Origin of the sequence: Cytobacillus solani, assembly GCF_001420595.1 — a bacterium.
GTDB classification, from domain to species: domain Bacteria; phylum Bacillota; class Bacilli; order Bacillales; family Cytobacillaceae; genus Cytobacillus; species Cytobacillus solani.
The window spans coordinates 2,071,211-2,278,203 of the sequence record NZ_LJIX01000006.1 but is presented as its reverse complement, the minus strand read 5'-3'; the positions used below and the strand labels follow the sequence as shown (position 1 = coordinate 2,278,203).

Annotated in this window: 219 protein-coding genes, 1 tRNA gene, 6 pseudogenes and 2 riboswitches; of the genes and pseudogenes, 55 read left to right on the top strand and 171 right to left on the bottom strand. The window is 36.8% G+C overall.

The features are described from left to right. A partial coding sequence (locus tag AN957_RS13245) for a transposase (RefSeq protein WP_218970982.1) occupies positions 1-270 on the top strand: 270 nt, incomplete at its 5' end. 109 nt (positions 271-379) lie between these two features. On the opposite strand, the gene parC is transcribed toward AN957_RS13245, so the two are convergent. The 20 genes from parC to AN957_RS13145 all read right to left on the bottom strand — a co-directional run bounded on the left by parC (position 380) and on the right by AN957_RS13145 (position 21,222). Then, a complete protein-coding gene (gene parC, locus AN957_RS13240) occupies positions 380-2,827 on the bottom strand; it encodes a DNA topoisomerase IV subunit A (protein ID WP_056684559.1) in 2,448 nt (815 codons plus the stop codon). Then, a complete protein-coding gene (gene parE, locus AN957_RS13235) occupies positions 2,827-4,803 on the bottom strand; it encodes a DNA topoisomerase IV subunit B (RefSeq protein ID WP_056684555.1) in 1,977 nt (658 codons plus the stop codon). The genes parC and parE overlap by 1 nt, the downstream gene beginning before the upstream one ends. A 461-nt stretch (positions 4,804-5,264) precedes the next feature. Continuing rightward, positions 5,265-5,678, bottom strand: coding sequence for a CoA-binding protein (locus tag AN957_RS13230; protein WP_056684552.1), 414 nt, complete (start codon positions 5,676-5,678; stop codon positions 5,265-5,267). Between the two features lie 216 nt (positions 5,679-5,894). After that, positions 5,895-7,232: a 5'-deoxyadenosine deaminase gene (locus tag AN957_RS13225; RefSeq protein ID WP_056684549.1), complete on the bottom strand. Its 1,338-nt coding sequence runs from the start codon at positions 7,230-7,232 to the stop codon at positions 5,895-5,897. Continuing rightward, positions 7,229-8,398, bottom strand: coding sequence for a M20 family metallopeptidase (locus AN957_RS13220; protein WP_056684546.1), 1,170 nt, complete (start codon positions 8,396-8,398; stop codon positions 7,229-7,231). Before AN957_RS13220 ends, AN957_RS13225 begins: the two co-directional genes overlap by 4 nt. Continuing rightward, positions 8,398-9,012: a DUF1989 domain-containing protein gene (locus AN957_RS13215; protein WP_075209305.1), complete on the bottom strand. Its 615-nt coding sequence runs from the start codon at positions 9,010-9,012 to the stop codon at positions 8,398-8,400. Before AN957_RS13215 ends, AN957_RS13220 begins: the two co-directional genes overlap by 1 nt. Positions 9,013-9,149: 137 nt before the next feature. After that, positions 9,150-9,833: a cyclase family protein gene (locus AN957_RS13210; protein ID WP_053475959.1), complete on the bottom strand. Its 684-nt coding sequence runs from the start codon at positions 9,831-9,833 to the stop codon at positions 9,150-9,152. A 170-nt stretch (positions 9,834-10,003) separates the two neighbouring features. Beyond that, positions 10,004-11,812 (bottom strand): adenine deaminase, encoded by a 1,809-nt coding sequence (ade, locus tag AN957_RS13205; RefSeq protein ID WP_056684540.1) that lies wholly within the window; start codon positions 11,810-11,812, stop codon positions 10,004-10,006. A gap of 5 nt (positions 11,813-11,817) precedes the next feature. After that, a complete protein-coding gene (locus AN957_RS13200; RefSeq protein WP_053475957.1) occupies positions 11,818-12,096 on the bottom strand; it encodes a EutN/CcmL family microcompartment protein in 279 nt (92 codons plus the stop codon). A 13-nt stretch (positions 12,097-12,109) separates the two neighbouring features. Beyond that, entirely contained in the window at positions 12,110-12,835 is a 726-nt protein-coding gene (locus AN957_RS13195; protein ID WP_056684538.1) for a hypothetical protein, read from the bottom strand. A gap of 2 nt (positions 12,836-12,837) precedes the next feature. After that, positions 12,838-13,119 (bottom strand): BMC domain-containing protein, encoded by a 282-nt coding sequence (locus tag AN957_RS13190; RefSeq protein ID WP_053475955.1) that lies wholly within the window; start codon positions 13,117-13,119, stop codon positions 12,838-12,840. Positions 13,120-13,140: 21 nt separating this feature from the next. Continuing rightward, positions 13,141-13,470 carry a BMC domain-containing protein gene (locus tag AN957_RS13185; protein WP_053475954.1) on the bottom strand — a complete coding sequence of 110 codons (330 nt, stop codon included), beginning with the start codon at positions 13,468-13,470 and terminating at the stop codon, positions 13,141-13,143. A 27-nt stretch (positions 13,471-13,497) separates the two neighbouring features. Further along, positions 13,498-14,475 (bottom strand): hypothetical protein, encoded by a 978-nt coding sequence (locus AN957_RS13180; protein WP_056684535.1) that lies wholly within the window; start codon positions 14,473-14,475, stop codon positions 13,498-13,500. A gap of 16 nt (positions 14,476-14,491) precedes the next feature. Continuing rightward, entirely contained in the window at positions 14,492-14,755 is a 264-nt protein-coding gene (locus tag AN957_RS13175; protein WP_053475952.1) for a BMC domain-containing protein, read from the bottom strand. Positions 14,756-15,051: 296 nt separating this feature from the next. After that, positions 15,052-16,389 (bottom strand): UbiD family decarboxylase, encoded by a 1,338-nt coding sequence (locus AN957_RS13170; RefSeq protein ID WP_056684531.1) that lies wholly within the window; start codon positions 16,387-16,389, stop codon positions 15,052-15,054. Then, the gene (locus AN957_RS13165) at positions 16,386-16,976 is read right to left on the bottom strand and encodes a UbiX family flavin prenyltransferase (RefSeq protein ID WP_231690065.1); all 591 of its coding nucleotides are present in this window, start codon (positions 16,974-16,976) and stop codon (positions 16,386-16,388) included. The genes AN957_RS13170 and AN957_RS13165 overlap by 4 nt, the downstream gene beginning before the upstream one ends. Continuing rightward, positions 16,969-17,559, bottom strand: coding sequence for a cysteine hydrolase family protein (locus tag AN957_RS13160; protein WP_082446572.1), 591 nt, complete (start codon positions 17,557-17,559; stop codon positions 16,969-16,971). Before AN957_RS13160 ends, AN957_RS13165 begins: the two co-directional genes overlap by 8 nt. A 140-nt stretch (positions 17,560-17,699) precedes the next feature. Beyond that, positions 17,700-19,160, bottom strand: a complete 1,461-nt coding sequence (locus AN957_RS13155; protein WP_056684528.1) for a dihydroorotase — start codon at positions 19,158-19,160, stop codon at positions 17,700-17,702. 124 nt (positions 19,161-19,284) lie between these two features. After that, entirely contained in the window at positions 19,285-20,619 is a 1,335-nt protein-coding gene (locus AN957_RS13150) for a nucleobase:cation symporter-2 family protein (protein ID WP_053475949.1), read from the bottom strand. A 246-nt stretch (positions 20,620-20,865) separates the two neighbouring features. Next, entirely contained in the window at positions 20,866-21,222 is a 357-nt protein-coding gene (locus tag AN957_RS13145; protein WP_053475948.1) for a Na-translocating system protein MpsC family protein, read from the bottom strand. A gap of 257 nt (positions 21,223-21,479) precedes the next feature. On the opposite strand from AN957_RS13145, the gene AN957_RS13140 reads away from it, so the two are divergent. From AN957_RS13140 to ade (AN957_RS13110), 7 genes are read left to right on the top strand one after another with little or no spacing between them, the layout of a single operon-like run. Then, complete coding sequence (locus AN957_RS13140; RefSeq protein WP_053475947.1) at positions 21,480-21,974, top strand: (2Fe-2S)-binding protein; 495 nt, start codon at positions 21,480-21,482, stop codon at positions 21,972-21,974. After that, a complete protein-coding gene (locus AN957_RS13135; protein WP_053475946.1) occupies positions 21,971-22,615 on the top strand; it encodes a nucleotidyltransferase family protein in 645 nt (214 codons plus the stop codon). Before AN957_RS13140 ends, AN957_RS13135 begins: the two co-directional genes overlap by 4 nt. Continuing rightward, positions 22,569-23,444 carry an FAD binding domain-containing protein gene (locus AN957_RS13130; protein ID WP_053475945.1) on the top strand — a complete coding sequence of 292 codons (876 nt, stop codon included), beginning with the start codon at positions 22,569-22,571 and terminating at the stop codon, positions 23,442-23,444. Before AN957_RS13135 ends, AN957_RS13130 begins: the two co-directional genes overlap by 47 nt. Continuing rightward, the gene (locus AN957_RS13125) at positions 23,441-25,750 is read left to right on the top strand and encodes a xanthine dehydrogenase family protein molybdopterin-binding subunit (protein ID WP_053475944.1); all 2,310 of its coding nucleotides are present in this window, start codon (positions 23,441-23,443) and stop codon (positions 25,748-25,750) included. The genes AN957_RS13130 and AN957_RS13125 overlap by 4 nt, the downstream gene beginning before the upstream one ends. Beyond that, positions 25,743-26,570, top strand: a complete 828-nt coding sequence (locus tag AN957_RS13120) for an XdhC family protein (protein WP_056684526.1) — start codon at positions 25,743-25,745, stop codon at positions 26,568-26,570. Before AN957_RS13125 ends, AN957_RS13120 begins: the two co-directional genes overlap by 8 nt. Continuing rightward, complete coding sequence (locus AN957_RS13115; RefSeq protein ID WP_053475942.1) at positions 26,552-26,881, top strand: XdhC family protein; 330 nt, start codon at positions 26,552-26,554, stop codon at positions 26,879-26,881. Before AN957_RS13120 ends, AN957_RS13115 begins: the two co-directional genes overlap by 19 nt. After that, the gene (gene ade / locus AN957_RS13110) at positions 26,878-28,638 is read left to right on the top strand and encodes an adenine deaminase (RefSeq protein ID WP_053475941.1); all 1,761 of its coding nucleotides are present in this window, start codon (positions 26,878-26,880) and stop codon (positions 28,636-28,638) included. Before AN957_RS13115 ends, ade (AN957_RS13110) begins: the two co-directional genes overlap by 4 nt. A gap of 52 nt (positions 28,639-28,690) precedes the next feature. Here ade (AN957_RS13110) and AN957_RS13105 read toward each other — a convergent pair whose 3' ends face one another. Then, complete coding sequence (locus AN957_RS13105) at positions 28,691-30,418, bottom strand: glycosyl hydrolase family 18 protein (RefSeq protein WP_056684523.1); 1,728 nt, start codon at positions 30,416-30,418, stop codon at positions 28,691-28,693. A gap of 231 nt (positions 30,419-30,649) precedes the next feature. Between AN957_RS13105 and plsY the strand changes: the two genes are divergently transcribed. The 4 genes from plsY (at position 30,650) to AN957_RS28300 (ending at position 34,670) form a co-directional block, all read left to right on the top strand. After that, complete coding sequence (plsY, locus tag AN957_RS13100; RefSeq protein WP_053475939.1) at positions 30,650-31,237, top strand: glycerol-3-phosphate 1-O-acyltransferase PlsY; 588 nt, start codon at positions 30,650-30,652, stop codon at positions 31,235-31,237. Between the two features lie 323 nt (positions 31,238-31,560). Beyond that, a complete protein-coding gene (locus AN957_RS13095) occupies positions 31,561-32,328 on the top strand; it encodes an ATP-binding protein (protein WP_053475938.1) in 768 nt (255 codons plus the stop codon). Positions 32,329-32,446: 118 nt separating this feature from the next. Beyond that, positions 32,447-33,622, top strand: coding sequence for a CapA family protein (locus AN957_RS13090; RefSeq protein WP_056684520.1), 1,176 nt, complete (start codon positions 32,447-32,449; stop codon positions 33,620-33,622). Positions 33,623-34,358: 736 nt separating this feature from the next. Then, positions 34,359-34,670, top strand: a complete 312-nt coding sequence (locus tag AN957_RS28300) for a hypothetical protein (RefSeq protein ID WP_056684518.1) — start codon at positions 34,359-34,361, stop codon at positions 34,668-34,670. A 236-nt stretch (positions 34,671-34,906) separates the two neighbouring features. Here AN957_RS28300 and AN957_RS13075 read toward each other — a convergent pair whose 3' ends face one another. Continuing rightward, positions 34,907-35,323, bottom strand: coding sequence for an Lrp/AsnC family transcriptional regulator (locus AN957_RS13075; RefSeq protein WP_056684516.1), 417 nt, complete (start codon positions 35,321-35,323; stop codon positions 34,907-34,909). A 135-nt stretch (positions 35,324-35,458) separates the two neighbouring features. Between AN957_RS13075 and AN957_RS13070 the strand changes: the two genes are divergently transcribed. Further along, positions 35,459-36,055 (top strand): DJ-1/PfpI family protein, encoded by a 597-nt coding sequence (locus AN957_RS13070; protein WP_053475933.1) that lies wholly within the window; start codon positions 35,459-35,461, stop codon positions 36,053-36,055. A gap of 160 nt (positions 36,056-36,215) precedes the next feature. On the opposite strand, the gene AN957_RS13065 is transcribed toward AN957_RS13070, so the two are convergent. The 8 genes from AN957_RS13065 to AN957_RS13030 form a co-directional block, all read right to left on the bottom strand. Further along, positions 36,216-36,860 (bottom strand): hypothetical protein, encoded by a 645-nt coding sequence (locus AN957_RS13065; protein WP_053475932.1) that lies wholly within the window; start codon positions 36,858-36,860, stop codon positions 36,216-36,218. A gap of 355 nt (positions 36,861-37,215) precedes the next feature. After that, complete coding sequence (locus AN957_RS13060; RefSeq protein ID WP_056684513.1) at positions 37,216-37,836, bottom strand: DUF2238 domain-containing protein; 621 nt, start codon at positions 37,834-37,836, stop codon at positions 37,216-37,218. Positions 37,837-38,204: 368 nt separating this feature from the next. After that, on the bottom strand, positions 38,205-38,579 hold the full coding sequence (locus AN957_RS13055) for a hypothetical protein (protein WP_056684510.1): 375 nt from the start codon (positions 38,577-38,579) through the stop codon (positions 38,205-38,207). 134 nt (positions 38,580-38,713) lie between these two features. After that, positions 38,714-39,595, bottom strand: a complete 882-nt coding sequence (locus AN957_RS13050) for a CoB--CoM heterodisulfide reductase iron-sulfur subunit B family protein (RefSeq protein WP_053475929.1) — start codon at positions 39,593-39,595, stop codon at positions 38,714-38,716. Beyond that, on the bottom strand, positions 39,592-40,548 hold the full coding sequence (locus AN957_RS13045) for a succinate dehydrogenase/fumarate reductase iron-sulfur subunit (protein WP_053475928.1): 957 nt from the start codon (positions 40,546-40,548) through the stop codon (positions 39,592-39,594). Before AN957_RS13045 ends, AN957_RS13050 begins: the two co-directional genes overlap by 4 nt. Continuing rightward, on the bottom strand, positions 40,548-42,257 hold the full coding sequence (locus AN957_RS13040; RefSeq protein ID WP_053475927.1) for an FAD-dependent oxidoreductase: 1,710 nt from the start codon (positions 42,255-42,257) through the stop codon (positions 40,548-40,550). The genes AN957_RS13045 and AN957_RS13040 overlap by 1 nt, the downstream gene beginning before the upstream one ends. A gap of 330 nt (positions 42,258-42,587) precedes the next feature. Continuing rightward, a complete protein-coding gene (gene aspA, locus AN957_RS13035) occupies positions 42,588-44,051 on the bottom strand; it encodes an aspartate ammonia-lyase (protein WP_053475926.1) in 1,464 nt (487 codons plus the stop codon). A gap of 124 nt (positions 44,052-44,175) precedes the next feature. Next, a complete protein-coding gene (locus AN957_RS13030; protein ID WP_053475925.1) occupies positions 44,176-45,492 on the bottom strand; it encodes an anaerobic C4-dicarboxylate transporter family protein in 1,317 nt (438 codons plus the stop codon). Between the two features lie 362 nt (positions 45,493-45,854). On the opposite strand from AN957_RS13030, the gene AN957_RS13025 reads away from it, so the two are divergent. Beyond that, positions 45,855-47,123: an ATP-binding protein gene (locus AN957_RS13025; RefSeq protein WP_053475924.1), complete on the top strand. Its 1,269-nt coding sequence runs from the start codon at positions 45,855-45,857 to the stop codon at positions 47,121-47,123. Positions 47,124-47,127: 4 nt separating this feature from the next. Next, positions 47,128-48,063: a response regulator gene (locus AN957_RS13020; protein ID WP_056684508.1), complete on the top strand. Its 936-nt coding sequence runs from the start codon at positions 47,128-47,130 to the stop codon at positions 48,061-48,063. Between the two features lie 195 nt (positions 48,064-48,258). Here AN957_RS13020 and AN957_RS13015 read toward each other — a convergent pair whose 3' ends face one another. Both AN957_RS13015 and AN957_RS13010 read right to left on the bottom strand, forming a co-directional pair. Continuing rightward, positions 48,259-48,576 (bottom strand): hypothetical protein, encoded by a 318-nt coding sequence (locus AN957_RS13015; protein ID WP_053475922.1) that lies wholly within the window; start codon positions 48,574-48,576, stop codon positions 48,259-48,261. 174 nt (positions 48,577-48,750) lie between these two features. Then, the gene (locus tag AN957_RS13010; protein WP_053475921.1) at positions 48,751-49,374 is read right to left on the bottom strand and encodes a hypothetical protein; all 624 of its coding nucleotides are present in this window, start codon (positions 49,372-49,374) and stop codon (positions 48,751-48,753) included. A 191-nt stretch (positions 49,375-49,565) separates the two neighbouring features. On the opposite strand from AN957_RS13010, the gene AN957_RS13005 reads away from it, so the two are divergent. The 4 genes and pseudogenes from AN957_RS13005 (at position 49,566) to AN957_RS12990 (ending at position 51,898) form a co-directional block, all read left to right on the top strand. Beyond that, the gene (locus AN957_RS13005) at positions 49,566-49,934 is read left to right on the top strand and encodes a hypothetical protein (RefSeq protein ID WP_053475920.1); all 369 of its coding nucleotides are present in this window, start codon (positions 49,566-49,568) and stop codon (positions 49,932-49,934) included. A 94-nt stretch (positions 49,935-50,028) separates the two neighbouring features. Continuing rightward, a pseudogene (locus AN957_RS13000) lies at positions 50,029-50,571 on the top strand (methyl-accepting chemotaxis protein); the annotation flags it as partial. A gap of 140 nt (positions 50,572-50,711) precedes the next feature. Further along, on the top strand, positions 50,712-51,527 hold the full coding sequence (locus AN957_RS27750) for a CPBP family intramembrane glutamic endopeptidase (protein WP_075209143.1): 816 nt from the start codon (positions 50,712-50,714) through the stop codon (positions 51,525-51,527). Positions 51,528-51,607: 80 nt separating this feature from the next. Beyond that, complete coding sequence (locus AN957_RS12990) at positions 51,608-51,898, top strand: HesB/YadR/YfhF family protein (protein ID WP_053475918.1); 291 nt, start codon at positions 51,608-51,610, stop codon at positions 51,896-51,898. Positions 51,899-51,925: 27 nt separating this feature from the next. Here AN957_RS12990 and AN957_RS12985 read toward each other — a convergent pair whose 3' ends face one another. The 8 genes from AN957_RS12985 to acnA all read right to left on the bottom strand — a co-directional run bounded on the left by AN957_RS12985 (position 51,926) and on the right by acnA (position 59,484). Continuing rightward, positions 51,926-52,231 (bottom strand): hypothetical protein, encoded by a 306-nt coding sequence (locus AN957_RS12985; protein WP_053475917.1) that lies wholly within the window; start codon positions 52,229-52,231, stop codon positions 51,926-51,928. Positions 52,232-52,304: 73 nt separating this feature from the next. After that, positions 52,305-52,739, bottom strand: a complete 435-nt coding sequence (locus AN957_RS12980) for an acyl-CoA thioesterase (protein WP_053475916.1) — start codon at positions 52,737-52,739, stop codon at positions 52,305-52,307. 2 nt (positions 52,740-52,741) lie between these two features. Beyond that, the gene (locus AN957_RS12975) at positions 52,742-55,078 is read right to left on the bottom strand and encodes an AAA family ATPase (RefSeq protein WP_053475915.1); all 2,337 of its coding nucleotides are present in this window, start codon (positions 55,076-55,078) and stop codon (positions 52,742-52,744) included. A 101-nt stretch (positions 55,079-55,179) separates the two neighbouring features. Beyond that, positions 55,180-55,422 (bottom strand): small acid-soluble spore protein Tlp, encoded by a 243-nt coding sequence (gene tlp, locus AN957_RS12970; protein ID WP_053475914.1) that lies wholly within the window; start codon positions 55,420-55,422, stop codon positions 55,180-55,182. A gap of 183 nt (positions 55,423-55,605) precedes the next feature. Beyond that, positions 55,606-55,749: an acid-soluble spore protein N gene (locus AN957_RS12965; protein ID WP_053475913.1), complete on the bottom strand. Its 144-nt coding sequence runs from the start codon at positions 55,747-55,749 to the stop codon at positions 55,606-55,608. Positions 55,750-55,813: 64 nt separating this feature from the next. After that, complete coding sequence (locus tag AN957_RS12960; RefSeq protein WP_053475912.1) at positions 55,814-55,945, bottom strand: FbpB family small basic protein; 132 nt, start codon at positions 55,943-55,945, stop codon at positions 55,814-55,816. Between the two features lie 138 nt (positions 55,946-56,083). Next, on the bottom strand, positions 56,084-56,617 hold the full coding sequence (locus AN957_RS12955) for a peroxiredoxin family protein (RefSeq protein ID WP_053475911.1): 534 nt from the start codon (positions 56,615-56,617) through the stop codon (positions 56,084-56,086). 158 nt (positions 56,618-56,775) lie between these two features. Next, complete coding sequence (acnA, locus tag AN957_RS12950; protein ID WP_053475910.1) at positions 56,776-59,484, bottom strand: aconitate hydratase AcnA; 2,709 nt, start codon at positions 59,482-59,484, stop codon at positions 56,776-56,778. A gap of 350 nt (positions 59,485-59,834) precedes the next feature. Here acnA and sspO point away from each other — a divergent pair, with 350 nt between their 5' ends. Next, entirely contained in the window at positions 59,835-59,987 is a 153-nt protein-coding gene (gene sspO / locus AN957_RS12945; protein ID WP_053475909.1) for a small acid-soluble spore protein O, read from the top strand. A 287-nt stretch (positions 59,988-60,274) separates the two neighbouring features. Here the strand turns inward: sspO and AN957_RS12940 are convergent, their stop codons facing one another. Then, positions 60,275-60,535, bottom strand: coding sequence for a hypothetical protein (locus AN957_RS12940; RefSeq protein ID WP_053475908.1), 261 nt, complete (start codon positions 60,533-60,535; stop codon positions 60,275-60,277). A 113-nt stretch (positions 60,536-60,648) separates the two neighbouring features. Here AN957_RS12940 and AN957_RS26890 point away from each other — a divergent pair, with 113 nt between their 5' ends. Beyond that, the gene (locus AN957_RS26890; protein WP_075209142.1) at positions 60,649-60,792 is read left to right on the top strand and encodes a small acid-soluble spore protein P; all 144 of its coding nucleotides are present in this window, start codon (positions 60,649-60,651) and stop codon (positions 60,790-60,792) included. A 48-nt stretch (positions 60,793-60,840) separates the two neighbouring features. Here AN957_RS26890 and selA read toward each other — a convergent pair whose 3' ends face one another. Beyond that, complete coding sequence (selA, locus tag AN957_RS12935) at positions 60,841-62,244, bottom strand: L-seryl-tRNA(Sec) selenium transferase (protein ID WP_053475907.1); 1,404 nt, start codon at positions 62,242-62,244, stop codon at positions 60,841-60,843. Positions 62,245-62,385: 141 nt separating this feature from the next. Beyond that, positions 62,386-62,622: an Rdx family protein gene (locus tag AN957_RS28090; protein WP_342668482.1), complete on the bottom strand. Its 237-nt coding sequence runs from the start codon at positions 62,620-62,622 to the stop codon at positions 62,386-62,388. 148 nt (positions 62,623-62,770) lie between these two features. On the opposite strand from AN957_RS28090, the gene selD reads away from it, so the two are divergent. Together selD and AN957_RS12925 are read left to right on the top strand one after the other, a co-directional pair. Next, positions 62,771-63,823, top strand: a complete 1,053-nt coding sequence (gene selD / locus AN957_RS12930; RefSeq protein WP_082446566.1) for a selenide, water dikinase SelD — start codon at positions 62,771-62,773, stop codon at positions 63,821-63,823. 217 nt (positions 63,824-64,040) lie between these two features. Further along, entirely contained in the window at positions 64,041-64,700 is a 660-nt protein-coding gene (locus tag AN957_RS12925; protein ID WP_245637786.1) for an arylamine N-acetyltransferase family protein, read from the top strand. A 133-nt stretch (positions 64,701-64,833) separates the two neighbouring features. Here AN957_RS12925 and AN957_RS12920 read toward each other — a convergent pair whose 3' ends face one another. Beyond that, positions 64,834-65,703: a serine hydrolase gene (locus AN957_RS12920; protein ID WP_056684502.1), complete on the bottom strand. Its 870-nt coding sequence runs from the start codon at positions 65,701-65,703 to the stop codon at positions 64,834-64,836. Positions 65,704-66,254: 551 nt separating this feature from the next. Between AN957_RS12920 and AN957_RS28840 the strand changes: the two genes are divergently transcribed. Next, on the top strand, positions 66,255-67,322 hold the full coding sequence (locus AN957_RS28840) for an HYR domain-containing protein (protein ID WP_056684499.1): 1,068 nt from the start codon (positions 66,255-66,257) through the stop codon (positions 67,320-67,322). A 224-nt stretch (positions 67,323-67,546) separates the two neighbouring features. Here the strand turns inward: AN957_RS28840 and AN957_RS29180 are convergent. From AN957_RS29180 to AN957_RS12870, 11 genes and pseudogenes are all read right to left on the bottom strand, one after another. Next, positions 67,547-67,738 (bottom strand): annotated as a pseudogene (locus AN957_RS29180) (hypothetical protein); the annotation flags it as partial. Continuing rightward, entirely contained in the window at positions 67,739-67,822 is an 84-nt protein-coding gene (locus AN957_RS29175; protein WP_075209303.1) for an IS3 family transposase, read from the bottom strand. It abuts the pseudogene before it with no gap. A gap of 233 nt (positions 67,823-68,055) precedes the next feature. Next, positions 68,056-68,313: a hypothetical protein gene (locus AN957_RS12905; RefSeq protein ID WP_053475901.1), complete on the bottom strand. Its 258-nt coding sequence runs from the start codon at positions 68,311-68,313 to the stop codon at positions 68,056-68,058. Positions 68,314-68,503: 190 nt separating this feature from the next. Further along, positions 68,504-70,681 carry an HYR domain-containing protein gene (locus AN957_RS12900; RefSeq protein ID WP_056684496.1) on the bottom strand — a complete coding sequence of 726 codons (2,178 nt, stop codon included), beginning with the start codon at positions 70,679-70,681 and terminating at the stop codon, positions 68,504-68,506. A gap of 294 nt (positions 70,682-70,975) precedes the next feature. After that, positions 70,976-71,235, bottom strand: a pseudogene (gene uvrA / locus AN957_RS26875) (ABC-ATPase UvrA); the annotation flags it as partial. 177 nt (positions 71,236-71,412) lie between these two features. Beyond that, on the bottom strand, positions 71,413-72,168 hold the full coding sequence (locus tag AN957_RS12895; protein ID WP_056684494.1) for an SAM-dependent methyltransferase: 756 nt from the start codon (positions 72,166-72,168) through the stop codon (positions 71,413-71,415). Between the two features lie 109 nt (positions 72,169-72,277). Then, positions 72,278-72,811 (bottom strand): GNAT family N-acetyltransferase, encoded by a 534-nt coding sequence (locus AN957_RS12890; RefSeq protein WP_281176500.1) that lies wholly within the window; start codon positions 72,809-72,811, stop codon positions 72,278-72,280. A 47-nt stretch (positions 72,812-72,858) separates the two neighbouring features. Then, the gene (locus tag AN957_RS12885; RefSeq protein WP_053475900.1) at positions 72,859-73,452 is read right to left on the bottom strand and encodes a TetR/AcrR family transcriptional regulator; all 594 of its coding nucleotides are present in this window, start codon (positions 73,450-73,452) and stop codon (positions 72,859-72,861) included. 181 nt (positions 73,453-73,633) lie between these two features. Beyond that, positions 73,634-74,341, bottom strand: a complete 708-nt coding sequence (locus AN957_RS12880; protein WP_053477517.1) for a DNA alkylation repair protein — start codon at positions 74,339-74,341, stop codon at positions 73,634-73,636. 480 nt (positions 74,342-74,821) lie between these two features. Further along, positions 74,822-75,760 (bottom strand): L-threonine 3-dehydrogenase, encoded by a 939-nt coding sequence (locus tag AN957_RS12875; RefSeq protein WP_053475899.1) that lies wholly within the window; start codon positions 75,758-75,760, stop codon positions 74,822-74,824. A gap of 59 nt (positions 75,761-75,819) precedes the next feature. After that, complete coding sequence (locus AN957_RS12870) at positions 75,820-77,010, bottom strand: glycine C-acetyltransferase (RefSeq protein ID WP_056684491.1); 1,191 nt, start codon at positions 77,008-77,010, stop codon at positions 75,820-75,822. A 294-nt stretch (positions 77,011-77,304) separates the two neighbouring features. After that, positions 77,305-77,414, bottom strand: a riboswitch (SAM riboswitch). Positions 77,415-77,762: 348 nt separating this feature from the next. On the opposite strand from AN957_RS12870, the gene katA reads away from it, so the two are divergent. After that, complete coding sequence (gene katA, locus AN957_RS12865; protein WP_056684488.1) at positions 77,763-79,220, top strand: catalase KatA; 1,458 nt, start codon at positions 77,763-77,765, stop codon at positions 79,218-79,220. Positions 79,221-79,393: 173 nt separating this feature from the next. On the opposite strand, the gene AN957_RS27740 is transcribed toward katA, so the two are convergent. After that, positions 79,394-79,534, bottom strand: coding sequence for a hypothetical protein (locus AN957_RS27740; RefSeq protein WP_156319111.1), 141 nt, complete (start codon positions 79,532-79,534; stop codon positions 79,394-79,396). A gap of 99 nt (positions 79,535-79,633) precedes the next feature. Between AN957_RS27740 and AN957_RS12860 the strand changes: the two genes are divergently transcribed. Continuing rightward, the gene (locus AN957_RS12860) at positions 79,634-81,190 is read left to right on the top strand and encodes an ABC-F family ATP-binding cassette domain-containing protein (RefSeq protein ID WP_053475896.1); all 1,557 of its coding nucleotides are present in this window, start codon (positions 79,634-79,636) and stop codon (positions 81,188-81,190) included. A 226-nt stretch (positions 81,191-81,416) separates the two neighbouring features. Further along, positions 81,417-82,268, top strand: coding sequence for a DegV family protein (locus AN957_RS12855; RefSeq protein ID WP_053475895.1), 852 nt, complete (start codon positions 81,417-81,419; stop codon positions 82,266-82,268). Between the two features lie 57 nt (positions 82,269-82,325). Here AN957_RS12855 and AN957_RS12850 read toward each other — a convergent pair whose 3' ends face one another. The 31 genes and pseudogenes from AN957_RS12850 to AN957_RS12705 all read right to left on the bottom strand — a co-directional run bounded on the left by AN957_RS12850 (position 82,326) and on the right by AN957_RS12705 (position 114,148). After that, positions 82,326-83,477: a homogentisate 1,2-dioxygenase gene (locus AN957_RS12850; protein ID WP_053475894.1), complete on the bottom strand. Its 1,152-nt coding sequence runs from the start codon at positions 83,475-83,477 to the stop codon at positions 82,326-82,328. Between the two features lie 9 nt (positions 83,478-83,486). Continuing rightward, positions 83,487-84,410: a fumarylacetoacetate hydrolase family protein gene (locus AN957_RS12845; protein WP_056684486.1), complete on the bottom strand. Its 924-nt coding sequence runs from the start codon at positions 84,408-84,410 to the stop codon at positions 83,487-83,489. A 4-nt stretch (positions 84,411-84,414) separates the two neighbouring features. Continuing rightward, entirely contained in the window at positions 84,415-85,035 is a 621-nt protein-coding gene (locus tag AN957_RS12840; protein ID WP_056684483.1) for a flavin reductase family protein, read from the bottom strand. A 3-nt stretch (positions 85,036-85,038) separates the two neighbouring features. Then, positions 85,039-86,133 carry a histidinol-phosphate transaminase gene (gene hisC / locus AN957_RS12835; RefSeq protein ID WP_056684480.1) on the bottom strand — a complete coding sequence of 365 codons (1,095 nt, stop codon included), beginning with the start codon at positions 86,131-86,133 and terminating at the stop codon, positions 85,039-85,041. 238 nt (positions 86,134-86,371) lie between these two features. After that, entirely contained in the window at positions 86,372-87,487 is a 1,116-nt protein-coding gene (hppD, locus tag AN957_RS12830; protein WP_053475890.1) for a 4-hydroxyphenylpyruvate dioxygenase, read from the bottom strand. Between the two features lie 132 nt (positions 87,488-87,619). Further along, positions 87,620-89,041, bottom strand: coding sequence for a dihydrolipoyl dehydrogenase (gene lpdA / locus AN957_RS12825; protein ID WP_053475889.1), 1,422 nt, complete (start codon positions 89,039-89,041; stop codon positions 87,620-87,622). Continuing rightward, positions 89,042-90,256 carry a dihydrolipoamide acetyltransferase family protein gene (locus tag AN957_RS12820; RefSeq protein WP_053475888.1) on the bottom strand — a complete coding sequence of 405 codons (1,215 nt, stop codon included), beginning with the start codon at positions 90,254-90,256 and terminating at the stop codon, positions 89,042-89,044. Positions 90,257-90,268: 12 nt separating this feature from the next. Then, complete coding sequence (locus tag AN957_RS12815) at positions 90,269-91,264, bottom strand: alpha-ketoacid dehydrogenase subunit beta (RefSeq protein WP_053475887.1); 996 nt, start codon at positions 91,262-91,264, stop codon at positions 90,269-90,271. Beyond that, on the bottom strand, positions 91,261-92,331 hold the full coding sequence (gene pdhA / locus AN957_RS12810) for a pyruvate dehydrogenase (acetyl-transferring) E1 component subunit alpha (RefSeq protein ID WP_053475886.1): 1,071 nt from the start codon (positions 92,329-92,331) through the stop codon (positions 91,261-91,263). The genes AN957_RS12815 and pdhA overlap by 4 nt, the downstream gene beginning before the upstream one ends. A gap of 75 nt (positions 92,332-92,406) precedes the next feature. After that, complete coding sequence (locus AN957_RS12805) at positions 92,407-93,513, bottom strand: Leu/Phe/Val dehydrogenase (RefSeq protein ID WP_053475885.1); 1,107 nt, start codon at positions 93,511-93,513, stop codon at positions 92,407-92,409. Between the two features lie 69 nt (positions 93,514-93,582). Continuing rightward, positions 93,583-93,981 carry a thioesterase family protein gene (locus AN957_RS12800; RefSeq protein ID WP_053475884.1) on the bottom strand — a complete coding sequence of 133 codons (399 nt, stop codon included), beginning with the start codon at positions 93,979-93,981 and terminating at the stop codon, positions 93,583-93,585. Between the two features lie 219 nt (positions 93,982-94,200). Then, positions 94,201-94,995 carry an ABC transporter ATP-binding protein gene (locus AN957_RS12795; RefSeq protein WP_053475883.1) on the bottom strand — a complete coding sequence of 265 codons (795 nt, stop codon included), beginning with the start codon at positions 94,993-94,995 and terminating at the stop codon, positions 94,201-94,203. Beyond that, positions 94,970-96,001, bottom strand: a complete 1,032-nt coding sequence (locus AN957_RS12790; RefSeq protein WP_053475882.1) for an ABC transporter permease — start codon at positions 95,999-96,001, stop codon at positions 94,970-94,972. Before AN957_RS12790 ends, AN957_RS12795 begins: the two co-directional genes overlap by 26 nt. Positions 96,002-96,019: 18 nt before the next feature. After that, positions 96,020-97,045, bottom strand: coding sequence for an ABC transporter substrate-binding protein (locus AN957_RS12785; protein ID WP_053475881.1), 1,026 nt, complete (start codon positions 97,043-97,045; stop codon positions 96,020-96,022). A 279-nt stretch (positions 97,046-97,324) separates the two neighbouring features. Then, positions 97,325-98,275: an NAD(P)H-dependent flavin oxidoreductase gene (locus AN957_RS12780; protein WP_053475880.1), complete on the bottom strand. Its 951-nt coding sequence runs from the start codon at positions 98,273-98,275 to the stop codon at positions 97,325-97,327. A 79-nt stretch (positions 98,276-98,354) separates the two neighbouring features. After that, positions 98,355-99,230, bottom strand: a complete 876-nt coding sequence (gene paaX / locus AN957_RS12775) for a phenylacetic acid degradation operon negative regulatory protein PaaX (protein WP_053475879.1) — start codon at positions 99,228-99,230, stop codon at positions 98,355-98,357. 129 nt (positions 99,231-99,359) lie between these two features. After that, on the bottom strand, positions 99,360-99,521 hold the full coding sequence (locus tag AN957_RS27735) for a hypothetical protein (RefSeq protein ID WP_156319110.1): 162 nt from the start codon (positions 99,519-99,521) through the stop codon (positions 99,360-99,362). Between the two features lie 9 nt (positions 99,522-99,530). Next, positions 99,531-100,733, bottom strand: coding sequence for a thiolase family protein (locus AN957_RS12770; RefSeq protein WP_053475878.1), 1,203 nt, complete (start codon positions 100,731-100,733; stop codon positions 99,531-99,533). A gap of 2 nt (positions 100,734-100,735) precedes the next feature. After that, a complete protein-coding gene (locus AN957_RS12765) occupies positions 100,736-101,593 on the bottom strand; it encodes a 3-hydroxyacyl-CoA dehydrogenase (protein ID WP_075209140.1) in 858 nt (285 codons plus the stop codon). A 97-nt stretch (positions 101,594-101,690) separates the two neighbouring features. Beyond that, on the bottom strand, positions 101,691-102,464 hold the full coding sequence (locus AN957_RS12760) for an enoyl-CoA hydratase-related protein (protein ID WP_053475877.1): 774 nt from the start codon (positions 102,462-102,464) through the stop codon (positions 101,691-101,693). Between the two features lie 20 nt (positions 102,465-102,484). Then, positions 102,485-103,264 carry an enoyl-CoA hydratase-related protein gene (locus tag AN957_RS12755; protein ID WP_056684477.1) on the bottom strand — a complete coding sequence of 260 codons (780 nt, stop codon included), beginning with the start codon at positions 103,262-103,264 and terminating at the stop codon, positions 102,485-102,487. Continuing rightward, complete coding sequence (locus AN957_RS12750; protein ID WP_053475875.1) at positions 103,257-103,565, bottom strand: EthD family reductase; 309 nt, start codon at positions 103,563-103,565, stop codon at positions 103,257-103,259. Before AN957_RS12750 ends, AN957_RS12755 begins: the two co-directional genes overlap by 8 nt. Before the next feature lie 131 nt (positions 103,566-103,696). Continuing rightward, positions 103,697-104,188 carry a 1,2-phenylacetyl-CoA epoxidase subunit PaaD gene (gene paaD, locus AN957_RS12745; RefSeq protein WP_056684474.1) on the bottom strand — a complete coding sequence of 164 codons (492 nt, stop codon included), beginning with the start codon at positions 104,186-104,188 and terminating at the stop codon, positions 103,697-103,699. Positions 104,189-104,237: 49 nt separating this feature from the next. Next, positions 104,238-105,047: a 1,2-phenylacetyl-CoA epoxidase subunit PaaC gene (paaC, locus tag AN957_RS12740; protein ID WP_053477515.1), complete on the bottom strand. Its 810-nt coding sequence runs from the start codon at positions 105,045-105,047 to the stop codon at positions 104,238-104,240. Beyond that, complete coding sequence (gene paaB, locus AN957_RS12735) at positions 105,040-105,396, bottom strand: 1,2-phenylacetyl-CoA epoxidase subunit PaaB (protein WP_053475873.1); 357 nt, start codon at positions 105,394-105,396, stop codon at positions 105,040-105,042. The genes paaC and paaB overlap by 8 nt, the downstream gene beginning before the upstream one ends. 26 nt (positions 105,397-105,422) lie before the next feature. Beyond that, positions 105,423-106,382 carry a 1,2-phenylacetyl-CoA epoxidase subunit PaaA gene (gene paaA, locus AN957_RS12730; protein ID WP_053475872.1) on the bottom strand — a complete coding sequence of 320 codons (960 nt, stop codon included), beginning with the start codon at positions 106,380-106,382 and terminating at the stop codon, positions 105,423-105,425. Positions 106,383-106,677: 295 nt separating this feature from the next. Next, a complete protein-coding gene (locus tag AN957_RS12725) occupies positions 106,678-107,997 on the bottom strand; it encodes a UDP-glucose dehydrogenase family protein (protein ID WP_056684471.1) in 1,320 nt (439 codons plus the stop codon). A gap of 1 nt (position 107,998) precedes the next feature. Continuing rightward, positions 107,999-108,904: a UTP--glucose-1-phosphate uridylyltransferase GalU gene (gene galU, locus AN957_RS12720; RefSeq protein WP_056684468.1), complete on the bottom strand. Its 906-nt coding sequence runs from the start codon at positions 108,902-108,904 to the stop codon at positions 107,999-108,001. A gap of 1,393 nt (positions 108,905-110,297) precedes the next feature. Further along, positions 110,298-111,473, bottom strand: a pseudogene (locus AN957_RS27730) (glycosyltransferase family 4 protein); the annotation flags it as partial. A gap of 2 nt (positions 111,474-111,475) precedes the next feature. Then, positions 111,476-112,570 (bottom strand): CotS family spore coat protein, encoded by a 1,095-nt coding sequence (locus AN957_RS12710; protein WP_056684465.1) that lies wholly within the window; start codon positions 112,568-112,570, stop codon positions 111,476-111,478. A gap of 516 nt (positions 112,571-113,086) precedes the next feature. Beyond that, positions 113,087-114,148: a glycosyltransferase gene (locus AN957_RS12705; RefSeq protein WP_056684463.1), complete on the bottom strand. Its 1,062-nt coding sequence runs from the start codon at positions 114,146-114,148 to the stop codon at positions 113,087-113,089. A gap of 373 nt (positions 114,149-114,521) precedes the next feature. Between AN957_RS12705 and AN957_RS12700 the strand changes: the two genes are divergently transcribed. Next, entirely contained in the window at positions 114,522-115,526 is a 1,005-nt protein-coding gene (locus AN957_RS12700; protein WP_056684460.1) for an NAD-dependent epimerase, read from the top strand. Positions 115,527-115,673: 147 nt separating this feature from the next. Here the strand turns inward: AN957_RS12700 and AN957_RS12695 are convergent, their stop codons facing one another. From AN957_RS12695 to AN957_RS12675, 5 genes are all read right to left on the bottom strand, one after another. Beyond that, complete coding sequence (locus AN957_RS12695; RefSeq protein ID WP_053475866.1) at positions 115,674-116,045, bottom strand: hypothetical protein; 372 nt, start codon at positions 116,043-116,045, stop codon at positions 115,674-115,676. Positions 116,046-116,349: 304 nt separating this feature from the next. Continuing rightward, positions 116,350-117,228, bottom strand: a complete 879-nt coding sequence (gene sdaAA / locus AN957_RS12690; RefSeq protein WP_056684457.1) for an L-serine ammonia-lyase, iron-sulfur-dependent, subunit alpha — start codon at positions 117,226-117,228, stop codon at positions 116,350-116,352. 199 nt (positions 117,229-117,427) lie between these two features. After that, positions 117,428-118,090, bottom strand: a complete 663-nt coding sequence (sdaAB, locus tag AN957_RS12685) for an L-serine ammonia-lyase, iron-sulfur-dependent subunit beta (protein WP_056684454.1) — start codon at positions 118,088-118,090, stop codon at positions 117,428-117,430. A 38-nt stretch (positions 118,091-118,128) separates the two neighbouring features. Next, entirely contained in the window at positions 118,129-118,812 is a 684-nt protein-coding gene (locus AN957_RS12680) for a helix-turn-helix transcriptional regulator (RefSeq protein ID WP_231690063.1), read from the bottom strand. 459 nt (positions 118,813-119,271) lie between these two features. Beyond that, positions 119,272-119,895, bottom strand: a complete 624-nt coding sequence (locus AN957_RS12675) for a DedA family protein (RefSeq protein WP_056684451.1) — start codon at positions 119,893-119,895, stop codon at positions 119,272-119,274. A 242-nt stretch (positions 119,896-120,137) separates the two neighbouring features. Here AN957_RS12675 and AN957_RS12670 point away from each other — a divergent pair, with 242 nt between their 5' ends. Together AN957_RS12670 and AN957_RS12665 are read left to right on the top strand one after the other, a co-directional pair. Further along, positions 120,138-120,704 (top strand): YkoP family protein, encoded by a 567-nt coding sequence (locus AN957_RS12670; RefSeq protein WP_056684449.1) that lies wholly within the window; start codon positions 120,138-120,140, stop codon positions 120,702-120,704. Between the two features lie 232 nt (positions 120,705-120,936). After that, complete coding sequence (locus tag AN957_RS12665) at positions 120,937-121,230, top strand: hypothetical protein (protein WP_053475860.1); 294 nt, start codon at positions 120,937-120,939, stop codon at positions 121,228-121,230. A 93-nt stretch (positions 121,231-121,323) separates the two neighbouring features. On the opposite strand, the gene AN957_RS12660 is transcribed toward AN957_RS12665, so the two are convergent. The 7 genes from AN957_RS12660 to AN957_RS12630 all read right to left on the bottom strand — a co-directional run bounded on the left by AN957_RS12660 (position 121,324) and on the right by AN957_RS12630 (position 127,161). Continuing rightward, positions 121,324-121,719 carry a phosphatase PAP2 family protein gene (locus AN957_RS12660; RefSeq protein WP_082446561.1) on the bottom strand — a complete coding sequence of 132 codons (396 nt, stop codon included), beginning with the start codon at positions 121,717-121,719 and terminating at the stop codon, positions 121,324-121,326. 160 nt (positions 121,720-121,879) lie between these two features. Continuing rightward, positions 121,880-122,152: an FmdB family zinc ribbon protein gene (locus tag AN957_RS12655; RefSeq protein ID WP_053475859.1), complete on the bottom strand. Its 273-nt coding sequence runs from the start codon at positions 122,150-122,152 to the stop codon at positions 121,880-121,882. A gap of 21 nt (positions 122,153-122,173) precedes the next feature. Further along, a complete protein-coding gene (gene fmdA, locus AN957_RS12650) occupies positions 122,174-123,352 on the bottom strand; it encodes a formamidase (RefSeq protein WP_053475858.1) in 1,179 nt (392 codons plus the stop codon). Between the two features lie 283 nt (positions 123,353-123,635). Further along, positions 123,636-123,869 (bottom strand): hypothetical protein, encoded by a 234-nt coding sequence (locus AN957_RS12645; protein ID WP_053475857.1) that lies wholly within the window; start codon positions 123,867-123,869, stop codon positions 123,636-123,638. Between the two features lie 383 nt (positions 123,870-124,252). After that, positions 124,253-124,435: a hypothetical protein gene (locus AN957_RS12640; protein WP_053475856.1), complete on the bottom strand. Its 183-nt coding sequence runs from the start codon at positions 124,433-124,435 to the stop codon at positions 124,253-124,255. 154 nt (positions 124,436-124,589) lie between these two features. Continuing rightward, positions 124,590-125,099, bottom strand: a complete 510-nt coding sequence (locus tag AN957_RS12635) for a M67 family metallopeptidase (protein WP_082446559.1) — start codon at positions 125,097-125,099, stop codon at positions 124,590-124,592. Beyond that, entirely contained in the window at positions 125,020-127,161 is a 2,142-nt protein-coding gene (locus AN957_RS12630) for a coiled-coil domain-containing protein (protein ID WP_056684446.1), read from the bottom strand. Before AN957_RS12630 ends, AN957_RS12635 begins: the two co-directional genes overlap by 80 nt. A 361-nt stretch (positions 127,162-127,522) precedes the next feature. Between AN957_RS12630 and AN957_RS12625 the strand changes: the two genes are divergently transcribed. The 3 genes from AN957_RS12625 (at position 127,523) to AN957_RS12615 (ending at position 129,891) form a co-directional block, all read left to right on the top strand. Then, positions 127,523-128,281, top strand: coding sequence for a BMQ_0737 family morphogenetic spore coat protein (locus AN957_RS12625; RefSeq protein ID WP_053475853.1), 759 nt, complete (start codon positions 127,523-127,525; stop codon positions 128,279-128,281). A 137-nt stretch (positions 128,282-128,418) separates the two neighbouring features. Beyond that, complete coding sequence (locus AN957_RS12620; protein ID WP_053475852.1) at positions 128,419-128,910, top strand: hypothetical protein; 492 nt, start codon at positions 128,419-128,421, stop codon at positions 128,908-128,910. A 9-nt stretch (positions 128,911-128,919) separates the two neighbouring features. After that, positions 128,920-129,891 (top strand): CgeB family protein, encoded by a 972-nt coding sequence (locus AN957_RS12615; protein ID WP_056684444.1) that lies wholly within the window; start codon positions 128,920-128,922, stop codon positions 129,889-129,891. 325 nt (positions 129,892-130,216) lie between these two features. Here the strand turns inward: AN957_RS12615 and AN957_RS12610 are convergent, their stop codons facing one another. Further along, positions 130,217-130,882, bottom strand: a complete 666-nt coding sequence (locus AN957_RS12610; RefSeq protein ID WP_053475850.1) for a glycosyltransferase family protein — start codon at positions 130,880-130,882, stop codon at positions 130,217-130,219. Positions 130,883-131,106: 224 nt separating this feature from the next. On the opposite strand from AN957_RS12610, the gene AN957_RS27725 reads away from it, so the two are divergent. Continuing rightward, positions 131,107-131,280: a hypothetical protein gene (locus AN957_RS27725; protein WP_156319108.1), complete on the top strand. Its 174-nt coding sequence runs from the start codon at positions 131,107-131,109 to the stop codon at positions 131,278-131,280. A gap of 90 nt (positions 131,281-131,370) precedes the next feature. Here AN957_RS27725 and AN957_RS12605 read toward each other — a convergent pair whose 3' ends face one another. The 4 genes from AN957_RS12605 to AN957_RS12590 form a co-directional block, all read right to left on the bottom strand. Continuing rightward, positions 131,371-132,183, bottom strand: a complete 813-nt coding sequence (locus AN957_RS12605; protein WP_231690062.1) for a glycosyltransferase family 4 protein — start codon at positions 132,181-132,183, stop codon at positions 131,371-131,373. A gap of 196 nt (positions 132,184-132,379) precedes the next feature. Beyond that, positions 132,380-133,597 carry a glycosyltransferase family 2 protein gene (locus AN957_RS27720; protein WP_142108883.1) on the bottom strand — a complete coding sequence of 406 codons (1,218 nt, stop codon included), beginning with the start codon at positions 133,595-133,597 and terminating at the stop codon, positions 132,380-132,382. 100 nt (positions 133,598-133,697) lie between these two features. After that, positions 133,698-135,275 (bottom strand): DUF4214 domain-containing protein, encoded by a 1,578-nt coding sequence (locus tag AN957_RS12595; RefSeq protein ID WP_053475848.1) that lies wholly within the window; start codon positions 135,273-135,275, stop codon positions 133,698-133,700. A gap of 35 nt (positions 135,276-135,310) precedes the next feature. After that, positions 135,311-136,432, bottom strand: a complete 1,122-nt coding sequence (locus tag AN957_RS12590) for a glycosyltransferase family 4 protein (RefSeq protein ID WP_231690061.1) — start codon at positions 136,430-136,432, stop codon at positions 135,311-135,313. 322 nt (positions 136,433-136,754) lie between these two features. Here AN957_RS12590 and AN957_RS12585 point away from each other — a divergent pair, with 322 nt between their 5' ends. Further along, positions 136,755-137,357 (top strand): class I SAM-dependent methyltransferase, encoded by a 603-nt coding sequence (locus AN957_RS12585; protein ID WP_053475847.1) that lies wholly within the window; start codon positions 136,755-136,757, stop codon positions 137,355-137,357. A 114-nt stretch (positions 137,358-137,471) separates the two neighbouring features. Here AN957_RS12585 and gmd read toward each other — a convergent pair whose 3' ends face one another. The 7 genes from gmd to AN957_RS12550 all read right to left on the bottom strand — a co-directional run bounded on the left by gmd (position 137,472) and on the right by AN957_RS12550 (position 143,913). Next, the gene (gmd, locus tag AN957_RS12580; RefSeq protein WP_053475846.1) at positions 137,472-138,428 is read right to left on the bottom strand and encodes a GDP-mannose 4,6-dehydratase; all 957 of its coding nucleotides are present in this window, start codon (positions 138,426-138,428) and stop codon (positions 137,472-137,474) included. 52 nt (positions 138,429-138,480) lie between these two features. Beyond that, positions 138,481-139,521 carry a mannose-1-phosphate guanylyltransferase gene (locus AN957_RS12575; RefSeq protein WP_053475845.1) on the bottom strand — a complete coding sequence of 347 codons (1,041 nt, stop codon included), beginning with the start codon at positions 139,519-139,521 and terminating at the stop codon, positions 138,481-138,483. 52 nt (positions 139,522-139,573) lie between these two features. Continuing rightward, positions 139,574-140,521: a mannose-6-phosphate isomerase, class I gene (gene manA / locus AN957_RS12570; protein ID WP_053475844.1), complete on the bottom strand. Its 948-nt coding sequence runs from the start codon at positions 140,519-140,521 to the stop codon at positions 139,574-139,576. A 284-nt stretch (positions 140,522-140,805) separates the two neighbouring features. Continuing rightward, positions 140,806-141,471, bottom strand: a complete 666-nt coding sequence (locus AN957_RS12565; RefSeq protein WP_056684442.1) for a glycosyltransferase family protein — start codon at positions 141,469-141,471, stop codon at positions 140,806-140,808. Positions 141,472-141,693: 222 nt separating this feature from the next. Further along, positions 141,694-142,458: a TylF/MycF family methyltransferase gene (locus AN957_RS12560; RefSeq protein WP_053475842.1), complete on the bottom strand. Its 765-nt coding sequence runs from the start codon at positions 142,456-142,458 to the stop codon at positions 141,694-141,696. Between the two features lie 50 nt (positions 142,459-142,508). Then, the gene (locus AN957_RS12555) at positions 142,509-143,195 is read right to left on the bottom strand and encodes a class I SAM-dependent methyltransferase (RefSeq protein ID WP_053475841.1); all 687 of its coding nucleotides are present in this window, start codon (positions 143,193-143,195) and stop codon (positions 142,509-142,511) included. Between the two features lie 49 nt (positions 143,196-143,244). Further along, positions 143,245-143,913 carry a glycosyltransferase family protein gene (locus AN957_RS12550; protein WP_053475840.1) on the bottom strand — a complete coding sequence of 223 codons (669 nt, stop codon included), beginning with the start codon at positions 143,911-143,913 and terminating at the stop codon, positions 143,245-143,247. A gap of 481 nt (positions 143,914-144,394) precedes the next feature. On the opposite strand from AN957_RS12550, the gene AN957_RS12545 reads away from it, so the two are divergent. Continuing rightward, positions 144,395-145,216, top strand: coding sequence for a glycosyltransferase family 2 protein (locus AN957_RS12545; protein WP_056684439.1), 822 nt, complete (start codon positions 144,395-144,397; stop codon positions 145,214-145,216). Between the two features lie 126 nt (positions 145,217-145,342). Then, positions 145,343-145,996 (top strand): O-methyltransferase, encoded by a 654-nt coding sequence (locus AN957_RS12540; protein WP_053475838.1) that lies wholly within the window; start codon positions 145,343-145,345, stop codon positions 145,994-145,996. Between the two features lie 78 nt (positions 145,997-146,074). Here the strand turns inward: AN957_RS12540 and AN957_RS12535 are convergent, their stop codons facing one another. The 16 genes from AN957_RS12535 to ltaS form a co-directional block, all read right to left on the bottom strand. Further along, positions 146,075-147,811, bottom strand: a complete 1,737-nt coding sequence (locus AN957_RS12535) for a LamG-like jellyroll fold domain-containing protein (protein WP_056684436.1) — start codon at positions 147,809-147,811, stop codon at positions 146,075-146,077. Between the two features lie 68 nt (positions 147,812-147,879). Beyond that, positions 147,880-148,776, bottom strand: coding sequence for a methyltransferase domain-containing protein (locus AN957_RS12530; RefSeq protein ID WP_056684435.1), 897 nt, complete (start codon positions 148,774-148,776; stop codon positions 147,880-147,882). A 78-nt stretch (positions 148,777-148,854) separates the two neighbouring features. Then, positions 148,855-149,847 carry a hypothetical protein gene (locus tag AN957_RS12525; RefSeq protein WP_056684432.1) on the bottom strand — a complete coding sequence of 331 codons (993 nt, stop codon included), beginning with the start codon at positions 149,845-149,847 and terminating at the stop codon, positions 148,855-148,857. After that, positions 149,844-150,887: an N-acetylneuraminate synthase family protein gene (locus tag AN957_RS12520; protein ID WP_053475834.1), complete on the bottom strand. Its 1,044-nt coding sequence runs from the start codon at positions 150,885-150,887 to the stop codon at positions 149,844-149,846. Before AN957_RS12520 ends, AN957_RS12525 begins: the two co-directional genes overlap by 4 nt. Before the next feature lie 4 nt (positions 150,888-150,891). Continuing rightward, positions 150,892-151,569 carry a class I SAM-dependent methyltransferase gene (locus tag AN957_RS12515; protein WP_053475833.1) on the bottom strand — a complete coding sequence of 226 codons (678 nt, stop codon included), beginning with the start codon at positions 151,567-151,569 and terminating at the stop codon, positions 150,892-150,894. Positions 151,570-151,596: 27 nt separating this feature from the next. Continuing rightward, positions 151,597-152,793: an ATP-grasp domain-containing protein gene (locus AN957_RS12510; RefSeq protein WP_053475832.1), complete on the bottom strand. Its 1,197-nt coding sequence runs from the start codon at positions 152,791-152,793 to the stop codon at positions 151,597-151,599. Positions 152,794-152,809: 16 nt separating this feature from the next. After that, positions 152,810-153,538 (bottom strand): cytidylyltransferase domain-containing protein, encoded by a 729-nt coding sequence (locus AN957_RS12505; RefSeq protein WP_056684429.1) that lies wholly within the window; start codon positions 153,536-153,538, stop codon positions 152,810-152,812. Positions 153,539-153,731: 193 nt separating this feature from the next. Next, entirely contained in the window at positions 153,732-154,892 is a 1,161-nt protein-coding gene (gene pseC, locus AN957_RS12500) for a UDP-4-amino-4,6-dideoxy-N-acetyl-beta-L-altrosamine transaminase (RefSeq protein ID WP_056684426.1), read from the bottom strand. A gap of 70 nt (positions 154,893-154,962) precedes the next feature. After that, positions 154,963-155,928, bottom strand: coding sequence for a UDP-N-acetylglucosamine 4,6-dehydratase (inverting) (pseB, locus tag AN957_RS12495; RefSeq protein WP_053475829.1), 966 nt, complete (start codon positions 155,926-155,928; stop codon positions 154,963-154,965). A gap of 471 nt (positions 155,929-156,399) precedes the next feature. Beyond that, a complete protein-coding gene (locus tag AN957_RS12490) occupies positions 156,400-156,663 on the bottom strand; it encodes a hypothetical protein (RefSeq protein WP_053475828.1) in 264 nt (87 codons plus the stop codon). Between the two features lie 199 nt (positions 156,664-156,862). Next, positions 156,863-157,522 (bottom strand): exosporium glycoprotein BclB-related protein, encoded by a 660-nt coding sequence (locus tag AN957_RS27715; protein WP_245637785.1) that lies wholly within the window; start codon positions 157,520-157,522, stop codon positions 156,863-156,865. A gap of 237 nt (positions 157,523-157,759) precedes the next feature. After that, positions 157,760-158,218 (bottom strand): dTDP-4-dehydrorhamnose 3,5-epimerase family protein, encoded by a 459-nt coding sequence (locus tag AN957_RS12480; RefSeq protein WP_053475826.1) that lies wholly within the window; start codon positions 158,216-158,218, stop codon positions 157,760-157,762. Beyond that, complete coding sequence (gene rfbD / locus AN957_RS12475; RefSeq protein WP_053475825.1) at positions 158,215-159,057, bottom strand: dTDP-4-dehydrorhamnose reductase; 843 nt, start codon at positions 159,055-159,057, stop codon at positions 158,215-158,217. The genes AN957_RS12480 and rfbD overlap by 4 nt, the downstream gene beginning before the upstream one ends. 4 nt (positions 159,058-159,061) lie before the next feature. Next, positions 159,062-160,021, bottom strand: a complete 960-nt coding sequence (gene rfbB, locus AN957_RS12470; protein WP_056684420.1) for a dTDP-glucose 4,6-dehydratase — start codon at positions 160,019-160,021, stop codon at positions 159,062-159,064. After that, the gene (locus AN957_RS12465) at positions 160,018-160,758 is read right to left on the bottom strand and encodes a sugar phosphate nucleotidyltransferase (RefSeq protein WP_056684417.1); all 741 of its coding nucleotides are present in this window, start codon (positions 160,756-160,758) and stop codon (positions 160,018-160,020) included. Before AN957_RS12465 ends, rfbB begins: the two co-directional genes overlap by 4 nt. 233 nt (positions 160,759-160,991) lie before the next feature. Beyond that, positions 160,992-162,926: a lipoteichoic acid synthase gene (gene ltaS, locus AN957_RS12460; protein ID WP_425388943.1), complete on the bottom strand. Its 1,935-nt coding sequence runs from the start codon at positions 162,924-162,926 to the stop codon at positions 160,992-160,994. 321 nt (positions 162,927-163,247) lie between these two features. On the opposite strand from ltaS, the gene AN957_RS12455 reads away from it, so the two are divergent. Both AN957_RS12455 and AN957_RS12450 read left to right on the top strand, forming a co-directional pair. Further along, positions 163,248-163,433 (top strand): hypothetical protein, encoded by a 186-nt coding sequence (locus AN957_RS12455; RefSeq protein ID WP_053475821.1) that lies wholly within the window; start codon positions 163,248-163,250, stop codon positions 163,431-163,433. A 112-nt stretch (positions 163,434-163,545) separates the two neighbouring features. Further along, entirely contained in the window at positions 163,546-164,595 is a 1,050-nt protein-coding gene (locus tag AN957_RS12450) for a M42 family metallopeptidase (protein ID WP_053475820.1), read from the top strand. 45 nt (positions 164,596-164,640) lie between these two features. Here AN957_RS12450 and AN957_RS12445 read toward each other — a convergent pair whose 3' ends face one another. The 10 genes from AN957_RS12445 to AN957_RS12400 form a co-directional block, all read right to left on the bottom strand. Beyond that, the gene (locus AN957_RS12445; protein WP_056684411.1) at positions 164,641-164,940 is read right to left on the bottom strand and encodes a C40 family peptidase; all 300 of its coding nucleotides are present in this window, start codon (positions 164,938-164,940) and stop codon (positions 164,641-164,643) included. A gap of 120 nt (positions 164,941-165,060) precedes the next feature. Beyond that, positions 165,061-166,947, bottom strand: a complete 1,887-nt coding sequence (gene selB / locus AN957_RS12440) for a selenocysteine-specific translation elongation factor (protein WP_075209139.1) — start codon at positions 166,945-166,947, stop codon at positions 165,061-165,063. A gap of 74 nt (positions 166,948-167,021) precedes the next feature. Further along, positions 167,022-167,750 (bottom strand): YwaF family protein, encoded by a 729-nt coding sequence (locus AN957_RS12435; protein ID WP_053475819.1) that lies wholly within the window; start codon positions 167,748-167,750, stop codon positions 167,022-167,024. Between the two features lie 15 nt (positions 167,751-167,765). Beyond that, a complete protein-coding gene (locus AN957_RS12430; protein WP_053475818.1) occupies positions 167,766-168,446 on the bottom strand; it encodes a Dph6-related ATP pyrophosphatase in 681 nt (226 codons plus the stop codon). A 102-nt stretch (positions 168,447-168,548) separates the two neighbouring features. Further along, complete coding sequence (locus tag AN957_RS12425) at positions 168,549-171,683, bottom strand: SbcC/MukB-like Walker B domain-containing protein (RefSeq protein WP_056684409.1); 3,135 nt, start codon at positions 171,681-171,683, stop codon at positions 168,549-168,551. Continuing rightward, entirely contained in the window at positions 171,680-172,825 is a 1,146-nt protein-coding gene (locus AN957_RS12420; RefSeq protein WP_053475816.1) for an exonuclease SbcCD subunit D, read from the bottom strand. Before AN957_RS12420 ends, AN957_RS12425 begins: the two co-directional genes overlap by 4 nt. A 308-nt stretch (positions 172,826-173,133) precedes the next feature. Then, positions 173,134-173,334: a cold-shock protein gene (locus AN957_RS12415; protein ID WP_053475815.1), complete on the bottom strand. Its 201-nt coding sequence runs from the start codon at positions 173,332-173,334 to the stop codon at positions 173,134-173,136. 212 nt (positions 173,335-173,546) lie between these two features. Beyond that, a complete protein-coding gene (locus tag AN957_RS12410) occupies positions 173,547-173,684 on the bottom strand; it encodes a YvrJ family protein (protein ID WP_053475814.1) in 138 nt (45 codons plus the stop codon). 66 nt (positions 173,685-173,750) lie between these two features. Further along, positions 173,751-173,969 carry a DUF2922 domain-containing protein gene (locus AN957_RS12405; protein WP_056684406.1) on the bottom strand — a complete coding sequence of 73 codons (219 nt, stop codon included), beginning with the start codon at positions 173,967-173,969 and terminating at the stop codon, positions 173,751-173,753. A gap of 50 nt (positions 173,970-174,019) precedes the next feature. After that, complete coding sequence (locus AN957_RS12400) at positions 174,020-174,238, bottom strand: DUF1659 domain-containing protein (protein WP_056684403.1); 219 nt, start codon at positions 174,236-174,238, stop codon at positions 174,020-174,022. Positions 174,239-174,389: 151 nt separating this feature from the next. Between AN957_RS12400 and AN957_RS12395 the strand changes: the two genes are divergently transcribed. Continuing rightward, complete coding sequence (locus AN957_RS12395; RefSeq protein ID WP_321172054.1) at positions 174,390-174,668, top strand: phage holin family protein; 279 nt, start codon at positions 174,390-174,392, stop codon at positions 174,666-174,668. A gap of 86 nt (positions 174,669-174,754) precedes the next feature. On the opposite strand, the gene AN957_RS12390 is transcribed toward AN957_RS12395, so the two are convergent. Next, positions 174,755-175,459 (bottom strand): methyl-accepting chemotaxis protein, encoded by a 705-nt coding sequence (locus AN957_RS12390; protein WP_056684400.1) that lies wholly within the window; start codon positions 175,457-175,459, stop codon positions 174,755-174,757. A 792-nt stretch (positions 175,460-176,251) separates the two neighbouring features. On the opposite strand from AN957_RS12390, the gene AN957_RS12385 reads away from it, so the two are divergent. Beyond that, entirely contained in the window at positions 176,252-176,605 is a 354-nt protein-coding gene (locus AN957_RS12385) for a hypothetical protein (protein WP_053475810.1), read from the top strand. Positions 176,606-176,890: 285 nt separating this feature from the next. On the opposite strand, the gene AN957_RS12380 is transcribed toward AN957_RS12385, so the two are convergent. The 4 genes from AN957_RS12380 to AN957_RS28550 form a co-directional block, all read right to left on the bottom strand. Beyond that, the gene (locus AN957_RS12380; RefSeq protein WP_056684397.1) at positions 176,891-177,436 is read right to left on the bottom strand and encodes an NADPH-dependent FMN reductase; all 546 of its coding nucleotides are present in this window, start codon (positions 177,434-177,436) and stop codon (positions 176,891-176,893) included. A 68-nt stretch (positions 177,437-177,504) separates the two neighbouring features. Next, on the bottom strand, positions 177,505-177,936 hold the full coding sequence (locus AN957_RS12375) for a MarR family winged helix-turn-helix transcriptional regulator (protein ID WP_245637784.1): 432 nt from the start codon (positions 177,934-177,936) through the stop codon (positions 177,505-177,507). A gap of 113 nt (positions 177,937-178,049) precedes the next feature. Continuing rightward, positions 178,050-178,154 (bottom strand): hypothetical protein, encoded by a 105-nt coding sequence (locus tag AN957_RS28995; RefSeq protein WP_342668479.1) that lies wholly within the window; start codon positions 178,152-178,154, stop codon positions 178,050-178,052. Between the two features lies 1 nt (position 178,155). After that, positions 178,156-178,356: a hypothetical protein gene (locus AN957_RS28550; RefSeq protein ID WP_245637783.1), complete on the bottom strand. Its 201-nt coding sequence runs from the start codon at positions 178,354-178,356 to the stop codon at positions 178,156-178,158. Positions 178,357-178,587: 231 nt separating this feature from the next. Between AN957_RS28550 and AN957_RS12365 the strand changes: the two genes are divergently transcribed. Then, positions 178,588-178,941 (top strand): YxeA family protein, encoded by a 354-nt coding sequence (locus AN957_RS12365; RefSeq protein WP_053475807.1) that lies wholly within the window; start codon positions 178,588-178,590, stop codon positions 178,939-178,941. A gap of 285 nt (positions 178,942-179,226) precedes the next feature. After that, positions 179,227-179,418 (top strand): DUF1272 domain-containing protein, encoded by a 192-nt coding sequence (locus tag AN957_RS26860; protein ID WP_075209138.1) that lies wholly within the window; start codon positions 179,227-179,229, stop codon positions 179,416-179,418. A gap of 151 nt (positions 179,419-179,569) precedes the next feature. Here the strand turns inward: AN957_RS26860 and AN957_RS28835 are convergent, their stop codons facing one another. The 11 genes from AN957_RS28835 to AN957_RS27705 form a co-directional block, all read right to left on the bottom strand. Continuing rightward, positions 179,570-180,874: a globin-coupled sensor protein gene (locus AN957_RS28835; RefSeq protein WP_053475806.1), complete on the bottom strand. Its 1,305-nt coding sequence runs from the start codon at positions 180,872-180,874 to the stop codon at positions 179,570-179,572. 218 nt (positions 180,875-181,092) lie between these two features. Next, complete coding sequence (locus tag AN957_RS12355) at positions 181,093-182,061, bottom strand: carbohydrate kinase family protein (protein ID WP_053475805.1); 969 nt, start codon at positions 182,059-182,061, stop codon at positions 181,093-181,095. Between the two features lie 177 nt (positions 182,062-182,238). Continuing rightward, a complete protein-coding gene (locus AN957_RS12350; RefSeq protein ID WP_053477511.1) occupies positions 182,239-182,943 on the bottom strand; it encodes a LutC/YkgG family protein in 705 nt (234 codons plus the stop codon). Positions 182,944-182,945: 2 nt separating this feature from the next. Continuing rightward, a complete protein-coding gene (locus AN957_RS12345; RefSeq protein ID WP_056684391.1) occupies positions 182,946-184,370 on the bottom strand; it encodes a LutB/LldF family L-lactate oxidation iron-sulfur protein in 1,425 nt (474 codons plus the stop codon). A gap of 40 nt (positions 184,371-184,410) precedes the next feature. Beyond that, positions 184,411-185,127 carry a (Fe-S)-binding protein gene (locus AN957_RS12340; protein WP_053475803.1) on the bottom strand — a complete coding sequence of 239 codons (717 nt, stop codon included), beginning with the start codon at positions 185,125-185,127 and terminating at the stop codon, positions 184,411-184,413. A 667-nt stretch (positions 185,128-185,794) separates the two neighbouring features. Then, positions 185,795-185,935 (bottom strand): hypothetical protein, encoded by a 141-nt coding sequence (locus AN957_RS27710; RefSeq protein WP_156319107.1) that lies wholly within the window; start codon positions 185,933-185,935, stop codon positions 185,795-185,797. A 47-nt stretch (positions 185,936-185,982) separates the two neighbouring features. After that, the gene (locus tag AN957_RS12335) at positions 185,983-186,399 is read right to left on the bottom strand and encodes an ArpU family phage packaging/lysis transcriptional regulator (RefSeq protein WP_056684387.1); all 417 of its coding nucleotides are present in this window, start codon (positions 186,397-186,399) and stop codon (positions 185,983-185,985) included. A 156-nt stretch (positions 186,400-186,555) separates the two neighbouring features. Further along, on the bottom strand, positions 186,556-187,365 hold an 810-nt coding region (locus AN957_RS12330), incomplete at its 3' end, for a phosphotransferase family protein (protein ID WP_156341178.1). A gap of 188 nt (positions 187,366-187,553) precedes the next feature. Continuing rightward, positions 187,554-187,802, bottom strand: coding sequence for a group II intron maturase-specific domain-containing protein (locus AN957_RS28535; protein ID WP_231690019.1), 249 nt, complete (start codon positions 187,800-187,802; stop codon positions 187,554-187,556). Positions 187,803-187,896: 94 nt separating this feature from the next. Further along, positions 187,897-188,214: a hypothetical protein gene (locus AN957_RS28530; protein ID WP_053474570.1), complete on the bottom strand. Its 318-nt coding sequence runs from the start codon at positions 188,212-188,214 to the stop codon at positions 187,897-187,899. A gap of 12 nt (positions 188,215-188,226) precedes the next feature. Continuing rightward, positions 188,227-188,397, bottom strand: coding sequence for a hypothetical protein (locus tag AN957_RS27705; protein WP_156319079.1), 171 nt, complete (start codon positions 188,395-188,397; stop codon positions 188,227-188,229). A gap of 152 nt (positions 188,398-188,549) precedes the next feature. On the opposite strand from AN957_RS27705, the pseudogene AN957_RS28525 reads away from it, so the two are divergent. From AN957_RS28525 to AN957_RS12310, 3 genes and pseudogenes are all read left to right on the top strand, one after another. Beyond that, positions 188,550-188,722, top strand: a pseudogene (locus AN957_RS28525) (DUF3231 family protein); the annotation flags it as partial. Between the two features lies 1 nt (position 188,723). Then, the coding region (locus tag AN957_RS12315; RefSeq protein WP_245637782.1) for a DUF3231 family protein at positions 188,724-189,140 on the top strand (417 nt) is incomplete at its 5' end. A gap of 185 nt (positions 189,141-189,325) precedes the next feature. Then, a complete protein-coding gene (locus AN957_RS12310) occupies positions 189,326-189,865 on the top strand; it encodes a GNAT family N-acetyltransferase (RefSeq protein WP_053475801.1) in 540 nt (179 codons plus the stop codon). Between the two features lie 218 nt (positions 189,866-190,083). On the opposite strand, the gene AN957_RS12305 is transcribed toward AN957_RS12310, so the two are convergent. Both AN957_RS12305 and AN957_RS12300 read right to left on the bottom strand, forming a co-directional pair. Then, positions 190,084-191,907: a reverse transcriptase/maturase family protein gene (locus tag AN957_RS12305; RefSeq protein WP_053477617.1), complete on the bottom strand. Its 1,824-nt coding sequence runs from the start codon at positions 191,905-191,907 to the stop codon at positions 190,084-190,086. Positions 191,908-192,493: 586 nt separating this feature from the next. After that, positions 192,494-192,703, bottom strand: coding sequence for a hypothetical protein (locus tag AN957_RS12300; protein ID WP_053475800.1), 210 nt, complete (start codon positions 192,701-192,703; stop codon positions 192,494-192,496). 152 nt (positions 192,704-192,855) lie between these two features. On the opposite strand from AN957_RS12300, the gene AN957_RS28830 reads away from it, so the two are divergent. From AN957_RS28830 to AN957_RS12295, 3 genes are all read left to right on the top strand, one after another. Continuing rightward, positions 192,856-193,014, top strand: a complete 159-nt coding sequence (locus tag AN957_RS28830; RefSeq protein WP_075209137.1) for an aspartyl-phosphate phosphatase Spo0E family protein — start codon at positions 192,856-192,858, stop codon at positions 193,012-193,014. Between the two features lie 136 nt (positions 193,015-193,150). After that, positions 193,151-193,306, top strand: a complete 156-nt coding sequence (locus AN957_RS28085) for a hypothetical protein (protein WP_172797637.1) — start codon at positions 193,151-193,153, stop codon at positions 193,304-193,306. Positions 193,307-193,751: 445 nt separating this feature from the next. Then, positions 193,752-193,994 (top strand): hypothetical protein, encoded by a 243-nt coding sequence (locus tag AN957_RS12295; RefSeq protein WP_053475799.1) that lies wholly within the window; start codon positions 193,752-193,754, stop codon positions 193,992-193,994. Here the strand turns inward: AN957_RS12295 and AN957_RS12290 are convergent, their stop codons facing one another. The 3 genes from AN957_RS12290 to AN957_RS12285 form a co-directional block, all read right to left on the bottom strand. Next, positions 193,995-194,321 (bottom strand): hypothetical protein, encoded by a 327-nt coding sequence (locus tag AN957_RS12290; protein WP_075209136.1) that lies wholly within the window; start codon positions 194,319-194,321, stop codon positions 193,995-193,997. Beyond that, the gene (locus AN957_RS28520) at positions 194,285-194,464 is read right to left on the bottom strand and encodes a hypothetical protein (protein ID WP_245637781.1); all 180 of its coding nucleotides are present in this window, start codon (positions 194,462-194,464) and stop codon (positions 194,285-194,287) included. The genes AN957_RS12290 and AN957_RS28520 overlap by 37 nt, the downstream gene beginning before the upstream one ends. A gap of 121 nt (positions 194,465-194,585) precedes the next feature. Further along, a riboswitch (cyclic di-GMP riboswitch) is annotated at positions 194,586-194,671 on the top strand. Positions 194,672-194,971: 300 nt separating this feature from the next. Further along, complete coding sequence (locus tag AN957_RS12285; protein WP_075209135.1) at positions 194,972-195,397, bottom strand: YopX family protein; 426 nt, start codon at positions 195,395-195,397, stop codon at positions 194,972-194,974. A gap of 117 nt (positions 195,398-195,514) precedes the next feature. Here AN957_RS12285 and AN957_RS28825 point away from each other — a divergent pair, with 117 nt between their 5' ends. After that, positions 195,515-195,649: a hypothetical protein gene (locus AN957_RS28825; protein ID WP_256376274.1), complete on the top strand. Its 135-nt coding sequence runs from the start codon at positions 195,515-195,517 to the stop codon at positions 195,647-195,649. Positions 195,650-195,716: 67 nt separating this feature from the next. On the opposite strand, the gene AN957_RS12280 is transcribed toward AN957_RS28825, so the two are convergent. The 4 genes from AN957_RS12280 to AN957_RS27695 are packed head-to-tail and all read right to left on the bottom strand — an operon-like array spanning position 195,717 to position 196,557. Further along, positions 195,717-195,905, bottom strand: a complete 189-nt coding sequence (locus AN957_RS12280; protein ID WP_053475797.1) for a hypothetical protein — start codon at positions 195,903-195,905, stop codon at positions 195,717-195,719. Next, the gene (locus tag AN957_RS12275; protein WP_056684378.1) at positions 195,902-196,180 is read right to left on the bottom strand and encodes a hypothetical protein; all 279 of its coding nucleotides are present in this window, start codon (positions 196,178-196,180) and stop codon (positions 195,902-195,904) included. Before AN957_RS12275 ends, AN957_RS12280 begins: the two co-directional genes overlap by 4 nt. 12 nt (positions 196,181-196,192) lie before the next feature. After that, positions 196,193-196,339: a hypothetical protein gene (locus AN957_RS27700; RefSeq protein ID WP_156341142.1), complete on the bottom strand. Its 147-nt coding sequence runs from the start codon at positions 196,337-196,339 to the stop codon at positions 196,193-196,195. Continuing rightward, positions 196,336-196,557 (bottom strand): hypothetical protein, encoded by a 222-nt coding sequence (locus AN957_RS27695; protein ID WP_056684375.1) that lies wholly within the window; start codon positions 196,555-196,557, stop codon positions 196,336-196,338. Before AN957_RS27695 ends, AN957_RS27700 begins: the two co-directional genes overlap by 4 nt. Before the next feature lie 189 nt (positions 196,558-196,746). Between AN957_RS27695 and AN957_RS12265 the strand changes: the two are divergent. After that, positions 196,747-197,489: pseudogene (locus AN957_RS12265) on the top strand (site-specific integrase); the annotation flags it as partial. A 117-nt stretch (positions 197,490-197,606) separates the two neighbouring features. On the opposite strand, the gene AN957_RS27690 reads toward AN957_RS12265, so the two are convergent. Beyond that, positions 197,607-197,703 (bottom strand) — tRNA-Sec (locus tag AN957_RS27690). Positions 197,704-197,845: 142 nt separating this feature from the next. Here AN957_RS27690 and AN957_RS12260 point away from each other — a divergent pair. After that, the gene (locus AN957_RS12260) at positions 197,846-198,274 is read left to right on the top strand and encodes a DUF2621 domain-containing protein (protein ID WP_056684369.1); all 429 of its coding nucleotides are present in this window, start codon (positions 197,846-197,848) and stop codon (positions 198,272-198,274) included. A gap of 75 nt (positions 198,275-198,349) precedes the next feature. Here AN957_RS12260 and AN957_RS12255 read toward each other — a convergent pair whose 3' ends face one another. From AN957_RS12255 to AN957_RS12245, 3 genes are all read right to left on the bottom strand, one after another. After that, positions 198,350-198,826 (bottom strand): CcdC family protein, encoded by a 477-nt coding sequence (locus AN957_RS12255; protein ID WP_053475793.1) that lies wholly within the window; start codon positions 198,824-198,826, stop codon positions 198,350-198,352. 135 nt (positions 198,827-198,961) lie between these two features. Next, the gene (locus AN957_RS12250; RefSeq protein WP_053475792.1) at positions 198,962-199,321 is read right to left on the bottom strand and encodes a response regulator; all 360 of its coding nucleotides are present in this window, start codon (positions 199,319-199,321) and stop codon (positions 198,962-198,964) included. A 181-nt stretch (positions 199,322-199,502) separates the two neighbouring features. Next, positions 199,503-200,210 carry a cytochrome c biogenesis CcdA family protein gene (locus tag AN957_RS12245; protein ID WP_056684367.1) on the bottom strand — a complete coding sequence of 236 codons (708 nt, stop codon included), beginning with the start codon at positions 200,208-200,210 and terminating at the stop codon, positions 199,503-199,505. A 290-nt stretch (positions 200,211-200,500) separates the two neighbouring features. Between AN957_RS12245 and AN957_RS12240 the strand changes: the two genes are divergently transcribed. After that, positions 200,501-200,671 carry an aspartyl-phosphate phosphatase Spo0E family protein gene (locus tag AN957_RS12240; RefSeq protein WP_053475790.1) on the top strand — a complete coding sequence of 57 codons (171 nt, stop codon included), beginning with the start codon at positions 200,501-200,503 and terminating at the stop codon, positions 200,669-200,671. Between the two features lie 69 nt (positions 200,672-200,740). On the opposite strand, the gene AN957_RS12235 is transcribed toward AN957_RS12240, so the two are convergent. From AN957_RS12235 to AN957_RS12220, 5 genes are all read right to left on the bottom strand, one after another. Then, the gene (locus tag AN957_RS12235; RefSeq protein WP_056684364.1) at positions 200,741-202,534 is read right to left on the bottom strand and encodes an ABC transporter ATP-binding protein; all 1,794 of its coding nucleotides are present in this window, start codon (positions 202,532-202,534) and stop codon (positions 200,741-200,743) included. Between the two features lie 4 nt (positions 202,535-202,538). Then, the gene (locus AN957_RS12230) at positions 202,539-204,287 is read right to left on the bottom strand and encodes an ABC transporter transmembrane domain-containing protein (RefSeq protein WP_056684361.1); all 1,749 of its coding nucleotides are present in this window, start codon (positions 204,285-204,287) and stop codon (positions 202,539-202,541) included. A 409-nt stretch (positions 204,288-204,696) separates the two neighbouring features. After that, complete coding sequence (locus tag AN957_RS27685; protein WP_156319106.1) at positions 204,697-204,849, bottom strand: hypothetical protein; 153 nt, start codon at positions 204,847-204,849, stop codon at positions 204,697-204,699. 69 nt (positions 204,850-204,918) lie between these two features. Continuing rightward, positions 204,919-205,233 carry a hypothetical protein gene (locus AN957_RS12225; RefSeq protein WP_053475787.1) on the bottom strand — a complete coding sequence of 105 codons (315 nt, stop codon included), beginning with the start codon at positions 205,231-205,233 and terminating at the stop codon, positions 204,919-204,921. A gap of 176 nt (positions 205,234-205,409) precedes the next feature. Beyond that, positions 205,410-205,601, bottom strand: a complete 192-nt coding sequence (locus AN957_RS12220; RefSeq protein WP_053475786.1) for a helix-turn-helix domain-containing protein — start codon at positions 205,599-205,601, stop codon at positions 205,410-205,412. A gap of 135 nt (positions 205,602-205,736) precedes the next feature. Here AN957_RS12220 and AN957_RS12215 point away from each other — a divergent pair, with 135 nt between their 5' ends. Together AN957_RS12215 and AN957_RS12210 are read left to right on the top strand one after the other, a co-directional pair. Then, on the top strand, positions 205,737-206,357 hold the full coding sequence (locus tag AN957_RS12215; RefSeq protein WP_056684358.1) for a MarR family transcriptional regulator: 621 nt from the start codon (positions 205,737-205,739) through the stop codon (positions 206,355-206,357). Next, on the top strand, positions 206,357-206,632 hold the full coding sequence (locus AN957_RS12210) for a hypothetical protein (RefSeq protein WP_056684353.1): 276 nt from the start codon (positions 206,357-206,359) through the stop codon (positions 206,630-206,632). Before AN957_RS12215 ends, AN957_RS12210 begins: the two co-directional genes overlap by 1 nt. Positions 206,633-206,993 lie beyond the last annotated feature (361 nt).

Genomic DNA, 206,993 nt, shown 5'->3' with positions numbered 1-206,993 from the left:
TGTTGTTTTGGGGAAACAGCAAGTAAAAGAACGATTTCTCGACCAATTGCACATGAATTGTTGGAAGCAAATACTCAGAGGGCAAAAACTAGTGAATATAAAGCATTCCAAAAGCTCCGAAGAGTTTGGTGTGAAGGTTCCTTCGGAACATTGAAATCTAAGCATAACCTGTATAAAACATATAAGAGGGGCATTGAAAAAATTTCTGAACAATGCCTTTTTTCAGCGTTGGCATTAAATTTAAAAAGAATTATAAAGGTAATGAATTAAGACAAAAATTATAAAGAAAACTAATAAATATACTCTTAAAAAGAGAATGGGAAAGGAGCAAAGCTCTTTTCCCATTTTGTCAACAGCCCCCTTAGGCAGGGGATTTCATTTATTCACTAGATGTATTTTCTTCTTCCAATACAGTTACTTTCCAAACATCTGTCACTTGACCGAATTCTGATTCGTCAATCATAAATGAACCATTTGAATACCGGTCATTAAATCTAATGTTAACAGCTTTCGTTGATTCGATATGGCCTTTGTCCGTTTCAATAAAGACATCATCCTTACCCGATACAATAACAGATCCAATTACACGATGAGGATTTGATTTCAATTCTCTCAGCATGACAACACCGCGCTTCGCTCTGGAAGTTCGTTCAAATTCAGTTAATTTCATTTTTTTGATGGAACCTCGTTGGGTAACGATGACAACGGCTTGATTTTTTGATGGATCAATTAATTGACCACCAGTAACAAAGTCACCGTCTTTTAAATTTATCCCTTTGACTCCAGCAGCTCTTGTACCAACGATGTTCACCTCTTCTTCATGGAACCAGAGGCCGTAGCCATTATATGTTGATAGAAAGAGTTCCTTCGTCCCGTCTGTTTCATATACATCAATGACCTCGTCATCACCTTTAACATTGATCGCAACTAACGGTTTTGAATAGCGCTGAGCCTTATAATCCTTCAATTCCGTTTTCTTCGCCATCCCATTTTTTGTTACAAAAAGTAAAAATGAAGAAGTGTCAAAGTCCTTTATAGGCAGTGCCTTTATAATTGTTTCATCACTGTCGATCGGAATAATGTTGGCGATATGCTGACCAAGATCCTTCCAGCGAATATCTGGGAGTGTATGAACAGGGCAATATAAATAATTTCCCTTATTAGTGAATACAAGCAGGACATCTGTTGTATTCATCTCAAGCTGTGCAAGCAAACGATCCGAATCCTTCATTCCAAAATCCTGCCCATTTGAGGCCGCAAATGAACGCTGGCTCGTCCGCTTCACATATCCTTCCTTCGTAACAGTTACGATTACGTCCTCGCTTGCAACGAGGACTTCAAGATTAATTTTTATCTCTTCAATTTCCGCTTCAATCTTTGTTCGACGTTCATCTGCAAAACGCTTTTTCACATCTTTTAACTCTTTTTGAATAACAGCATAAAGCTTCTTTTCACTTTGTAAAATAGACGTCAGCTCAGCAATTTTCTTTGCTAGCTCCTCTGCCTCTGCACGCAAAGCTGTAATATCAGTATTCGTAAGTCGATAAAGCTGTAATGAAACGATTGCTTCAGCTTGTGGTTCTGTGAACGAAAATTTGGCAATCAAGTTATCTTTCGCATCTCGCTTATCCTTCGATGCACGAATTGCTGCAATTACTTCATCCAAGATAGAGAGGGCTTTCATTAAACCCTCAACAATATGCTGACGTGCCTGTGCCTTTTCTAATTCAAACTCAGACCTTCTTGTGATCACTTCTTTTCGATGACCAATATAGGCATCTAATAATTCTCTGAGGCCCATCAGCTTTGGATGACGGTTATGAATAGCAACCATATTAAAATTATAAGTTATTTGCAGATCACTATTTTTATAAAGATAATGAAGGACACCTTCCGGATCTGCATCTTTCTTTAACTCTATAACAATACGCAAACCTGTTCGATCCGTTTCATCACGGACCTCTGCTATTCCCTCAACTTTGCGATCTAAGCGAAACTCGTCAATTTTCTTAACGAGGTTTGCTTTATTCACCTCATAAGGAATTTCCGTAATAACAATCTGTTTTTTACCGCCGCGAATATCTTCAAACTCAGCTTTTCCGCGAACAATGATTTTTCCTTTTCCTGTTTCATATGCCTTCTTAATCCCTTCAATTCCTTGGATTATTCCGCCTGTAGGAAAATCTGGGCCTTTTACATGCTCCATAAGTTCATCAACTGTACAATTTGGATGGTCCATTCGGTGAATCACTCCATCAATCACTTCATTCAGGTGATGTGGGGGAATCTCTGTGGCATAACCTGCTGAAATCCCTGTTGAACCGTTGACGAGAAGATTCGGATACATGGCTGGAAGTACTGTTGGTTCCTCCGATGTATCATCGAAGTTTGGGATAAAATCGACTGTTCTTTTTTCAATATCCTTCAGTAATTCTGCCGAAATTGCTGACAATCTTGCTTCTGTATAACGCATCGCCGCAGGTGGGTCCCCGTCAATGCTGCCGTTATTCCCATGCATTTGAACGAGTACATTACGAACCTTCCAATCCTGGCTCATTCGAACCATTGCTTCATACACAGAAGAGTCGCCATGCGGGTGATAATTACCGATAACGTTACCAACCGTTTTCGCCGATTTTCTAAATCCTTTTTCATGCGTATTTCCTTCCACATGCATAGCATATAGGATTCTGCGCTGAACAGGCTTTAGCCCGTCACGTGCATCCGGTAATGCACGTTCTTGAATAATATATTTACTATATCTGCCAAAACGATCACCAAGTACGTCTTCAAGAGGGAGGTCACGAAATTTTTCTGATGCACTCATTATTCATTTTCCTCCTCTAATACAGAAATATTCTCATTTTCAAGAATACTAGCATCTTCTTCAAGGCCAAATGCCACATTTGATTCTATCCATTTACGCCGCGGCTCAACCTTGTCTCCCATAAGGGTTGTCACACGTCGCTCTGCTCTTGCAGCATCATCAATTCTCACTCGAATCAAAGTTCTTGTTTCTGGATCCATTGTCGTTTCCCAAAGCTGGTCCGCATTCATTTCTCCTAGCCCTTTGTACCGCTGCAGAATATATCCTTTGCCAACTTTTTTAATCGTATCCTGCAGGTCATCATCACTCCATGCATATTCAATGATTTCCTTTTTCCCTGTGCCTTTGCTTACTTTGTATAAAGGAGGTAAGGCGATGAAAATTTTTCCTGCGTCAATTAAAGGTCTCATATAACGATAAAAGAAGGTTAGAAGAAGCACTTGTATATGGGCTCCATCCGTATCTGCATCTGTCATGATAATAACTTTATCATAATTGATATCTTGAACGTTGAAATCCGCTCCTACTCCGCCGCCGACAGCATGAATAATTGTGTTAATCTCTTCGTTTTTGAAAATATCGGCAAGCTTGGCCTTCTCCGTATTAATTACTTTACCTCTCAGTGGCAGTACAGCCTGAAAGCGTCGATCTCTACCTTGCTTAGCGGAACCTCCCGCTGAATCACCCTCAACTAAATATAATTCATTCTTTTCAGGATTACGTGATTGTGCAGGCGTTAATTTACCTGAAAGGACAGCCTCTGATCGTTTCCTTTTCTTTCCGCTTCTTGCATCCTCTCGTGCTTTTCGAGCAGCTTCTCTCGCTTGATACGCTTTAATTGCCTTTTTTATCAACAACGAACTAATGTTCGGATTCTCTTCAAGGAAATAGGAAAGATGTTCAGATACAACAGAATCAACTGCTGACCTAGCTTCACTCGTCCCTAGCTTCCCTTTTGTTTGCCCTTCAAATTGAAGCTGGTCCTCAGGTACGCGCACAGATATGATCGAAGTGAACCCTTCGCGAATATCTGAACCGTCAAGATTTTTGTCTTTTTCTTTTAAGAGATTCACTTTTCTCGCATACTCATTAAAAATTCGAGTCATGGCTGTTTTTGATCCCGCTTCGTGTGTACCGCCATCTTTCGTCCGGACATTATTAACAAACGAAAGAACATTTTCTGAATAACCATCATTAAATTGAAAGGCAAACTCCACTTCAATTTCGTTATGCTGCCCTTCAAAGCTTATAACTGGATGAAGGACGTCTTTTTCCTCATTTAAATATTCCACAAATGCTTCTATCCCATTTTCATAATGGAAGATTTCCTGCACACTATTTCGATCATCAATGATTTCAATTTTCATCCCTTTTAATAGAAATGCCGATTCCCGCAAGCGCTCACAAAGGGTTTCATAATTATAAGTAGTTGTCGAAAAAATGGATGGATCTGGTTTAAAATGAATGGTTGTTCCTGATTGGTTTGTCTTTCCTACCTTTTCGAGGGTAGTAACCGGTTTTCCACCATCTTCAAACCGCTGTTCATACACAATTCCATCACGCTTAATCTTAACAACAAGCCATTCTGATAGTGCGTTCACAACCGAAGCTCCTACACCATGTAAGCCTCCGCTCGTTTTATAGCCGCCCTGTCCAAATTTACCGCCGGCATGAAGGACGGTTAAAATTACTTCTGGAGTTGGTTTTCCCATGCGGTGCATTCCAGTCGGCATTCCTCGGCCTTTATCAACTACACTTATAGAGTTATCTTTATGTATTTTGACAATAATATGGTCGCCAAATCCTGCCAACGCTTCATCCACCGCATTGTCGACAATTTCATAAACAAGATGATGAAGACCTCTTGCATCTGTGCTTCCAATGTACATCCCAGGGCGTTTTCTTACAGCTTCAAGCCCTTCGAGTACTTGTATGGCATCATCATTATAATCAAAAATTTCTTGATTCCTTGCCACAAACATACCCCTTTCATTTACCAAGAACGCAGGTTAACAACTTGCTTGTATATAGAAAACCTTTTGCGATTAGAAAAACTTGGCATTCACCAAGCCTTTCGGCGAATGCCTTAGTTTTTCTTATGCGTTCAGAATTTATGGATCTAATTCTGATTAGCTAAACAAAATTTTATTCTATGTATACAGTTAAACACTCGTTTATGTATTCGTTTAAAATAAAAAATATCCTTTATTTATATGGAAAAATCAGCATCGAGAACGAATGTTCCATTACTTTATTTTACCATAATTTTTATTGTTGCCTATTGTTTATTGTATCTATTTATTCAGTTTTGGCAAATGACGTATCTGTTAATTCTTTGTATCATCTACGCTTTTATCGCGTATAAAGCCCTTTGTTTCAACGTTTTTGAAGAATAATTAAAAAACATGAGACCTGAATCGATCTCATGCAAATTTGCTTATTTTGTTAAGGCATGCTCAACTTTAATACAGCGATCCATCACTACTGTATAACCCTTTTCCTTTAGAAAATGATAGGCTTCCTCATCGATACATCCTAACTGTGCCCAAAAGACTTCTGCATCAATGTCCGCAAATTCCTTAGCAACCTGAAGCAGGTGCTCTGAACGGCGAAAAACGTTGACGATATCAATATGGCCTTCAATTTCCTTTAATGATTTAACAGCTTTCACTCCTAGTACTTCATCCACCGTCGGATTAACGGGAATAATTTCATAGCCAGCATCCTGCATAGCCTTTGAAACCATATAAGAAGTTCTTTCAGGATTGCCGCTAAGACCTACGACAGCAATACGCTTTGCTTTTTTTAAAATGACACCGAGTTCATCCCGGCTAGGAATTTCAATCGTCAATTTTATGAACCTCCCTTGTTTAAAAGTGTAAGCGCCTTGCTCAGCCCCGACAAGCATAAGACAAGCCTTTCAGAAAGGTGTTCTTTACCTTTTTGGGAGGCTTGGCTTATGACCTCGAGGGGCTAGGCGCTGAAGCTAGATATTTTTAATCTATCTCTATTTTACCGAAAAGATGGTCCATTTTCTAATCATTGACATTAAATATTTTTGAATGTGCTAATTTGCCACATTTTCAAGCTTACTCAGCAGCCGTTTAATCGCCCGGTTAGATTCTTGTAAAATAATTTTTTTATCGATTGTTTTCAACTGCCGATTTTCCATTAACACTTTCCCATTTACAATTGTCGATTCTACATCAGCACGAGTCGCTGAATAGACAATACGTGAAATTGGATCAATATCATACGAAGGATACACATGAAAATCGTTTAAGTTTAAGATCGCTAAATCAGCTTTTTTCCCCGGCTCAATGCTGCCAATCTCTTTCTCCATTCCTACAGCTTTAGCTCCCCCAATTGTCGCCATCCTGAAAACTGTTCTTGCATTCATCGCTGTTGGTCCATGAATCGGCTTCTGAATAATGGCAGCTAACCTCATCTCATTAAACATATCTAAATTATTATTGCATGGGGCACCATCAGCACCTAAACTCACATGTGCATGCTGATCAAGTAGGCCAGGCAAATCAGCTACCCCTGAAGCAAGCTTTAGATTGGAGCCTGGACAATGACTCACCTTTACGCCACGCTCTTTAATAATTTTTTTCTCTTCCTCGTCCAGCCATACGCAATGAGCTAGAATCAAACGTTCATTCGCTAGGCCGAGATGGTCTAAATAGACGACATTGCGCATTCCATGTTCTTTTTCAACGAGTAAGATTTCATTCGCATTCTCTGAAGCATGTGTATGGACTCTTACATTGTATTTTGCGGAAAGGTCCCTTACATTTGTTAATAATTCCTCTGTACATGAGACAACAAATCTAGGGCAAAAAGCATATTGAATACGTCCGCTCTCATACCCATGCCATTTTTCAAGCAAATCAACACTTTCTTGAAGGGAGGATTTTGTATTTTCTCGTAAGCGGATAGGAACCTCATTTCCCTTATCCATCATGACCTTACCTGCTAAGGCACGAATGCCGCTCTCTGCCAGAGCCTGGAATGCATATTCAGTATGGTGGACAGTTTCCATATCAACGACCGTTGTCGTTCCACTCTGCAAAAGTTCACCAATGCCTAGCATGGCCGAATAATAAATAGATTCTTCATCATGTGATGCTTCAAGCGGCCAAATTCGTTGTTTTAGCCAATCCATCAGTTCAAGATCATCAGCTTGCCCTCGAAATAATGTTTGACAAAGGTGAATATGTGTTTGAACAAAGCCTGGTATAACTGTTCGGCCGGCAGCATCGATTATTTTATTTGCCGAATGAGAGAGAGAATGTCCAATTTCCACAATCCTGTCATCTACAATATAAATATCACCGGTGATAATTTCTTCGTTCGCATTCATCGTGATGATTTCAGCATTTTTAATCATGATGCTGCTCATTCTGTTCCTCCTTGCGCTAGGCTCTTATGCCCATTCATTGTGGTGTCAAAAGAGAGTGCAAGATTCTTATAAAATTCGATTGAACGTTTGAATGCATCAATTGCCACTGATTCATTTGGCTGATGGGCTAGTTTTTCATCGCCCGGCCCATAAATTAAAGTAGGGATTTCACTTCTCGGATTAAGTACTGCACCGTCAGTATAATAAGATACGCCGAAGCATTGAGCATCTGTTTCACCCTTAATGGCTAAGGCACATTGAATAAGGTCTGCGGATGATGACGTAATGATGGATGGCCGGTCTAATACTTTTGTTAATTTATATTCATAAAGCTTCTGTTTCTCGATAAGCTTATCTAATTTTCCCCTTAGTTCTTCGATTAGCTTTTCATGAGCTTGCGGAGGCACCGTGCGAATATCCACCCGGATGATACAACGATCAGGAATAACATTAGTCTGAATACCGCCCTCAATCATCGTCACAGCCAAACTGCTGCTGCCGAGTGGCTCTTTTGCTATTGTCCAGGTTAATTTCAATGATGTTAGTTCATTGATCACATGTACCATATGATCGACTGCATTAATTCCTTGATCTGGCATTGAACCATGAGCTGTTTTCCCAAAGGTTGTAATTTCTAGCCAAAGCGCACCTTTATGACCAACGACAACCTTCTCATTCGTCGGTTCACCGATTACGAGTGCATCAATCGTACGATTCTCGGTTTCTTCTAGGAATGCTCTAGCTCCACAGCTGTCTACCTCTTCACCAGTTGTAGCAAGGAACGTAATAGTTGGTATAGGAGTGATTTTTTCTAAATATATAGATTCAATAGCTAAAAACATCGCTGCTAATCCGCTCTTCATATCGGAAGCGCCTCTGCCATAAATCTTGTTATCAATAATCTCACCAGAAAAAGGAGGATACGTCCATTCCGTTTCCCCAGGGGATACCGTATCCATATGACCGCAAAAGAATAAATGTTTGTCTCCAGTGCCTTTCAGTGTTAGCTCAAAATTACTGCGGTTATTTCCAAGATTCGTTACTTTAAAAGGAAGCTCATTCATCTTACATCTTTCGATAAAGGCCTTTGTTACTTCATGCTCATTTCCTGGGGGATTAGAACTATTAATTCGGAGCAAGCTTTGGAGAAAGTGAACATCATCCATTATCTCGCCTCCACAATTTGCATTTTTAACGAAGTAACCTTCCATCCATTGACAGGAGCAAGGTCTTGGGAACATGTAGTGCATGCAATGACAGTATCATCCAACGCTTTCAGCCGCACATAATCACCTGGTTTCGAAAGCGGTTCAGCAATAAAATAATCTCCTAAATCATCTACAACATTATTCATAAATAGATTAATTGGATCCGGGATGACTGGAGGATGAATATTGTATTTTTTCAAAGCCATTTGCAGATTATCATGACAGTTCGGATGATCCTTTTGGTTAAAATCCATCTTATAGCGGTAATAATCACATGCTGGGAAGAAGAAGTCATGCTTACCTACCGTATCTTCAACAAGCTGCATAAGCGGGCGCCGTCTGTTGCTGTAAAGATAATCACCAATTTTCAGCCGAATGCTGCTTAAGGATGCCCTCATATGAACAGGAGAAACATATTCGCTCGGATCGGAGTGATTAAAGCAGACAAAATCCCCCACTTGCTTTCCATCCATATCGATAATAATGAGCTCTTCCCCTTTTCGTAAAAATGCACTTCTACCTTCATATGGAGGAATGATAATTTCCTCACGTATTCGTTCTTGATTATACATTTCATCACCTGCCATGCTATTTTATTTTGCGGGAACGCCTTATTTGGGAAGGAATTCATTATATTTGCAAAATACATAGTTTTATTTGCAAAATACATAGTTTTATTTGCAATCTAACATAATAATTTTGCAAATACTTATTCGATAAAGACTGCTACAGCTCTGATCGGAGAACCAGTTCCTTTTCTGATCCGAAGCGGCAAGCCAAAATAAAGGAAACGCATCCCTGCAATTTGATCAAGATTACATAAATTCTCTGTATTCGTTATTCCATATTCCCTGCATACAAGATGCCCTGAATAGCTAGGATCATCTGGATGATCAATTGCAGGCGCATCAATGCCAATATTGACTGCACCTTTATCAGCAATCCACTTGGCCGCTTGATAATCAAGTCCTGTATATGTTGTCAGCCACTCATCTGTTCCATAAGAGCGATTGTAGTGTCCTGTGTAGAGGAGAACAATATCTCCTTTTTCGATAAATTGGCCTGATTGTGCTAAGGCAGCTTCAAGATCACGGTTTGTAATGGAGCGATCAGCAGGAATATGAGAAAGATCCAAACATACAGCAGGTCCATAAAAATATTCAAGCGGCATTTCATCAATGTACTTTCCATTTGGGTCAAATTCATATGTAGCATCACTGTGGGTAGGACCGTGTTCATTGATGATTAGATTGTTAGTGGCAAAAGGGAAACCAATCTTTTCTATCGTTTCCTCATGTGTAATATTTGAAAAAATCATGGTGGTAGGATGAAGGGGGAAAACAGGCATGCCATGATAGATTTCTTGTGTCAGATCAACTAATTTGACGCCCATGATAATCTCCTTTCAAGTGTTTTTTACTAGTAAGCTACGAAATGCTCGATAAAAATTGAAAAGTGCTCAATAAATTGCGAAGTTTGCTAGATAATTTGCGATAAATGCTTGATAACATTCCTAAATTACTAGATAAATTGGATTCCCCAAATAGATATTTTCTATTTTCATCATAAAATCGTTGGAATAACCTCAAATTTATCCACATCAATCAAACCTTTATCAGTAATTTTCCATTTAGGACTTGTAACTAATGACCAGAAGGATAAATGCATAAATGGCACTTCCATTCCACAGCCAAGCACTTCTTTTGCAAGTCTTGACAATTCATCAACCTTCTCGCTCATTTCTTTTCCTGTTAATTCATCGGTCATTAGCCCGCCAATACGGAGCGGCAAGTCTCCTACGACCTTGCCATCCTTAATCATCGCAATTCCGCCGTCCATCGCAATTACTCGGTTAACAGCTGTCACCATATCCTCATAATTCGTTCCAGTCACAATAATATTATGTGTATCATGGGCAACACTTTCAGCAATAGCACCGCTTTTCAAATCGAAGCCCTGTAAAAAGGTTTTGCCGATTTTTCCAGTGCGTCCGTGGCGCTCGATAACGAGTAAAGGCAGCACATCCTGCTTCAAACAAGGCTGGACAATGCCATCCTTTACATTGAGGGTGAACTTACTTCCACCGGTTAAGTTCTGAAAAGGAATCGCTTCAATCGCACGCACCTTTGCCCGGCTTCCACTTGCTTTTACTGTAAGTTCATCTTTTTTAACAGGCTTACGCTTCACAGATTTCTTTACACTTTCAGGATAGATATAGGAAGGGATCTCAATCGTTAATTCTCCTTTTTCCGCGACTTTTTTTCCTGCTAAATACACTTGGTCAATCGTCATATTCATTAAATCGCTAATGACTGCTATGTCTGCACGTTTACCGGGTGCAATCACGCCGACATCCTTAAAGCCAAAATGTGTAGCAGGATTAATCGTTGCCATTTGTATTGCTTCAACAGGATCAATGCCCTCCGCAATCGTACGGCGAATAATGTCATTCATATGGCCGTATTTTAAAAGATCGGCTGGCACCATATCATCAGAAACGACAATTGCGCGTCTGGAATCAAGCCCCTCCTCTGTAATCGCACGGATACACTCAGCCATATTGCGCTGTGAGGAACCTTCACGCATGAAAACACTCACACCATACCTAAGCTTCTCTACAGTTTCTTCTTTAGTCGTTGTTTCATGGCAGGATACATGTGTACCGCCGCTAATAATATGCGCAGCAAGTTCCCGTCCAAACAGCCCTGGTGCGTTTCCTTCCACTGTTTTTCCGATGGCATTTGCATACGAAACAGCAGCTACCAGATCATCAATTAACTCTGGCGCATGCTCATATACAGGTTTAATATTACTGAAGCTTTGTATCTCTCCGATTCCCTGGACATATGGGTCTGTCAGTAAATTCTTCATATCCTTTGCTGTTACATCAAATCCTGAAGTTTCAAGTCCCGGTGCATCTGGAACTGCACATGGAACAGTAAAAAGGATTCGGTTCGGCAGTGTCTTCGCTTCTTCAATCATTTCCTTCATTCCTGCAACACCAAGCACATTGCCGATTTCATGCGGATCACCGATTAAAGTCGTTGTTCCAGTAGGAATCGAGAGCTTCGAAAACTCTGTACACGTAAGCATTGCACTTTCGAAATGCATATGCGAATCGATAAATCCCGGACTGACGAATTTCCCCCTGATTTCTTCAATCCTTGTTTTCGGACCAATTAAATCCTTCACATCGCCGACCATTAATACATGCTCACCCTTGATTGCTACATCTGCTTCATAAATTTCTCGCGTAATGACATTGATAAAATAACCGCCCTGAAGTACGATGTCTGCGAAGAGGTTCGAGTCAAGTAAAACATCGATTAATTTGCGATACTCCAATGCCTTCTTTATTTGTAGTGCTTCCACAAGCTTTAACCCCCCAACGTTGTTCCTTCTAAACTATCAATAATGCCAATGATTGCTGCATCAATTGGTGCTTCTTTATTTTTGATGGCTCTTCCCGCCATACTGCCTGATACAAATATCACTCGCTCACCTATTCCAGCACCTACTGTATCTACTGTAATAATGGGGTTCGATAACACATTGCCATCTATTCCAATCGGCTGAGTAATCAGCAGCTTTGTTCCTACTAAATTTTCATCCTTTTTTGTTGCTGTTACCCGACCGACTACTACGCCCATTTGCATTTTTACCGTCCCCTTATTCAAACTTAAGCGTTATATTTAGTTCCTTCGCTGTATCTTTAGCAAGTGGTGTAATAATCATTTCTTCTGACACGACAAAACTATGAATATTTTGCTGATGAAAATATCGAATAGCTTCCTTGTTTATGACTGTTTTTTTTTCTGAAAGATTAGGTAATTTTTCATTCTCACCTATTAAATTAATCCCCATATTCTTCAACTGGATCATTTGGTTATATAGATTTCTTTTTAACCCATTTGATCCTTTATCTATGCCTTTCAGACGCCAAAGCGGATGATATGGATCTGTTCCAGTTTTCAAGGCAATTACTGTTTTTCCTGTTAACAAGGCAGTTAAAACGAGGCGTACAAATGGCCGTTGTTCATTAAAAGAAAGGATATCTGACACAATTGAAAAAGAAAGAATGGGAATTAGAACAATATCTGCATGTGAGAGAGTCTTCTCTGTCAGCGAATGTTGAGGAATCCAGTTGTCCGATTGAGAGACCCTTACTAATTCTTCAATAGAAATATACGTTAATACATCTTCTTCAATAGAGAAACGAATGATCGCTTCCTCACCGCTTATCCTTCTTAAAAAAGAAAGTCCTGAATCCATTCCAATCAGATGAGTGGTAATTAGAGCCAGAACAGTTAGCTTCCGCCTTTTGATTCCAGAATTACGGTAAATAAGTTCTTGCAGAGTATGCTCCATTAAGACACTCTGCTTTTCAGATGCCATCGTTATTCACCTTTTTTGGATAATAATGCTCTTTCTACTTCACTATGCGGTCTTGGAATAACATGAACAGATACAAGTTCACCTACACGGCTTGCTGCTTCCGCACCAGCATCAGTTGCCGCCTTCACTGCACCCACATCCCCTCTAACCATGACAGTGACAAGTCCGAAACCAACCTTTTCGTAGCCGCAAATTTCTACATTTGCTGCCTTTACCATCGCGTCTGCCGCTTCAACAGCACCAACTAACCCTTTCGTTTCAACCAAGCCTAATGCTTCACCCATTTCGTTCCCTCCTAAAATTGATTATTGTTCAGTGTTATCCGGTATATTTACTGCCTTCTCTTTTAATTTAAAGTGTGGCAGCAGTTTTCCTGCTACTTCCTGATGTGCCCTAGGAATCACATGTGAGGAAATTACTTTCCCTACTCGTTCAGCTGCATCTTTTCCAGACTCAACTGCTGATTTTACAGCGGCAACATCTCCACTAAAATGAACGGTCACTCCAAGATAGCCGCTCACTCCAATAACTTTTTCAATTCCGACAATTTCTACATCTGCTGCTTTTACTGCGGCATCTGCAGCCGAAACAGCTGTTAAATAGCCAACCGTTTCAATCAAACCAAGTGCTTGCAATCTTTTTCCCGCCTTTCAAGTTGAAAATTAGCTTAAACGCTCTGCTTGCTTTAGCAATTCTCCTGAGACTTCTTTAACAGTTTCATAGTTTCCGTACATTAATAGATAATTTGTTTCAATTTGGTAATGGATGTTTTTATCCGCTGATCTTTTCAATAAACGATCTAACAGAAATACAGCTGTATAATACTCAATCCCTTCGAGCACAGCTACGCCTTCCACTTGTGTTTTTAAATCTAATTGCTTTGTTAGCCAAGGACTTGGCGAATGAGCCTGATACACTTGGATTTGCTTATATGAAGACTGTGAAAGGCGCTGGAACATAACCTTTAATCCCTGCTTTAGCAGCTCTGCATTGTCTTCATACAATTCAAGAACGAAGCTTTGCGTACTTTCTTTATCCCATAATAAAAAATACTTCATTGAAGGATATTCTCTTAATAGTTCATTTAATATAAAAAGCTGAGCCGGCTGACATTTTTGAGAGGTAATAACCCCTATTGCATTTGATTTAATGGAACGCTGAAAATTTTGCAGCAATTTTGGATGGGGACTTGAATATATCCAAGCTTTCATGCCGTCCCTTGTCTGTCCAATCAATTGACTTTCTTCCTCGACATTGTTTTTTCTCATAGGTGAGTGGTGCCATTGTTGATGAATCGGCTGATTTCCTTGAACGAGTGACAACGTTTGAAGCCTGGTAAGCGGATCCTTGTCATACCCATTTACTGGAGGAAGGGACTCTTTTTTAACAACTGATTCATTATTAGATCTACTCTCTGCACGATGATCAGCCAGCTCTTCTTTTATAAAAGATAAATTCTTCTGCCTGTTTTTTTGTTGATAGTTAGGCCGGTTAATTTTTGGAATCGTCTGTGGAGATTTATTTTCAACCGTTGATTTCGAATAGAGAAAACGAGTCTCACTGCCGAAAAGAGGATTCTCTTTCGGTTTCTGATTCGGTTTCATTACTTCCTGGACAATGCTTTTCATAAAATCAGACAATGTTTATTCACCTCCATTAAAGGATCTTGCTAAGCTCAGAATGCGGGCGAGGAATCACATTGAATGATACAAGCTCCCCGCCTGTTCTGCTGTGGGCTGTTTTGCCAATTTCAACGGCAGCTGAAACGGCTGCTACATCACCTTCCACGATAACGGTCACAAGACCAGAGCCTACTCTTTTTAAATCTACTAAACTGACATTCGCTGCCTTCGCCATAGAATCAAGCGCTTCAATGGCAGCAATTAATCCCCGGGTTTCAATCATGCCGATTGCCTTCATACGTTCTCACTCCCTACCAAGAAAAGCTCAAGCGCCTTGCTCAGCGCCGTATGGACTGGAGCGCCCCCGACGAGATAAAGGAAACACGAAGAGCGATAGCGATTCGATGTTGACTTATCGTAGGAGGGGAAGGGAAGTCCAATAGGCGCTAGGCGTTGGTGCTAGACAGTTCTCAAATTTGAAAAATGTTATACTTACTTAATCTGTAAAAAACGCAAATCCTCTAATATGTCCATCCTTCACGTACAAACACCCTAAAATGTCCACGAACGGTGCCAGGCACCGGTGAATGTTAGTTATAGATAGTCTGCTAGATTGATATCTATTGGAATGGAAGTTCTTCGGAAAAGTTCCTCTTTGCCAAGCGGATAGGTTGCATCAACCCCCATTTTGTCAGTAACCCCTCTTAAATTGTGGGAAGATTCAAGTGGCGAACCCTTTGCACCAGGAACAATGAAAATATCTTCAGATGCCTGTACTCTTGTAGCAACCGCCCATTCCACATCATCAGAATCAAAGATATTTACGTCATCATTTACAACAACTACATGTTTTAAATCTTTATCACTGGCAAATGCTGCAAGGGCTGCTTGCTTTCCATCACCCTCTGATTTCTTTTTAATCTGGATGACTGCATGGTAGCGGGCTACACCTCCCATTGGAATATGTACACCCGTAATATTCGGAACGACCTGCCGAACAGTACTAAGCAGAGTTGCTTCCCGAACAAGTGCCATCGGCAGTCTTTCTTCATAACTGGATGGGAAAATCGTTTGATTTATGGCCTGATTTCGATAGGTAACCGCTGATATCTCAACTACAGGCTGTGGAGATTGTGTGCCATAATATCCAGCCAGCTCTCCAAATGGACCTTCCATTTCTCTTTCATGTGGAAGCATATGTCCTTCGAAGACAATTTCAGCCTCGGCAAGAACATCCAAATCAACGGTTTTGCACCGGACCACATCTAAGGATTGTCCAAGCAAAGCACCTGCAACATTGAGCTTATCTGTATGATAGAGATGTGTGCTTATTTGGGAGCTTAATACGACAGCCGGAACAACGCCAAACATAACAGCTATTTCCATCGGCTGCCCTAATCTCTCAAAATAACTATATTGCTCCATTAATTCTGGAGAAGTAATTAAGATATTTGTCCGATTGCCTCCCAAATACTGCATTCTTCTAATTGATGTATACCTTTTTTGTCCAGTAATATCTTTAACAATTAAAATACCTGAAACATAATAGGCTCCCGAATCCTCTACATGGTAAGTAGGAATCGGAAATAGATCTGCTAGATCAAAATCTCCGGTTACTAAATTTTCTTGGACAGGACCTGACTCTTTTAAGGTTGTTGGAATCGGGTTCACGATTGAATCAATAATTTTTGGAATTAATTCTGAAGAAGGAATACCTATGCTATCCGCTAGCAGTTCTCTGTCTCCTCCAAGCCCCGCTGCCATTTGTGATTGATACCCTTTTACTTTTTCAAAGAGGAATGGCTGTTTCCCATTTTTCGTATTAATTATCGCTCCTAGTTCATAAAGGGGGTCCACTTCTTTCTTAATTCTGTACAATAGCCCTCTATTTTCCCAATCATCTAATAAAGCCCTCATCGTTACAGGATTCATGCCTTCTCACCCCATCTTTCAAGCAAACGATGATCGATCCCTAACATATCGAGAATGCGAGCCACCATGAAATTCGCAAGCTCCCAAATTTCCGTTGGTTTATGATAAAATCCCGGTGAAGCCGGCATGATGCAGGCGCCCGATTCAGCTAACCTGGTCATATTACGCAAATGAATAAGATTAAAAGGAGCTTCACGCGGAACGATGATGAAATTTCTCTTTTCCTTTAAAATAACACTAGCCGATCTGCTTAAAAGAGTGTCCCCAACCCCATTTGCAATTGATCCAAGCGTATTCATTGAACAAGGGACGATGACCATTCCATCTGTAAGATAAGAGCCGCTCGCTATGGATGCAAACAAGTTCTGGTTGCTATGAATCGTGGCATATTCCTTAAGCTCCTTCATCCCGATTCCGCACTCAAATTGCATGACTTTTTCTCCCATTTCCGTCGCAATGACATGCGTCTCAACACCTAATTGATGAAGGGCGCGGACCAATGTATATCCATAGATTGATCCGCTCGCTCCAGTAATTCCCACTAAAATCCGTATTTTTCTTTCACTTGTTTGCTTGAAATTAGACAACCTGTTCATCTTGGGAGAATTTACTTTTAACTGCCTCTTTATACTCCTCTGTTGAGAAAATATCACCAAAAATATCGATATCTCTTAAACCTGATACATGCATATCTTCATCCTGAGAAGTTGTTCCATCAGAAATACAGATGACATTATAGCCATGGTAAAGAGCATCTGATGCCGTGCTTCGTACACAAACATTTGTCCAAACCCCTGTTAATACAACAGTATCAATCTCTTCTTCTCTTAGAAATAAGTCAAAATCTGTAAAGCTGAAGGCACTATGTCTTCTTTTCTGAACGATATAATCGCCCTTCTCTTCTTCCGGCTTCAGCTCTGGGATGAAATCAGAACCCCACGTGCCTTTTACCGCATGCACCGGTCTCACCCGGAAATCGCGGTCATTTTTTCGATGTGCTTCTTGCACATGAACAACTTGAATATTATTGTCATGTGCAAAATCAACGAGTTCTCTAATTTTCGGGACAATTTTTACGCCATTTTTACAGCAAAGCGCGCCCTTTTCATCAATAAAATCGTTCAACATATCAATAACGACGATGCAATGCTTATTTCCTCTCAATTCCACTAAAGAATCATCCTTTCTAGTTTTATCTACGAAATGCACCTGTTTATCTACGAAATTTATAAAATATCTACGGAATCGGCTAATATATCTACGAAATTTCAGATATATCGATTAATCGACAAAACTCAATGAGTTTCTGATTAATTTTGCTTAACCGTTTCCTTTGCTTCCACCTTCACTGCTTCAAATTTCTCATACTTAAATGTTCTTTCAAGACGCTGAATACTTTGGCGAGGTACATATTGACCATATCCCGCTTGCCCTAGGACACCTTTTCCATCTTCATATACAACATTGCCGCGGATTATCGTTTGAACTGGCTTTCCTTTTAATTTCATTCCATGCAGCGGATTATATTTTGCCATTGATTCTGTTTTTTGTTCATCGATCACATATTCTTTTTCAAGGTCAATTACCGTAAAATCTGCATCACTGCCAATTTCCATGGAGCCTTTCTTCGGATAAATGCCATAGTGAATAGCCGCATTTCGGCTTGTCACCTCAACAAAGCGAGATAGAGATAGGCGTCCTTTATTTAATCCTTCACTTACGAGAATCGGAACCATCGTTTCAACCCCAGGAATACCTGGGAATGTATTCCAAATCGTTGCACCTGGAAAATCCTTTTCTGTAGCAATTTCGTATGGGGCATGGTCTGTTCCAACAAAGTCGATCGTCCCATCTGCTAATGCTTGCCAGTGTGCTTCATTGTCTTCTTTTCCGCGTAAAGGCGGAGCAATTTTAGCAAAAGAACCTCTTTCAGACATTGAATCCTTTGCATTTAACACTAAATAGTGCGGGCAAGTTTCAGCCGTTACTTTTACTCCTCGTTTTTTCGCTGCTTTAACGAGCTCGGCGCCTTCCTTAGTAGTCATATGCACTACATGAACACGGGCATCTGTTGCTTCGGCAAAGCTAATGATTAATTCAATGGCCACCTTTTCAGCAAGAGTAGAGCGCGCTTCTGCCCATGCAGGTCCATCAAAACGACCTTCTTTTTCTAATTTCTTAGAATTAAACGTGCAAATATCATAGTTCTCAGCGTGTACTCCAATCGGCAATCCAGTTTTAGAGACAGCCTTAAAAATCTCCAGCATTTCTGCATCTGAAACACGAGGGAAGGTTGGGACGGATGGTGTCATATATACCTTGAATGCAACAACACCTTCATCTATTTGCGGGTAAACGTTATCAAGCCAGCCTTCACGAGCATCCTCGCCTGTCATCCCGCCCCAAAAGCAATAATCTACATACGCTTGATCACGGATTGGCCCAATTTTCTTTTGGAAGCTTTCCCCGTCCCGGACAGATGGCTTGCTGCAGCAAGGCATATCAATAATCGTAGTCAATCCGCCAGCAACAGCCGAGCGGCTTCCAGTCGCAAACGTTTCCCGATGAGTAAAACCAGGATCCATGAAATGTGTATGTGGATCAATACAGCCAGGAACAACGAGCTTACCGCCGATATCTATCACTTTCTCTGCATTTAGAAAGCTAATATCATTTGAAAAACCTACAATCTTACCATCATTGATAAGAATATTTGTTAATACTTGACGATCCCCCTGTGGGATATTTGCATTTTTCAAAATTAATTCCATATAAAGACCTCCACTTATTAAAATATGATTGCTTCTTTGGATCGAAGAATCGGCAATTGGATTGAACTTGTTTCTCAGCCTCTAATCTATTAAAAAAGAAGCTTGCAGATCCAAACTCAAATTGTCAAATGACATCAATTGAATGATCATTTTTCAATTGTTCAAACTGCTCATTCTTACTACTATTAATTTCTTTATAATTAAATACCAGATTTAATAAAATTGCTGTTAAACTTCCGACAACAATCCCATTTTCAACTAGTAAACGGACGCTTTCTGGAAGATTTCCAAAAATAGCTGGTACAACGGCTGAACCAAGACCGATTCCAATCGAGCATGCCACAATAAGCAGATTTTCATTCTTACTGAAATCGACACTGGAAAGCATGCGAATCCCCGAAGAAATGACCATTCCAAACATCGGTATCATCGCTCCTCCCAATACAGCCATCGGAATAATCGTTGTTAAGGCAGCCACTTTTGGCAATAGTCCAAGAATCATGAGAATAACACCAGCAGCAATGACAACATTTCTTGTTTTTACCTTTGTGAGCGCAACAAGACCAACATTTTGTGAGAATGATGTATATGGAAAAGAATTAAATATTCCTCCAATTACAACCGCAAGACCTTCTGCCCGCAGCCCTTTTTTAATATCCTTTGAATCTAGCTTTCTTTCACAGACATCCCCTAATGCTAGAAACACTCCGGTTGATTCAATCATGCTCACAATGGCCACAAGGGTCATCGTAAGAATGGCTGATACATTAAAGGTCGGGAAGCCAAAGTAAAAAGGCTGAACTATATGAAACCAGGAAGCGTTGGACACTTCAGCAAAACTGACGATCCCCATAAAATAGGCAACAATTGTTCCTGCAATTAATGAAAGCAGAACCGAGATTGCCCGCATATACCCCTTAAAAAATCGATTCATCACAATAATCAAGACAAGAGTCAATGTTGCTAAAAATAAATTTTCTAAGCTTCCAAAGCTAGGAGCTCCCTGGCCTCCTGCTGCATTATTCATTGCAACAGGAATTAAAGACACCCCAATAATCGCTACAACAGAGCCAGTAACAATTGGCGGGAAAAATCGCATAATTTTACTCATAAACTGCGATAAAATCATAACGATAATTCCTGAGGCAATGATGGCTCCATAAATAGCTGTGATCCCTTGCATGTTCCCGATTGCAATCATTGGGCCAACTGCGGTAAACGTGCACCCTAGTATGACCGGCAGCCTAATCCCAAAATGCTTCCCGCCAATAACTTGCAGTAAGGTGGCAATCCCACAAGTAAATAAATCAATGGAGATTAAATAAGCTAGCTGTTCGGCATTTAATCCGATCGCAGGTCCAACAATTAGCGGTACGATTACAGCACCTGCATACATTGCAAGTACATGCTGGAATCCTAATGTACCCACTTTCCAAGAATTTAGCTTTTCCAAAGACATCCCCCCTGGTTTTTTCTTTGTTAAGCTTTTCCATGAAGACCATATACACGTATCAACTTTCACCTCCCTAATATGGAATAAAAGTTTATATAAAAAACCGCAGCAATAGAGCACATCCTTGAAGTAGAATGGTCTATTGCTGCGGTTTCAATTAACTTTCGATCAACAAAAGCTAGCGTAACCGCTTTCAATATAAGATTAAAGACAAATGCGCGCTGCACATCGATCTCTAAGTAAATCTTTCTCTTACATATATTCAGCAAGATAAATAATAGTACACGCTTCTTCCGTAATGGGGTCATAATCTTTTAAGATCGTTTTTACTTTCAAATGGAGAGTGCTTTCAATCTGACCTTTAAATAATGATTTAAATTCAGCAATCAATGCAGAATCAACCGAAATGGTCAGATGATGAAAATTTTTGCTAAGCATTTTCAGTGCCTGTACTCGTTTATGCTGGGCAAAAATAATTACACGGTCATCAAATATTTCAATTCGCTGTTTTTTCACACCCACACCATAAATTTCTTGATTTACCCGATTGTACAAAAAAGCGAGATCCTTTTTAAAGGTGTGCTGGAAATGTGTTGAAATAGTAGACATATTTGCCTCCTGTTCATCACTATATTAAATTAATCCACTTTTCATACCAATATAGTTATTGGGAATTTTGCATTACGTCGAAATAGATCTGAATAATAGGAACGAAACATTCTAGCATCTTACAATCTATTCTATCTAATTCTTTTTGGGAAAGATGTCAAAGGATGTCTACCATATCTTATTTCCGTTCGACGTCTTCTTACAATTTGCCCCCTGTTTTTCATGGTTTAATTATTTTTAGTCAAGGAGGAAAAAGGATGAAAGAACTAAATTTCACTGTAAATGGTTCCCTCCACTCTGTGTCATGCCATCCAGCGAAAACATTATTGGATGTATTGCGTGAGGATTTGGATATGACAGCAAGTAAAGAGTGCTGCGGGAAGGGCGAATGTGGATCATGCTCTGTCTTGCTAAATGGTGAGGTTGTCTGTTCATGTCTAGTACTCGTTGGTCAGTTAGAAAATGAAGAAATTACAACATGTGAAGGGATAGGCTTAACTGCCAATATGGATGTCATCCAAGAATCCTTTGTTGAAGAAGGAGCGACTCAATGCGGTTACTGTACCCCTGGAATCATTGTCGCATCAAAAGCGTTCCTTAAAAATATTGATCAAGTACCAACGATTGATGAAATTAAAACCGCTCTTGGAGGAAACCTCTGCCGCTGTACTGGTTACACAAAAATTATTAATGCTATCCAAATGGCAGCAAAAAAGGAGCTCCAAGAAAAAGGAGCAATGCCGGCCGTATGAAAGTTGCTGCTATTCTTCTTGCTGCAGGCAAATCTACTCGTATGGGCTGTCTGAAAGGTATCCTTCCCTGGCAAGGAACGACATTATTCGAGCATCAGCTTGAAATTTTGGAAGCTTCTAATCTATCACAAATCGTCATTGTAACTGGCTACAAGTCTGAACGTTTTTTGAAGTTAGCTGCAAATTACGATGTACAAACCGTTTTAAACACCAACTATTTGAAAGGAAAATGCTCCTCCATTTTGACAGGACTTCGGAATATTAACAATGAAGCTGAAGCTGTATTAATTGCTGCAGTTGATCAGCCGACAGACTCTCTCATTATTAAAAAGCTTATTAAAACGCTGCAAATGACTAATTCATCCATTGTGGTCCCAGTTTATGGCGGAAAAAGAGGACATCCTATTCTTTTTTCTACAAAAATTATGACAGACTTATTATCAATCCAGGAGGAAACAAAGGGACTTCGCTCCTTATTTAAAAAACACCAGGTATATGAGATTCCTATTAATCATTCGCTCGTAGAAATTAATATCAACACTCCATCCGATTATCAAAAAGCACTGAATTTGAACAACTTAAAGGAGGGACAAAATGCTAATTTCAGAAATGGATATTATCACACCACAAACAGTAAATGATTGCTTGCTCATTCTATCAAAAAAAGAAACTGAACATCGCATAATCGCTGGTGGCACAGACGCAGTTGTGCGTATGAAAGAAGGAAAATGGCTGCCTTCTACTTGGATTAACATTAAGGGATTAAAAGAATTGCGCTATATTAAAGAAATAAATGGAACGATACATATCGGTCCTTTAATAACCCATACAGATATTATCCACTCCTCCCTTTTACAAAAAAAAGCGAATATACTTGTTGAAGCTGCTCGTGAAGTTGGAGCAATACAAATGCAAAATATGGGTACTATAGGCGGGAATATTGGAACAGCTTCTCCTGCAGGTGATACCATTCCTGCTCTTTATGTACTGAATGCAGCTGTCGAGCTTCAATCACTGCATAACAAAAGGCTCATACCAATCAATCTTTTGTTTACTGGTCCTGGGCGAACAGTAATTAAACCAAATGAAATGATAACAAATATTATCATCCAGCCACAAACTGAAAACGAAATTGGGATATTCCAAAAATTAGGTCCGCGTAAGGCTCAATCAATTTCAATTGTGAATGTTGCAATCATGCTTAGCATGGCTAAGGATCGCGAGTGCTTAGGAGGAAAAATCGCCTTTGGCTCCGTCGCACCAACCATTATCCGCGCAAAAAAATGTGAAGCACTCCTACCCTTGAATCCATTAACAGATGACATCATTGAAAATATCGCAAAGATCGCTTGGAAGGAAGTTATGCCGATTACCGATGGGAGAGCAACGGCTGAATACCGGCGCGACATGGCAAGCGCACTGCTAGAGAGAGGTCTTTATCGCTTAATGAGGAGATGGGAAAGGAAATGAAACCATCATTGAATTGGGTAGGAAAGCGCGTGAAGCGTATTGACGGACCAGAAAAAGTAACCGGTGAATTAAAATATATGACAGATTATCATTTTGAAAATATGGTTTGGGGCAAAGTGCTTCGTGCGAAATACCCATACGCTAGAATCCATTCAATACAAACTGAAAAGGCCCGGCAGCTTCCAGGAGTCATTTGCGTTCTTACACACGAAGACATTCCCGGATTTAATGGCTTTGGCATCGTTATCCCCGATCAGCCTGTCCTTGCTTCAGATATTGTCAGGTGTACAGGTGATGCTGTTGCATTAGTGGCTGCCGAAACACAGGAAATTGCTGAACAAGCACTTAGATTAATCGAAGTTGATTATGAACTGCTCGAAGCCATTACAGATGCAGAGCTAGCAATGTCCTCTTCAGCACCCAAGCTCCATCCTGACGGTAATATTCATAGCCACGTAAAAATAATAAATGGCGACACCGATGCAGCTTTTAAAGAAGCGGATATCATCATTGAAAACACATTCTATTCACCTAGACAAATGCATGCCTTCATCGAAACGGAGGGCGGATGGGGTGTGATGGATGATGAAGGATTGATTACAATCCGCTGCCCTGGCCAATATGCATACAGAGATCGAATGCAAATCGCTCGTGCACTCGCCTATAATCCAGAGCTCATAAGAGTAATTTCTAGTCCAATTGGTGGTGCATTTGGCGGGAAGGATGAAATTACTGTCCAGATTTACCTTGCACTCCTTGCAATGTACACGAACGGACGACCAGTGAAAATCCACTTAAGCCGTGAAGAATCCGTTATTGCAGGCATCAAAAGGCATCCTTTCAAAGTACAAATGAGAACTGCTGCCAAAAAGGACGGAACCTTGCTTGCCAACGAAGTAAGGGCGGTTGCCGATACAGGTGCCTACGCTTCCCTTGGCGGTGCTGTGATTGCCCTAGCCATCGAACATTCCTGCGGTCCATACAAAATTCCAAATGTAAATCTTGAAGGTTTTTGCGTATATACAAATAACGGCATCTCTGGTGCATTCAGAGGTTTTGGCGTTAATCAAGTCTGCATAGGAATTGAAACCCATCTGGATATGATCGCTGAGCAGCTCGAATTAGACCCAGTCGAGATTCGTAAGAAAAATGTGTATCATCAAGGAGACATTTCAAGCATGGGGCATGTTGTGAAGACAAGTGTCGGCACCTTTAAAACGCTTGAAATCGCGGAAAATTGTGACCTTTGGAAGAATCGCAGTCAATTCAAAAAAGAGGTTAGCGAGCCTTGGAAAAAAAGAGGCGTTGCCTTAGCAACCTCCTTCCATGGGATCGGTATGGGAATCGGATTGCCAGACTATGGAGCAGCTTCTATTGAACTATTGCCAAATGGAAAATTTTTAGTCGCTGTTGGCTGTGAAGAAATTGGCGGTGGAAACGGAACCACCTATGCACAGATTGCTGCAGAAATACTAAATTGTGATATTAGTAAAATAAAAGTTGTTCAAGGTGACACTTCTAAAACGCTTGATGGCGGGACAGTAACCGCTTCCCGCTCCACTTATACAGGCGGAAGAGCCGTTGCAGCGGCCGCACCGAAAATGATCAAGCTTCTCACAAGTGCTGCTGCTGAAATTCTCCAAGTTCCTTTATCTGATATAATCGTTCAGCGTGACTGCTTAACTGCCAAGGAGGAAAGTCTCACATACAAAGCGATCTATGAATATCTTTATATCCACCATAAGCCAGCTAAAGTAGAAGGACATTTCCTCCTCCCAAAAGAAAAAGTAGAAATTAAAGGTTCCGGTGGAGCTCCCCACCACTTGTATGGCTATTTAACTCATGTGGTGATGGTTGAGGTTGATACATTAACGGGTGAAACAGACGTCCTTCGAGTTGTCTCTATCCCTGATGCTGGAAAAGTGATAAATCCTCAAGGATTAGAAGGCCAGGCTGAAGGCGGTGCAGTCATGGGGATTGGCTACACACTTTATGAGGACGTAATCATCGAGGAAGGCTTCCATAAGACAAAAAATTTTACTGATTATATCATTCCTACCATCCGAGAAACGCCCGTGATTGAAACCTTCCCTGTTGAGGATGCGGAGCAAACGGGACCATTCGGTGCAAAAGGAATTGGTGAAGTAGTGATGATTCCAATCATTCCAGCGATTATGTCTGCTATTTATGATGCAACTGGAGCAAGAATTTATCATCTGCCAGCAACTCCCGAAAGAATTTTCAATGCGTTAAAAGACGTAAAAAACAAAATGCCCAACATTCAAGGTGATAAAAATGATGAATGACAGCTTATACCTGAATCTTTCTGAATCAATAAAACAGCGCAAAGAAGTCTTTTTACTTACGATTACTGATTGTGACAATCACGAGCTAATAGGACGAAAAGTACTTTTAAACCCTATGGGGGAAATTTATTCAACTTCCCCCTTCCCTCCTTCTTTACAGCAAATGATCATAAATTATTCTGAAAAATTGATTAGGAAAAAACGCTCGGGCACATTTACTTTTTCTTGGAACGGTTCAATGGTTGAATGTTTTGCTGAACATTTTCCGGTGCCAATCCATTTAATTGTTGCAGGTGCTGGACATGTTTGTGAACCTGTTGCTATGATCGGGAAATCGCTTGGATTCTATGTAACCGTCATAGACGATCGAAAGGAATTTGCTAACAGGGATCGATTTCCTCATGTTGATGAAGTTGTCTGCCAATCCTTTCTTCATTTTTTCCAAAAGGCCGAGTTAACAGCGCAAACCTATATTCTTCTTCTGACAAGAGGACATAAATACGATGTTTTAAGCTTGCAGGAACTGTTAAACCGGAAAGAAAAGCCTGCCTATATCGGAATGATTGGCAGCAGACGACGAATTTCGGGTGTCTTTGAACAATTAAAGAATGACTTTCCTAACGAAAGCTTCGATCATTTTTTTACCCCAGTAGGACTAGATATTGGAGCACAAACGCCTGCAGAAATTGCTATAAGTATTATGGCGGAAATTTTGAAGGTGAAAAATCAAGCATCGGGTGTCTCACTAAGCACGAAGTTTCACAAATTTACGAGAATGGGGTTTCGTGAGGGGGCAATTTTATGGAACAACTTCACCTAATCAAACGGACTATGGAGATTAGAGCTGCTGGTGAGAATGCAGCACTAGCAACGATTATCCGAACAAAAGGCTCGACTCCCCGAAAAACTGGCAGCAAGATGATTATTTTTCCATCCGGAAGAATTGAAGGGACAATCGGTGGTGGCTGTGGAGAAGCGGAGGTGATTGAAAAGGCGATCGAAGTCATACAATCAAGTAATCCAGCTAAACATATCGTCGATCTCACAAAAGGACTTTTCTACGAAGATGGAGGAATTTGTGGCGGAATCATGGAAGTATATATAGAAATAGTTTTAGAAAGGGGGATATGAGATTGAAGCTCACAATGGATCGGCTAAAAAGAAGGATTGCTGTTGCGGCAAAAAGAGTTCCTGCTGATTTAGTTATCAAAAACGCAAAGATCATCAATGTTTTTACGAGAGAAATTTTAGAAGATAATATCGCAGTAGTAGATGGTTTTATTGCTGGGATTGGCCAGTTTGAAGGATACGAAACGATTGATGCGAGTGGAAAATACATCGTCCCTGGTTTTATTGATGGTCATGTGCATATTGAATCAGCGATGGTTACCCCAGCTGAATTTTCTAATGTTGTCGTTCCCCATGGAGTAACAACAATCATTGCAGATCCTCACGAAATTGCCAATGTAAGTGGAACGAACGGCATTGAATATATGCTGAATGCATCGGAAGGTATCCCATTGGAAGTTTTGATAAAGCTGCCATCCTGTGTTCCTGCTACTCCATTCGAAAACGCAGGAGCCACGCTTGACTATGCAGATCTAACCCCTTTTTATAACCATCCTCGAGTGATCGGACTTGGGGAAGTAATGGATTACCCATCTGTTATGCAAAATGCTGAAAACATGCTCCATAAGCTGATCGATGCCCATTCAAAAGACAAACATATTGATGGCCACGCGGCTGGTTTAAATGGAGATGGGATTAATGTTTATATGGCTGCCGGCATTCGAACAGACCATGAATGTGTTACTTCTGATGAGGCATTGGAACGCCTCCGGAAAGGGATGTACGTCATGCTCCGAGAAGGATCTGCTGCTAAAGACTTAATCACTCTCCTCAAAGCAGTGAATGAAAACAATGCAAGACGTTGTTTATTCGTAACGGATGACAAGCATTTAGATGAACTAATTAATCAAGGAAGTATCGACTACAATATTAAGCTTGCAATTAATCAAGGGCTAGATCCCCTTCTGGCCATTCAAATGGCCACATTAAATGCGGCAGAATGCTTTGGCCTGAAAAGCAAAGGGGCGATTGCTCCTGGGTATGAAGCTGACTTTTTAATAGTAAACGATCTCCATTTAATCGAAATTGATCAAGTTTATAAATCTGGTAAACTCGTTGCCAAAAACGGAAAAGTAACAAATTCTCCGGTTTTAAAAATTGAACCCGATCCTTCAATCGTTAATAGTGTGAAAATAAAACCACTTTCAAGGGAACAACTGCAGATTAAAATAGGCAATGGAAGCCTTGCGAATATTATTGAAATCCTGCCAAACATGATAATAACGAAGCATCTTATTGAGGAAGTCGATTCTCATAAAGGTCTATTCCAATATAATTTGGAGAAAGACTTGTTAAAAATAGCTGTACTCGAGCGGCACAAAATGACTGGCAATATCGGTTTAGGAATTATTAAAGGACTTGGCATTAAAAATGGAGCTATTTCTGCAACCGTTGCTCATGATTCACATAACATTGTCGCGGCTGGTTCGTCTGATGAGGATCTTTTAGAAGCAATTGCCCATACCTCAGAAATGAAAGGCGGCTTAGCTGTTGTTCAGAACGGAAAACTTCTCGCCTCCCTTCCGCTATCAATCGCAGGTCTTATGTCTGATATGCAGTCAATCGAAATTTATGAACGATTAAAGGAAATCACTCAAGCCTTAATAAAAATCGGCTGTACTTTTGAATTTAATCCGTTTATCACTCTCTCCTTTTTAGCCCTGCCAGTGATACCCGAACTTAAGATCACGGATCTTGGCTTATTTGATGTTAAAACATTTAGGCATATTGAGATCGAAATACAAAAGATGATGAACTAACTAAAACTATGATCTAAAAAAGCTAGGGGTTTATCCCCCTAGCCTGATCAACTTACTTCTTCGTCACTTGTCCTTCTTCTTCTTTTAAAGAAAGTGCGGTCCAAGCGGATTCATCCGCAAAAAATCTTGACCAGCTGGCCACACCCGCCAGATCATATTTCATTGCCAAATCCGCACGTTTGCTTAATGACAATTCATCTTCCAGCCAAATTTTGTACGTTGTTTGTTCTGCTTCTAAATAAAGCTCGGCATAGTTCTGCCCACTTGCTTCATCATACGCAGGTGTTAATCCATTTTCTGTAAGCCACTCCTGTACTTTGCTCATTGAAAGCGCCTTAGATGAAACCTCTCCAGTATCTTTTTCTGCCCAAAGTCTTGCATATAATGGTACACCCAATATTAAGTGGTCGTTCGGAACAATATCCAATAGCTTCTGCAAATTAGCCTCAACCCATGGAAGGCTAGCAACACTTCCAGCTACTGGAGATGATCCCCAATGCTCGTCATATGCCATAACAATCATATAGTCTACGAGACTAGCAAGCTTATCTCTTTCATAAAAGGCAGACCAATTTCCACTTGCAATAAACGTAACATCCATTGAGACGACAAGACCTGCTTCATGAAAATACGGAACAGCTTCACGAACAAATTGTGTAATAAGCGGGCCATCATCTGGATTTACATTTTCTATATCGAGATTAATTCCGTTTAATTGATAAATTTGACTGAAATGCAGGAGCTGTCTAATCATCTTCTGTCTTGTTTCAAAGTCTTTAAAGGCTTCATGGGTTAGCTTCGGATCAAACGCGTTAGAAAATAAGCCCCATACTTGATAGCCTTGCTTCCCAGCCCAAGTAGAAAAATCAAGTGAACCTAGATTTTTTATCGCCCCACTGCTATCTCCTAATTCAAACCATGTTGGTGAAATCACGTTGACACCTGGCATTTTGGGCATCTTTGCCGGATCCGGATTTTTTGTATAGACTGCTTCCCATGTGAGATGGATTGGTCCATCTATTTTCGGAACAACGATTTCTTCTTTTTCATGTGTGATCGAAACTTTTTCAATGAGATCCTCTTTCATAACAAAATCCTTTTTTAAATATCCAGCGATTCCATTTTCTTTTCTAACAAAATAGTAATCTTCCTTTTCCCCTTCAATAAATAGCTTGTCATCCTTCCCTGCTTGAACAGTATAAGGAGATTGTAAATTAGAATCCGTTCGCAATCGAAGCTTTTCCTCGTTAATCTTCTTGTCTGTCACATGTCCGTGAACTATTTTCTCGCCATCTTTTTTCAGCCAGATGGCATTCGTTTCCGGCATGATTGAGTATTCGATTGGATAATAAGCCAATATCGGTTCAAGAGCAATATACTTTTCACCGTTATTCACTTTAAAAACGGAAAAGTGTAATTGAACGGGTTTTTCATTCACATAATAGGTCAGTGATTCAGAAGGCATTTGTATAACCTTGTTTTTCGTTGTCAAAATAATAGAATTAGACTTTTCATCAAATGTAATCGAGTCATCAATATATTCTTTTAGGAAAGTATATGGCATATAGACACTATCGTTTTCAATGATTGCATTTCCTGCCTGTTTTCCTTCGAATAAAATGGGATTATCCCCTTGAAAATATGCTTCCTTTTCAGAGGATGCAAAGGGATAAAATAATAAAATAATACTTGAAATAATTAATAAAAAGGCAATTAATAGTCCAGCAATAATCCAGCCTATTGAATGCGTTTTTTGTTTATGAAATTCTACACGAGCCATTGTAAACTTCCCCCTCAAAACTATCGTATCGAAAAATGCCGGAATATGAAAGGCATAAGAGCAAAAACATCCTTTAATGATAACGAAAACGGTAATAGGAAAGTTTCAAAGTTTTCATTTTGCAGATAATAATATCATTCTGGGGTATTTCATTACGATTGTACATAGTATTTTTTATTTTCCTCATGGTACAATATAGGCACCGTACTTAAAGATTGAAGGAGAGTTTACATGGTAACAAACGGAATAATCATTGTATTAGCTTATTTACTCGGCTCTATCCCCTCTGGTTTAATTATCGGAAAGGTTTTTCATGGAGTGGACATTCGTGAGCATGGCAGCGGAAATTTGGGCGGGACAAACTCTTTTCGAGTACTCGGCAAGAAAGCTGGATTAGTTGTTACAATTGCAGATATCTTAAAAGGAACCATTGCCGTATTACTGCCATTTATTTTTGGTTCAGAGGATATGCATAAGCTAATTCCAGGTATTTTTGCCGTCATCGGGCATATGTACCCGATCTTTGCTGGCTTTAAAGGAGGAAAAGCGGTAGCCACATCAGGTGGAGTTCTGCTGGGATACGCATTTCCTATGTTTATTATTATGTTAATTGTATTTTTTGTTTGTTTATATATTACAAAATACGTTTCTTTATCATCTATGCTAGCAGCAATTGTTGCTGTCATATACTCATTAATTGTTTGGGATCTCGCTCTTATTATAGTGGTCTCGATCATGTCCACCTTTGTTATTTATCGGCATCGGGCAAATATTAAACGAATAATCAACAAAACTGAGCCAAAAGTAAAATGGATATAGATCCACTACATTTTTTATTTTCTAAGCAGCAGAGTATTCTGCTGTTTTTCTTTTGCCTTTGTCTCCTCATTTGTTTTTTACAATTTTGTGATTTTTTGTTGTTCTAATTAAAAGTAATTATCGTTCGTTATTGATAACTTTATAATATTTAGTATAATATAGTCAGAAAGTCATATTTTTACTTTTTTTCATTCCTTACGTAGAAAATATTACATATCTGAACATAATTAGATTTTTTTCGTCATAGTTTAGATTAAGAAAAAAATTCTTGTTAGTTAGCCGCCGTGTGTTTTAAGAAATAATCATAGTAAGGATGATTAATTATGAAAGATTCAAACAAGCCATTCCTTGAAAAAGATAACAGAGTTAAGCTAGATTCGACTGAATTACTTGAAACCTTCATTTATCCGCAATATTTAGAGAATATTAACACACTTGCTGCTGGAATTGCTCATGAAATTAGGAATCCATTAACATCAGTTAAAGGCTTCCTTCAGCTGTTAAGACCGTATTTAATTGATAGCGGCAAGGAACAGTATATTGATATCGCTCTTGATGAATTAAACAGAGCAAATAATCTCATATTTGAATATTTAAATGCATCGAAACCGCAAATAAATAAAAAAGAGGAGCTTTCTTTACGCAAAATTATTCATGAGACAGGCTTATTATATGAAAGTGAAGCAATGTTTCATGACATTATACTGAACATACAACTCCCAGATCATATACCAGCCATATTTGCAAATGGAATGCAATTGAAACAAGTACTCGTGAATCTCTTAAAAAATGCCATTGATGCCATTAAAGAAAAAAATGAAAAGATTCCTGGGAAAATAGAAATCTTCATAGAAATAGAGGATTTATCAACTGTTTCCATTTGTATTTCTGACAATGGCTGTGGAATGACAAATGAAACATTAAACCATCTATTTACCCCTTTTTATACGACAAAGACTACTGGAACGGGTATTGGGCTCCCGATATGCAAGAAAATTATTGAAGAACATTCAGGTCAAATATTTATAACTAGCAAACTCGGAAAAGGATCAACATTTAAAATTGTATTACCGATCCACAAAAAATTATAGTTTTAATGAATTAAGCGGCACCTTATGGCGGCCGCTTATTTTTTATCTTCATATTATTAAAGAATAATTCCTATTTTTATATTATATTTAACGTAAACAATAAACTAAGGAGTACGCGATGAAAAGGAAGCTATCATTCTTATTTTCTATCTTATTCTGTATAGCATTAATTACACTATCTTCCCTTCTCATTCTAAATATGTACAAAGAATCAAAGGAAAGTGAGTTTGTCTTCCTGCCTATTCAATCACATGAGCCAAGAATAACATTTGTTGAAGCAAAAACTTACAGCGAAACAATTACTCTCGGTGCGATCGGCGATATTCTTATACATGATTGGGTATATAATGATGCAAAAACATCTGCTGGTTACGATTTCACCCCCATGTTTCAGCATATTAAACAAACCCTCCAGCAGCCAGATCTTCTGCTTGCCAACCAGGAAACCATACTAGGAGGAAATGAAATTGGAATATCAAGCTATCCATTATTTAATAGCCCTCAAGAGATTGGAGATGCCTTAAAAGATGCTGGTGTGGATATCGTCTCAACAGCCAATAATCATTCTTTGGATAAAGGAGAAAAGGGTCTAGTTACTTCTCTGCATTATTTGGATACAATCAGCTTGCCGCATGTAGGTACAAATAGAAATGCAAGTGAAAAACAACAACTGAAAATATTAAACTCAAAAGGGATCCAAGTCGCATATTTATCTTATACTTACGGGACAAACGGCATTCCCGTCCCTAATGGGAAAGAGTTTCTCGTAAATTTAATTGATCGAAAAGCAATGAAAGAGGAAATTACTCGGGCTAAAAAGGAAGCAGACATCATAGTAATGAGCATTCATTGGGGAAATGAGTATCAACGTTTTCCAAATGTAGAACAGAAAGAATTGGCACAATTTCTCGCTGATGAAGGTATCGATATAGTTTTCGGACATCACCCTCATGTCCTGCAGCCAATGGAATGGAGAACAGGTGCTGATGGACATCAGACTCTCGTCGTCTACTCCTTAGGAAATTTCATTTCAGGACAAAATAATAATTATAAAGATATCGGTGGAATGGCGACGATTGAGGTGACAAAGACCGTAGATACTGCTGGAGTAAATATTACTTTAAAGAACCCGCATTTTTACCCTACATATGTTTTAAATATTGAACGTATTCGAAACTATCGTGTAGTGCCTCTTATGAATGCAGATAAATTTGGTATGAAGAATGCCAAAACAAAATATAAAGAAATCCAACAGCATATGTTAGGAAATTTATCAAAATTTAATGGACAGTAAGACCCTAATAAATTGAGTTTCACTTTAAAAATGTTACACAACTTTCGAAAATCCAAAATAGTACCTCTTACCTATAGATTATAATTAAGTTAGATAGAAAAGTTTCTTATAGGGTTTAGGGGGCAATCCTTATTTCAGAATAGCGCCCGATCGTAATATAAGTTTAACCAGTTTTTACTGGCTGAACTTTTTTTATTTGGTTTTATAATAGCGGTAATCGGAGTAGAACGTAGCGCCCGTGGGACTTGATCCCGTCCGCGAAACTGTTCACTCCCTACTTGTATAAGCATGTTTCAGGCTGGTTGGTGTCAAATACTCTAAATATAAAACGCACAATGATGCCCTAATTTAACCCCCTGCACATTTGCTTTTTATTTTAATAATCTTATTAAGTACCAATAGTTTCAATCCATCCATGTATTTCCTTTTGTAGTGCTAATGACATTTTTACCACTAATTCTTTATCTATATTCATACTTGCATTCACTTTATGAGTTGTATCATTACCCAATAATCGAATTGATTTTAATAGGTCATAAGATTGGTTTGTAAGTAAACCTTCCGAAAGCTAATATTTTAGGCGCACATCTTGATCACTAAAACCCCGCTTAATATTATTTAAACTTAAAATTTCTTTTGAATAGAATTCCGCTATTGAACGTAATGTCCTTGCTGCAGGTCCAAATAATTCACTAGCAATGCTTTTTTGTAATTCGGCTAAATTCCAAACAATAACATGAAAATTCAGCATAAAAACGATAATTTAGATAAGAATGTTATTAAAAAATTTATTAAAGCTCATAATCAAAGAAATTTCCTAGAAGATCACTCTGTATTCAGTTTTGTTGAACAGTCAAGCAAGGGATATGGAAAAAATATTATAATAAAATCCTCCTTGGCTTCAACTCAAAAAGAAGCGATACAAAATAATATAACGGTGTACGAACAATTAATATGGGGTAAAAAAGCCCTTATCATTGTTTATGTATCAAAAGAAAATATCAAGATGCTATATGATATTAATCTGTTGGAGGTAGTTAGAAGATAAAAAAAATATAAATTGGCAATGTTATTACTTTTGCAGGGAGTTTATGAAAGCTGCTGCAAAGGAGTTAGGACTCCCACTTGAACCAATCAATTAGTAAGGCACCGCAGGATAATTAAAATGGATAGGGTTAAATTTAAATAGTTGAATATTTATATATATAATTATGCTGCTTCAAGAAAAAAATTTCTGTATTGAACAGGAATCATTTCTTGATTTTAATCCTCTGTATCATTTCGTTATAATATATTATTTTCATGAGCAGATAACACTATATTCGTTGATGGAGTGCCAAAGGGCATCGCCTGATCAATAAATTGTTCTAATGTTTCGACTGATTTCGTCGCTACCTTAGCGATATAACTAATTTCTCCAGCTACCCGATAACACTCGATCACATCTGGATGTGTGTGACAAAATTGAGCAAGATTCTTACAATCCGTCGATTTAAATAGAATCAGTGCAACGATTGAGCGATCAAGCTTATTCAAATTTATTTTAGCTTGATATCCTTCAATGACTTGCCTTTCCTCCAATTTTTTCACTCGTTCTGCTGCAGCAGGTGCCGATAAGTGAACATGAGAAGCAATTTCCTTCATCGACATCTTCGCTTTTTTCTGAAGCAGTTTTAATATTTCATAATCAACGTGATCCATTGTATCACCTTTTTTTATTAATAATATAAACGATTTTTCAAGGAAAATAAAAGTATATATATGAAATTCCCTTTTTTGCATTCTGTATTTGAAAGACTTGCTTATTTAAAATTTAGTGTAAAGGAGGAGTTCAAATTGAAAAAAATATTATTACTATTAGCAAATGGATTTGAAGCTGTAGAAGCGAGTGTCTTCACAGATGTACTAGGCTGGAACAAGTGGGAAGGCGACGGTTCTACGGAAGTAACTACTGTAGGGCTACATCCTCAACTGCAATGTACATGGAATTTTCAAGTATCACCTGAAAAGCAATTAGATGATATCGTTTTAGATGAATTTGATGCACTAGCGATTCCTGGCGGATTTGAAGAAGCTGGATTTTACGAAGACGCATTTAGTGAGTCTTTTCAGGAAGTAATTCAGTATTTCGATTCTCATAAAAAGCCGATTGCCTCGATTTGTGTAGCCTCTTTAATGGTTGCGCATAGCGGTGTTTTACAAAATCGAAAAGCGACCACTTATAATCATCCAACTAGCAAGCGGTTAGAACAATTAAAACAATACGGAGTGCAGGTTGTGAATCAACGAATTGTCTGTGACGAAAATATTATTACCTCATCTAATCCTGGTACAGCTTTTGAAGTTGCATTTATGCTGCTCGAAATGTTAACGTCAAAGGAAAATACAGAGAAAATAAAAGATTTAATGGGGTTTCATTCAATTAATAAGTAATGGGTAAAATATCTCTTATCGATTTTTTTAAATATGCTAAAAAAGAATCCATTTTGATTAAGCTTTTTTCAAAATGGATTCTTTCCCTAAGTGACGACCTTATGCTTGGAAGACACTTGATTTATGTTTGTCAAAAGTTATACTCGCTGCTCGTACTGTTTTAAAATTTTTTAGGGAATTGTTTCACGATTTCATTTGATAGTGTGTCAGCAAGCATGATAATATGATCGATCCCTTTGTCTAAAGCATCGACACTTGCTTCCCAATCTTTTACGAGTCTTGCAGCAACATCCTCTGTAATTAATTCTAAATGTATTTCCAACAGCTTCTTTAATTCTGCTTTTGGCCAATTTGGATTGGCTTTGCTAAGGAAATCGGCTATATCATCAGCATTTTTATACCACTCTTTATTGAATTTTTCCAAATTAGCTTTGTTACCGCTTTTTGCAGCATCAACCACTTTTCCTGCGATGAGGATATGGTCCTTTAACAGCTTAGTCAGTTTGTTGCCCGCAGCTTCTCCATAATACGTCTTAAAAAAATCCCCTAAGTCCTCTTGATTTTCTAATAATCTCCCTAGTACATTTTCTTGATCATCCAGACCTTCCAACGCGCTTACAATATAAAGCCTCGTCCACATGACATGGTCTGTCCAAAGTTTTCTTAAGTCCCCCTTCAGCTGACATGCTGCTTGGCTAATACGCTTTTCTTGGGGTACATTTCCCTGCGCCTCTGCTGATAATGGAGAAAATATCATAGCAAAAGACATAAATAATAACACTAACTTCAGAAACTGTTTTTTCATTCTATCTGCTCCTTTTAAAGAATTGTAAAATTGTCATTATTATTTTGGTTAGATTCTTTAATTTCATCCATCTTTGTACAGGGGTATTGAATTTTCCGTACATGATCAGCTACAGAGAAGAATTGGTTGTTACAGATTAAATTCAAGTTATGAAACGAAGTAAAATAGAGAAGACCATGTGCTGATGGGTTGTCTAGATGCAGAAAATGGAGCGAAGGCTGTTGCAGAAATGCGTAAAGATGGGCTAATTGCTGATCAATAGTTGAAGTAGATGAGATAAAAAGTGTCTACTAGATGATAAAACGAGTTAAAAAGAGGATGGTTGGCTGGATGGACTCGTGAATAATGCCAGCCATTACCGTTTTTTTTCTAACAGCTTGTTATGTAACTTTGAAAAGATGATTATTGCTAATATAGAACCCACCAATGTTAATGACATATCCCACTGTGAATCCCAAACATCACCCTGTGTCCCTAAAAATTCTGTAGATGCTTTTTTGCCTTTTGTTATTTTTGAAGCAAGCCATTCAGTAATTTCATATAAAGCTCCAATGGAAAGTGAAAAACTTAATGTAACTGCTAATAACCATGGACCTCTTACTAGCGGTGTTTTCCTTATTAAAATTTCTCTTATCACAATTGCAAATAACCCCTTCAAGAAATGCCCGAACCTGTCATAGTGATTGCGATTTAGATCAAAATAATCTTTTATCCAATTGAAAAGAGGAACCTTTGAGTACGTATAATGTCCGCCAATGAACATAGTAATTGATAGTATGGCAATAATGACATAAGATAGCGTGGTAAGACGAAACTTATTATAGGTAACAATTACAATAACAAGTACTACAACGGCAGGAAGCACTTCCATTGTCCATATTAAGTATCCGGCTGGCCGAATAACTGACCATATAAAAACTGAAACAACAAGCAGCAGCAATAAAATATGAATGATTGTACCTTTATCTCTGACCACTTTTCCCACTCCTGTATATCATATTTTTGCAAGCAGTAAAGGAAAAAAAGCTTCCTAACCGGATTCAAAAGACAGAAGAATGTTTTTAAATGTGTTTTTTATATATTGTCCAGTGTTGATTTTATTAAACTAAGAACTAAAGAAATATCGACGAACAGAGATTTTACAAAATTTATGATAAAAATAGCCGGAGTTTCATAACGGGACATTCATTTGGTACTCGATAGTAACTTGTGGAAAATGAATGAAGAAACAATATATCTCTTTACATATGAAAACCAGATTCCTTTAGCGTATGGGAGTCTGGTTTTTGAATGTATATAGATATAAGACTGATATTTTAGCTCAGAGTAGGTGGGGTGAAAAGTTTAATTAAAGTTCTGTTTTCGCTTTAAATTAGGGTTAATAGGATGCTTTAGCTTTATATATTTACCTGTTTTAAAATGGATCGAGACAAGTTCTTCAAAACTCATCTTCCAACTAATAGAAGGGTCTTCAGAGTTGAGAATTGCAACCCCATTTTTAACTTTAATCCATTTTCCTGTCTCTTCATCTTGGAAATAGCCTGTAATCGAAATAGACTGTGGGTGAAAAGGCATATTGGATGAATAAATAGTACCATGGATAATGAAGCTTTCACGATATTGGTCATGAATCCAGTCATCCTTACTATTTAATAGACAAAGGACTTTTTCTTCAATATGACCAACAAGCTTTGCATTTTTTTGATAAATATATTTCATGCCATTCGTCTCCAGTAATAGATTGATCGAAAATAGCACAGAAGGAATCTACTCGGTAGTGCAGTGATTTTACTAATTTATTGATAAAAAGGATTATTTGCTAATTTCAATCTGCGAATTTAAACAAACTATTTTTAAACTAATACATTTTCGGTTAATACAGGAATAGCATCGACCACATGGCGTTGGATCGCAAGCTCCTGTGGTGAAAATCCAAGAGCAAGACCGATTAATTGTGGCAGATGAAGTACAGGCATTGTAATATCTTTAGAGAAACCTTTTTGTGCATCTGGCTGATAAGCATCTAGTTGCATCTGGCATAATGGGCATGGAGTAATTAAACAATCAGCACCAGAAGCTTTTGGTGACAAACAGTTCATTCCTGTTAAGTTCATTACCTCTTTTTCTGCTGGAAAGACAGCATGAAATCCGCAGCATGCTAGACGTTGGTCAAACTTTACACTTTCAGCGCCAAGTACTTCAGCAATCATTTCCATTGATTGAGGGTTCATGTGATTTTCGAAACCCATAATTTTCGGTGGCATTAAGATATGACAGCCATAAAAATTTGCTACCTTCAAGCCTGTTAGCGGACGCTTTACTTTTTCCTTCAAGCGGTCAAGGCCGTAATCTTCAATTAACGCCCACAGCAGATGGGTTACTTCGACGTTGCCTTTATATTGCATACCAGTACTTCTTAAGCTTTCGTTCACCCTAGTACGCAGCTTTTTATTTTTATCAAGCTTAGCCTTTGCAGTACGAAGCATTAGTGTACATGTATTACAAACCGTGATAATTTTCGAAACACCCAGTTTCTCTCCTAAAGCAATATTACGAGCATTGATGGAGGTGGCTAAAAAATCATCTATATCTTGAATATGGCTTGCTCCACAGCATGTCCAACCTTTTAGCTCAATTAATTCAATTCCTAAGGCCTCTGCAACCTTCATTGTCGAAATCATGAGTTCCTCTGCAGCTGATTCTAATGTACATCCTGGGAAAAAAGCGTATCTCATGAGTGTTTGACCTCCTCGGCATATTTGTAAATTTCCTTTACGCCTTTAATACCTTCAATAGCTTTAGGCATATGAAATGGATTGATTTTTCCTTTTTTGATCATACGCAGGGCAAAAGGAATTTTAGTTGTGGCTGTTTTTAACAATCCGTCCGTCTTAATTGGGAGCATTGTTTCATTTAAACGACCTTTATTCCGAACGTCATCATAGAAGGCAAAAGCATGTTTTGCACCTTGATTATTGACTTCGCCCATTTTGATGGATTCCTGTCTCAAATAGGCAATCTCGTCTGTTAATGGTATTCCTTTCGGACAGCTTGATATACATTGCATACAGTGTATGCATTTCCAAAGCTCATTTTCATATACTGGGCGAATATGCTCTTCTGGAGCACAATCTCTTGAATCCACGGAAAAACGATAGGCTCGATTTAAAATGAATGGGTCTAAATAAGTACCGTCATTAACAGCTAATTGGTTACATTCCGATGTACATACCCCACAAAGAATACAGTCTGTTGGAGAGGATATTTCGTGAAAATCATCTTCACTTTGGATAAATCCTCTTTCGACACTGCCTTTGTTTGACGGAATTAACCAAGGTTTCACCTGCTTCATTTTTTCCATCTTTGGCTCCCAAGCAATGGCGAGATCTTTTATAACCTCAAAATTGCTTAATGGTTCAAATACAAGATAGTCGGATTTGAAGGTTTCTAATACTTCATCAAGTGATGTTTTACAAGCCAAAAATGACTTTCCATTGACTTTAATTGCACAGCTGCCACAAATCGCGTGGCGACAAGCTGATGTAAAAACAAGCGTTGGATCTAATTGTTCACGTATTGCTGTTAAGGCCCACAGAATCGTTTTGCCTTTTTCGTATTGTAATTGATAGTCTTGATACCATTCTCTTTTCCCGTCGAATCGTTTGATTTTATAATGTATCGTTCTCATTAGTATTTACGCTCCTCCGGTTGATATTTCGTAATGGTGACCGGGCTATATTCTAGGCGATAATATTCTCCTTCGTTATAAATCAGCGTATGCTTTAAGAAATTTTCATCATCCCTAGTTGGATAATCTCCTCTCGAATGAGAACCGCGGCTCTCTTTTCGATTGATTGCCCCCAATGTTACTGCTTTTGCGAGCTTTAACAGGTTGCTGATTTCAACATAGTTTATGAATGCCATATTGTAGGATTCGGAGGAATCACCAATAAAAGCATCCTTGAATTGCTCAAGCAGGTCTTCAATCGTGTAGTAAGCTTGTTTCATTTCGTCTTCTGTACGGAAAATTCCTACATTGTACCACATTGTTTCAGCCATCTTGTCACGAATTTCAAACATATTGATTCCTGTTTTTTTCTTACGGATTAAATCGAATTTTTCAGTCCACTTTATTTTCTCTAGCTCCAGTTTCGCTGTCGAAGTAAATGATCGTTTTTTTGCTGATTGCTGCGCACCTTGTCCAGCATATTTTCCAAATAATACGACGTCGGCAACTGAATTGCCACCCAATCGATTAGCACCGTGAATGGAAACTGCACAGCATTCACCAGCTGCATGAATTCCTTCGATAGGTGTAGCGCAAGTTTTGTGATCTACTATATGGATACCGCCCATCATGTAGTGGCAGCTAGGTCGTATTGGCACAGGTTCTTTAACGAGGTCGACACCTTCAAAGTCCATTGCTAATTCACGAACTTGCGGCAGACGTTCCATAATTTTTTCCTCGCCTAAGTGCCGTAAATCCATTAATACGTAAGAACCCATCCCATCACCAAAGCCTCGACCCTCTTTAATTTCTGTTTCAATCGAACGTGAAACGAGATCACGCGGACCGAGCTCCATTTTATCTGGTGCGTAGCGTGCCATAAATCGTTCGCCGTCTTTATTGATTAAATATCCGCCTTCACCTCGACATGCTTCAGATAAAAGAACGCCTGTAGAAGCAAGACCAGTTGGATGGAATTGAACAAATTCTGGATCCTTTAATGGAATCCCAATGTCGAAGCATGCTGCTGTTCCATCTCCTGTCATATTAATCGCATTCGTTGTTCTGCTCCAGTACACACGGCCATAGCCGCCTGTTGCAATAACTACTGCCTTAGCTTGGATAGCATGAACTTTGGCTGTACGGATATCCATTGCAACTAACCCTTCAAAATGACCGTTATCAACTGCTAGAGATAGTAAATACCAGTCATTGTGAAAGCGAACATTATTCTTTAAACATTGTTCATATAAAGCGTGGAGAATGACATGCCCTGTTTTATCTGCGGAATAACAGGTTCTTGGACTTGATGCACCGCCGAAAGGACGTTGTGCAACCTTTCCATTTTTATCGCGAGAGAACGGAACCCCCATATAATCAAGCTCAGATATAAGTTCCGGCATATGAGTGGTGAAAAACTCGACAGCATCTTGATCTGCAAGGAAATCGCTGCCCTTTACTGTATCTCTAAAATGCTTTTCAGCAGAATCGCTATTATCACGATAACCCATAGCTGCATTGATTCCGCCTTGAGCTGCACCTGTATGGGAACGGGTGGGGAATATTTTACTAAGGACTGCTACTTTTAAGCTTGGATCTTTACTGGCATAAAGAGCTGCCATCATTCCAGCTCCACCAGCACCAACTACAACAACATCATATTTGAACATGAAGAATGCCTCCATATCTATAAAACTTTTTAAAAAAGCACTGTATACTAACAAAGCCTTTGGCTATGTTAAACTTCCCTGTTGATTTCCGCTGTAAGCACACACCTGCAGCGAAAATCAACAACAAAATAGCATTATCAACACTGAGCTTTAACATAGCCAAAACTTATAAAAATTTTCAGAGATTGCTATTTCATATTAATTAATAGAAACGGGGAGGAGGCAGGTGAACCTCACCCCGTTATACTCTTTTTACTAGAGTAGCTTGAGTGATTGAAAATAATAGATTGTCCTCTAGTTACTTCATCTCAATAATATTTATTTAATCAGTTAAACTAAAACTGCTTCTTTCGCTTTTTCTTTCGTCTTCAGCAATTCTTTTCCAGAAATGCCCGGATGAGTCATTTCGAATGGATTTAGAATTGTATCTAACTCTATTTCTGTTAATACTCCTCTTTCAAGTACGATGTCTCTCACTGCTCTTTTTTCCATTATGGCTTCTTTAGCAATAGATGCAGCAGTCTCATAACCAACGTGCGGATTAATAGCTGTAATGATACCCACACTATTATTCACGTAAGCTTCCATCTGATTAATATTTGCTGTAATCCCGCTTAAACAATATTCACGGAAGACATGAAAGACATTTTTCATGATCTTAATTGATTGTAATAAGTTGAATACAATTACAGGCTCCATAACGTTTAGGTCAAATTGACCAGCTTCAGTCGCCATACTTATTGTTGTATCATTCCCTATTACTTGGAAGGCACTTTGATTCAACACTTCAGCCATAACAGGATTTACTTTACCAGGCATAATAGATGATCCTGGCTGACGAGCTGGCAGATTAATTTCCCCTAGTCCGCAGCGAGGGCCGGAAGCCATCAGTCTTAAATCATTTGCTATTTTTGACATGTTTAACATGCATATTCTTAAAGCGGAAGACACTTCTATATAGCAATCTGTATTTTGGGTTCCGTCTACCAGGTCTTCTACTCCAGTAATAGGGAGGTCGCTATAGTATGCTATTTTTCGTACTACTTTCTCTATATAATTCGGATCAGCGTTTAAACCAGTTCCAACTGCTGTTGCCCCCATATTTATTGCATATAAGTTTTCTTTTGATGCTTGAATGCGTTTAATATCTCTTTTTAGGACTTGGGCATACGCTGCAAATTCCTGCCCTAGGCGAATAGGTACAGCATCTTGTAGATGTGTGCGTCCCATTTTGATAAAACCGTCGAATTCTTGAGCTTTATGTAAGAATTCTTCATGCAGCCCGTCCATTACCTCAAGAAGTCCCTCTAAAGATGCCAATGTAGAAAGATGAATAGCAGTCGGGAAAGCATCGTTAGTTGATTGAGCCATATTCACATGAGAGTTAGGGCTAATAATGCTATATGAGCCTTTATTCTCTCCTGATATTTCCAAAGCACGGTTTGCAATGACTTCATTTGCGTTCATATTAATGGAAGTGCCGGCACCTCCCTGAATCGGGTCGACAATAAACTGATCTGATAACTTCCCTTCTATAACTTCGTCAGCCGCTTTTACAATAGCTTCAGCAATTTCACCATTCAACTGTCCAATTTCCGCATTTGCAAGGGCTGAACATTTTTTTACGATTCCCATCGCTTTAATCAGTGCCTCATCAATTCGGTATCCAGTGATCGGGAAGTTTTCAATTGCTCTCAATGTTTGAATTCCATAGTATGCATTTGCAGGAACTTGCTTTTCACCTAAAAAGTCTTTCTCAATACGAAATTGATCTGTGTTTATCACAATAATCATCTCCACTGTTTTTTGCCGATTTTATGGCTTATTTAAATTGATGCAAATGTATAATTTATTGAACATGTACTGCTAGCTTCTCTCAACGCCTTGTTTCATTTGGATAAAGAGTCCATGTGTTTTCTCATAAAACAATCATGCTTAGTAGAATTCCAATACCAACAGCTAAAACAGTCGCGACTAATCCAGGTACCATGAAGCTGTGATTCAAAATATATTTACCGATTCTTGTCGTGCCTGTTCGGTCAAAGTTAATGGCAGCAACGACTGTAGGATAGTTAGGGATAAAAAAGTATCCATTCACTGCAGGGAACATTGCAATTAATAAAGCTGGATTTATCCCTAATGAAATTCCAAGTGGCATTAGTGTCCGTACTGTTGCTGCTTGGCTATAAAGCAAGATAGATAAAGCGAATAATGCTATAGCGAAAAGCCATGGTGCTTGAGTAACAAGGCTAGAAATAGAGCCAGAAATTATTTCAATATTACCGTTAAAAAAGGTATCACCCATCCATGCTATACCAAAAATAGCCACGACTGCAGTTGCTCCCGCTTTGAAAATGCTGCCCGAAACAATTTCTTCAATATTCGGTTTGCAAAAAATAATAACTAAAGCTGCGATCGTTAGCATAATGATCTCAATCGATGCAGGCATTGACATCCGTGTGAACACGCCATCAATCGTCCAGCCTGGACGTAACTTTTCAAATGACCCTAATAATACGACTAGTAAAGTTCCTAATAGGAAAAGTACAACAGATAATTTTGACTCTTTTGTAGCTATATACTCTTTTTTATCTTTCTTAATTGGTGCTAGCCCTTGTTCAAGGCGTCTCAAATATTCTGGGTCTTCATTTAGCTCTTTCCCTATTTTGCTAGAAACAAATGCCGCAATCATACATGCGATAAACGTAGAAGGGATACAAATCATCAAAATATCAATTAAATCAATTTTGAAATCAGCTAATAGTGCAACCAGTGCTACAGTTGCTGCTGAAATTGGGCTTGCCGTTATCGCCTGCTGTGAAGCAATAACAGCAATCGACATTGGTCTTTCAGGTCTTACCCCTGACTCACGTGCTACTTCCGCAATAACAGGAAGAACAGAATAAGCAACATGGCCGGTACCTGCACAAAGCGTGAATAAATAAGTAACGATTGGAGCAACAAAGGTAATACGCTTTGGATTTTTACGAAGAGACTTTTCAGCAAGATAAACTAAATATTCCATCCCACCAGCTGCTTGGAGCGCGCCAGCTGCAGTGATAACGGCTAAAATCATCAGCATTACATCAATAGGTGCAGTTGTAGGCTGTAGGCCAAATATGAATACTAAAATGGCAAGGCCTACGCCTCCCATTACTCCAAGACCAACACCACCAAGTCGTGCACCAATAAAAATACACGCCAGTAAAATTAGGAATTGAATCCAAAATGTCATTTTGATTTCCTCCAATTTAATAGAACTCATTGCAGGTTTGCTCTTTTTATAAAAATTGATGAACATTTATAAAAATTACTGTTATTTATAAGTCACCACCCTTTATAATTAAATTTGTGAAATACTGAACATAAACGTATAATGCAAATCGCATACAGCATTCTTAGTAACGTTTATGTTGAATTCATCATAAATTGTGCCCTACTGAAATCTACTGAATCTAACTATCTTATTTTTTTATTTTTTATTAAAAAGTTTTCTTCTATACAAAAATTTGTCATATTTACATCCGGTAAAAAAGAATGAATCCATTACAATAAGGGTGACTACAACACTATTTTTCCTAGAAGGAAGAAAATAAGATGAAGGACAAACTACTTACTTATTTATTGCTGATATTTGCTGTGTCATTAGGTGGAGAGTTGAAATTTTACCCAGTTGAAGCTGATATCCGAGTTAGTCTTGGAACTCCATTTTTTTGCTTTTTTCTATTGATATTTAAAAAAATCAATTCGATTATCGCTGGTTTATCAGTCGGGATTTCAGTGGTTTTCTTTCGTATGCTGCTGTTAACATTTCATGGAACAGGAGATATATGGGGGGAATCATTCACTCACATTTTTCCGGTGTTTTTTTACTATGTTGGGTACGGGTTGTTTTTTCAACTGTTCAATGTAAGAAAATATTACACTCAACCGCTTCTTATAGGTTTATTTGGAATCGTAAATGAAATTATCGCAAGTATTATTGAAATATCCTTCAGAGTTATCTTTTCAAATGCGCCATTTACATTTTCAACCTTTGCTACGATCAGTGTGATTGCGTTTATTCGCAGCTTTTTTGTTTTAGGTTTTATTAATCTTTTTATCTTACGGGAAGCGAAGATAGCAGAAGGAATACAAAGAAAAAGGAACGAAGAGATGCTGTTGCTAGTCTCGAATCTTTTTGTTGAAATGGTGCAAGTAAAGAAATCGATGAAAAATGCAGAGAATATTACACAATCCTGCTATTTTCTATATCGGGGACTAAAAAAAGGAGGCTGTCAATCGCATGCGAAAACGGCATTGAGAATTGCGGGTGAGGTTCATGAAATCAAGAAAGATCATCAAAGGATTTATGCTGGCTTATCTAAACTTAAAGTAAAAGAAAATTTGACTGATTTAATGAGATTAGAAGAAATTATCGAGGTAGTTGTTGAGTGTAATAAAAAGTATGCTCAAAAGCTTGGAAAATCGATTGAGATTTTAGTAGATATTCAAGGAGGACACGGTAAATATCACACCTTTATGGTGCTCTCTGTTATTAACAATCTCGTAACTAATTCTGTTGAAGCTATTAAAGATACAGGATCCATCTTAATTTTGATAGAGAGGGTAAATGACAATATCAAAATTCAAGTCAGTGACAACGGTCCCGGTATACCGTTAAAATGCAGGGATTTAATTTTTGAGCCAGGATATACAACAAAATATGATTCTAGCGGAAAATCATCCAATGGAATTGGGCTGTCTCATGTTAAGGAAGTTATCGAGAATCTAGGTGGAGAGATACGATTAAGTACAGATAAATTACTTAGTAATACAACTTTCATTATTCAACTGCCAATAATGAATATTAATCAGAGCGGGTGACAAAATGAAATTTTTTATTGCAGACGACTCATATTCTATTCGTGCCATGCTATCTGAAATTATTGAAGAAGAAGAGTTGGGGACTGTCAAAGGTGAAGCAGAAGATGGAATTGAGATAAGCAGTGAACTTCTTTCTGTCAAAGAAATTGATATTTTGCTTATCGATTTATTAATGCCTGAGCGAGACGGCATCGAAACGATTCGTGAACTTGGTCCTCTATTTAAAGGGAAAACGATTATGATTTCTCAGGTAGATGCGAAAGAAATGGTTGCAGAGGCATATTCACTTGGAATTGAATATTACATAACAAAGCCAATTAATAAATGTGAAGTGGTTACTGTAATTAAAAAAGTCACGGAACATTATTTAAGGGAGAAATCGATTATTAATATCCAAGATTCACTAAAATCATTGGCAGGCTTTCAAACAGAGGGTATGGTCCACAAAGAACAGGAGGATCCAGCTATGCTGGTTGTTTCTTCTGGAAAATCTATATTATTGGATTTAGGAATCGTTGGGGATTGTGGATATCGGGATTTGTTAGCCATTATTAAGTATTTGTATTCATTAGAAAAGCATAAAGATGGTACTCCATTTCCACCATTAAAAACATTGTTTGAAAAGGTTGCAGAAAATCTTTTGGAGATAGAAAATGATGAAAGTTCTCTAAAGCGGGAAATGAAGGCCTGTGAGCAACGGGTCAGGAGAATCATTCACCGTGCCTTAGAGCATGTCGCTTCATTAGGATTGACTGATTACACAAACCCTAAATTTGAATTATATGCTTCAACATTCTTTGATTATTCCGTTATACGGAAGAAGATGCTTGAGATTGAAGGTAAGTCTAACGGTAACATGATGCCGCTAAGAGTTAACATCAAAAAATTTATTGAAGTATTATATATGGAAGCAATAGAATTATCTGATGGAAAAAATTAATGCAAATGCGAAAAGGATTTGTTTCAAATATCCTTGAAACGAATCCCTTTTCTACATCAGAAGTTATTTCTTTATGAGCCTCTTTTCATCGGCTTCATATCAACACAAGATTTTTAATTAGTAAAAATAGAGACTTACATAAAAATTTAAAAAGCTACCTAATAGTAAGGTAGCTGGTAGTATTATGTTCAATATTTATTTAGGTACAAAAAAGTAGTATATATCAGGTGAAATTTGCAAGAATGTCCAAACCAAAGGAGCTTCAAAAACCATCCCCATGCCAATCCGTTTTCTGGCGGGATTTTTAGCTGCTAATAACCAGACCCCTGCTCCTATGAAGAAACCGACGTAAATCATTGGTTCAAATAGTACTTTTACGATTTCGTAAACTACTTCTCCCCAAGGCAATGTAATGTCTACTACATCTCGTATAGTTGCATCTGTGTTTTCTGGAAGATTCTTAGACCCTATAAAATAAATAATAATCACCGGTAAATATAGAGCAAGCAACATTCCTACTGAACCACCAATTGAGAATAAATAAGCTTTTCTACGTTTGTATGGATTTTTAAAAGCAAACAAGAAGAAGAATAACGATATTAAAAATATTAACCCAAATAGCGGGACAAACAATAATTAAAAGAGTCGAATTCCATTTCCAATTAGTTCATCAGCAATCATATGTTATCACCTACTATTCTCAATCTTATTTATGATTTCCCAAACCGATGAGTCAATATAGTAGTATTCTGAGATATCATGAAAATCAGTGTCTCCATGAGGCAAATGTTCCATTTTTTCTTTTTTAACTTTTATATTGACCCTTACAGGTGACTGCCTATCTTCATAGAATAGATCACAAATCACTCTGATGCTGTCTTTCTCAAACACCATCATCCCTTTAAGTACTTTAACTGTAGTCAACTTGCCGTCTCTTGTGAGACGAGATAAAATATCCTGTACTAACTTTTCTTTGTCCTTTTCTTTTCTGTTGAACAAATCATCTTGAATTTGCTCTTGAGAAAATGCTCCAGGGTAACTATTCACATCATTTTGTAAAGCTATTGAAAATAGATATTCAACAGCAGATTCTGGTTTAGAATATTTTTCTTTTAAATATTCTTCAAGTTCCTTCTCCGGTTCCTTTCCATCCTGCATTGCCGCCTCTTTTTCTTTTTTTCCAGTTTCAATGAGTTCAACATTGCTTTTTTCAAATTTGGATACTTTCGAGAGAACAGTGGTTTTTATGATTAAATAGGTTGTAACCACAAGCAATATAACAATTACAGTTACTATAATTTTTCTCTTCATTCTTCACACTCTTTTCATCAAGGGCTAGGCGGAGCAATATAGAGCAATGGGTTTACACTATTACTAGGTTGATACTTATAAAATGGTCTATGAATTTCAAAGTGTAAATGCTGACCAATTTTTTCTTTGATCCAAGTTTCAAGAAAAATCCTACTGCCAGTGAATATTCTGAACTAAGGAAATTTTTCATAATGCAAAAAGCGGTAATAAAGGATTTACAAAATAAAAGTAAACAATTAGTGGAAATTAATAAAAATTATGAAACAAAAATAATGATTCATGTAAGGCATAATGATAATGCAAACAGATTGCTCGATTCATTCAATTATTATGTAAATAGGAATGAGAATTTTGTAGACAAGCTTTTACGTGATACTCTCACGGAATGTGTAACAGTTTTACAGAAAGATCTAAATGATAAGTCTATATCCTTGTTTGAGGTAAAAGAGAACCAATTAGTGATAAGGGAATATTCACGAATCAGTGCATTATCAGCTGCGACACGAACTTTTAAAAAGGGTGAGGGATTTGCCGGCAGCGATGGAGAATATGAGAATTAAAATGAACCGAATCGTTGCCCAATCGGTCGATTCCACCACGATTATGAAAGAACTGGACCAAAAGCTTCAAACGATTAATGACATTACGACATTCATTTAGGATATTGCAGAGCAAACAAATTTACTGTCCCTTAATGCAGCGATTGAAGCAGCAAGAGCAGGTGAACAAGGCAAAGGGTTTGCAGTAGTGGCACAGGAAGTCAAAAAGCTTGCTGAGCAAAGCAGTGATTCTGTAGGAAAAATCTCAGCGTTAATTACAGAAATACAAAGGGATTCTTCTGAAGCCTTTAAAAATATTGATCTTGGAAAGGAATCAGCAGTCCAAGGTGCAGAAATGGTGAAGAATACAGCGAACAGTTATGATAATATGATTCAATTTATCGAACACCTAACAAAAGATATTGATGAAATTGCAGGAGTAAGTGCCACCCTTTCATATAGCAGTCAATCGATTTCTACCTCGGTTGATAGTGTTATTGCTATCTCTGAGCATACTTCTGCAGGAGTTCAGGAAGTAACAAATATGACGAAAGAACAGCAGCAATCTGTTCATGAGTTAAAGTCTATCTCCGAGAATCTACATAAGCTAAGCTTTGAATTAAGAAAATTGATTAAGCATTTTAAAACATCTATATAAGAAAAAATATATGTAGAGAAGGAGCAAGCAAAATTGCTCTTTCTTTTATTCATTTATTCTACTATTAGTAAGTGCTAAAATAAGAAAAATGAGGTTAAAAGTGGTAGAATGACTTGATGGCTTTTGAAGGAGTGAACACAATGGTGATTTCAGTAAAGCATAAAAAGATTCTACCCTATTTACAGCTTTTATTATTTGTTATCATTATTGTCATTGTTCAATTTAAACAGTTCACTATCGCTTTTACCCTCTTACTTGCATGTATTCTTTACTTAGCAATTTTTGCAAAACAAAAACGTGTGTTTTTATGGGGGTTAGCAGCCTATAGCATCGGCTACTTATTTTATCTTTTTGGGGACCGCTTCATTGACAGTCTCCCCTACCATGTAAACATCTTAATGGTTCTTAGTCGGTGTTTACTTTTATTCCCTATTGTAATCATGTTTTATGTTGCAAGGAAGTTTGGTGAAAAATCAGTTCTGTACTGGTCAAGGCCTGATTGGCAAGCAAAAATTACTTTTCCCTTTATTTGGGATGGTTTTCACTCCATTTCTATTAAGGGATTCTTGCTCATTGCAATAAGTATAAATATTGCTATTTTCACTCCCTTTATATTAAAAACTAATCCTAGTATGAGCCTTCATCTCCTCCTTTTCTTACTATTTTTTTCAATAATAAATGGACTATTGGAAGAGATATTATGGAGAGGAATCATACTTACTAGCATGGTCAATCTTGCTGGTGAAAAAGCCGCCTTGCTTTTTTCGGGAATAGCCTTTGGTCTATCACATTTAATACTGGGCTACTCCATTCTAACTTGCTTTGGTTTTGCAATTGGCGGTTTCTTCTATGCGGGCATAACGATTCGTTCAGGAAGTCTTTTTCCCGCGGTGATCTGGCATATTGTATTTAATTGCCTGATGATCCTGAGCGGGCTGATTCCGTTTATTGAATAAGGGTATATTAGAATGCAATGATTTATTTTTCATTCAAGGACAGAAAATAAACTAAAGTTGCTTAAAGGAGGATGTTTCAATTGAAAATAATAATTAATGACCAAGCTGCTAACTGGTATAAAGAGGAAATGGAGCTGAATGCAGGCGCTTACGTTCGTTTTTTTGCCCGATATGGCGGTCACAGCACTGTACAGCAAGGTTTTTCGTTAGGCATTTCAAATGAAGAGCCACTTGATGCTGGCACATCAACAACAAAAGATGGCATTACCTATTATATTGAGCAAAAAGATCTGTGGTATTTCGATAACCATAATCTCTTTGTTGAATTTAATGAAAAAGCTAAAGAGCCTGAATTTAAATACGAAAAATAACAAAAAAAGAGTTACAGACATGTTCTGCTAACTCTTTTTTCCTTCCCAAATATGATCTTCAAGCCCTTCTGCTTCTAATATCTTCGCTTGATGTTCCCCAATTAAATCAAAATGGGAATAGCCATCTTTCCGCTTATGTATCCATTCGGGCCGTAATTGATGCTTCATGCCCCATTCAATAAGGCGGTTCATATCGCTGCAGCCAACTTTAGTCACTGTTTTATATCCAGGAAAGCGGTCATCCAGCCAATAATGTGTTATAAAGGCTAATTCTCCTTGATCAATCTTAGTTTTCCAATCTCTTATGTCTTTCTTTTTTAAACCAAATGCCAAAGCCTGCACCACCAATCATATAAAAAAGAGAGATAAGGAGCGATAACTTCCAAAGTACTTACGCTCCACAACATTAATTTGCTTCTACTGGTTGTTTCTTTGCTTTTTCATACGCTTCATGCCATTCAGGATATTTTTTTCTAATCGAAAGCGGTCGGAAGGAATCCTTTTTCACACATACATGTTTAGTAAGACCAGTAACAGCTAAATCTCCATCTTCATTAAAAATTTCATACCCATAATTGACGCGTAAGCCATCATACTCATCAATCCATGTTTTCACAATCGCCTTTTGCCCATAAAGGAGCGGTTTTTTATAGGATGCTTGGATATCCATTACAGGTGATAGAATTCCATCCTTCTCTAATTCGGCATAATTAAAGCCTAAATCCTTAATAAGCTGAGTGCGTCCTAACTCCATCCAGATTAGATAATTAGCATGATAAACAACACCCATTTGATCAGTCTCCGCATATCTGACTTCAATTTCCCTCGTTGAAACAAACATTCTTATTCCCCTTTTCTCATTCTAAAAATTGCAGTTTCAAAATCTGCTTTTTCTAGGTGATCCACTTTTTCCAATCGATTATTTACCTTGTCTTCTGTCATTAATCTTAGCGCCTGTGTCTGAATGGCTTCATCCGTTACATTCGTTGCGAACCTACCATTCCCATTTATTGTTATTTTACCTAATACATCTTTTAGATAAGTCAGTGCATCTGAAGTTAAATGATATTGATAATGTGATGCATAGTTAATGATAATTTGAAGCAATTCTTCATTAGAATAATCATTAAATTGGAAAAACTTCTTAAATCTCGATTTTAACCCTGGATTACTTTTAAGTAATTCATCCATTTCCTTAGGATATCCAGCCAAAATGACAACTAAATTTTCATTATGCTTCGTCATTTCATCAACTAGCGTATTAACTACTTCCTTACCAAAATCCCCTTGCGAAGCAGACAGCAACGAATACGCCTCATCAATAAAAAGAACACCGCCAAGTGCTTCTCGAATCATCTTTTTTGTTTTTATAGCTGTTTGTCCGACATAGCCAGCAACAAAATCCGCTCTGCTAGTAACGACTAAATGGCCTCTTTTCAGCACTCCGCATTCCTTCAAGAGCTCCGCAAAAATTTTTGCAACTGTTGTCTTACCTGTTCCAGGGTTGCCTGTAAACACTGAATGAAGCTGGATCGGAACGACTGGCAATCCTTTTTCTCGCCTAATTTTCTGCATTTTCACAAAAGAGATCAGGATCTTTACTTCATTTTTTATTAATTCAAGTCCAATTAGTTGATCTAATTGTTCCCTTGGGTTCATTTCCTTTTCGGACTCAATTTCTTCAAAATCCTCTTTTTCAAGCAGCGTATACGTCAAAATATGCTTGTCCATTGAAGATTGTGAACCCTTTTTAAAAATTGCAGCTAAGACTAAATCCTGAACTGTCCGTGCATTGCCAAACGTATCATCCACCCGTTCCTTTTCAATTCTTTTTTCAAGCTCCAGCTTTGCATCATCTGTCATTACATAATCATTCTCTATTGCAAGTTTCTCAGCAATCCCGATGAGTTCGACGTTCGAATAGTCCGGAAGCTGGATATGGTTTGATTGTGGAAAGCGGCTTCTTAAACCAGGATTGGCATCTAAAAACTGTCTCATCTCATCTGGATAACCAGCCAATATTACTGCAAATTTCCCGCCATATTCTGGTCCAGTCATCAATGAAACGAGCGTATCAATTGCTGTTTGTCCAAAATCGTTTCCGGATTGCCCATCTCTTTTGAGACTGTATGCTTCATCAATAAACAGGACTCCACCGCGTGCTTTTTCCACCATTGTGCGTACATTTTCTTCTGTTTGACCAACAAATGACCCAACAAGCTGTGAGCGGTCTGCTTCAACCACTTCTTCGCGCGGCAGAACTCCGAGCTCGTGAAAAATTTTAGCCAATAAACGAGCAATGGTCGTTTTCCCCGTCCCTGGATTCCCAGTTAAGACCATGTTTAAGCTCATTTCATCCTTTACTTGAAATCCAAGTATCTTTCGTTCTTTTTGATAGGTAAGGAAGCGATAGTAATCATTTACTCTCTTTTTTACATGGTCAAGTCCAATCATTCCCTCTAACTCTTCAAGAGGATTCGTTTCTGATTCTGTCTCCTCTTTTTCGTCAACAAATACCTCAGCCCACTCTTTTTTTAAACCTTCAATCCGATCTAAGTGCTTCTTCATATCACTATAATAGGTCGAAGTATAGAATACACCCGCTATCGATTGGTCATATTCTTCTGATGCCTTCAAGAGCAAGGCTGTCTCTTCAATGATCTCCTCCAATAGAAGAATCATTTTCTCATGTGTTTGCTGCAAGCCGAGATCCTTTCTTTTTTGGGCATTTTCCTTCCCTCTTTGTAATTGATCTCTTTCTGCATCTGCATGATCAAGAAATTGTTGGCAAATATTCAAAAATTGCTCTGATGTTTTTTTCTTCGCTTGCCTGTTATCTGTTTCTCTCAATGGCGGAAATACGAGTGCACTAAGGGCTTCTTCCTTCTTTTTCCATTCGAATTGTCCCAACAATTCTGCTGCTCTTTCATTATTAGCATTTAATTGATATGCCTTCTTAAGCCAAGCCGAGCTTAATGAATCCTGCTTTAATTGATTTATTCTCGATAGTGATGCGATTGTTAATAATTCAGAAGCCAGCTGATGATCTACATTTTCATCTAATGATTTGATCACAGATAGTAATTCCGCTTCATTCTTTATGTACTTATTTTGATTTAATTCCTGTTCCCATCGCTGCCATTTTTCGATGATTGATTGCTGCTGTCTTTTCTTTTCCACGTCTCTCACTTCTTCTTTTCAATTTCCAATTCTATCATATCATATTTCACTTTATCTCTAATAAGAAAAGACCTGTTCATCCTCGAACAGGCCATAAAATATTATGATTGTCTATACCCATTTTGACGTGCCTGGGACTCATCTTGTATTTCAGAACGCATAGCATCAATGCTTTCCTTTCTGCGCTCGTTTTTTGCCTCTACTCTAGCTCGATCCTCAGCATTTGAAAATTCTAATGTTTCCTCAGCTTCATTTATATTTTCAATTGTATTTTGAACCATCGTTTGTAATTTTTCGACATTGTCACTGCGATCATCTGGTTTTGGTTTATTATTAAACTCCATGCTCCTAGTCCTCCTAAAATTGTTGTAGTAATACGAATTTAGTTTGTGAATTAAGAGTAAAATTATCAACGGAAAAAAGTGGTTGATTTTATAAGAAAAGCACAACTATTCGAAAAAGGTTTACTTTCTTCTTCCATAGAAAAACCACCGTAAATTAAAACGGTGGCAATAGGATTTGTATCGTTATTCACCTTTGGTTTGAATTACTTGAGGCACTCCGCCAGTATTACTTTGCATTTTCTTTCCATTATTTCCACCATAGCCTCTTGGTTGTGTACCAATATGGTTTGGATTAAATTTCCTTGCATCTCTTTTAGGATTTCCCATAAAAATATCCCTCCTCATTTAAAGTATGGTCATTTGAGGAGGGAGTTATTGCTTGTAAATAATGTTATTCAGCTTTCGTTAATCGCTTTTGTTCTAATCGTGCTTCAATTCTTTCCATAGCAGCTTGATCTTTTAAAATTTGTCGTTTATTTTCTAAAACAAGATCGGCGAATGAACGTTTTCTAGGTTTTCTCATTAGTTATTTCACCTTCCTTTAATCCTATATTAACAGTTATTATTCACAAAAAGCGTTGTAATTATTACAACTTTTTGAAAATTTATTTGTTTTATGAAAAATATAAAAAACATCAGCGAATGCTGATGCATAAAAAGCTTATAAATCTGAATATTCTTTCATCATCTCCATTGTCATTGCACTTAAATGCTTATGTCGAATGATTCCTTCCTCATCGATAAAATACGTAGTTGGAATTGTCAGTATTTTGTACATCGAACTTACTTTGTCTTTCTCATCTAGTAGGATAGGAAAATGAGCATCCATTTTCTTTGCAAAACCTGCAACATCAGCTTCTGTATCAATATTTACTGCAAGAATGACTACATCATCTTTCGCTAGTTCATAGAATTTTTGCATATCCGGTATTTCTTTTTTACAAGGGGGACACCATGTTGCCCAAAAATTCAACATGATCTTTTGCCCTTTGAATTCAGAAAGACTGACTGTTTCACCTGCTAAATTCTTTAATTCAAAGTCTGGTGCTTTTAACCCAACCTCTAGACCAGGGAGATTATTTGTCTGAATCGATTTAACTTCTTGCTCTTGCATTGTATTCTTTTCCATTGCCTGGACAATTGCGACAGTCATTAAGCCGCATAAAAAAACGATAGCAATTACTTTTTTTATCATGCTATTCCACACCTTTTTTAACCTTATAAAGTTATTGTAACCCAGACACAAAAAAAAAATAAGATGTTTTCCTATGTATTTAACAAGGTAAATGTGACAATTCTTCAAATAAAAAAGCATGCAATTTCATTTCTGAAATCACATGCCTTCATTACAATTTAGTTAGCTAGCTTCTCACGAAGAACCATTTGCAGGATTCCTCCATGACGGTAGTAATCAATTTCAACTTCTGAATCGAAACGAACAAGCACTTCAAATGATTTCTTGTTTCCATCTTCATCAGTTGCCGTTACTTGTACGAGATCACGAGGTCTCACATTTTCATCGACTTGAACATCAATTGTTTCTTTACCTGTTAAGCCTAAAGTTTCAGCACTTTCACCATCCTTGAATTGAAGTGGAAGAACACCCATTAATACAAGGTTTGAACGGTGAATACGCTCATAGCTTTCAGCAATTACAGTCTTGATGCCTAATAGGTTTGTACCTTTTGCAGCCCAGTCACGTGAAGATCCCATTCCATAATCCTTACCAGCAAGAACAACAAGACCCGTACCATCTTCTTTGTACTTCATACAAGCATCATAGATTGAAGTTACTTCCCCAGTTGGCCAGTAAGTTGTGAAGCCACCTTCTGTACCTGGTGCAATTTGATTACGAATACGAATGTTTGCGAAAGTTCCGCGCATCATCACTTCATGGTTTCCACGACGAGATCCATAAGAGTTAAAGTCACGAACCTCAACACCATTTTCACGTAAATATTTTCCAGCAGGTGTATCTTTACCAATTGCACCAGCAGGAGAAATATGGTCAGTTGTTACAGAATCACCGAATTTACCAACAACACGCAAACCATTTAAAGGTTTTACTTCGTCTGGATCAGGCTTTAAGCCTTCAAAGAACGGTGGGTTCTGGATATAAGTTGATGTTTCATCAAATGTATATAGCGGTTCATTGCTTGTTTGGATTTTGTTCCAAAGGGCATTATCGCCAAATACATTTTCGTATTCTGAACGGAATAAATCAGGTGTAACTGTCCGTTTCACTACTTCATTGATTTCAGCAGATGTTGGCCAAATATCCTTAAAGAACACATCTTTACCATCTTTGTCTTTACCGATTGCTTCAATTTGAAGATCGATATCAACTGTTCCTGCAAGTGCATAAGCAACCACAAGAGGCGGTGATGCCAAGTAGTTCGCTTTAACAAGCGGGTGAATACGTCCTTCAAAGTTACGGTTACCTGAAAGAACGGATGTAACTAGAAGATCGCTTTCTGCAACCGCCTTTTCAATCTCCTCTTTTAATGGACCAGAGTTACCGATACATGTCGTACAGCCATATCCAACAAGGTTAAATCCTAATTGATCAAGGTATGGAAGTAATCCAGAATCACGCAAGTATCCAGTTACTACCTTTGATCCAGGTGCTAAGGATGTTTTTACAAACTTTGGCACTTCCATGCCAAGTTCAACAGCTTTTTTCGCAACTAAGCCTGCCCCAACTAATACATATGGATTAGAAGTGTTCGTACAGCTTGTAATCGCAGCGATTGCAACGGCACCTGTTTTCATTTGTGTTGTTTCACCATTGTTGAATTTTACTGTTACTTCTTTATTAATTTCCTTCTCATCTAAACCAAATCCTTGGTTTCCTTGAGGAGCTGTAATCGCTTGATTGAATTCTTTCTTCATTGCTGAAAGTGGAATTAAATCTTGAGGGCGCTTTGGTCCAGATAGATTTGCTTCAATTTCAGCCAGATTGATTTCAACAACATTTGTATATACAGGCTCTAATGACGGATCGAAGAATAATCCGTTTTCTTTGCTGTATGTTTCAACCACTTTAATTTGTTCTTCCGAACGTCCAGTTAAGCGCATATATTCAAGTGCTTCCGCATCAACCGGGAAGAACCCACATGTAGCACCATATTCTGGAGCCATGTTTGCAATAGTTGCACGATCAGCAAGTGGCAGCGCTGGCACACCAGGACCGTAGAACTCAACAAATTTACCAACAACACCATGAGCACGAAGCACTTGTGTTACTTTTAACGCAAGGTCAGTAGCTGTTGTACCATCTGGAAGCTCTCCAGTAAGTTTAACCCCTACAACCTCAGGAACTGGGAAATATGAAGGCTGTCCAAGCATACCTGCTTCTGCTTCGATTCCACCTACACCCCATCCAAGTACACCAATCCCATTGATCATTGTTGTATGAGAATCTGTCCCAACTAGTGTATCTGGGAATGCTTCAAATTCGCCATCTTCGTTTTCAAGTGCATGAACGACATTTGCTAAATACTCCAAGTTAACTTGGTGAACGATTCCTGTTGCAGGCGGAACAGCACGATAATTATCGAATGCTTTTTGTGCCCAGCTTAAGAATTGGTAACGTTCAGCGTTACGTTCAAATTCAAGCTCCATATTTAAATCCAATGCTTCTGCTGTACCAAATTTATCTACTTGCACAGAGTGGTCGATAACAAGGTCAACTGGCTTTAGCGGGTTGATTTTGTCTGGATCTCCACCCATATCTGCCATTGCTTTACGTAAAGATGCTAAGTCAACTACTGCAGGAACACCAGTAAAGTCCTGTAGGATAACACGTGAAGGCTTGAATGGCACATCCACTTCCTTCACTTCACTTGTTCCCCATTTTGCCAGGTTTTCAACATGTTCTTTCGTAATCACACGTCCGTCATATTGGCGTAATACAGATTCTAGTAATACTTTAATAGAATATGGTAATTTTGAAACATTTCCTACTCCAGCCTCTTCAAGAGCGCTTAAATGGTAATAGTTATAACGCTTCCCGTCTAATTCAAAAGACTTACGGGCATTAAATACATCATTTTTTGCCATGGGTGTATCCCCCTTTTACAATTTTACAATTAATTAAATATAGGAAGTTGTCGAAAAGTTGGAATTTTCATCTATCCTAACTTTTCTCACAATTCTTATCTTAATACAACCTTCTTTATATGTAAATAACAAGAAAGTTATTGGTTTCAATAAGTATTACTTATGTTAAAAAGAAGTTTTCAACTTTTTTTATTAAAAAGGTGAATTTTAGTGGATTTACTGATAATGATTTTCATTTGCTTTTGGATAAAAATTATTGTAGAAAAATATTATTTAAGACTATTTTCTATACTGGAAACAACACATAATTCCTCCAATAAAAGACAAACTTATACATGGAGGTGATTAAAATGGCAAAAAAGAGAAAAGCAAATCACATTATTCTAGGCATGAATGCTGCAAAAGGGCAAGGAATGGGTGCTGGTTTTAATGAGGAATTCGCCAATGAGCCACTGACAGAAGCACAAAAGCAAAACAACAAGAAAAGGAAAAAAAATCAATAATCGGGATTGGGAGGTGGGTAGATTTCTGCTTCCCTATTTTTTAGGTAGGTTAATTGAAAAAACCCGACAATTACATGCCGGGCAGTTTAACACTTATTTTTTATAAAGTATAATTTTGCAGCTTTTATGTTTTTTTGCAAGTTTCGAACCTATTTTTGCGAACAACAAAAGTATTTTTGCAAATTCCTCTGTTATTTGCAAAAGTTAAATTTTATATGCATGTTTCCGTTATTTTTTTGCAAACAATCAAACATTTTTTGCAATTCTTCTGTTTTATTTGCAAATCATTATTGAAACTCATTAACTTCCTGTACCATCGTGCTTAAGTCCTGCTGAAATTTCTCCAACTGTGCACGTTGTGTTTCTGAAGCCACTTCCAGCGCATTTTCAATTTGCTCATAAGCCTCATTCACTTCCTGTTTTAAATGCTTTAATTGGTGGCCGTAGCTTGCAGTATCTCTAACAATTTCATGATACAATTCTTCTGCATCCTCTACTCCCTGCTGGGCTGCTTGGAATGCTTGCTGTTTGTTTTTTTGATATGGCATGTTCTATTCACTCCTTCTTCATTTTGTACAATTAAATTGTGCAGTCCAATTAAAAAATATTCCGCATAATTTCTCATTTAGATTCCATCCTATTGATTAGGAGGGATGAAGAAATGAATAAGAACGATGGCAAGGATATGCGAAAAAATGCCCCAAAAGGGGATAATCCCGGTCAGCCAGAACCACTTAGCGGATCAAAGAAAGTGAAAAACCGCAATCATTCGAGACAAAAGCATAACAGCAATCACGATATGTAAAGTTATTAATAAACAGCTGTCGCTTATCGCTTCAGCTGTTATCCTTGTCTATATTAAAGTTAGTGAATAAAGGAGATGGACTTCTTCTTCCTTCGTTACAGCCCTTAAATCTATTAGAACTTCTTCTTTATGGATTCTAACAATCACTCCAGGTGAGAAACCCATTCTTAGCTTCCTTGCGAGCTGGTCCGCGCTCATTTTCTTATGTTTAATAACTGCAACATAAGTATAGAGCTCAACATCTGGCATCGTGCCTCCGCCTACTTGTCCAATGCTTTCCTTTAATGTTGCATCGTACAGATCAGTGCTGCTTAAAAGCTTGCTGATAAAGGCTTGCGTTCTTCTTTCCAGTTCTTCCTTTGAAGTTAATAAATCTCTAATCACAGGAATATTTTTCATCCCTGCATCCCCTTTTAAATAATCTATTAAAGTGCCTTCCAATGCAGCAAGTGTCATTTTGTCCACTCGTAAAACCCTTGCAAGCTGATGCTTCTTTAACTGATTTATTAGTTCCTTCTTACCCGCAATAATTCCTGCCTGCGGACCACCAAGCAGCTTATCCCCGCTAAATGAAACAAGATCCGCACCCTTTTGCAGCACTTCCTTAACTACCGGTTCATCGCCAATTCCTTTCTCTTCAAAATTAAAAAGCGCACCACTCCCTAAATCCTCGTAAAAAAGAATATTCCGTTCTTCCGCAAGCGATGCCAAATCTTCCGTTTCTACTGTTTTTGTAAAACCAATCACTTTAAAATTGCTTGTATGAACTTTTAAAACCATCGCCGTATGTTCAGTAATCGCTCGCTCATAATCTGCAAGATGTGTTTTATTTGTTGTACCTACTTCAACGAGTTCTGCACCACTTTCTTCCATTATAGAAGAGATCCGAAAAGAACCGCCGATTTCGACAAGCTGGCCTCTTGATACAATCACTTGACGGTTATTTGCTAATGCCTTAAGTATGAGGAAGACCGCTGCCGCATTATTATTTACAACCATAGCAGCCTCTGCACCTGTTAGCTCTTTCAACAGTCCTTCAATATGACTATGCCTTGAGCCACGCTCACCTTCTTCAAGCTTATACTCTAAATTGGAATAATGTAAGGCTGTTTCAAGCACATGTTTTACAGCACGTTCACTCAGTCTGGCACGTCCTAGGTTTGTATGCAGAATTGTCCCCGTTGCATTAATCACTCGTTTAATCGTGTAGCTATATTGCTTACCTACATGTTCCTCTAAACGCTGAAAAAGTAAATCTACAAATTGCTGACTGCCTGGATCAGATCCTTGCCATTTTCCATTGATAATTTCAGCACGAACGTTTTCAAGTACTTTTTTCATTTCATTTGTCATATGTATTGAATCAATCCCGCTCTTCTCCAACAATAGAACAAAACGCGAATCCTTTTGGAGCTCATGAACAGGAGGTATATTTCTTAGTAACTTCTTCAACTTGCCCCCTCCTTCTCTTGCAGATTTATTATATACCATTTTTGCCTTAGGGCTAAAGGAAGTCTAATTAACATTTTAGTTTACATAATATTTTTATATAAAACAAACCTTCCCTTTATATAGAGAAGGTTTGTTAAAAGGCTATGCTTCCATTTTTCCAATTACTTCTTGTGCTTTCGGAAATAAGCCTGTTTCATCTTTAGAGTAAATTTTCTCTCCGTTGACAGTCACTTCGAAAACCCCGCCAGAGCTAGGAACTAATTCCAATTTCTTGATATTTGTTCGAAAATGTGTAAATAACTCTTCCGCGAAACTCGCGGCCTTCGGTGCATAGTTTCACTGCATACAAAATTCGACTTTAACTTCGTAGGTTTTCATATCATTGACCTCCAAGTATAAATTCTCGAAACATTCATATTTTTTCACTTCTATTGTAGTATAAATGCAGTTTTTCCACAAATGTTGAAATACTATCAAGTGATTTTACTCAGTAATAGAGGTATACTGATGGTTGGAGGTGGTATCAGTGAGTGAGCAAGAAAAAATTCGTTTGACATCTTTGTCAACAAAAGCTGGCTGAGGCTGCAAAATTGGTCCTGAGGACTTGTCGCAAGTTTTGCGACTGCTGCCGAAACAAGATCCAGTTCCAGAATTGCTTGTTGGCCATGAAACAAGCGATGATGCTGGTGTGTATCAATTAACAGATTCAATTGCATTAATACAAACAATCGATTACTTTACTCCGATCGTCGATGATCCATATATGTTTGGCCAAATTGCCGCTGCAAATGCGCTTAGTGATGTCTATGCTATGGGAGGTCAGCCCAAAACAGTCCTAAATATTGTTGGTTATCCTGTTAAAAAACTGGGACCTGATATATTAGCAGAGATACTTAGAGGTGCAGCTGATAAGGTGAAAGAAGCCGGCGCAATTACGGTAGGAGGACATTCCATTGATGATCAAGAGCCTAAATTTGGTCTTTCTGTAACAGGTATTGTTCATCCAAACCATGTATGGAAAAATGTTGGTGCCAAGCCAGATGATGTACTGGTCCTAACAAAGCCGATTGGTGTTGGAATCATGACAACCGGGATTAAACGTGGAGTTGTGACCTTAGAACAAGAAAGAGAAGTAACCGAAACTATGGCTTCTCTTAATAAAATCGCTGCTGAAATTTTGACTTTCTTTACACCCCATGCGGTAACCGATGTGACTGGATTTGGTCTACTAGGTCATGGAAGCGAAATGGCTCGAGGAAGTAATGTAAGCCTTGAAATTGATTATAATCGTATCCCTATTCTTGATGGTACATATGAACTTGCTGTGAAAGGGGTCATTCCTGGAGGCACAAAAGCAAACTATAACTGGCTTGTGGATGACGTTGATTATGGCACCGTGGCACCTGATGAACAATATATTCTTTGCGATGCGATTACATCAGGAGGATTGCTTGTTGCCATGAGTAAAGAAGAGGCAGATCAATATGTTCAACAATTACATCATGCCGGGCTTCATTGTGCATCTATTATTGGGAGAGTATCCGAAAGACAGGAAAAACTCATTTATTTGATAAAGTGAAACTTCAATTAGTGGGGGGCTTCATCCCCCACTGATTGTTAGTTGAACTAATCACGCTCAGGTACGCCACGTCCTGTGGCTTTCGCCTGACTAGGACATCCTGTCAGTCGTCGGGCATTTACGGGATGTTGATCCCCCACTTGGAATTTTCTGTTCTCTCAATTTCTGAGTTGGGATTTTACAGCCCGTTAATCTGCGAGAAAGTGAAGGTGTTTTTATGGATGTTCAGGCATACTTAAAACGCATTTCGGTAAAAAAGGAAGAGCAGTTAACATTAGAATATCTGGCAAAACTCCAGAAAAATCATATGGAAAATATCCCATTTGAAAATTTAGATGTCACACGTAAAGTGGAAATTAAATTAATCATCGATCGCTTTCATGAAAAAGTTATGGGAAATGGGCGAGGAGGATTTTGCTATGAACTTAACGGGCTATTCCAACTGCTCTTAACAAATCTAGGCTATCATTCTCACCTCATAGCTTGCACCGTGAAAAAGCCTGAAGGGTGGGCAAAAGCAGATACACATGCTGCTATTATTGTTCACTTAGACCGTCCCTACCTTGTAGATGTTGGCTTCGGGGACTCTGTTCGACAGCCAATTCCCTTAACAGGAGTGGAACAGACGGATGTAAGCGGGACTTATCGAGTCATTCAAACTGAGCAAGGTTCATTTGATTTACAACGTTTTGATGAAAATCAATGGCAGACACTCTATCAATTTACAACCGCTGTTAAAAATATTGAAGATTTTACAGAAGGATGTCTATATAATCAAACGTCTCCAGACTCTACTTTCACACATGGTGATATCGTTACAATCGCGACTGCAGATGGCCGAATAACCTTATCTGGCTTAACCGTTACCCAAACGTAAAATGGGCAAAAGGAAAAATGGGAGCTTTCTGAGAAAGAAAAAATAAAGTTTCTTGAAAAACATTTTTATATTAAAATGTAAAAGGACTGCATTCGTTGCAGTCCTTAAGCCCATAGCAATAGTATCATTTGATCTATATTTTAAACTGAAAGATTCGGATCATCCGTGATATAACAATTATTAGACTCATTATAGAAGCTATTCCAAGCCAAATAATAATACTCGGCATTGTCATAAAGATTCCTTTCTGATTAAGAACTCTCCCACCCCCAATAAATGTCATGATTTGTGGAATAAAGATAAGCAGAAAGAGCGGGATCAGCCTAATAATGAGATAGAAAAATGAGAGCCATTTTGGACGTTTTTTGTATTTTTTCTCCCAGTCTGTTATACGAAGTAAGTTTCTAATTTCTAAAATGATAGTCAACACAATTAGAACGATCATTCCTATTTCTAGAAGTTTGCTGCCAAAAAAAGACTCTTCCGGTGGATGATTGGCTAATATCTTTGTAATCCCACTTATAAAAGAAGAATAGTCAACAAATGTATTCAACCCACTATTAAATAGCATGACGACACCATATCCATCTTCCGGCAATAAAACTTCTTCAGCTTTGTATGTCCATAAAATTCCGCTATGCTGAACTTGTTTTTTCCCATCCTCTGTTTCTCCGATATTCCAACCCATTCCATATGATATCTCTGAACTTGCAGAAGTTTGCATTATTTGAATACCATTAGAACTTAGTATTTGCTTATTCTTATACATCCCGCCATTTTGTTGTGAGATTAACCATTTCGCCATATCGTCAGCTGTAGAAACAATACCTGCTGGACCATCGATAAACCATTCTGGCTCATTTAGCCTAAGTGTAGAAGGCAAAACTTTAGAAAATATAAAGAAAAGTATTAAGAAAATCTTAATTTTAATTAGGTTAATGAATTCGCAATCAAATGTTGAATGGGAAAAAAGGCTAAATATGAAATGCATAAAACCTTTCATAAATAGGCTCGTTAATTGACTTTCTTGCTGTTTTAAAAATAGCCTTCAAATATGGCATCTGAGAAATTTTTTTAATATAAACTTTTAAAAGGCAAATCGGCTTTCATAGGTCTAGCCTAGTTTAAAAATAAAACTAAACAGCCCAAAACTTTCCAATCATAGAACCTTGGAAGGTTATTTAATATTCCTAAATTTAGTATAGTATGAGATATTTTAAGCTTTTAGAGAAAAATATTGACAAACTATTAGCTAGTTTTGCTGAATAAGAAAAGTTGTTTTTTTGTTGCCTTTTCTTTTAGGTTAATGTCCAATTTCTCCTGTTCCCACTTGTACAAACTCCTTAAGGATAATTTTACATATAGTATGGTGAAGGTATAGATACAACCAAGGAAGGATTTTTAATTGTTTAATAATTCATTTAGTGGTCAAGCTTTTCAACGTCATTATGTTGTCCAACTAATCTCTAAAAACCAAGTCACGTGATTTGGATTGTAAGTAAGGACCTGTTAAACCAGTATATTCAGGAAAAATATATGGAAGGAGAACAATGAATGGTAACCTTTTTCTTTACGGGAGATCTTCAAACATTTTCTATCCCACCAGATGTATGCTCTATAACCATCCGTGCTGTGGGTGCAGCAGGTGGCAATGGTGGGAATATCCCTGATTTTGGAACTAATGGTGGTGCTGGTGGAATCGGTGCTTCGATTCAAGGTGATTTTTCGGTGACCCCTGGAGAAACCCTATCCATATTGGTCGGAGGAGCAGGAATGAATAGCACTACAAGTGCTGGCGGCGGCGGCGGCGGTTCTTTTATTTGGCGTGGAAATGACTTCTCTGATTTAAGCCTTGCATCCCTTCTAATTGCTGCTGGTGGCGGCGGTGGCGGTGGCCAGGGTGAAATTACTAATGGTAATCCTGGAATAGATGCTTCGATTACTACAAATGGAACTGCTGGGAATCCTGGTGGTAGCGGCGGAACAAACGGCAATGGTGGTAGCGCCGTTGATAGCGGCGGTGGTGGCGCAGGCGTCTTTACAGATGGTGGTAGTGTTGGAGGTGGCGGTGGCGGTGGAACCGCGATCGACGCTGGAGGAATTGGCGGTACGGGTAGTGGTGGCGGAGGTACTGGTGGTTTTGGCGGTGGCGGTGGTGGCGCTTTCGATGGTGGCGGTGGTGGCGGCGGTTTTAGCGGTGGTGGTGGTGGTCAACAAATTGCAAATGCTGGTGATGGTGGCGGTGGCGGTGGCGGTTCTTTTAATGCAGGCAGCAACCAGATCAATACTGCCGGTGGCGGACAAGGGAACGGAGTCGTTGAAATTACCCTTATCCCTGATACTATACCACCAACCATCGAATGTCCTCCTGACATCACCGTTTTCAATGATCCAGGTTCAAATGGAGCTATTGTAGATTATCCACCTCCAACCGTGAGCGATAACTGCTCAGCTGTCACTACTGTTTGTTCGCCAGCATCTGGTTCTTTCTTTCTTCCCGGTACGACATCGGTCACTTGTACCGCAACAGATGCTGCTGGAAATACCAGCACTTGTACTTTCGATGTGACAGTGGTTGTTGATCCTTGTCGGTTTTTTAGTGGTAGATGTAGACGAAGATAGCAAGCTTTTTAATCTACACTATCTCGTATATTATATAGTAATATATTTATAGAAAAAGCGGTGTGGTGTAGTGATATGCTCCCTATAAAGTAGACAGATGAAATAACAAAAATCTGTTTATTATGGACTGATCCATAGTTTTAAGACTTAGAAAAAACACCTATGCTGCCTGTCCTTTAAATTCAATAGGGGATAGGTAGTTTAATTTTGCCTGAATGCGTATCCACAATTTCATTGTTATACAAGTCTATAATTGTTGATAAATACAACATTGTTGTCCCATAAAGTAAATATGTAATATCTATTACCCATTTTTCATTGGGTTTTATTGCACTGAACTGACAATTTAAAAGATTTTCTACTACCATATTACTTTCCCCGTTTAAGTATTTTGGTCGTTTCACTTTAATTTGACACTACACTTTGTATTTCTGCATGATTCTTTGGACAGTTTTCCGATTTACAACTAACTGGTATTTTCGCTTAAGTAAAGCTTTTATTTAACGGTGTCCATAACGAAAATATTTTTCTTCACAACGAGCGACAATTAGCTCCTCTAAAACTTGGCGATACTTTTTCTTCTAGCGATAATAAGTCGCTTTTGGTACTTTCAAAATGGCTAATATACTGATGATAGAATACATAGAACAAAGATCTTCAACAATCTTTAAGATTATCTCCGGCTCTATCTCCTTTCTAACTCTTGGTACTTTTTTAGAATTTCCAACTGTGTCTATAATTGTTTGTTCTTTCTTCTTAATTCCTCTACTTTACTTAATCCATATGGTCCCTTACCGTATGTGTATTGTTTGCCAACAGGCTGAGAAAATCTGTGAATCCGTCCTTCTCTATGCCATTTCATCCAAGTTTTAATTTGATAAACATTTTTAATGCCCAATTGGTCCATAATAGCGTGGTTGGTAAATCCTTTTTGTTTTAACTCGATCACTTTCCACTTAATTTCCTCTGGGTAATGAACTCTTGTCCCCATAAGAAAAACACCTTCAAAATCGTATAAGTAATAAATACGACTCAGGGGGTGTTTTTTCCTTGTCTCATTTTACTGGGTCACTCTACAGCTCAAGGGGGTTTTTGATTTGAGAATTTCCGAAATTAATTTTATGTTAACTAGATGTGTATAAAGTATTCATTTCTTTTTGATCCCATGTGTGGTTTAATCGTTATCTCCTTCGACTGCATCTGCCGCTAAAAAACCGACAAGGATCTACAATTACTCTCACGTTGAACGAACAAGTACTGGTATTTCCTGCAGCATCTGTAGCGATACAAGTGACAGTGGTATTACCGGGAGGAAAGAAAGATCCAGATGCTGGTGTACATAAAGCAGTAACGTTAGGACAATTGTCGCTTACTATTGGATCTGGAAAATTGACAATAGCTCCGTTTGTACCTGGATCATTAAATAATGTAATATCTTCAGGGCAATCAATCACCGGCACTTCGACATCGTTTACTGTTACTGTAAACGAACATTCTGCTGTATTTCCAGAGGTATCAGTAGCTAAACATGTCACTAAAGTAGTTCCAATAGGAAAAAGGGAACCTGATGCTGGTGTACAAACAAATGTTGCTCCAGGACAGTTATCATTTATGTTTGGCGGTGGAAAGTTCACTACTGCCCCACAAACACCAGGGTCATTATCCTGAGTGATGTTACCTGAACAGATAATAGTCGGTGGTTCGACATCGTTGACTGTGACCATAAAGGAACATTCCGCCGATCCTCCACAAATGTCGGAAGCCGTACAATTGACGATGGTGGTACCCACTGGGAACAGAGAACCAGAAGGCGGGCTGCAGCTAAAAGTCACTCCAGGACAGCTAGTACTTACAGTTGGATTTGGATAGTTGACAATGGCTCCGCATACACCCGGGTCATTATTTTGAGTGATGTTACCTGAACAAACGATAGTTGGTATGCGTTCTAGATCGCTAATGTTTCCAAAGATATCTTGACTGTTGTTACTCCGAGTGTCAGTCCATACTGAGATTAACTTTTCCGGTTCTGGCAAAGCTGGAGGAATAAAGGCCGAGTAGATATAATCACCAATAAATGTACTAGGATTACCAAAGGTTGGATCAGCATTAGGGTTAAAAGAAACGTCGGTTATCCGTGTATTTGTAAAATTGACTCCTCCATCAATAGAAACTGCTAAAAAAACATCTAGAAGAGTAGTAGATTCACGGTTTGTATAGTAAATAACAGTTACCGTGCCGCTGCATGGAGAAACGGATACAAACGGGAAAAAATTTTGGGTATCCTCTGGACTATTGTCAACACGAGTGGGGGGAGACCAGTTTGCTCCACCATCATCGGAGAAAGACAAAAGAATATGAGCATTGGATGTGCCGTAAGCCTGCCATACAGCATACACTCTTGCAAAGTTCGCAGAACCAAAACATTCGGATGTATCTACCCCAAGAAAAGCAAAGGTAGGGACACGGAATGCCCATTCAGGTACCTCCGCAGTTAGTGTAAAAGGAACTCGAACAATAGGACTGACATTAACAGTGGGACCGAAATTTACCCCTTCATCATCTGACCGGCGAATTCGAAACGTGGCGTTAGTGAAATCTCCCTCAATCCAAGCAACATATACTTCTCCATTCGGACCTACTTGAACATTTGATCCTTGGACAAAGGGAGCTCCTCCAATTGCCGCTGAGATGGCGACTGGCGCCATCCATGTCGAACCACCATCTTCAGACCTTTGAAGTAAAATTTGAGAGGTGGCTGCAGCATCATTAGTAAACCTAGTATAGCTAATATAGGCATTCCCTTGAAACGGACTTGTTAGCGTCTTGTCGAATGCAAGATATTCCTTATCATCAAAGAAATTATTGTCTATTCCAGAAACATTAATGGCATTAGAAAAAGTTGCTCCATCGTCAACTGACCGATAAACAATGATGGATGCCCTATCTACTGTATCTGAAACAGGTTGAACAGCGATACCAGCTAATAACCACCTATTGTTTAAATCGGCATCTATGATTGGGTCGCTTGTATTTCTAAATCCTACTGGAACTGGGAGAAACGAAGTTGTGAATGAAGCACCTCCATTAGTGGATCGATATACCCCGAATTGAGGAAATCCATTTGCAAGTGTATAGGCGTGAGAAGCAGCAATGATTGACGAGGGATTATTTGGATTGACCGCTACAGTAGGCTCATTTTCGGGCCGTCCATTTAAAGTTGAGATTCGAAAATCTGTTGAATCCACTTGTAGTATTGATACGGATGTATTTTCTTCATTCTCCTCATGTTCTTCACTTTGCACTATCATTTGTTGCATTGGAGGTGGACTCGTTATCCTTTTTATTCTTTCTTCTGACATAATCTATTACCGCCTTTCTGATTATTCATAAACTAAACTGATTCTGGATTTTGCCTTAGTTTGATAATATATACCAAATGTCCTTGTTATCTAAAAACTTATTTAGTATATAAACTTCCCTTAAATCGGTTTGGGCGACTTTTGATTGCCTTTCAAAAATAAATTGTGAAGAGGTCTTTCCTCTTAATTACAAAGTTCTAAATAATATATGCTAAGACAAACATCTAGTGCTTAGACTTAATACCCAAAGGAATAGTTTTATTTTTCACCTCCAATGATCTTCTGATTGAAATATACATCATGCTCTATTAGTAAAACAGTATTCCCTAAATCTCTTAACCCCTTTAATACATTTACTAGACCTAATGTATCCTTTGGGTGCAATCCAACAGTCGGCTCAACCATGATGTAAAGGACACCTGTTAAGGCTGAATCTAGAAGTGCGGATAACCTTACTCTTTGGGCTTCCCCTCCGGATAAAGTAATTACTTGACGTCCAATGTTAAGTAGCCCAATCCAATTTTTATAATTCTAGTAAGTTTGGTTGACAAATCCTGATCTAATATTCAATTTCTTGCTGCTTTTTTCGGGCCAATTTCTTATTGGACTAAACATAAAAATAGAGTGTCCGATACTAATGGACACCCTCTAAAAACCTTATGTACTTATGATACTGTCACCGTTAAATTCATGGGAATTTTTGTTTACTAGTTATTATATTACATTTTCTTTTAAATTGATTTTCTAAACAAATACAATCCAAATCCTAAAGTATCTCTCCCCCACTTCAAGTAAGTTGTTCTCCATGTCCGAATTCGGTTTAGCATCGCATCTCGATCTGGATCATCAGGATTTTCCTGACAATAATTTTCAATTGATGAAGAATAAAGCCATTCGTATTCATCCCACTCATCATCGTTTGAAACATATGACCATAGAGGAACTAAACCCAAATCCTCACCAACCATTACATTCTCTGCATGGGTTTTTAGTTCCGACTCATCCACTCCTCCAAGAGCAGCTAAATACTCCTTACTAGGAGACTGTTTCCAATAACCTTCACCGATTAGAATATATCCATTTTTCTTAACTACCCGATTCAGTGTCTGTAATGTTGATTCCAATCCACCTAATGCATGTGTTGAACCAATGCACATACCTAGTTCATAACCTTCTTTTATACATTTATCGATTGCAGTCCTCGCATCATCCACGATAAATTCTAAACGGTCATCAGGAATTCTGCCGTTTGCATTCCTTTTCGCTTCCTTAATGGCACCTTCATACAATTCTATTCCAGTTGCGGATACATTATATTTTTCGATTAGACGAATGATTAGTTCACTTTTACCAGAACCAATATCAATAACCGTATCCAGTGAATCCAATGAAATCATTTCAAGCATTTTCATCATCTTTGTCTCACTAATTGGGTTACTGAAAGCATGATTACGGTGCGCAATCGCTGAAAACTTATTTCTATCCAAATTTAACAACTCCTTTAGAGCTGAATATTTAATCCAATTACCAAAATATGTTAATTTTAATGAAAGCTATTATCCGGTAAATATAAAAAACTTGCAAATTATAAATTATCTACTGCTTAATATATTCGGATTGAAGAATCCCCATATGAAAAATGTCATGCCAATGACCATTTCTAAACAAGGACTGTCTGCTAACCCCTTCATGTTTAAAGCCAATTTTCGTATATAAATTTATCGCTTTTTCATTAAACGAAAACACTCTTAGTGATACTCGATGTAAATTCATTTCCTGAAAGGCATAATCGAGCAATAATTTTAATGTTTCTTTTGCGTATCCCTTTCCCCAGAAATCCTTTTCACCAATATCAATAATACATTCACCATTTCTATTTTTATAATCAATATTAATTAATGATGTAATACCAATGGACTTATTTAATTCCTTTTCAAATATTATATAACTTTTTGAAGAACTGGAGCTTAATATAACATTTTCCACAAATTCTTTTGTATCTTGTAATGTATAAAGATCTAGTGAGGGATTTGTTGATACCATGACATCCATATCATTTCTCCAAGAATGATACATTTCTGCATCCTCACTTACCATTTTTCTTAAACTGATTCTATTAGAGTTAAACAATACATTACTCTCCCTTATTAAATAAGTTCAACTGCCATTCCTAGTTTTTAATTTTCCACCCCAAGTAAATAATAGAGTGAACTATGAAAAACTTCTAACTGATCATACACAAAATTAGAAGTCTCGCCAAGCTGTGAAGTATTTAGCATGAGACCATCTACAAATGAAAGCATAAAATGTGCAATAGATCTAACATCTTTTTGAGGTGCAAATTCTCCTGACTCAACTCCTTGTTGAAGAAAATTTGTGATTCCCTCAATAACTCTCTTATGTCTTTGCTCAAAAAAAGTAGTATCTTCTAATGAAAAGAAATATTCTGCCCTTGCTTGAACAAGTGATGGTTGACGCAACAGATCTACTACTTCCTTGTAAATCAAGGTATTCAACTGATCAACAAATTTCATATTGCAGACTTCTTCTATAAAAGTAAAAGAATGATTATCTACTATTGCTAAAACTTCCAAAAAAACTTGCTCAATACTATCGAAATAAGAATATAGAGTTCCTCTTGCTATATTTGCTTCAAGCATGATGTCATTCATTGAGGTATCTGTGTAACCTTTAGTTTCAAATACTTTTTTCGCAGCGTGAGCTATTTCTAATTGTTTTTTTCTCCGATAAGCTTCAGTTACTTTTGGCACAAATATTACTACCTCCTTCTCATTAAAATGAACAACAATGTCTATTTTATAATACTAGACATTGTTGTTCATTTTCAAGTCTTATTTTTAACTGTACTTACACTCTTCCCCTTGAACGTTTTGTAACTTCAACAAAAAGAGTATTGATCCTTTTTGGATCAACACCCCTATGAATGTTATTTTAACACCTTACATATTTACGTTTGAAACCCAGCTTCCCTCTATCAATTTCTTTTTGAATACTTTCGTAAGCGTTTAGGAAACTGCTTTTTTTCATTCCCCGTTTGACTTCTACTATGCCTACTTCCTTTGCGGTCTCGACTGCCTTTTCATGAAGAGGCAAATATGAAATCCCCACAGTGTATAGAAAATTATTCATAGCGGATTTCGTTCGCTCTGGCGAATCGTGAATCGTATCTTTCACAAAATCAAGCAGATTGAAAATCTTACTTTCAGAAAACTCATTGTCCTTACGATTCCCTAAAAGCCAGCAATAGCAACTCCAGCCCCCTGACATTCTCAGCTCATTACCGCTTGCAATCCACTTATCTGAAACGTCTTGGGCAATATCTGACTCTGATAAAGTTACTGCCACCACATAATCGGACAGCATATAAAAATACGCTCCATCCATCCAACGGTCAAAATCCGATTCATTCATTGCTTTTGGATCTGCAATAATCCCTGCAAAGTACATGGCATCGTAGTTACCTGTGGCGTAAAGTTCTTCAGCTAAAGATTGATTTATTTTTATTTTCTTTGCAATTGGTTTCATGGCACCAGTTGCCACTCCAAAAAGCGGATCATGCGCACCATTGGATATGTACATTTTTTTAGTTCGTTCCTTACCAAGGGCTTCAAGCTCTCGCATAACTGTTTCGAAATCCATAGTTTTGCACTTCCTCCTTAAAAATACCCAATTAATTGTGAAAAAGGTTTGTTTCTTTACCAGTCTTTCATACTTCTCTATTTTACCATTATTCATTTCAAGTAATTGGACTACAGCCAACATTTTTAGAAAATCCTCCATGTTATAATGTATTAGAGATAATTTTGGGAGGGATTAAAATTGAGAAGCGAATACGAAATGATGGAATTAATTCTTGGTATCGCCAAAAAAGATGAAAGAATATAAACTAAATTACGAATATCCAGAATATGATGAACAAATAACTAACTATACTCTAAAAATTTATCATTCCTTATATCTGTCAAAGGAGAAAAGGAGAAGCTGAATGCCAATATGTCGTTCAACTTCATTACAAAAAATAACTTACGGCAAATACTTTGACTTTATCAGCATCTCCTCACACATTCATCTTGGAATAGATTTAAAAAGGACAGCTAATCATAGCTGTCCTTTCCATGTTTACTTGCTCAGTTTCTCTAACATATCTGCTGTCATTTTTGCTAAATCAAATTCCGCTTTAAAGCCCCACTCTTCCTTTGCTGCACTAGCATCGATTGAATTTGGCCAGCTATCGGCAATTTTTTGACGAACAGGATCGACGTTATAATTCATTTCAAAGCTTGGGATATGCTTGCGGATTTCAGCTGCAATTTCTTCTGGATCAAAGCTCATTGCCGTCACATTAAATGAATTTCTGTGTAATAATTTGGATGCATCAGCCTCCATTAATTCGACAATTGCATTTAATGCATCAGGCATATACATCATATCCATATATGTTCCTTTATCAATATAAGATGTATATCGTCTATTTTTAATGGCCTCATAATAAATTTCAACTGCATAGTCCGTAGTTCCACCTCCAGGAGGAGTTACATAGGAAATCAAGCCAGGAAATCTTAATCCTCTCGTATCAACACCAAACTTATGATAGTAATAATCAGCTAGCAGCTCACCAGCTACTTTATTTACCCCGTACATTGTTGTCGGACGCTGAATGGTATCCTGAGGTGTATGATCCTTTGGCGTAGAAGGGCCGAACGCTCCGATTGAGCTAGGTGTGAAAAACTGACAGCTTAATTCCCTTGCAGTTTCTAGTGCATTCATAAGTCCACCCATGTTTAAATTCCAAGCGAATACAGGATTTGCCTCTGCAGTCGCAGATAGCAGTGCTGCCATATGAATAACTGTATCAACTTTATATTTCTTCGCTACCTCAATCATCGTTTTTGAGTCAGTTACGTCTACCACTTCAAAAGGACCCGACTGTGCAGCTTCTGTTTCATTTTTTCGAATATCTGTTGCAATCACATTATCTGTACCATAAATATCTCTGAGCTTAACAGTTAATTCAGACCCAATTTGCCCTAATGCACCTGTAATAAAGATCTTTTTCATTGATTGCCTCCATCTCTTCCCTTTTCGAAAGTGTTCTCTATCTAAGAAATGTTCATCTTTTAGATAATGCCCATTTCCTTTCCAACCTTTTCATAAATCGCAATTGCTTGATCAAGCATTTCCTTTGTATGTGCAGCAGAAGGCATATTTCTTACTCTGCCTGTTCCTCTTGGTACGGTTGGGAACACGATTGACTTCGCATAAACGCCTTCTTCATTCAGCTTTTTACTGAACTCCTGTGTTTTTACTTCATCACCGATAATACATGGTGTAATTGGTGTTTCACTATTCCCGATATCAAACCCTAATTTCTTTAATCCTGCTTTTAAATAGTTTGCGTTATCCCATAGCTTCTCATTTAATTCAGTGCTTTCCATTAATATTTCGATCGCCTTCGTGCTCGCAACAACATCAGCAGGTGTTAATGAAGTAGAGAAAAGGAAAGGTCTGCTGCGAACTTTTAGCCAATCAATAAGTTCGCGCTTCCCAGCCACATAACCGCCCACAACGCCAATTGCTTTAGAAAGTGTTCCGATTTGAAAATCAATTTTATCGGATAATCCGAAATGCTTAACTGTTCCTGCTCCATCACCTAGAACACCTGATCCGTGTGCATCATCTACGTACGTTATTAGATCAAATTCCTCAGCAATTTCAACAATTTCAGGAAGTTTTGCGATATCCCCGTCCATTGAGAAAACCCCATCCGTGATAACCATGATTTTATTATAAAGACCTGATTCTTTCGCTTCCTTCGCTTTCGCTCTTAAATCTTCCATGTCAGAATGGTTAACCCGAATAATTTTTGCTTTTGATAAACGGCAGCCATCAATAATTGAAGCATGATTTAATTCGTCTGAAAGGATCGCATCATTTTTATCCATTACAGCTGAAATCGCTGCCATATTACAATTGAACCCTGATTGATACGCAATTGCAGCCTCTGTATGTTTAAACTCAGCTAATTTTTCTTCAAGTTTAAGATGAATATCCAATGTTCCATTAATTGTCCGGACAGCTCCAGCACCAACCCCATATTTGTTAAGTGCATCAGTCGCTGCTTTTTTCAATCGTTCATCTGTTGCCAGACCTAAATAGTTATTGGAAGAAAGGTTAATTAATTCTTTTCCATTTATTTTAATGACTGGTCCATTCGGGCTTTCAAGAGGGTCGATCACATTGTATAACCCTTTGCCTCTTAAATCTTCTAGATTCTCATTTAAAAATGCATCTAATGTTTTACTTGTCATTATTAAATCCCCCAGTTAGATATTTTCACACTAATTGTCACCTTACAGTATACAGTTGTTTTTCTAGAAAGGACATCTGCAACCTTGTTATGTAAAGGATTCTTAGATTATACTTTAACATAATTTTTAACTTTGTACATACCTCATGGACAGAATAGACGGTAAAATTTTTTAGCTGCATTTCCTAGTTTGCTCTATTTTTTTAAAAGTAATGAGTAGGTATTTAAACGAAAAAAACCTCCTTTTTCTCATCCAAAAGAAAAAAAGAAGGCTCGTACTTACGAAACCATCTCATTCTCATCTTCCAGACACGTAATGCATCTGCAGGAATTGGCACAGTGTTCATTTAAGAACCTGCTGCCGAGACTTCTTAGGGCCTGTCCCTCAGTCTCTCTGGATAAGAAAGTGATGTGTTGCTATTCATTTTTTGCTATTCCAACTTCTATTTTATTTAAATAATCCTAAAAGTCAAGCAATTCAATAAGTTTCGTGATTAAAATCTTCTCACTTGTTCTTATTTCCAAACTTCTTCATATAATTATACTGTTGTTGCAAATAGGACATCCCCATCCATACAATACATATTTTTAGAAAACATCATTGTCCTATGTCAAAGCATTTCATTCTATCTATTATTTTATTATATTTATTTTTTATTTGTATTAATTATAAATAAATATTGATTTTTTGTTGAGAAGTGTTATCATTGTATGCAAGAGGTAATTAACTAATTTATATGAGGTGAATATGAAATGACTAATAACAACAATCTAACTACAAGCTGGGGTGCACCCGTTGGTGATAACCAAAACTCAATGACTGCTGGTTCTCGAGGCCCTACATTAATTCAAGATGTACATTTACTTGAGAAATTAGCTCACTTCAACCGTGAACGTGTACCTGAGCGTGTTGTTCACGCAAAAGGCGCAGGTGCACACGGATATTTTGAAGTAACAAACGATCTAACGAAATATACAAAGGCTGACTTTTTATCAGAGGTGGGCAAACGCACACCAATGTTTATCCGTTTCTCTACTGTTGCTGGTGAACTTGGCTCAGCGGATACTGTACGTGATCCACGTGGATTTGCTGTAAAGTTTTATACGGAAGAAGGAAATTATGACTTAGTTGGAAACAATACACCGATTTTCTTCATTCGCGATGCGATTAAATTCCCTGATTTCATTCATACCCAGAAGAGAGATCCAAAGACTCATTTGAAAAATCCTACTGCTGTTTGGGACTTCTGGTCATTATCACCTGAATCCCTTCATCAAGTAACATACTTAATGGGAGACCGTGGAATCCCAGCAACATTACGACATATGAATGGATATGGAAGCCATACATTTAAATGGACAAACAAAGACGGTGATGGCGTATGGGTGAAATATCACTTTATTGCTGATCAAGGTGTGAAGAACATGGATGTAAACCTAGCAGCAAAACTTGCGGGTGAAAATCCTGATTACCATACAGAGGATTTATTTAACGCAATTGAAAATGGTGATTATCCATCTTGGACTTTGAAAGTTCAAATCATGCCGCTAGAAGATGCAAATACTTACCGCTTTGATCCATTTGATGTAACAAAGATTTGGTCACATAAAGATTATCCATTAATTGAAGTAGGAAAAATGGTTTTAGATAAAAATCCAGAAAACTACTTTGCAGAAGTGGAACAAGCAACATTCTCACCTGGCACTCTAGTTCCTGGAATCGATGTTTCACCAGATAAAATGCTGCAAGGCCGCCTATTTGCTTACCATGATGCTCATCGCTACCGTGTTGGTGCAAACCATCAAGCATTGCCAATTAACCGTCCGAGAAATGAAGTGAAGAATTATCAGCGTGATGGACAAATGCGGTTCGATAACAATGGTGGCGGTTCTGTCTACTATGAACCAAACAGCTTTAGCGGACCTACAGAAGTAACAGAACATAAGCAAGCAGCATTCCCTATCACCGGAATTGCTGAAAGTGTCGCCTATGATCACAACGATCATTATACTCAACCAGGAGACCTTTACCGCTTAATGTCTGAAGAAGAACGTACTCGCTTAGTTGCAAATATAGTTTCAGCAATGAAGCCTGTTGAATTGGAGAAAATTAAGCTTCGTCAAATCCAGCACTTCTACAAGGCTGATCCTGAATACGGTACTCGTATTGCAGAAGGACTTGGCTTGAAAGTTCCGCAAGAAGTAAAATAATAGACTCATAGAACAAGGCATCCGTCTTATATGATGGATGCCCTATTTGCATATTTTAAAATTTACTTACCCCATTTTGGTTATTACTGGAAATAATAGGTTCATAACTTCTTTTTAAAGCTCAATATTGCAATATTTTGGAATAATTAGGTTCATAAAATCTTATTAAGACTCTATTTTTCATTCTTTTGGAAAATGTGGGCACTTAATTTCTTTATTGCAACTATATCTTTTTGATTTTGGTATTTAAGTTCACCAAAATCACTAGTGGCACCCAAGCTGCCTCCTATTTCATCTTCTGCCTCTTTTTCCATTACTTTTTCCTCTTCCCTCCCGCTGAAAGTCTAGTCGAATGAATAAAAATCTTGTAGAATGTAAAAATGGATTACTTTTGAAAGTTGAGGATATAAAAAATGAGCTTATTAAACGTTGAAAATTTGAGCCATACTTTTGGCGATCGGACATTGTTTAAAGATGTTTCCTTCCGTCTTTTAGCTGAAGATCATGTAGGGCTTGTTGGAGCAAATGGGGTTGGAAAATCAACTTTGATGAATATTATTACAGGCCAGCTGATACATGATTCCGGACGTGTCGAATGGACACCAAGTGTTCATTATGGCTACCTAGATCAGCATACTGTTCTCACTCCAGGAAAAACCATGCGAGATGTGCTTAAAGATGCCTTTCTTCCGCTTTTTGAACAAGAAAAAGCACTTAATGAGGTCACATCAAAGATGGCGGATGCTACTCCTGAAGAACTTGAAGAATTGCTGGATGAAATGGGGAAAATTCAGGATCGCTTGGATGCAGGCGGTTTTTATTCTCTTGATATAAAGATTGAGGAAGCTGCACGCGGACTTGGTTTGGATGCAATCGGACTGGACCGTGACGTTTCCGCATTAAGTGGTGGACAGCGAACAAAAGTATTACTTGCAAAGCTGCTCCTTGAACAGCCACAAGTTCTATTGCTTGATGAACCAACAAACTATTTAGATGTCGAGCATATTCGCTGGCTTTCAAACTACTTAAAAGAATATCCATATGCATTTATGCTTATTTCTCATGATACAGAATTCATGAATCAGGTTTCTAACACAATCTTTCATTTAGAATTTTCGAAGCTGACACGTTACACAGCAAGCTATGATAAGTTCCTCGAATTAGCAGAGATTAATAAAAATCAGCACCTCAATGCATATGAAAAACAGCAGGATTTCATTAAAAAACAAGAAGATTTTATCGCAAAAAATAAAGCGCGCTACTCAACGACTGGCCGGGCAAAAAGCCGTCAAAAGCAGCTTGATCGCATGGAAAGAATCGACCGTCCTGAAACGGCCATGAAGCCAACCTTTGAATTTAAGGAATCACGCGGCAGCAGCCGTTATGTGTTCGAAGGACAGGATTTTGAAATTGGGTATACACATGCGCTACTACCTAAAATGTCGATAACAATTGAGCGTGGAGAAAAAATTGCTATTGTTGGCTGCAACGGGGTCGGAAAATCGACTCTACTCAAAACAATGCTCGGAAAAATCAATCCGATTAGCGGAAAAGTTGAACGTGGTGACTTCCTTTTCCCTTCTTATTTTGAACAAGAAGTAAAAGCAGAAAATATCACTCCAATTGATGATGTCTGGAATGAGTTCCCATCAATGGATCAGCATCAAGTACGTGCGGCTCTGGCAAAATGCGGTCTAAAAAATGAACATATCTCTCGCCCATTAAACCAATTAAGTGGTGGAGAACAAGCGAAGGTTAGACTATGTAAGCTCCTTATGAACGAGAGCAACTGGCTCTTATTTGATGAGCCAACCAACCACCTTGATGTCGTCGCAAAGGAAGAATTAAAGCGTGCCTTAAAAGCGTATAAAGGAACTGTTGTATTAGTTTGTCACGAACCTGACTTTTATGAAGACTGGGTAACAAAGGTTTGGGATGTCGAAGAATGGTCCCAGCAGCTATCTAAATAATCAAGTATAGAAGCCTTCTGCAAAGCAGGGGCTTTTATTTTTATGTAGGCATTTGTGACCAATCTTTGAACATTTAATAAAACTCGTGCAACCGATTACAATAGTGTATAATAAAAAAAGCCCGTAAATTAATAATATTTTTAATTATAACTATGAGAAAATAGTAATATTTCTTTTCTTGGCTAACCTTTAAGCGGGTAAATATTTATAAAGGACTAACTAATTTATGACTGTAAAAAAGATTGCCTGGATTACTGACAGTACTGCCTATATTACAGATGATTTGAAAAAACACCCTGATGTGTATGTTATTCCATTATCCATAACATTCGGAGACGAAACCTTTGAAGATGGAATCGATTTAAGTACAGATCAATTATATAAAAGAATTGTTTCAGCAAAAGAAATCCCGAAGACTTCTCAGCCGTCTGCAGGACGATTTGCTGAGCTGTTTGAACGATTAAAGGAAAACTATGATTCTGCTGTTGCCGTTCATATTTCTAGTAAATTAAGTGGAACTATTAATAGCTGTCTTTCTGGAGCTGCACTCGCAGATTTCCCAGTAGAAGCAGTCGATTCTAAGTCAATGTCTTATGCGATAACGACCTTAATAAATAAAGGGATGGATCTTGCTGAAAAGGGTATGTCTAGTAAAGAAATCGCTAATTTTTTGCAAAAGGATGCTACAAAATCAGAGAACTATTTTTTACTAGGAAGCCTTGATCAATTTTACAAAGGCGGAAGAATGTCAGGAACCGCCTATTTATTAGGTAGCCTTTTAAATATAAAGCCAATTATCAGAATTAACAATCATGGTGAATTTGAACTTTTCGAAAAGGTTCGATCAGAGAAGAAAGCAGTTAAACGTATGCTGGAATTGCTTGGTGATTCATATAAAAAACACTCAATTTCCCAAGTGCAGATATTACACGGAAATGTCCATGAAAAAGCGAAAGAGCTTGGAAATGAAATAAAAGCTCTTTTCCCTAAACTTGATATTTTCATCGGTGAAATAAGCTCCACCATTGCCTCTCATTCCGGTGAAGGCACGCTTGCTACATTGTGGCATAACGAATAAAAAGAGAATGCCTGGGGATACACGTTCTAAACGCTATCTCACAGGCATTTTTGTTAATTAAACCCATGTAAACATATACTTTTCATCCTCAATTGCTTTAGCCTGATTGACGACCTTCAAAGGTCTGAACGTATCAATCATAACCGCAAGCTCTAGCGTTTCCTTCTTCCCGATGCTTGCTTCCGTCGTCCCAGGATGCGGACCATGAGGGATTCCACTTGGATGCAACGTGATGGATTCAATATTTACCCCTTTCCTGCTCATAAAGTTCCCTTCAACATAGTAAAGGAGTTCATCACTATTCACATTACTATGTGTATATGGTGCAGGTATCGCCTCTGGATGGTAATCAAACAATCTTGGTACAAAGGAACAAACAACAAAATTATGCCCTTCAAATGTTTGATGAACCGGCGGCGGCTGGTGGACCCTTCCAGTAATTGGTTCAAAATCTTCAATATTAAATACCCATGGATATAAATACCCGTCCCACCCTACCACATCGAGAGGATGATGGTTTAATATATGGGAATGAAGATATCCTCTTGTTTTTGTAATGACTTCAAACTCACCTTTTTCATCAAATGTTTCCAATTTTTCCGGACCGCGAATATCTCTTTCACAGAATGGGCTATGCTCAAGCAATTGACCATACTCATTCCGATACCTTCTCGGTGTCGTTATTTGACTAAATGATTCAATAAATAAAGCTTTTGTCTTTTCGCTATTATCTGGAATAAAACGATAAATCGTTCCAATCGGGATTATTACATAATCCCCCGGACGATACGTGATTGTTCCAAACATCGTTTCTATTTTGCCGTTTCCATAATGAATATAGATCATTTCATCGCCGTCACCATTTCGATAGTAGTTATTCATTGGTCCTGTTATATTTCCTGTCCCTATCAGTAAATCCTCATTGCCCAATAGATACTGTCTGGCTTTAAGCGCATCGCCATTTTTCTCAATATTATTCGTCATCAAATGTCTGTGCTTTAGTGGGCATTGCTCCTCATATTCCGGTAAATACTTTCCAATTAATGTTGTTTTTACTACCTCAGTTGGCATATGGTGATGGTAAAGAATGGATTGTGTTCCCGAGAAGCCTTTTGTTCCCATCACCTGTTCTCTGAATAGACTGCCATCATCTTTTCTAAACGCCGTATGACGTTTATGCGGAATTCTCCCCATTTGTCGATAAAACATCTCCCCACCTCACTCACTAATGATTGTATTAATCAATTTTCCTAGAGCAGTAATTTCTAATTCAACTTCATCACCCGGCACTAACCAGCGATGAACATCTGTTCCAAGCTCCAAAATACAGCCGCTCCCTACGGTCCCGGAACCAATCATTTCTCCTGGATACAAAGTAACCCCTTTTGAAGCCTGCTCGATCATTTCCCCAAACGAATAGTAAATTTCTTTCAAATTCCCTTCTGATAATAAGACACCATTTACTTTCGCCCTCATGTTTAAATCATAGCCATTTTCGACCCGATATTCTTCCATTTCATCCTTCGTTACTATAAATGGACCAATCGAGGTTGCAAAATCCTTGCCCTTTGCTGGTCCAAGCCCAACCTTCATTTCCTTCCTTTGTAAATCTCTCGCACTCCAATCATTTAGGATACAATACCCAAAAATATGTTGATCCGCATGTTCAGCTTTAATATCCTTGCCTTCTTTTCCGATTACACATGCAATTTCTAATTCATAATCAAGCCATTCACAATTTTTCGGCCGAGTGATACTTTCGTTAGGTCCTTTAAACGCTAAATGATTAGAAAAATAAAACACAGGAATTTCATACCATTCAGGGATCATATCAAGTCCACGGTTTTCTCTTGCTGTTTTCACGTGTTCTTCAAAAGCATAAAAGTCCCTAAAACTTTTCGGATTTGGCAGCGGTGCTTTTAATTCAACCTCTTTTAATAAATAAACTCCTTTATTTGCAGACAGAGTCTTCTGTTCACCAGAGAGATACTTCATGAAAAAAGAATGGTTTTCAAGAAATGAAAGCATGTCTTTCGGTAATACACCGTTTGAAGCTTCATGCATATCAACTACAAAGTGATCATTTTCGATCCATCCAGCTCGTAACGCCCCATCCTTCTTTTGAAAGGTTACAAATTTCATCGTCTCACCTCAGGTTTGTTTTTCGGACTAATTCAAAAACATCACCCAATGGCTTTGTATACATTTGTCCAGCCATACGTCCGACAGGCTTTAGTTTATCAGTATTAATTCTGCCCTTTTCATAAAGCTCTTCTGCAACATGGACATGCTCTACCTTTCCTATGACTAGACTCCCTGCACCTGGATGCTCACCAAAATGAAGCACTTGATAAAGAGAACATTCCAGATGAATTTTTGATTCTTTTACCCTAGGCGGTTTTACCATCTGACTGCTTTCCTTCCACAAACCAGAAATATCTAGTTCATCCATTTCAGCAGGAAACTCAGTCGCACAAATATTCATCTTTTCTGTCCAATCTTCGCTGACAATGTTTATTACGAATTCCCTTGTTTCCTCAATATTGGCAAGTGTATCCTTTTTCTTTCCGTCCGTTCCCCTTCTCATTGGCGAAAAACAAATGAGCATCGGATCTGCACAAATAGCGGTAAAAAAACTAAATGGTGCTGCATTCACGATCCCCATCTCATTAATTGTCGTCACAAATGCAATCGGCCGGGGTAAAATGGACCCCACCAGTAATTTATAGGCATCTTTCCATTCCAGATTACCCGGAGTGATTTCCAATGTTTACACCGCCTTCTCTCTAACTATTTCATTAAGTGTTGTTAGGAAAAATTCATTATCTTCACGTGTACCGAGTGTAATCCGAAAGGCATCAGCATATCCTGATAGCATTATTTGCCGGACAATGATACCGTTAGTTATTAGCTTGGCGGCAACAGGCTGATGTGCGTACACATAAACAAAATTCGTTTCAGATGGAAAATAACCAAACCCCATCTCATCCAATTGTTCACAAACAAACGCTCTCTCCAATGCATTTTTCACCGCACAGCCTTTGATGAATTCCTGATCATCAAGAGCGGTTTCAGCAGCCACTTGAGCCAGCTGATTTACATTAAAAACCTCCTTCACCTTGTGCAGCTCCTTCACTATTGCCGGATCCATGATCCCGTAGCCGATACGAAGACTGGCTAACCCATAAACTTTTGAGAAAGTTCGCAGGATAACTAGGTTTGGGTGATTATACAGTAGTGGAACAGATTCAAGGTAATTATTTGAGCATACATATTCATAGTAAGCTTCATCCAATATAATCAGAATATGCTGCGGAATATTTTTAATTAATTGTAAAAGTTCCTCTTTCCCAACAATTGTCCCTGTTGGATTATTTGGGTTACAAACAAAGATCATCTTTGTTTTCTCTGTAATTTCTTCGTACATATTGGATAAATCATGCGCACCATTTAACATTGTGACAGTGATAGCTACCCCACCTTCAATAACAACATTCGTCTCATAACGAGGAAATGTCATCGAAGCCATGATCGCTTCATCACCGGGATTTATATATGCCCGTGTTAGCAGGCGAATTATCTCTTCTGAACCATTTCCAATCAGAAATCGTTCTTTTCCTAACTGGTAAAATGCCGACAATTTTGCAATAAGCCTTGACGTAGTTCCATCAGGATAGAGAGATAGCTGGTTCAAGTTTTGAGAGATAACTTCCTTTACACGATTTGAGCAGCCATACACGTTTTCATTGTCAGACATTTTTCTCACTGTTCGAAGCTGATATTTTTGTTTTATTTCTTCAGCCGAATCTCCTAGAGGATAGGAGACAATTCCTTCTACTGCACGTCTCGTTTGAATGTTTGACATGTAAAACACCTCAATTTATTTAGACAAAATCCATTTTATTTGAAAAACTTCGTTATTTTTTGCAAGTTTTTTAGTTTATTTGCAATTACGCCTTTATTTTTGCAAAACCTCCATTTTATTTGCAAGAAACGCTTTATTTTTGCGAAACTCCCATTTTATTTGGAAAGCACGCTTTATTTTTGCGAAACTCTCATTTTATTTGCAAAACTCCCTTTTTAATAAAGGGAGTCTACTATATTTATAAATTTCCTCTTCTTTCTTGTTCCCGCTCGATAGACTCAAACAACGCTTTGAAATTCCCTTCGCCAAAGCCTCTTGCTCCTTTACGCTGAATGATTTCAATAAATAATGTTGGGCGGTCAACGATTGGCTTCGTGAAGATTTGCAGCAAATAGCCTTCATCATCCCGGTCTACTAAAATGCTTAACTCTTTAATTTTGTCTATTTCCTCATCTATTTTTCCTACACGCTCTGCTAAAGCATCATAATACGTAGATGGAGTGCTTAAAAATTCAACGCCATTTTTTCGAAGGATACTAACTGTTTTTACAATATCTTCAGTAAGAATCGCTAGATGCTGAACTCCAGGGCCATTATAATATTCTAAGTATTCCTCGATTTGAGATTTCCGCTTCCCTTCGGCTGGTTCATTAATCGGGAACTTTATTCTGCCGCCATTATGCATAACCTTTGACATAAGTGCAGAATATTCAGTGGTAATATCTTTGTCTGTGAAGTGTTTCATTTCTTTAAAGCCCATTACATTCGCATAATAATTGACCCATTCTTCCATTCTTTCCACATTGCCAACAACATGGTCAATGCCGATAAAACCTGCATCTTCGAATGGAACATTCATTTCTAGTGGTTCATAGCCAGGCATAAAAACACCTTGATAGTCATTTCTCTCAACTAATGTATGAATCGTGTCACCATATGTACCGATGACTGCCTTCTTAATTGTTCCATTCTCATCTTTTAATTCAAATGGCGGCAAGATTTCAATTGCCCCTCTTGAAACCGCTTCTTGATAAGCTTTTTCTACATTATCAACTGTTAGCGCAATATCCTTTACCCCATCACCATGCTTCTTCACAAACGAAGCTATTCTACTGCTTTCATTTAACGAACCCGTAATTACTAAACGTATTTTCCTTTGTTGAAGGACATATGAGACTGTCTCTCTATTCCCTGTTTCAAGACCTGAGTAAGCGACAGGCTTAAATCCAAAAGCTGAGCAATAAAAATGACAAGACTGTCTAGCATTCCCAGAGTATATTTCTAAATAATCCACCTCTTTTACAGGAAAGAATTCCTCTACCTTTTGTTGTTTAGCCACTGTTTTTTCTTGCATTTCCATTCCTCCTATTTTTAAAATTAATAATATTCTGAACTAAATTAATAATATATGAAGTGTGTAAACGTTCTCAAGAGTTTAAGTTAAAGCTATGATGCTTATCTGTGTTAAAGTGAAATTTTCGTTATATTAAACTTTATATATTTCATTTCTTATTGCAGGTGGAATATGAATAGCCTGTTTTTTTATCGATTCAACTGCTTCTAGCATCCCCTCATTTATACTTGGATGCGGATATGTTGGAAACAGCCAGTCTTCATCACGAGCTGCCATTTCCAAGGAAAAAACTCCGCTTGTAATCAGCTCTACAGCTCCATATCCCATCATATGCATACCAAGAAAAAGCTGACTCTCTTTGTCTATTATTACTTTAATGAATCCATCTCTTTCTCCACTAATTGCAGCAATCCCGCTCGATGATAGTGGAAATTGACCAACATTGACCTGATATCCTTGCTCGCACGCCTCCTGTTCCGTTAGTCCCACACTCGCAATCGGGGGCAAAGTATGAGCGACTGTTGGCAAGAAGCTAAAATCTACCTCAGAGGAGATACCTGCTATGGCTTCTGCAGCTGCTTTTCCTTGCCGAATAGCTCTAACAGCTAATGCAGGACCCTCTGTCACATCTCCAATCGCAAATATAGATGGGATTGAAGTGAGACATTGTTTATTTACTTGAATAAACCCGCTTGCTGTCATTTCAATGCCAATCCGGTTAATCCCTAAGTTATCGATGTTTGGTTTTTGTCCTGTGGAAACAAATAGATGAGTGCAAGTGTGTATTTCTTTTTCTAGATTGATAGATACACTACTCTCGTTAGCAACCGCTGAAGAAATCGCAGCATTTCTGATTATTTTAATCCCGTTCTTCTTGAACACTCGCTTTATCTCTCGATTGATTGCTTGGTCAAAGGGAAAGTCATTCTTCTCAATTATCAGGGTAACATGAGAGCCAAAAATGCTAAAAGCCATTGCCATCTCTAATGCAATATAATCATGTCCATACACGAAAAGTGTTTCTGGAATCGTTTCAATCTTTGTCATTGACCATGAATCTACAATCCGTTTATGATCAATTTCTATTCCTGCAGGTATAAAGGGAGAACTGCCTGTTGCAATAATTGCGTGTTTAAATCGATACACTGCATATTGATCGCCATTCTCTACTCCAATCCGGTCTTCTGCAAGAAAGAAAGCAGATCCGCTTAGAAGTTCCACTTTATTCGCTTTACATAAAGCTGCAATGCCTTTACGCAGCTGGTGAATGGTTTTTTCTTTATGTGTTTGAAGTGTATGAAGATTAAAGTGGATTGAATCACTTTCTATTCCAAATTGGCCAGCTTTTCTAATAGATGCTAACTTATTAGCTCCCTTTGTAAAAACCTTAGTAGGAATACAGCCTTTATTCAAACATACACCGCCGAATTCTTCTCTTTCAATAAGTGTTACAGATTGGCCAAGCTGGGCCGCCCGAATGGCCGCATGATAGCCGCCTGGCCCCCCTCCGATTATGATAAGATCTCGTTCATGAGCAAGTTCGCCGACAACCATTTACACCATCTCCAGCAAAAGCATTTTTGGCTCTTGAATTAGTGCGGCAAAACGGTTTGTGAATCGAACTGCAGTTGCCCCGTCTGCCACTCTATGATCAAAAGACATCGACAGATTCATGATAGAGCGGATGACAATTTGATCCTCATCTGTAACAACTGGCATTTTTTTTGTTTTATGAAAGGAAACTAATGCAACCTCTGGATGCTGTATTATCGGTGTAGCGCCAAAGCTTCCTCCTAGTGGACCGACATTGCTAATTGTAAAAGTCCCGCCTGAAATATCCTTTATTGCTAATTTATTTTCCAAAGCCTTTTCTTTGAGCTGTTTCATTTCTAATTGAATGGCACGGATTGATTTCTTTTCCACATTTTGTATTACAGGAACCATTAATCCTTCTTCCATATCAACCGCTACGCCAATATGATGCTCATGCAGAAGCTGGATCACTTCATTTTCTTCATCTAGTACGGCATTAAATATTGGGTACTCCTTTAAGCAAATGGATAGTGCTTTTAAGAAAAAAGCAGTGATTGATATATTTTGGCTACTTTTCTTAAGCTCACTGCAAAATTGAAGAAGGCTGGTCACATCTACCTCTTCAAAATGGGTACAATGTGGGATCGTGTACATGGACTGGACCATATTTTTGGCGATTTGCTTTCGTCTGCCCCTAAATGGGATCGTGTTTTTCTCATAGGAGGTTTTAGTTGGGGCCACAGTTGGATTTATTTCGGGAGCAATTGCTGTTTCCTGAAGAGCAGTAATAAAATGATAAATATCTTCATCGGTAATTCGTCCACTAGGACCTGATCCTTCCACCTTTTCAATATTGATGCCATTTTCACGTGCAATTTTTCTTGTATAAGGGGAAGCTAAAATTCGTTTAGATGAAACCTTTTTACCAGTAAATGCAAACGGAACTTTTTCCTCAAGGGTAGATTGACTGGGTTTCTTTTGATTATCTTTGTTTACTTCTCCATCAATATCATTCATTAGTAGTAGTGTCGTTCCAACAGGCACCGTTTGTCCTGGTTCCACTTTAAATTCTCGTATAATCCCCGCTCTTGGGGAAGGGATTTCAGCAGTCATTTTATCTGTTTGCACTTCAAGAAGCGGATCATCTGCTTGAACGATATCTCCAGGCTTCACTAGAAAACAATTAATCTCCGCCTCCGTCATCCCTTCACCAATGTCATGAAGTTTTACTTCCATTCCTTCCCTCCTCTAAAACATCATCACTTTTCTAATGGCATGCTTAATTCTCGTTTCATTCGGCAAATAATGATCCTCAAAGCCAAAATAAGGAACTGGGGCATCAAAACCTGTCACCCGCTCGGCCGGTGCTTTCTGGTATAAAAATGATGTATCATTTATGATGGCTAACACATCATTTCCAATTCCACCGGTCGCGTGGGCCTCATGAACAATTACGGTCCTGCCCGTTTTTTGGACGGATTCGGCAATGATATCCTTATCTATTGGGAAGAGTGTCCGCAAATCAATGACCTCACATTGGATTCCCTCTATCTTCATCTCTTCAGCTGCCTTTAATGCGATTGGCATCATGGCTCCCCATGATATAACCGTGACGTCATCACCTTCAATCATTTTTTTCCCTTTGCCAATTTCAATCATATATTTTCCTTCTGGCACTTCCTCTCTAGTTGATCGATAAGAGCGCATGGGCTCTAAATATAAAATTGGATCAGGGTCTTCTATCGCCGCAATGAGCAATCCCTTTGCATCGTAAGGGTTTGAGGGGCAAACCACTTTTATGCCTGGCATATGCGTGAAAATAGCTTCGGTGCTGTCACAATGAATCTCCGGTGCTCTCACCCCTGCTCCGTATGGGGCACGAATCACCATCGGAACAGTGTAATGCCCCATCGTGCGCATTCTTAATCTTGTGGCATGTGTCATGATTTGTTCATAAGCAGGATAAATAAAACCTAAAAATTGTATTTCAATTACTGGCAGGAAACCATTAACTGCCATGCCAATACCTGCTCCGACAAAGCCTGCCTCACTTAATGGCGTATCCATTACCCGATTTTCTCCATATTTTCCCTGCAGCCCATCTGTTGCTCGAAAAACGCCGCCATTTTTTCCGATGTCCTCCCCCATCAATACCACTTCTTTCCGATCGGCAAGCATTGTATCGAGTCCATCGTTAATAGCTTGAATCAGCGTCATCGTCTTCGTTCTAACTGCTGTACTCAAGTACTGACACCCCCAACCAATCTGAGATACTCCTCTTTTTGCTCACGTATCTGCCAAGTCGGCTCAGCAAAAACATGATTAAATATATCTGCTGGATCAGCAGGAGGAAACGCTTCCATTTCAGTAATTGCTTCTTCTATTTCCTCTGCTGCATCTGCTTCGATATCACGTACCCAAGCCTCATCATAAAGCCCTTCATTTTTCAGCCATCTTTCCAGGCGCAAGATCGGATCTGTTTCCATTCTGCGGCTCTTGCTTGCTGCTTGATCCCGATATTTCGCTGGATCATCAGCTGTCGTATGGGCACCATACCGCCATGTAACTGCTTCAATCAATGTAGGTCCCTTGCCGCATCTTGCACGTTCCAAAGCTTTTAATGTTTCAAAATAAACAGTAAAAACATCATTTCCATCGATTCTAATTCCAGGAATATCATAGGCTATTGCTTTTTGAGCAATCGTCTTTGAGTTCATCTGCTTTTCAATCGGAACTGAGATAGCATATTGATTATTTTGATTGAAAAAGACAACAGGTGCTTTACATACACTGGCAAAATTGATTCCCTCATGAAAATCTCCCTCAGATGTTGCCCCATCTCCAAAGTAAGCAATTGCGGCATTTTTTGTACCTTTCATCTTTTCCGCTAAAGCAGCCCCAGCCGCATGAGGAATTTGCGTCGCAATTGGAATGCCTGGCGGAAATATCTTTTTTCCAGCTGGTGGGATGCAGCCCTCATTTCTGCCGTTCCAAAAAAGAAGAATATTTCGCAGCGAATGGCCGAATACAAAAGCAGCTCCATGTTCCCGATAAGTTGGAAACATCCAATCGGATGATTGCAATGCAAGGGCACTCCCTACTTGAGAAGCCTCCTGGCCTTCAAAAGGTGCGTATGTGCCAATTCTCCCTTGTCGCTGTAAACTAATTGCCTTTCGGTCAAACATCCGGATTCTAACGAGTTGCCTGTAGAAGCTTTTAGCGAGATCTGCAGTGATTTTTTCTTTATATTCAGGTGAAACAATTATTCCGTTTGGATCCATGATTTGCTGGATCGGAAACTGATTATCCATTTTCTCACCCTTCTCTTTTTCATTTTAGAGATTAACAGTTTACTATTGTTGTAATATTGTTTTTATTAGAAAAAATTACGTTCTTACTGCCCATTTCGGTCGCTTCATATGAGAAAAGAAGCTATTTCTGCGTGATCGGGCCTCTATTCGATTTTCACAAAATTGATTGGCTGCTTCGATTGTTGTTATTCCCTTGCTTTCCGCGTATTCATAAATATTAAGGAGTGAATTATAAATGGCTTTTGTTTTTTGAAGAACCCTTTCCTTGTTTGGAGTATAAAGCTCATCAGCTACTTGAATAAGACCTCCTGCGTTTACAATATAATCAGGTGCGTATAAAATCCCCTTTTCTTTCAAGGATTGCCCATGGTGAAGCTCCAAAAGCTGATTGTTTGCTGAGCCAACTACCGCCTTCACCCTTAATTGTTCAATCGTTTCACTATTAATAATTCCGCCCATTGCACATGGAATAAATATATCTGCATTCGACTGATATATTTCTTCTTTATTTACTACTTTTACACCAGCTCCTAATGTTTTCGCTTTTGATAGCAGCTTATCAATTGCCTGCTGGTTTATATCTGTCACATAAAGGTCTGCTCCTTCTTCCAGCAGCCTCTCTGCTACTTTAAATCCAACCTTGCCGAGCCCTTGAATAGAATAGCTTTTCCCAGCTAAATCATCTGAACCAGTCAACGCTTTTGACGTTGCCTGCAGTCCATAAATAACACCTTGAGCAGTCGGAATCGATGAATCCCCGCTTCCCCCATACACTTCGTCAACACCGACTATACAGTTTGTTTCCCTTAATGCATGCACAAAATCTTCTGGGGAAGTACCCATATCTGTACCTGTGTAAAACCGTCCATTCAATGATTCCACAAATTGCCCAAAGGCTCGGAATAGTTCAGGTGTTTTATCCTTCCTTGGATCTCCAATGATAACAGCCTTCCCACCGCCGAAATCAACATCTGCCGCCGCACATTTATAGGTCATTCCTTTTGACAGGCGAAGAACATCCTCTATTGCTTCATCTTCGCTTGCATAAGGAAGCATTCTGCATCCTCCAAGTGCTGGACCGAGTCTTGTACTATGAATCGCTATAATTGCTTTTAAACCAGTTGATTCATCATTACAAAAAACAACTTGTTCATGACCTTTTATTTTCGAAAACATATTCATTTCATTTGCTCCTCCCAAATTTTTGATAACGCTTACACATTTAAAAATGATAAAGTCGTTGCCAAATAATCAGCTTCCGTCTACTTTAGCAAGTAAACTGTCAATCTTCCCTTTTGGAAGAATAACTTGCTTCACTTCTCCCGTCCCAACAAGTCTTTCTCCTTGTTTAACAGAAACCTTTGTCATTACGGTATTCTCTTCTAAAGCAGAAACAGTGGCAGTAATGATTAATTGTGATCCTTCAGTCGATGGAGCAAGATGCTTCACAGTTACAGCTCCGCCCATTCCTTCCTCATGTTCCTCTAAAAATGGGAGAATGATTTTTCTTGATGCCCACTCCATATGATAGACCATTGAAACAGTTGAAAAGACACGATGAACAATTTTCCCTTCAAACTGTGCAAACATATCTGGCGTAACAATTACCTTCACAGTTGCAGTATCTCCAATCTTCAATCGTTGTTTCACATTCATTCCCCCTAGCCAAAATCAACCTGCATTATTTTTATAGCCATTAAAGGAGTATCACTATATATGTATGACGTATTATTAACGATATAATATCATTTCGTATAATAAATAGTCAATAAATTGTAAAAAGTTTAAAAATTCATTCTTTTTTGATATGTAAAGTCCATAATAAAAAGGATTAACTAGCTAAAAGTGCCTAATTAATCCCTTTGAATTTTAAGATAAGAGCGCGCGATCATTTGCCATTTTTGCGCCTCTAATTCTCTGAAACTCGTATAATAGCTGTTCGATCGTCAAATTACCTTTTTGACCTTCATCCACTTCAAGGATGATTTGTCCATTATCCATCATAATTAATCGATTGCCAAGATCCAAAGCCTGCTGCATATTATGCGTAACCATCAAAGTTGTTAAATTGAATTTTTCAACTATTTCCTTCGTTAAATTTGTGATTAGCTCTGCACGAGACGGATCAAGGGCAGCTGTATGCTCATCCAATAAGAGAATGGAGGGCTCAGTAAAAGTTGCCATAAGCAATGAAAGTGCCTGTCTCTCTCCCCCTGATAATAAACCAACCTTTGCAGTCAATCGATTTTCTAAACCTAGATGAAGGGTTGAAAGTACCTCTTGAAAATACTCCTTCCGCTTCTTCGTTACTCCTTTTCTTAAACTGCGCGACTTATTTCTTGAATAAGCCATCGCTAGATTCTCTTCAATTGTCATACTAGGAGCTGTGCCTGCCATCGGGTCTTGAAACACACGGCCAATGAGTTTAGCTCGTTTATATTCAGATATAGAGGTTACGTTCTGACCATCAATCGAAACGGTTCCAACATCAGGAGTCATTACGCCAGAAATCATATTCATTAATGTCGATTTTCCAGCACCATTACTGCCAATGACTGTAACAAAATCACCTGCATTCAGCGTTAAATTGATCCGGTCCAAGGCAATTTTCTCATCTGGTGTCCCCTCATTAAACACTTTATGAATCTGTTTTAATTCCAGCATCAGCATCCCCCTTTCTATCTGTAGGGATTTGGCTTACTATCATATGTTCTGCTTTTCTTCTCGCTTTTCGTTTTTTCTCCTTTGAGGCATCTATGAATTTTGGCATAATAAGCGCCAAAATAACTATCATAGCCGTGATGAGTTTCATATCTCCAGGCTCAAGAAAGTCCACTCTTAGAGCTAATGTGACAACAATCCGGTAAATGATTGCCCCTCCGATTACTGCTAACGTCGTCCTTGCAATCGTTTTTGTACCGAAAAGCGCTTCCCCAATAATGACTGAAGCCAGACCAATGATGATCATCCCTATTCCCATTCCGACATCGGCAAATCCTCCCTGCTGAGCAATAAGGGAGCCGGAAAAGGCAACCATTGCATTAGAAAGGCCAAGACCAAGAATAACCGTTACATTCGTATTGGCCGAAAAGCTTCGAATCATTCTTTTATTGTCCCCTGTTGCCCTGATTGCGAGCCCAATCTCTGTTTGTAAAAACTTATCTGTCAGAAACTTAATGGCAAAAGTGACTACAATCATAAAAATTAATATTCCCCATGTCCTCGGCAAACTCTCACCAAGGCCAATAGCAGAAAATATGCCATTAAAGAAAGAATCCATTCCGATTTTATTAGAAACATCACTCATGCTCGTTATTGCCGTGTCAGTATTCAATAAGGGAACATTTGATTTCCCCATTATCCTTAGATTAATTGAATACAAGGCAATCATCATTAAAATCCCTGAAAGAAGCGCATTTATTTTGCCAAACGTATGAAGAACTCCCGTAATACAGCCAGCAATGAAGCCAGCAACTAATGCGACTAATGTTGCAATAAATGGATTCACACCGCTGACAATCATTGTCGCAGAAACAGCAGCTCCAGTAACAAAACTGCCGTCGACCGTTAAATCGGGAAAATCAAGCACACGAAATGATAAATACACACCTAGTGCCATGATGGCATAGATAATACCAGATTCAAATGCACCAAAGACCGCAGTAGGCATTAAGAATCACACCCTTTATTATTCGCCTTCATAAAATTCAGCAATTTTTTCCCACTCCTGTTTCACTTCTAGCCCCTGTGCTTCAGCAGCTTTTTTATTTATCATTAATGTTAGACTGCTCGGCAGCTCAACAGGAATTTCTGATGGCTTTTTATTTCCTTTTAAAATATCAGCTGCCATTTTCCCCGTTTGATAACCAAGATCAAAGTAGTCAAATCCGCTCGCTGCAATGGCTCCACGTGCCATAGAATCAAGTTCGCCAACAAACAGCGGGATTTTCTCATTATTTGCTACGGCAATAACTGACTCTAAAGCAGAAACTACTGTGTTGTCTGTCGGAACATAAATGGCATCTACACGGCCAACTAGTGACTCCGCCCCTTGTTTTACCTCTGCTGACGTTGAGATCGATGCTTCTTCAACTGTAGCACCGAATTTAGCTGCAAGTTCCTTTACTTGAGCTACTTGTACTTCGGAGTTTTGCTCACCAGCATTATAAATAATGCCAATTGTCTTTGCTCCTGCTTCCTCAACAATAAAATTAATCGTTTTCTCAGTTCCATCTGGATGGTTATCTGTTGTCCCAGTGATATTATCCCCAGGCTTATCAAGTGCCTCCACAAGCCCTGCCCCAATTGGATCGGTAACGGACGTAAATACAATCGGAATATTCTTTGTTGCATTTAAAGCACTGACCGCACTAGGAGTTGCATTTGCAAAAATAAGGTCTACCTTGTCTCCAGCAAAGTTATTTGCAATCGTTTGAGTGTTATTCATATCTGCTTGAGCATTTTGGAAGTCATACTCAACATTGTCTCCTTCTTTAAATCCGGATTCTTCCATTGCTTTTTTAAATCCTTCTGTTGCTGCATCTAAAGAAGGATGCTCAACAAATTGAGTAATTCCTACTTTATATGTTTTGTTTTCTTCTTGTTTTGCTGCCGGTTCTTTCGCCGCCTCGTTTGCAGCCTCTTTCCCACAGCCGCTTAATACGAGCAATCCTGCTGCCAATACTAAAGAAAATGCCTTTAAAGACTTTTTCACTCTAGTAACCCCCCTAATATTATTTAAAATAGAACACTACCAAATGATGATAGTGTGAACTCCTTATGTAGGTGTATTCTTGTTGAATGAGGTATGTTGCTTTGAAATTTATATGATAAATACTATGAATAACGTATTTATAACGTTATATTAACACCTTCAAGAAGGAAAGGTCAATAATATTCTAAAAATTTTATATTTTTAGATTAATACAATTTATTATATGATAGCAAGAAGAAAAGCATACAGAAAAGTAATCTGTATGCTTTCAATCGATGCCTATTTAAATAGTAGAAATGCTTGTTCAAGCTGCTTCTTAGTATCATTGATTATTGTTCCCATCAGTTCATGGACAGAAGGAATATCTGTGATTAATCCGGCAACTTGCCCTCCGTTCATAAAACCTTCTTCTTCCTTTCCTTCAAGTGCACCCGTTCGGTGGAATTCTTCGGAGGTTAGTCTATTAAAATCATCTAAAGAAATTCCGTTTTCTTCAAACTTTAATAGTTTCCAGGCATAATCCGTCGCTAAAACTCGCCGGATTCTTCCGACAGATCGCCCTACTATTAACGTACTATGATCAGAAGCATCGATTATCTTTTGTTTATACTTATGATGAAAAGGGGCTTCCTTCGTAGCTATGAATCTCGTCCCCATCTGAACTCCACTTGCACCTAGAGCAAGCATAGAGGCAACGCCTTTCCCATCTCCTATTCCGCCTGCTGCAACCACAGGAATAGTAACCGCTTCAACGATCTGTGGGATTAATACAAGTGTCGTCGTTTCAAGTGCTGAATTAATTCCCGCTGCCTCATATCCTTCAGCAACAATTACATCCGTTCCAGCAGCTTCAGCTTTTTTCGCTTGCCTAACAGAAGCACAGACAGTTATTACCTTTGCTCCGTGTTCATGCAATTTTGGAATAAATGGGGCGGGATTTCCAGCAGAAAGAGATACAACGGGAATATTATATTTTTTTACGAGGGAAAGAATTTCACGAACATATGGAGAAACTGTAAGAGCTACATTGAGAGCAAATGGCTTATCTGTTCTTCTCATTGTTTCATTTATGATTTCTTCCACTTCAGCTGGTGTCATCGTTCCTGCACCAATTGTACCTAGTCCACCAGCTTCTGACACAGCTGAAGTTAAAATTGCGTTGCTAATATTCCCCATTCCCCCTTGAATGATGGGATACTTGATTTTTAATAGGTTTGTTAAAGAATTCATCTCAATGCCCCCTTAAAATTGATCCACCTCGTCATACTCTCTTAGTCATTTTTTTAACAAGCGATGCCTGGCAACTGTTTTATTCAACAATGTAGGGGTGGGTTAGGACATTATACTCCTGATCTTTATTCTTCAGTTCATTTCCTTCTTGAAAAACACTTTCGAAAAAGCGAGAGGCTGGTTCTGCCAATTCTTTGTAATAATCGCTAAATAAAGATGCAGCATGGTTGCCTAGCCATTTCTCCGGAAGCAGTTCTTCTGGAAGACCCGGATCAACAAAAAGGAATTTACGGTATTCGTGTACAAGCTTTGTTCGTTCAACAAAGCATTCCGCATCCGTTTTATTGCCTTTTTGAATTTTATTTTTATCGATAATGTATTTTTGGCTATATTCAGAAATGAAGTCCTGATATTTCGCATTGATTTCTTCTAAATTCCAGCTTTTTTCGACTAAGCGGATGTTTTCATGCGGGCCGGTATATTGTGAAATAAAAAAGTCGACATAGTCACCAATTTCATATTTTTCGATTAGATCAAACACTTGTTTTTCTAAGTCATTTGCGGAAATCCAGCAGCTGTTGGAAAGTGTGCCGAACCCGCTCCAAACAAGCTCTTTTCTCAGCTCATCTCTTACATTCCTGATTTCTTCTGGAATGTTGTACATGAATATTCTCCACAAGCCATCCCATTTTTCAGGCATTAATTTAAATATCCGTTTTCCTGCCTCATCGATTCTTCTTTGTCCACGATCTGTCAATGAATAATAGCTTTTATTGCCAATCTTCTCAGACTGGACCCACCCCTGCTTATTCATTCTTGAAATAGCTGCTCTGACAGACTGATCATTATGACCAAATTCACTTAACAGTCTGATTAAGCTTCCTACCCAGATTTTGCTTCCATAATGGGAAATATAATCTCCATATAAAGTAAAAATCATTGATCTTGTATTCAACCTGCATTCATCCTCATTTCATTTCAAACTTGTTCGGAAAAAATACGTTATACCCCTATTCTACTAAATGATTTCTTTATTTTCCAAAAATATTTTTCCGAAATAACGATATATAAAGTGAAAGTACCATCAGTAGGGGTTTTCTTTCTTCCCCCACTGTTGGTTAGTTGAACCAATCGGGCATTTACGGGCAGTTAATCCCCACTTCCGCTTCTTCGTTTCCTCGACTGCCTTTTCGTAAAGGGTCATACTGCCCGTTAATCTGCGATAAAGAAATATATCCCCATACAAGTAAGCATGCTATACACTTTCTACAATTGTCGATATTCCTTGTCCTACACCTACACACATCGTGGCAAGTCCATATCTCGCATTTCTTCTTTTCATTTCAAATAATAAGGTTGTCAAAATTCTCGATCCACTTGCTCCTAACGGATGCCCAAATGCAATGGCCCCGCCATTGACATTTACTTTATCGGGATTTAATTGAAGTAGCTTCATACACGCGATTGATTGTGCGGCAAATGCTTCATTTAGTTCAATTAAATCGATATCATTTATGCTGAGCCCGGCACGTTTTAATGCCTTTCTAGTTGAATCAACAGGGCCTATTCCCATGACAGACGGATGAACACCAGCTGCTGCAGAAACAATATATTTTGCTAATGGCTTTAAACCAAGATGATCAGCCTTTTTGGAAGACATCAATAATAAAGCGGATGCCCCATCATTCACACCAGAGGAATTCCCTGCTGTAATCGTCCCATTCGGAAAAATTGGCTTAAGCTGTGACAGTTTTTCTAATGTAGTTTCCGGTCGAGGATGTTCATCCTGTTCAGCTATACATTCATTCCCCTTCCGATCTTTATAAGTTACTGGAGCGATTTCTACTTTAAATAAACCATTTTGAATAGCCTCTCTTGCTCTCCGTTGACTTTCTAAAGCAAAACGATCTTGTTCCTCGCGGGAAATCGCATATTCTTTAGCTACATTTTCTGCGGTCTCCGGCATGCTCTCTGCCCCGTAGATCTCCCGTAAACTTTCATTTGTGAAACGCCAGCCGATCGTGGTGTCATATAACTCTATATTTCCTCTTGGGTACTCAACCTGTGGCTTTGCCATCACAAGCGGTGCACGAGTCATGCTCTCTGTGCCGCCAGCAATAAAAACTTCTCCTTCTCCAGCAAGGATTGCCCTAGCGGCGTAATTAACCGCGTCTAAGCCTGAACCGCAAAGCCGATTGACGGTCGAACCGCCAACTTCTACTGGCAGACCTGCAAGGAGTGCTGACATGCGTGCAACATTGCGGTTATCCTCGCCTGCTTGATTGGCATTTCCAAGAATCACTTCTTCAATTTCAGCTGTCTTTATTTTTGGATTTCTTTCTAACAAGGCTTTAATCACGATTGCACCTAAATCATCCGGACGCACACTTTTTAACATACCATTGTACCGCCCAAATGGTGTCCTTACTGCATCAACAATGACAACCTCATCTGACATCTTCAATCCTCCTTGCCCCGATAATCATATACACCTCTGCCAGATTTCCTGCCAAGCCTGCCTGCTTTAACATATTGCTCTAGCAGTGGAGCCGGACGATATTTCTCCCCTAATTTTGCATGGAGATAGTTTAAATTATTTAATCTTGTATCAAGACCAACAAGGTCCCCGAGCTCAAATGGTCCCATTGGATAATTCAACCCATGTTTAATTGCTTTATCAATCTCCTCTGGTGTACCGACGCCTTCCTGGAGCATATAGAAGGCCTCATTTCCTACGAGCGCACTAATCCGGCTTGTGACAAAGCCAGGAAATTCATTAATTACGACTGTCTCTTTGCCCATTTGTTCTGCTGCTCGCTTAATTGAGTGCGCAGTTTCCTCACTCGTCTCCAAGCCCTTAATAATCTCAACAAGCGGCATTTTATGAACAGGGTTAAAAAAATGCATCGCAATAACCTTATCTGGTCTTTTTGTAAAGGAACCGATTTCAGTTGGACTCATCGTAGAGGTGTTCGTTGCAAAAATACAATGTGCTTCGGCATGCTGGTCGATTACTTCAAAGATATTTTTTTTAATTTCTATTACTTCTGGAACTGCTTCAATAACTATATCCGCTTCCATTACATTTTGAGATAGGCTAATCGAATAGTCGAGTCTCCTTTTTGCTGCCTCCATTTTTTCAGACGTAAGCTTCTTTCGCAAAACTCCTTTTTCAAAAATAGCATTGATCTCTTTTTCTGCATTCTTCAGCTGCGTCTCATTAATATCGATTAAAGTTGTAAGAAAACCACCTACAGCACTCACATAGGCAATCCCTCTTCCCATGACACCCGAACCTATAACAACTACTTTTTTCAATGATTTCACCCCTAACTTTAGAAATGCGGAAACTCTTAGTTCATCCCGACAAACACAAGACGAGCACTAAATTGGCATTGTGCTCGTTCCATACAAATTATTTACCGGCAAATACCGGATTTCTTTTCTCTAAAAAGGCTTGCACGCCTTCTCTATGATCTGATGTCATACCTGCGACCCGCTGTGCCTGCGCATCCTTTTCCAGACCTTCTTCAAGAGAATGGTCCCAGCTAGCCTTCAAATTTTTCTTAATCAATCCAATGGCTGTTGTAGGCATAGCTGCCAGCTTTTCAGCAAATGCTGTTACCTCAATTTCCCATCTATCAAGCGGAATAACCTTTGTCGCAAGTCCTAAATCCGCAGCCATTTGTGCAGAGATTTTTTCACCTAAAACGGCTAATTCTAATGCTTTTGCGTGGCCAATTAATTTCGGTAAATAATAGAGATTCCCTGCATCAGGCACGAGACCTACATGAATGAACGCCTCGATAAAACTGGCTTTTTCGGATAATAGACGAAAATCACAAGCTAATGCGAGACTCATCCCAGCACCTGCTGCGACCCCATTTACAGCTGCAACAATTGGTTTATCACACTTATGAAGCTCCATCACCATCGGATTGTATCGGCGCCTTAAGACTTCCCCATGATCCATGTCTTCCTTTACCCCGGCGAGGTCTTCGCCCGAACAAAATGCCCGCCCTTCTCCAGTGATTACTAAACAGCGAACTGCTGAATTTCTGTTTGCCTGTTTCACTGCACGCTCTAGATCTTTATTCAATTGCTCTGTAAAAGCATTCAATTTCTCAGGTCTGTTTAACGTAATCCACGCTACTTGATTATTGACTTCATATTTAACTGTTTCAAACATTGCTTGTATGTACACCCCCTCTATTTACCTTTAAAATTAGCCTTTCTTTTCTCTTGGAATGCTCTCATTCCTTCTTTTTGATCCTCTGTTGAGAATAATAGATAGAAGTTTTTGCGTTCAAATTGCATTCCTTCGTCTAAGGAAACATCCACTGCTTTAAGAACGGACTCCTTAATAAGCCGAATGGATAATGGTGCCTGATTTGCAACTTCCCCTGCTAACTTCAGTGTCTCTTCCATGAGGATTTCTTTAGCGACAATTCGATTGATAATGCCAAATTGGAGTGCTTCACGTGCGCTAATTCTTTTACCAACAAATAGCCACTCCATTGCTATTGTTTTTCCGACGAGCTTTGTTAACCGCTGTGTTCCTCCTGCACCTGGCATAACACCTAGATTTACTTCAGGGAAACCAAATTCAGCATCATCAGCAGCTAAAAGCAGATCACAGCATAGGGCTAGTTCAAAGCCGCCTCCAAGAGCAAACCCTTGTACAGCACCGATTATCGGTTTCTTGATCCTCGCAAGACGGTCCCAATCCTTGAATTGATTGCGAAGCTCAAAATCGATTGCATTATCTGCAGCCATTTCATTAATATCTGCTCCAGCCGCAAATGCTCTTCCATTTCCGCTTAATACGATGACACGAACTTGATCATTCTCTTCGAAGTCTTCCATTACGGAAAGAATGTCAGACACCATCTGACGATTGATGGCATTTAACACTTTTGGACGATTCAAATTGATGAGACCGAGCTTTCCGTTTATGGAAGCTTCAATACATTCATAGTGATTATTCATTCACTTCCTCACCAATCATTAGCGTGATGAGATCTCCCGCAAATTTCATTGCATCTTTTCCAGATGCTTTCCCTTCATCCGTTCTCATCGCTGTTTGCAACGCTTCAAGACTGTCATAAAACATTTCGCACATTAAATAGTATTTACCTTCGCCCCCCATTGGACTGCCAACAATTCTAGTAACCTCCATTTTTCGAAGACCCGGGATCTTTGCTGTCAACGGACCATGGGTTTCAAAATAATGCTTGTCAAAAGCCTCTTTATTTTCAGGATGCTTGTAAAGAGCGATCAGTTTTACCATATGGACAACTTCCTCTCGATTTTTTAGGATTTTTTTGCAAATAATCTATTATTTTTGCAATTTCCTCTTACTTTTTTGCAAATAGTCATTTATTTTTGCAAATACCTCCTATTTTTTTGCAAATCATTGTTCTACATCATCGTTGAGACAGGTTTCATCGCCTCAAAGGGATTTTTACAAGATTTACAATATAGAATGCTTCGGCACGAAGTCGGACCAAAGATATTTTCTATCGTCGTATAAGTAGATCCACAATATGGGCAGTCTACATGCCATTCGCCCGTTTCAGTCATTTGTTTTGGTGGTGGAGCAATACCAAACTCCTTTAATCGCAGTCTTCCTTCATCAGAAACTCGATCAGAAGTCCAAGGAGGGTAATAAATAAATTGGACATGTATTTCTTTGAAACATTTCAATTCAGCAATTGCTTCGACTACATTTTGACGGATAATATCCAGTGCAGGACATCCCATAAAAGTAGGTAAAAGCTCAATTGAAACAGCGTCTCCATTCACTTCCACTTTTTCAACCATACCTAAATCAATGATGGAAATCGAATCAATTTCTGGATCCTTTACATGCTGAAGCGCTTCCATTACAATGTTTACTTTTTCTTGAAGCATCCTGCATCAATCCTTTGCATTTTTTACTGTGCGCTACCTCCTCCTTTTCCTACCAGCTTGCTGCGGGATCAACTTGATACACTTCGCTAAGGATTATCAATGCATCATCCAAATCCTTTGAATGCTCTCCTTTTCGTCCATCCCCGCTTTGAATGCCAAACTGGTCCGGCATTTCCAGATTTACAGAATCGAAAACTGGCTGCATAAATAGCTTCCATTTCTCCTTCAGAATGTCCTCGGATTCAATTAATTTGAATGTAGCTATATCTTTACTCAAAGGTCCGAGTGACACCACACCATCAAAATCAGCACTTACTCGTTTAATTGCATCCTCCATCTTTTTTCTTGCCTCATCCCCAGCCTGCATTAATTGCACAAACCATGTTTTCCAATGCAAAAGATGATAATAGAGCTCCATATTCACTTTCAGCGCTGCGTTTGCCAGCGGCTCATAGGAAGAGTTTTTCAAAGATTCCATACGAACCTTTTTCGCTTGGACATAGAAATAATTTCTGACAACAGCAAATGCCCAATCATAGCGCGGCTTGGATAAATAATGACCAGGTCCGTTCACCATTTCTAGTAAAATAGCATTCTTCCGCTCTTTTGCTGAACGGGCATGAGCAAGATGATCCACATCGCCTTCACCAAGGTCGCTAAGTAGCTGATAAAACATCGCGGCATGCCCCATCGTATCCTGGCTAATCGAAGAGAATGCAACATCCTCCTCAATATGTGGAGCAAGGCCAAGCCATTCTGAGCCCCGGTAAGCAAGGATGAAATCATCATCAGCCAGCTGGTACAGGAGTGAAAGTAACGCAGATTGATATGCTTGTTCCATTGGCTTCCCATCAACCATTTTCACTTTTCTTCTCCTCTCCCCATGACAGAATTTCTTTCTCATCGAGCATTCCCTGTTCGTATTGCCGCCATTTTTTCTTTAAATAGCCATACCCTTTTGTATTCCGATATTCCTTATTATCAAGCCTTTGCAATGTTTGCTTTTCCTCCATATTCATTTTACGGATATCAGAACGCTTGACGACCCAAATATCGGCTACCGGTTCTCTCCTCATAAAATTTTCCTGTGCCATAATCAACGCAATCTCACTGTTCGGTGCCAGCAGCGAAAATTGATATTGTAGAGGAGAGGTATCCGATCGTTTGCTAAAAACCTCGAATTCCTGATAAAATCCTTCACTGCCCAAAAGGTTCGCTCCTTTCTAAACTTCCTTTATTTAGCCATGTTCAAAGCCTCACGTACCCACTGATTTTCAATATATGCCATCTTGCGGAGCTCCAAACGATCTTTTGACTTTGGTCCATTATTTTTAATAATCTCTTTAAAACGATTCCAGTCCGGCTGTTTATATACCCAAAGAGCTTGCTCTTTATCAAAATGCAGTGTCTCATCTGGCAAAGTCAGCCCTAGTGATAACACCCTTGGAATATATTTTGAAAAGAAGTCCTGCCTAAGCTCTTCGTTTGTTTTTGTCCGGATCCGGTATTTAATTGTAATGTCCTGCTTTGATGTTCCTGTTGTAGATGCATCTGCAGGTCCAAAAAACATGAGAAGCGCTTCCCACCAACGATTGACTGCCTCTTGAACCATTTCACGCTGTTCCTTTGTGCCCTCTGCCAATGCCATGATAATGGCCTCCCCATGCTGGGCATGAAATACTTCTTCAGCACAAATTCTTTTTAAGGCACGTGCATAAGGTCCGTAAGAAGCATTCAGCATATTCGTTTGTGAAATAATGGCGGCCCCATCGACAAGCCAGCCAATTAGTCCAGCATCCCCCCATGTCGGCGCCTCCATATGAAACACATTATGAAATTTCAGACGGCCGCTAAATAAATCTTCCAGTATATCCTCACGTGTTTTTCCTAGAGGTTTCATTAAGTCCTCAGCCACACGAAGCAAAAGCTGTCCATGCCCCATTTCATCCTGTACTTTGGCCATAATGCCTAGCTTTCTTTTTAATGAAGGCGCTTTTGGCACCCACTCTTTTTCAGGGAGCGCCCCCATGATTTCGCTTATACCATGCATGGAGATCAGTTTAATCAGTGTGAAGCGATATTCATCTGGCATCCAATCGTCTGCTTCAATTTTTTCCCCTTCTTTAATCCTCTTCAAAAAATGCTCGTATTTCTCCTTTTCGGTTAATTGATTTGAAAAAATAACATCCGACAATGCCTTCACCTCCTAAAAGTTTTTTGAAATTATTTTATTTATATATAACGTTTATTAGACGTTATACCTTTTATATGTCATATATATTTAACACAAAGATACAGTGTAAACCGTTAAAAGTCAATTAGTTTTCAGAAAATTAAATAATTTATTTTAAACATAAGAACACCTGCTGACTCGATTAAAAATCAGCAGGTGTTAACTCAACTTCTTTTCTTTCAATTTTATAATTAACTGCTTCCACCATCAGGAAATAGTATGCATATAAACAGAAGGTCCAGCCGCTTTTATACATTTATTTTTTCCCTATCAAAATAGCTGGTCTTCCTATAGGATAATATTCTAAAGCCTCACATGCTCTTACTCTTTCTTCATCTAAACAATTTCTTCCATCAAAAATGATTGGATGTCTCATATTCTTCAGCAGTTTTGCCATGTCCAAGTACTTAATCTCTTTCCATTCTGTGATAATAAAAACAGCGTCAGAATTTAAAACAGCTTCATTGATTGAGCTGGAATACGTGATGGTATCCCCTAATATCTTTCTGGCATTATCCTTTGCAACGGGATCATAGGCAACCACTTCTGCACCTAGGTTTGTTAATAGGCGAGAAATTTTAATAGAGGGTGCTTCCCGCATATCATCTGTCTCCGGCTTAAAAGCAAGACCAAGCAATGCAATTTTTTTTCCTTTTAAGTCTCCAAAACGATTCATCGCTTTCCTGACAAGGGTTTCCTGCTGAAGATCATTAATAGCAATGGTCTCTTTTAGCAATGAGAAGTGAACTCCATGTAAATCGGCAGTATGAAGCAAAGCTTTAACATCCTTTGGAAAACAAGATCCACCGTATCCAATTCCTGGACGAAGGAAAGCCTCTCCAATCCTTTTATCTTTTCCCATCCCTTCAGCAACCTCTTTAATATCTGCTCCCACTGCTTCACATAAATTTGCAACTTCATTAATAAAGCTAATCTTTGTTGCTAAAAATGAATTGGAAGCATATTTAATCATTTCCGCACTTCTAATGCTTGTTAATAGAAATGGAACATTCAATGGACGATACATCTCTAATACTTTATTTGCAGCCTCTCTATTTGCATAGCCTATAATAATTCGGTCAGCTTTCATTGTATCCATTATGGCAGAACCTTGCCTGAGAAATTCTGGATTTGAAATGATCTCAATAGCTGCTTGTTTGCTGCAGCGGTCATCTAAAATGCTTTTAATATATTCATTGGTACCAACTGGCACTGTACTCTTTAATACAACAATAGCACTCTGTTCTAAATGAATTGAAATATCCTTCACCGCTTGCTCAAGATACGATAAATCGGCAGCCCCATCATTTTTTTGCGGTGTTCCTACAGCAATAATAATGATTTCGGCACCTTTTAAACCATCCCGATGTGATGTTGTAAATTCCATTCTCCCAACTTCAATATTTTTAATAAGTAAATTTTCAAGGCCAGGTTCATAGATGGGGGAGATCCCTTGAATGAGATTATTAATTTTTTGTTCATCTAGATCAATACATACAACTCTGTGACCAATTTCCGACAAACACACACCTGTAGACAGCCCAACATAACCTGTACCTAAAATGGCTACATTCATCTTATTCAAGCTCTCTTTCTACATATAGATGATTTTCTTTGTTATTTATTTCCTTTAAATACTCAAGAACTAGTTCCCTAGTATCGCCTCTTTGTAAAGCAAAATCTACCGTTGCCTTAATAAACCCTATTTTCCCTCCAATATCATAGCGGGTTCCTTCAAAATTATAAGCGTATACGGCCTGCTGTTTGTTTAATTCATGTATAGCATCCGTCAGCTGCAGCTCATTTCCATGTCCAGCAGGAAGGCTTTCGAGAATGTCAAATATCTCGGGCCTTAACACGTAGCGGCCCATAATGGCATATCTTGAAGGAGCCTGTTCTATACTTGGCTTCTCTACTAATGAGTCAATGCAGAATAGATTCGGCTCAATTTGATTGCCTTTTGGCTTGATAATCCCATATTTACTTACTTCCTTCGCCGGGACATCTTGAACAGATACCACTGAGGAATTGTAGTATTCGTAAACATTGATAATTTGTTTCAGACAAGGTATTTCAGACATCACAATGTCGTCCCCTAACAGGACCGCAAAGGGTTCATTGCCAATCAAGCTTTTCGCGCATAGAAGCGCATCCCCTAGACCCTTTGGCTCCTTTTGACGGATATAATAGATAGTTGCCATGTTGGATATTTTCTGGATTTCTTCCAATAATTCGAATTGCTTTTTCTTTAATAGTACTTGTTCAATTTCATATGATTTATCAAAGTGATCCTCAATTGATTTTTCCCCTCGCCCTATTATGATAGCAATCTCCTTTATGCCTGAAGCTACCGCTTCCTCCACAACATATTGTATCGTCGGTTTATCAATAATCGGCAGCATTTCCTTTGGCTGAGCTTTTGTAGCAGGCAAAAAGCGAGTGCCTAGGCCTGCGGCGGGAATAATGGCTTTTCGAATTTTCATAAACTGCCTCCCTATTTTTTCCTTAATCTTTTATATGCAAGGAGATAATTACCGCTACGTTAAAAGCCTAACAACTGTGCATAAATAACAGTTTTATTTAAATACCGTAAAACGTGTTGTGTTAAATAACATGCTATATTTCCTAGTCCTAAATAGGGTACTCTTCTGACAACGGTGACTTACTTACCGATAGACTGCAATAAAAAACTCCTTTACCCTAATGGGCATGGAGTTTTATTTAACCTAATGGATGCTTAAACAGCCAAATTGCCCTTGTCCCTCTGTTTAATTAGTAATCTCTGATGATATCCTTCTGAAAGGCGTAGCTATTTTCACGGCAATTATCATTTTCTGAATCGCACGATGCTTGAGCAGCATGGCATTTTCTTCGTCTGACATGATCCAATCATTTATCTTTCCCATGGTGTTTGTCAGCATCAATGTAGCGGCCTCTCATAACTGAATAACTTTCTTCATCTCGGTAGCGGCCTTTCATTACTGAGTATGAGTTATCCCCTTGATAACGGTCTTTTTTAGAGAATCCCTGTTTTTGGGAAGTAATATGAGATTTTGTGTGGAGTTTATTATGCAGATTTGTTTGAGGGACTTTTGATTGTTTATTAGAATATTCACTCGGTATCTCAATTTCTTGTTCTTTTTGATTCTCAACATTGTTTTGTGTGTTGTTCATATTAGGCGCTTCAGAAGTTTTATCGGTATTTTCCTGAACTACATAATTAGATATCGTTTGTAAAAATTCCTCCCAAATTTCAAGAACCTCGGATGCGATTACTCTTCCTTTTTCCCCCACTCTCTTCATTAATGGCTCGTTTGTCAATATATCCATAATTTTCCCGCCAAATATACTATGGAGTTTATTGTTCAGTTTAGTTTGAGGGGCGTCAGATTGTTTACCAGTGGACTCAATAGGCTTCTTACTTTCAGACTTACTATCTTGCCAGCTATCTAAATTACCCTTGTCAATTTTTTGATCTTCTTGATTTTCAAATGTATTCTGCACTTCATTCATAATAGGAACTTCAGCGGTCTTAACTGTATCTTCCTGTGGTACATTGTTAGATAATAATTGTATTAATTGTTTCCTGATTTCTGGAACCTCGGTAGCAAGGTCTTTTTCCTCCTTTCCCAATCTTCTCATTAATAACTTGTATAACAATATTTCTGCATTTTTTTCATCATAAATACTATGGGGTTGATCGTTCAGTTTACCGTGAGGGACGGCAGGTTGTTTATCAGCGAATTCACTAGGCATCACAATTTCAGGCTTACTATCCAAGAAGCTAACTATTTTATCATTGTCAATTTCTTGTTCTCCTTGATTTTCAAATTTGTTCTGCATTTCAAACATAGCAGGTACTTCAGCAGTCTTAACTGCTTCTTCCTGAAGTACATGAACGGCTGGCATTTGCATAGATTGCTCCCAAATTTCAAGAACCTCCGAAGCTACTCTATCATACTTATAAATAGAAACCGCAAGCTCTCTCCCTCTTTCCCCCATTCTCCTCATCAGTGACTTATTTGACAATATTTCTGCAATTTTTTCTTCAAAGCACCCAGGATCCTCTGGATTTTCCACTACAAGGCCGTTCTCTCCAGAAAGTATTACTTCCGGATTTCCTCCTCTTGCAGTTGTTACGATAGGCAGACCAGCCGCCATCGCCTCGTAATGCACCCGTGCCAATGGTTCTTGCCATATTGATGTACACACAAATATATCAGCTGCAGCAAACCAGTTTTGAATTTCATCTGGTGCAACAAAACCTGTTGTTACAACGGGTATCGGCAGTTTCTTTGCTAATGATTTTACATAGGCAATATAGTCAGAAATATCATCTTGACTGAACCATTTACTGCCAACTATAACTAAGGCTAAATCATTAAATTTTCTTGAAAGATTTGGAATTGCCCTAATTAGCCTATCTACTCCTTTATTATTTGAAAGTCTCCCAGCAAAAAGAATGACCGACTTGTTTTCTAGGCCATGCGCTTTGCGAATATCATTACGTGTTTTTTGCATCTTTGGATGATTACCAGGTAAAAATCGGCTGCTATCTACGCCAGAATAAATTGTACTGATTTTGGGTGAAGCCTCAGGATATAACGTTCGAATGACATCACCGATATATTCACTGACTGTTACAATTTTAGAGACTTCATTTAAAGCTGATTTCGCTTCTTCGGGATTGATTTTTTCCGGATTGAACATATCATTATGCATGCTTAGGGTTATTATTGAATTAGGTGACGCTTGTCTAACAGGCATGACTAATAGAGGACGGTTAAATATATGGATGAGATCAAAATGATTAGATTCAAGATAGCGAATGACCTCTTTTCTGTATACTTCAAATATTTTTCCCGGTACACGAACATAATGGATGCCATCTACTGTTTCTTGATTCGGAAGTGATGCATCATTTACTCCTAAAACACTAATATCGTGGACTTTACTTAAATAAGGCAGGATGCCGGATATATAGGTTTGGATTGCACCTCCCATTATTGGCGGAACCGGAAGCTTTTCGGTACAAATCATTAACACTTTCATGCTTAATTTACTCCCTTCCAATCGTCTTTAATTTCTTCTAATACTGGCCACTTTGATTGGTCGGTATCTACTATGGTTTGGATTAAGGCTGTTGCAGTATCATCGAGAAATAATTCAGGTTCATATACTACCTCTTTAATATTCTTGTAAAATTCATTCGGAAGGGATAAATCAATCATCAGGATATCGTATAGTTTCGATGAAATTGGATTTTCCTCATTGTAAGCCTTGATCATCTCTCTTATCCAAGTTGCATCCCAATTATATAAGTCCGCCATAGTACCAGTAATTAATTTTGTTAAATCACGAATCGGTAGATCATATGCAACACCGTCCAAATCAATAATCCACATGCCATTAGGACCCATTTGACCATTTGACCAGCCGTAATCCTGATGGACTAATCCCCAGTATTCATTTCCTTGCTGTGCAAGCTCCCAGTAGCTTGATTGATTCAACCTTTCGAAACTATTTTTTGCCTGATTTTCGAATAAATCTATAACATTCAGTAAATAAGGACTTGCTGGCATTTCTTCATATGCTTTGCCAATATTTCGAAACCAGTCCATTTTGTTCATTACTTTTTCATAGCTTTTTGGCCATTTATATAGTCTAGATGCAACTTCAGCTCCTTGAGGAGGAACATACCCCTTGCTTAATCGGTGGAATTCTCCAAGAGCGCTACAAAGCTGTTTGGCTCCTTCCAAATCTTTTGTAACAGGCTCCAATGGTAAAATCCACTCAGCAACGAACCATAGCTTTCCCCCTGCCTCAACATACGGAGCATCATCCTTTGTTTTTATAATCGGCGGTACCCTTGCCTTTTGCACATCAACTAAATATTCCTGAGCTCCTAAGCTAAACATGCTTCTGGTAGGTCTTCGATGTAGTAATTTTAAACTTTTTGGCCCCGAACTCGTTTCTAGTTTCCAAATAGCTCCTCCTTTATCCGGCTTAGTAGTAACCACCTCAATGCTGTGAACAGAAAAGGCATACGACTGAAGAACGTAATTTGCTAGTTCAGTAATATAGTCTGGAATAAAAAACTCGTGCATAAGTTCATCAACTTCCCATGGGACGATTTGTAAGTTTTCCATATTTCTCCTCCTTTGAAGTTTCATGAATCTTTTATAAATTATGTTTATAAACTATATTTGTATAGGACAAATTAATTAGATGTGTATTTTAAAAGATGTTAATTGCAGTGATAACAGCATATGAAAGCTATAATACCCATTTTGTTACATGAACAATTGGCTTTTGTCATTTAACACCGACCCAATTTGCTGCAGTGCTGTTTTTTCTAAGAGAACTCTATTACCTTTTCGCTATGGCTCTATATATAATGGACAGTTGATTGGAAAATTTAATATTAATATGGGAATACATGGGAACATAAAAAGAAGAAAAAATGAGGGATTTACCCATTTACTAAAGCCTCTTTATTACAAGCTATTACTAGTGTGTTTCTAAAAATGGCTAGTATTTTGATAGAAATCATACACATATATTTTTTAAATTCCAAATTTCCTCGCTTACAATTACAAATGGACATTTACTCTTCAAAATTATTTTTTTTGAAAAACATAGCTTCCGTTTTGCATTCTCAAAGTTTAATTCCCATATAACAATTCGTCATAATATTTCGCCTGCTGCAACAGCTGTTTATTTTGGTCAAATTTCTGTTCAATTTTATTTCGGGCTCTGATTGTGTATTCTTTCCACAGTTGTCTGTTTTTCAGCATGAATTCAATTGCCTCTGCCAGCTCATTCACATTGTTTTCCTTGACCAATATTCCATCTTCGTTATGTGTGACCAATTCAGGGATTCCAGCATGAAAAGTTGAGATAACAGGTACTCCTGTTGCCATAGCTTCTTTTATTGTATTTGGGATACCTTCCACATCACCATTTGAAGCTTCAAGACTTGCAGCACAAAAAAGATCAGCACTAGCCATATGGTCATGTATTTTGTCTTTATGGAGATAATTTAATAGCCGAAAAGACTCCCCTAAATTTAGCTGATTAGATAATGTTTTGAGGTAACCTTCAAGTTCGCCTCTTCCGATAATGGTGAGAGTTGCATTTGGAAATTTATCCTTTATTTTTTGGAAAGCTTGCATCAAGATATGGTGACCCTTTTTTTCGACAAACCTTCCTATGGATAAAATATTTTGTGAGTCATCTTGCTTTGGAGACCGGTATTTAAATTGATTAAGGTCAACACCACCGTATAAAATTCTTATTTTTTCAGCAGGACAACCCCATAAACTAATTTTATCTGCAAGATAATCACAAACTGGAAAAAAACGTTCGCCCTGATCAAAAAGCAATTTCATATTCTCTAAATAATTTGCAGGCTGGTTTGCCAGGGTTGCATCTCTTCCCCTAATGCTTGTTACTAATGGGAGATTTGTCCTTTCTTTAAAAGGAAGCAGCAATATACCAAATTGGCCATGGTGAGCATGTAAAAGAGAGATATTATTCTTATTTACATATTCTTTTGGGGAGGAAATTTCATTTAAATAATGAACCTTCTCATTCAGAAGAGAATTATCTACGATATACTCAGGCAGGCGGATTAAATGAATGTATTCATAGCCAGGAACTTGCCGAATCTGTGGAATATATTGAGTTGGATCAACTCTTAAATTTAAATGCATAGCAGTAGGCAAAAAAATCTTCTCCTTTCGTTCAAAATCAGAAAATTTCTGGTCCTTTCCAAATAAATTATGCACGATTTAACTAGGTAGCTTGGGCTAAAAGGAATTTTTAATTCGTTTGTTTCTGCGCTGACAGCTGGATTCACAACCGCAGCCATAGCAGAAAGTATTAGGTTCACATTTATATCTGCCCATCCTGATAAATAGTAGGCTTAAGCATAAACAACTTGTGACCTATTGAATATATAATATGTAAGCTTAAACCTACATTCCCTTTTAAAGGAGCAAAAAAAATGAAGATTCAATACTGTAATAGACGCTTTGGAAAAATACAAGTTCTGAATCTAGTGAATGGAAAAAGAGAAGAAGAATTGGAAGAAACACAATGAATATTTTAGTAACGGGAGCAGCAGGGTTCATTGGGTTCCACTTATCAAAGCGTTTGTTAACCCTTGGTTATCATGTTATTGGTGCAGATAATCTTAATGAATATTATGATGTTCGTTTAAAGCAAGACCGTCTGAAACTACTAGAAAAAAACAAAAACTTCAAATTTTATAAGATAGATTTGACAAATAGAGATAAGGTAAATGAAATTTTCAAAACTAAAACTTTTAAAATAGTTGTAAATTTGGCAGCTCAAGCGGGAGTACGTTACAGCCTAGAGAACCCGCATTCCTATATTGACTCAAATCTGGTCGGATTTATGAATATTTTGGAAGCATGCAGACAATATGGTGTAGAACACTTCATTTATGCTTCATCCAGTTCCGTTTACGGAGCAAACAGGAGTATTCCATTCTCTTCCAATGACTCAGTTGATCATCCAGTAAGTTTATATGCTGCAACAAAAAAAGCTAATGAATTAATGGCTCATACTTATAGCCATCTATTCAATATACCTGCTACAGGTCTTCGGTTCTTTACGGTCTATGGTCCTTGGGGTAGACCTGATATGGCTTATTTTTCATTTACGAAAAATATTATAGAAGAGAAAACAATAAAGGTATTTAATAATGGAGAAATGCGAAGAGATTTTACTTTTATAGATGATATAGTCGAAGGCATAATCCGTTTGCTTAATCACCCTCCAAAATATAACGAAAATTGGGATAGGCAAAATCCGATTCCAAGTTCAAGCTATGCCCCATATAAAATATATAATATCGGCAGCAATCAACCTATTAAATTAATGGATTTCATCCATTCATTAGAAAACTTAATTGGCAAAAAAGCAAAAATAGAATTTGCTCCTATGCAACCAGGGGACGTAAAGGAAACTTATGCTGATATATCCGATTTGCAGACCGATGTGGGATTTTATCCTAAAACATCCATTGATCAAGGTTTATCTCAATTCGTCGATTGGTACAAAGCATATAATAAGTGACCCTTCCAAAAAGTCTGAAGGGTTACATCCCTTTATAGCTTGAATTTTTTGTCCGAAAGTTTAGTATTAAAAAGTTTACCATTATGATGGTTCCTTTTGAGGAAAATAAAAAAAGCGCATTATTAGCGCCTTGTGATTATGCATAGTTTAGCTAACTTTATTATTTTTCCCTTCAATCATTAAGATTGCTTCTTCATTTTTTGCAATTTTCGTTAATTGTGCATCTAAACGCTGATTGATTAAATTTAATTCTTCTTGAAGGACTTTATTAAATGAATTGCCTTTAAAGATTTGGAAAAAGTCTTTAAGGACATCTGTTTGGAATGAATCCATTTTCTCCAATATCTCCTTAATGTCAGTCAAGTCAATTTGATTCACTTCTACTCTATGTTCAATGCTGTCCATTTTTTCTAAGCGGTCCAGCCTATGTTCAACTGTTTTAATGTTTTTTCCGATTTCAGCTATATCATTCTTCATTTCATTCATGCCAGATAATATCTGCTTTAGTATCTCCTCCATAAGTATCGCTCCCTATTTTTTTGGTAATTTTATATTATCATTGTTCCTATAAGGAATCTGTGTATATTTATTTACACTTTTTTTAATCTTCTATGAAATTTATGGAAATATTAATTGTTGATAAATAAGCAAGTAATAATTGGCTACTAACAACCAATCATGTAAATATCATTCTACCTTCTTCTCTGCGCTGGTTATTCTTCCCGTCATAAATGCTTGTACAGGTCATCAACCGATCATTTACTTTTTACAAAGAAAAAGCCTAAATCCTTTTTTAATCAGGATCCAGGCATTAAATGTACAGCTAATTTTTCTTTTCAAAAATTTCAGCTTCCAGCCTTCTTCCGGTAGGTGTGGCAGCAAGTCCACCTTCTGCGGTCTCCCTAAGTGCAGACGGCATTGATTGCCCAATAAGGAACATCGCATGTATGACTTCATCACATGGAATTCGGCTTGTAATCCCTGCTAAAGCCATATCGGCAGCCGTCATCGCATTAGAAGCACCCATGGCATTTCTTTTTACACAAGGAACTTCCACTAATCCAGCAACAGGGTCGCAAACAAGACCTAGCATATTTTTCAATGTAATCGCCATCGCTTCAGCTGCTTGGCGCGGTGTCCCGCCAGCCAGCTCAACAATCGAAGCAGCAGCCATTCCACTTGCAGATCCCACCTCAGCCTGACAACCGCCAGCAGCTCCTGATATGGACGCATTATTCGCTACAACAAATCCAAAGGCTGCGGAAGTGAATAAGAATTCAATCATTTCCATTCTTGTAGGGTTTAATACTTCTTTCACGGCAAATAATGTACCTGGAACAACTCCAGCTGAACCAGCAGTTGGTGTTGCGCATATTGTACCCATGGCAGCATTGACTTCATTTGTTGCAACCGCTTTGCTTACCGCATCCAATAAGATATTTCCAGATAAAGCTTTTCCACTTTGAATGTATTTCTGCAGAAGGACTGCATCCCCTCCTGTTAAACCGGAAACAGAGGTAACACCGTTCAATCCTCGTTCTACTGCTTGTTCCATCACAGTTAGGTTTCGATCCATTTTTGCAATGATCTCTTCTCTTGATAGACCTGTCACTTCAATTTCCTGCTGAATCATAATTTCTGCTATTTTCACTTGTTTACTTTCTGCAAGTTCAACAAGCTCCGCTACGTTTCTGAATAACATGATTTCACCCCTAATTCTTGGCTGCTTTCATTCTGGAGTTAGAGAATTGTCTAGCGCAAGCGTCCTATCGCCTATCAAACTTCAGACCCCCTCCCTACGATAAGTCAACATCGGTTCGCTCTCGCTCACCGTGTTTCCTTTATCTCAGACGGAGACCTTCTGCGTTTGTACGGCGATGATCAAGGTGCTTGCGCTTTTCTTAGTCAACCATTCTAATCGTCTGTGTTACATTTGGCAGCTTTTCAATCTCTGTCATGATCTCTTGGTCAATTTTTTGGTCGACTTCAATAACCATTAATGCCATTTTTCCTTTTTCCTTTCGGGAAACTTCCATATGTCCAATATTAATTTCATGATTCGCTAATATTTGAGTAACAGCTGAAATCACGCCAAACTGATCATTATGAACAACAAGTATAGCAGGATGTTCACCAGATAATTTCAATTCAAAGGAATTTAGCTCTGTTATTTCAATGGTTCCACCGCCAATTGAAATTCCAACAACCTCTAAATCACCTTGGTTATCATATAAATTAATCCGAACCGTATTCGGATGTTCTGTCACTGTATCTTCTACCTGAAAAACAACTTCCATGCCTGCTTCCTCAGCTAGCTGAAGAGAAGTTGGAATGCGCTCATCAAATGTATCAAAATCTAATAACCCGCCGACGATTGCCACATCTGTTCCATGTCCTTTGTAAGTTTTTGCAAAAGAACCATATAAGGATATTACTGCTTTCTTCGGCAAACGGTTGAATAATGTTCTGGCAACACGGCCAATCCTCGCCGCACCTGCTGTATGAGAGCTGGAAGGACCGATCATAACAGGTCCAATGATGTCAAAAGCTGATCTATATTTCATTTCATAAGCTCCTTTATTTATAATTGAATGAATGATGATTACTTATGCTCAGCTAGCTCTTCTGTCTGGAACTCATTTATTGTCCTAATTTTTTGCAAGTAATTATAAACGGTAAACTTAGAGACACCTAATACGGATGCGACATAATCAGTCGCTCCTTTTATTAGAAATGTCCCTTTCTCTTCAAGCTGGCGAACACATTCCACCTTCTCATCTAAACTCATTAAAGAAGGTGCTTTTTTAAAGCCATGGAGAACTTGTTCAACCATTTCATGTGTCACATCCTGAACAGAGGTAAAAAAGTTCTCTGATTTTGCCTGTTGCTCATCAAAGTTGATAAATTCTTCAATTTCTCCTCCGAATTGCATGAGTAGGCTGATATCGTAATTTAAACATAAGGCCCCAATTACTTTGTCTTCATGATCACGCAGAAAAATAGTAGCCGATTTCATGATATTCCCTTTCTTCGATTGCGTTTTATAATTAGGAATATCTTCAATATCTCTTTTCTGTTTTGCTAATTCCTTTAGGACAAGGTCTGTTATCGGAGATCCGATTTCTCTCCCTGTCACATTCCCTGCAATATGAATGAGTGATTTCTTTAGATCAGAAAAATCATGAACAGCTACCTCACAACGGGAACCGAACATTTTCACAAGCATATCGGCTGTGCGAATTGCTAAATCAAAAATAGGCTGATGAGATTCCTTCAATTCAGACACTTCCCTTACATTTATGTCGGTTTTCTTTATAAATAAGTTAATAACATTTTATAAATTCATCTTACCACAAAAAATAGATAGTTAAAATAATATTTTAATAGTTAAAAAAAATTGTAAAACGATTAAAAACCCACGCTAAAACTGACCGTTACCTTCGTTTCGTAACGATAAACACAGGCGTTGAGTTTATTTATTTATTTATTTCATAACAATTACTGAATCCAAATATATTAAGGATACTTTCCTCATTTTTTGACGATATATACCCAATAGTACATTACTCAGCGTCATAAATAGATAAATTTAAATATACCAAAATTCCTTATTTAAAAGGAGGGTATAAGAATTCTTCTCCGTACTAAATTAAAGGTGAAATGAAGAATAAATGTAAAAAGAAGCATAGCTTGAATATAATAAACCATTTAGGGAAGAGGCATGGGATGAATCATTGGCAGTCTACTACGATTTCCCTTTATGAATGTCCAACCACTTCTTCAACCGACTAGGCCATATTAATAAGAGAAAAATAATTAACGTACCACATAATATGATTAAGATAAACTTCATAAAATGTTCTATCAAAGTAAAAACTAGCTGCCATTGATTACCGAACACATAACCGATACCGATGAATATGGAAACCCATAAGGCTGCCCCTGTATAGGCATATAATGCAAAGGTTCGATACGGTACTTGAATAATGCCCGCAAAGTAGCTGTTGAGCTGCCTGACTCCGGGCAAGAAGAAACCAAATAAAAGCATTTTGTTCCCATATTTCTCGTAAGTTATTCTTGTTTTCTTTAAATATTCTGGTTTCAGGAATAGCCATTTTCCGTATTTTTCGACAAGAGGCATACCTAGCTTTTTTCCAATCCCATACGCAATTGATATACCTAGAACCGATCCAGAATATGCCATTGCTAAAGCTGGTAGTAGGTCAAGAACATTCTTGTGGGATAAATATCCGGTGTATGCAAGTGTTGAGTTTCCAGGAGGTATCGGAAGAGCAATTAATTCCAAGGGTAGACCGAATAACAACACAAAATATCCATATTGAGCAAACAAACGTTCAATGAATTCCATAAACTCTCCCCATTCCTGTTTACTTAATTCATTTATTTAATAGAGGATAGATGGATTTTCCTTAAACCCTATAAAATTATAGTTTGTTTACTTTTCGACTTTATACAGAAAAAAATAATAAACATCTAAGATAAGCGAATATCTTTTTTTATATCTAATTCAGCCCTAAATTACCATAAGTAAAGATTTCTTTTTTTGATAAAAATAAAATAAAACTGGTTATGAAAAAGGAGTATAGGAACATGAGAGATTTTTTTATCTCCATTTGGTCTATAATCGATCCTTTATATTTTCAATGCACTCGCCTTACATACCCTTCTTGTAAGGAGGGTAACATTTTTCGGGTTAGGTTAACCAAATATAAAGGCAGGAATATTATCCTTTCAGATGGGACATTAATAAACAAGAATGATACATTGGTTAAGATTCATCTTCACAATGTTAGACTGCTAAAGGAATTTAAAAACATTAACAGTGAAATTAGAAAAGCAAAAATGATTTATAAGTACGTTCAAATGTCTTTACCTGGAATAGAAAATTATATTCAAAATCATACTCATTCTAAAAAGATCAAAGGGATAATTGGAATTACAATGTTAAACAAAGGCTGTGAAAGGCTTGGATTTGAGATTTTTGAGATTTCTCATCCTATTTATAAATGGTTTAAACGAATCTCCTTCTTGCCAATCGAAATTCTATCAAGCAAGAATACATCTGATTGGAATGTACTTAAGCTCCATAATCCAAGCTATTTATTTATGTCTATAAATAAATTATCCAAATATGTTCAAACAATGAGTGAAAAATAAATCTTTGTTATTATAATTTAACGTGACTTTAAAAATAGTTCCGAATCTTTTTCATATTTGGGCTTTTGTCTGTTCATTCATTACATTTTTTTCTCAAGCAGTTTTCGTCCGGTTTTATGAAATTATGTCCATATGAAAAAGATGTCAGCATTTTCAAACGTCTTTAAGCAAATATTAGATAATGGAAGTGAAAGATTCATTTCTAAATTCTCTAAAGAGGAAGTGCTTGAAAATGAATAACTGGCTAGCAGCGCTTTTCAATACTATGAGAAAGCAAAACATTATGAAGATGTTTGGCAGAAAAAGAAATAATAAAGGCATAGTCTGGGCATCTTTATTAGGTCTAGGTGTTAGTGCAGTTGCATATGGGTTAAAAAGAAATCAAAACAGCAATATGTTGCGACCTATTCAAAAGGTTATGAATAGCATTCAATTGGGGGCAAATGGCAATAAACAAAACGCTCCTGCTTTAGCAGAGATTGCGAAAGAATTAGGACCTGATCTAAAGTCTTTAACAAATAAATAGCTCTTCACCTAAAAATGCCCACATTGTGATGGGCATTTTTAGGTGAAGATTAAAATCTGTGGGCACATTTTAAATTCAATTAGGAATTAAATGCTATTGACGGATAAAATGATTATTTAAATGAGAGATTTTATCTAAAATAATGCTGGTTATGGATGCAATAAAGGCAATACCTATTATATCAGATGGGTAATGATGCCCTACCCAAATACGAGAGAAGCCCGCCAATAATGATAACAGCCACATAATTGAACCAAGGAAACGGTCATAAAGAAAGATAGAAGTTGATATAGCGAATACTAGCAGTGCATGTTTACTTGGAAATGTAGAATCTATTTTTGATGGAATAATTATACCGACACGATTTTTTACAAAAGGACGTGGTTTAAAATAAAACAATTTAATTAAAGTATGAATAAACAATGTAATTCCCATAGACATTAATGCATTATTAGCAATATTTTTGTAGGAATCATTTTTAGACCACATGAAAACCAAAACAAAAATAAATGTAAATGGCTTCTATTGAATTACTTAAATTACCTTAGGAGATACAGTACGAAAAAACCAATTGTTATAGGAATTACTTTAGAAAAGTTTTCAAAAAACATATAAAAAACGGCCGTTTAAACAGCCGCTTTAAACTAATTCAATTTCCAACTTGCCAAGGACGGCTAGTTGATTTGTTTTTTATTTTCTGCCTAGGTCCTAATTCCTCACGTGTCATTCTTCGTGGCTCCATTCCTTTTTCAATTCGAGTACGAAGTTCTTTTGAATAAGAAAAAAGATTAGGCGGAAGATACACTCGTGTAGATTCTTCTAAACATTCTGGGCATGCTGCTCGATCTTTTTTCCCAGTCATTGATTTTAAAAACAATGTAAAATCACCGCAATTTTGGCAGCAAAATGTATAACTGGGCATCAGAATTCTCCTCCCAACAATTTATTTCGGCATGATATCTTTATCAAATATTTGTGTTGGAATCGCAACTGTACAGCATGCATTTGGAATATCCACTATTCCATTAATTCGTCCTTCAACAGGAGCAGTGCTTAATAGCATATATGCCTGCTCCCCTGTATAACCCAATGTTTTTAAATATTCAATTGCATTTAAACATGCTCTTTTATAAGCGATATTAGCATCTAAATAATGCTGCTTTCCATCCTTTTCATCAACTGATATTCCTTCAAAAACGAGGAAATCAGAATAAAGAGGATCAACTGGGCCTGGTTTGAATACTGGATTTTCTTTTATTTTATACTTCTCCATGCCCCCTTTAATGACATCTACCTTAAGGTCTATCCAGCCTGCCATCTCGATTCCACCGCAAAAAGTGATTTCCCCATCCCCTTGTGAAAAATGAAGATCACCTACTGAAAGTTTGGCGCCTTTAACAAAAACAGGGAAATAAATTCTTGAACCCTTTGATAGATTTTTAATATCGCAGTTTCCCCCATTTTCCCTTGGAGGAACTGTTCTTGCTCCCTCTTTTGCTACTCTGTCAAATTCAGCTCCTTTAAGGGTGCCAAGTACAGCTGCTTCAGGGTTAGGAGTGTTGGCAAGTGCAGGTACTCGGTCAGGATCTGTCATCTTTAATTCATTTTCTCGTTCATTCCATTTCTGTAAAAGCTCAAGTGAAGGAGCAACACCAATTAAACCAGGATGAATGACTCCAGCAAATTTCACACCCGGCACATGTCTTGATGTTGTGTAAATCCCTTCAAAATCCCATATCGATTTTGCAGCTTCTGGATAATGGTCTGTTAAAAAGCTCCCGCCATTTTCCTTTGCAAAAATACCGTTAAAGCCCCATTCATATTCTTGAAACGTACCAATATCCAATATGTCAACAACTAAAAGATCTCCTGGTTCAACTCCATTTACATAAACGGGACCACTTAAAACATGTACTCGGGCTAAATTCACATCCCTAATATCATTTGGAGTATCATTATTTTTAATTTGTCCGTCCGTCCAATCTTGGCATTCCATTCGAAACGCGGTTCCTGGATCAACAGAGAAAGCAGCAGGAATATCTGGATGCCATCTATTATGCCCAGGATGAATTTGCTCCTCCATTGGTTTACTTAAATCAAGTTTGTACATTGTTTTTGGCATTTTATTTCCTCCTAAAATAAGTAATTCATTTCTAATGGAGTAAAAATATGTATGCGTTTTCTTGTACAAGTATATGTTTCGGAAACCGATTTATTCTAATTATCCCTATTCATTCAGGCAATAAAACTATTATGAGCTACAATCATCAACCACATATGTTAATGCTTGCCTGCTTCATTTCACCGTGTAGGTTTTCATTCGTACATAAAGATTTATTTTACGAATTAGACCGACACATAAAAAAACACCGCAGCAGGCTTTCTCACAGCGGTGTAGGTATCGCTTATACATTTTTCAATACTAAATATAAACGATTGACACGTTCTTCCTTTTCGTCATTTGATGATAGATCGTACTTTTTTAATAGATGGAAGACTTCATTTAAGATGTCTTGAGTATGTTCTTTTTGAAAAAATTCCTCAAATAAATGGATTGTATCACTTGGTAAAAATTTTATTTGCTGCTCGTATTTAGCCTTTACATCATCGTGAGAATGATCTAATTTACATTCGCTCATTTGGTTCCCCTCCTTGTTTGTTTTATTTTACTACGCTTTTGAAAAAACACCAAAGTCAAATTGATGAACAGGGGCACATACTGATAATAGTGGTGTTAACTAAGGGACATTTATGTATAGGGGGGGCATAGGGATGATTCAATAGACAACTACCCTCTTACTATATGGGTTAGACTAAGACATGAGGTAAGACTTGTCTTTTTCACTGAATCATTTTGAATAAGGTTCTCCATAGTCTGAAATGAGCTCATTATTTCGCAATTCAACTGTAACAATGTACTCGTTTACAAAATAGACAATTATTTCAAAAAAGACAACTCATAAAATTTATTGAAATTTTAGAGTCGCCTTTTTTTCTTGAATTTATTTAAAATTGATTTGACCTACGACTTTTTTTGGTTTCTTCCACAACCACAGCCACCGTTTTTATATTTCTGTTTTATAGGATTCACTCCTCCTGGTATGGTATTGGATTTGATCTTATGTCCCATATAGGGTATGGATTCCGGAGATTGTTGCGATTCAAAAGATCTCTTTTGAATTTTTATTATCTGTTTTTTTATCAAAATTCTCCCTCCTGGATATTTAGGTGCTTTACTCTTAATTATATGTTTCATAAAAATATGACGTGTTTCGATTAAAACCCATTTTTTCTGTTTCAGGTAAAAACTCATAATATAAATAAAAGAAGCGGCGATCTGCTTGATCCGCCGTCTTCATTCACTCATCCACAACGATTAATTTCAATGGGATTACCTTACCCTCAATTATTTGAAAACAACCCACTTCTACTTTCCCTTTATAAAAAGAAACAATTAAATAGGCTAAATTCGGATAAGGATTATTTCCAATATCATGCGATGATGGATAGGCAGGTGAGCTTGGATGAGAGTGAAATATACCTGAAATCTTTTCACCAATTCCATTTGCATTCTTTGAAGTACGTTCGATTGACTCCTTAGACATAGTGAATCGGTTAGAATTAAGAGATTCATTTTTTATTTTCCATAGATTCATGCCATTAAATTGCGGTCCTGAAAGTAATCCGCAGGCTTCATGAGGTAGTGCTTGTTGACAATACAATATCATATCCTCATAAACTGCTTTTTTTATTTCAAAAGCAGGAATACGAAGGTCTAGATTATTCAAATCACCTTTGATTCCCGTAGTTTCCCATACCTGTGGGCTGGGTTGTTTTATTACGTAAGGTAAAGAAGTCCATTGTTCCATGCTGCGAATTTTGGCTTTTGGGCAGGGGCTGATAGCCACGCTGCTGTTGCATCATTCTTTGGAACCAGTCGGCTTGTTGTTGAAATTGTTGTTGAGTTTGTTGTTGAGTTTGTTGTTGAGCTTGTTGTTGAGCTTGTTGTTGACTTTGTTGTTGACTTTGTTGTTGAGCTTGTTGTTGGGCAGACTGTTCCTGCTGTACTGCAGGTTTAATCTGTTGAGCAGGTTGGCTTTGTATTGGTAAAGGCTGTTCAGGCTGGGATTGAACTGGCTGATCTGGCTTAAATTGCTGATACGAATTTTGATGCTCAGGTCTTGTTTGGGAAATAGGCTGTTGAATATATTGCTTAATAAAAATCTCTTTTTCCTCCAAAGTAGATTCCAAAGCATTAAATTGAGCTTTCATTTGCTTCATTTGCTTTTCCCAAGTCTCTCTGTCTTTTTCGTATTGATTAATTTTTAATCGATACAGTTCAATCTCTGCCTGGAATTTTTCCATCTGTTGAGCGAGTACACGTTCTCCATCCTTCTTAGCTTTATAGATTTCAATCTCTTTCGCTTGAAGCTCTGCAGTAAGCTTTAGATTATTCTGTTCCATTTCTTCCATTTTCACAATAGTTGCTTTTGTCTCTTTTAGTTCAGTTCTTAATTCATCAATTTGCTTGGACCAAGATCCTTTTTCGGTATCAAAATGCTCAGACTTTTCTTTATATACATTTACTTGATCTTGCACATGTTCAAGAACTTTAAGATAAGATTCTTTCTCACGCTGATAATGATCGGTAAGCATATTAAATTCATCAATTTTTGACTCTAAATCCTCTTTAAGCTTTAGTTTCTCTGTTTCGAATTTCTCAAGCTTCGATAAGGAACTTTGTGCTTTCAGCAATTCATTTCTCATGATCTCAATTTGGTGTTCTAACTCATTCTTTTTAGCCTCAGACTTCTCATATTCATCTTTAAGCAAAATGACTTCTTGCATGAGCATCTCCTTCTCTTTTTTAATTTGGTTAAGTTCAATAGTCTTTGCTTCCAATTGGTGTTTTAATGATGATGTCATCCGTACTAACTGCTTTGTCTCTGCGAAAACCTCATTTAAGTTAGAAGTGATTTTTTCTAGTCTTTTTTCATCGGATTGCCTTTGTGAAGATATGTTTGAAATACTTTCATGAATCGAAGTATTTTCCTCTTCAAGATGCGCAATCTTATTTAGGAGTGTAATTTTTTCCTCATTATACCGATTGTTTGCATCTTCTAATTTACTCATTTCCTTCACTTGGTTCTCCAGACGGTTTAACAGTTCTAATTTCAGTGATTCCAATTCTTTTATTTTGGCTTTTGCTTCTGATAATTCAGTTTGCAGATGACTAGCAGACTCAAGAGCAGTAGTTTTTTCTAATTCCAATTGGGTTATCTTTTGTTGATAAGATACGTTTTTCTGTTGTAATTGTTCCTGTTTTTCCTGGATTCCTTGAAAGTCATGGCCCATTTTTTCATTTTGCTTAAATAACCGATCATAATCCTCAGTTCTTTGTTTTAATTCTTTCTCCAGGTCCCTCAGTTCTTTTTTATACTGTTGGTTTTGTTCATAAGCTTCGGACAAATTAATGGATATTCTGTCTGCATGCTGCTTACTTGTTATTTCCTTTTCTCTATTTGTTTCTATCTGTTCCACATATTTAGCAATTTTCGCCTCCTGCTTTTTAATAATCTCCTGCAATTGGCTATTTTCAACTGCATGATCATTATCCAGCACTGTTCGGACAGTATTTTTTTCAAGCATTGTGATTCTTTTCTGCAAAGCTGTATTTTTCATAAGCAGCTCATTATAATCATCTATTAATTCATCTCTTGTTTGATTACTTTTTACTTCGGCTTTCGTTATTTCAGTGAGTTCTAAATTCAATCGCTCATTTTCGCCTTTCAACATTTTTATTTGTTCCAGGTACCTCCTATCTCTCGTCTGGCTGTCCGCTCGGTAATAGGAAAGTTCAGACTCTAGATGAATCACCTTCTGTTGAAGCTGTATGTGTGTCAGTTTATCAAACTGATTCCTTCTTATCATCAGTTTCTCCTCCTTAGTCATTAGCCCAGTTCTTTTTTTTCATTCTATGCTTACTGGGCAAAAGTGTAACTGGATAGAGGGAATACTCTTTTCATTCAGAAGTTATATGTTAAAAACACTAGAGATTCACAACAAATTTCATTAAATTAATTAGGCTTATTTCATAGATAATTTAAATCACACCTTTGATCTAAGGGAATATATTATGTATGGGTCAACTGTACGTAAAATTGCTTTCTCTAATTTCCCCCGTGATGTACAACTAAAAATACACTCTAGCCTAAACACAGATCTGGGATAATCGCATAGTATACAGTAGGCTCAGCCCTATTAACAAAACAGTTGAGGAGATGATTGTTTCATGGATTTTAAATCAATTAGCGGTGGCCAGGAAACTTTATGTATAAAAGTAAATAAAGTTTATGACTGGGTCACCCGCCAAGCAGATGTGCCGCTAATCGCCTTTACCGGCACTGATTCTCTTCTTGATATTGGATTTGATTGCCCAAGCGGCGTAACCCCTACTCCTGGCGGTGCAGGAGACCCATGTGCTTTTCTAGGCGGAAATCTGACAGTAGAATGCTTCCCTACTGATGAAGAAGGAAATCCAATTGATCCGTTAGCACCTGGAGCAATTCTTTGCCAGGAGATTCCACAGCCAGAAGGACGTGCAAGTGGACAGTTCCAGTTACCTGATGGATCGACTGTTACACTTCAGAAGGTAAAAGTTTTGAAAAAAGGATTTATCGTAGTTCGTGTATCAAATGCTGCTGGTCTAAGCTGTACTTCTGATCCAATACCTTGGGCTGTATCTGAGAAGTTCTTCCTATGTGCACCTCCAGGTACATTCCTTCAATGTGAAATTACAGACTTTGAGTGCGATGCAAACATCATTTGCCGTCAAGTCGGAATTACTCCAGGAGTATTCGAGTTCCAGCAGCTTGATATTTCAATCAATCTATGCCAAAACGTTCAAATGGAGGCTATGGTCAAACTAGAAATTACTGCAGACTTCTGTCAGCCACGCCCTGATATGCCGTTTGTCTGTCCGCCATTGGCATTCCCGCCTCAATGTCCAACAGTGTTTCCAGGACCTGGACCAACACCGACAGGGATGTAAAAAGAAATTAACTTCATACAGCATGTTAACTGAGGAGTTCCGCTCCTCTTTTTTGATTGTAAAATATTTCGAAACATTTCATCTCATTTTATGCATAGAATGTAAAGATATCTTCGGAATATTCAAGGGGGATCAATATGTTCTGGAAAAAAAATGCGAAGGAAACTGCTGACGCTTGTGTCTGGTTCAGCTATGCTGTTATGCTTCCAGATATTGATGAGGATGATAAGGAAGTGACTGTTATCGGGAATATGATTATCAAAAATACAGGTACTTCCATATTAAATAATCCAATGATTTGTATACGTATTAAGTCTCCTGAAAATGTTCGACTTGGCGGAAAAATCGGTTCTGTCACACATACTGCTTTAATGATAGATGGAACGAACAGCGAAGCATGGCACTACTTCCATGAAAACTGGAAGGAACAAGCAGAAAAAACTGGAGAGCATTGGCTCAAGCCTAACCGTCTTCAAAAATTAGAACCTGGTGAAAATTTAACGTTCGAAAATGAGCTGCGAATTCCAACGACAAAAAAAGAAAAATTCGTCTTGATTGAGGGGTTTTTCTATAGTGATGAGATCAAAAATGGAATCGGGACTTTGAACAATATTTCTATCAATCTGTAGGAGAATGCAATGAAAATCCTCTTTATTTCTTCAGGGTATAATGGAATCTATGACCATTTTGAAGCATGGATATTACAAGAGTTAAGCAAAAAACATGAAGTAAAGTACTTTCAGAATAAAAACGGCCTTCGTACATTACAAACACTGACAAAATCATTTATGCCAGATGCAGCAATCACAATGGTAGGCTTTAAACTGCCAATTAACATGATCCAATGGCTAAAAGTAAATAATATAAAGACTGCGATTTGGTTCACTGAAGACCCCTATTTTATGGATCAAACAGCTGAGCTTTCCCGTCATTACGACTTTGTTTTTACCATCGATACTGCAGCACTTGAATTTTATAAAAAAAATGGCCACAAGCAGGCTTACCAATTACCTCTTGCTACTGAACCAGAAATATTTAAGCCAAAAAAGATGGAAGGGATTTTTACAAGCGATATATGCATAGTTGGCTACCCTTATCCTGATCGAGTACAATATATCCAATTCCTTTTACAAAACACACCTTACAATATTAGGGTTGTAGGAAATTGGAAAAAACCTTTGTATTATTATCAAAATAATCCAAAACTAATCATTAATGAAGGCTGGTTCAAACCATCCATAGCAGCAGACTTTTATAACTGTGCAAAAATTATCTTAAATACACACAGGCCATTTAACTTGAAGCATAATCAAAACCGACTCGGCATTGAAGGAAAAAGCATTAACAATCGAACCTTTGATGTTGCCGCGTGTGAGGCCTTTCAATTAATTGAATTCAAAGAGGATTTACCTAACCACTTCATTGAAGATGAGGAAATAGCAGCTTTTAAAAATAAAGAAGAGCTGCTAAAAAAGATTGACTATTATTTGCAAAACGATATAGAGCGGCAAAGAATGGCGGCTAAAGCCAGAAATCGAGTATTAAAAGAGCATACTTTTGAGAAGAGGCTTGACAAATTAATTCATATTATTAGTAATGCCTCCACTTAATACTTCATTCTAATCAATCTAGCAATCATTATTTTAGGAAGAAGCGATTGAGATGACAATCGCTTTCCAGAGTCCTTTTATCTGTAATTCCCATACTTGGTCACCATGTTAGGAGTTTTTTTGACCATCACTTGAGATGGAGCAACTTTTGTCATCTGCACTGGCCTTCCATGATACCGGCCATCAGCTGAATATATTTTATTAATCTTATTGCATAGACACATAGGATCACCTCACCTTCTTAATGTACAATATGAAAAAATTAATTTTTTGCTTGTACTTCTGTACTGAATTGTCCAATTTAAAGGAATGGCTATATTAAGCCCTAAAAATACTCTTGATAATTTTGAACGAATATGATCCTGTTTTCTTCATAACCGTTTAAGTTTACTGTCCCTGTTGCATGGAGACACCACGGACGTATTTGCCTTGGAACTCCTACATCATATCCTGCTTTCTCAAATTCTAAACTTTGAGAAACATCATAGAAATGCCAGCCTTGGAATAATTCTTCCCTCCATTCGAGATCGTATTGGGTAACCATGATTAATCCATCGATCGCCTTAACCTTCTCATAATCTTCTATTACAGGGCGATTCGCTAAGGTTCCTATTGCTCTTTTGCCTTTAGGGGTATAATAGACAGCTCCATATACGAGCTTACTATTCCACCAAACCCCATTAGGGATTGTTTTGGCTCCTACCATCCCTAGCATTCCTAATTTAGGATATTTATTAAATAACGAAATGATATCGTAAATGAAAAGATTATTAAAAATATAAGTGTCCTGGTGAAGATATACTTTAAATTTAGCATCACTTCTTTTCATCCCTTGATTGTATCCTGATGTCAGACTTGAAGCATTCTCAATAGATATCGTTTCGATTTCATAGCCTTCTGGTATCTTTAGAGAATGAATATATTTTAATGCTGTATTGTATTTTTCAGCATGATTGACACAAGAAATAAAGCATATTTTTTGGTTATTCAATTTGCGGTCACCTCTTCATTCCTATCATTTTTAAATATATTCATAGATATTCATTCACTTTCATTCAATAGCATTTTGAAAGAGTATGTACGCTTTGACATTATAATTAAAAAGGGGCGATATAAGTGAAAGAAAACAATAAGGAAAGGTATCCGCTCGTTTCTATTTTAATTCCTACATATAACCGCCCACATTATTTTGAATTAGTTCTTTCTGATGGGTAATTGAATCAAAAAATAAGCAAAACAGATGCAATTACCTTTGGAATTGAAATTGGAAACCAAAACTTAATGAATTCACATAATTATATTGTTGAACCAAGTTTTTTGCAGCAAAAGAGAGAATGGGAACAAGCTTTAATTGAAGCTTTAAGATGGATTAAAAAAGGCTTTCATTAATATCGAAAAGACAAAACTGAAAATTAAAATAGATTACTTCAATCCCAGGAGCTTGTTCATTAAGAATTACGTTCCCTTTAATTTCTGGCTTTAATATTTGCTAAATTCTGAAGTTAGATTACTCATTACTCTTGGCCAGTTATATTTCTGTGCTGTTTGTATGGCATTTGCGGCAAGATAATTTGCCAGTTCTCTATCTGTTAGTACTCTATAAATTGCATTTGCTACACCATCGGCATCTCCACTATTGACCATCAGACAGTTATGACCATCTATACAAAATTCTTCGTTTCCATTCGCTCTCGTAGTAACTACAGGCGCACCGCATGCCATTGCCTCTAGAATGGGCATTCCGAATCCTTCGTGGTAAGATGTTTGGACGAATACCCCACAATTCGCGTAAAGGTAAGCTACTGTTCGATCATCAGGGACAGAAAAATGCAAAGCAGGGATACGGGGAATATTTGGTGATTCTAGACCGAACGTAACTAGAGATACATTACTTAACATTTGATGAACCTTTTGTACTGCTTCAGCCGTGACATGAAATCCCTTCAAATGTTGACTTCTTCTACTACATGCCAAAATGCGAAGCGGATCATAATCATGCGTTCTATTCGGCCTGAAAACATCATGATCAATAGCGATTGATACATTTGCGGCCTGCTTTTGAAAACGCTGTGCCAATTGTTGAGTTGTCCAGTCTGCTACCGTTAAGTAATTAATATTCTTCTGGTAGGTTTGATGAACTCTTGCCCTCATTTCTGGTGAATGAGGATAATAACTTTCTTCAATATCCTGTACAAGGTAAAATGGAATGCCTCGTCCATTTTGGAGCGGATCACAGCTATTCACTACGGTGTCGAGTGTATTCCACCAAGTGGCAACTTTTATTGCATCCATAACCTTAAGCTGCTGAAGCATTTTCTGATAGTTTTTAAATCTCCTAGTCTGTACCTTTAGCGGAAACCAACGCGGGTGATTATCTAATGAAAACAAATGAACCCGATAACCCATATCATGTAAATGATTTATGTGTTCAAAAACATTCTTAACTCCTCCTGATACACCATTAGCTTCAAGTATATAAACAATCTCTCTATGATTTAAGGATGTGATAATAACCCCTCCATTTCAAATCAAATTGTTTCCTAGCTTCAAAATCCTTATGCTTATAGAAATTGATTTTTTGATGTCCCCCTCTTGTTTGGCCTTCCAAATGAATGGCTGCCGCTGGCCCGCAGTAAACCACCCTCCATCCTTTTAATCTTGCTCTGAAGCAATATTCTACATCCTCAAAACCAGTAAAAAAATCTTCAGAGAAAAGACCTAAATCTGCAACGGCATCCTGTTTTATTAGTAATAAGGCACCTGTAACAGCATGAACGTCATCAACGGCAAGGGCAGGTGGATAATCTGCGGGCATGCCAACGTATCGATGAAGAAGCTCTCCACTCATTCCCCCATGCTGAATCGTTTGATTAGGATAAAGCAATCGTGCACCTATCACGCCAATTTCAGGTGAGCTTTGTATGGTACTAATCATTTTCTTTAGCCATTCAGGTTCATGAAAAATAACATCATTATTAACGAGTGCTATATGTTTACCTCTTGCTTGTCTTATCCCTTGATTAACGGTACAGCTAAAACCCTCATTCGGGTTTTTTAGGATTACTTTAATATTTTCCTGTGATCCCCATTGCAAAAGCTGCTGTTGAATATGCATGGCACTTCCATCGTCAACTACGATAATCTCATAAGAAGTTTTCGTTATAGTGGCTTTAAGTGTGTTTACACATTGTTTCACTAAATCAACTTGATTAAAGCTTGGAATGATGCAGCTTACTATATCTTCGAAATCAGCTTTCCAAGGAGGATTAGGAGAACTTAGAAGTGAAATACATTCTCCAGATGTTAAAATATTTTCTAAAATTTTCAGCCGGTTCCCACTTTTCTTAAGCACTCCAACAAATCCATGCATTCCTCCCTTATCGGGCTCACGAAATAGCAATTCCCTGTATAAGCACTGCACAAATAGAGTTTCATTTGCTTGAAAAAATGTTCTTAAAATTCCTGGGATTGTTTGATTATGTCTTGCATGTATGGCAGGCGGGTGATTGTAATGCTGCAAACATTCATTACTTTGTATGACTGAATTGATAATAGATATTTTGCTGTAGCCAGACATGAAAAGATTATGGTAATGCTCGATTTCAATGGAATTCGGTTCCCGTAGTAATAACCCCTCATATAAACTAATAGCAAACTCTGGTCCATCTTTTTGGTAAATCTCAAATAATTTTTGAATGATTCTCAATTCAACCCCTCCAAAGAAAAATATTCAAATATTAATTGTTCGTAGAAATCGTGAAGGCCAAACAAAAAAGTGGAAAATGATTTTTATTTCTATGGAGGATTTACTTAGTAAAAAGTGCAACGCATTCTGGAGATGTTAAAATCGATTCAATGACAGAAATCCTGCTGCCGCCATGTCTAAGAATATTTATAAAGCCATACATCCCTCCTTCATCAGGTTCACGAAACAGTAATTCTCGGTATAGGCATTTAACAAATACAGTATCATCGTATTCGTTAAATGTTCTAAAAACTTCTATAATCGTTCGATTGTATCTATTTAGAGTATTTAGCGGCTGGTTGAAATGCTGACCACATTCATCACTTTGCAAAATGGCCCCTATAATAGATATTTTGCTAACGCCAGAGAATAATAAATTTCGATAATGGTCCAATTCTAGCGGTTTTGGCTCCCGCATTAGTAATTCCTTAAATAAACCATTAATGTATTCAGAGGACTCACATCGAAATAACTGGTGGATTTTTTCCATTACTCTAAATTCGTTTTCATGATAGGAATTTATTTTATTTGTACCATCTTGAAACCTTCCGCCAGTCAATTGGTTTAAAGCAAATGATAAATCCATTGCAGCCTGATCATAGGTAAATGTTTGGTCAATGAAGATTTTTAATTTATTGCCTCGATCGGCTGCTTCTTTATTTTTTACAAAGATGTTTCTCATCCTTTGTTTCAAATGTTCAACAGAAGCTTCTGCCCATAACTGATCACTTCTATATCCGTGATAATGAGATTGTGGCTTTACTGGTACAAAATGATAAGGAATTAAATAACTATTTTCTTCATTAAGAAAGTCAAGATGACCTCCCCATGCTGTCGCAATGACCGGAAGACTCCTTTTGCCAGCTTCAAGCATTGGGTAGCCAATTCCTTCCCCTCGACTTGGAAGAACGAAAGCATTGCAATGATTATATAAACCTTCCATTTCGAATTCATTTCTAATGGACAAATCAATATAATATCTTCCAGGGTCTTTATATTTTCTGCTCTCCGCTGCGATCAGTTCTTCGATCTTTTGGTTATTGTGTGCTCCAGTTTTAATAATAAGCACTACATCTTCTTTTGATGAAAATTCTTCGAAATAGGCTTTGAGCAATAAATCATACCCTTTTCTTTCTATCCATGTGAATATGGATAAAAAACGAAATTGAGGAAGCTGATGAATGTAATATGGAACTTGACTAGAAAAAGAATGTAAGGTTTCTGGAGATAAACATGGTCTTATTTTAAATACTGGAACTTTTAAACCAGCTTGGCGCATGACCTGAACATTATGTTCACTTGAAACAAACACCGCATCCATTTCATTACACTTGCTTATCCAATGATCAGGAATTTTTGATGTTTCCCAATAAGTGAATCCAATCGTTAGTCCAGGCATCCGTTTCCATGAATCTGGAGTTTGATGTAAGATATATACTTGATTTCCATAAACATTTGGCTTCTCAATTAATTGTCTGAATAGATTGCTTTGACCTGGAGGCAGATTTAATTGATAACCATTGTTAATTAAATCCAGTTTTACATCGATTCCTTTTGAATGTAAGGCTAAAAGATATTCCCTAGCGGCTCTGCTATAACCCGAATGATCATAAACTGATCCTTTCCAGACAATTTGCATGATCACCTCTCCATTTTCCTTCATTCATAAAATGATTAAATTAGTATTTCTCGAAACCTGTCCATCATTCTCTCTGCACTTTTAGACCATGTATAGCTTGATAAGACGGTAGCTTTTGCAAGCTGCCCCTTATATTCAGCTTCATTTTGATTCATATAGACATGTCTCATTAAAGATCTTAAGTGATCTTTATCTGGTTCAGCCCATGAAAGTTCGGTATTCCAGGCATGTAGCTTTTGATAGTCTTTCACATCAATAAGATAGCCATTTGTATGATTAATAAAATCAAGATGAGCTGACCAATTAGTGGTAATGACAGGAAGACCTGTTGCCATCGCTTCCATCACAGTCATATTCCAGCCTTCACCTCGTGTAGGCAGAACATAGCAATTCACACTGTTATATAACTGTACTATTTTCTCTTCATTCCAATCATCGGTTGTAGAAAAAAAGATAATTGAACTTCTATTTCTTCCAGCAATTTGATGAACAAATTGATTGACCCTCTCCTGCTGCTGACGAATCTCTTCTTGGCTGCTTGCGCGGATTTTAATAATTAAGCAAACATCCTCTTCTTCACTAAACTCTTCAACAAATGCTTGCAGCAATACATCGTATCCCTTGCGTGCATCCCACCCAGATGAACTCATAATTAAAAAGGAAAAACTGCGTTTACCGTTAATATTTAAAGGTGAAACTCCTGGCCGGTAGATGTTCGTGTTGACTCCCAACGGCATTACTTTAAGTTTTTGAGGCTGAACTCCACTATGAATAAAGGTATGATAATTAAACATGGATGGAACCCATATCTCATCCATTTGATTACAACTATGTTCCCACCCCATTGGAAGCCTATTGCATTCAAACATAGTCAAGCCAATGCTATAGTGATTTGGGTCCTTTTTTAAATAACTCGGAATAAAGTTATAAAAAACGAGATGGTTCTCCTGTATAGATCGATGAGAAAGACTTTTTAACAAAGACACTTCATTTGGATCTAGCGATATAGGTTCTCTCTCATTTACACAAGGTGTAAACCGAATATTTGCCCCTTGTTTAATCATTTCTAATATTAATGAGCGATTTAATTTTGCATAGCCTGTTGGTTCAAAAAAGGATCCAAAGTTATGAATGTTTACCTGATTACCGTTCAGCAAACTCAATCACCTCCTAAAATCTAACTATTTCTTTACATGTTATGTTCTGTCTAGGACAAGCGGAACAAGGTCAATTGCCTTTTTTCCAAAAAATTAAGACAGTCCGGTTAAATCTTCAAAAAATATACGATCATTCTTCTTATTATTTCCTAATAGCTTGTTCCATTTAAATTTTTCCAGCATATTCTACTATTACTAAGTACTCTAAAGCTTTGGTTAGAAACTTTAAAAATTCCATTCAAAGACTTTCATTTACTTACAATATCACTGCTTTCTTGTTTAGTTTAATGGAGAACACGTAAAAAAATTGGAGGTTTGGTATATGAGTGTTTTAGATAGAGACACTTTTTTTAAACTTTTTGGTAGGGGTACCTTTTATGGTGAGTTATCTATTTATTTAGGTTTAAATGATATCGAGCCAATATTAGCATTCGTACAAACTTTTCATTTAAAAACAATCATTGAAATTGGCATCCAACGTGGGGCGACTGCAAAAGCTATTTTAGATAATTGTCCTTCTATAGAAAGATATATCGGTATAGACCTTACACCACACTCTCAAACTACCTTGTCTATTCAACAAGAAGAAGTACCTCAAATTGCCGGAGAATTAGTTAAGGATTATCATCAAGTCGAGCTAATTTTAACACCAAATGGTACAAGAGATTTATCTCCCGGCCATCTCCCAGCAGCAGATTTAATATTAATTGACGGAGATCATTCTGCACAAGGTGTTATTTTAGATACCATATTAGCGCGACAAACGATTCGAAAAGGCGGAATTATTTGCTGGCACGATTATGGAAATTCATTAGTACCAGACGTAACAAAAGTAATAGATGATTTGAATACAATAGAAGGAAATCATATTTTTCTAATTGAAAATGGATTTTTATGTTTTCAAATTTGCAGGGACGGAAGATAGTTCTCCATTACAAGAAAATACGGTAGAGTAGCTGGGAAGGCTACTTTCTACCGTATTTTCTTTGTCATTTTTCAATTAATATCAGTTAAATATTCTTGTACATGTGAAAACTTGTCATTGATATTTTTCAAGATCCTTTTCTACCATCATTTTCACTAGCTGATCAAAACTTACCTCAGGTTCCCATTTTAGATTTTGTTTTGCCTTAGCTGGATCCCCTAACAATATATCTACTTCAGCAGGACGCATAAAACGAGGGTCTTGTAAGACATAATCCTGCCAATCTAACCCAACATGTTTAAAAGCAATCTCTACCAGCTCTTTAACAGTATGAGATTCACCAGTAGCAATAACAAAATCATCAGGCTCTTCTTGCTGCAGCATCAGCCACATAGCTTTCACATAATCTCCGGCAAACCCCCAATCTCGTTTGGCGTCTAAATTTCCTAAAAGGAGTTTTTCTTGAAGTCCAAGCTTTATTTTGGCTACCGCATCCGTCACTTTTCTCGTAACAAACTCAATTCCACGGCGTGGAGATTCATGATTAAACAAAATTCCAGAGCATGCATACATGTCATAGCTTTCACGGTAGTTTACCGTAATCCAATGACCATATACTTTTGCTACACCATATGGACTTCGGGGGTAAAAGGGGGTCTTTTCGGTTTGGGGGATTTCCATCACTTTACCAAACATCTCACTGCTTGAAGCTTGGTAAAAACGAGCATCCGGTTTAGATAAACGGATGGCCTCAAGCATATTTGTGACACCTAGTCCTGTAACCTCTCCAGTATAAATGGGCTGTCTCCAAGAATCTCCAACAAATGATTGTGCTGCTAAATTATAAACTTCATCTGGTTTGATTATCTGAACCGCTTCAGCCAAAGAAGTTATATCACGAAGGTCTCCTGAAAAAAATTCAATTTCATTTTGTATATGTTTGATATTTTCAAAATTGGGTGTAGCCGTTCTCCTTTTTAATCCGTAAACTTTATAGCCTTTATCTAAAAGCAGCTCAGCAAGGTACGAACCGTCTTGACCTGTAATTCCAGTGATTAATGCTTTTTTCAATTGTCAGTCCTCCCTATTATGCAATGGTATATCATATGAAAGAAATCTTTGTTCAATCAGTTTTCTGCGGATTTTCCCTCGTCATGTTTTCGTTATTTAGTATTTTTTTGATCATCTGTTCTTTAGATTTGTGACACACTATTATTCCTTCATTTGTTGAAGCGATAATAAGATCCTCTACCCCAATAAGAATAGTTTTCCGATCAGAATAGACGATGCAATTTTTTGATGAAGCTGACATTACATCACCATTTTGGTAATTATTATTTTGATCAGATGATTGGATACGTCCCAAAGAAGTCCATGATCCTATGTCATCCCAATCAAAATTTACTGGGACAGTGAACACATTCTCCGCCTTCTCCAAAATCGCATAATCAATGGACACCTTCGGTAATAAAGAATAGACTTCTTGTAATTTAGTTTGATTGTCATTGATGAGTTTCCACATCTCTGGCTGATGCTTGTAAAAGTTATAGGCTATAGTAGAAGGTTTCCAAATGAAAATGCCACTGTTCCAAAAAACATTCTCATTCAAAATCAATTCTTTCGCTTTTTTTAATTCCGGCTTTTCGATAAATTCTTCTACTAGATAGGCTGATGAAGAAAGCGGGGATATTTTATTTGCATTAATATAACCGTATCCTGTTTCTGGTCCAGTTGGACGGATACCTAGCGTAACGATAGAATCATCTCGCTCAGCTAATGTTTCTGCAAGTATAAGCGCATTTTGGAAGGCTAGCTCATTTCCAATATATTGATCAGACGGAGCCATGACGAGGACTTCATCGTCTTTTTGATTGAGAAAATGTAAAGCGGTCAAGGCAATACATGGTGCTGTATCACGTTGATCAGGCTCCAGAATAATTTGGGTTTTCTCTAATTCGGGCAATTGATCCTTTACTAAGGGCATGTACTTTTCAGTTGTAACAACAAACACCCTTTCAGCAGGAAGCCAATTTCTAAAACGCTGATATGTCTCTTGAAGCATTGATTGATTTGAAATTAAGTTCAGAAACTGTTTAGGTTTTTCTTCTGAACTTAATGGCCAAAAACGTGTTCCCTTCCCTCCCGCTAGAATAATTGCTTTCATATTTTTCAACACCTTTTCATATTTTAATAACTTTAAAACTTCTACTATTTAATTAAGGATGAGATACGATTGCTTCAAAATTACCATTTATCGTAAAACCCCCTATACCTGCTGGTAAAATAATGTGATCGCCTTTTTGAATGTTGTAGGTTACCCCATTTACTATTAATATTCCAGAGCCATAAATCATGCTGACTAATTGAAACGGCTGGTCTTGTACCATTTTTGCCTCTTCGTGAATTTCCCATTTATACACGGTGAAATCCCTTGTCTGAATAAAAGTGATAATCGTATTTTTATTTGGTTTTTTAACAATTGGTTCTATTTGACTCTTTATATTTGGAACTGTAATAACATCAAGGGCTTTTTCTAGATGAAGCTCACGACTTGTCCCATTTGTATCCTTTCGGTCATAATCATAGATCCGATAAGTAATATCAGAACTTTGCTGAGTTTCCAGTACTAAAATGCCATCACATAAGGCATGGATGGTTCCTGAAGGCACATAAAAAAAGTCACCAGGTTTCACAATAATTCGATTTAGCAACTGATCCCATAGACCGTTTTCCAAACTATATGCTAGTTCTTCTTTCGTTTTAGCTTTATGTCCAAGTATGATTTCGGCATTTTTTTTGCAATCAATAATATACCAGCATTCGTTTTTTCCAAGTTTCTCATTTTCATACTTTTCCGCATATTTGTCACCTGGATGTACTTGGACAGATAAATTTGCATTTGCATCAAGGATCTTTGTCAGAAGTGGAAAGACAGGAGACGTATAGTTTCCAAACATTTTACGGTTATTTTCCCATAGCTCACTAATAGTTCTCCCTTTATATGTTCCATTTTTTATTATACTGTGTCCGTTTGGATGCCCAGAAATCGCCCAGCATTCACCCGTTTTTTTTGAAGGAATTTGATAACCAAATTGGGTAAGTAAAGCAGCACCTCCCCAGATCCTTTCTTTAAAAACTGGATCTAAAAACAAGGGTTGAATCACGCGTTTCCCCCTTTCTCCCTAATTTTTTTCAATATACCTAATAATTAACTTGAATATTTTCGCTCGTTGTATGCCTTTACACAAAATGAGAAATATTTTTCGATAAAACGGGATAAATGTACGTAAAATTTTTAGGGGAAGTACAACTTTTAAGTATTATATGGGGTTATAACTGAAGTGTGTGGTTGACTACCTATTGCTTTAGGAAAACTAATAAATAAAAAATCTTCCCTTATCAATATGCAAAAAATTCTGCATATTCCTTTTCAGGGAAGTGTACAATCCTACACGTATTCCTTATAATGACAAACTAGGATTCTCCTATTTTCCTCATAACCATACATGTTCGGTTTTCGTGTATCATGCAGACACCAATGACTGATTTGTTTTGGAACGCCTATATCATAGCCTGCTTTCTCAAATTCCAAGCTTTGGGAGACATCATAAAAATGCCAACCTTTAAATAAATCTTCTCTCCATTCAAGGTCATATTGTGTAATCATGATTAAACCGTCAATAGCCCGTACCTTTTCATAATCTCCTTTTACATCAAGATGTGATAATAGACCTATTTTTCCTTCACCATCAAATGTATGATAAACAGATCCGTATACTTTGGGACTTTTCCACCATAATCCATTTGGTGTTGTGATTGCACCTACAACTCCAAGCATACCTAACTTAGGGTATTTCTCAAATATGGATATAATATCGAATATAAAATTTCTGTTTAAGATATACGTATCTTGATGAAGATACACTTTGTATTTGGCATCACTCTTTTTCATTCCTTGGTTGTAACCCGATGTCATGCTACTTGCTTGCTTAATCGAAATTGTTTCGATTTCATATCCATCTGGAACCAGCAAGGAATTTATATACTGTAATGCAGTTTTGTACTGCTTTAAATTATTTACACATGATATAAAGCATATTTTTTTTTTGTTCACCTAGGTCTCTCCTCTTTTTTAGATTTGAAATATTGTTTTTCAAAAATTATTAACCTCAAACCCCCCATGTCTAAAGTATGCTTTAAATTCAATAAGTTTAAAATGTGTCAAAAAAAGTGTCCTTGCGATACTTTTAGGACACCTTTTTCAATAATAGATAGCAAGAATTGTATTACACATGACTAATCTATATAATCAAACTTATTTATTAATACGTTTTCCTCACCATTTTCTCCAATATACTGCGTGATTATCAATTGGTATAAGCGGTTCTTTTATGTTATGCGCATTACGAAAATCTTTAATTGCCGGCTCACAAGTTGGCAAAATATAATCATCAACGATAATAAAACCACCATATGAAACTTTATCGTATAAATTGGTCAAACTATCCATGGTAGATTCATAAAGATCTCCATCAAGTCGTAAGATTGCTAATTTTTCAATTGGAGCAGTAGGTAACGTATCCTTAAACCATCCTTTTAGAAATTGCACTGATTCGTCTAATAAGCCATATTTTCGAAAATTATTTTGTACTTCTTCTAAAGACACACGCAGGTAATCAAGTGTATGCAGTCCGAGTCCTCCTTTATCCTTCGGGTATTTCTTTTCATTTGGAACTGGCACTCCCTCAAATGAATCTGCCACCCACACCTTCCGATCATCAACTCCGTGAACTTTTAGGAAACCACGCATAAAAATACATGCCCCTCCGCGCCATACTCCTGTTTCGATAAAATCTCCTTCAATATTTTCTCTCAATACTGTCTCCATACACATTTGTAAATTATCCATACGCATTTTTCCAATCATACTATGAGCACATTTTGGCCAAATTTCTCCCATTCTATGTTTCTCAGGATTTACAGCAGAATCCTTATAAACTAAGCCTGAGTACAAATCCTCTTCGTGTTCCTGCCAAATCTCAAACAAAATTACCTTTTTTAATAATTCAAGATAACTCTCTATTCCTTGTTCTAATTTCATAAATATCCTCCTTGGAAATTAGGTAAAGTAACCATCTTTTGATTATTAAATCAAGAAAGTCCAGTATACTTACTTAACTTTTCATATCGCTTTTGTAATTCGGTAGCTCTTTGTATTATTTCATTGAACTTCTTACTATTCCCTTTAGGGAATAGTACACCTAATCCAAATGCATGTTTAAATTCAAAAGCAGGATAATCTTCCTTTAGCATATTCCATAATTTATAAACACCAAATTCATTATCATAAAATGAAATATCATGAAATAATATTACTCCATTATCCGAGAGTTTAGGTAGCCACGTTTGATAATCATGGCTGACTGCCTCAAAAGTGTGATATCCATCAATATGTAAAATATTGATGGATTGATCTTCAAACCTACTAACCGCCTCATCAAATGTAGTACGAACTAATTCAGCTATGCTGGAATAATAAAGATCAACAATATCCTTAACTGTAAGAAAAACATCTTCCCCATAAAGACCGCTGTGCTCGTCACCTTGCCAAGTATCGATTGCAAAACATTTGCTTGATAGTCCTTCATCCTTAAGTGCTTGGCAAAAGCTAAAGAACGATGCTCCGTAGTGAGTACCAAGTTCAACTATTTTTTTTGGTTTCATAAACCTAACTAAATCATAGGCAAAATTTCGATGGCCACTCCATGCTGAATTATCCTTTATAGAAATATGATAATTATCATATTCAAATAAAGGCTTATAATATATCCAATCCATTTATAATCCTCCCTATATTAAATCCTGAAAACAAACAAATTTGATATTGTTAATCAATGTAATAATTGTAATGTTGCGAAAATTTCTTCCAATTATCATCATAACCATTTAAATTTACAATTCCGCAATCATGAATACACCAAGGAGTGATTTGTTTCGGAACTCCTACATTATATCCAGCTTTCTGGAATTCCAAGCTTTGGGAAACATCATAAAAATGCCAGCCTGGAATTAGATCTTCTCTCCAAACAAGATCATATTGAGTGATCATTATTAATCCATCAATAGCACGAACTTTCTCATAATCCTTTTTTATAGAACGGCAAGATAATAACTCTATCTCCCCTTTACCTTTAGGAGTTTGATAGACGCTGCCATAAATACTCGGACTGTGATACCAAATTCCATTAGGGATTGTTTTTGCACCTATAACCCCTAGCATGCCCAATTTGGGATATTTTTCAAATAAGTAAATAATATGGTATATGAAGTTTGAATATAAAATATTTGTATCTTGATGAAGATACACTTTGTATTTTGCATCACTCCTTGCCATTCCCTGATTATATCCTGATGTAAGACTAACAGCATTTTCAATGGCAATCGTTTCAATTTCATAATCATCTGGTACCTTTAAAGAATGAATATATTGTATTGCTATGTCGTACTCTTCAAAATTATTAACACAAGAAATAAAGCTTATTTTTTTAGTATTCAATTTGTTTTCACCTAATTCTAATATTAATTACTCCCTTAATAAATTTTATTTCTTTTTCAAATTTCATAACTCATGTATTTAGCTTTTCAATAATTTATTCATAAATTTCCTTTTGGTTAATCTGATTTAAACTCTAAGGTTGTTGATTTTGCCCATTATTTTATAGTGTAATTAAACTTTAAATTACAGCAAAAGATTGACAATATTGACATTTATGGCGGAAATAAAGTAAGAATACCCTAAGGTTGAGGAATCTACAGCTACATAATCTTATTTTTAAGATACTGAATTTGTTCACTGTGAAAGGCGTTTATAAATTCTATTACATTAGTACATATTTGAAAAGCTACTAACAATTTCATAAATTTCACATATGATACAGAAGATATTTTAAGATGAAATAAGAAGAAACATTACCGAGAAATCTGCACCTATAATCAATTTTCTATGTCTTCTTAGTAAATTCCGAGGAGGAATTATATTGAAATATTCAATTATCATTAGATGTTATAATACTCTCCCCTTGATTAAGAAATGTATTGAAGCTGTACTCCAATCTACTGATGATAAAACAGAAATTATATTAATTAATAATCATCCACCTCAAAAATCGGCAATTGAGTATTTGCAAAATTTAAATCATCCACGAATCATTGTGCTGAACCCTGGAAAAAATATAGGGAATTTAGAAGGGTTTCATTTAGGAGCAAGACATGCCAATGGTGAGAATCTTGTCATACTTGATGATGATATTATTGTTCCAAATAATAATTGGATTCAAATTATGTCTCAGTCACTATCAGATTTTCCAAATTTAGCATATACAGCATTATTATGTTCACATATTCATTTGTATCTTTTATCTAATAAAGATCCCCATGATACAGTTATTCATAAACCGGAATATGTTTTTCAACTCACAAATAATGTCGTAATATTTGGATGTGTAATGCTTAAAAAGTCTTTCTGGGAGAAATACTTTTCCGACATAAAGCTCACTCACATAGCACTATATGATATTGATAGGTTGTATAAATTGAAAGCTGATGAAATTGGAATGAAAACAGGTTATATTATTTCACATATGGCAGATCACTTAGGTCGTACTCAAGAATCAGATCTTGTTTACTGTGCTTGGAAAATACTCTATGTTTTTGGACTGACTACAGAAGAATACGTAGATTGGAGAAAAAACAAAACTAAATTTACTATTGAGGAAGAAGAACTTCTTATAAACAATGAATACTCTGACCTTAATATTGCAGAACTAAAAACTCTAATTGCAAATTCTTCTTTTCAATAGTAAATCTAAAAGTTGCAGAATTAAGATTATATAAAACCTAATCATATATTAAGACAATAAACAAACAAATTATTATTATTACCTTTGCATAACCCAAAAAATCAATGACTAAAGGAAGGTTAGGAAATGGGGAAATTACTAAATTATTTCGAATCAAATAATGGTCGGTTAATAAATAAATGGACGCACTATTTCGAAATATACGAACGTCATTTTGAGCGTTTTGTTGGACAAAAAGTGAATATATTAGAAATAGGGGTTTATTATGGCGGTTCACTTCAAATGTGGAAACATTATTTTGGTGACAAAGCCACTATTTGGGGTCTAGACATTAATCCTCTTTGTAAATCATTTGAAGAGGATCAAATAAATATAATCATTGGTGATCAAGGTAGTAAGGATTTCTGGAACCAAATAAAACCTACATTACCAATCTTTGATATTATCATCGATGATGGTGGACATTTTATGTACCAGCAGAAGATTTCGTTTGAGGAAATGTACTCAGTTCTTTCCCCAAATGGGGTCTACCTTGTAGAAGATTTGCATACAAGTTACCTGGAAGAGTATGGTGGTGGATACAAAAACCCTGCTAGTTTTATTGAATATTCAAAGAACTTAATCGATAGTCTGAATGCCTCGTTTTCTAGAGATCCTCAATTATCAGTAAATTCATTCACTACAACTACTTGGTCAATGAGTTATTATGATAGTGTTTTAGTTATCGAAAAAAAGCCAAAGGAACAACTAATAAATAAAACGACAGGAACACAAAGTTAAAGTCCCCCAATTATTACCATACTGGGGGACTTGTTTCCTTTGCTTGATTTATATTGGCCTTTTTTAATAGTAAAAAAATCATATATTTTTAATTAACTGGTTATGAATATAATCAGCTATTCGATCAGAAGAACCGTCAATCTTGTAAAACAGATCGTTCAAATATTCATCTTGTTTTTCCATATATTCATTAAAATATTGGGGATCATCTTGCAATTTCTTGATTACAATTATTAATTCCTGAGGTGTTTTTACATAGTGAAACTTTAATAGTTTTTCTTCTATTATTGAATGACAAATTTTTATTACTGGTTTATTTAAGGCCGCTGCCTCGTAAATGGCGGTAGAATAATCTCCAACAACAATATTTGCCTGTTCTATTAAATCAATAATATTATCAAACTTTAAGATTTGTTCTGGTCTTATGATACCTTTTAGAAGATATTCTTGTAAGTAATCCGGAGGAGAGCCAGGATGCAGTTTAAATATTACTTCTATATTTCTTATTTGACTGATACCTTCAATGAACATTCTTTCATTTTCTTTCCTCACCTGATCCATTTTCGGAGAATAGGCAAATATATATAGAATTTTTAGTTTGGTATTTCCTGTTTCTTTTTTCTTAGATAATATTTTATTTTTCCCAAAGACATCTTTCCGAATTTGTTCTATTTTTGGATTCCCTATCACTATATTTGGTGGGGCGTTATCCATCTGATTTAAAAGTCGTTTATCCCAATCCCCCCATAAAAATACTAAGTCTGCACCATTATAATCATGAGCAATACTATTATACATTAAAACTCCGTGTTGAATTAAAACGACTTTGGGTTGAATATATAATGACTTAATAGCATTTATACAACCAGGGGCAGTAACAAAATGAATGCCATAAATACATTTAGGTCTTATTATGTTAAGAAGGATAGTCGAATAACTTCGATCAATTGCAACAGAGTAAGTTTTATAAAACGGATGTAATTCTGTATTTTTCAACAGAACTTGATAATACTCATTTGCACGTTGAGAGATATTAAATTTATCTTTGAATTGATCAAGATAGATAATATTAACTTCACTTGAAAGCATTGACAAATTAGGAGAATATTTGTTTTCTATCAGCATACTTACAGATAAACCCTTTTTGACTAGACTATTGGCAACAGGGAATAATAGATACTCAAGATCTTGACGATAATGACCAAACATAAACAAAACATCTGAAGTATTATCCATTATTTCAAAATACTCATTAATATATAACCCATATTCATTTTCAACTATTTTCCCATTCATTCCTGCCTTAATTTCTGTTTCTGTTCTTGCGTAAGACCAAACACGGAGATTACAAATTTCCCCTTTAAAATATCCGTATGCAAACCCACCAAAAATGCCTGAAGCATACAATATATTCATTGTACTTGTTAACCCTTTCTTTATAAAATTCCCATTGATAAATAGGTATGGCGTCTTTTCGTCATAAACTACCCCAATATGAGTCCAACCATCTATTAGCACAGGATGAACTAAGGTTGCAGGTAAATGAAATGCAGTATGTTCATAAATTGAAACCCCGTTTCTTCCAATTGATATTCCTATACCAGCTTGATTATCCAATTGTCCATGTCCAGGTGCAACAATATAGTTTTTTCCAATTAGACCAGAACCACCTGTTAGCGATTCTTCATCTATTTTATGTTCTGCGTAAGGCTTAACCCAGAATTCATAAGTAAAGGAATTATATAGATCAGTAAGCAATGGCTTTATAATTATTTGCTCTCCCCCATTAAAAGTTTTTAAACCAATTTGATCCATTCCCAACACCTCGTAACTTTTTATATATTTGGGCAAGACACTCCCTAATCTCATTTTTATTTTTTACCTTAATCTAAGAATTTTGTTGCAATAATAGCATTTTGTGGTAATAAACAAGGGATCTCATCTATAATAGGATATGCTAATAAACTATCTTGGGAGTAGTATGCATTAAATCTCCTGAAGATATCTGTTTTAGTAACTGGGCAACACAATGGATTAACAACCACTGTATTCTTATCCTTTCGTTTTCTTATAATCATAAGACCAGTAGGATTTAATGGATTTGAATTATTTCCAAACAACTTATGTTCAATAATATTAAAACCAAGTTTCTTTGCTGTTGAGTACAATTTTGTTATATAACCATTTTCCAACATTCTCTGTCTAGATTTTACATCTGCAAATTCATAGGAAGGTTCTAACAAGATCAAAAATTTATTTGTAATTCGATAGAGTTCTCTTAAAGCCTCTTCTTCCCTTCCACCATTAGGTTCAATTGAATGTGATGTATAAACAATATCTATTGAATCATCTTTTAATGGAGTATTAAATAAATCACCAGTAAACAATTTTACATTATCTAAATTTAAACTATTAACAAAACTATTTGCATATTTAATTCTTGACCAAGAAATATCGAATCCATAACATTTTTCGGGCCTTGAATTTAAGCCTGAAATAGTTGGACATAGTGTAGTAGCTTCTCCTACTCCTACTTCTAGTATTGATTTGCATTCACCTAAGTCATTAATAATACTTGCTAATTTGCGGCCATATACTTCAAAATCTTGTGGTCTTTTCTTGTATTCTTCAATATATGTCCCTGCTTGAAAATCATAGCTAATCAATATATCTTCTAGTGAATTTATTTTTCGCTTATCTAAGTGCTTTAAATATTTTATTATATTTTCGTTATTAATATATATTTCTTTAATTTTATTTAGATATCCCAGTTTATCCATAGATCAATCAACACCTGACTTTTTTAGGGAATTGTCATTTCAAAAAACTAAAGTCTTGTTCCTTAACTAACTCTTTTTTTAGTTCATCAATATTCCTTTTATTAAATTCACGATTCGTTCTGTTCCTTTACCATCTATTTCATACCATCCACTCTTAGCAATATCATTAAGTAAGGGTATATTATTTAGGTTAGAAACTAAATTACCAAAAACTTCTTCCCCATTTCCTAGTGACTTAAGTAATCCTTTTTTTTCTAACTCTTTTACATAGTAAGACATATGAGCCCATTCTATTGCTAACACTGGTTTGCCAAGATACATCGCTTCATAAGAAGTAAGACCTCCTAGGGTTACAACAACATCTACATTCACTAAATATTCAGGTAAATAAGGGTTGTCTAATATAATAATATTTCTATTTAAATAATTATTCATTAATCTTTTCCTTCTATTATTGTTAAATCCAGGTCCGCATACTACGTAAAAAGTATAGGCTAAATAGTTATTATTAAAAAAATTAATAAATTTTTCAGTATATCCAGAAGGGTCTGAGCCTCCTAATACAATCATTACTTTCTTAATATTTTTTATTTTAATAAAATGCTGAGGTCGATAAATGATTAGATCATTTCTAATAATTTGATATGTTGATCCTGTATATTTTTTAATCTGTTTATTTTTAACTTCTACAAAGTTATCTCCATTAATAAATATATCCGGACAAAAACGATCTACATTTACATCGTTTAATTGAATAATAACTTCAGCACCAAGCATTTCGTAGCTAACACGATCATGTTCGTTTAACTCGATGATATCAGTAATAAGAATATTATTGTTCTTGGCTTTCTTTTGAAAAAGCACTTGAATCCATTCAAGTGCTTTTTCACGATCTTCCACATAGTATATTTTGCCTTCTTCAAATGCAAATACGGTTGCAAGCTTTTGTTTTCCTTCACAAATAATCACTATATTATTAATAGTAGTTCCGAGATGTTTTCCTATGCTAAAACATCGACTTAGATTTCCCATACCAATTTTTTCATTAGCGGCCACATGAAAGACTATCACTTAAAGTACTCCCACTTCAGTACAGTATTTTTTGGTAAGCTTTTATTAATTTTTAAACCGATAATTTTATCTCTATCGAAAGGAGATATTCCCCACCCTGGTCTTGTAAATTTAATATCTTCTTTTCGAATGATATCTCCATAGTTCAAATCTTTATTTAAAACAATTGAGCGAATAGAGGTTTGTCGTTCATTCTCTTCTGAAGGCATCACTCTTTTCCTAGGACTCCCCAATGCCAATTCTATATTCCTAATTTCATTAACGAGTAACTTCATCTCCAATGGATCTAAGCTAAACCAATGGTCTGGTCCATCTAATTGTTTATTAAGTGTAAAATGCTTTTCTATCACTCTAGCACCTAAAACAACAGCACCAATTGCAGATGTTATTCCCAAAGAATGATCTGAAAACCCTACGATACACTCTGGATACATTGCTTTTGTACTTTTGATTACTCTTAAGTTCATCTCTTCCATGGGTGATGGGTATTGTGAAACACAATGCATAATAACAAGATCTTTACACCCGTTGTTTAATAAAGTGTTAATAGCAATATCCGCTTCTGATAAAGAGCATTTTCCAAGTGATAGCATCACTGGTTTATTCATCTTTGCCAGTAAAGTTAACATTTCAAGATAATTCACATCGGAAGCTGCTACTTTAAAGCACGGAACTTTCAATTCATTTAAAAACCGAACTCCATCTAAACTAAATGGCGTAGAAAATGGTATCACACCTAAGCTTTTGGCATAATTAAATAAATCTAGATGCCATTGGCGCTTTAGCGAAAGTCGATTAAACATGTCGCCAATTTTTTCAGATTTTAAGGCAGGTGATTTCCCCCAAGAAACAATACGTTCATGGTCAGAAAGCAGTTCATCAGCTGTGTAGGTTTGAAACTTTACGGCATCAACACCAGCTTCAGCTGCTGCCCGAATAGACCTTTTTGCTAATTCAAAATCACCATTATGATTTGCCCCTATTTCTGCAACAATAAATGTTGGATCATCATACCCAATACTCCTATTAGATATATACATCCGATCACTTCCTTACAGTAAATACCCACCAACTGTGTTTCTCACTCAAATTATTCTTCCAATAATCGTCTCTTTCAATATTTTCTACAGTAAAACCAACTTTAGTTAAAAGCATTTCAGCTTGTTCTTTTGATAAAAATGTATAAAGCATATTTTGATAAACAGGAACAGAATTACCTAAATGATAAGTTTCTTCACTGATTTTTCTACCTTTACCGAAAAGAAAATCTTCAGTTGTTCTAAAATTGACAATCATTTTTCCATTTGGTTTCAATAATTGATACATCGTTTTTAAATCATTAAACATTTGATCATACTTCCTAAGAAAAACAACTCCAAAAAGGAGAATCACATCAAAAAATTCATTAAAAAATGAGTTTTCTTCTATACTTTCTAATTTAAGTCCCTTCAACTTTTCATGATGGCCTAAGACAGAATTAGCAATTTGAAAACTTTCCTTACTATAATCGATCCCATACGTATTAAATCCATAATCTAATAGCAGTTTCAAATGCCTACCCGAACCAAACCCTACATCTAGAGCATTCTTAACATGGTTATGATCTATATCTTTAAAATTCCTAGCCAAAAAAGAAACGATTCTTTCATTTGGATATAACATTTGGTGCTTTAAAATTGATTTTCCCCATGCCTGTTTATTTAAATCGTCAAAATTTGTCATCTTTTTGTACTCCTCGTTTACTAATATTTACTCTATAATAAATTTAGAAAAAATATTTTCTGCTATGCCCTCACAATTCTTAAAATCGTCACCACAAACAATAAAATAACCCCTATTCACAATGTCTTTCCCTTGTTTTACAACATGAATAAACTCATTTACTCTCAATTGACAATCATAATAAAGAACTTTCTGAACATTAAAATCTTTATCTTTTTGGGGGATTACTTTAACTATTCCTGGTTTTAAATCAAAAAAACAGATCATGTACACTTTATTAACTTTAATATTAGGACAATATAACGCTTTCCCCATTAAATATGCAATAAAATTAGAAATTGGATTAAACCCTATAACATGTGGAATAAAATGAGTCATTAAGTTTAATCCAGCAGGTCTCCCAGAACTTTCGATAACAAAAATCCCATCATTATTAATAATAATATCAGCGTGAAATAAACAGTTGTTGGCCTGAATTAAGGTAGTTAATTGTTGGAGGATTAATATAATACTTTGTTCTAATGGAGGATGTATTCTTGCAGGAGCTAAATAGCCTATTTCTTGTCTAAAAGGGAGATTAGTTAAAATTTTTTCACGGATTAACAGTAATTCAAATTTTCCATTTACAATTCTTCCATCAATTCCATATTCAGTCCCTTCTATAAATGATTCAATTAAAGTAGCTTCATCCTTAAGTAAAGTAGAATGATGAAATTCGAGTAATTGGTCCAATTCTTCATTTGAACGTATTACTCCGACTCCTCTGCTACCTGAACCAATAGAAGGTTTTATAACACACGGGTAACCAATAATATTTATTTTTCTTTTTAATTCATGTATTTTACTTTTGCTTTCTTTCAAAATAATTTGTTTAGGCCGAGGTAAATTTAACACTTCCAAACATCTATAAAACTCTGATTTATGAACAAATGATATTGCTGCAGTCTCTGATATTCCCTTTAGATTCAGTTCATCGTTTACTTTTCCAATCGTAATTAGCGACCCGCCGATTGGTACAGGTAACACAAATTTTATCTGATGTTTTCTAGCTACTTTAATAATATCGTTGACTTCTTTTAAATCAATATTATAAGTAACATCACAATATGCAAAACCTGGTGCGTCTTTGTCACCATCAATACCTATTACGATTAAGCCCATTCTTTTAGCTTCTTGAATACTAAAAATTTGTTCTTTTCCAGCTCCAATGGACAGGACTTTCATCTTTTCAACCCCATAATTACATTTTATTAACAGGTTTTTGTTTAATGTGCTTGTTAATACTTGCGATATCTGGATTCTGAATTAAAAAACGGATTACTTCGTAGCTGGAAACTAAAGGGTTTTGGAATTTTTGAGCGATCCGCTCACAAAGCTGATAATCTTCTTGCGTATCTAAAGTAATTCTTAATTCTGGATACTGTAAATTTTCATCTATAACATAATTTTTCCAGTTGAATTTATTAGTAAATTCATAAGCATATAGTGTAACATGTTCCCTATGTCTATTTTCTTTTCCGATATCATAAATATTTTGTAAAGCTTTACTTGAAATTAATTCGATGTTTAATCCTCGTGGAACTTTTCCGACAATATTCACAATATCGCATTTACTACTTTGCACTAATTTCACAATCCTACTTGCCGTCTCGTAGTCTACAAAGGGGCAGTCTGCTGTTACCCTAATAATATATTCAGCGGGATACTTCTTTATACAATCAATAAATCTGCTTAAAACATCTTTTTCAGATCCTCTGAAACACAAAGTTTGGTTCTTCAAACACCACTTTTCAATTTCATCATCTTTTTCTGTATTTGATGTTGCAACTATTATATTTTGGATACCTTCTATCTGTTTACACCGAGCTACCACATACTCCAAAACAGAATGCTCTCCCAATCTCATTAAAACTTTACCTGGTAATCTTTCTGAGCCAACCCTAGCTTGTATAATAACATTAATCCCCAATTATTGTTCCTCCGTATCAACTTTCGAGATTAATTGATTATTACAAAATTTATCAATTAAAAGGTATTCTTTAACAGATATATTAATTATATTCCTAATCTCTATTACTTCCTGGCCTTTTTTCTTAATTATCCTCGTTAATTAAGGTTCACCAAAACAATTAACTTTATATTTTTCAATTCATAGATTTAATTTATAATATAACCTTTTTAACCGCTTTAATGACGTCTTTAACATCTTCCCTTGTCATAGAAGAAAACAAAGGTAAAGTAATAAAACGTTGATAAAGCTTTTCTGAAATCGGACATATTCCTTGTTTATAACCTAATTGATTATAATAAGGGTGATAATATACAGGAATGTAATGCAAATTTACTCCAATATTTTCTTTAATTAATTCATTAAAAATATCATTTCTTCCTTTTTCTAATTTTTCTAAGTTAAGGCTTAAAATATATAAATGCCAACTTGATTCTCTTTGTTCCTTCTGAAAGGGGATATTGACTTGTTCCATATCCCTAAAAGCCTCATTATACATAGAAACATAAGTTTTTCTTTGATTGATTAACACACCTATTTTTTTTAATTGACTTATGCCAAGCGCAGCCTGAATATCAGTCATTCGATAGTTATAACCTAAAAAGTGCATTTCATAATACCAAGAACCCTCATTATTATATAGCAAATCTGGATTTCGAGTGATCCCATGACTTCTAAATTGAATTAACTTATCATAATAAACTTTTTTATTAGTTGTTATTACCCCCCCTTCACCAGTTGTAATATGTTTTACTGGATGAAAACTAAACATTGTCATATCACTAATTGAACCTATTTTTCTGCCATTATATACAGCGCCTAATGCATGTGCGGCATCTTCGATAACTACTAAGTTATATTTTTTTGCTATACGCAAAATTTCGTCTAAATCTACTGGTTGACCTGTAAAGTCAACAGGGATGATTGCTTTTGTTTTCTCAGTAACTAAATGTTCAACTTTAGCAGGGTTAATATTATAGGTAAGCTCATCTATATCTGCAAAAACAGGCTTCCCATCCTGATACAATATACAGTTAGCACTTGCAGCAAACGTCATCGGCGTTGTTATTACTTCATCACCTTCCGCTATTTCTGCTGCAAAACATGCACCATGGAGAGCTGCAGTCCCACTTGAAAATGTTACTGCATATTTTACTCCGACATAATCTGCAATTTTCCTTTCAAACTCTTGAACAGTAGGACCTGTAGTTAAGTAGTCATTTTTTAGAACTTTAAGCACTGCTTCAATATCATCATTATCAATCGATTGACTTGCATAAGGAAGGTAGGTAGGTCTAACTGGTTTATGATTCAATTAATAAACTCCCTTCCATAAAAAAATATATTTCCTAGATTAATAAATTGTTATTATTAAATGACTTATCCTATTCATAAACTAATTTTTTCAACTCATCAATAGTTAACCAGTTTTCATTTCTATTACTTGTATAGCTAAAGCCTTCTGGAATTATATTCCCCTCCATTGTCCCCTTGTTCTCCCACCATGTGAATTCTGGTTGAATGATATAGAAATCTTTATTCTCTATAGTATGTCGAGCATCATCTTCCGTAATCATTACCTCATGAAGCTTCTCTCCCGGGCGAACCCCAATAATCTCGATAGTACAATCAGGGGCAATTGCTTTTGCCAAATCAGTAATTTTCATACTTGGAATTTTTGGAACAAATATTTCTCCACCCTTCATTCGACTAATATTATCAAGTACAAACTGAACACCTTGATCTAGTGTTATCCAAAACCTAGTCATACGTTCATCCGTTATTGGGATTTTTCCCGTTTTTTTCATCTTTAAAAAATATGGAATTACACTTCCTCTACTCCCCACTACGTTTCCATAACGGACGACTGAAAATCTAAGATCCTTGTTTCCAACATAAGAATTGGCAGCAATAAATAACTTATCTGAAGCCAATTTTGTTGCGCCATATAAATTAATTGGACTAACCGCTTTATCTGTACTCAAAGCGATAACACGTTTAACATTACAATCAATTGCAGCTTCAATTACATTCTGTGCGCCATGAATGTTTGTTTTGACTGCCTCAAATGGATTATATTCACATGAACCAACATGTTTTAATGCAGCAGCATGAATAACTATGTCTACTCCACTAAATGCTCGAATTAACCTTTCTTTATCTCTAACATCCCCTAGAAAATAACGAATTCTCTTATCTGTATAAATATTTGCCATTTCATATTGCTTTAATTCATCTCTGCTTAGCACAATCACTTTTTTTATATTTTCCTTTAAAACCCTAGCTACAAACTTCTTCCCAAATGAACCTGTTCCACCTGTTACTAAAATTGTTTTTCCAGACAAATTCATTTGTACACACAACCTTTTTCTAAAGTCAATTTCCCATGAAGGCTATTAAATAAATATGCCAGTTACGAAAAATCGGTGAACAAATATTTACTATTTATTAAGATTCTAATTAATAGTCTTAATCTATTTCCATTCTTGTATGTTTGTCCAATAGCTTATGTTTGAATCTTAAATTCCTTTCAATGAAATTTCTAAGGGTAATAAATAATATTGAGGTATTATATGAGAATAAAACTTTAGGTGTATAGATGAATACCTAGGGATCAAAATAATCTATTTTAATAATCGGACAGGCTGAAAACATTGAAAAGACCGAGCATAAAATATGCCCGATCCTACTTTGTGACACATAATAAATTGACATTAAAAAATCATGAATTCTATTTTTTTAAATGAGCAAGAAACGTTTGTTTTTATCCTTTATAGCAAACTTCGATTCTTGAAATACTTCATTCTGATTAATAGGTATATTCATTTTAACTCAATATTAACTTCCTTATTATAACAGCAAAACTTAAACTTCCCGCCTTTCCCGCATGGGCAAGGATCGTATAATCTATCCTTCATTTTAACTTTTAACGCCTTTTTCAACTGTGAAATGTCAACGTAGGGTTTTATTTTAATGATGGAATATATTCCATAATCGTTACATATTTTAGCAACCTGAGCAAGCTGAAGCTCATTAACAACATAACAGACAATTTGCCTTTCTTTAGGCGGGTTTCTATTTGTCATTTTTACGTCCTCCCTCAAATGAATCCCCTTCTCTTCATCTAAGATTATTTTTCCTGTGATATCTTTTCATCATCAAATATATTCAACATCTGCCCATTTTATTTATTTTTTAGCAGCCATTATTTTAAGCTCAAATGAATACAGAACAAAAAACCGTAGATTCGCATCTACGGAAAATGAAAAAACATTATGGAACAAGTTAATTGATGGCAACTCCTGCACTTGCGTATCCTGCAAAAGTTACAGCAATTGGTATACCGCCGGTTGCTAGTGCACTAAATACCATTAATAAGCGTTCTCCTTGTACAACTGGAATAGCCAAGCCAGGAGTATTTCCTGCGGTAGTATTACCTAAGACAATGGCACCACTGAGAGCAGGATCTAGTGTAACGATGGCTCCAGGAATTGGATTAAAGACATTGCTTAGCGGGGAATCTGATCGATATAGCTGTGCTCTAATCGTTACTGTAGAAGCTCCAAGGTCAACACCTAAAAAAACACTAAAAAATGCTGACATAGATGTAATGATCCCAGCTCGTGGCACGGAAAATGCCAAGTTCTGAAGTGTTCCTCCAGCACCTGTAAGATCTATTGGTCCTCCTAAAACACTTAGTGTTGTACCTGAAGATCCAAACCCGATTAGGCCTTGAGTAGAAGCTACACCGCCTAGAACCGTAGATAGTGAAACTGGAAGACCTGATGCAAATGGGAGAATTGCGCCAGCTCCAGGGATTCCTGGTGTTCCTGGTATTCCAGCTGGTCCTGGTGCTCCAGCAGGCCCCGGTGGTCCTGGTGGTCCTTGCATTCCGCGTAACCCTCTTGCTCCTCCATTTCCTATTACTCCTGGTATTTTTTGCATCGCGCAAACACAAGGATTACAAAAACAACTACAATTGTTTGTGTGAAAATTTGACATAAATTCACATCCTTTCATGAGGTATTAAATTATATTCATTTAATGTTAATTCTCTTGTATGCTTGTCTGTATTTAAAAAAATGTTACTTCCTATTTTCTGAAAAAAGGAAACAGAAAAAAGCCAATGGTGATTGTTGCCAAAAATTATCACCATTGACAGGCAATGCATCAAATTAATTATTAACGAAATTTCGTGTCCCAGTTAAAGCCAATGGATGGATCATTCCACTCGATTCTTTTCTCATCAGGGTTCTTGCTATCGTATGATTTGGTTGTAAAGTAGATAATGGTTGCAGGCTTTTCGCCTAAAACTCGGTATCCGTGTGCGATTCCTTTAGGGATCAGGAGCATGATTGGATTTTCTTCTCCTAAATAATAAACATCTGTTTTTCCTTTTGTAGACGAGCTATCTCTCAAATCATGTAGAACAACTTGGGCATTGCCTGAAGGAAAAAACCATAAATCATCTTGCTTTTCGTGATAGTGAAAGGCTTTAATGACACCTGGATAGCTCATAGACCAAGAAGCCTGCCCGAACCTCGACAATAAATCAGGTTCATCATCACGAACAAGCTCAGCGAAAAATCCCCGGTCATCACAATGTTTGACAAGCTTTTTTATCTTCACTCCTTCAATCACTGACTAGTCTCCTTTCGAATAAATTCTTTTAGAGCTTCTTTCCACAGTCTAGGACGCGCAATTTCTTCTCTCAGCAAAGCTTGATGACTGAATACCGAAAATTGCGGCCTCGGGGCAAGAGCTTTATATTCGCCTGTTGTAATAGGAAGAACTAAGTCGGGATTAACCCCTGCTTCCTCAAAAATAGCCCTTGCAAATTCATTCCATGTACACGAGCCTGAATTGCTTATATGGTAAATTCCATTTTTTTTATCCATTAATTGAATAATCATTTCAGTGAGGTCATTCACATAGGTTGGTGATCCTAACTGGTCATTAACAACCTTAATTTCCTTCCCTTTCTTAGAAAGGTTTAACATTGTCTTAACAAAATTATTCCCCCCATGCCCGTAAAGCCAGGATGTGCGAATAATTGTTGAATGATAGCAATGACGTGTTAATTGCTCGCCCAGCCACTTGCTCAGACCATATATGGATTGAGGGTTCGGCTCATCTTCTTCGGTATAAGGCTTGTTTTTCTTTCCGTCGAACACATAATCTGAACTAATATAAAACAGTCGAGCCTGAATTTTATTGGCTGCATGTGCGATATATTGTGTGCCGAGAGCATTAACTTCCATTGCTTTTTTTGGTTCAATTTCGCATTGATCTACAGCTGTAAAAGCAGCAGCATGAATGATTAATTGCGGTTTATAATGAGATATTAAGTGATCAACTTGAATTTTGTTTGTAATATCCAAATCCTTTTTTCCTAAGCCAATGACAGAATGGGATGTGCATAATTGTTTCTCTAATTCTTTTCCTAATTGTCCATGAGCTCCAGTTATTAAAATATTCAATTGATCACCTGCTGTCGTTCTCCTGTTTTTTGTACCAATCTATTGTTCTATCTATTCCTTCGGAGAAAGAGACGAGTGCCTTCCATCCTAACTTACTTGCTATTTTCCCAGAATCCATTGAATATCTTCGGTCATGGCCTTTCCGATCTTCAATAAAATGTATGAGATCATCACTTTTCTTCAGCTTTTTAAGGATGAGTTGAATAACTTCTAAATTTGTTTTTTCTTCACTGCCTCCAATGTTGTACACTTCTCCAGGAACACCATTTTCAAGTACCAATTTTATCGCTCGGCAGTGATCCTCCACATAAATCCAGTCACGGATGTTTAACCCATCGCCGTATACTGGGATATCAATGTTTTTTAGTGCGTTTGAAATAACTTTAGGTATAAATTTTTCTGCATTTTGAAATGGTCCATAATTATTGCTGCAGCGTGTGATGGTTAATGGAAGCTGATGTGTATTAAAGTAGGATCTAACGAGCAAATCAGCGCTTGCTTTCGAAGCCGAATAAGGATTATTAGGCGCAATAGGAGTCTCTTCTGTAAATGGAGGATCTGTTAATTGTAGGGAACCATATACTTCATCTGTGGAAATTTGAATCATTTTCATTGCTTTTCCGTTTAATACTGCTTGTAAAAGGTTAAATGTGCCATTAATATTCGTACGAATAAATGGAGCCGCGTCTACAATGCTTCGATCCACATGTGATTCAGCAGCAAAGTTGATGATTGCTGCATATTTTTGGTCAAATATCGCATCCAGATCTTCCTCGTTGCCAATATCACGATGAAGAAACTGATATTGACTCGATTTTTCAAATCGTTTGATGGCTTCCGTATTACTGGCATAGGTCAGAGAATCAACATTAGTAATATAGTAATTTGAAGATTTAAGCAAGTAAGAAATAAAATTCGCTCCAATAAAGCCAGCTCCGCCAGTGATTAGGAGGTGGTTGTTCATTTATTGTTCTCCCCAATCGGGTTAGTGTTTACATATTGAAAAGCTTTAAATAGTGATTCATGAGTCCCCGCATCAATCCACCAGCCTTTTAAAATATCGTATTCAAGTTGTTTATTTTTAATGTACATATTGTTGACATCTGTAATTTCAAGTTCGTTTCTGTCGGAGGGCTGAGCAGCATCAATGTACTGAAAAACTTCATGGTCATACATATAAATTCCAGTTACACAATAGGATGAAGGGGGATGAACTGGTTTTTCAATGATGGAGAGAATTAATCTTTTGATCGGGTTTATATATGGTACCCCATATCTGGTTGGGTCTTTGACTTCTTTAAGAAGGACTCTTGCACCTTTCTCCTGTTCTTTAAATGTATGAACATAAGGTGTTAATGAATCCTCAAAAATATTATCGCCAAGAATAACAATAAACTTTTCTTTATTAATAAAATGGCGTGCACCTAATAAAGCGTCTGCAATCCCTCCACCTACATTAGGCTGAATTTGATAATGAAGCTCTACATTAAGGTTTTCCCCATATCCTACTATCTCAATAAAGGAAGGAATATCTTTAGGATTGGTTATTATTAAAATTTCTTTGATCCCTGCTTCCCTTAATTTCAAAATAGGCCAATAAATCATTGGATACTTGCCAACAGGCAACAGATGTTTATTGAATACTTGAGTAAATGGTTTCAAACGGGAACCAGAGCCGCCAGCAAGAATAACCCCTTTCAATGAAGAAACACTCCTTTCATAGTATGTCAAGAGTTCTCAAACCTCATTTAAACTATGTCGTTCAAATAAACAATATCTATATACTATATGAAAGATATCTTCTTTTGTTCTTTATTCGTTCGTTCAGCCTAGCTATAATAGGAGGAACTTGGCGTCATAAAAAAAGCACCTCCTGATACTTTGATCGTATCAGGAGGTGCTACGTGTTTATATGCTTTTATTAGGGATAACCCCTATTGCTGTGTGCCAAGCCCATTTCTTTCTTCCGTAAAAGGAATATCCTTCTTTATATATTGATAATCATTACGATTAATAGGCTCATATCCTTCTGGTTTATAGAAGCGAAGCAAGTCTTTGTAAACAATTTCATCAGACATTTGCAATTCAACTCTTGCCTTTTCAGCTAGAGACTCACACCCTGCTCCTTCTACTAACTCTCCTGTTTCAGTTGAATAACATTTTTCTTCTATCTGAGAAACTTCCGGAGAAACAAAATCGCCATTTCGGAATGGAACAACTTCACGATGATTTTTTGATAAAAGATCAGAGCCTACTGTCAAATAATCTTTCGTATCTATTCCTAGTAGATGCATTAGAGTAGGCTGAACATCAACTTGACCGCCAACTTTATTCACTAAGCCTCCATCTACGCCTGGTACATGAATGAACACAGGTACTCGCTGGAGCATAGCATTATCGAATGGAGTAATTTCCTTGCCGATGATTTCTTCCATTGCTTTATTATGGTTTTCTGATATTCCGTAATGGTCGCCATATAAAACAACAACCGTATTGTCGTACAATCCAGATGTCTTCAAATCATTAAAGAATTGCTCTAATGCTTGGTCCATATAATTCGCCGATTGGAAATACTGATTGACAACATTATCATCTGTTTCCGCTGCTGGAAAATCTGTATCGCCCTCATCCATTTTAAACGGGAAGTGGTTGGACAATGTAATAAATTTAGAATAGAAAGGCTGTGGCAGACTTTCTAACATTGGCATGGATTCAGCAAAAAACGGTTTATCTTTTAAACCATAATTTTTTGTGTTTTCATCAGTCATATTATAATATTCTGCATCAAAAAACTCATCATACCCTAATGAACGGTACATTTCATTGCGATTCCAGAACGTTTTGTAGTTCCCATGGAATACAGCAGATGTATAACCTCGTGATTTCAGAATTGCAGGAGACGCTTGATACGTATTTTGTGCCTTATTTACATAAACCGCACCTTGTGACATCGGATATAATGAGTTATCCATTATAAACTCGGCATCAGATGTTTTCCCTTGACCTGTTTGGTTAATAATATTATTGAAGTAAAAAGTTTTCCCATCGTGTGCTAATGAATTCAAGAAAGGGGTAACCTCTTGACCATTGAGCTGGTAATCAATCATAAATGTTTGCAATGACTCCATTGAAACATAAATGACATTCATTCCCTTCGCTTTCCCGAAGTATTCAGGATTTGGTGCAGCATAATTCGCCTTAATATAGTTTTCAACTTCGGTAATATCATTAGAGTCTGCCAATGCTCTTTGACTGGCAGAACGCGCATTTTGAATGACATCATACACAGAGAAATTATAAGCACCTAAGTATTTAACAAGATAATTTCTGTCAAATGAACGTGTTAATAGCTCAGGGCGATCCTTTTCCGCAAGTCCAAGATTCAGCATAAAAGTCGCTACCGCAGCAAGGATTACAACTGCTCCTGGTTTTCTGCTTACTAATTTTCCTGGGTTGTACCATTTCTTTGCTACGAAAAGGATAAGCAAAATGGTATCCGTAAAGTAGAAAATATCAAGTGGAGACATTAAAGATAGTGCACTCTCTCCCAATTGTGCCCCATTTACTTTCGTTTGCATAACGACTGGAACAGTAATAAAGTCGTTGAAAAAGCGATAATAAGCGATATTTGCATACAACACAAATGAAAGTAAAAAGTTCATTAAAATTAATACGGTTGATTGAATTTTCCCTTTAAATAACAATGCCAATCCAAAGAATAAAAGAGCTGAACTTAAAGGATTGATAAATAATAAAAACTCCTGCATTTTATTATCAATTCCTAAATTAAATTCAATTCGATATGCTGCATAAGTTTTTAGCCAAAATAAAATAACAACTAGAAAGAAAAGCGGCAAGTTTCCTTTCATTTTATCTTTTATAGATGAAAAAAGTTTTTTCATAATTCACACCTCACACATTTAAAAAACCAGAAAAACTTAGCAAGCGCTAAGTTCACATAATTTTTCTATTGAACATCAAATTTTTATTAGGGAGTTGAACGATGTTATCTAATATATCATAGAATTTCGCGATTGAAAACTAAAAACCATAACAAAAATTTAGCCAATTCCCCCCTAATTCCTACAAAAATGGACAATATCCCCTCAATTTTTTAAGATTATATGGACATTAGATGAAGCAAGAATTCCCCCTCTATCATAGTGTATAGAGAAGGGAGGGACATATATATGCTACAATTAATTTTACTTTATTTAGCCTCCATATTGTCAGGATTCGCACTGATAAACGTACCAACATCTGCAATTATTACACCAGGAATTGCAAACTTTTTCGATATTGTTGGAGGAATTGCGATCGTTGTATTCTCATTCGTATTATTATATCACGGGATAAAATCACTCATAAAGAAATAGCCATTGGCGAGAGACCTATCATATGGTCTCTCTTTGTTTTTATTTCATGTGCACCTAGAAAGAATTATAATAATGAATGGGTACGTTATTTTAAAAGAGAGGAGATTTACATATGGCATATCCAAATACTGATGAAACACTTCAGCTCTTAAAAGAATTAGTTTCTATCCCAAGCCCTTCAGGAAATACGACAAAGGTGATCTCATTTGTAGAACAATACTTGAGAGAATTAGATGTAGAAACGTGCAGAAATCGTAAAGGGGGAATAATCGCAACTCTTCGTGGCAAAAGTGACAAAAAACACCGGCTCCTTACGGCCCATGTGGATACACTTGGAGCAATTGTTAAGGAAATAAAACCGAGCGGCAGACTTAAACTTGATCTAATTGGCGGCTTTAAATACAACTCCATTGAAGGCGAATACTGTGAGATTGAAACATCTGAAGGAAAAAAATATACTGGAACAATATTGATGCACCAAACTTCTGTTCATGTGTATAAGGATGCTGGAAAAGCAGAAAGAAATCAGGACAATATGGAAGTTCGTATAGATGAGGTCGTTAATAGTGCAGAAGACGCACGAGCTCTTGGGATAGAGGTTGGTGACTTTGTATCCTTTGACCCACGTGTACAGATGACGCCTTCCGGCTATATCAAATCTCGTCATCTTGATGATAAAGCAAGTGTTGCAATAATATTGCAGTTAATAAAGCAAATAAAATTAGAGAACAAGGAGCTTCCATATACTACGCATTTTCTTATTTCTAACAATGAAGAAATTGGCTATGGCGGGAACTCAAATATTACTCCTGAAACGGTTGAGTATTTAGCTGTGGATATGGGAGCCATGGGAGACGGGCAAGCAACAGATGAGTATACTGTATCGATCTGTGTAAAGGATGCAAGTGGACCTTACCATTATGAATTACGAAAAAAATTAGTGCAACTAGCAAAGGATCATCAAATTGAATATAAGCTTGATATTTATCCCTACTATGGCTCAGATGCTTCAGCAGCCATTCGTGCAGGACATGACATCGTTCATGGCTTAATCGGACCAGGGATTGATTCATCCCATGCTTTTGAAAGAACTCATAAAAAATCGATCGAGAATACAGCAAAATTGCTATTCCATTATGTACAGTCTGAAATGGTTCTATAAAATTCAACAAAGCCTCCATAACTAGAGGCTTTGTTATATTTATGCTTATAAAGCCGTTCTCGCCCCAATGTAACGAGTTGTCCAAGATGATACATTCATATCACTTATCGTTACGCCAGTAGATGATCCAGAGTGAATAAATTGATTGTTTCCTAGATAAATGCCCGCATGTGATGGACCTGAACTTGTGTTAAAGAATACAATATCCCCCACTTGCGGTGTTGAAACTGGTTTCGTTGCATTCCAAATAGAAGAAATCGTCCTTGGTATAGAAATGCCAACATTATTAAACACATAGTTTAAATAGCCGCTACCGCCAAATGCTGCTGGTGTACTTCCCCCCATTTGTAAGGAGCTCCGATATACTTTTTTGCTTCAGCAATAAGCGCCTCCACCTAAGAAGCAAAAAAAATTTAAAAAAAAGAAGCCATTTGGAAAATTTTTTTGGCTTCTAATTCTACCTATTTACTTTTCTATCCATATCCTCTTATTCTCGATTCTTTTTGTTAAACCCATCGCATCTAATCGTTCCAAAAACGGAATCATATACTTTCGTGAGAGATCAAGAACTTCTTTTGCTTCACCAACATCAAACTCCAAACCAGTATGATTCTTCAACATTTCGACCGCATGTTTAAAGTGTTCACTATGCCAATAATATTGATCATCAAGTGGCACAATCTCTAGTTCATCTACTAAAAATCTCATTATGTCAGGTTCTAGCTGATTCGGTATGCCTGCTTTTGTAAAATAGTCACTTATATATCTCACTTTTAACCTGTCACTTTTTAGTTGTTCAAGCAAGCCATCTGTTCTTTTTTCCCAATTCGAAGGAATATGAGGCTTAAAATCACGAAGATGAATGTATTGCCCCCTCTTATAGAAAAGTGAAGATTCAATTGCCTGTTCTAAAACATATTCCAAAAGCTGTTTCGGGTACATCTTTTGCATAGGCTGTAATAATGCTGCTTTATTTTCACCTGGCTTCATCGGATTATCATGATGAAAATCCTTCATGCGGTCATACATATCTTCTTCAATAAAGTCTTTTATAGAGGATAGAGTATATCCCTTCCCATTAAAATAAATGAACTCGTCATCCTCACTTAAAATTGGCTTTAATTCTGATTCATCAAGTGAAGTTCTTGTTATTAACTCTGTTAGCGTCAAGCATTTCGCTTCAGATATAGCAGCCATCATTCTTTCCTTCGGGCTGCCTTCTTTTTTCTTTGCTAATTCTTCAATTGTTTTATGGCCAAAACGATATTTCTCGCCTCTTGGATCGATGACCCAGCCGCCTCCGATTGTTTCTTGAGGACTTGGCCGTCTTAAAATGAAGCGATCACCACGCTTTGTAACAATCTCCTCATCTAACCGGATTTGACAAAGAATTTCACTATTTTCATCTTTTATTTCATTCCGGTCAAAAAACACAATTCGTCCCATCACTTCTGCAGTACCAATATGACATTTAATTGGCATTCTCTGTTTAACCATATAATCTAAATCTTCGGCAACCTTTAGGGCAACATCAATTGTCCGTGTGATAATAAAATGTTCTGAAGACACAAGGACATCTCCTCGTTCAATATTCTCCTTTGAAATACCAGAAAGATTGATTGCCACCCGCTGACCAGCAAATGCCTGTCCAGCAGGCTGATGATGAACTTGAAGCTGCCTCGCACGTGTTTCCAGCCCTTTTGGCATCACCATTAATGCTTGTCCTTCTTCTATTGAACCCTCATAGACTGTACCCCTAACAACTGTGCCCTGTCCCTTAATAGTAAAGACCTGGTCAATTGGCAGCCGAAAAGCCCCTCTAACATCCCTTGTTTCCAGCAGTTTGAGTGTATTGGTTATCATATTCTTCAGATCATCTATCCCTTTTAATGAAAGACTATCAACTAGGATAAAGGGTGACTGTTCAAATACAGTCCCCTTTAATTCTTCTAAAATGTCATCCTTCACTAAATCGATAAATTCTTCCTCTACACGGTCAATTTTTGTAATGGCGACAATTCCATTCTGAACACCTAATAACCCTAAAATATGTAAATGCTCTCTTGTTTGGGGCATAACCCCTTCATCGGCTGCGACAACAAGAACAACTAAATCAATGCCTGCCACACCAGCAATCATTTGACGAATAAACCGTTCATGACCTGGTACATCCACAACAGAAATTTGGATTTCTTCATCTTCATAAAGAGGTGCGAACCCAAGTTCAATAGAGATTTGACGTTCCTTCTCCTCCTTTAATCGATCTGTATCCACATTTGTTAAAGCTTTTGTTAACGTCGTTTTTCCATGATCGATATGTCCAGCCATACCAATTGTAAAAAACCTTTTCATCGCTGCCACCTACTCCTGCTTTACTTATGTATCTTCACATTATCGTTTATATAAGAAAAATTCAATCGTTAAGGTTATTTGTCATATAATTTCCTTGAAATTCTATTTTTCAAAGCGAAAGGGATTAGCAGAAGGAAAAACAGGAAGAAAGCAACTGCTTCTAATGTCAATATATAATAAGGAAAAGGACCAAAATAATCTAATAAAGAACCATTGCTTGGTTTATGAGCAAGAAACATATAATTTCCGCCTGTAAGCTTATTTGCTATAAACGCAGCTCCCGCGCTCCCATTCAAAAATAAAAATGAGGCAAAAAGACCCTTTCTTGTCGGTTTAAATTTATGGACGAACACAAAATATAGACAAGTCCAAATAATAAACATATGAGTAATGAAAAATTGAAAAAATCGGAAATGTGGAAACCCTAGAAATAATTCAGGTGTTAAAATGGCCATAAAGGCACCTGTAATACCGATAAAATAGACAATCTGAAAAATAAATTGCGCTCTTGTTGATAGTAAAATTAAACATAATACGAGACTAAGCGAACAAAGCTGAAGCGGTAAAGTAAATGAAATATCCCAATAGCCATCCTTATATAACCAAAAATGATACAAGGTTTCTAATAAGAAAAGGACAAAAAACATACTGCCCCTTGCCTCTTGGTCATATTTCCTAAAAGAGTCTCGAAACCTATAGAGAACTACAGATCCGCAAAAAAATATAGCAATCATTAAAAAATGAGATACAGAAAAAACTTCAAAAGGAAAAAGGTCATATTGATGGCCAAATAGTTTGCTCATATAGCTATGCCCCTCTTATTCTTTTTGAATTAGCTTAATTTTTTGAAACTCATATTTTTGTGTTGTTTCAAACTTGATGATCTCTGGCTGTTCAAGTTCAATTTTCGCGTGAAATAGTGGACCATCTGAAACAAATGTATGGTATTCGCCAGATTCCCCCATCGGACAACAATCCTTTGTCATCATATCATGAATGAAAGCTGTATCTAGCTGTCTCCCAAGCCATGTTATATCAAGCACATCTTCACGGACTCGAATGACAGTCGCCTTATAGCCTGATTGAACAAAGGTAGCTAGAAGGTGAAGAGCATCTTCTTTTCTTCCCCATAATGGATAAATTGGTTCCAGTGATGTATCCTTCGCCAATTGTTCTCCCCACTCCCGGTGCTCTTCTAAATATAAGTCACCAAAGGCAATCCCATCCAATTGATATTGATGTTTATAACTTTTCAAAGCATTAGCAAAGCTGTTTGTATAATCTTCAAAGGTGCAGGAGATAAATTCTACCGGAATATCTAAAGCTTTCGCTTGAAGATTAACTAATTCCATCTTCTCTCCATGTCCAAAGGTTCTACCTATTTCAATCGGAACCGTTGTTATTAAACAGGCGACCTCCACCCCTTGTTTAGTCAATTTATCAAGTGCCAAACAGCTGTCTTTTCCGCCGCTCCAAGATAAAGCCACTCTTTTTGTCAACATCATTCATCCTTTTATTGTAAATTTTTCATCATGATACCATAATTCTGATCGTCTGCTAAAAAAAGGATAGAATTGTAGAATCCTATCCTTTGTAAATGATTATGTTAAAAACTGAAATTCTGTCCTGCTCCCTGTTTGAGCTGCAACGACTTCCAGCCTTACGTCAATTCTCTCTTTAAGTTCTGGAACATGTGAAATAATCCCGACAAGTCTTCCGCTGCTTTGGATATCAATTAATGCTTCAACAGCCTGATCAAGCGATTCCGGATCAAGGGTACCGAACCCTTCATCAATAAACATAGTCTCAAGTGAGACGCCTCCAGCATATTGTTGCACTACGTCTGCTAACCCTAGAGCAAGTGCAAGTGCAGCCTTAAAGCTTTCACCGCCAGATAATGTTTTCACATGACGCTCCTGACCTGTATATTGGTCAAAAACGAGCAATTCTAAACCACTTTGAACATTACCTTTTGAGCGATCCGTTTTCCTGATAAGCTCATATCTTCCACTCGTCATTTTTCTAAGCCTGCCATTTGCTTCATTTAGAATGTCGTCAAGAAACGAAGCTAAAACAAATCTTTCGAAAGTAATCCGATATGTGTTTTGGCCTTTAGCAATCTCTGACAAATGGCCAATTACCTTGTATTTTTCTTCAAGTGCCTTCATTTTTTCATTAATTTGATTTATTTTACTCTCTAATTCCTCATTATCTCTTTTTTTCATAAATAGATTTGTATATGCTTCCTGCAGCGATCGAATTTGCACATCAATATTAGTGAACGCAGCATTTAGCTTATCCATATCTGGTTTCTCAATCTTTGCTAACAGCTCGTGCAATTCATTGTAGCGATCATTAACTGAACGAACTTCCTCACGATATTCGATGAATGCTTTCTCCAGCAGCTTGATTTCTTGATCCGATTTTTTTGCACCATTATACTCTCCATAAGCTGCAAAGCCTTGTTCCTTCATGCGGTCAACGAATGCTGCTCTTTCTTTTACTAGCTGCTCATTTGTTTGTTTCGTATTCATTTCAATAGTTTCATACTTCGTCTTTACTAATAGTAATTTCTCTCTGCTGTCCTGATACAAACGCTGAGCCGATTCTAATCTATGCATTAATTCATTTTGTTTTTTTACAGACTCCATTAGACGCGCTTCAAAAGCATCAATGGTGCGGAGGTCTTCAGGTATGCTTTCCATCATTCGTTTTAAATACGTTTTCTTTTCCGTATATAGAATGGTCGTTTCATTTAACTGCTCATTCTTTTTTTGAAGTTCACTATCATTTTTCTCTTTATCCTGTTCGAATGTCTGTAATTCCTTTGCCCAAATGGAAAGCCGCTCAACACTTTTTGTCAGCAATAGATGTGTTGCTTCTAACTCTTGTCGCTTTGACATGATTGTATGTTTATATACTGGAAAATCAGCAGGAGATAAATCGGGCTGCTGTCTTTGAATATCTTCGATACTATTATTTACCGTTTCCTTTAATGACAGAATAATGGATTGAACTTCATAAAAAGCTTTTTCAGCACTGCCCTTTTCCTTTTCAATTTCATCATATTGCTGTTTGGCCATTTTAATGTCTTTTTCATTTGGAATTTCAGCTGCTGTAGTTACAATTTTTGGATGATGTTCAGAGCCGCATACGGGACATGCTTCCCCATCCTGTAGCTTATTCGCAAGTAAACTAGCTTGTCCATGAAGCCATTTTTGTTCCAATTCCAAAGTCATACTCTTGGCATCAGCTAACCTTGCAACAGCATTAGCCAAAAACTTTTTTTTCTTTTCAAATTGACTAGTTGCCTGTTCTAATCGGAATTTTTGGTCCTCAAATTTAATAATAAGTGAAATTTCTCCAGCTAACTTTTCTAGCTTGTGTGAGACTTCTACTAACTTTAACTGATTATGATCGATCTCCTGCTTTTCTTCTTTTAAGGCCAGAATGTTTTTGTCAATCCTTTTTTCCATTTCTTCTAATGCTGACTTCTCCCTTGAACAATTTTCAAGCTCCCTTCCTAGTTCCTGCACTTCCTTTTGAACACTTGCAAAAGATTGAATATCTGACTTTAAATTATTCAAATAACTAATTTGCTCGCCAATTGCCGTTCTTTCTAGCTCACGTTCTTTTTCAGCTTCCCATTTCTCTTCCTGCTCTTTGAGCTGGATAGTAAGATGAGAAATTTCCTCCTTTAATATGGAAAGCTCACGATTTGCTGCATCTACTTCTTTTTTCAAGTGATGGCAAAGTTCTTCCTGCTGTGCAAGGACTGCAGCTTTTTGAGCGAGATTGATTTGCACTTCGATGTGAGAGTATTTTTCTATTTCCTTTTCAAGTTCTTCCTTCCTGCTTTGCAAATCATCCTTTGCCTTTAACTGTTTAGCAATTGCTTCTGCTTCATATAGCTTTTGCTGAAGAGCATTTCTTTCCTCTTGCTTTATCTTTAAGTAATCTGCAAGTTTCTCAAGCTCCTCTGACATTTTGCTAATTTCTGTCTGTAATAATGGCATAATAAGATGATCATTTAAACTGCCAGCAGCTTGATATCCTTTTAGCTCTTCATTATAAAGTACATGGATATTTTGGATGGCCTGGTTCCGATGCTCCACTTGCTTTTCTACCATTTTTCTGAGTTCAACTGCATCTTCCTTTAATTTTTCTTCAATCCGTTTATAGATTTGTGTGTGGAAAAGTCGCTGCAGAATCACTTCCTTATCCTTACTTTCAGATGTGAGCAGCTTTCGGAACTCCCCTTGAGGTATCATTAATATTTGTCTAAATTGATTACTGTCAATAATCATAATTTCTTTTACTTTTTCATCCACATCACGAACATTAGCGGCAAGTAGCTGTCTATTTCCATCTGTGTCATATACATATAACTCTGCCTTTGCACCTATTGTTGTAAATCCATCTCCACGTGCTTTTTTCTTTTCCTGCTGCGGAGATCTCGTAATGAAATAGGTTTTGTTTCTTAATGTAAATTCTAATGACACCTCTGTCACTGTTTCATCTTTAGCAAACTGGCTTCGAAGATCAGGTCCGTTTCGATCTTCTCCACTTGCCTTCCCATAAATCGCATAGCTGATCCCGTCAAAAATGGTTGTTTTCCCTGAACCGGTTTTACCTGATATAACGAACATTGTCCGGCTGCCAAGCTTCGTAAAATCGATATGCTCGCATCCAGCATACGGGCCGAATGCTTGCATCGTTAATTTTAACGGTTTCATCTTCCGGCTTCCTCCTTTAACGTTTTCTCGATTACTTCAGCCATAACTATATTTTTTTCATCTGTAAATTCCGAAGTCGTCATCTCCTCATAAAATTGTTTAAACAGCTCAAGCTCGGACTTCTTGTCTTCCTTTACTGAGGAAAAAGACTGCTTTTTCTTCATATCCGTCATGGCTATTTTCCGTTCAAGATGCAGCACATTCGGATAGATTTGACGCAGCTTATTTATTGGATCAATTAACGCCCCTTCATCATGTAAAATAATTTTCAAGTAATCATTCACATTTTGTTTCTCGTAAATACTTGGATCCATCAGCTCATCCAGATGACCTTCAAGCTCCCGTAAATCATTCTTCGGAGTAATAGAACGGATGCGTAAATCAAATTGGCCATTGTCCTTCATTTCAATAATCGAAATTGATTTCTCTTGTTTGGCTTCTGAGAAGGAATATTTTAAGAGGGAACCTGAATAGCGGACCGTTGGGTGCTTAATCGCATCCGGACTATGCAAATGTCCTAATGCTGTATAGGAAAATGGCTCAAATAATTCTGACCCCACGCAACCAGAGCCTCCAACAGATAATGTTCGCTCTGAATCACTCGTTTGACCTCCAAGGACAAAGGCATGTCCAACAAAAACATTCGGCTCATTAGGGTTCAAATGTTGTTCTATTTTTCCAATGACAGCTTTCATTGCATCTTGGTGCGAATGAATAGATTCATCATTTAATAGATGTCTAACCATACCTGGTTCTGCATATGGGACAAGGTAAAAATTCACACCATGTATATGTATCGGCTGAATGTCCATTTCAAGCTTGCCAGTTAAAAAGAATTGACTTTGCTTGTACCACGAACTTCCGAATGATAGTCTCTCTGCACTATCATGATTGCCCCCAATAGCAACAATAGGCGTCTTTAATTCTACATTTATTTTAAATAGAATTTCGTTGAGCAGTTCGACAGCATCTGTCGGCGGAACTGAGCGATCATATAAGTCTCCCGCGATAACAACTGCGTCTGGCTGCTCTTCCTCTACTAACTCAACAAATTTATTTAGAAAGTACCGCTGATCTTCTGTCATATATAGGCCATGAACAAGCTTACCTAAATGCCAGTCAGCCGTATGAATAAATTTCATTCCATTCTCATCTCCTTACTTGCTCTTATCAATCATTATATCAAAATTCATCATTTATGAGATTTCTTCTTTTAGAGGAAAAAATAAGACACCCTTTAGGTGCCTGGTTCGATTAGTGCAGATCACGGGGATGCAGGGGACTTTGCCCTTCTTCAATTTCCTGAAATTTATCATTTGAATGCACCTTTTGCAGAACTTTTCTATGAAATCCAATGTTAGCTGTAAATATTCCACCAAAATTAATGCGCAGATAAATAAAAAAACAGTCCCGCCAATAGAACAGGACTGTTTCATTATTAGTTTGTCAATTATAGTTTAGTTACGTTAGCAGCTTGTGGTCCACGAGCACCTTCAACAACTTCGAAAGATACTTCTTGGCCTTCTTCTAAAGATTTGAAACCTTCAGTTTGGATAGCAGAGTAATGTACAAATACGTCGTTTCCATCTTCAGCTTCGATGAATCCGAAACCTTTTTCAGCGTTAAACCATTTAACTTTACCGTTTTTCATAAGAAAAAATCCTCCTATTGGCAATAACTAGCCATGTGTTAATTCACCATTCACAACGATTATAACTTTTACTCATCATTACTCATCCAAACGATTAAATCTTTGGAAAAATCGGCTTGCAAAAATATAATACGATGCATAACGGCTACATTAAATTTAACACTATTAGAAAAATAAGTCAATCTTACAAGTGATAATGGTAGTCTTGTTATCTATTCTTTCAGTCGTTCGGGAAGGCTTTGAATTGATGTAACCACTACGTCCAATTTTGCCTCAATTCGGTGCAGCAAAAAGAGCGTCACAATAATCGGAAAGCCAACTTCGCTAATGAACGGGATTAACTCTTCCATCCTCCAAACTCCTTTCTTCAACTATTTGAAAAGGGCCGTTCATACACATGAACAGCCCAGTGATGCTTATACTAATTTGTAATCTATGACATTCCTTTCAATGACTCTTACACCTTCAGAGGCAACTAAGTCCCCATTCACGGTTTGAATAATATTTGCAGAAATTATTTGTTCCATGGCTTGCTTAACTGCAGCCGGATTGATTGGTTCCTTTGGGTTATCGATTGAAAGCTTGGATAATTTCCCGTTCTCTGTTAAGAAAGATAATTCTAATGATTTTGCCATGATTTCACCTCCTCTTAAATATTTGTTCTTTCTCGCAGAATTCATCGCTATTACCCAACAATATCAAAACTGTCATTCCTTACAACTGTTACAAGCGGGTCATTGCAGAGAGAGGCAAGTGCTTGAGCTGTTTCATGAATTTGATCTGCACTTGCCGTTTTCTTTACATTCCCGATTGTTTTCGACTTATAAACAGGTTCACCTTTGTCATTCATACCTGTTTCAAAGCTTAGTCGAATTTTTGAGTCAACCATCAAAGCTTGTGCCATGTTTTTCACCTCCCCTCACCCTTTATATATAAGTAAAGAAGAGAAAAGGACATGATAAAAGCAGATTTATTTGTATGTGTCGGGTAACCTTGGATAAAGAAACAAACAAAAACTTCCAATTTTCATAGAATAGTAGGAAACAAGCAAGGAGGTGAACACGTTGGATTTACTATCTTATTTAAACCAAAATTACCTAATGCTCGTTCCCGCTCTATGGGTGCTCGGATTCGCTTTAAAACAAACACCAGCTATTCCTAATTGGATGATTATCTGGGTCATTCTGCTAGTCTCTATCCTCATCGGAAGTTTTGCGTTTGGATTTTCCTTCATAGGGCTCATTAATGGAATCATTGCTGCAGGTGTAGCCGTATTAGGTCATCAAATGCTTAAACAGACCTTCTTTGACAAAAATGGTAAGAAAAAAGAGTAAGTATCTGCCGAAAAATGTAAAAAGTACTAGCATCATGCTAGTACTTCCTTTAAGTCACATAGAATTACCTTTTTTATCCATAATTATTATAGTTTAAACTTTGATGCGGCGAACTGCATTTCTGCTGCGATCTTTGCAAGCGATGAAGATAAAGCAGAAACTTCCTCCATCGTTGCCAATTGCTCCTCCGTAGCAGCAGCTGCTTCCTCCATAGCAATAATGTTCTGTTCGGAAATATCTTTAACATTTGATATCACTTTCGTAATTTGAACAGAAAGGTCTGATAATTTCTCAAGAAGAATAGATACATTGGTTACTTTCCCTGTCGCTTCCTCCATAGTTTCAGCTATTTCCGAGAAAGCGCTCCTTGTTTTCCTCGAATCTTCAAGTACAACCAATACATGATTATTGCTTGCGTTCATTGCATGGACAGCCTGATTTGTCTCTAGTTGGATCATTTCAATCATATTCTGAATCTGCTCTGCAGAAATCCTTGATTCCTCTGCAAGTTTACGCACTTCATCAGCAACTACAGCAAAACCTTTTCCATGTACTCCTGCCCTAGCCGCTTCAATAGCCGCATTCAATGCTAATAGATTGGTCTGTTCCGCAATATTTGTAATCATTCCTATAATATTACGAATCTCTATTGAACGACTTTCAAGTAACTGGATGGCTTTAGCTGCACTTTCGACGGATTTATTCACTTCGTTTAATTGCTTAACTATATTTCCAACAGATTTCTCTCCATCGATTGTAAGAAGATTTGCTTTTTCTGTGACATCCTTCATTTCTATACTGCTTTTTGTTATTTCTTGTATACTTATATTCATCTGGTGGATAGAGTTTGTTGTTTCTTGAAAACCAGAAATTTGCCTTTCTATACTGGATGCATTTTGCTGAGTAATCTGAGCTACCTGCTATGAAGCATTTGCACTTTGTTCAGCACCTGCTGCTAATTCCTCACTCATTTACTTTTTTAAGTTGAACATTTGAAATGCCCGCAACAATTGCAAATAACAATAGCACGAATAAAAATCAAAAAATTAACTTTTTTCTTACAGTGATCTTCATTATTGTTCCTCATTTCATGCTGTTTTAGAAATATTTTATATATTTTACCATATTTCTAAAAGACTTTTGAGACAGATCCTCCAGAATGAAAATGAAAAAAGCCGCTCATCATCTAAATCATGATGAACGGTTTCAAAGGTAGACCACAGACCTTAAGGAGGAGATCTTCCATACTATATTATTTCAAATCAAACAAATTGCTTGGACAATTCCCTACAATCAACACTTTTTCTTAAGATACTTCACAAATTTAGGATCCTTTAGCCGGGACTTAAATTCAGCAGATTTGTTCTTATTTCCCTCATTCATGGCAATTAAAGCATCGGGTCACCACTTGTATACATTATCTTTTGATTGGGGAAGAATTTCCTTTGCTTCTTCAACCTTACAGAAAAAGCATCACTAATATTTACTTTCATCTGTCCTGCGTTAACATCGTTTGCAGATTATAAAAAATAAGAAATGGAGATACTAAGAAGAGAGTATATTCATAATCGGGAGGGCTTTAATTGACAGTATATGTGTACCAAACATTTCAATTGAAACAGGATAAATTCAACGAAGGGTTAGAAAATTTAACAGCAATAAAGAACTTTCGAAACGAAAAATTTGACCACAAGGTAGACATATTAACCCCTATTACTGGACAAGATCATACATATGCTCTTCTTTCCACCTATGAAGGATTAGCAGAAATGGAATTACAAAATAAAAAAATGTTCGATGACGAGGATTATTTAAAACTTATCAGTGAATTCTTCTTAGAAAATATTGTTCAAGGCAGTATGAATACGCAATTTTATCGTTCAATGCCTGATAAGAAAAAAGATGATAAAGATGACAAAAACAAGAAAAAAGAATAATCCAATTTAAATGACTCAAAGCTTGAAGAATTCTTCAAGCTTTATTGTTTTTTCCCTTTTTTACTAAAATGAAATAATCATAGTAAGAATGGGTTTAAATGAAAGGGTTGTTTATGTGAAAAAGTTTGGTATCATAAGGATTAATTAATTATTCTAGGCGCTGGCCATGGAGAAGCTGAAAAAGTAGATCCTGAAAAATATTGGCATATTATTTGGGGATTTGTCGATAGATATATTAAAAAGAAAATACTCCCTGTTATCGCTTAGACAGGGAGTATTTTTTATTTATTTTTGCTGTTGATTTAACCAGTTCATAAAATTATCAGCAACCATATCTAGAAATTTAACCGTAGGCTCATGTGTAAGATTGCCTGATTCGTCCATCTTTTCATGAATAACACCAACATACACTTCATTTCCTGGTAAAAGCGGTGAACCAACACCTGGGCAAAATAGAATATCACGCAAATGCTGCTGAGCCCTTACTGTACCTAGAGCTCCCATTGTCGCACCCATGATCCAAGATGGTTTCCCAATCATGACTTTTTCGACACGTGATAACCAATCTATTGCATTTTTTAATACACCTGGAATGGAATAATTATATTCTGGTGTCACCCATAGAACAGCATCTGCCTCTGCTACTTTCCTTTTAAATTCTGTAACAACGGCAGGGGGATTCGATTCAATATCTTGGTCATAATGAGGAAGATCTGCAATAGGTAGGATCTCCAACTCAAAAGAGTTTTTATATCTTTCCTTCACATACTTAGCAAGTTTCAAATTATATGATTCTTTTCGGATACTACCAACAATTGCAACAATTTTCATAGAATTAAACCTCCAGTTTATTAATATCATTTGATACATCAACCTCATGCAGTTGCTACACCAACAGTCTATAATTGATTTACATTATCACGAATTTTTATGAGAAGGGTATGTAGTTCAGAAATTTCCTCAATCGTCATCCCTCTTGTAATCACTTGAAGGATTTCCTTATTAATTGGAATAACTTCTGTTCCAAGTTTTCTTCCTTCTGCTGTTAAATATATTTCAACTGAGCGTCGGTCACTTGGACATACCACTCTGCGAAGATAACCTTTTTTTTCAAGAGTCGAAACCATCCTTGCTATACTAGCTTTATCCTTATTTAATTTTGACGAAATTTCATTTTGGGAAATTCCTTCTTGCTCCCATAAAAGCGCCATAACTAAATTTTGCTCGGAAGTTAACTTAAAAGAAGCTAGACGATTATTTACATAGTTTGTGATTTCTAAATCAATCGTATGAATAAAGACCCCAATATTATCCAATGGTATGTATTTCAATTGCATCATCCTTATTAGTTGATATATCAACTGTTTACATGTTAATTATAATCAAGTCATTTGTACCTGTCAAAATATTGATCTTTAATTATCTTTTATTTCCTTACATCCTTTTACAATAATGGTAGTACATTAATTAATGGTACCTCATATGGATGTACATCCTTGATTATTTTCTTCACAAGTTCTATATCCTTATTCGGGCATCTAAATTCCATTTTACATTCTGTACAAAAAGAAATTTTCCCTGTTTCTCCAATCAAATGGAGTTGATCCTTCTAATGGTCTCCAATAACCATTAACTATTGTATAGTAAATAACATTGTCATATTTCCCTTCTGTTAAAACACCAATTTCATTTAATTTATTCCTTAGCTGCACAATAGACTCTTCTGATAAATAAAACTTCAACTTTAACAAAATTAATGCCCATTTTATATCCCCTTTTCTCAAGATATAAAAATAATAGCATTAATAAATGATACGAACCCTACCTTTTGTATCATACTCCAATTTTCAACAAATATTTAACATTTTTACTTAGAAAGTGACAATATTGTCACTTCATTTTTTAATATGTAACCATAATCGAAGGATATTATTTTCTATTCCTTGTAAAATGTTAAAAAAGATGAGGAGGATTTCTAGAAAATGAGAGTATTAAAGATAACAATTGGATTTTTGGTTGTTGCAGTTATAATTGTTTTGTCTATGTCTCTTTTGGTTAAGAACGAACTTGCAGATATGTTAAACCCTTTTATCCCTCAAAAGGATGTTTTCGTAAAGATTGATCATACTGGAAAAAAAATAAATCAATCAACATACGAATATGCCTTAGAAGGAATTAATGAAGATGGCAAGAAAATAAAGATTACTTTCACTGCCAGTAAACAATTACGGGAAGGCGCATACTTAAAAGTTGATACCAAAAGAACTTATGTGAAATCTTGGGAAGAGGTGCAACTGAATGATATGCCCTCCGTTGTTCAAAATAAGCTCAAATAAGATTTATGGATTTTAAGGTTAAGTAGTGAAGTATTTCACTGCTTTTTTAAGTTCACTTAATAAGTTAACTGTAAAACATTATCTATCTTTTGTCTCGTTAAAAGTTAGAGTTTATAAACTTTCACTATATTCCCTCCTTGATTAATTGATTGCTTATTAAGTAGCTAATAGTCATCATCTTTTAGATCTGTCCTTCTAATTTTTTCGAAATCTGCACCTTTTCAATATTTTTCCTTGAAGTAAAATAGACAATCATAACTATTATTCAAGGGTGGGATTATTAAAATGGCTTTAGAAATGAGAAAAGAATGTGAGCGTTGTACGTCTCCAATTGAGAAAGATTCAATAGCTTTTATTTGTGTACATGAATGTACCTTTTGCTTGCCTTGTACAGAAGAAATGAAAAATATCTGTCCGAATTGTGGTGGTGAATTAGTAAGAAGACCAAAGAGACCGCAACAATCTTGCTCCTTATAGCAAACAGGGAATTATTCCCTGTTTTTTATTACTTAAATACTCTTTTGTTTCCATATCATGAATCTGCTTAATGAAATATAATAGGAGCGCAGGATTTCCCTGCACTCCTTATTTTTTATATTTAACAAATTTTATATCTGATTGTTTCGTATTACTTCGTTAAATTCATAACTTTGTTTAGAGACTCCGCCGATGAGGCAACCTGTGTTGTAGATTTGTCTACTTCTTCAATAACTTTTACTAAATTCTCCATTTGGCTTTCCATTCTATTCAAGTTCATTTCATTTCCTTCAATAGATAAACGGATTGTCTGGAAATTTTCATCCGTTAATTTGGATACATCTCCTCCTATACGAACTGCATCTTCGACTTTTATTAAAGTATTTGTCACTTTAGCTGTATAGGTTTGCGAAGTATCGATTAATGATTGGATATCTGCTATCGAGCTTTTTGTTTTTTCTGCCAATTTCTTAACTTCCTGTGCAACTACAGCGAATCCTTTCCCATATTCCCCTGCCCTTGCTGCTTCAATTCCAGAATTTAAGGCAAGTAAATTGGTCTGGTCTGCAATGATATGAACAAGACGGACTACTTCAGTAATTTTTTCAGATGAACGTGCTAAATGAGAAACCGTTTCTCTCATTAAGCGAATCTCCTTTTTAATTTGATTAACATTCTCCAATAATGTAAGAAGTGTATTTTGTCCTTCTTTCACTTGTCTTTGGATTGTCTTCGCTTGAGTGTAGCTGTTCTGCACTAATTCACTTACATCTTTACTATTAGTTATTAAAGAAGCTACAGAAGCATGCGTTTCTTCTGAAACAGCAACTAGAGTTTGACTGACATGAAAAATTTTTTGCTGTAAATCCTTCTGTCCATCTGTGAAAGTAGACTGTATTTTTTGTTCAGTTTCTTCATTGTATGCTTCTAATACAAGTTGTTGCTCTAAACTTAAGACCTTGGAAACAGCCGTCCAAATTTTCTGTAATTCTCCTAAGTCCTGCACTTCTTCCATTATATTTTGAAATAAGGCATTTTGCAGATTTTGAAATGCACCCATATACCATGCAGGCTTTAGCCCAATTCGATAGTGTATCTTTGCTACTCTGATACGCTTTTCGTAAAATGCAGAATCGACCCTGCCTTCAAATAAATCAATTAGATGAGTTCGAAGAGTTTGTCGTAAACGATCAACACTACTGTGCATTTCAATGATCGTCCGCAGCTCTTCTACTTGTAAAATTGTCTTATAAAACTCATCCACAACTTTGTCAACGTACTTTTCTACTAATGGCTGAATACTTGCAATGATTTCTAAATCTTTCTCCTCTAAATGAATCATAGAAAGCTTTTCTTTTACCATTGGGGTTGGAGAGATAAGGATATGGTTTTTCGATACTGACATTGATCCTAACCATTTATTACCACTATTTCGCTGTTTCCTTAGTCTGAACAATTTCTTCTCCTCCACATGTCGATTAATGTCGATTGACACTAATATTCTACTATGCAGATAGTGTAAATAGGAAGAAAAATGCTCATTTTTTCACAAAATTCCAATATACGGTAAATTTATAACAATTTAAACGCTTTGATATTTTGACTTTTATCCCCTTTCTTCTAATTGTTGTTCATTCATTTTAGAATCAGTAATAAATATAATATTTATGAATCTTATACGTTTATTAATTCTGAAATTGCCGCTTTTGTTGGCAAAGAGGAAATGGCTCCTCTTCCAGTTGTAGTTAAAGCACCGCTTCCATTCGCAAATGATAGGATTTCAGCATGATTTTCTTGGAGAATTACCTCCAAAGTTGATGGGCATGCTCTCATTTCTAGTAGCTTATATAAAACTCCACCAATAAACGCATCCCCTGCCCCCGTTGTATCAACTACTTCTACAGGGTATCCTATTGATTCATATTTGTATTCCCTTATGTATAGATCAGCACCTGCAGCTCCCTTTGTATATATCACTGCCTTTACATTCCCAATAAAGATTGATTGAATGGCTTCATCCATTTTGGATTTGTTTGTAATAAATTCTAGCTCTTCAACAGATATTTTCACTAAATGAGCATGGGGAATAAACTCAATGATCGCACTTCGGCATGCTTCAGGGTTATCCCATAAGGAGAGCCGGACATTGGGATCAAAACTGACTAAACCATTCGCATCAATGACTGCATTTATCGCTTTTTTATGAGCCTGCTTTATCGGACTTTCCACCAAGTCAACTGAACAGAAATGAAGAATGTCCCCCTGCTCAAACCATTTCGAATCAATTTCTTTTTCTTGTAAAAGCAAATCTGCTGAAGGATGACGATAAAAAGAAAAATCTCTTTCCCCATCTTCTTTCAATGATACGAAAGCTACCCCTGTTTTTGCTTCATTTGTCCTTCGTATTCTATCTATTTCCACACCTGAACTTTCTAGCTTCTCTATTAAAAAATCACCAAATGGATCCTCGCCTACTTTTGTAATCATCGAAGACTGTCCTCCGTATTTTGCCACAGCTGCAGCTACATTTGCTGGTGCTCCTCCTGGGGCTTTTTCAAAGGAAATCACATCTTTAAGAGGCAGCCCTTTTTGTAATGGAACAAAATCTATTAATACCTCACCAATTGCATAAAGTTTTCCCAATGTCATCATCTCTTTCTTTTATTAAGAAAACCCTCAGTAACTAGACTGAGGGGTGGAATGAATTTGTTGTTATTCTATCTAAATCAACAACATTTGTACAGATTTAATATATTTTATATCTGCTGAATCTACAAATAGGTCTAAAGACACCCATCCCCTTCAATTAAATATCTATAATTAGAGATCATTAATTACAATATAATACGCCTTAACAGGCCCATGAACGCCAACAACTAATTTCAGTTCAATATCCGCTGAATTGCTTGGTCCAGTAATAAAATTAATACAGGATGAAACCTGACCTGTAGTATGATAGATTTCTCTCATTTTCACAGCTGCTTGTGTAATCCGCGGAACGATTGAACTTTTTGGGATGAGAGCAATGTATGCCGAAGGTAAAAAGCTTACCGTTCTGCCTTTGTTTTTATCCGTAAATAAAACGACTGTTCCGGATTCTGCAAGTGTAATTTCACTAATGGTAATACCTATATTCGCTTTTTCGGCTATTTTAATGTTTTCCTCGTCCTTTGTGGGATTCCACTCATAGCTTTCCCATTCCTCTTTTAGAAAAGTATCTAATCCCCACTGGGAAAAACGTTTATCCTTCCAAGTAACAATGGGACCGCCGCCATATCCTGATACAACATCTTTTAAGACAGCAGGTAAATTTTTAAGAGCAGTAATGCAAAAACTTGTATGGATTTTCTTACATTGTTCCTTTAACACATCCAATAATTCGTCCTGTGTGGCATTTTTTAATACTTCTTTTTGAGGGCGATATTTCCACTGCGGTCTCACTATCGTAGAGGAGATTCGCTTTCGTCCAAGCCGATCAGCAATTTGATTCAAAAATTCATCGCGATTTTGTATCATATTCGAAATCATTAATAATCCTCCTTTGCACGATTTTTGAACCAATCCCTAAATCTTTCTTTATTTGGCGCAGGGAATTCACGAATTTCTGTCCATGCTTTTAATGGTCCTGGACCGCTTGAAATCTTGTCTCCTATGGTAAAAGGATTCATAGCCGCCGGTGCAATTTTGGAGCCAATTTTATATAAAGCTGGTGATGCAGCCCCTAAGCCAAATGCCTTCATTGCCAGCTTTTCAGATATTGGTGCTTTTCCTTCTCTTTCAACAATAACTTCACGATGTTTATGAAGGAGCTGATGCAAAGGGATTTTCACTGGACAGACCTCTGTACATGCCCCGCAAAGTGTTGATGCATAAGGGAGTTCTTTGTAATCGTCATAGCCTCCTAATAAAGGAGAGAGAACGGCACCAATAGGACCTGAATAAATCGAACCATAGGAATGGCCGCCTACATGGCGATAGACAGGACAGACATTTACACAAGCAGCACAGCGAATACACTGCAAGATGGATTGAAATTCTACGCCAAGAATATTGGATCTGCCATTATCTAAAATGACTAGATGAAAATCTTCAGGTCCATCGACTTCCATTTCTGCTTTTGGTCCTGTAAACAAGGTGATATAGCTTGTTAATTTTTGACCGACCGCACTCCTAGTTAAAAGAGAGACGAGAACTTCCATTTCTTCAAAGGTTGGAACAATTCGTTCCATCCCCATAACCGTAATTAGTGTTTTGGGCAAAGCAGTAACTAAATCTGCATTTCCCTCATTTGTTACTAAACAGATGGAACCTGTTTCAGCCACAGCAAAATTACAGCCTGTAATACCAATATCTGCAATTAAATATTCCTTTCTCAGCATTTTACGGGCATGCCATGCAAGTTCCTCAGGCTTAGCTGACTTTTTATAACCAAGTTTTTTTGTAAATACCTCTTGAACTTGTTCTTTATTTTTATGTAAAGCTGGTGCAATAATATGTGAAGGCGGATCATGATCATCAATTTGGAGGATGTATTCTCCAAGATCTGTTTCGACTACTTCACAGCCGGCATTTTCCAGGACTGAATTTAAATTTATCTCTTCTGTCACCATCGATTTTGATTTGACAACTTTCTTCGCTTTTTTCTTTTGGGCTACTTCTCGTATATAATCATTTGCTTCTTCCTTCGTTCGAGCAAAAAAGACGTGCCCTCCACATCTTGCTATATTTTCGCTTAATTGCTCTAAGTAATAGTCCAAGTGTGCTAACACATGCTGCCGTATTTCCTCTCCATGGGAACGCCATTCCTCCCAGTTGCCAAGTTCATCAGCCGCTTCCTGCCTTCTCTGTCCGATCCCATCCTGTGCACTCGCGACAGCACCACGCATAAATGAATCATGGATTCCTTTATCCACACGGTTCTTAAATTCTTCTGAACCTATTTTCATCGGCATACACGATTCCCCCAATATCATTTACTCATTTAAATGCACATTAACGGCTATTTAATACTTCAGCAATATGGAGAACCTTTATCGGTTTTCCTTTTCTATCAATTCTCCCGCCAATATTCATTAAGCATCCAGCATCAGCCCCAATTAAATAATCCGCTTGTGTTTCTTCAATATGTGTGACTTTTTCATCTACCATTTGCTCTGATATTTGAGCCATTTTAACCGAGAATGTTCCGCCAAAGCCGCAGCACTTTTCCTTTCCAGGCAATTCAGTCATTCTCAGACCCTCTACATTGTTTAATAGAATCATCGGTGCTTTTTTTACACCTAGTAATCTCGTCATATGGCACGACGTATGGTAAGTCGCACTCCCATCAAATCTAGCTCCAACATCCTCGACCTTTAATACATCCACTATGAATTGTGTTAGTTCATATGTTTTTTCAGCTAGTTCCCTTGCTCTATGTTCCCAAATAGGATCATCTTTAAAAATACGCGGGTATTCATGGAACATATATGCGCAAGATCCAGATGGTGAAACGACATAATCCGCATCTGCAAAGGTTTCAATCATTCGTTTCATTGCTTCTTTGGATTCTTTTATATAGCCGCTATTATAAGATGGCTGACCGCAGCAAACTTGAGATTCCGGAAAATCAATCTCACATCCTAATTTTTCAAGCAGCTCAACCGTCGCTTTTCCCACATTGCTCTGAAACAAATCAACAAGGCATGTTGCAAATAAACTTACCTTCATTTTTCATCCATCCCTTTAGTAGACTTACATTTTATATATTTTTGTTTCATTATATAGTATGTTTAATTAGTTTTGAATATATTTTTCTGAATATTCCATACTTTATACAAAGTAGACACTCCTATATCAGAGTATCAAGGATTTCTCAGTAATCAGTCATTGTCTCGTTAAAAACTTTGATGCAGTTGAATAGCAGCTTGCACTCTTAACAAAGGCTCAGTAAATGTAAATATTTCTAAGTGCTAGAAACCGAGGTCTATCATTCTGTTCGTTGATCCAATTACATAAAAACACACCTGTTTAAAAAAGGTGTGTTTAACATATATATTGAATTATTTATCGGTCCCTTCAAACTTTCTTATCTTTCTAATTCGGTGAAAGATAAGATCACTATCCCTTCAATTCCTACCGCAGGTATCTCAATTGCAGTTACATTGGTAATTGTCTTAGCAGTTACACTGCTAAGATCAAGGAATTTAACTAATTGAAATTCTAAAATAATCTCTTTATTATTACTAATTTCAACAGTCTTTCAAGCTGAACAGCATCTTATGAAACTGCAATTTGTTACGGCTTGTTCCAAATTCCCTATCTCTTGAATAAAACGATCACGTGATGATAAATCTAACCTTCAATTTGGTTGAAAATAAATAGGAACTGGATTCTTTTAAGGTGTAGGACAATCCTCAACCACTAATTCACCATTCCCTAGTTGTGTGGTAGAAGCAACGAATGTGTTGTTATTTCCAGTGATAACGACTGAAATAGTCTTATTATTCATTACACCGTTTAAATTGAGTGTATACATTGGGTTTGGTCCAAACAATAAAGGGTTATTAGTTGTACCTTGGCCTGTTATTTGAACGATATTACCAGGGCAATCGGTTTAAATTTACGATGGTAATATGATTCACTCATGCCTAGTTGGTTATAGACTTCATAATCGTAAGCTTCTTCTTCGCCTAAATATCTGATGAATAAAGCTTCCCGTTCCTTGGGTGATAATCTATTTACTGCCTTTCGAAACCATTCTACATATTCGATACGCTCACGTTCTTCATCTGCCCTTTGTATGGCTATATCCTCAGTTGTTGAATGAAATCCATTGGTGTTTGATGGTGGAACAAGGGAATATGTAGCCGTTATCTTAGGAAGTTTTTCTTCTGGAACAGTGAGTAAATATATGCGATAAGTTTCAATCGCTTCTTCAACGTTTTGCTGCGTAGCTTCTCTATCTATTTCAGGAAGCTTAAATGTTAATTGTTTTCCCACCAAATGGATCCCTCCCGTGTTAAAATAGAAGTGGGTATAGTCAGGAGAAATCCTGGCTTTTTTATTTTCTTACTCAACAGAACCTACCTTGTGTTTATTAATTTCTACGCAAACAAATTTTGGTATATTTTTTAATTACCGTTGAAAACTAATCCNTGTCAGGAAAAAAGAGAGCTTTTCGTCCTTATGTTGAACGTTTTCTTCCTCTCTCAGTTCCATCACTTTTTTAGTAAAAGTTTCTCCATACTCTTCCAACAAATATAAATATTCATAATCAGGGTCACCAATCTTCATGTCACCAAAATCGATGATTCCAGTTATTTCTTGCCTCTTTAGATCAAATAATAAATGGTCCATCGATAAATCAGCATGAAGGAGCTTAGGTGAATATCTGAAATGGTTTTTATCTTCTAGATATGTTTCGAATCGAAAAGCAATATATGTTTGCATATCTTGATTGATTTTAGTAAAGGCTTTTTCCTTCACCTCATTGAAAGTCTCTAAGTAATATTGATAGAAATTCGTTTCAGGTATATTTAAATTTTTCGCCTGTTCAACACAGAATGAACTGATCTGATCCATAAACCCGGCGATTTGATGAGCGATTTTGTTCTTTGTTTCTAATGGTAATGAGCAAAATAGCTGTTCATCCATAGGCTCTCCTGACAATAATCTGTAGCCGACAAAGGGATAACCATTATCTTGTTTCCCACAATAAATAAATTCCGGTATTTTTAGAGAAATATGTTTTTTTAGGCTTGGTAACGCCTTTATTTCTTTTTCTGTATCAATAGCTCCATCTTTTTCCTTTGGAAATCGAAATACTATCTCATGATTGATCAGATAGGCACGACTCATCCAGCCCTCACCAAGTTGCATTATATGATTAATTTTCAAGTTCTTAAAATTACTCATAATCATTTTTTTAACCCACTCAAACCCAGCATACTCGATACTGTTATCCATCTTAATTAGTCTCCTTTACTAGTATGGGGACTTCTACTTCAATAAAATCCAACCTTTGAAGAAAGACGCTTTCCTTATTTTAGAAGTCGAGTAGAATAGAGCCTTTCTACCTTACGGTAAATTGTACTCCATCCCCTCACAGAACCGTGCTTGCACTATTAATGCACACGGCTCCTCCTAGTCATCGTTCACAGAATGTAGCTAATCTCTTTTCTTAGATCATATATATTCACTTTAATTCTTGGAGAAGGTAGTGGATATTTATCAAGAAATAGTCTGAATTTATCCCATGTAAAGGATTTCCTTTGACTTCTTCTATTGAGCCATTTAAACAGTAAGTTCTCAATTTTGTCTTTGAAGTTGCTAACATTTTGAGTATTATCAGTTATGCAATAATAGTTGTAATAACCTATAAGCGAGCGTCTAAATCTGTCCATGATCATATGAATATCTTTATTTCTATTCTTCTTGAGCCATTCTTTAGACTCTTTTAGTTTACCTTGGACTTTCTTCCTGGCCCTTGCATTGTTTCTAGCCCTCTTTCTCAAACCATAAGTCGAGTACATAATGGAGATACACATTGGCTAATAACGGAGATATTACTCCACCTTGTTCGTGATCACCATATAAATCCTCAGCGATTGGTTCCAATATCATATTTTCTGCATCAATTGACTTCATTGCGACTGGAACAATTGTTCCGACACTGAAATGTGAGTTTTCGTAAAAGTAGTCAGGGTCTTCGCCTTTAATAACAATACGCCCTTGCTCTATCGCTTCTTTTCTAGAATCATAGCTGCCAAAATCCCAATAATCTTTATCAGTATTGAATGTCCACTTTTCACTCATAATTAACTCCCCCTATTGTTTCAATTTTTCTTCAATCATTCTATAAAAATCACAATCTTTAATCGCTAATTTAGGATTCCTTTTTCTCCATTCAGATTGAAGGAATTGTCTTGGTGTATGGCACCATAGTTTATGAGGGCAATCGCAATCACCATTCGCATTTTCTATTTCTTCCTCAGTCACTATGCAACTCCCCCTACCTTGTGTTTATTAATTTCTAATCAAACAAATTTTGGTATATTTTTTAATTACCGTTGAAAACTAATCCTTGTGGATATGAATATCCAACAAAAAGGAGAAAGCTAATAATGTCTTTCAATTTAAGGAGTGTTTTCATGGGAATTCTAAGCGGTAACCCTCAAAATGAACCTATGCATTATGGTGAAGTCTTTGGTGCTTGGAGCTACTTATCTGTAGCTAAAGGTCTTCATGCTGGCTACCAAATCTTTGCTAATCACACAGGTGATGATGACCTCAAAAAACTTATTGAAGAGGCAATTCAAGGTTTNGCTGGCTACCAAATCTTTGCTAATCACACAGGTGATGATGACCTCAAAAAACTTATTGAAGAGGCAATTCAAGGTTTGAAACAGGAAATTAGCCAAACCGAAGAGCTTCTGAAAGTAAAGGGAGTAGGACTCCCTCCTACACCCCCAGATCGTCCAACTGCTGATCTCGAAAGTATCCCTGTAGGAGCAAGATTTGCAGACCCTGAAATTAGTGCTTCAATTTCAAAAGATATTGCTGCTGGTCTTGTAGCATGTAGCCAAATAATTGGACAATACATTCGTGAAGATATCGCCTTAATGTTCGGTCAATTTCACACAGCAAAAGCTCTTCTAGGTGCAAAATTCTTAAAACTTAACAAGGAAAAAGGTTGGTTAATCCCACCGCCACTACACTTACAAACACCTGAAAATAAATAATTTTCTAAGAAAAAAGTCCATTTCCCAAATCCTCTTGGACTTTGTTTTTTTATACACATCTATCATTTAGTTCACTTTAAGCTCGCACTGCGTATAAATTGATTTTATGAAATATTTTTTCCTTTCAAAAAACGTTTTTTCTTTCTGATATAATGTAATGTATTAAATAGTGAAAGGAAGATTAGATGCTTAAAAGTGAAAATATTTATCTTAGACCTTTTATTCTCTCGGATGCTGACGAATTACTACTTTTGCGAAATAAAAATCGCTCATTTCTTGAGAAATATTCAATGACTCGTCCTACTACTTACTGGTCTTTAGAAGCACAGCAAGAATTAATAGTAAAATGGGAACAAAACAAACAAAAAGATATTGAATACTATTTTGGCATCTATAAAGTAAATGATCATAAACTCATTGGCACTATCAGCTTATTCCAAGTTATGCGTGGACCTCAACAAAGGGCTTTCATTGGATATGACTTAGATCAAGAACATAACGGCAACGGTTTTACCACAGAAGCAGCTAAGTTAATCGTCAATTATGCTTTTGAAACCCTTAACTTACATAGAATAGAAGCTGGAGTAATGCCACATAACATCGGATCAATAAGAGTTTTAGAAAAAGCTGGTTTTCATAAAGAAGGAATAGCAATAAAAAATGTTAAAATTAACGGCATTTGGGAAGATCATCAAGTGTTAGCTATTATAAATCCAAATGAATAGCGTTGTTAATTCCTATTAGATAGCTGACTAGTTAAATTTGTTCCACTCATATGTAAATACTATGAGTGGTTTTTTCTTCATTGTTTACTGCACATAATCGGTCAAAATACTATTAGTAGGATAAGCGCCCAGCGCCTTGTCATATTGCTATGATAGGTTTCCAAACGCTCTCCTCCGAACCGTACGTACACCTCTCGATGTATACGGCTCTCCATTTGTCAATCTAGTCTTCCAGCGTGTAAGTCTACATGGCACTCTTTACACAGTGTCATGGTTTTTCTTCTTCTCGCTATCATATTTTGCTCCCATAACTTTTTGCCTTTAAGGTCTTTTATTTTCCTCACATGGTGAACTTCGATGGGTACGTTCTCAGCTCCGCACCATTCACATTTATTCGCAAGTAGGCGCTCTACTAAGCTAGTCCTTCCACCGTACATAGCTGTTTGCTCTCTAAAATCCATTCCTTCTTCTCTTAAAACGGATAGGTTGTATTTAAAACCTTTGCTATAAAATAGTCGGATTTTAACACCCTGTTTGGTTTCAAATTTTACACCCAAATCCTTATGAACTCTGTATTTACTAGCCATTTTACCTACCGATGACTTATATTTCTGAGCCATTGTTCTAAGAAAGCTAAATTTCATTACATAATAATAGCTATGAAGATTGCTAACATTGAAAGCCATTCTGTAATAATTATATAGTCCTTCAATTTCGCTGTTGTACGTACTGATTATTTCAATATCTTCAAGATTACTTAAGTAGGTACGGTGTATTGGCTTCCAGATATGTCCGAAGGACACTCTAAGCGCACCTAGAGATAATAATTTGTTAATCCATTTCTCTCTAGGTAGACTGAGATAGCATTTACCTTTTGCAGATTTGCGAGTAATTTTCTGTCCCTTGAAAGTACCTCCTTTGAGGGATTCATCCTGCGAAATCATGATGTCATATCCTAAGAAACGTGCTTTCTTCTTGTTATGGGTAATTAGGGTTTTCTCTTGTGATAGCTCTAAGTTAAGCTTTTCCTTTAGATATCTTGTTAGGTCTTCCTTAACCTTTTCGGCGTCCTGTTTACTTCCTATAATTCCTATAAGGAAATCATCGGCATATCTTACGTACTGTATTCTTCGGAAATTAGGGTCATTCTGAACCGTTCTCCGCATAGTACCTCGTAAGTTGTACAGGTTTTTGATTTCCTGTTTGTAATTAAACCTATTTTCTTCCGTAAGATTTTGCCATTCGTTGTGAAGTGTTTTCTTGAGTTCATGTATTTTTTTGCTTATTTTCATGTACTCCTTATTAGCTGCTCTTTTGGTTCCTTTATCGAAGGAAGCTTTATATTCCTCGATATAAATGTCCAATTCGTTTAAATAGATATTAGATAATATTGGGCTGATTATCCCACCTTGTGGGGTTCCACTGTATGTTTGGTGAAATTTCCAATCCTCAAGATAGCCAGCTTTTAAGAACTTCCATATTAGATTAATAAACTTTTCGTCCTTTATTCTTTTGCGAAGAATGTTTATTAAAATATGGTGGTCAATATTATCAAAGAATCCTTTGATGTCACCTTCTACAAACCACTTTGTATGTGTTAAAGTATTTTTACATTGTAGAAGTGCTGTGTGACAGCTTCTTCTTGGTCTAAATCCATGTGAATTGGGTGAAAAAGCAGGTTCATATATCTCTTCCAATAAGTTTCTAACTACCTCTTGAACAAGCTTATCTTCAAAAGACGGAATTCCTAGAGGTCTTTTTCCTCCGTTACTCTTGGGAATATACACACGTTTTGCAGGCACTGGACTATAGGTTTGATTTCTTAGGCTCTCGATAATACGTTCAATTCTTTCAATGCTCATACCATCAACTGTCTTTCCATCAGAACCAGCAGTCATATTCCCTGTTTTGGCATATATTTTCCCATAAGCTTTGAGAAAAAATTCAGGATTGTATAGATTCCTATACAAGCGTTCAAATTGATATCCTTTTATTTTCGCTTTGGAAGATAGAGTGTTTAACACTAATATCGGATTTCTCATAATGCCTCCCGCATTGACCCATTTTCGTATCAAACTCGACAAACTGTTTCCCTTCGCCATGTAATAGGCTTTCCCTATCTCAGACTACTACGGAAACTCCGTTACCCTATTGGATATTCAGATACAACTATCATAGCCTCAAAAGGCTTTCCAACTTAGGTAATCCCCATTTAGACAGATAAAAACATAGCTTATTGTAATGTCGGAAGTGACTTTCGTCTGTTTCTACTGATGGTAGATGGAAGAATATGATTCACTTGGTTTGGTGCAGTGTTCCAACACCTCCCCCATATTCTCATGAAGTTTCAGATTCCATTCTTCATGCGCAAGCATCATCGTCCTTAGACTATCATTCAAGCAGTATAGCTTTCTTCCTTATTTACATATTTCATCTAGCCATTCAGTCGTGACGTAGAATCTCGCCAACTTATGGCATTATTCACCATGCTACACTCCCCGTCTGGTTTCCCTTTCGGATAAGATGATTGATGATAGGTATAGATTGTGAATTTTAACCTACGCTGTTGCCACACAGCGAATTCTTATCTGCCCTTATGGGCGCACAACATTTTGCTTATCCAGTTAATTAACCCCAGTGACCATTTTGATCTACATAAGGTTCATCAGTGTTATTAACAAGATACTTTGGTTCTCCGCGCTTACCTACGACTAATCTATTTTTCAAGATTATTTCGTGTACTTCGCGTAAATTCGCTCTTTGCGGTTCTGGCAACTTTTCTATATCTTCATTTTTAATAATAGTAAACTTCATATTCATTCCTTCTAAATTTGCCACTTGCTATTTCCTCCTAAATAAATAAATTACTCTTTAGTTTTTCGAAAACACATATTTTGTCGGTAATATTCTTTTATTGTCGAAGTAGTTCAATTATTATCCTTTTTCTGAAATAATTGTCTAATTACTTTTAACTTTTAAGGAGGAGAATAATGTGTCGTTCCTGTCGTGAACTTATGAAAGAGATTCATCTTTATAGAAATACCCTAATAAAAACTGGTTTAAAGAAAGGTTTGACAGATCCTATGACTATAAAATTTAGTCAGATACTGGATGAACTAATTTTCAGATTCCAGTCCAAATGCAAATAGCAATTCTTATTAAATTTTTGAAAAGGAAATTAAGTTAACTAATAAAGATTCAAATAAAAATTACTAACAGTTCCTGAATTTTTTTGTAACTTTGAACAAATAATAAATTTGATAATATTTCAAGGAGATGAAATAATTGTCTTTTAACAAAAATATTAAAAGTATTTTAGGTGTTGATGTACGTGCTCGTTTTTCGACTGACAATAAGATTTATGACCCTTTTAAAAACCCTATTATACATAAACGGGTAGATGGACTAGATATTGTACCTATTGATACGACAAGATTGTGAGGGAAATAATTTTCTACTTTTAGAAATAACACCACATTAAAGATATGTGGATTTTCACCACGCAAGACAAATCTCCCATCACATAATACTTTTCATATGAGTTCTTTGAACAGTGTTTATTTTTTGTTTTTGGGTTTTTTAAAATAATGAGCTATTATCTAATCCACTATATTTAAGCTCTACAGGGCAAGACTCCCAAAATCTAATCAACCTTTACACATGCTTGCCCTGTAAATGTATTTAGTGAAAAAGCACATTTTTAATTTAACTTGTACAATTTTAGTAGGATTGAATACAATATATTGATTGATTCACATCCTGAGGTGCACCTCTTAGCAGACACTAGCTAGTGTCTGCTTCTGTATTTACATAATTACTCTTGTGTTTAGTAAATTTTAGTAGTTTGCTATAATAATCTTGAACTAATAGAAAAGGGTGATTCATTATGAAAATCTTAGAACTAGATGAAAAGAAGTTAGGTCAGCAATTACTTGCAGCACCTCTTACCTCACACCAGGCTAACCACAAATGGATTAAATCCACTATGCAAGACTACATATTGCCTTCTGAGGAAAATTTAGAAGGTCAATTTGTACATGACCTATACACTAAAGATACGCAGAGTATTATTGACAAATGGTATGGTGGTAAAGAAGGCGCTGCAAAGTTAATACATAACAGATCTTAATCAAATCAACATCTCATGTTCAAAAAGACTTACATCAGCAGGCTGTAATGGTGGAGGTATTCTTTCTCTGGATAACTGGAGCAATGGAAGGCCTCTTTTTCTGCTTAAACAAATTTTCTTAAATCCTGCTGCGTGAAAAGTTCCGCCTTTTAGATGCTTCCCTACATAGGTGATAACTCCATCCTTTGGAGGTTCGCCCCATCTGGCTGCAGTAACACCTAAAGCTAGGACAATTAGATGTGAAGAAAGAAAATCCCCTTCATTTCTATACAGTGTACATTCCCATGCATCTAAACCATCATCACGAATCCCTTTCCATGTAACCATAATGCTTTTTCATCCTTTGATAATAGGACCAAATTTTTACCTGGCCGGCAAAACTTATTAGTGCCTGGCTTCTGTCTTGTATAATGCCGATCAGCTAATTCAACAGCTCTTGGATCTCCTTTACTAACTTCAACCCAGCACAATCCTTTCACCTCGCTAGTAAACTTAATAATCCATAGGTTTCCATACCTAAACATTTCACTAAATGTAAATTTTTTATAAATATGACACCATATCACACCCTTTTTTAAAAAGATATGTTAACTTTATTAAGGGCAAATTTTACGAAAGTAAAAGACGCAAAGCTACGGGCCTAAAACATTTATTGTCATGGTAGCCGGGTTGCCAAGAATCTTTCTTGTATTTCTATCTGATATTGATCTCTTTCTAATTTGCCTAATTTTTACTAAGAGGGAGAAAAATGATATTTTATCCAACTTTTTTTTGTAACAATACTAAAGTAAGACATGCTGTAAAAGACAAACACCACTCAGAGTGTGGAATAAAATACAACCCATTTCCTACATTCACCCGAAATGATCTTAAAAATATAAAATTTAAACGATCTAATGAGATTAACTGTCCTGTATGCAGATCCATCATAAAATAATTGATGGATCTTTTTAGTTATTTTTAGGAAACATAATAATTCAAGAGTTGATTAACTCTGGATTTTCGTAAATGTTGCCGATGACTTCCCATTCAACTTCTATATCTGTCATATATTCTTGTGCAACAATTGCTAGGCATACACCAGAATGATATAGATCAAACATCCCATACTTATATTCAATAAACCCTGTTTTCTCTTCGTGATAATAACCACCTAGATAATGTTGTTCTCTTTTATAATTAACTCTGCAAATATCCCCCTCATAAATCTCCTTGCCGTTCTTGTCTTTTAGGCATGTGTATTGTCCGACTGATTCCCATTCAACAGGAACAGTGCCTTGGCCATCTTCTTCAATGTAAGCCAATTCATCTTCATAACTTAAAATCAAACTGCCAACAAACCATTTAATATCACCGTAATCTTCAATTGGTTTCTCTCGAAACTTAATCTCACGCACGTTCATTCCTCCTAACTACAGTGTCGATTTATATATTTAATTGTCTGATTTTTACGAATTTTCCCCCTTATATAACTACCAATATTCGCTATAATAGGTTTGTATATGGAAAGGGGTGAAACTATGAAAAAGAAACTACTTTATATAGTAATTGCTTGTGGTTTTGTTATTACTGCTGCTACTTCTACACCATCTGCTGCTTCCGCATCCGGTTGTACTGTATGGAATAATCCATTACCTCATCCTTGTAGTCCTTAATAAAGTTGGAGCGCTAAGTTTTTAGCGCTTCATATTCCAAAATAATCTACTAAACACAATACAAAAACTATTTCTCAAATATGACTTTTCTTAAAACAGACATTACATATGGTTTTATCCGTACTGGAAGCCCTTCACGTTCCCATTTATTCACCGTTACATGGTCAACACCAATGAGATCCACAATCTTATATTTGGGAAGATTAACAGTCTTACAAACTGTATTAATCAATTCTTTAAAGTGCTGTGCGTTCATTGGGTTGCTTCTTTTGAACGAATTCGTATTGGTTCCATTGCGGCATGTTCAGGTTCCCATTTAGTTGCTACACTTCTTCTGAATAGTCTTTCTGATATTCCGTTTGATTCCGCAATGGCTTTCCATTTCTGCCAGGGATTTGTATATACTTTTACAGGTGTGTTAATTGTTCTTCGTTTACTCCATCCATACCTATAGAATCTTTGATATGCATTTTCCTTACTGATTCCGTTTTTCTCTGCAGTTTCAAAATCCTGATCAGTGAGATATTCCAAAGTGAGAACCTCCTAATCTTTCAAAATACCGGACTTTACAAATAACTTTCGCCAATTATGTTTACGGATTTCTTTACGACGGCGGGCAAGAGATTTGCCCAACCGACGTTTTTGTTTTTTCTTATTAGCCATTATTTGACTACCATTACTTTTGGTCATGCTTCAGTTTCATCCTCGATAGATAATTGACCATCTGGAACTGAGACATTCCCATTGCCGTCCACAGAATACTCAATTCCTTCATGGTCGTTTTTATAAAATTCCTCTATTGTCATTTGAGAAGGTTGCATTGTTAATGTTACATTCGTGCCTGAATATGGATAGAATTTATCAATCTTCCCTTTGCATTGCCTGACAAACTTCTCCGAACTCTTCACCTAAAATCTTTAACCAATCTCCATCTGAGTGCCTTTGTCTGCCCCATTTTGTTTTGTCTAATTCTTTCTAAACCAACATCATTGAGGACATGATTTATATCTGCTGGAAAATTCACTTTCCAACCTCCTTGAAATATTCCCTACCAAAATGATTCACTATTTTCTCCATCATCTTAGGACCGATACCCGTTTGGGATATATAAAAAAGGCAAGTACAGCCCAAAACACGAAAGTGATATTGAACGCTCTGTAAAACTTGTAGAATTGCATTTTCCTGGGGTAATGATGAAAGATTTAAATCGAAATATGCACCAAAAATTCATTAATGAAATCGCCCCAAATTATGCTACGGAAACAGTAAGATACATCTCTCGTTATATCATCCTATTTGCTATTGCAACTGGAACACGCTTCTCAGAAATTCTAGGTTTAACCTGGGAATGCGTTGATTTAGTTAATCAAACTGTCACGATCAATAAAACTTGGGATGCTAAATACAAAAATGATTTTAGTGATACCAAAAATTATTCATCGAAACGTACCATCACAATAGATAAAGAGACCAGAGATTTACTTAGCATTTTAAAACATGAGCAAAAAGTGTTAGCTGCAAAAACAGGATTAAGAAATAAAAAGAACTTATGCTTTATAAACTCAAAGTTTGAACTTGTTACAAATAATGCTGTAAACAAAACACTTAAATCCCTCTGTCATAAGGTAGGTATAAAAGAAATAACTTGCCACGGATTACGACACACACATGCATCAATGTTACTTTATCAGGGTATTAACGTTAGATATATTTCTCGTCACTTGGTCATAATGATATCGTTACTACTTTACAAACTTATAGCCATATATTAGACGAGATGGAACAAAAAGAGTCACGCCTAGTAGACGTGACAATGGAAGAAGTTTATCGTGCAAAATAAATGCAAAAGTATTTCAAAATCTATCGAATTCTTTAGGATTCTGCGAAAATCCAAAAGAGTCATAAACGTTGATATATCTAGTATTAAACAAGTTCAATCGGGTTGTTTAGGATAATATGGCGGGACCGTCTGGGAATCGAACCCAGCTGACCAGGCACGCTGGTCACAGATAGTTTTGAAGACTACGGAGGACACCAGTACCCCATTCGACCCCATATTAGCCATATATAATTATATTATTTTAATATAAATCAATCAAGGGAAACCTACTAAAGTTTCTCTGAATTTGATTATCTTGTCTATATTTAGTCAACCGTTTATAATAAAGGCATTAATATTTATTTGTAGGTGAGAAAATGCAGCTTGAAGGTTGGTTCTTATGGTTTATTCTTTTTTGGATTGTCATATTTGCTGGTTCTATGGCCATTGGCGGTTTCTTTATGTTTCGCAAGTTTTTGAAGAAAATGCCGAAACAGGACGGCAAGTCAGATATGGATTGGGAAGAGCATTATGTTAGTAATACTAAGCATTTATGGGGACAAAAAGAAAAGAATTTACTAGAAGATTTAGTCAGTCCGGTTCCAGAATTATTTAGAGATGTAGCTCGTCATAAGATTGCAGGGAAAATCGGAGAGCTTGCCTTGAAGGAACAAGCAGGAACTATCGATCAAGATTTGGTCATTCGCGGGTATATTTTAGCTACACCTAAAAGAGATCATAAATTTTTGAGAAAAAAATTAACAGAAAATCAAATTAATTTGACACCATATGAACATTTATTTTAACCACTTCTGATCATTAAAGTGGTATCTATTTATCTATGTAAAAAGCCAACGACATAAATATCGTTGGCTTTCGTTTTATTTTATAGAACCATAAAGTTCCTGCTGAAGTTTTTTAAAGTTTATATACATCGCAATTCGCCATGGAACAATCATTCCAAATGCAAGGATCCAGAACATGCCGCTTAACTGACCATAGTCAATCGTCGAGCTTAATATTAATTTCCCAGCCATACGAACGACTAGTAAGCCAATTAAAATATATAGAAATGCTTTTGAGCGCTTTAAATATATATTCTTATCTCTAATTTCAAATTTAGATGTTTTTATTAATAAAATTGAAAACAGGAATCCTACAATTACTGCCTCCGCGATTTCTAATAGTGTTACACGAAAGTACGGAAAAACGAACATAAGCGCACCTGTGCTCATAAAGATTGGCGGCAAGATTATCTTTTTTGCAGTTGCTGGTTTTTTCGCTGCTTTCATTCGGATGAACATGGCGAAGACAGCCATGCAGATAGCTCCAATCGATGTAATAACAACATAGTTCATTATCTTTCATCCTTCATCCTTTATTTTCATCATACATTATATCCTATTTAAACTAAATGGGGAACTTCAACATAAAAAGCTAACTCAATCAGGTCATTTATAAGTTAGACTTATAAACCTTGAGTCAGCTTATCATTAACTTAATACTCTATTTACAGCATCCATTACTCTACCTTCATCAAAAGGCTTAACGATAAAGTCCTTTGCGCCTGCCTCAATCGCTTCTACAACCATTTTTTGTTGTCCCATTGCCGAACACATAATAACTTTCGCTTGCGGATATTCTCTCTTAATTTCTTTCACTGCCTCTAGTCCGCTCATTTCAGGCATCGTTATATCCATTGTAACTAAATCGGGATTTAGCTCACTATATAGACGAATTGCGTCTAATCCGGTCTCTCCTTCACCGACAATTTCATGATTAGCTTTTTTAAGAATATTCGATAAGGTAATTCTCATAAATTTTGCGTCATCAATAATCAGTATCCTTGCCATAGCTGTTTCCTCCTTGATCAATACAACGGAAGTCCTATCAATTATATCTGATTGACCCATAGAAAACTATTAAAAAGAAGTTAAAATTAAATAAATGATAAAAAAGAACACATATTTAAATATATCGAATATTTCGCATAAACACCATTCTTATCATACGACAAATTTCGTCAACTTTAAATCAAAAGCCCGTAAATCCACCAAAAATTGGTGTTAGAATCGCGATAATCTTAGTCATCCAGTCAAAAAATAACACAATCCCCATTACCATCATTATATATCCGCCAATCTTCATAATCGTCCCACTATACTTTCGAATCCATTTCATCTTGCCAATAAAGAAGGAAAGGATAAAGAATGGGATAGCAAAGCCAAGGATATATGCTACCATGTAAAACATCGCCGAATTTGGATTGGATGCTGCAAGTGAAATAACCGCTCCCAAAATCGGTCCTGTACAAGGGGTCCAGCCAGCTGCAAAAGCCATACCAATCAAAGATGAACCAATGAGTCCAGATGGTCGGTTTTTAAATTCAAACCTTCTTTCTTTCAGTAAAAATTCCGGTTTAATAAACCCAACGATAAGTAAGCCAAAGAAAAAGATAAAAATTGCTCCAATTTGACGAATTAAATCTTTATAATCTGCAAAAAAACTCCCCAAAAAGGAGGTTCCAAAACCTAGTGCAATAAAAATCAGAGAAAATCCTATCAAGAAAAATAACGTATGTAACATGCTACGCCTTTGAAGCATCCCATTTTCCTCTTTCAGCTCACCAACAGACATTCCAGTTATATAAGATAAGAAGGCTGGGTATAATGGTAAACAGCAAGGAGAAATAAAACTTAAAAAGCCAGCTGCTAATGCTAAAAATACATTTAAATCTGTCATCTTTAACCTCTCCTGTTTATACTAAGTCTCCACTCATTCTAACAAATATGGTTATGAAAAGATAATGTTTAGATTTGAACAATTTGTGTCTGTCAAAAATATAAGAGAAAATAAACTTGTAAAAAATTGTAGATATCGAAGAAGTTTCTTTTGAATTATTTCCCATAATTCGCTATACTATAGTAAATACTAACAATTTTTGTTAGAATCTTTCATGTTTTTACATGGTTTTTTCTGGAAACCTCAATGTAAGATCATTTATGTTAAAAAGACTTGAAAGGAAATTGGCTGTGTCAAAACAAGATTTAATTACATTAATTGAACAAAAGAGGCAGGAACTCATTCAAGTAGCTATGAAAAATGGATTTACCTCCTCACTAGCTATTAGAAATAGCCAAGAACTGGATAAATTATTAAATGAATATAATAATATTTTCAAAAAAAAAGTTTCTACACATTAGAAAAACCAGCAACGGTCATATAACCTTGCTGGTTTCTTTTTTACTTTCCCTTAAATACACTCTACCTTATCATCCAACTACATCCTCCACTCGATCTTCCAACCCATTTTGCAGCAGGTACATTTTATGGTATAACCCGCGCTTTGCCAAGAGTTCTTGGTGATTGCCTCTTTCTACAATTTCTCCTTGATGAAGGACAAGAATGAGTTCCGCATCCTGTATTGTTGATAGCCGGTGGGCGATCGCAATTGTTGTCCGTCCTTTTCTCATTTTAGCTAACGCTAATTGGATCGCTTCTTCTGTCTCTGTATCGATATTAGCAGTTGCCTCATCAAGAACAAGGATTTTCGGATTAGCCGCAATTGTCCGTGCAAATGCTAATAGCTGTCTTTGACCACTTGAAAAAGTGGACCCCCTTTCAACTACTTGATGATCATAGCCATCTACTAGTTTCTCGATAAATAAATGTGACTGAACGAACTGTGCTGCAGCTTCAATTTCTTTATCTGTCATATTTTGATTGTGAAGGCGAATATTATCCTTAATCGTACCAAAGAATATGAAGGGATCTTGTAAGACCAAACCCATCTTTATTCTTAATTCATCCTTGGCATACGATTTAATGGATTGCCCATCAATTAGAATCTCTCCTCTTTCAAATTCATAAAAGCGCATCATTAAATTAATAATAGAGCTTTTTCCGCTCCCTGTGTGACCAACAAGTGCGACGGTTTCCCCTGGTTTAGCAGTAAAAGAGATATTTTTCAGGACATCCCTTTTATGATCGTAAGAAAAGCTGACATTGCGAAATTCTATTTCCCCTGCTGAAATGCTTCTATTTTCATTTAGTTCCTGTGCTGGAGCAAGCTCCGTTTCATCCATTACCTTAAACACTCTAGATGCTGCTACAATTGCCTGCTGGTACATGGAAAGTCGCTGCATCATATTATTAACAGGCTCAAAGAATCGGTCCAAATAGCTAATAAAAGCGTATAATACACCAATTTCAATTGGACTATTAAACGATGTAATCCCAAAAAAACTTAAGATAAGGATAATGGCAAAAACATAGACTAAATCAATCGCCGGTCTTAATAATAAGCCATCAATTTTTATATTCCGCATTCCTGCCTGATAATGCTGATCATTAATATCAGCAAATTCCTTACGCAATCTTTTTTCTTGGCGAAACACTTGAATAATCGCCATCCCTTGCAAAGATTCACTTAGCTTCGCATTTAGCTGACTTAGCCTTTCCCTTAAATCCTGATAAAATATCGAACTATATTTTCGATAGGCTCTCATAATGAGTAATAGGAGCGGCAAGATCACTAAGCAAAAAAGGGCTAGTTTAACATTTAAGATAAACATCGCAATAAATATCCCAATAATTAAAAAAGCTCCTTGAATAAAAGTAACTAACACACTCACAAACATGTCTTTTATTGCTTCCGTATCATTCGTAACACGAGATACAATACTTCCAGCTGGTGTCTTATCAAAATATTTTAACCCAAGAGCCTGAACCTTCGAAAATACATCTACACGAAGCTGTTGGATTATTTTTAAAGCAATCTCCTGAAACTTGAGCAATTGAAAATAGGAAACAAGTACATTCAGAATCTGTATGCCAATAAATGCAGCCCCTAAAGCAAATATAGGTTCAAATACAAGATTACGAGGAGATAAATAATCATCAATAAAAATTTTGATTAATATCGGCCCCAATATGTCACCAACTGTTGTAACAAGGAGCAAAACAAATGCGAGTATAATTGTTTTCAAATGCGGCTTTGTATAGGAAAGAAGGCGAAAAAGAACTTGCCGCTGTTCTTTTCCCTTTATTACGGTCGTCTTTTCCATTTGATTATCCTCCATGCTCCACAAGTTCTTCTAGCTGCTGATGCAGGTACATATCTTTATACCATCCATTCTCCAGCATTAATTTCTCATGTGTACCTCTTTGAACTATTTCCCCCTCATCAAGTACAAGGATCAGATTTGCATGCTGGATTGCACTTAATCGATGTGCAGTAATAATAGTCGTTTTGCCTTCCCTATTCTGCTTTAATGAATTCAGAATCTCCTCTTCTGTTTTTGCATCGACTGCTGATAAGGAGTCATCCAATATTAATACTTCTGGGTTCATAATCAATGCCCTAGCAATAGATATTCTTTGCTTTTGTCCGCCAGATAGGGAAACGCCTCTTTCTCCTACTACCGTATCATAGCCATCACTAAATTGAAGAATATCCTCATGAATATTTGCTGTTCTTGCAGCTTCGTATATTTCATCAATCTCTGCATCTGGATTCGTAAAAGCTATATTTTCAGCAACGGATGAGGAAAATAAGAAATGGTCCTGTGGAACATACCCAATTGCTTCTCTTAGTTTCTCTAACCGATATTGGAATAGCGGATGACCAGCAAATTGAATTGTCCCATTATATCCTTCAAACTCACGAATAAGCAGTTTTAATAATGTTGTTTTACCTGAACCCGTCTTCCCCACAACGCCTAGCGTCTCTCCTCTTTTTAAGGTAAAGTAAATATCCCTTAGAAGAGGCACGTTTTCATCAGGGTAGGAAAACTCTGATACATTAAATTCAATATCTCCGCTTGGAACAATCTCCACTGAGTTTTCTTCATCGATAATGTCCGCTTTTTCTGCAAGAAGCGCTGTTACACGATCGTTCGATGCACGACCTCTCTCAACAATATTAAATAGCCATCCAAATGCAAGCATCGGCCAAATGAGAAGCCCTAGATAGGTTGTAAAGGAAACAAGCTGACCAATCGTTAATTCTTCGTTTAGCACATATTTTGCGCCAAATGCAATTGAGAGGAAATAAGAAATACCAACAATAAGGGAAATCGTTGGATCAAATAATGAATCGATTCTTGCCACTGATATATTCTTCTGAACCACGTCTTCCGATTGTTTGCGAAAATCTTCAATATCCTCCTTTTCTTGACCGAATGTCTTAATTACTTTAATACCCGTCACACTTTCCTGGGTTTTATCATTAAGAGAAGAGAATGCCTCTTGTGCTTTATGGAATTTCTTATGTAGCATTGTCCCATACCAGCTTGTTAGAATGGCCATAAGCGGCATAGGGATTAAGGCAATTAAGGTCAGCTTCCAGCTTATTGTTGTGGCCATAGCGATGATTACGAAACCACCAGTTGCTAATGAATCTACTAAAGTTAAGACACCAGAACCAGCTGTTTGCTGAATTGCCTGTAAGTCATTAGTTGCATGCGCCATCAAATCGCCTACACGCTTTTTTTGATAGAAGGATTGGGACATATTTGTAAAATGCTGATAAAGCTTATTTCTTAATTGCCTTGACAATTTTACTGCAGAGCCAAAAATCATTATTCGCCAATAATAACGTAGGACGTACATGATTGCAGCCGCAGCGATTAATACCCCAATCCAGATAAGCATAATCTTAGCTGTTAAAGTATCATTCTTAATATGGTCAACAAAAACTCCAATCACTTTTGGTGGAATTAACTGTAGAAATGCCACAAATAACAGGATGATAATTCCCGTCAAATACGCTTTCTTCTCCTGTTTAAAAAACCACATTAAATCTAAAAACACCTTCATACTCATGTCCTCCATGATAGTCGATAGAATCCGATATTCAATAATCCAAAACTTCATACGTATGAACTGGTTGATAAATTAATATCAAATATTTTCCAAGCAGCAAATTAGGTAACTTAAATAGTTTATCAAATATTAAAAAAATAAGGAAGATTTTTAGTTTAATAAAAAAAGAAAAAGCACCCATACATGAGTGCTTGTCCACCATTATTTTGTTTGTTTATTCATGGCGTTCATCATTTGATTTTCTTTTGTGAAAGCTTTTGACCCATTTGCATCAAAGCGTTGATATATCAAGGTTTAAACCTCTATTCCGTCCACTTTTTCTGATAAGGAAAATATACCATTTTTCAGACAAATTGTCTATCAAAAGTTGATAGATTCTTATATTAGTGGTACATCTTTCTTCCTATTTATATATCGTTCTCTTCAATCTAAAATCATCAATTTCTGGTTTATTTTGCATCACATCTTCCATATACATTTCCCGAATCATTTTAAATTGTATTGGTATGAAACTAGCTGGTAACCATTTAATTTTACCTCGATCACGAATAGTCATGAAAATCACTCCTCATAACACATTGCAGAACGAACATTCCTATTTTTTGCATATAAAAAGAGGAGATGATTAAATACCCCCATCAAGTAATTTATTAATATTATTTTCAATAGAATTACCATTAAATAAACTAGATAGTCTTTCTAATTTTGCCTTAACCTCGATTCTCCAAGTTTCCAATAGGTGATATCTCTTACTTATGTCATCATATCGCTCTAATAATTCTTTATCTATGAATTCTCTTCCTTTATTTGATACGATTGTTTCTTCTTCACTCTTTAAATCTACTAAATATGCTACTAATTGATCCGAACCAAAACCTTTTTTAATTAATTGAAATGCCTTATCTATTTTATGATTTCTTTCTTCTAACAATCTGTCCATTGATCTCCCTAGTTCACGTGCAATAAATATGTGAACATAATCTATTAAAGATAATTTAAATCTTTTGTGTAACTGATATATTTTCCTAGGATCAATTATTATTTTATTTTCATTCGGATAGTAAATACCATCCTAGTGCCGACCTTAGTCATTTTAGAAACAACAAGGTAATTTACTCATTGGTCACCATCAAGCCAATTAAAAAATGATTTCTTTGAAATTTTGTACAGCCTACCAACTTTAACTACATGAAATGGTGGGTTCTCCATAAGTTCATAAGTTTGTCTTCTACCAATACCTAATATTCGCTGAATGTGAGAAGGAGTTAGTGCTTCTGGTAAATTATCTCTGATTATTTCTGTAATCATTTAGTTTCCCCCTATTCCTATTTTCCTTTCTATAGAATATTCAATAATGGTAGAGTTATTCATAAAAGCTATTATTTTTTAAAGTTTGATAAAGCAGAATGAGAATGAAAGTTTAATTTTATGGAGTGATAAGGGATGTTCAAAGTAACTTATCAAAAATGTAATGGAAATGGATATATTTCTAACTATGTAAATTTCCAAGAAGGTCGCTGTTTTTCATGTGATAGTAGGGGATATTTTATATTTGATGTATATCAATATGATAAGTATCTTACAAAACATCCTAACGCAAGTCGTCAAGAAATTAGCATAGAATCCCTAATGAACGAGGATGATTATATTAGTTTAGATGAGAAGATAAATAAAATTATTGGTACTTTTACTAAAGAAGACATCAACAACAAAAAGAAAGTTAAAATTGAGTTGGATTATTATGAATTAATTAAGGTTCAAAGTGCATTTAAAAATACTGCACTTACTCATTTATTGGAGGGAAGAAGCAGAATAAATAATAACTTTTATAAGGAGAGTGCTAAATTGGATAAAACCAAACAAACTATTAGAAATTATTTAATAGAAAAGGGTAAAGGTAAATCAGTTAATCAAATTAATGCACATACTAAGATAAGTAAGGAACACATTATTAAAGCAGTTTTAGAAATGAAAACTGAGGGAATGGTGGTCACAACTCCAAGCCCAAGCGGTAAGAAAATTAATGATGTCTCACTAACTGAAAAAGGATTAAGGGGATATTAATGAATAATGTATATTATGATTTTTGGTATTTAAAGTCAGAAGAAATTGATTTAGAGGGTAATGATACATGCATGACCAGTTATGAGATTGCTATAGGCGTCTTTGCCGACAAGGATCATTTTAAGCAACTTGATGATATTAGAATAACTGGGTTGAAGAAGGATGAGATGTTATCTTTTTGCATTAATCAACCTGATAAGCTATTCCCTAAATTAGAGGAAGAAGGCTTATTTAATATAGTTGAGGATATAAAAAAATTGGTCTTTACAGAGTAATGGGAGATCAAGTAATTAAGTTAGATTAAAATATTTGTTTATAAAAAATGTGAAGTTGAAAAAGAGAAAGACGATTGGTTTGATGTTATTGACGAGAATAATTTATAAATTAGTAAACCCTTCATAATGGGGCTGTTGACAAACTAATAGGATTTACCAATACCTGTGTAGAATTTAATTATTCTATACAGGTTTTTTATTGGGGGAATTTTTATGATGGGTCGTAAAGATGAATATCAAAGTAAACTAGAGTTTATTGATTTAAATACATTTGTTCCTTCAAATCATATTCTTCGCCAAATTAATGAAAAGATAGACTTCTCTTTTGTATATAACAAAAATTTAAAATATTATTCAAAAC

Bases quoted from the DNA above. Each gene is read 5' to 3' on its own strand.
- parC (WP_056684559.1), bottom strand. From the start codon at position 2,827: ATGAGTGCATCAGAAAAATTTCGTGACCTCCCTCTTGAAGACGTACTT.
- AN957_RS13225 (WP_056684549.1), bottom strand. From the start codon at position 7,232: ATGAGCAGCATCATGATTAAAAATGCTGAAATCATCACGATGAATGCG.
- AN957_RS13220 (WP_056684546.1), bottom strand. From the start codon at position 8,398: ATGGATGATGTTCACTTTCTCCAAAGCTTGCTCCGAATTAATAGTTCT.
- AN957_RS13215 (WP_075209305.1), bottom strand. From the start codon at position 9,012: ATGTATAATCAAGAACGAATACGTGAGGAAATTATCATTCCTCCATAT.
- AN957_RS13210 (WP_053475959.1), bottom strand. From the start codon at position 9,833: ATGGGCGTCAAATTAGTTGATCTGACACAAGAAATCTATCATGGCATG.
- AN957_RS13200 (WP_053475957.1), bottom strand. From the start codon at position 12,096: ATGCAAATGGGCGTAGTAGTCGGTCGGGTAACAGCAACAAAAAAGGAT.
- AN957_RS13195 (WP_056684538.1), bottom strand. From the start codon at position 12,835: ATGGCATCTGAAAAGCAGAGTGTCTTAATGGAGCATACTCTGCAAGAA.
- AN957_RS13190 (WP_053475955.1), bottom strand. From the start codon at position 13,119: ATGGGTGAAGCATTAGGCTTGGTTGAAACGAAAGGGTTAGTTGGTGCT.
- AN957_RS13175 (WP_053475952.1), bottom strand. From the start codon at position 14,755: ATGAAGGCAATCGGCATGATTGAAACCCGGGGATTAATTGCTGCCATT.
- AN957_RS13170 (WP_056684531.1), bottom strand. From the start codon at position 16,389: ATGAATCCTGTAACGATGAGGGCTTTATTAGATGATTGGGAAAATAGA.
- AN957_RS13155 (WP_056684528.1), bottom strand. From the start codon at position 19,160: ATGGAATTAATTTTGAAAAATGCAAATATCCCACAGGGGGATCGTCAA.
- AN957_RS13150 (WP_053475949.1), bottom strand. From the start codon at position 20,619: ATGTCTTTGGAAAAGCTAAATTCTTGGAAAGTGGGTACATTAGGATTC.
- AN957_RS13145 (WP_053475948.1), bottom strand. From the start codon at position 21,222: ATGTCTACTATTTCAACACATTTCCAGCACACCTTTAAAAAGGATCTC.
- AN957_RS13140 (WP_053475947.1), top strand. From the start codon at position 21,480: ATGAAAGAACTAAATTTCACTGTAAATGGTTCCCTCCACTCTGTGTCA.
- AN957_RS13135 (WP_053475946.1), top strand. From the start codon at position 21,971: ATGAAAGTTGCTGCTATTCTTCTTGCTGCAGGCAAATCTACTCGTATG.
- AN957_RS13130 (WP_053475945.1), top strand. From the start codon at position 22,569: ATGCTAATTTCAGAAATGGATATTATCACACCACAAACAGTAAATGAT.
- AN957_RS13125 (WP_053475944.1), top strand. From the start codon at position 23,441: ATGAAACCATCATTGAATTGGGTAGGAAAGCGCGTGAAGCGTATTGAC.
- AN957_RS13120 (WP_056684526.1), top strand. From the start codon at position 25,743: ATGAATGACAGCTTATACCTGAATCTTTCTGAATCAATAAAACAGCGC.
- AN957_RS13115 (WP_053475942.1), top strand. From the start codon at position 26,552: ATGGAACAACTTCACCTAATCAAACGGACTATGGAGATTAGAGCTGCT.
- ade (WP_053475941.1), top strand. From the start codon at position 26,878: ATGAGATTGAAGCTCACAATGGATCGGCTAAAAAGAAGGATTGCTGTT.
- AN957_RS13105 (WP_056684523.1), bottom strand. From the start codon at position 30,418: ATGGCTCGTGTAGAATTTCATAAACAAAAAACGCATTCAATAGGCTGG.
- plsY (WP_053475939.1), top strand. From the start codon at position 30,650: ATGGTAACAAACGGAATAATCATTGTATTAGCTTATTTACTCGGCTCT.
- AN957_RS13095 (WP_053475938.1), top strand. From the start codon at position 31,561: ATGAAAGATTCAAACAAGCCATTCCTTGAAAAAGATAACAGAGTTAAG.
- AN957_RS13090 (WP_056684520.1), top strand. From the start codon at position 32,447: ATGAAAAGGAAGCTATCATTCTTATTTTCTATCTTATTCTGTATAGCA.
- AN957_RS28300 (WP_056684518.1), top strand. From the start codon at position 34,359: ATGAAAATTCAGCATAAAAACGATAATTTAGATAAGAATGTTATTAAA.
- AN957_RS13075 (WP_056684516.1), bottom strand. From the start codon at position 35,323: ATGGATCACGTTGATTATGAAATATTAAAACTGCTTCAGAAAAAAGCG.
- AN957_RS13065 (WP_053475932.1), bottom strand. From the start codon at position 36,860: ATGAAAAAACAGTTTCTGAAGTTAGTGTTATTATTTATGTCTTTTGCT.
- AN957_RS13055 (WP_056684510.1), bottom strand. From the start codon at position 38,579: ATGAAATATATTTATCAAAAAAATGCAAAGCTTGTTGGTCATATTGAA.
- AN957_RS13050 (WP_053475929.1), bottom strand. From the start codon at position 39,595: ATGAGATACGCTTTTTTCCCAGGATGTACATTAGAATCAGCTGCAGAG.
- AN957_RS13045 (WP_053475928.1), bottom strand. From the start codon at position 40,548: ATGAGAACGATACATTATAAAATCAAACGATTCGACGGGAAAAGAGAA.
- AN957_RS13040 (WP_053475927.1), bottom strand. From the start codon at position 42,257: ATGTTCAAATATGATGTTGTTGTAGTTGGTGCTGGTGGAGCTGGAATG.
- aspA (WP_053475926.1), bottom strand. From the start codon at position 44,051: ATGATTATTGTGATAAACACAGATCAATTTCGTATTGAGAAAGACTTT.
- AN957_RS13030 (WP_053475925.1), bottom strand. From the start codon at position 45,492: ATGACATTTTGGATTCAATTCCTAATTTTACTGGCGTGTATTTTTATT.
- AN957_RS13025 (WP_053475924.1), top strand. From the start codon at position 45,855: ATGAAGGACAAACTACTTACTTATTTATTGCTGATATTTGCTGTGTCA.
- AN957_RS13020 (WP_056684508.1), top strand. From the start codon at position 47,128: ATGAAATTTTTTATTGCAGACGACTCATATTCTATTCGTGCCATGCTA.
- AN957_RS13015 (WP_053475922.1), bottom strand. From the start codon at position 48,576: ATGTTGCTTGCTCTATATTTACCGGTGATTATTATTTATTTTATAGGG.
- AN957_RS13010 (WP_053475921.1), bottom strand. From the start codon at position 49,374: ATGAAGAGAAAAATTATAGTAACTGTAATTGTTATATTGCTTGTGGTT.
- AN957_RS13005 (WP_053475920.1), top strand. From the start codon at position 49,566: ATGCAAAAAGCGGTAATAAAGGATTTACAAAATAAAAGTAAACAATTA.
- AN957_RS27750 (WP_075209143.1), top strand. From the start codon at position 50,712: ATGGTGATTTCAGTAAAGCATAAAAAGATTCTACCCTATTTACAGCTT.
- AN957_RS12980 (WP_053475916.1), bottom strand. From the start codon at position 52,739: ATGTTTGTTTCAACGAGGGAAATTGAAGTCAGATATGCGGAGACTGAT.
- tlp (WP_053475914.1), bottom strand. From the start codon at position 55,422: ATGGAGTTTAATAATAAACCAAAACCAGATGATCGCAGTGACAATGTC.
- AN957_RS12965 (WP_053475913.1), bottom strand. From the start codon at position 55,749: ATGGGAAATCCTAAAAGAGATGCAAGGAAATTTAATCCAAACCATATT.
- AN957_RS12960 (WP_053475912.1), bottom strand. From the start codon at position 55,945: ATGAGAAAACCTAGAAAACGTTCATTCGCCGATCTTGTTTTAGAAAAT.
- AN957_RS12955 (WP_053475911.1), bottom strand. From the start codon at position 56,617: ATGATAAAAAAAGTAATTGCTATCGTTTTTTTATGCGGCTTAATGACT.
- acnA (WP_053475910.1), bottom strand. From the start codon at position 59,484: ATGGCAAAAAATGATGTATTTAATGCCCGTAAGTCTTTTGAATTAGAC.
- sspO (WP_053475909.1), top strand. From the start codon at position 59,835: ATGGCAAAAAAGAGAAAAGCAAATCACATTATTCTAGGCATGAATGCT.
- AN957_RS12940 (WP_053475908.1), bottom strand. From the start codon at position 60,535: ATGCCATATCAAAAAAACAAACAGCAAGCATTCCAAGCAGCCCAGCAG.
- AN957_RS26890 (WP_075209142.1), top strand. From the start codon at position 60,649: ATGAATAAGAACGATGGCAAGGATATGCGAAAAAATGCCCCAAAAGGG.
- AN957_RS12925 (WP_245637786.1), top strand. From the start codon at position 64,041: ATGGATGTTCAGGCATACTTAAAACGCATTTCGGTAAAAAAGGAAGAG.
- AN957_RS12920 (WP_056684502.1), bottom strand. From the start codon at position 65,703: ATGAAAGGTTTTATGCATTTCATATTTAGCCTTTTTTCCCATTCAACA.
- AN957_RS28840 (WP_056684499.1), top strand. From the start codon at position 66,255: ATGGTAACCTTTTTCTTTACGGGAGATCTTCAAACATTTTCTATCCCA.
- AN957_RS12905 (WP_053475901.1), bottom strand. From the start codon at position 68,313: ATGGGGACAAGAGTTCATTACCCAGAGGAAATTAAGTGGAAAGTGATC.
- AN957_RS12900 (WP_056684496.1), bottom strand. From the start codon at position 70,681: ATGTCAGAAGAAAGAATAAAAAGGATAACGAGTCCACCTCCAATGCAA.
- AN957_RS12880 (WP_053477517.1), bottom strand. From the start codon at position 74,341: ATGGATTTCGAAACAGTTATGCGAGAGCTTGAAGCCCTTGGTAAGGAA.
- AN957_RS12875 (WP_053475899.1), bottom strand. From the start codon at position 75,760: ATGAAAAAGATCTTTATTACAGGTGCATTAGGGCAAATTGGGTCTGAA.
- AN957_RS12870 (WP_056684491.1), bottom strand. From the start codon at position 77,010: ATGACAAGTAAAACATTAGATGCATTTTTAAATGAGAATCTAGAAGAT.
- katA (WP_056684488.1), top strand. From the start codon at position 77,763: ATGACTAATAACAACAATCTAACTACAAGCTGGGGTGCACCCGTTGGT.
- AN957_RS27740 (WP_156319111.1), bottom strand. From the start codon at position 79,534: ATGGAAAAAGAGGCAGAAGATGAAATAGGAGGCAGCTTGGGTGCCACT.
- AN957_RS12860 (WP_053475896.1), top strand. From the start codon at position 79,634: ATGAGCTTATTAAACGTTGAAAATTTGAGCCATACTTTTGGCGATCGG.
- AN957_RS12855 (WP_053475895.1), top strand. From the start codon at position 81,417: ATGACTGTAAAAAAGATTGCCTGGATTACTGACAGTACTGCCTATATT.
- AN957_RS12850 (WP_053475894.1), bottom strand. From the start codon at position 83,477: ATGTTTTATCGACAAATGGGGAGAATTCCGCATAAACGTCATACGGCG.
- AN957_RS12845 (WP_056684486.1), bottom strand. From the start codon at position 84,410: ATGAAATTTGTAACCTTTCAAAAGAAGGATGGGGCGTTACGAGCTGGA.
- hisC (WP_056684480.1), bottom strand. From the start codon at position 86,133: ATGTCAAACATTCAAACGAGACGTGCAGTAGAAGGAATTGTCTCCTAT.
- hppD (WP_053475890.1), bottom strand. From the start codon at position 87,487: ATGCAAGAAAAAACAGTGGCTAAACAACAAAAGGTAGAGGAATTCTTT.
- lpdA (WP_053475889.1), bottom strand. From the start codon at position 89,041: ATGGTTGTCGGCGAACTTGCTCATGAACGAGATCTTATCATAATCGGA.
- AN957_RS12820 (WP_053475888.1), bottom strand. From the start codon at position 90,256: ATGGAAGTAAAACTTCATGACATTGGTGAAGGGATGACGGAGGCGGAG.
- pdhA (WP_053475886.1), bottom strand. From the start codon at position 92,331: ATGGATAATCAGTTTCCGATCCAGCAAATCATGGATCCAAACGGAATA.
- AN957_RS12805 (WP_053475885.1), bottom strand. From the start codon at position 93,513: ATGAATATGTTTTCGAAAATAAAAGGTCATGAACAAGTTGTTTTTTGT.
- AN957_RS12795 (WP_053475883.1), bottom strand. From the start codon at position 94,995: ATGCTGGAATTAAAACAGATTCATAAAGTGTTTAATGAGGGGACACCA.
- AN957_RS12790 (WP_053475882.1), bottom strand. From the start codon at position 96,001: ATGCCTACTGCGGTCTTTGGTGCATTTGAATCTGGTATTATCTATGCC.
- AN957_RS12780 (WP_053475880.1), bottom strand. From the start codon at position 98,275: ATGAATTCTTTAACAAACCTATTAAAAATCAAGTATCCCATCATTCAA.
- AN957_RS12770 (WP_053475878.1), bottom strand. From the start codon at position 100,733: ATGTCAGATGAGGTTGTCATTGTTGATGCAGTAAGGACACCATTTGGG.
- AN957_RS12760 (WP_053475877.1), bottom strand. From the start codon at position 102,464: ATGTTTGAAACAGTTAAATATGAAGTCAATAATCAAGTAGCGTGGATT.
- AN957_RS12755 (WP_056684477.1), bottom strand. From the start codon at position 103,264: ATGAATAATCACTATGAATGTATTGAAGCTTCCATAAACGGAAAGCTC.
- AN957_RS12750 (WP_053475875.1), bottom strand. From the start codon at position 103,565: ATGGTAAAACTGATCGCTCTTTACAAGCATCCTGAAAATAAAGAGGCT.
- paaD (WP_056684474.1), bottom strand. From the start codon at position 104,188: ATGCTTCAAGAAAAAGTAAACATTGTAATGGAAGCGCTTCAGCATGTA.
- paaC (WP_053477515.1), bottom strand. From the start codon at position 105,047: ATGGTTGATGGGAAGCCAATGGAACAAGCATATCAATCTGCGTTACTT.
- AN957_RS12725 (WP_056684471.1), bottom strand. From the start codon at position 107,997: ATGAATGTAGCCATTTTAGGTACAGGTTATGTTGGGCTGTCTACAGGT.
- galU (WP_056684468.1), bottom strand. From the start codon at position 108,904: ATGAAAATTCGAAAAGCCATTATTCCCGCCGCAGGCCTAGGCACTCGC.
- AN957_RS12710 (WP_056684465.1), bottom strand. From the start codon at position 112,570: ATGGAAAACTTACAAATCGTCCCATGGGAAGTTGATGAACTTATGCAC.
- AN957_RS12700 (WP_056684460.1), top strand. From the start codon at position 114,522: ATGAATATTTTAGTAACGGGAGCAGCAGGGTTCATTGGGTTCCACTTA.
- AN957_RS12695 (WP_053475866.1), bottom strand. From the start codon at position 116,045: ATGGAGGAGATACTAAAGCAGATATTATCTGGCATGAATGAAATGAAG.
- sdaAA (WP_056684457.1), bottom strand. From the start codon at position 117,228: ATGTTATTCAGAAACGTAGCGGAGCTTGTTGAACTTGCAGAAAGTAAA.
- sdaAB (WP_056684454.1), bottom strand. From the start codon at position 118,090: ATGAAATATAGATCAGCTTTTGACATCATTGGACCTGTTATGATCGGT.
- AN957_RS12675 (WP_056684451.1), bottom strand. From the start codon at position 119,895: ATGGAATTCATTGAACGTTTGTTTGCTCAATATGGATATTTTGTGTTG.
- AN957_RS12670 (WP_056684449.1), top strand. From the start codon at position 120,138: ATGAGAGATTTTTTTATCTCCATTTGGTCTATAATCGATCCTTTATAT.
- AN957_RS12665 (WP_053475860.1), top strand. From the start codon at position 120,937: ATGAATAACTGGCTAGCAGCGCTTTTCAATACTATGAGAAAGCAAAAC.
- AN957_RS12660 (WP_082446561.1), bottom strand. From the start codon at position 121,719: ATGTGGTCTAAAAATGATTCCTACAAAAATATTGCTAATAATGCATTA.
- AN957_RS12655 (WP_053475859.1), bottom strand. From the start codon at position 122,152: ATGCCCAGTTATACATTTTGCTGCCAAAATTGCGGTGATTTTACATTG.
- fmdA (WP_053475858.1), bottom strand. From the start codon at position 123,352: ATGCCAAAAACAATGTACAAACTTGATTTAAGTAAACCAATGGAGGAG.
- AN957_RS12645 (WP_053475857.1), bottom strand. From the start codon at position 123,869: ATGAGCGAATGTAAATTAGATCATTCTCACGATGATGTAAAGGCTAAA.
- AN957_RS12635 (WP_082446559.1), bottom strand. From the start codon at position 125,099: ATGGAACAATGGACTTCTTTACCTTACGTAATAAAACAACCCAGCCCA.
- AN957_RS12630 (WP_056684446.1), bottom strand. From the start codon at position 127,161: ATGATAAGAAGGAATCAGTTTGATAAACTGACACACATACAGCTTCAA.
- AN957_RS12625 (WP_053475853.1), top strand. From the start codon at position 127,523: ATGGATTTTAAATCAATTAGCGGTGGCCAGGAAACTTTATGTATAAAA.
- AN957_RS12620 (WP_053475852.1), top strand. From the start codon at position 128,419: ATGTTCTGGAAAAAAAATGCGAAGGAAACTGCTGACGCTTGTGTCTGG.
- AN957_RS12615 (WP_056684444.1), top strand. From the start codon at position 128,920: ATGAAAATCCTCTTTATTTCTTCAGGGTATAATGGAATCTATGACCAT.
- AN957_RS12605 (WP_231690062.1), bottom strand. From the start codon at position 132,183: ATGGATGCAATAAAAGTTGCCACTTGGTGGAATACACTCGACACCGTA.
- AN957_RS12595 (WP_053475848.1), bottom strand. From the start codon at position 135,275: ATGCAAATTGTCTGGAAAGGATCAGTTTATGATCATTCGGGTTATAGC.
- AN957_RS12585 (WP_053475847.1), top strand. From the start codon at position 136,755: ATGAGTGTTTTAGATAGAGACACTTTTTTTAAACTTTTTGGTAGGGGT.
- AN957_RS12575 (WP_053475845.1), bottom strand. From the start codon at position 139,521: ATGAAAGCAATTATTCTAGCGGGAGGGAAGGGAACACGTTTTTGGCCA.
- AN957_RS12560 (WP_053475842.1), bottom strand. From the start codon at position 142,458: ATGAAATTAGAACAAGGAATAGAGAGTTATCTTGAATTATTAAAAAAG.
- AN957_RS12555 (WP_053475841.1), bottom strand. From the start codon at position 143,195: ATGGATTGGATATATTATAAGCCTTTATTTGAATATGATAATTATCAT.
- AN957_RS12540 (WP_053475838.1), top strand. From the start codon at position 145,343: ATGGGGAAATTACTAAATTATTTCGAATCAAATAATGGTCGGTTAATA.
- AN957_RS12535 (WP_056684436.1), bottom strand. From the start codon at position 147,811: ATGGATCAAATTGGTTTAAAAACTTTTAATGGGGGAGAGCAAATAATT.
- AN957_RS12530 (WP_056684435.1), bottom strand. From the start codon at position 148,776: ATGGATAAACTGGGATATCTAAATAAAATTAAAGAAATATATATTAAT.
- AN957_RS12520 (WP_053475834.1), bottom strand. From the start codon at position 150,887: ATGTATATATCTAATAGGAGTATTGGGTATGATGATCCAACATTTATT.
- AN957_RS12515 (WP_053475833.1), bottom strand. From the start codon at position 151,569: ATGACAAATTTTGACGATTTAAATAAACAGGCATGGGGAAAATCAATT.
- AN957_RS12510 (WP_053475832.1), bottom strand. From the start codon at position 152,793: ATGAAAGTCCTGTCCATTGGAGCTGGAAAAGAACAAATTTTTAGTATT.
- pseB (WP_053475829.1), bottom strand. From the start codon at position 155,928: ATGAATTTGTCTGGAAAAACAATTTTAGTAACAGGTGGAACAGGTTCA.
- AN957_RS12490 (WP_053475828.1), bottom strand. From the start codon at position 156,663: ATGACAAATAGAAACCCGCCTAAAGAAAGGCAAATTGTCTGTTATGTT.
- AN957_RS27715 (WP_245637785.1), bottom strand. From the start codon at position 157,522: ATGCAAAAAATACCAGGAGTAATAGGAAATGGAGGAGCAAGAGGGTTA.
- rfbB (WP_056684420.1), bottom strand. From the start codon at position 160,021: ATGAACAACCACCTCCTAATCACTGGCGGAGCTGGCTTTATTGGAGCG.
- ltaS (WP_425388943.1), bottom strand. From the start codon at position 162,926: ATGAAAGGAAACTTGCCGCTTTTCTTTCTAGTTGTTATTTTATTTTGG.
- AN957_RS12455 (WP_053475821.1), top strand. From the start codon at position 163,248: ATGCTACAATTAATTTTACTTTATTTAGCCTCCATATTGTCAGGATTC.
- AN957_RS12450 (WP_053475820.1), top strand. From the start codon at position 163,546: ATGGCATATCCAAATACTGATGAAACACTTCAGCTCTTAAAAGAATTA.
- AN957_RS12445 (WP_056684411.1), bottom strand. From the start codon at position 164,940: ATGGGGGGAAGTACACCAGCAGCATTTGGCGGTAGCGGCTATTTAAAC.
- selB (WP_075209139.1), bottom strand. From the start codon at position 166,947: ATGAAAAGGTTTTTTACAATTGGTATGGCTGGACATATCGATCATGGA.
- AN957_RS12435 (WP_053475819.1), bottom strand. From the start codon at position 167,750: ATGAGCAAACTATTTGGCCATCAATATGACCTTTTTCCTTTTGAAGTT.
- AN957_RS12425 (WP_056684409.1), bottom strand. From the start codon at position 171,683: ATGAAACCGTTAAAATTAACGATGCAAGCATTCGGCCCGTATGCTGGA.
- AN957_RS12420 (WP_053475816.1), bottom strand. From the start codon at position 172,825: ATGAAATTTATTCATACGGCTGACTGGCATTTAGGTAAGCTTGTTCAT.
- AN957_RS12415 (WP_053475815.1), bottom strand. From the start codon at position 173,334: ATGAAAAACGGTAAAGTTAAATGGTTTAACGCTGAAAAAGGTTTCGGA.
- AN957_RS12410 (WP_053475814.1), bottom strand. From the start codon at position 173,684: ATGGAAGAGTTAATCCCGTTCATTAGCGAAGTTGGCTTTCCGATTATT.
- AN957_RS12405 (WP_056684406.1), bottom strand. From the start codon at position 173,969: ATGGCAAAATCATTAGAATTATCTTTCTTAACAGAGAACGGGAAATTA.
- AN957_RS12400 (WP_056684403.1), bottom strand. From the start codon at position 174,238: ATGGCACAAGCTTTGATGGTTGACTCAAAAATTCGACTAAGCTTTGAA.
- AN957_RS12390 (WP_056684400.1), bottom strand. From the start codon at position 175,459: ATGAAGGATGTCACAGAAAAAGCAAATCTTCTTACAATCGATGGAGAG.
- AN957_RS12380 (WP_056684397.1), bottom strand. From the start codon at position 177,436: ATGAAAATTGTTGCAATTGTTGGTAGTATCCGAAAAGAATCATATAAT.
- AN957_RS28995 (WP_342668479.1), bottom strand. From the start codon at position 178,154: ATGGAATTTAGATGCCCGAATAAGGATATAGAACTTGTGAAGAAAATA.
- AN957_RS12365 (WP_053475807.1), top strand. From the start codon at position 178,588: ATGAGAGTATTAAAGATAACAATTGGATTTTTGGTTGTTGCAGTTATA.
- AN957_RS26860 (WP_075209138.1), top strand. From the start codon at position 179,227: ATGGCTTTAGAAATGAGAAAAGAATGTGAGCGTTGTACGTCTCCAATT.
- AN957_RS12345 (WP_056684391.1), bottom strand. From the start codon at position 184,370: ATGCCGATGAAAATAGGTTCAGAAGAATTTAAGAACCGTGTGGATAAA.
- AN957_RS12340 (WP_053475803.1), bottom strand. From the start codon at position 185,127: ATGAAGGTAAGTTTATTTGCAACATGCCTTGTTGATTTGTTTCAGAGC.
- AN957_RS27710 (WP_156319107.1), bottom strand. From the start codon at position 185,935: ATGTATACACTCAATTTAAACGGTGTAATGAATAATAAGACTATTTCA.
- AN957_RS28535 (WP_231690019.1), bottom strand. From the start codon at position 187,802: ATGGACAGATTTAGACGCTCGCTTATAGGTTATTACAACTATTATTGC.
- AN957_RS28530 (WP_053474570.1), bottom strand. From the start codon at position 188,214: ATGAGTGAAAAGTGGACATTCAATACTGATAAAGATTATTGGGATTTT.
- AN957_RS12310 (WP_053475801.1), top strand. From the start codon at position 189,326: ATGCTTAAAAGTGAAAATATTTATCTTAGACCTTTTATTCTCTCGGAT.
- AN957_RS12305 (WP_053477617.1), bottom strand. From the start codon at position 191,907: ATGAGAAATCCGATATTAGTGTTAAACACTCTATCTTCCAAAGCGAAA.
- AN957_RS28830 (WP_075209137.1), top strand. From the start codon at position 192,856: ATGTGTCGTTCCTGTCGTGAACTTATGAAAGAGATTCATCTTTATAGA.
- AN957_RS12295 (WP_053475799.1), top strand. From the start codon at position 193,752: ATGAAAATCTTAGAACTAGATGAAAAGAAGTTAGGTCAGCAATTACTT.
- AN957_RS12290 (WP_075209136.1), bottom strand. From the start codon at position 194,321: ATGGTTACATGGAAAGGGATTCGTGATGATGGTTTAGATGCATGGGAA.
- AN957_RS12285 (WP_075209135.1), bottom strand. From the start codon at position 195,397: ATGAACGTGCGTGAGATTAAGTTTCGAGAGAAACCAATTGAAGATTAC.
- AN957_RS28825 (WP_256376274.1), top strand. From the start codon at position 195,515: ATGAAAAAGAAACTACTTTATATAGTAATTGCTTGTGGTTTTGTTATT.
- AN957_RS12280 (WP_053475797.1), bottom strand. From the start codon at position 195,905: ATGAACGCACAGCACTTTAAAGAATTGATTAATACAGTTTGTAAGACT.
- AN957_RS27700 (WP_156341142.1), bottom strand. From the start codon at position 196,339: ATGACCAAAAGTAATGGTAGTCAAATAATGGCTAATAAGAAAAAACAA.
- AN957_RS12260 (WP_056684369.1), top strand. From the start codon at position 197,846: ATGCAGCTTGAAGGTTGGTTCTTATGGTTTATTCTTTTTTGGATTGTC.
- AN957_RS12255 (WP_053475793.1), bottom strand. From the start codon at position 198,826: ATGAACTATGTTGTTATTACATCGATTGGAGCTATCTGCATGGCTGTC.
- AN957_RS12250 (WP_053475792.1), bottom strand. From the start codon at position 199,321: ATGGCAAGGATACTGATTATTGATGACGCAAAATTTATGAGAATTACC.
- AN957_RS12245 (WP_056684367.1), bottom strand. From the start codon at position 200,210: ATGACAGATTTAAATGTATTTTTAGCATTAGCAGCTGGCTTTTTAAGT.
- AN957_RS12235 (WP_056684364.1), bottom strand. From the start codon at position 202,534: ATGGAAAAGACGACCGTAATAAAGGGAAAAGAACAGCGGCAAGTTCTT.
- AN957_RS12230 (WP_056684361.1), bottom strand. From the start codon at position 204,287: ATGAAGGTGTTTTTAGATTTAATGTGGTTTTTTAAACAGGAGAAGAAA.
- AN957_RS27685 (WP_156319106.1), bottom strand. From the start codon at position 204,849: ATGACTATTCGTGATCGAGGTAAAATTAAATGGTTACCAGCTAGTTTC.
- AN957_RS12225 (WP_053475787.1), bottom strand. From the start codon at position 205,233: ATGGACAGATTGTTAGAAGAAAGAAATCATAAAATAGATAAGGCATTT.
- AN957_RS12220 (WP_053475786.1), bottom strand. From the start codon at position 205,601: ATGATTACAGAAATAATCAGAGATAATTTACCAGAAGCACTAACTCCT.
- AN957_RS12215 (WP_056684358.1), top strand. From the start codon at position 205,737: ATGTTCAAAGTAACTTATCAAAAATGTAATGGAAATGGATATATTTCT.
- AN957_RS12210 (WP_056684353.1), top strand. From the start codon at position 206,357: ATGAATAATGTATATTATGATTTTTGGTATTTAAAGTCAGAAGAAATT.